Raw genomic sequence first — 227445 nt, 5'->3', positions numbered from 1 at the left:
CGCCGATCGATCCGATCCGCGAAGCGATCGTGATGTCGCTGAACACCTGCTTCGGCCCCGAGCGCAACCTGTTCGATGAGAGCGAGTTCAATGCCCGCCGCCTGGAAGTGCGCTCGCCGATACTGTCCAGCGACAAGTTCGACGCACTGACCAGCATCGACGACCCGGATTACAAGGCCGCGCGCTTCGACATCAGCTACGACCCGGCGTGCTCCAGCCTGAAGGTCGCCATCCTGGCGCTCCAGGCAGATGTGCTGCGTAGTGTGCGCGAGGACAAGACCGTCATCATCGTGCTGTCCGACAAGCACATCGCCCGCGACCGCCTGCCGATTCCGGCGCTGTTTGCCGTCGGCGCGGTGAATCACGCGCTGGTCGATAGCGGCTTGCGCTGCAAGACCAACATCATCATCGAGACCGGCACGGCGCGCGATCCGCACCACTTCGCCTGCCTGATCGGCTATGGTGCCACCGCAGTGTTCCCGTATCTGGCCTACCAGACCATCATGGAACTGCTCGAGCTGGGCCAGTTGGAACTGCCGCTGGAAAAGGCCGCCAACAATTTCCGCAAGGGCATCAACAAGGGCTTGCTGAAGATCCTGTCCAAGATGGGCATCTCCACCATCGCTTCGTATCGTGGCTCGCAATTGTTCGAAGGCGTGGGCATCGGCGAGGAAGTGGTCGAGTTGTGCCTGAACGGCACCGTGTCGCGCATCGGCGGCGCGGGCTTCGGCGACTTCGAGGAAGACCAGAAAAAGCTGACCCGCCTGGCCTTCAACACCATGCGTCCGCTGCAACAGGGTGGCCTGCTCAAGTACGTGTTCGGCGAGGAGTACCACGCCTACAACCCGGACGTGGTGATGCAGTTGCAAAAGGCGGTGCAGGGCGGCGATTACAAGGAATACCTGAAGTACGCCGACTTGGTGAACAACCGCCCGGTGGCGATGCTGCGCGACCTGATGTCGCTCAAGCTCGACCCGGCGCGCGCCGTGCCGCTGGACGAGGTGGAGTCGGTCGAATCCATCCTCAAGCGCTTCGACTCCGCCGGTATGTCGCTGGGCGCGCTCAGCCCCGAGGCGCACGAAGCGCTGGCCGAAGGCATGAACCGCCTGGGCGGCCGTTCCAACTCGGGTGAGGGCGGCGAGGATGCCGCGCGCTACGGCACCGCCAGGATGTCCAAGATCAAGCAGGTGGCGTCCGGCCGTTTCGGCGTCACCCCGCATTACCTGGTCAATGCCGAGGTGTTGCAGATCAAGGTGGCCCAGGGCGCCAAGCCGGGCGAAGGCGGCCAATTGCCGGGTGACAAGGTCAGCCCGCTGATTGCGCGTCTGCGCTGCTCCAAGCCAGGCATCAGCCTGATCTCGCCGCCGCCGCACCACGACATCTACTCGATCGAGGATCTGGCCCAACTGATCTTCGACCTGAAGCAGGTCAACCCCGATGCGCTGGTGTCGGTGAAGCTGGTGGCCGAGCCGGGCGTGGGCACCATTGCCGCCGGCGTGGCCAAGGCCTACGCCGACCTGATCACCATTTCCGGCTACGACGGTGGCACCGGCGCCAGCCCGTTGACCAGCGTGAAATACGCCGGCACGCCGTTCGAGCTGGGCCTGACCGAAGCACAGCAGGTGCTGCGCGCCAACGGCCTGCGCGGCCGGGTGCGGGTGCAGACCGACGGCGGCCTCAAGACCGGCCTGGATGTGGTCAAGGCCGCTGCGATGGGCGCCGAGAGCTTTGGCTTCGGCACCGGCCCGATGGTGGCGCTGGGCTGCAAATACCTGCGGATCTGTCACCTGAACAACTGCGCCACTGGCGTGGCCACGCAGGAAATCAAGCTGCGTTCCAAGTACTTCACCGGCCTGCCGGACATGGTCGTCAACTACTTCACCTTCATCGCCGAGGAAACGCGCGAATGGATGGCGAAGCTGGGCGTGCGCACCATGGAAGAGCTGATCGGCCGCACCGATGTGCTGGGCCTGGCCGAAGGCGCCACCGCGCGCCAGCAGAAGCTGCGCCTGGACGTGTTGCTCAGCCAGGGCGACATCCCCGAGAGCGAGCCGCGCTTCTGCGTCGAGGATTCCAACCCCTCGTTCGACAAGGGCGAACTGGCCGAACAGATGGTCAAGGACGCCATCGCCGGCATCCGCAGCAAGACGCCGCAGCGGCTGAGCTACAAGGTGCGCAACATCAACCGCTCGATCGGTGCGCGCCTGTCCGGCGAGATCGCCAAGGCGCACGGCGCCGACGGCCTGCCGGACGACTGCCTGCACCTCAAGCTGGAAGGCTCGGCCGGTCAGTCGTTCGGGGTGTGGAACGCCCGTGGCCTGACGCTGGAGCTGGCTGGCGACGCCAACGACTACGTGGGCAAGGGCATGGCCGGTGGCCGCGTGGTGATCTACCCGCCCAAGGACAGCCCGTTCAAGTCGGATGACGGCGTGATCGTCGGCAACACCTGCCTTTACGGCGCCACCGGCGGCGAGCTGTACGCCGCGGGCCGTGGCGGCGAACGCTTCGCAGTGCGCAACTCCGGCGCCACCGCCGTGGTGGAAGGCATCGGCGACCACGGTTGCGAATACATGACCGGCGGCGTGGTGATCGTGCTGGGCGAAACCGGCTACAACTTCGGCGCCGGCATGACCGGTGGCTTTGCCCTGGTGCATGACGCCAAGGAGAAGTTCGCCTATCGCATCAACAACGAGCTGATCGACATCAACACCATCAACGGCGAGAGCTACGGCGCGGTACGGGCCTTCCTGCGCGAAAAGCTCAGCCAGCACGTGGCGTTGACCGGGTCGTCCAAGGCTGCCGAGTTGCTGCGCGACTTCGACGAGGCCGTGGACTACTTCTGGCTGGTCAAGCCCAAGGCGGCCAAGCTGGACGATCTGCTGAAAGATTAAGGCGGTGAGGTGTGAGGTGTGAGAGGAGTGAGGCGTGTGCCTTGCCCCCTCGCCCCTCACGCCTTACTCCTCATAGGGGTTTAATTCCAATGTCCGACGTATTCCAGTTTATGAACGTGGCGCGCAACCCCGGCGAGAAGGTGCCGGTGGAGCAGCGCAAGTTCGTGTTCCGCGAAATCTACCAGCCGCTGGCCCGCGCCGAGGCGGGCGAGCAATCCAGCCGTTGCCTGTCCTGCGGCAATCCCTACTGCGAATGGGAATGCCCGGTGCACAACTACATTCCCAACTGGTTGCAGTTGGTGAAGGAAGGCAAGCTGTTCGAGGCGGCCGAACTGTCGCACAAGACCAACTCGCTACCCGAGATCTGCGGCCGCGTCTGTCCGCAGGATCGCCTGTGCGAAGGCGCCTGCACCTTGAACCAGGGCGGCTTCGGCGCGGTGTCGATCGGCTCGGTGGAAAAGTACATCACCGACGAAGCCTTCAAGCAGGGCTGGCGTCCCGACATGAGCCAGGTGGTGTGGACCGACAAGAAGGTCGCCATCATCGGTGCCGGCCCCGCGGGCCTGGGCTGTGCCGACATTCTGGTGCGCAATGGCGTGAAGCCGGTGGTGTTCGACCGCTATGAGGAAATCGGTGGCCTGCTCACCTTCGGCATTCCCGAGTTCAAGCTGGAAAAGGAAGTGATCGCCACCCGCCGCCAGATCATGGAAGGGATGGGCGTCGAGTTCCGCCTGAACACCGAGATCGGCCGCGATCTGAGCATCGACGACCTGCTGCGCGACTACGACGCCGTGTTCATGGGCATGGGCGCCTACAAGTACATGAAGGGCGGCTTCGCCGGCGAGGAACTGCCCGGCGTGCTGGAAGCGCTGCCCTTCCTGATCAACAACGTGCGCAACAACATGGGCACGCTGCCCGAGGGCGAAGCCTTCGTCAGCATGGCCGGCAAGCGCGTGGTGGTGCTGGGCGGCGGTGACACCGCCATGGACTGCAACCGCACCAGCATCCGCCAGGGAGCCGCCAGCGTGATCTGCGCCTACCGCCGCGATGAAGCCAACATGCCCGGTTCCAAACGCGAAGTGGCCAATGCCAAGGAAGAAGGTGTGCAGTTCCAGTGGAACAGCCAGCCGGTTGGCATCGAAGCCAACCCGGACGGCACGCTGGCACTGAAGCTGGTGACCACCGAACTGGGCGCCCCCGACGAAAAGGGCCGCCGTCGCCCCGAAGTGGTCGCCGGTTCCGAGCGCACCCTGCAATGCGACCATGTGATCGTCGCCTTCGGCTTCCAGGCCGAACGCCAGTCCTGGTTCGATGGTGCCAACATTGCCACCGACGACTGGAGCCGCACCGTGGCGCCGTTCAAGCAACAGTTCAAGCACCAGACCAGCAATCCCAAGGTTTTTGCCGGCGGTGACCAGGTACGCGGCGCGGATCTGGTGGTGCGCGCGGTGTACGAAGGCCGGCAGGCCGCAGAAGGCATTCTGGAGTACCTGCAGGTCTGGTAAGCCGTTTCAGCCTGCTGCATCAAACAAAACAGCCCCCTGAATGCTCAGGGGGCTGTTTTGTTTGGATCGGGATGAAGTTTCTTCCCCCGCTTGCATCCCCCATAATCCCGCTTTCCCCGGAGTCCCCCCATGCCCCAGATTGCCACCGATATCGACCTTAGCCCGCTCAACACCCTGGGGCTGGCGGCGCGCGCGGCGCATCTGGCCGTGGTGCGGGCGGGGGAAGAGATCGCGGCGCTGGCGGCCGATGCGGCACTGGCGCGCATGCCGTGGCAGGTGCTGGGCGGTGGCAGCAACCTGGTACTGCCGGAGGTGGTGCCCGGCCTGACGTTGAAGGTGGAGATTGCCGGTCGCCGAGTGGTGGGCGAGGACGAACACGCGGTTTACGTCGCAGCGGGCGGCGGCGAGCCCTGGCACGATTTCGTGCAATGGACGCTGGCACACGGCTGGGGTGGGCTGGAAAACCTGTCGCTGATTCCGGGCACGGTCGGCGCGGCGCCGATCCAGAACATCGGCGCGTACGGTGTCGAAGTGAAGGACGTGCTACACGAATTGACCGCCTACCAACTGGCCGACGGCGAGCACCGCGTTTTCGGCAATGCCGAATGCGCATTCGCCTACCGCGACAGCGTGTTCAAACACGACGAAGCAGGGCGTTGGCTGATCGGCGAAGTGGTGTTCCGTTTGCCGCATACGCCGCTGTTACGCACCGGTTATGGCGAGATCGAAGCTGAGCTGACCCATGCCGGCTTGCCGCGCACGCCGCAAGGCGTATCCCAGGCGGTGATCAATGTGCGGCGCCGCAAGCTGCCCGACCCGGCCGTGATCGGTAACGCCGGCAGCTTCTTCAAGAACCCCATCGTGCCAGCCGCGACGCGCGACGCGCTGCTGATCGAATACCCCGCGCTGGTGTCGTACGCCATGCCCAACGGCGATTACAAGCTGGCGGCCGGCTGGCTGATCGAACAGGCCGGCTGGAAAGGGCGGGCGCTCGGCCCGGTTGGCATGTACGAGCGCCAGGCGCTGGTGCTGGTCAACCATGGTGGCGCGGCGCGCGCGGACGTGGCGGCGCTGACCGATGCCGTGCGTGCCGATGTGCTGGCACGCTTCGATGTGGCGATCGAGCCGGAACCGGTGTGGTGGTAGCGCCCTGCCGGCGAGCGGGTACTCCCCCCAGAGTGCGTTCGCATGCAGGCTGAGCGGCGCTAGAGGCTCTTGGAGCGCGGCCGTGTCTCCGGCTGCCTGGGCTGATCCTGCATCCCTGTCTTGACGATGTGAATGTCGGTGTCGCCGTGCTGCTGCGCGTGCGAGGTGACGGCATGCTGGTAGGCCGGCGCATGGATGCCCTGGATCGCGTGTACGTCCCCGCGCGGTGTCTGGTATCGCGGCACCATGGTGTTGGTGCTGTGCACGAATTCCACCGGCGGCAGCGTGGTTCCGCCGCGCACGCTGAGGTCGCGTTGTACCTGGCCGACGGTGGAGCGGTGCTGTTCCGGCACGACCAGTCGGTCGATCTGGCCGGGCTGCATGCCGGGGCGGGTCATTTCATGTGCTCGCGGTACGGTGGACCCCGTGCTGGAGGTGCCGATCGCCATGAAGGAGTTGTGCATGCGCCGGCTGGCGTCGTCGGGGTTGCTCAGGCGTTGTGGCTGATAGGAAAGCACCGATCGGGTCAGGCTTTCGCGGATGCTCTCCGGTGCTTGCGACAACTGGTTGCGTGTGTGGGCGTCGAGGTCGTTGAGAGTCGGCGCCTGGAAGCCCAGTGGCTGATCCCGTTCCAGCACCACGCTCAGCGCACCGTGATAGGGATTGGTCAGCGCTTGCCGTGAGATCGCTGCCTGGCCATTGTCCAGGTGGCCTGGCATACGCGTCACGTCGATGGTGTTGGCGTTGCGTTGGCGGCCGTCGTTCGACGGATTGAAGCTGATGCCCCGGTCCCGCATCTCGTTCTGTGACAACAGCCCGTGCGTCGCCACGCTGCGGAACGTGTGGTAGAAGCCCGCGTTGTCATTGAGGCTGGGCATCGAGTTGGCGCGTTGCAGGCGCCGTGGCGGCCCATCCTGCTGAAGCGCCTGCGGTGGTTGCAATCGTGGGCGCACCCGGCGCATTTCCTCGTTGGGCTGCATCTGCGCCGCCATACTGGACGGCAGCGGGATGAACGGCCCGCCCTCGGGCGCGTAATGGCCGGTATTGGATTTGTCGAACCCGTTCGGGCGCTTGGGCGGGTCGCCACCCGCGCCCGCCAGCGAAGCGCTGTTCATGGGCGACAGGGTGAATGCCGAATCCGCGTTGCGCTTGAGCGACGGCATCGGCGACAGCGTATCGGCCCCCTGCGCGCGGAAGGCGATCGAATTGCGGTGATGGCTGACGCTGTCCGGGTTTCCCGCCGCGCTGGCCTTGCCGGTCACGAAGGCGCCGCCACCTTTCGATGCGCGCAGGCTGCTCTGCCAATCCATTTCATGCCCCAGTCATATCAGCGAGACTTCTGTATAGCAGCCGTCTCGCCGGCCGAAGGCATTTCAGCTTCCCTTCGCTTCCAGCGCCGCCAGCAATTTGCCGTGCAAGCCACCAAAACCGCCGTTGCTCATCACCAGCACCTGATCGCCGGGCTGCGCCGCGGCGACGATGGCATCGGTCAGCGCATCCAGATCGTCGAAGCTGGTGGCTTTGTCACCCAGGGGGGCCAGTGCCTCGGTCGGGTTCCAGCCCAGGTTGGCGCCGTAGCAGAACACCCGATCGGCATCGGTCAGCGAACCGGGCAGCGCAGCCTTCATCGTGCCGAGCTTCATGGTGTTGGAGCGCGGTTCCAGCACGGCCAGGATGCGCGCGGTACCTACTTTGCGGCGCAGGCCGGCCACGGTGGTGGCGATGGCGGTGGGGTGGTGGGCGAAGTCGTCGTAAACGGTGATGCCGTGCACGATGCCCCGTATTTCCATGCGGCGCTTCACGTTCTGGAATTCGCCCAGCGCAGCGATGGCTACCTCGGGCGTGACGCCCACGTGGCGGGCGGCGGCGATGGCGGCCAGGGCGTTCAATGCGTTGTGTTCGCCCAGCAGGCTCCACACCACGCGCCCTTGCGGCACGCCCTGGAACCAGACGTCGAAACCGTCGGCGTGGGTTTCGCCCAGTGTCCAGCCATCCTCGATGCCGAAACGCTCCACCGGGGTCCAGCACCCGCGCTGGAGCACGCGCTCCAGGCTGGCTTCGCGGCCATTTGCCACGATACGGCCGTTGCCAGGCACGGTGCGGATCAGGTGGTGGAACTGGGTTTCGATGGCGGCCAGATCGGCGAAGATGTCGGCGTGGTCGAATTCCAGGTTGTTGAGGATGGCGGTGCGTGGACGGTAGTGGACGAATTTGCTGCGTTTGTCGAAAAACGCGGTGTCATATTCGTCGGCCTCGATGACGAAAAACGGCGAGACGCTTGCCGCATCCTGGCGCGGTGTGCCGGGCAGCCGGGCGCTGATGCCGAAATTCTCCGGTACGCCACCCACCAGGAACCCCGGCGCCAGGCCGGCGTATTCCAGAATCCATGCCAGCATCGAAGTGGTAGTGGTCTTGCCGTGGGTGCCGGCAATGGCCAGTACCCATTTATCCGCCAGCAGGTGGTCGCGCAGCCATTCGGGGCCGGAGGTATACGGCAGGCTGCGATCGAGAATGGCTTCCATCAAGGCGTTGCCACGCGTGACCACGTTGCCCACCACGTACAGATCGATGCCGGGCTGGAGCTGGTCCGGGCTCCAGCCTTCGATCAGGTCGATGTCCAGCGCGCGCAACTGGTCTGACATCGGCGGATACACGTTGGCATCGCAGCCGGTGACAGTGTGGCCGGCCGCGCGGGCGAGCGCCGCGATGCCGCCCATGAAGGTGCCGCAGATGCCCAGGATATGGATGTGCATGGGTACGAATTTTCTTTGCTAGGAGAATGGTTTACGTGGGTAAATGGCGTGGCGCGGCGGCCTGGGTTTGCGTAGAATCGGCCGGCCCTGCCCGCTGTTCACCAACGACTAAAAAATACTCATGACGTCTAATCCGCCACCAGTCAATCCGGTGGAAATCGCCCGAATTGCCCTCAAGCGTCTTGCGGAGCGCGGCTTGCCGCCCACGCCGGAAAACTACTCGCAATTCTACAACGCGATTGTCACGATCAAGTCACCCGGCACCAAGACCAGCGACGAACTCCAGCATGCCTGGCAGGTGCTGTGCAAGCTGGACGACGTCCTGGCCGAGGCACGCGACACCACGGCGCAGTTGCTCGAATCGCTGTCGGAAAGCGGCGAAAGCATGGCGGCCAGCCTGGGGCAGTTGCATCACGCGCGGCGAGAGAACCCGGCACTGCTCGACGAGCAGGCGCACGGCACCGTGACGGCGCTGCTGGAAGACATCATCAGCTCCACTTCGCACCTGCATGCATCGGTGTCCTCATCGCATGACGATATCGTGTCGATCCGCGAATCGGTGCGCCATATCGAGGAAGACCTGGCGTTCAACCGCAAGATGCTGGAACAGGACCCGCTCACCGGCACGCTGAACCGGCAGGGGCTGGATCACCTGCTGGCGCTCGAGGTCAAGCGCGCCCAGCGTGGCGGCGGCAAGTTCTCGGTGGTGTTGTTCGACCTGGACGACTTCAAGCAGATCAACGACCGCTTTGGTCACCTGGTCGGCGACCAGGTGCTGGTGCACATCGCCAACCTGGCGCGCGCCGTGTTGCGCGAGACCGATTTCCTGGTGCGCTATGGTGGCGAGGAATTTTTGCTGCTGTTGCCCGAAACCGATCTCCACGGCGCCAGCTATGTGGCCGACCGGCTACGCTTGGTTGCCTCCAAGACGCCGTTCATGCACCACAATCGCCGCGTGGAAATCAGCTTCTCCAGTGGCATTGCCGAATTGCACGACGACGAGAACGGCCGTGCGCTGGTGCTGCGTGCCGACGAGGCGCTGTACCGCGCCAAGCACACTGGCCGTGGCCGGGTGGAGATCGCGGAATGACGGGCTGGTGCCTCCGGTGAGACAGGGGCGTTCGCGCCCCTTTTTCATGCACGGCGGTTTTTTTGTCGGTGATATCCCCAGCAGGGCTATGCCGCCTATTTATGGTGTACTGGCGCGCACGAAGAAATCCCGGGCGACGATCGATCATTGCCGGCCGGATGTAGCCCATTGCCGGGGGCCGTTCGACCTCGCCGTGTCCCCGTCGCCTTCATCAGGGAGACCACCATGCTCACCAGACTGAGTTTCAAACAACAACTATTGATCCTGCTGGCGGTGCCGCTGCTCGGCACGCTGGCGGTTGGCGGGCTGGCTTACCTGGGGATGGCGCGGCTGCATGGCACGGTGGAATCCAGCTATCACAACGGCGCGCGTCCGATGCGGGCGATGGCGGAGGTACTGTCGCGCATCCCGCGCATGCGCGTCGGCATCGATCTGATGTTCCTGCGCGATCTGGGCATGGGTGGCGCCAAGGAAACCGCCACCCGCATCCGTGAAACGCGCGAGGAGGACATCCCCGCCATGCAGCAGGCGTTGCAGGCTGCGGTGGAGGCGCAGGTCAACCCGTCGATCCGCGATGAGGTCACCGCGCTGCAACGGCAGTTCGCGCAATTGGAACAACAGGCGCTGGCGCCCATGCTGCAAGCGCTGGAACAAGGTGATGTCGAGGCGGCACGTCGCATCTACGACCAGCACTACGCCGATCTGTATACCGCGCAGCGTCTGAGCGCCAACTCGGTGATGGAGCATCTGGTGGACGAGGCTGGCCGCAACAAGGAGGCCGCCGATGCCGAGTTCGGCGACACCACGGTCAGGATGCTGACCGCCAGCGCGGTCGCGTTGCTGGTCGGCCTGACGCTCGGTGTCGTCATCCTGCGCTACCTCACCCAGCGCGTGAATGCACTGCAAAGCCAGATCGAGCAGGCGTCGGAGCATCTTGCATTGCGCGACCGCAGCACCATCGGTGGCAGCGACGAGCTGGCGCGTATCGCGCAGGCGTACAACCAGTTCATTGCCAAGCTGGACGAAGCGGTGGGCAAGGCCCAGCGCTTTGCCGATTCGGTGCGTGGCACCGCAGGCAGTGTGGCGGAACATGCCGGGGATGTCACCGATGCGTCGCAGCGGCAGACCGACGCGGCCCAGGCTACCGCCGCGGCGGTGGAGCAGGTGGCGGTGAGCGTGCGCCATGTGGCCGACAACACCGAAATGGCGGCCCAGCTCGCCGACCTCGTGCAGACGCGCTCGCGCGAAGGCATGCAGTTGCTGGAGCAGACGCGCGGCAATATCGGCCAGGTCGGCGACACGCTGGAAGACGCAGCGCGCCTGACGTTGCAACTGGCCGACCGCTCGCAAAGCATCGGTGGCATCGTCAATTCGATTCGCGACATCGCGGACCAGACCAATCTGCTGGCGCTGAACGCCGCCATCGAGGCGGCACGCGCCGGCGAGCTGGGGCGTGGCTTTGCGGTCGTTGCCGACGAAGTGCGCAAGCTGGCCGAGCGCACGACGACGGCCACAGGCGAGGTCAGCCAGATGCTGCAAGGCATCCATGGTGAGATCGAATCCGTGGCGACGGCGATGCGCGGCAGCGTCGAACGGATGCAGGGCGGGCGGCAACTGGTGGAGCAGGCCGCTTCCGCCATGACCGAGATCAGCCACGAGGCCGAGCACTCCGCCGAAAACGTGCGGGCCATTGTCGATTCGTCGCGCGAACAAGGGCAGGCGGCCGAGTCGATCGCGGTCAGCGTGCAACAGATCGTCACCATGGCCGATGCCAACTTCCAGTCGATCAAGGCCGCACAGCAGGGCACTGACGAACTGAATCGGTTGGCCGCCGGCCTGGCGCAGGAGATGGCGCGCTTCAAGACCACCGCACACTGAGGATAGGGCATGCAAGCTTGGTCCTCGCGGCGGTGAAGGCGGGACAGCTTTATCCCGCCTTGTGCTGATGGATGCTCCTGGTTTTACAGTAGATTCCGCGCCCCGTTCACCAGCACCAGCCCGGCGAAGTAAAGGTAAAGCAGGGCCGAGATCGCGTGGCACGCCTGGATGAAGCGTCGCCCCAGCAGCTTGCCGCCATGGCTGGCGGCGGCGACGATGAAGACGGTCCAGGCCAGCCCGCCGCTGAAAAATCCGGCGAGAAAGCGCGCTGCCGACGGCAGCGTGCCATCGGTGGCCTGGGCGATCAGGCTGCCACCGACGGCGGCGAACCACAGGATGGCCGATGGCGACGCCAGCGCGAGGGCCAGCCCGCGCCCGAACAGGTGATGGTTGCCGGGCAGGGGCGGGTGATCCACCTCACCACGGTGTGCGTCGCGCCAGGCTTCGCGCGCCATCTTCAGCGCCAGCCAGAGCAGGATGCCGCCACCGCCAAGCCAGGTCGCCCATTGCACTGCCTCGAACCGCAACAGCACGCTCATGCCGACCAGCGAGAGGATGGCGTAGGCCAGATCGCCGAAGCACGAGCCCAGGCCCATCCAGAGCGCCGGTCGCGCGCCGTATTTCAGGCTGACGTCGATCAGGGCAACGTTGACGATGCCCAGGTCCAGGCAGAGCGAGAGTGACAGCAGAAAGCCGGTGAGGAAAACGTCCATCCCGCGATGCTAGGGCGTGTCGTCACCTGTGTCACGACAGCGTTCGGCACAGTTCGGGATGCCGCGCCAGGAGCTGGACGCGCGGCGGTATGAATACCGCAAGCGGCCGGTGACACCGCGCGGCGCCCGAAATGCGCCGAACCCGGCGGGCTGGGCCGAAAAAACACCCTCCACTGCGTTGCGCTCCTTGCCAATAACCGGTTATTGGCGGCGTCGCGCGCCTGATGGCGGGTGCTTTTTCGGCCCAGCGCTGCCGCGATACAGGTGACGACACGCCCTAGAGGCTGGCGCCCGACGCCACGATGCGGGATAGCCCCAGCGTGACAAGCCCTTCCGGGGGCGATCAGCTCCGCCAGAACGTGGGCGTGAACAGCACCAGCACCGAGATCACCTCCAGCCGGCCCAGCAGCATGGCGAAGGAGCAGATCCATACCTGCGCCTGCGTCAGCACGCCATAGTTGGACGCCGGCCCCACCATGCCCAGGCCAGGGCCGGCGTTGTTCAGGCAGGCTACGACGGCGGTCAGGCTGGAGAGGAAATCCAGGTCGGTGAGCAGCAGCGCGAAGGTCAGCCCGACCATGCTCATGAAGTACAGGAAAATGAAGCCCAGCACCGCGAACACCACCTGGCCCGACAGTGAGTTGCCGTTCACCCGCAACGGCCGCACCGCGGCCGGATGCAGCAGCGTGACAAACTGGCGGCCGGCTTCGCGCACCAGCACGATGGTGCGGATCATCTTGATACCGCCGCCGGCCGATCCGGCGCAGGCGGTGATGCCGGAAAGGAACAGCATCCACAGCGGCGCGACGATGGGCCACTGTGCGAAATCGGTACTGGCATAACCGCTGCCGGTGGCGACCGAGGCGACGTTGAACGTCACGTGCCGTAGCGCGGTGGCGTAGTCGGCATAGGTGCCGCGCCAGTACAGCACGCCGGCCAGGATCACGATGCTGCCGAGTATCACCGCGATCATTGCCTTGAACTCGGAATCCCGCCAGTACACCCGGATATCGCGTCGCGCCAGCGCCAGAAAGTGCGTGGCGAAGTTGGTGGCGGACAGCACGGTGAACAGCACCAGGATGGCTTCGATGGCCAGCGAATCGAATTGGCCGACATTGGCGTCGTAGGTGGAAAAACCGCCCAGCGATACCGCCGAGAAGGCATGGCATATCGCATCCAGCCAGCTCAGTTCGCCCGCCAGCCGCAACAGCAGGGCGCAAGCCACTGTCAACCCGGCATAGATCAGCCACAGGTTGCGCGCGGTTTCGCGAATGCGCGGCGTGAGCTTGGCATCCTTGATCGGTCCCGGCGTTTCCGCCTTGAACAACTGCATGCCACCCACGCCCAGCATCGGCAGGATGGCCACGGCCAGCACCAGAATCCCCATGCCACCCAGCCAGTTGAGCAGATGACGCCAGACATTGATCGAAGCCGGCAGGTGCTCCAGCCCGGTGAGCGCGGTGGCGCCCGTGGTGGTCAGCGCGGACATCGCCTCGAAATAGGCGTAGCTGAACTTCAGCGTCGGGTCGTACAGCAACAGCGGCACGGTGGCGGCGGCAGGCAGCATCGTCCACAGCCCCACCACCAGGATGAAACCGTCGCGGGTCTTCAACTCGCGCTGGTAGCGCAGCGTGGCCGCCACGATCAACAGGCTGAGCAGTAATAGCCCGCCCAACGATTCGACAAAGGGGATCAGCCCCGCATCATCGCCCCACCACGCCACCGCGATGGGGAAGAGCATGGTCAGCGAGAAGATGGCCGCGATGCGGGCCAGCAAGTTCACCGCCGGCAGCAGCCGCTGATGTAGCGGATAGCTGTTGGTCTGGGGCAGGGCAAAGGCGGGAGCGTTGCTCATGTTGGAGCGGACCGGGTGAAGGTTGAAAGTGCGCGGGAGGAAGACGCCAACCCCAGCAGGCGATGATCATGCCGGCCAGGGGCAGGTACACGTCGGCGACCTGCTATCCGCCTGCGACTTGCCACCGACGTGCACACGCACGCGCGAGCACAGCGAGGCCCCCTCGCGGCGGCGAGGGCGGGGGGAGTGGGGGTGGAACAGCGGAGGGCCGTGACCGGCGCGCCATTACTGGGGAGCACCCGGCTTGGCCGGGGGCCTGCGATGGATTCGTTCGCCACTTCTGATCGCAGATTCTGCATAGGCGCTCCTGAGGCGAGGGCGGGGGGAGTATGGGTGGAGCAGCGGAGGGCCGATACACGCGCCCCACCGCCGAGACGCCTCCGGCTTTGCCGGGGGCCTGTCATTGCTCTGCAAATTACCTCAGGCGCACGCAAGAACAAGCGAGCGCAGCGAGGCTCCCTCGCGGCGGCGAGGGCGAGGGCGAGGGCGAGGGGAGTAGGGGTGGAGCAGGGGAGCGCCAATACACGCGTCCCACCGCCGAGACGCGCCCGGCTTCGCCGGGGGCTTGTCATTGCTCTGCAAACTACCTCAGGCGCACGCAAGAACAAGCGAGCGCAGCGAGGCTCCCTCGCGGCGGCGAGGGCGGGGGGAGTCGGGGTGAAGCAGGGGAGCGCCGATGCACGTGCCCCACTGCCGAGACGCGCCCGGCTTCGCCGGGGGCTTGTCATTGCTCTGCAAACCACTTCAGAAACCATCCCCATCCGGCGCTCAAAAGAAACCCAGCTTCACCGCAAACAACTGCTCCACCTCGCGAATGCGCCGCTTGTTGTCGCAGAACACGATCACGTGGTCCTCGGATTCGATCACCGTTTCGCCGTGCAGCACCACCAGTTGTTCGCCGCGCACCACGGCGGCGAAGTAGATGCCCTCGGGCAGGCGCAGTTCTTCCACCCGGCGCCCTACCACGCGCGAGGTGTTGCGATTGCCGTGCGCGACGATTTCCAGCGCTTCGGCGCTGCCACGGCGCAGGCTGTGCGCGGCGACGATATCGCCCTGGCGCACGAAGGCCAGCAGCGAGCCGATGGTGGCCTGCGCCGGCGATAGTGCCACGTCGATGCGGCTGCCCTGCAACAGCCCGACGTAGCGACTGCGGTTGATGATGGCGATCACCTTGCGCGTGCCCATCTGCTTGGCCAGCAGGCCGGACATGATGTTGTCCTCGTCGTCGCTGGTCAGTGCGAGGAACAGGTCGGTACGCTCGGCCTGTTCGTTGTCGAGCAGCGTTTCGTCGGTGGCGTCGCCGTTGAGCACCAGCGCCTTGGGCAGTTGCTCGGACAGCCAGACCGCGCGTTCGCGGTTGGTTTCGATCAGTTTCACCTGATAGTCGCCGCATAGCGCGCTTGCCAGGCGGAAGCCGACGTTACCGCCGCCGGCGATGGTGATACGCCGCGCGCGGCGGTCCTCGCCATGGAAGGCGCGGATCACCGCGCGGATGTTTTTGGTGGCTGCCAGCACGAACACTTCGTCCCCCACTTCGCTGAGGGTGTTGCCGTCGGGCCGGATATGACGGTTGCGGCGATAGATGCCCACCACGCGGCGATCGACGTTGGGCAGCAGCGTATCCAGCGTGGATAGCGGCTTGCCGGCCATGCGCGCGTCCGCCTCCACCCGCACCACCACCATCTGCGCCAGCCCGCCACCGAAATCCAGTACCTGCAACGCTTCGGGCGTTTCGACCAGGCGGTAGAGATAATCGGTAACGATCTGCGCCGGCGTGATGATGTGGTCGATGGCGAAGCCGTTTTCGCCGAACAGGCTGTCCTGCGCCAGCAGATCCTGGTTGCGGATGCGCGCCAGCCGCGTGGGGACGTTGAACAGTTGCTGCGCGACCTTGCTGGCGACCAGATTCAACTCATCGCTGGGCGTCACCGCCAGCAGCAGGTCGGCATCGCGGGCGCCCGCCGCTTCCAGCACGCTGGGGCTGGCGGGGTGGCCGACGACGGTGCGCAGGTCCAGCCGATCCTGGAGCGGCTTGAGCGCGGCGGCGTTACTGTCCACCAGGGTGACGCTGTAGCGCTCGTGAACCAGTTGTTCGGCGACCGAGCTGCCTACGCGTCCGGCGCCGAGGATCAGGATATTGGCCATGGAATCCCGCTGTGTCGCGCGGCGATCGGGCGAACGATGGCCGCATCAATGCATATAAGGAAAAAGAGGGAAGGACGCCAAGCAAAAGCAACTGCCTTTACCTTTTGTCCTTCCCTCTCAGGGCGTGTCGCCCCATGTTTCACGAACTGCACTGCCGCGAAACATGTGACGACACGCTCTAATCTGTGGCTGCCGCCAGCTCAGTCCTCGGGCGGGCGGTTTTTCTTGGGCATGCTGATGCCCAGTTGTTTCAGTTTGCGATAAAGATGGGTTCGTTCCAGCCCGATACGTTCGGCCACCCGGCTCATGTTGCCGCCGGACAGCTCGATCTGGCGTTCCAGATAGTATTTTTCGAACTGGTCGCGCGCTTCGCGCAGCGGCAGATCCATGTCCACGGCGGTTGGCGCGGTGATTTCCGGCATCGGCGGCGCGGCGGGAATGGTGCCGGTGGGCGAGAACTGCGACAGGATGCGCGATACCGGCGCCAGGTCGATCTCGCCTTCGCGGCAGGTGAGCGCCAGGCTCTTCACCACGTTGGCCAGTTCGTCCAGGTTGCCCGGCCAGTCCTGGCGGGCCAGCAGTTGCAATGCCTGGGCGCTGAAGCGACGCGGTTCCAGCCGGTTGGTGGCGACGACTTCGGCCAGCAGCGCTTCGGCGATACGCGGGATGTCCTCGCGGTGTTCGGCCAGCGCCGGGATCGGCACGATCAACTGCGACAGCGCCTTGAGCAGTTCGGGATCGACGCAGGAGGCCAGCGCGTCCAGCGGACGGCTGGATGCCGAGACGATGCGGACCTTGTTCTTTTCCAGCTTGGCCAGCGCGCTTTTCAGCCCGGCCTGCGCGCGACGGTCCAGGTAGGCCAGGTCGCGCAGGAACAGCGTGCCGCCCGCCGCCTTGTTTGCCAGCTCCTGCGGGGCGATGGCGAAGTCTTCGTTCGACAGCGGCGCGACGAACGGGCGCTCCGGCAGGTTGAGGTAGCGTGCGCACAGTTCGAACCCGACACCGGGCGCGCCGACCAGCAGGATGGGCGCGCCTTGCGCGGCGGCGGCGCTGTCGAGCGCGGCTGCCAGATCCTTGATCGCTTCCGCTTCGCCCAGCCGTGCCAGCGTCGGTGCGTGCTGTTGCCGTTGATCGCTCACCGGCTGTGCCAGCGCGCGCTTGACGGCGCTGAGCAGCTTTTGCAGGCCGATGGGTTTTTCGAGGAAATCGAGCGCGCCGATGCGCGTGGCTTCCACCGCTGTGTCGATGGTGGCGTGGCCCGACATCATCACCACCGGCATCGTGAGCTGGCCGTTGCGGGCCCACTCCTTCAGCAGGGTGACGCCGTCGGTATCGGGCATCCAGATATCCAGCAAGACGAGCCTGGGCTGCGCCTGGTTGCGCAACTGTCTCGCCTTCTCGGCGTTTTCGGCGACCGCGACGCTGTAGCCCTCATCCTGAAGGATCTCGGACAACAACTCGCGTATGCCGATTTCATCATCGACGACCAGAATATCCTGACTAAGCAAACTTCATCCCTCCATGAGCGGTAGCTCAATTCTTACGTAGGCGCCGCCTTCTTCGCGGTTACCGGCAATGATCCGGCCCCGGTGCTCTTCGATGATCTTTCTCACAATGGCCAACCCCAAGCCCGTCCCCCGTTGCTTGGTCGTCACATAGGGCTCGAACACCCGTGCCAGGATTTCCGCCTGGAAACCGCAGCCATTGTCTTCCACCGTAAGGCGCGCCAATTTATCGATCTTTTCGGTCCGCACGCAAATCCGTGGAGGTTCATCCCGCGTTTCACAGCCCTGAAACGCATCCTGCGCATTCTGCAACAGGTTGTGGATCACCTGACGTAAATGGGTCGCATCGCCTTCGACGGTCAGTGGCGCATGCACCATGTCGATGCGCGAAACGGGCGCCGCCTCATACAGTACCAGTACGTCGGCCAGCAGTTGTTGCAAGTCCAGGGGTTTTTTCTTGCCGGTGGGCTTGCGCGCGTAATCGCGGAACGCATCGACCATCGTTTTGAGCGCCTGCACCTGCTTGACGATGTTTTGCGTATTGCGTGACAGCAGCTCCGCGCTGGGCGTATCCAGCTTGTCGGCCAGCTTCAGTTCCAGACGCTCCGCCGAGAGCTGGATCGGGGTGAGCGGGTTCTTGATTTCGTGCGCCAACCGCCGCGCCACTTCGCCCCAGGCCGCGTCACGCTGGGCGGAGATCAGTTCGGTGATGTCGTCGAACACCACCAGGAAACCCTGGCGCGCCTCGATGTCGTCCACCCATAGCCGCGTGCCGCGGATGTTGAGCACGCGGGTTTCGGCAACTTCGGCCTGGCTTTGCCAGTGTTCCTCGTCGGACAGGAAGCCTTCGACGATACGGGTACAGAAGCCGGTCAGTGCAGGATAGCGCTGCGGCCAGTCGGCCAGCGGGGTGTCGCGCAGCGCGGTAGGGTCGATGCCCAGGATGCGTAGCGCGCTCTGGTTGGTGGAGGCCAGCCGCCAGCCTTCGTCGAACGACACCACGCCAGCGGAGAGCGAGCCCAGGATCGCCTGGAGATACGCGTTGGCGGCTGCCTGTTCGCTCTGGTGCTGTTCCAGCGAGGTGCGTGCCTCGGACAACTGCCGCGTCATGCGGTTGAAGGAATGGGTGAGGATACCCAGCTCGTCGCGGCTGATCACTGGCTGCTGGTGCGAGAAATCGCCCGAGGCCACCGCGCGCGTCGCGCGGGCCAGCACCGACAGCGGTGCCGCCAGCCGGTCCGACAGATAGATCGCCAGCGCCAGCGCGCCCAGCAACGCCATCAGCAGCGCCAGTGTCAGCGTCAGGCTGTAGACCAGCTTCAGGCCGGAGCGCGCTTCGGATAGCTGTTTGTATTCGCTGCGTACCTGTTCCACCAGCTCGGCGTCGGCGGCCAGTTGCTCCGGCACCGGCTGCATCAACTGCAACAGCCGCGTGCGCATGCCGAAGCGGGCGCCGGGCATCGGCACCACTGCGCGCATCATCAGGTCGGTGCCCGACTTCGCCTCCAGCTTGCGCACCGGCTCCTTGAGCGCCTGGCGCAGGATCGTGCGATCGGGCAGGTCGGGAAACAGGCCGGCGTTCTCGTTGCCGATGTGGGCGATGGTGTTGCCGGTCTCGTCGAAGATGGAAATTTCCTGCACGCCCAGTTGCTCGCGCATCCGGGTGAGCCGGCTGAGCAGGGTGCTGCCGCTGTCGTCGTGGACGTCCAGCGCCACGATGCGCGCCTTGCGCGACAGGTCGCCCAGTTGGTAGTCGATGGCGTTGTGGCCCAGGTTGAGGCCACGGTCCAGCGCGTTGTCCACGCGCACGTCGAACCAGTTCTCGATCGAGCGATTGAGGAACTGCACCGACAGCGTATACACCAGCGTGCCGGGCAGCACCGCCACCAGGGCGAACATCAGTACCATGCGCAGTGTCAGGCGAGAGCCGAATACCTTGGCCCGTACCTTGCGGATCAGGTCCCACAGCCTGGCGCCGACCAGCACCAGCAGGCCGGCCAGCAGCAGGCCGTTCAGGATCAGCAGCTCGTTGTAGTACTCGGCAAAGGCGGAGGTCTTGCCGGCGGCGGTTGCCAGCAGGAACAGCAGGATGGTGCCCAGCGAGCCGAGGATGAGCAGTGCGCGTCTCACGGCGCATCCTCCGGTTGCGGGATGCTGCGCTTCAGGTCGACCCAGCCGGATGCCAGTTCCCAGTCATCCTTGCCCATGGCGGACAGTTGCAGGGGCTTGGGCAGTTGCGACACATCGAGCAGCAGGCGCACGCGGCCGGCCAGCGGTTCCTTGTCGCGCGCCAGATCGGTGTCTTTCAGCACTTCCCAGTTGCGTACCACGCCCAGTGCGGTCAGGGCCTCGTTCAGCGAGGAAAAGCTGCGATAGAAATTGCCCAGGTGCAGGCGGTATTGCCGCGACAGGTTGTGATAGGACAGGCGGTAGTTCAGCTTGGCGGTAGGGTCGAAGCCACTGGAAAGATTGCTCCACCAGGCATAGAGGCGGGGGCGCGTCAGCTGGAATTCGTAGCTGAACGGCAGGCTGAAGCCGTTGGCGAGCGCATCTTCCAGCCCCTGCTTGAGCGTGACGTCGAAGCGGGCCGCCAGTTCGACATGGTCACCGGCGTAATCGAAGGTGGCGTCGCGCGCGCGGATGCCGGGTTCCTGGGGCCAGGCCGGCAGGCAGAGCAGGCAGCCGAGGAGCAGGGCCGCCAGTTGCAGGTGGAGGCGCACCAGATGCGGAAGCGGCAGGCCGGCCTGCCGCCGCAGGGCGCGCAGGCCCGCAGCGATCAGGGCCATGAGCCCGCCGTGTTCGGCATGGGGCGCATGACGATCAGGCTGCGGCTTTCCGGAATAGTGCGTAGAAGAAACCATCGTGCTCGGGCGTGGGCAATAGCTGGCCGTTTTCCGGCAGGGCGGGCCCGAGGGGCAGAGGCTGCGCGTCCGCATGCCGGTGGGAGAACGCCGTGGCCTGCTGCGCGTTCTCCGCCGGAAATATCGAGCACGTAGCATAGAGGAGTTTGCCCCCAGGCGCCACGAGCGGCCATAGCGCGTCGAGCATCGCGGCCTGTTGCGCGGCGAAGCCGGCGAAATCGTCGGGGCGGCGCAGCCATTTGATGTCGGGATGGCGCCGCGCCACGCCAGTGGCCGAACACGGCACGTCCGCCAGGACGCGATCGAACGGTTTGCCATCCCACCATTGTTCCGGCTGGGCGGCGTCGCCCGGCAGCAGCGTGGCGCCGAGGCCCAGCCGTTGCAGGTTGTCCGCTACCCGGCGCAGGCGTGCGGCATCGGCATCGACGGCGGTGAGATCGAGTTTTGCCAGCTCCAGCAAATGTCCGGTCTTGCCGCCGGGGGCGGCGCAGGCGTCGAGCACGCGCAGACCATCGGCCACATCGAGCAGCCGCGCGGCGTGCTGGGCGCCCCAGTCCTGGACCGAGACATCGCCATCGAAGAAGCCCGGCAGACGATCGACCCCCACCGGATGCCCGACGCGGATGGCGGTGTCGTCCAGCGCGCGGGCTTCGATGCCTTCCTGTGCCAGTCGGGCCAGATAGGTCGGCACGTCGCCGCGGTGGCGATTCACGCGCAGCGTCAGCGGTGGGTGCAGATTAGCGTTGGCGAGGACGGTTTCCCACTGGTCGGGGTAGGCTTCGCGCATCGCGGCGATCCACCAGTCGGGGTGCGACCAGCGCCCGCGCGGGGTGTCGCGCGCACTGGTCAGCAGCGCTTCGCGCTGACGCAGGAAGTTGCGCAGGATGGCGTTCACCAGCCCCTTGCCCTGACCGCGGCCCAGGTGGGTGGACACCTTCACCGCGTGATCGACCACGCCATAGGGCGCGGCGCGGGTGAAGTGCAACTGGTATAGCGACACCAGCAACAGCGCGCGCAGGGCCTCTTCGTGCAATGGCTTGTGCAGCAACTGCTTGAGCACGCCTTCGAGCAACCCCAGGTGGCGCAGCGAGCCGTAGCTCAAATCCTGGATCGCGCCGCGTTGCTGAGGGCGAAGTTCCGGTTCCGCCTGCCAGATCCTGGCGAGCGCGTCGGTCAGCGTATGGCCGGCGAAGACATCGGCCAGTGCCTGGCTGGCGAGTTTCTGGGTAGCGAACATGAGACCCTGGAGAATGGGAGTAAGGGGGCGGTTATTCGCCGAGCCGGTCGCCGACGGCGACATGGGCGCCGGCGAAGAAAGCCGTGGCATCCATGCGCCGCGCGCCGGCCCGTTGCAGTTCGGTGATGTTCAGCGCGCCGGTGCCGCAGGCGACGACCAGCCCGTCACGCGATGCCGCGAGCACTTCGCCCGGCGTGCCATTGCCGGTGACCGGTTCGGCGCGCCAGAGCTTGAGCGTGTCGCCGCCGAGCGTGGTCTGGGCGGAAGGAAACGGGTTGAAAGCGCGGATCTTGCGATCCAGCGCCTGTGCGCTGTCCCGCCAGTCGATCCAGGCTTCTTCCTTTTTCAGCTTTTCGGCGTAGGTCACGCCTGCGTCGGGCTGTCGGGTGCGGCCGGCCTGGAGCGCCGGCAGGTGTTCCAGCGCCGACACGATGGCCTGGGCGCCTTGCACCGCGAGCTTGTCGTGCAAGGTGAGCGCGCTGTCGTCGATGTCGATCGGCGTGACGTGGATCGACAACATGTCGCCGGTGTCCAGGCCGGCATCCATCTGCATGATGGTGATGCCGGTTTCGGCATCCCCCGCCAGGATGGCGCGCTGGATCGGCGCCGCCCCGCGCCAGCGGGGCAGCAGCGACGCGTGGATGTTCAGGCAGCCCAGCCTCGGCAGGTCGAGTACCGCCTGCGGCAGGATCAGGCCGTAGGCCGCGACCACCATCAAGTCGGCGTTCACGGCGGCGACTGGCGCCTGTTGCTCTGGCGTGCGCAGCTTTTCCGGCTGATAGACCGGCAGCCCCTGCTGTTCGGCCAGCACCTTCACCGGCGATGGCGTCAGTTTCATGCCACGCCCGGCCGGGCGATCGGGCTGGGTCAGTACCAGGGCGATTTCGTGTCCGGCCCGGATCAATGCGGCCAGCGCGCTGGCGGCGAAATCGGGCGTGCCTGCGAAGATCAGTTTCATGGCGGGAGCTTGGAGAGAGGTAGATAGGAGAACGGCCGGCAAGCAGGCCGGCCGCGATCGCCGCTTCCTGGCGACGCCTGGCTGCTACATGGTCTTTTTCTGGTTTTTCTTCAGCTTCTGCACAATACGGTTGAGCTTCAGCCGGGACAGCCTTTCGACGAAGACCTTGCCGTCCAGGTGATCGATCTCATGCTGGATGCAGATGGCCAGCAAGTCACCCGTCGCGATCTCGAACGGCTTGCCGTGGCGGTCGAGCGCACGCACCTTGATGTGATCGGCGCGTTCCACTTCCTCGTAGATGCCGGGTACCGACAGGCAGCCTTCTTCGTAGGTGGTCTGGCCTTCCTGCTCGATGATTTCCGGGTTGATCAGTACCAGCAACTGGTCACGTGTCTCGGAAATGTCGATCACGATCAGGCGTTCGTGCACGTTGACCTGGGTGGCGGCCAGCCCGATGCCTGGTGCTTCGTACATCGTCTCGGCCATGTCGTCGATCAGCTTTTGCAAGGCGTCATCGAAACGCGTGACCGGCTTGGCGACGATATGCAGGCGTTCGTCGGGATATTGGAGGATATTGAGTAAGGCCATGTTAGGTTGCGGCGAAAAAAGAATATATGCAGAATCAGTAAGCGGTATTCAGGGATACCGCAGCGGCTCGCAGCGAAGCAGGATCGCGCCTTTCAGCTTATGATTCCAGCTTTCGAGCCCCGCCCACCGGCCGAGCCGGCAACAATAATCATGAGCGTCGCCATGCGAAAAAAGATTATATCCCTTCTTTTGTTGATCAGCGGCAGCATCGGTTCCGTCTACGCCGACACTTTGGCGCTACAGGACAACGCCCCCGATCGCTACGTGGTGGTGAAGGGAGACACGTTGTGGGACATCTCCGGCAAGTTCCTGAAGAAGCCCTGGCGCTGGCCTGAAATCTGGGCGCTCAACAAACAGGAAATCAAGAATCCGCACTGGATCTATCCCGGCGACGTGATCGTCCTGGATCGTTCCGGCGCCGAGCCACGCCTGCGCCTGTTGCGCGACAGCAAGAACGCCGGGCGTACCAGCGGCGTGGTCAAGCTCGGGCCGCGTGTCCGTCTCGAGGAACTGGTCGGCGATGCCGCGCCCAGCATCCCGTTCAATGCGATCAAGCCGTTCCTCAATCGCCCGCTGGTGGTGGACGAGGGTGGCCTGCTCAACGCGCCGCGCATTGCCGCTGGCCCGGATGACCGCGTGTACTACAGCGCTGGCGACCGGGTGTACGCGGTGGGCCTGTCCGGCGAAGTGGCCAGTACCTGGCATGTGTTCCGCCCGGGGCGCCCGCTGATGGACCCGGACGATCCCGAAGGCAAGCGTGTGCTGGGCACCGAGGTGGATTACCTCGGCGATGCCGTGCTCGACGTGCCGGGCGATGTGGCCACACTGCGCATCGTCGCCAACCGCGAGGAGGTCGCCGTTGGTAGCCGTCTGATCCGTGCCGAGGAACTGCCGTTCATGAACTTCGCGCCCCACGCGCCGCAACAGGCGGTGCAGGGGCGTGTGGCCGCATCCTACGGCGGTGTGGCCGAGGCCGGTCCGTACACCACCATCGTGATGAACCGTGGCTCCAACGACGGCCTCGATATCGGCAGCGTGCTGGAAGCCTACAAGAAGCCGCGCCTGATCAAGAAGGAAAGCAAGGACGAGCCGGATCGCTTCACGCCGCCAGAAAAGAGCGGCAACGTCTTCGTCTATCGCGTGTTCCCGACGGTGTCGTATGGTCTGGTGCTCAACGCCACCATGCCGATCAATATCGGCGATGAGGTGAAATCGCCCGAATGACCGTGGCCGAGGTAAGCGCCTGGCTGCGTTTCACGCTGGTTCCAGGCGTTGGCCCCCGTCGACAGTTGGCCTTGCTGCGCGGCTTCGGTACCCCCGAAGCCGCGCTGTTTGCTTCCAGGGCGCAGCTCACATCCATTCTTCCGCCCGAACTGATCGACCTGTGGCTCGCCGCGCGCGACGGTGCATACGACGAGGCGGTGAACGATCACCTCGCCTGGCTGGAACAGCCCGGTAACCGCCTGCTGACCCTGGCCGACGACTGGTATCCACGCCCCTGGCTGGATCTGCCGGATGCCGCGCCGGTGCTTTTCCTGAAAGGTCGCCCGGAGTTGCTGGCATCCGAAGCGCTCGGCGTGGTGGGCAGCCGGAATGCCACCCCGCAGGGGATCAGCAACGCCGAGGCGTTCTCGCAGGCGATGAGCGCGGCCGGGCTGTGCATCGTCAGCGGCCTGGCTTCGGGTATCGATGCCGCCGCGCATCGCGGTGGGCTGGCGGGGCCGGGCGCGACCATCGCGGTTGTGGGCACCGGCCTGGATCGGGTGTATCCGGCCAGCAACCGGGAACTGGCGCACCGTGTCGCGCAGGAAGGATTGATCGTGTCCGAGTTCGTGTTGGGCACGATGCCGCGTGCCGAGCATTTTCCTCGCCGCAACCGGCTGATCGCGGCGCTGGCGCGCGGCACGCTGGTGGTCGAGGCGGCACTGGGCAGCGGCTCGCTCATCACCGCGCGGCAGGCTGCGGAGCTGGGACGGGAAGTCTTCGCCATCCCGGGGTCGATCCATTCGCCGGTGGCGCGTGGCTGCCACCGTCTGATCAAGGATGGCGCCAAGCTGGTGGAATCCGCCGACGACATCCTGGGCGAGCTGGGCTGGGGGGGCCGTACGCCCGCGCTACCCGGAATGGGTAAAAGTGCCAGACCACGCTGGGACGCCGAGGAGCAGGCTGTGCTCGATGCCGCTGGCTTCGATCCGGTGAATTTCGACACCCTGTTGCAACGATGCAACTTGACTGCCGACCGGCTCTGCGCAATTCTGCTGGGTTTGGAATTGAACGGGGCTGTTTCGGCCCTGCCCGGCGGTCGCTACCAGCGGCTTCAGGGCGCTGGATCATCCGGCTGACGGGCGGCGTGCGTATCCCGGCCTGTGTGGCGGATATCCGCGTCGTATATGGACGGATGCCGACCATCCCACGGGATGGTCTTTGTTTTGGCAGGAACTGGCGTAAAGCACATGCTGGATGTATTGGCCTATTTGTTTCAGGTGTTCTACCACGCGGACGGCATGCCGGACGTGCCCAAGCTCGCCAGCGAACTGGCGGACGCCGGTTTCGAGGATGACGAGATCGGCGAGGCGCTGGCGTGGCTGGACGACCTGGGCAAGGTGGATCTGGAGCCATACGCGGCGCTGGCCGGCCGTCACCTGCCCCGGCAGCTTCATCCGGACGAGGAATCACTGCTCAGCGCCGATGCGCTGCGTTACTGGCATGGTCTGAACCACGCCGACGCGCTGGATGCCGCCGAGCGCGAGATGGTGCTGGACCGGGTGCGCGAAGCCGCGCCGGTCGGCACCGGGCTGGAACGGCTGAAGCGGCTGGTGCTGCTCGCCATCTGGCACAAACGGCACGATCATGCCGCGCTATTGATCGAAGACATCCTGTTCGGCCGGGAAAACGCCACCCTGCATTGAACTCTGGCGTGAACCGGAGCGGCTCTTGCCTTGTCCACGTTCCGCCACTAATTAATAAAGCGCCGACTTCCACGCGCCAACTTTCCGAAGCTGAGCCCATGCCCGCCAACCTGCTGATCGTCGAATCGCCGTCCAAGGCCAAAACGCTGCAAAAATATCTGGGGAAGGATTTCCAGATCCTCGCCTCCTATGGTCACGTCCGCGGCCTGGTGCGCAAGGACGGCTCGGTCGATACCGAACACGATTTCAAGATGAAGTACCAGGTCATCGACAAGAACAAGAAACACGTCGATGCCATCTGCGCCGCCGTCAAGGATGCACAGAACGTCTATCTGGCAACTGACCCGGACCGCGAAGGCGAGGCGATTTCCTGGCACATCATGGAGATCCTCAAGGGCAAGAAGCTGATCCAGCCGGAAAAGACCTTCAAGCGCGTGGTCTTCCACGAAATCACCGAATCGGCGGTGAAGAACGCCGTGGCCAATCCGCGCGACATCGACGGCAACCTGGTCGATGCGCAGCAGGCGCGCAGCGCGCTCGATTACCTGGTGGGCTTCAATCTGTCGCCGCTGCTGTGGCGCAAGGTGCGTTCCGGCTTGTCGGCCGGCCGGGTGCAAAGCCCCGCGCTGCGCCTGATCTGCGAGCGCGAACTGGAAATCCGTGCCTTCACCAGCCAGGAATACTGGTCCATCCACCTGGACAGCCACAAAGGGCGCACCAAGTTCGGCGCGCGCCTGAACGAGTGGCAGGGCAAGAAGCTCGACCAGTTCGACGTGCCCGACGAAGCCACCCAGGCCGGGATCGTCACCGCGCTGGCTGGCAAGGACGCCCGTGTCGCCAAGGTCGAGAAGAAAAAGAAATCGCGCAGTCCGGCCGCGCCGTTCACCACCTCGACCATGCTGCAGGAAGCCGTGCGCAAGCTCGGCATGACCACCGACCGCACCACGCGCATCGCGCAGCAGCTTTACGAAGGGATCGACATTGGCCAGGGTACGGTCGGTCTGATCACCTATATGCGTACCGACTCGGTGGCGCTGGCCAACGAAGCCGTTGGCGAAATCCGCGAGTACATCGAAACCAATTTCGACAAGAATTACCTGCCCGGCGCGCCGGTGGTCTACAAGAACAAGGCCAAGAACGCGCAGGAGGCGCACGAGGCGATCCGCCCCACCGCGATCTCGCGCACGCCGGAATCGCTGAAGGGCTTCCTCAGCCCTGAGCAGTTCAAGCTGTACCAGATGATCTGGAAGCGCACGCTGGCCTGCCAGATGGCGCCTGCCAAGTTCGATACCGTGGGCATCGATATCCAGGTGGGCGACGAGGCCGTGTTCCGGGCCTCTGGCCAGACGCTGGTGTTCCCCGGTTTCATCGCGGTCTACCAGGAAGACGAGGACGACGTCGAGGACGAAGACGAAGCGCGCCTGCCGATCCTGGAGGAGGGCGAAACGCTGCCGGTGGACAAGATCTTCGGCGAGCAGCATTTCACGCAGCCGCCGCCGCGTTATTCCGAAGCGTCCATCGTCAAGGCGCTGGAAGAGTTCGGCATCGGCCGGCCGTCCACCTACCCGTCGATCATCCGCACGCTGAAGGATCGCGAATACGTCGATGTGGACAAAAAGCGCCTGATTCCCACCGATACCGGCGAAGTGGTCAACAAGTTCCTCACCGAGCACTTCACCCAGTACGTGGATTACCACTTCACCGCGAAGATGGAAGATCAGCTCGATGAGATCTCCAACGGCAGCCAGGATTGGGTGCCGGTGCTGGAGGAGTTCTGGAAGCGCTTCTCGCAGCAGGTGGAGGAAAAGCAGAGCCTCAGTCGCAAGGAAGTGACGCAGGAAGAGCTGGAGGAGGATTGCCCCAAGTGCGGCAAGAAACTGGCGATCCGGCTGGGCAAGCGCGGTCGCTTCATCGGCTGCACCGGCTATCCGGAATGCGACTACACCCGCAACATGGGTGAGGATGCCGAAACCGCGCCGACCGAGCCGGAGGTGGTCGAGGGCCGTACCTGTCCGGAATGCGGCTCCGCGCTGCATATCAAGACCGGTCGCTACGGCAAGTTCATCGGTTGTTCGGCCTACCCGAAGTGCAAGCACATCGAGCCGCTGGAAGCGCCGCGCGATACCGGCGTGGAATGCCCGCAATGCCACAAGGGCACGCTGAAGGAGAAGAAGAGCCGCTACGGCAAGCTGTTCTATTCGTGCAGCACCTATCCCAAGTGCAACTACGCCACCTGGGACCCGCCCATCGCCGAAGCCTGCCCCAAGTGCCAGTGGCCGGTGCTGACCATCAAGACCACCAAGCGTCGTGGCGTGGAAAAGAAGTGCCCGCAGAAGGAATGCGGCTGGTCCGAGGTGATCGAGCCGCCGGCACCCAAGGAGTGATCGACGACGGCGGGGTGAATCCCGCCGTGTGTCGGGTGCCAAAGTCGGCGTGCCACCACTGGCGCGCCCTACCGGTGGATTGCACGCCGTGCTGACCCGTCAAGGGTTGACCCGCCTCAAGGTCGCCCGCAAACTTACAAGCCCTCGATAGGCCAAGACGCCAACGAGGGCTTCGTATTTTGAGCCGCGGAGCAGGCACGCCCCATCAGGTGTGGCGCGGTTCGCAGCGCCGGTCCGATCGACCGGCCCAAGGGGATGAGAAGAATGGCCAAGCCCGAGTGGATGGTGACCGACGACGAGCGCTTTGTCGCTCAACGTGAGCTGGGGCTTTATCACGCCTATTTCGATGCCTTCGACCGGGTGGTGGCGCGGCTGTTGGTCGGCGACGGCTCATCCAGCCTGGGCGATGCGATGGTGGCGCTGTCCGACGTCACGCGCGCCAGCGTGGTCAGCCTGTATCTCGACACGCCCGGTAGCAGCAGTTCCCGCATGGTCGCCGCCTGGCGCGATCCGCACACCCGCCTGGCGGCGGTAACGCCGGAACCGCTCAAGCTGCTGGACTACAGCAGCTATCCGTTGCTGGCGGATACGCTGGCCGTGGGCATGGTGCTCAATAAATCCCTGCTGGAGCTGCCGCTGGCCGAGCAGATGCTGCTGGCCCAGATCGGCGCGCGGCGCATTCTCTGTATTCCCTTGCTCAATCGCGGCGAGCTGTTCGGCTTCCTGTGCTTCCTGGACGACGACGAACGCCGCGAACGCAGCCAGACCGAACTCAAACTGCTGGCCATGCTGGGCAACCACGTGGCACAGGCCCTGACGCGGCTCCAGATGGAGGAAGCGATGCTGGCCAACCAGCAACGCCTGCGCGCACTGGTTGGCGCCACCGAGGACATGGTGTTCGAAGTCACGCCGTCGGGCGCCATCGGCCAGGTCTGGTCCGGACACCCGGCATTGCCCGCCGCCGAAACGCTCACCGGACGCCAGCTGGCGTCCGTATTCCCACCCGAGATGGCGCAGCAGATCGCGCGCGGCGTGCCGGAGGCGCTGGCTGCGGGGCGTAGCATCTCGCTGCAATGCGTCTTGCCGCAGGCGGGGGTGTGGCTGCATGCGCGGTTGCAGCCGGTGACCGTGGGCGAGCCTCGCGTGGTGGTGCTGGTGCACGATGTGACCGAGCTGGCCCGCGACGCAGCACGCAAGAAAACCATGCTCGATACGCTCAATCTGCTGGAAGAAGCGATCATCGACATGGACCCCGCCGGCGAGTTGCTCGAAACGACGCCAGCCTGGGCCAAGCTGCGTGGCATCGATCCGCGCAACCTCGGCGTCGATCTGGGCAAGGCGCTGTTCACCTGGATCCACCCGGAGGACCTGCCGACCACCAGCGCCGCCTTTACGCGCCTGCTCAATTCGTCGGAGCCCACCAGCCAGCGCTTCCGGCTGATGCAGGAATCCAGCGATTTCCTGTGGGTGGAGGCGCGGCTGATCGCGCAGCGTGGCCCGGATGGTGCCTGTCATGGCGTGCGCGGCGTGCTGCGCGACGTGACCGTGGCGCACCTCAACGAACAGCACATCACCCAGCTTGCCCACTACGACACGCTGACCAAGCTGCCCAACCGGCTGCTGCTGGACCAGGCGCTGGCGCACGCGGTGGACCGTGCGCGGCGCGACAACACCAAGGTGGCGCTGGGCTTCATCGATCTGGATCACTTCAAGCAGATCAACGATGCGTTCGGCCACAAGATGGGCGACGAGCTGCTGGTCAATCTGTCGACCCGCCTGAAGGGCGTGCTGCGCGACAACGACCTGCTGGCGCGCTGGGGCGGCGACGAATTCGTCGTGGTGCTGCCCGACCTGACCGATATCGCCCGCCTGCCGGAAATCGCCGATCGCCTGCGCCAGGCCGCGCGCCAGGGCGTGGTGCTCGACGGTATGGAGGCCAAGCCGACCATCAGCGTGGGCTTTGCCATCTATCCGGACAACGCGGAATCGGGCGAGGAACTGCTGACCGCCGCCGACCACACGATGTACCACGCGAAGAACGCCGGACGGAACAATGTCTGTTTCTACAGCGACATCCTGCACCTGAAGGCGCTGGGGCGCGAACACGTGGCGATCCAGGCGCGCCTGTCGGACGCGATCCGCCTGGGCGGGCTCCAGGTGTTCTACCAGCCCATCGTGCAGTCCAAGGGTGGCGAGGTATTCGCCATCGAGGCGCTGGCGCGCTGGCAGGACGACAAGAGTGGCTGGATCAGCCCCGAGCTGTTCATTCCGATGGCCGAGAAGGTGGGCCTGATCCAGGAACTGTCCGACGTCGTCACTCACCAGGCCTTCTGTAAATTGCGCGAATGGCGCGATGCCGGGCTACACCAGAAGCTGATGCTCAACATCTCGCGCAGCCAGTTGTTTGCGCCGCGCTTTGTCTCCAACCTGGTGGAGCGCCTCAACGAGTTCCGCCTGCGTCCTTCGGACGTGATCCTGGAAATCACCGAGTCGGTGGCGCTTACCGACTACTCGCGGCAGCTCAAGCACCTGAAGCTGCTGGGCGCGGCGGGCTTCCAACTGGCCATTGACGACTTCGGCACCGGTTATTCCTCGCTGTCGCAATTGCACGAAATGCCGGCGCAGTTGCTGAAAGTGGATGTCTCGTTCACCCAGCGGCTGCATACCGAGGAAGGCCGTCGCATCATGCAGGCCATCGTCCAGCTCGGCAACGGCCTGGATCTCCAGATCGTGGTCGAAGGGGTGGAGAACCTGGAAACCGCGCGCTTCCTGCAAGGGCTGGGCGTGCATTATCTCCAGGGTTTCCATTTCAGCGAGCCGGTACCGTCCGGTGTGGCCGAGCTGTGGATGCGGCTGGGGCTGTCGGGCAAGATCTGACGGTTCGTCGCTGCGGCTAGCCGGCCGCGACAACCGGCCGCAAGCGATGCGTCGCTTCGGCCAGCAGCAGGCCCGGCGCCCGCCCATCCGTGGGGAAGGCGCTGGTGCCCACCTCCACGTTCAGGGCCAGATGTCGTTCCGGCATCACCAGCACCTGCCCCAGTGCAATGCGCAACGTTTCGTCCAGGCGTATCGCATCGAGCTGCGACGACACATGCAAAGCCAGGCTTTCTGCATCCCAGCGCGCCACGATATCGCCTTCGCGTAGCACGGAAGCAAGGCGGTTGAAGGCCGCCGCCCATAATGCGCGCTCCGCCCCCAGCCCGGCCATGCGTGCCTGTCCGGCGGCATCGGGAATCCGTACCAGCGCTACGGTGAAGGCGTGGGTTGCGGTCGGTGCCGTAATGGCGCGATGCAGGCGATGGTAAAGCAATGCGCGCGTGGGCAGGCCCGTTTCCGGATCGTATTCCGCCTGGGGACGGAGTTCGCCGGCTTCCTCGCGGATGCGCCGCAATGCGGTCCGGCGCTTGCTGAGCTGGAGGATGGTCCAGGCTGCGCCGGCCAGCGCGATGGCGGCGAGGAGCGTCAGGGGAAGAAGAAAATCCTGCATGGGGTGCCTTGCTATGAGCCGATTTCTTCTTAGCGGTCGAGGTGTATGGCAGGCAAGTTTTCCGGTGCTGGAATGCAAAGAGGCGCCGGGTGGCGCCTCTTTGCCTGCGGTCCGGCTGCTCAGTGCGACAGGATTTTCGAGAGGAAGGCCTGGGCACGCTCGCTGCGCGGGCTGCCGAAGAACTCGTCTTTCGCCGCGTCCTCGACGATGGCCCCCCGGTCCATGAAGATCACGCGATTGGCCACCTTGCGCGCGAAGCCCATCTCGTGGGTGACCACCATCATCGTCATGCCTTCGCGTGCCAGCTCGACCATCACATCCAGCACCTCGTTGATCATTTCCGGGTCGAGCGCGCTGGTCGGCTCGTCGAACAGCATGGCGATCGGGTCCATCGCCAGCGCGCGGGCGATGGCCACGCGCTGCTGCTGGCCACCGGAAAGCTGGCCGGGAAACTTGGCGGCGTGGGCGGACAGCCCCACACGGTCGAGCAGCGCCAGCCCCTTGGTGCGTGCTTCGTCTTCCTTGCGGCCGAGTACCTTGCGCTGTGCCAGGGTGAGGTTATCGGTGATCGACAGATGCGGGAACAGCTCGAAATGCTGGAACACCATGCCGACGCGGCTGCGCAGCTTGGGTAGGTCGGTCTTGGGTGCCCCCACCGACGTGCCATTGACGACGATGGTACCGGCCTGGAACGGCTCCAGCCCGTTCACGCACTTGATCAGCGTACTTTTGCCCGAGCCGGACGGGCCGCAGACGACGACCACCTCGCCTTTCTGCACCTCGGTGCTGCAATCGCTGAGCACCTGGAAGTCGCCGTACCACTTGCTGACGTTCTGGATTGAAATCATACGGTCAACCTCTTTTGCAGGCGCTTCACCAGGGTGGAGGCGCCGAAACTGATCACGAAATAAACGAGCCCGGCAAACAGCAGGAAGGTATGGAGTTCGCCGGTGATGTCGCCCTGCGAGCGCGCCACGTTCAGGAAGTCCATCATCCCGACCGCGTAGACCAGCGACGTATCCTGGAACAGGATGATCGACTGTTGCAACAGCAGCGGCGTCATCTTGCGAAAGGCCAGCGGCAGTACCACCAGCCGCATCGCCTGCGGATACGTCATGCCCAGCGCGTAGGCGGCGTTGACCTGGCCCTTGCTGATCGACTGGATGCCGGCACGCACGATCTCGCAGAAGTACGCTGCCTCGAACATCATGAAGGCGATCAGGCACGAGGTGAATGCGCCGATGGGCTGGTTGGTTCCGGTGACCCAGCCCACCATGAACGGCACGATGAAGTAGAACCACGTGATGACCAGCAGCAGCGGGATCGAGCGGAAGTAATTGACGTAAAAGCCCGCCAGCCAGGACAGCACCCGGATGCTGGATAGCCGGGCCAGGGCCAGTGCGGTGCCGATGATCACACCGCCGATCACGGCCAGCACGGTCAGTTCGAGGGTGAGCAGCAGGCCGTTGCCGAGCGAAGGAAAGGCCTGGATAACCTGAGTGAAATCCATGTCACTTGCCTCCCAGCGCGATCAGGCCCGGTACGCGGACACGTTTTTCCACGGTGCGCATGACCAGCATCAGGCCCATGTTGAGCACGAAGTAGATCACCGTCGCCAGGGTGAAGGCCTCGAACAGGTTGGCGGTGAACTCCGCGGTCTGCTTGGTCTGCGCCAACAGCTCCATCAGCCCGATCAGCGACGCGACCGATGAATTCTTGAAGACGTTGAGGAACTCGCTGGTGAGCGGCGGGATGATGATGCGGAACGCCTGCGGCAGCAGCACCTTGCGATAGACTTGCGGCAGCCGCAGCCCCAGTGCGTAGGCTGCCATCGACTGGCCGCGCGGCAGCGCCTGGATGCCGGTACGCACCTGCTCGCAAACGCGCGCGGCGGTGAACAGCCCCAGGCAGACGGTGACGCTGATGAACGCGCTGGTGGCCGGGTGCAGGTCCTGCTTGAACCACAGTTCGATCTTTTCCGGCAGCCAGTCGGGAACGATGAAGTACCAGATGAACAATTGCACCAGCAACGGCACATTGCGGAACAGTTCGACATAGACGGTGGCGGCGCGGGCCGCGAAGCGGCCGGGCAGCGTGCGCATCACGCCGAGCACGGTGCCCAGCAGGAGCGCGATCACCCAGGCGGACAGCGACAGGGCGATGGTCCAGCCCAGGCCGGCGATGAACCAGTCCAGGTAGATTTCGCTGCCGATGCCGGTGGACTTGAAGAAAACACTCCAGTCCCAGTTGTAATTCATGCTTTTCCTCCTCGATGTCGCAGGCCGTCGCGTTTCAAACGCGTTCGAGCGGCATGGATACAAAAATCGGCGCATACGCGATGGGTACCGCGAGTATGCGCCGATCCGTGCCGCTGCCCGTCAGCATGGCGCCGAAGGTGCGCCAGGTACGGCTGGATGCCGATGGTGGCCCGGCCGCGCTCCGCATGGTGGGCGGCGTGCGGTCGGGCGGGAAGGGCGTTACATCTGCTCGGCAGACTTGTCGGTCGGGTTGGCCAGCAGTTCTTTCAGCTCTTCGCTCATGGGGAAGTTCAGATTCAGCCCCTTGGGCGGAACCGGGCTCTGGAACCAGCGCTTGTAGATGGTGGCCATCTCCGGCGACTTGAAGGTGGCCTTCAGCGCATCGTCCACCACCTTTTTGAACTGCGGGTCGTCCTTGCGCAGGCTGCAACCGTAGATTTCGTACGATTGCGGCTTGCCGACGATCACCCAGTCGTTGGGGTTCTTGGCCTTGGCCATTTCGCCGGCCAGCAGCGCGTCGTCCATCATGAATGCCACGGCGCGGCCCGATTCCAGCATCAGGAACGATTCGCCGTGATCCTTGGCGCTGATGATGTTCATGTCCAGCTTCTTCTCGGCGTTCATCGCCTTGATCAGCCGTTCCGAGGTGGTGCCGGCGGTGGTGACGACGTTCTTGCCGGACAGATCGGCGAAATCCTTCACGCCGGAGGTCTTTTTGGTCAGCAGGCGGGTGCCGATCTCGAAGATACCGACCGAGAATGACACCTGCTTCTGGCGTTCCAGATTGTTGGTGGTGGAGCCGCATTCGAAATCGACCGTGCCGTTCTGTACCAGTGGAATGCGGGTTTGCGAGGTCACCAGGTTATAGCGGACCTGAAGATTGGGCATCTTCAGTTCTTTCTTTACATTGGCGACGATCTTGTCGGCCAGATCCATCGAGTAGCCGATGGGTTTCTGGTTGTTCAGATAGGAAAACGGAATCGACGAATCGCGGTGGCCGATGACGATCACGCCGTTGTCCTTGATCTTCTTCAGCGTGCCGGAAAGTTCTTCGGCCTGGGCGCCGATGGCGATCAGGGCTGTGGCGGCAATGCTGAGGCGCAACATTTTCTTCATCTCACACTCCAGTGGGTGGGAACAGCGTGAACGCTAGTATAGGCAGGTCGATTCCCTGCTGCTCTCAGTGATATCCCTAGCGCTGGGGAAGCGCCATTCGCATCGAGATGTTGCCAAAATGCGGCAAATTCCGTGAAATTCTTGGAATCAGCCGTGCATCGGGGCCAGCACCTGACGCAGGAACTGGCGCGAGCGCTCGTGCTGGGGGCGGGTGAAAAACCATTCCGGCTGGGTGTCTTCCAGGATTTCGCCGTGATCGAGGAAGATCACGCGATCCGCCACTTCGCGGGCAAAGCCCATTTCGTGGGTGACGACCATCATGGTCATGCCGGATTTGGCCAGGTCCTGCATGACCTGCAACACCTCGCCGATCATTTCCGGGTCGAGCGCGCTGGTGGGCTCGTCGAACAGCATCACCTTGGGCTGCATCGCCAGCCCGCGCGCGATGGCCACGCGCTGTTGCTGGCCACCGGACAGATTGGCCGGATAGGCATCGCGCTTGTGCGCCAGTCCCACGCGGTTGAGCAGTTCCAGCGCGCGTTCGCGCGCCACGGCGGGGGCGAGTTTCTTGACCTTGATCGGCGCGAGGGTGATGTTGTCCAGCACTGACAGGTGCGGATAGAGATTGAAGTGCTGGAAGACGAAGCCGACTTCCTCGCGGATACGGTTGATGTTGGTCCGCGGATTGTTCACCTGCACCTCGTCCACCCAGATCTCGCCGCGTTCCACCGGTTCGAGCTGGTTGATGGTGCGGATCAGGGTGGATTTGCCCGAGCCGGAGGGGCCACAGACCACCACCACCTCGCCGACGTTCACCTTGAGGTTGATGTTCTTGAGCACGTGGTGCTCGCGGTCGTACCACTTATCGACATTGCTGAAGCGGATCATGGGATTGTCTCGCCTTGGATTGCCAGCAGTGTGTGTGGGCGCTGGCACGTGCGCAAGACGGGAAATCCCTGAATCGCGCGCCATGGGCGCGCGCGGCTAGCGGCGGGAGGGAACCGTGTCCAGCGCGTTGGCGAGTGCGACGAACTGGCCGACTTCCAGGTTTTCCGGGCGCAGGCCGGGATTGATTCCCAGGGTGGCGAACAAGGTGTCGTCCACAATGCCCTTCAGGTTGTTGCGCAGGGTCTTGCGACGCTGGGCGAAGGCCGCGACGACCAGATCTTCCAGCCGCCCCAGATCGTTTACCAGATAGCGTGGCTCCGGCCACGGCAGCAGCCGTACCACGGCGGAGTCCACCTTGGGTGGCGGGTAGAACGCGCCAGGAGGCACATCCAGCACCCGTTCCATATAGAAACGCAGTTGCAGCATCACCGACAGCCGCCCGTAGTCGGTTGTCGAAGGCTCGGCGACCATGCGATCGACCACTTCCTTTTGCAGCATGAAGTGCATGTCGGCGATGCGCGGCGCAAAGCTGGCGAGATGGAACAGCAGTGGCGTCGAGATGTTGTACGGCAGATTACCGACCAGCCGCAGCTTGCCGCCAGGCGCGATCTCGTCGGCCAGTTGGCCGAAGTCGAACTTCATCGCATCGACGTTGTGGATCACCAGTTCCTCGGCGCTGTAACGCTGAGTCAGATGGGCGACGATGTCGCGGTCGATTTCCACTGCGTGCAGGCGTCCGGCACGGGTGATCAGGGGGCCGGTCAGTGCCGCCAGCCCAGGGCCGATCTCGACCAGCGCATCGCCTGGATGCGGATCGACGGCATTGACGATATCGGCGATGACGCCCTGGTCTTGCAGGAAGTTCTGGCCGAAGCGCTTGCGGGGAATATGTGCCATGGAATTTAGCGGGATTGACGGTCGGCGCCAGCGGTGGCCAGTTCCCGGGCCAGTGCCAGCGCGGCTTGCAGGCTGCCTGGATCGGCCTTGCCCGTGCCGGCGAGGTCCAGCGCGGTGCCATGGTCCACCGAAGTGCGGATCAGTGGCAGGCCCAGCGTGACATTGATACCGTGGCCGAAGCTGGCGAACTTCAGGACCGGCAGGCCCTGGTCGTGATACATCGCCAGCACGGCATCGCCTTGTTCCAGTTGCTTGCGGTTGAACAGCGTATCGGCGGGTAGCGGGCCGATCAGCGTCATGCCTTCGGCGCGTAGCGCGGCCAGCGTTGGTTCGATGACGTCGATTTCCTCGCGACCCAGATGGCCGCCTTCGCCGGCATGGGGATTCAACCCGGCAACCAGGATGCGCGGTGCGGTCAGCCCGAACTTGGTTTTCAGATCGGCATGCAGGATGTGCAGCGTGCGGCTGAGCGTCTCGGGTGTGATGGCATCCGGCACTTCCGCCAATGGTAGATGCGTGGTCGCCAGCGCTACGCGCATTCCGCCACCGGTCAGCATCATCACCACCTGTTCGGTGCCGGTACGTACCGCTAGGTACTCGGTGTGGCCGAAAAAGAAACCCTCGGCTACGCCGGCATCATTGATCACGCCCTTGTGGATGGGAGCGGTGACGATGGCGCCGAAGGTGCCATCCAGGCAGCCGTCGATGGCAGTGTCCAGCAGCTTCAGTACATATGCGGCGTTTGCCGGATTCAGTTGGCCGGGCTGTGACGGAACGGCCAGTGGGCAATGCAGGATGGCGACGTCGTCGTCACGCGCCGGATCGAAGTCCGGCCACGCGGCAGTGACCCCGACCGCCTGCGCGCGCTGGGTCAGCAGATCGCGGTCACCCAGCAAGACCAGCCGCGCCTCGTGATTGCCGGCCGCCAGGGCGGCCGCAATCTCCGGGCCGATGCCGGCGGGTTCGCCGGTGGTGAGCGCGAGGGCTGGGCGCATCAATCGTCGTTCAGGCGGATGTTCACGTAGGCGCGGTCGCGCGCCTGGCGCAGCCAGTCGTCGAAGGCTTCGTCGGACTTGCGTTGCTTGAGCGCCATCCGCACGCGGAAGCGCTCGCGTTCTTCCGTGACGTCCTGTTGGCGGCGCTCCAGCACCTGGATCAGGTGGACACCGAACGGCGAGCGCACCACGGCGCTGACTTCGCCCGGCTTGAGCGCATTCATCGCCTGTTCGAATTCGGGCACGGTTTCACCAGGGTTGACCCAGCCCAGGTCGCCGCCGTTGGCGGCGCTGCCGTCCTCGGAGAAGCCGCGCGCCACCTCGGCGAACGATGCGCCGGCCACGATGCGGTCACGCAACTGTTGCAGCTTCTGGTGGGCATCGCTTTCCGAAACCAGCTCGCTGGTCTTGATCAGGATATGGCGGGCGTGGGTCTGCTGGACCACCTCGCGGTGGTTGGCCTCGCGTTTTTCATCCAGCCTGAACATGTGGAAACCGATCGGGCTGCGGATGATCTCGGTGACCTGCCCGACCTGCATCTTGTCCAGCAGTTGCAGCATTGCGGGCGGCAGGCTGCCCGACTGGCGCCAGCCCAGCGAACCACCGCTGATGGCCTCCTTGCCGTCGGAATAGCTGGCGGCAACGGCGGAGAATGCCTTGCCGTCAGCCAGTTCCTGCCGGGCGGCCACGATGCGCGCCCGCCGGGCCTGGATCTGGTCGGCGGAGGCGTTTTCGGGGATCGACACCATGATCTGCGACAACTGGAATTCCTGCTCTGCCTTGCCGGCATTCAGCTTGAGGTAGTCGTCCACCTCGTTTTCGGAGACGAACACCTTGTTGTCGATCTCGCGCTCGCGCAGCCGGGCGATGGTGATTTCGTTACGGATATCCTCGCGGAACGCCTTCCAGCTCATGCCGCTGGCTTCCAGCTTGCCGCGGAACTCGGCCATCGACAGCTTGTTCTGCTCCGCGATGCGCGAAATGGCGCGTTCCAGCTGTGCATCGTCCACGCGGATGCCGATCTGGTTGGCGTACTGGATCTGGATCTGGTCCAGGACCATGCGTTCGAGCACCTGTTGCCGCAGTACGTCATCGGGTGGCAACTGCACGCTCTTGCCTTGCAGGTTCTTCTTGACCGAGGCGATCCGGGCGTCGAGTTCGCCCTCGGTGATCGCGCCGCGATTGACCACCGCGACGACACGATCGACGGTGGTCACCTGGGCCGGTGCGGCCAGGGCGGTCAGGCACAGGGCCAGGGCGGGTAGAACGGATTGGAGCAGCTTCATGGCTTTACTTGATCGAGGTTGGTGCAACGACATCGGTATAACCGGGAATGGACTGGCGCAGCGTGGCAACGGGATTGCTCCCCAGGCCGACCAGTCCGCCAAGTTCGAGCATGGCGAAATAGGTGACAGTGTATTTGTCTTCGTCTTCGGCCGTATCGCTGTCGTCGTTGACGTAGCGCTGGGCCACCAGCCGCAGCGCCCAGCAACCGGCATTGTACTCAAGCCCCGCCAGGGCCTCCAACGAGCTATGGTCTTTCAGCGAGTAGTTATAGCGGGCTACGCCATACCAGTTGCGCGTGATGGGCCATTGGCCGCTAATATCGATCTGCTCGATGATCGGGCTGACATTGCGGTTCATCACGTAGCGCAGATTGAGCGCGCGGCCCTCGCCGGGCGCCCAGCCAAGCCCGGCGTCGGCCCGGGCGGTGGCGCCTTCATTGACGTTGTATTGCAATGAATAGTTCGCGATGAACTGCCGCCATAACCGGCCGCCGAACGAGATCAGCAGGTCCGACTCCTGCACATCGGCGGGCTTTTCATAGGCATCCAGCGTCACCCGCTGGTCCTGGAAATAGAAACGCTGGCCGATGGTGGCGTTGAACCGTTCCTCGCCACTATCCCCTTCGAAGAAACGGGTGGTCAGCGCCAAGGTGATCTGGTTGGCATCGTTGATCCGGTCATTGCCGGAATAACGGTTTTCCGAAAAAATCTGCGCCAGCGAAAAATCGGTCAGCGCCGAATCGAAATTCGGCAGGTTGGACTGGTCTTTGTACGGGATGTACACGTAGTAGGCGCGGGGTTCCAGCGTTTGTGTGTAATCCCAGCCCTTGAAGGTGTCGTCGCGTTCGAAGATCAGGCCGGAATCGAGGCTGAAAGTGGGCAGGACGCGGCTGATGTTATCGCCTTCGATGTTGCCGTTGTCGTTCAGCATGTAGTAGCTGGCGTGCACGCCGACCTTGGGCTTGATGAAGGCATACGACGTCTGCAACAACGGATAGGTGATGGTGGGATTGACCCACATCCGCTGGCCGTCGATCTTGGTCGGGTGGCTGAAATCGGTGTATTCGCCGGTCAGGCTGATCTGTGCGCCTTTGATCCAGTGAGGCGAACTCGAATAGTAAAGCTGCGGCAGCCGCGCATAGGGAATATCGACCGGGTCGGATTCGCTTTGCAGTGTCTGGAAGCGTTGCCAGCGTGCCAGCCCGCTCCAGCCGTCGCCGGCGTAATTGAACGCCAGCTCGCGCGGCAGGTTGGTTTGCGAAGCCACCGCCACCTGATCGCCGAAATCGTTGAAGTAATCGTCGTCCGATACTTTTTCCACCTGCGCCGACATCGACAGTCGCGGCGTGATCTGTTGCCGATGCAGGAAGGAAATGCTGTAGCGATCCTCTTCTTCCTTGTGATCGCTGATTCGCTCGGCACGGATCTGGCCGTTATAGGACGGTTGCAGGTAGCGGAACTCCGCTCCCAGCATGGTGCCGCGATCGGTCAGGTAACGCGGATAGAAGGTGGCGTCGTAATTGGGCGCGATGTTCCAGTAGAACGGGGTCTGGATGTCGATGCCGTTACGGTTGTCGAAGGCGATCGACGGGGCCAGGAAGCCGGTCTGCCGGTTGCCCGACAGCGGAAAATTCAGCCAGGGCGAGTACAGGATCGGCACGCCGTAAAACTGGATCCAGCCGTTGTAGGCCATGCCGACGTTGTTGGCGTAGTCGAGCGACAGCGTGCTGGCGCGCAGGTACCAGTCATCCCGGTCGGCCGGGCAGGTGGTGAAGCGGGCGCTGCGCATCTTGTAGCGATCGGGGCCGTCGAACAGCAGCTTCACCGCGTCGGCGCGCGCCACGCCTTGCGCCACGTGATAGTCCGGGTTGTCCAGCGTGCCGCGGCGCGGCCCGAGGTAGTAGTCGAGATTGTTGCCGGTGAGGACGTCGCCGTCGCGCGTCATGCGCACCGCGTCGCCGGCCTTCAGGTGATCGGTTGCCGAATCGTACTGCGCCCATTCGGAGCGCACTTCGGTCGTATCGCGCTGAATGATCACGTTGCCGTGCGCTTCCGCCTCGGTGCGGGAGCGGGCGATGGCCTCGTCGGCTTCGATCTGGATCGCGGGCTCGGGCACTTCCTCCGCCGCGATCGCGTGAACGGCCAGAAGGGCGAGCGTAAGGGCTGAAAGTCGGAGCGGCGGGAAGGCGAACATAGGCCGGGCAACTGATAGAATTCGCGGATTCTACCCCAATGTCCCTGGCGCCATGCAGCAAACCAATGTGAATGACTCCCCGAACGCCGATGCGCGCCGACAGACCTTGCGCCATTGGCTGGCCACGGTGACCGACACCCAGCCATTGTCGCTGGAGGCGGGCGGCTCGGATGCCAGCGTCAGGCACTACTGGCGTGCCCGGTTGCCCGACCGCAGCGTGTTGGTCATGGATGCCGACCCGGCGCAGTTCGACGTTGCCCCTTTCCTGGCGCGGCAGGCCGAATTGGTGGCCGCTGGCATCCGCGTGCCGGCGGTGCTGGCGCAGGATGCGGCGCAGGGTTTCGTGCTGCTGGAAGATCTCGGCACCCAGGAATTGACGCCGCTACTGGATGGCCCCGCTGTCGCACGTGACTGGTACCTGAAGGCCATCGACCTGCTGGTGCGGATGCAGGCGGGCCTTGCCAGCGCACATCTGCCCGTGTTCGACGCCGGGTTCCAGCGTCGCGAAATGGAAATCTGCCGCGAGTGGTATGTCGGCGTGCACCTCGGGTGCCAGCTCGACGAGCGCCAGCTCGCGGTATGGGAGCGTTCGCTTGCCCTGATCGTGGCACGCAACACCGCGCAACCCATGCTGTTCATGCATCGCGACTACCACTCGCGCAATCTGATGGTGGTGGGCAACGAGCTGGCGGTGCTGGATTTCCAGGATGCCGTGCATGGCCCTGTCGCCTACGACCTGATGTCGCTGCTGCGCGATGCCTACATCGACTGGAGCGAGGATTTCGTGCTCGATCTCGCCATCCGTTACTGGGAGCGTGCTCGCGCCGAGGGTGTGCCGGTCCACGCCGACTTCGGCGATTTCTACGCCGCCTTCGAGTGGCAGGGTTTGCAGCGTCACCTGAAAGTGCTGGGCCTGTTTGCGCGGCTGAAGCATCGCGACGGCAAGGATCGCTATCTCGCCGATATCCCGCGCGTGTTCGGCTACGTCAGGGCGGTCTGTCGCCGCTACAGTGAACTGACGCCGCTCGGCCGCCTGTTGCTCGACCTGCACGGCGAACGCGAGACGGTGGGCTACACCTTTTAGTCGCGCGAGCAACGCCATGTGACGGAAGACCGTCGCCCCCATCCCTTGAGCACACGCCCCAATGAAAGCAATGATCCTTGCCGCCGGCCGCGGCGAACGCATGCGCCCGCTGACCGATACCTGCCCCAAGCCGCTGCTGGAAGTGGCGGGCATACCGTTGATCGGCTGGCACCTGAGACGGCTGGCTGCGGCGGGGATCACCAATGTGGTCATCAACCATGCCTGGCTCGGTCACCTGATCGAAGCGCGGCTGGGCGATGGTGGCGATTACGGGGTATCGATCCGTTATTCGCCGGAACGCCGGGCGCTGGAATCGGCGGGGGGCATCGCGCATGCGCTGCCGTTGCTCGGCGGGCAGCCCTTTGCCGTGATCAACGGCGACATTTTTACCGACTACGATTTCAACAGGCTTGCCGGTCTTGCCGCCCGGCTGGGTGAGATGCCTGCCGGTGCCACGGCCCATCTGGTGCTGGTACCCAAGGCGGGTTATCCGACAGGGCGCGATCTGACGCTGGACGCGGATGGCCGGGCCAGGCCCTGCGAGGACGGTGATGCGCCGCTGACGTTTTCGGGCATCGCGCTCTACCGGCCGGAATTCTTCGCCGATGTTGCACCCGCTGCACCCAAGCCCTTGCTGCCGTGCTTCCTGGATGCGATGGCGCGCGGACAGGTCAGCGCGGAGCGCTTCGACGGGTGCTGGCTGGATGTAGGAACCGTGGAACGGCTGGATGAAGCTAATCGGCGAGTGGTCGAAGTGCCATCAAATATGCCGGATTTGTAACTTGCTGGCATGTTGCAGTGCGGCGTAATCTGGCTTGAACGCCTTTCAGGAGCTGAACCATGACGTTGTCGCAATCCAGCTTTCTCTCTGAGCAACAAGCTCGGTACAACAAGATGCAGCATGCGTTGCGGCAGGCCTTCGACCCGTTCGGCCTGATGCAGACCGGGTTCGACGCACAACGTGCGTGGCTGTCCCATCCCGACCAACTCGCCGCCACGCTCGGTGACTGGACCAACGATTACATCCGCTGGTGCAACGCGGCGGCGGGCCGTGCGCTGGGGTTGCCCGAAAACGATCCCTTCGTGCCAAACCCCGAAGATACGCGTTTCGCCGATGCCATCTGGAACGATTCGCCGTACTGGGACATGGTCAAGGAGTGGTACCTGTTCAACACCCGCTGGTTGCAGGATGCGCTCTACGCCACGCCGGAACTGGACGAGCATGACCGTTCGCGCGCCGCATTCTGGTTGCGGCAGTACCTGAACGCGGTCGCCCCCACCAATTTTTTCTTCCTCAACCCGGTGGCCATGGTCAAGGCGCTGGCCACGCGCGGCGAAAGCGTGTTCGAAGGGTTCATCAATTACTCGCGCGACGTGGCCCGCGGCGACATCGCCATGACCGACATGTCCGCCTTCAAGGTGGGCGAGAATCTGGGAACCACGCCCGGCGCGGTGGTCTATCGTGGCAAATTGCTCGAGGTGATCCATTACGAGGCCACCACGCCGAACGTGCACAAGGTGCCCATCGTCATCGTGTCGCCGTGGATCAACAAGTTCTATGTGCTCGACCTGGATGCCAAGAAGAGCATGATCAAGTTCCTGGTCGACCAGGGCTTCTCGGTCTTCATCACCAGCTGGAAGAACCCGGACGGTGATTCGCGCGACGTCGCATTCGACGATTACCTGACCGATGGCGTGGCGCGCATTGTCGAAGTGGCGCGCGAAATCTCTGGCAGCGAACAGGTCAACCTCGTCGGCTATTGCATCGGCGGCACGCTGGTGGCCACCTACCTGGCGTGGCTGGCCAAGCGTGAAGAAGAGCAGAAGCTCGTCGCCAGCGCCACGCTGCTGACCTCGCTCACCGATTTCTCCTGGCCGGGCGACATCGAAGTCTTCCTGGATGAAGAGGGCCTGGCGTTCGTCGAGAACACCATGAAGCGCAAGGGCTACCTGGACGGCAAGGAAATGGCGGCCAGCTTCCGCATGCTGCGCGCCAACAGCCTGGTGTGGAACTACTGGGTGGGCAACTACCTGATGGGCGAAACGCCGATGCCGTTCGACGTGCTTTACTGGAACATGGACACCACGCGCATGCCGGAGCGCATGCACTGCTACTACCTGCGCGAGTTCTACTTCAACAACCGGCTGACCCAGCCCGACGCGCTGACCATTGCCGGCCAGCCGATCGACCTGGGGCGCATCGGTTCGCCGCTGTTCATGGTGAGCACCGAGGAAGACCACATCGCGCCGTGGAAACAGACCTGGAAGCTGACCGAACGGGTGAGCGCGCCGGTGAGGTTCACGCTGTCCACCTCCGGCCACATCCTCGGTATCGTCAACCCGCCGCGCCCCGACTCCAAGCGGAGCTACTGGCAGGGCGACGTGCCGCAAGGCACGGTGGACGAAGCATGGAAGAGCGCCCAGACCAAGCAACCCGGCTCCTGGTGGCCGAGCTGGGTGGAATGGCTGCGTCCGCGTTCGGGCGACCAGGTGAAGCCCAGAACGGCCAGCCGCAAGTACCCGGTCATCGACGCCGCCCCGGGCCTCTACGTGCGCGAATCCTGAGCGCGATCCGCATCGCCGACCGCCCCACCCCTGTTTTCGGGTGGGGTTTTTCATGGGTGCGGCGCGGGATCAGCCGCGCCGTGTCAGATGCGGTAGCCGTGCTTCCAGCAGTGCCGTTACCTGTTGCAGGCAGTGCTGCGGCGTCAGGCGATCGGTGTCGAGCATGAGGTCGGGCTGGCGTGGCGCTTCGTAGGGCGCATCGATACCGGTCAGCCCTGGCAGCGCCCCAGCCCGCGCCCGCGCGTACAGCCCTTTCGGGTCTCGGGCCTCGCAGGCTGCCAGTGGCGCCGCACACCAGATTTCCAGGAACGGTGCGCCGACCCGCTCCCGCAACATGGCGCGTTGCCGTGCCAACGGCGCGATCAGCGCCAGCAGCACCAACAGCCCGCCTTCTGCCATCAGCCGCGCCACTTCACCGGCGCGGCGTACGTTTTCACTACGATCCGCCTCGGAAAATCCCAGGTCGGCGCACAGACCGCGCCGCAGGACATCACCATCCAGGATCGCCGCCGCGTGCCCCTGCGCGGTGAGCTGCGCGTGCAGTTGTTGCGACAGCGTCGATTTGCCGGCACCCGGCAGGCCGGTGAACAGCAGTACCGCGCCATTCCCGGGATACGCTGATAACGAAATGGAATTGGGTAGGATCATCGTGGACGTCTAGAATTCGGCGTCATCATTTTAACGCCATCGACGCCGATGTCTTCGCCACTGCCACGCCATGCCCGCCTGCCACTGCGTTTCGATGCCGCCGAACTGGCGATCTGGCTGGATCGCATGCCCGATGCGGCCTGGAGCCGCCACTTCAATACCGAGCACTACGAAGGTGAGTGGCGGGGCATCGCGCTGATCGCGCCAGCCGGAGCGCTGACTCCGCTGGCCCCGCCGGAGCGATGCCAGTCGGTAATCGCTACCGAATGGCTGCAACGGTTCCCCGCATGGCAAACGGTACTGGACCGCATCAAGGCGCCCATCCGTAGCGCGCGGTTACTGTCACTGGCGGCGGGCGCGCGCATCCGCGAGCATCGCGACCCGGACCTGGGTGCGCCCGATGGTGACGTGCGCCTACATATTCCGCTGCGCACCCATCCGCAGGTGGAATTCGTGCTGGATGGCGAGGCGGTGCCGATGGTGGCGGGTGAATGCTGGATGCTGGATCTGTCGCGCCCGCACCGGGTGGACAACGACAGCGCGCTCGAGCGCGTGCACCTGGTCATCGACGTGGCCCGTTGCGACTGGCTGTCCACCGCCATCGCGGCCGGCCTGGGCGATACGCCGCCATCCCGCCCGGCGCGGGGCGCGCGCGAGTTCGCCCGACTGCGCGCGCATATCCATGCCGACCCCACGCTGATCGCGCAACTGGCCCGGCTGGAATCCGCCGCCGAGTTCACCGATACGCTGCTGCAACTGGCGGGGGAGATCGGCCTGAAGCTGGGGGCGGACGATGTCCGGAACGCGATGCGGCAGGGCCGGCGCGCCTGGAGCGAACAATGGATGGCGTGATGGATTATCGTGACTGGCTGCCGATCCGCGCGTGGGGCGCGGAGGGGGGCTGGTCGATCGACTGGGCCTGGTTCGGCGCGGCACCGCTGACGGAGCCTTTTTTCCAGGACAGCATCGAAGCGGCGTTGCGGCGCCCGTTCAACCAGGCGCTGCGCCGACAGACCGCCATGGCCGAGTTGTCGCGCTGGCGCGAGGCCAGCCCGGGCGTGCCGTTGCAGGCGCTGGTCTATCATGCGTCGCGCTGTGGTTCCACGCTGATCACCCGGATGCTGTGCGCGCTCGACAGCCATGCGGTCTACGCTGAACCGCCACCGCTGGATGCGGTGCTGCGCGCACCCTGGCGCGATGCCACCGCCGAAGCGCATCAAGGCGCCTGGCTGCGCGACCTGGTATCGGCGCTGGGCCAGCGGCGGCAGGGCGCCGAGCAGTGTGTCGTGATCAAGCTGGACGCCTGGAACATCTTCGAGGCTGACCGGATGCGCGCTGCGTTCCCCGATGTGCCGGGCATTTACCTGTATCGCCATCCGCTGGAAATCGCCGTCTCGCACCTGCGCCAGCCGGGGCGGCATATGGTGCCGGGCCTGATCGGCGCATCGCCGCTGGCGTTCGCGCCGGACGAGGCGGCCGCGATGCCTCGGGTGCAGTTCATCGCCAGGACGCTGGGACGGCTGCTCGCGGCCGGGCTGGCGCAATGCGAGGCGCGCCACCTGCTACCGGTGAATTATCTCGAACTGCCGCACGCGGTCTGCGGCCGGCTGGGCGACCTGCTGGGCGTGCCACCCGCATGCAATGAAGCGGTGCTGGCGCAAGCCGCACATCACGCCAAGCAGCCGCAAGCCACTTTTGCGGAGGATGGCGCCAGCAAACGTGCCGAGGCGCCGGCTGCATTGATCGAAGCCATCGAGCAATGGGCAATGCCGTCCTATCGCGCGCTGGAGGCATTGCGATCGGGTTCGGCGTGACGGCCATGAAAAAGGCGCCCCGCAGGGCGCCTGTTTCGTCGGCAGCGTGGGTTACTCCACGTCGTCCATCACCGCCGTGGTGTACACATCCTGTACGTCATCCAGCGATTCCAGCGCGTCCAGCAGGCGCTGCATCTTGGCAGCGTCGTCGCCGGCCAGCTCGGTCTCGGCCTGGGGCTTCATCGTGACTTCGCCCATCTCCGCCTTGAAGCCGGCAGCTTCCAGCGCTTCGCGGATGGTGACGAACTCGTACGGCGGGGTGATGACTTCGATCGAGCCGTCGTCGTTGGTGATCACGTCCTCGGCGCCGCCTTCCAGGGCGGCTTCCATCAGCGCGTCCTCATTGGTGCCGGGTGCGAACACCAGGTAACCGCAATGCTTGAACTGGAAGCTCACGCAGCCGTCGGTGCCCATGTTGCCGCCATACTTGGAGAACGCATGGCGTACGTCGGCCACGGTGCGGGTCTTGTTGTCGGTCAGGCAATCGACCATCACCGCCGCGCCACCGATGCCGTAGCCCTCATAGCGGGTTTCGACGTAGTCCACGCCTTCCAGATTGCCGGTGCCCCGGTCGACGGCGCGGCTGATGTTGTCTTTCGGCATGTTGGCCGCCAGGGCCTTGTCCACCGCCAGCCGCAGGCGCGGATTCATGTTGAGATCGCCACCGCCCATCTTGGCGGCCACGGTGATTTCCTTGATCAACCGCGTGAAGACTTGCCCGCGCTTGGCGTCCTGACGCCCCTTGCGGTGTTGAATATTCGCCCATTTGCTATGGCCGGCCATGATGCGATTTCCTGCGTGGGTAGGTTGAAATGACGCCGGATTTTAGCACGGCGCGGCCGGACACCATCGCTGTCGGCGTTGTGCTGGCGCAAGGCCGGGCGTGACGACTACAGCCAATGTCCCAGCCGTCCCAGCGCATGGGCCAGCAGCGTGGCCACGGCGACCAGCAGCGCCGTGCCCCGGCTGGCTTTCGCCGCCAGCAGCACGCCGTAGGCCACGGCCGCACCCAGCCCCCAGGGCGTGGGCAGGGCGCCGATCAGCCAGGCGGGGGGCAGCGTGGCGGCCAGCCAGTGCAGGCAGGTCAGCCAGCGGCGGGTGGCGGGTGGCGGGGGCGACGGGGCCAGCGTGGGCAGGACAGCCAGCAGGGCCGGTAGCGTGGCATCGGGGGCGGCGCGCAGTTGTACCACCAGCCGTTGCGCGGCCAGCGGGGCCTGTCCGGCGCCGATCAGCATCCCTGCCAGGCCCAGCGCAGCCTCCGGGCCGGGCAGTTCTTCCTCGCCATCGCCGTCGTCGTCGGCGGTGTGTGTGGACGCCTGCGCGCCGGGTTGTCGCCAGGCTTGCCAGAGCGTCCCCAGCAGCACGACCAGCCAGGCACTCATGGCCTGGATGGCGGGCAGGCGTTCGAACCCGGCCAACAGCGCGGGCAGGCACAGCACGCAGAGCAGGCCGTCCTGGCGCGCATGGCGCAGGCGCGCGCGTAGCGATCCGGCCAGCCGTGCATACAGCGTCAGGCCGGGCAGCTCGGCGCGGCGCAGCCAGCGCCAGGCCAGCCAGGGGCCGCCCAGTGCGAGCAGCCGGCCGATGCGGCGGGTGCGCGGGGTTTCGCCGGTGGCGGTGCCGGCCGCGAGTTCCAGCCAGAGCCATTGCCGTGGCGTTCCCGCATCCAGATCGGACAGCCGCCGCAACAGCGCGGCGCGCTCGCCGTCATCGAACGGGCGGGGCTGGAATGGGGAGGGGGGGCGGATCGGCATGGCGGCATTTTAGGGCTGTTGCTGATCCGTGAGCGATGTCGGTAGCGTGTTCTGCCGCATCGGCTTGTTGCCGAGGGAAGTGGGCGCTTTTTTTTTTCGTGGGCGATGTCAGGTTTTGCCCGGGTGGTGCGTCTTAACAAGAACGATTCTTGTTTTCTCATCTGGAGCCTGTTTCATGCGCCGTACCGCAACCCTGCATCGACTGACCCCGCTAGCCCTGGCCCTGGGCCTGTTGCTCGCATCGCCCATCGGGAGTGCGGCGGATGCCGGCGCCCCGGTGGAAATCAACATCGCCGCCCAGCCATTGGGACAGGCGCTGAACGAACTGGCACGGCAGGCCAGGCTGCAACTGATCGTCGCGCCCGAACTGGTGGCGGGCAAGACCGCGCCGGCGGTGCAGGGCAAGTTGTCGGCGGACGAGGCACTCAAGCGTCTGCTGGCCGGTAGCGGCCTGGAGGCGAGCAACGATCAGGGCACGGTGGTGGTGCGGACGGCGGTGGCGCCGCGCGAGGCGACGCTGCCGGTGGTGACGGTGAGCGCCAGCGCGCTGGAGGATGCCCAGGGGCCGGTGTATGGCTACGTCGCCAAGCGCAGCCGCACCGGCAGCAAGACCGATACCCCGCTGCTGGAAATCCCGCAGTCGGTCACCGTGATCACCAAGGAGCAATTGCAGGATCAGGCGATCCAGGGCGTGGATCAGGCATTGCGCTACAGCTCCGGCGTGATGGGGGGCGCCTACGGCCCGGATGCGCGTAGCGACTGGCTGCTGGTGCGCGGCTTCACGCCCGCCATCTTCATGGACGGCCTGGGCATGCCCAGCGGTACCTGGACCGGCGCTTCGCGCGTCGAACCCTATGGGCTGGAGCGGGTGGAAGTGCTGAAGGGGCCGTCGTCGGTGCTGTACGGCCAGTTGCCGCCGGGCGGCATGGTCAACCTGGTGAGCAAGCGGCCCACCGAAGACCCGTTGCACGAGATCGGCCTGGAGCTGGGCAATTTCGACCACAAGCAGGCGACGCTCGATTTGAGCGGGCCGCTCAATGAGGACCGCACCTGGTTCTACCGCCTGACGGCGCTGGCGCGCGACAGCGAGACCAATGTCGATTACAGCGACGACAAGCGCTATTTCATCGCTCCCGCGCTGACCTGGAAGCCGGATGAGCGCACCTCGCTGACGTTGCTGGCCCGCTACCAGAAGGCGGATACCGGCAACGCTGGCGGCTTCCTGCCCGCGCAGGGCACCGTGTTGCCCAATCCCAACGGCACCATTTCGCCGTCGCTCAATACCGGCGAGCCCGATTTCGACAAATACGAAAAGGAAATGACGTCGGTGGGCTACGAGTTCGCCCACGTGTTCGACGAAACCTGGACCGTGCGGCAGAACCTGCGCTACGCCGAAACCAAGGTGATCCACGACGTGGTCGGCAGCCTGGGGCTGCAACCCGACCTGCGCACGCTCAACCGCTACACTTACACCCCGCACGACAAGTCGAAGATCTTCGCCGTGGACAATCAGGCCGAAGCGCGTTTCGCCACCGGCGCGGTGGCGCATACGCTGCTGCTGGGCCTGGATTACCGCACCACTGACGACGATTATTCCTCCGGCTTTGGCACCGCGCCGACGCTGGATGTGTTCAACCCGGTCTACGGTGCGCCGATCACCATGCCTGCCGACAGCTATCACATCGTCCAGCAGCAGCGTCAGACCGGGCTGTATCTTCAGGACCAACTGAAGTACGCGAACTGGGTGCTGACACTGAGCGGGCGCCAGGACTGGGTGAGCACCGATGCCGACAACAAGATCGCCGGCACCTCCACCACGCAGCATGACAATGCATTTTCCAGCCGTGTCGGCCTGAACTACCTGTTCGATTCGGGTGTAGCGCCTTATGTCGCCTATTCGCGCTCGTTCCAGCCCACGCTGGAGCGCGCGTTCGACGGCGCGGCGTTCAAGCCCACCACCGGCGAGCAGGTGGAGGCCGGCGTGAAGTACCAGCCGACCGGCACCAACCACATGATCACGCTCGCGGGTTATCGCACGGTGCAGAGCAACGCGCTGACCGTCGACCCGGATCACCTGTTCAACTCGGTGCAACAGGGCGAGACGCAGGTACGCGGGGTCGAGTTCGAGAGCAAGTTCAACTTCGGCAACGGCTTCAATGTCATGGCGTCGTACACCTTCAGCGACAGCGAAGTGACCAAGAGCAACGACCCGGCCACCCTGGGCAAGCAGGTTGCCCTGCTGCCGCGCCATCAGGGCTCCCTCTGGGCCGACTACACCTTGTCCGGTACGCTGGCCGGCCTGGGCTTCGGCGGCGGCGTGCGCTACGTCGGTTCGTCGTACGGCGACGCGGCCAACGAATGGAAGTCGGACGCCTACACGCTGCTGGATCTGGTGGCGCATTACGACGTGCGCGACTGGCGTTTCCAGCTCAACGTGAACAACGTGACCGACAAGGAATACGTCTCTGCGTGCAATAGCATCAACTGGTGCTACTACGGCTATCCGCGCACCACGACGCTGTCGGCGCGGTATCGCTGGTAGTGCCTGGGGGGACGCAATCCTGGCTGGTGTGCTGATCGATGTATGCCCCCGGCGAAGCCGGGGGCGCTGTATCGATGGCTGCCGGCAGAGGCCCATCCTGATCGATTCCACTTTCCCCGCCCTCGCACACACCTTTATGTGCTTGGGCATCGCGAAGTGTGCTGCCGTGATACGGGCACCCGGCCAAGCCGGGCGCTCGCCAAGGCGGCATGCAAGGAATGGGGCTTCCTGGTCGATTCCACTCCCCCCGCCCTCGCACACACCTTTATGTACTTGGGCATCGCGAAGTGTGCTGCCGTGATACGGGCCCCCGGCCAAGCCGGGCGCTCGCCATGGTGGCATGCAAGGAACGGTGCTTCCTGGTCGATTCCACTCCCCCCGCCCTCGCCGCCGCGAGGGAGCCTCGCTGCGCTCGCGGGTGGCTTGATCGGCGGCGGGGTGGGGCATGGTGGCAGGTGGAATTTTCCGGGAGATGGCGGTTCAGGTCGATTCTCCTGTCGCTGCCATGGCAAAACCATTGCGCTTTGCATATCCCTCTCATCCCTCGCTTTGCGAGGGCGTTTCCATTTTCAGGGCTGGCCTGAATGAAATCTGATCGTTCCTCGTCGCAAGCCGTTGGCGGCGCGGCCTACAAGCGCTGGTACTGGCTCCACAAGTGGTCCAGCCTGGCCTGTACGTTGTTCCTGTTCGTGCTGTGCCTGACCGGTTTGCCGCTGGTTTTCCATCACGAGATCGACCACGCGCTCGGCAATGGGATCGAGGCGCCGGCGATGGCGGCGGGGACACCCCATGCGCCACTCGACCGCGTGGCGGCGGCGGCGCTGGCGCAGCGGCCGGGCGAGGCGATCCAGTACATGATCTGGGAGGCCGACGAACCCGATCTGGTGCAGGTGGTGATCGGCCAGCGTGCCGATACGCCACCGGACGATACGCAGACCGTGGTGCTCGACGCGCGGACCGCACAGGTGCTGGGCGCGCCCAATTTCAACGAGACGCTCATCTTTTTCCTGCTCAAGCTGCATACCGATCTGTTCCTCGGGCTGCCAGGCAAGCTGTTCCTGGGGTTCATGGGGCTGCTGTTCGTCGTCGCCGTGGTATCGGGCATTGCCGTGTATGGGCCGCTGATGCGCAAGCTGGATTTCGGCACGGTGCGCCGGCACAAGGCGCGGCGAATCAAGTGGCTGGACCTGCACAACCTGCTGGGTATCGCCACCATGGCGTGGGTGCTGGTGGTCGGCGGTACTGGCGTGATTGCCTCATTGGCCGACCTGGCATTGCAGGCTTGGCGTTACGACCAGCTCGCCGCGATGATTGCGCCCTACGCGGGCAAGCCGTTGCCGAAAAACCCGGCGTCGCTGGATCGTTCGATGGCCAGCGCGGTCGCGGCCGCCGACGGTATGGTGCCGTCGTTCATCGCCTTCCCCGGTACCCGCTTTTCCAGCCCGCATCATTACGCGGTGTTCATGCGCGGCGAGGCGCCGCTGACGCGGCATCTGCTCAAGCCGATGCTGGTCGATGCCGAAACCGCAGGCCTGACCGATCGCCGTGAGCTGCCGTGGTACATGACGGCATTGCTGGTGTCCAAGCCGTTGCATTTCGGCGACTACGGCGGCATGCCGCTGAAGATCATCTGGGGCCTGCTCGACCTGATCACGCTGGTGGTACTCGGCAGTGGCCTGTACCTGTGGTGGGTGAGGCATCGCGCCGCGCGCCCGGCCACGGCAGCCCGCAATGTGGCGGTGGAGGTGGCGCCATGAGCACCTTGTCCACCGTGCGGCGTGTCTGGGGCATGCCTTTGGCGCTGTCCGGCGCCACGTTGTTCGGCTTGCTCGCCTGTCTGCTGGCCACCGGTATCTGGCACGTGCTGGGCTGGCTGGCGCTGGCATGGCCGCTGTGGACCGTTGCCCGCCATTCATTTCGGCGATAAGCGCGCGGCGGGGCTTGCGCAGGCCGCCGCAAATGCGTAGAATGCCTTTTCTCCAGTTTGCGATTTTGATTAAAAATCAAAGACTTAGGAGTTGCAATGCAGGTTTTGGCATTGCATGCAGCAATGCACCGCGCACCCGTAGCTCAGTTGGATAGAGTATCTGGCTACGAACCAGAGGGTCGGGCGTTCGAATCGCTCCGGGTGCGCCACTTTTTCGTCACGTTGTCAGCAGCACCGACAGCGCGCCTCGTCCCCATCGTCTAGAGGCCTAGGACACCACCCTTTCACGGTGACTACCGGGGTTCGAATCCCCGTGGGGACGCCAGTTAAAAAACGGCCCAGCAGTAATGCTGGGCCGTTTTTCATTTGTGGCCGAAATGGAAGGCCAACCCCAGATCCTGAAACACGGAGAGCAAAGAGAACACGGAGTCACACAGAGAAAGCAAGGCCCGGGCAGGTCCCGTTCTGTGTGTTGGTATCTTTCTCCGGGTTTTCTCTGCGTTCTCTGTGATCCAAGGTTTGGGATTCTCGGTTGCCTGTTTTTTAGTGCCCCCCGCAACCAGTCCCCGTCGTCGCATGCAGTGGGATCGTCGGGGTGTCCTGTTCCTGCCAGCGGTAAGCGGTGCTGGCCGTGGTGCCGCAGGCGCAGCAGCTTTTGCCGCAATCGCCGCCGCCGATTTCGGTGACCTTTCCCTTGCGTATCCAGTGGGCGATCACGCCGCGCACCATTTCGGGGTCACTGTCGAAGCGGGCGGCCAGGTCGGCCAGGCTGGCCTGGCCGCGCTCGCGCAGGTATTGCCGGATATCGCTCGGGGTCATGCCGCTTCTCCCAGCTGGATGCCCGCCAGCATGGCCAGGCGCAGTCGCCGGCCGCGTCGATACATGGCGCCCAGCGCCAGCACCGCGCACAGGGCGATGGCGATGATCCAGGTCAGCGAGCTGGCCGGATGCGCGGACAATGTCGCCACCTGATAGAACAGCACCGCCACGCCGTAGCCGAAGCCGCTGGTCCAGGCCGCCATGAACATCGCCCAGCGCAGGCCGGCTTCGCGATGCACCGCGCCCAGCACCGCCACGCACGGGAAATACAGCAGGATCAGCAGCATGTAGGCGAAGGCGGCGGCCGGGGTGCCGAAGAGGTGCGCCATCGCACCGAAGGTTTCGACCGAGACTTCCTGCTCCGAGGCGGCGGCGGTGGCGTCGCCGGTTTCGCCCAGCTTGATGCCGAGCGGGTCCGTCAGCTTGTCCGCCACACTGGCCAGGTTATCCGGGATGGTCATCACTGCATCCTTCAGACCGGCCACCAGATCGAACGGCACTTCGGGCTCCGCGGCGGTGTCTGCGGCGGCGGCGTCCAGTTGGTCGTAAAGCGAGTTGAGCGTGCCGACCACGGCCTCCTTGGCCAGCACGCCGGTGAAGATGCCGACGGCGGCGGGCCAGTTTTCCTCGGTCACACCCATCGGCGAGAACGCCGGGGCAATGGTCTTGCCGATGTGCGACAGCACCGAATCCTGCGTGTCCTCGTGGCCGAAGCTGCCGTCCATGCCGGTGGCGTTCAGCACGTTCAGCACCAGCACCATCGGCACGATGATGCGCCCAGCCTTGAAGATGAAGCTGCGCAGGCGGCTCCAGGCGTGGATCAGCACGCCCTTGAAGGCGGGCAGGTGGTAGCTGGGCAACTCCATGATGAAGGGGGTGTTCTCGCCCGGCAGCAACGTGCGCTTGAGCGCCAGCCCGGTAAGCACGGCGGCGGCGATGCCGATCAGGTAGAGCAGGAATACGATGTTCTGACCGCCGGTGGGGAAGAACGCCACGGCGAACAGCGCGTACACCGGCAATCGCGCACCGCACGACATGAATGGCGTCATCGCCATGGTCATCAGGCGGTCGCGCTCGTTTTCCAGCGTGCGGGTCGCCATCACCGCCGGCACGTTGCAGCCGAAGCCGACGATCAGCGGCACGAACGACTTGCCCGGCAGCCCGATGGCGCGCATGAAGCGATCCATCACGAAGGCGGCACGTGCCATGTAGCCGGAATCTTCCAGGATGGACAGGAAGATGAACAGGCAACCGATCACCGGGATGAAGGTAGCCACGGTCTGGGTACCGCCACCGATGCCTTGCGCCAGCAGCACGATCAGCCATTGCGGCGTGCCGATCGCCCCCAGCGCGTGGCCCAGGCCATCGACCAGCACGGTGCCGACGGCCACGTCGAAGAAGTCGATGAAGGCGCCGCCGATGTTGATGGTGAACATGAACATCAGATACATCATTACCAGGAACAGCGGAATACCGAGCACGCGGTTCAGCACCACCTGATCGATGCGGTCGGACAGCGTGCGCGACAACTGGCTGGAGCGCCGTACGGCGGCTTTGCCGATCCGGTCGATGAAGGCATAGCGCGCGTCGGCGGTGACGATGTCCAGCTCGTCGCCCAGGTCGGTTTCCACCTGCTCGCGCAGCGTGGTGGCCTGTTGCGCCAGCGTGGGGCCGATCGCTTTGCAGGCCATGGCATCGCCTTCCAGCGCCTTCAGCGCCAGCCAGCGGGCGTCGGCGTTGCCTTCGGGGGCCGCTGCTTCGCGCAGGCGATCGACGGCGACGGTCAGCGCGTCCGGATAAGTGGGGCGTGCGGCGGAAGGCACGATCTCGCCGGCCTTGGCCAGCACATCCTTGAAGGCGCCGATGCCCTTGTTGCGCGCGGCCACCATCGGGATCACCGGGCAGCCGGTTTCGCGGGCCAGCGCATCCAGGTCGATGACGATGCCCTTGTCGTCGGCCATGTCGGTCATGTTCAGCGCGATCAGCACCGGGACGTCCATTTCCAGCAACTGGGTGGTCAGGTACAGATTGCGTTCCAGATTGGCGGCATCGACGATGTTGACGATCACGTCGGCTTCGCGCGACAGCACGTAATCGCGGGATATCGCTTCGTCCAGCGAGCTGTCGTCGCCCAGGCTGTCCAGCGTGTAGATGCCCGGCAGGTCGATCACTTCGATCTCGCGGCCGGCATGGCGCAACTGGCCGGACTTGCGCTCCACCGTCACGCCGGGCCAGTTGCCCACCCGTTGGCGGGCGCCGGTCAGTGCGTTGAATACCGTGGTCTTGCCACAGTTCGGGTTGCCCAGCAGGGCGACCACCAGCGTCTGGTTTTTCATGCCATGGCCTCGTCCAGATCGATGTTCAGTGCGGCGGCTTCGGCGCGGCGCAGGCTCAGTGCGAAGCCGCGCACGCTGATTTCCACCGGATCGCCCAACGGTGCCAGGCGGGTCACGGTGAACGGCGTGCCAGGTGTCAGGCCCATGGCGAGCAGGCGCTGGCGATAGGCCCGGCCACCAGGGGCAAACCCTTGCACGCGGCCGCGCTGGCCAACCTTCATCTGATCGAGGTTCATGATTGCTCCGGGGAATTGGAAAGGGGTTCGGACGTCACCAGCACCTGTTGCGCCAGGCCACGGCCCAGCGCCAGCCGGCTGTTGCCCACGGCGACCACCAGGTTGCCGCCCTGACGTTGCGTCAGGCGCACTTCACAACCGGGAAACAGGCCCATGCCAGCCAGTCGCTCGCAGGCATTGCCGCTGGCGGTCAGCCGCACCACGCGCAACGGGACATCGAGCGCGGCCAGGGGCAGGGGAAAGTGGAGCGGATCGGCGGCCATGGGGAGGTTCCGTGGCGAGTGAGGTCAGTAATGACCATGATTCTCATTGCCGCAGGCTGTGGGGGACTTGATATGAGTCAAGGCCGGCCGTGCATCGACTACCGTTTGCCATTGTCATTTGTGGCGCCGCCCGACGGCGGGGCTGCCGTCGCGGCCGATGCCGGGATGGCGCGCGTGGATGGCCCTGCTGATGCGCTCGGGATGGTGGGTAAGGCCGACGCGCTTCCCACCCGGTGGCTTCCCACAGGGTGGGTTGAGGCAATCCCTTGCGTGGACAACGGGTTCAAGCTCCCGTGCGGCTGCTACCGCGTACTATCAACCGCACTGGCATCACCTCGTCGGCTCCTGTGCCATCGGGATGCAGCAAGCGGCGGATGCCGGCCTGGCCCAGCCCCGGTTTGTCCACCGCCACGCTGCTCAGGCCGGGATTGGCCTGCGCCGCGGCGGCGATGTTGTCGAAGCCGACGATGGCCAGTTGTTCCGGCACGCGCACGCCCAGCTCCGCACAGGTGCGCAGCGCCGCCAGCGCGGCCGCGTCGTTGAAGGCGAACACCGCATCGGGCGGATGGGGCAGGGCCAGCAACGCGCGCAGCGCGGCCGCCGCATCCTGTTCCAGCGCCTCGCCGTCGGCGACCAGCACTTCCAGTTGCGGGTCCGCCAGGATGCCGGCGTCGTACAGCGCCTGCCGATAGCCCAGCGCCCGCTGGCGCACGCTGTAATGCGCGGGCGAGCCGGAGAGATAGGCGATGTTGCGCCGCCTCTGTTCCAGCAGATGGCGCGTCGCCAGATAGCCGCCCTGGCGGTGGTCGGGATTCACGCTTGGCAGGCCATCGGCCCACATGTCGATCAGTGCCAGCGGCAGGCCGGTGCCGCGCAACAGGTGCAGCAGTTCCGGCTCGAAAAAGCCGGCGCACAGCAGCGCGTCGGGTGCATGCAGTTCCACCTGCTCCAGCACTGGGTCGGTCGGGCCGAGCGAGAGAAAGCTCAGCGCCATGCCGGCGTCGCGGCATGCTTCCTCGGCGCCGTGCAGTACCTCCGAATAGAACAGGTTGGCCGACAGCGGGCTGTGTTGCCGGTGCAGCAGGAACAGCACGCGCCGCAACGGCTTGCGCCGCAGCCGCCCGATGTCGTAACTCAGTTGCGCGGCGACGGCGCAGACATGGGCACGCGTGGTCTCGGTCAGGCCCGGTTGGCCCTTGAGTGCCCGCGATACGGTGCCGACCGAGACGCCCGCTGCATGGGCGATGTCGCGCACGGTGGCCGCCATCTCAATACCTGCCTTTCAGCAGATGAGGGCGTTGCCCCGCCAGCGTGACGATCAGTTCGCCGAACAGGGTGTTGGCCCAGGCGAACCAGGCGCGGGTGTAGTGCGCGGGGTCGTGCACATCGAACGATTCGTGCATCAAGCCAGTGCCGGCGTCGCTCGCGCGCAGCATGCGCAGGCAGTCGGCGATCTCGGCGTCGTCATCGCTGGTCAGCGCGCGCATGACGATGCCCATCGGCCACACCATCGGCGCCAGCGTATGTGGGCTGCCGACGCCGGCCAGCCCGAGCGCGGCATCGCTGAAATACCACGGGTTATCGTGCGACAGCGCCAGCGCGCGCGTGGCGCGGTAGACCGGATCGTCCGCCGTCACGTAACCCAGGTAGGGCAGCGACAGCAGGCTGGGCACGTTGCCGTCATCCATGAACAGCGCGTTACCGAAGCCGTCCACCTCGAAGGCGAACACCTCGCCGTGCACCGGATGGTGCACGATGGCATGACGGCGGATCGCCTCATCCACCTCGTCGGCCAGCGCGCGGCATTCGGCGGCGAAGGACGGATCGCGATACAGCGCATCCACCAGCTCGGCCAGTTGCCGCAGCGCGACCACGGCAAAGCAGTTGGACGGCACCAGGAATGGCAGCACGCAGGCGTCGTCGGACGGCCGGAACATCGATGCGATCAGCCCGACCGGGCGTGCGGGGTTGCCCCAGCCGTCGCACGGCAGCGTATCCGATTGCCATGCGGTCAGGCGGCGAAAGCGGTATGGGCCGCGATCCCGCTTGCGCTGCTGCGCGCGCAGCGTGTCCAGCACCGCGCGCATCGCCGCCAGCCAGTCTGCATCGAATGGCGCGGCGTCCCCGCTGGCGTGCCAGTAACCATGCGCCAGACGGATTGCGTAGCAGGGTGAATCCAGCTCCCACTTGCGCTCATGCAGTTCGGGGCGCATCTCGGTCTGGTCGCTGGCCCATTCGCTGTCGCCGGGGCCGTCGTTGAAAGCGTTGGCATACGGATCGAGCAGCAGGCAGCGCGCGTGGCGCCGTACCAGCCCGGCCACCATGTGGCGCAGCGCATCGTCCTCGCGCAGCAGCGGCAGGTAGGGCCACACCTGCGCCGCGCTGTCGCGCAACCACAGCGCGTGGATATCGCCGGTGATGACAAAGGTGTCGGGCTGACCACTGCCATCGTCGGGTGTATGCCGGACCGTGGTGTCCAGCGTGTTGGGATAGCACTGCGTGAACATGCGGCGCAGCGCCTCGTCGTCGATCAACGCGGCCACTTGCGCCAGCCGGGCTTCGACCGCCGCGCTGCGAAAACGCGGTGTTTCGGGGCGATGCGGCGCGTTCATGACAGGCAGGCCACGGGTTGGTCGCGCAAGCTGGCCAGCACTGCGCCCTGGGCGTCCGTGGCGAACAGCAGCGCTCGCCCGGCGGGCAGTTCGAAGCAATAGCCCTGTCGCGCATCGTGTACCGAGAGCGTTTCGTTCAGCGCGGATTCGTTTACCGCGATCCACAGCGCACCCTGGGCATAAGGCAGTTTTTCCAGGTAGATGCCGTGGGGAATGCCGCCATCACACCGCAACGGCGCGGTCACATCGGCTTGCGCCAGCGCGTGGCGGTACAGCGCGGCCAGCGTGTCCTCGCTGTCGGACAGCTCCAGCGGCAGTGGGCACCACAGCAATGTACCCGCCCCGCAGGGCTGCGCGTGGACCTGCGCCAGCGCCGCGCCGTCCAGCCGTCCCTTGAGCACACGGGCGATCTTTTCGCCGCCGAACGCGGCGCGATGGCGCTGGCCGTCGATGTCGCAGGCTTCCTCGCGCATCACGTTGGCGACGTCCACGCCGTTGCTGTCGAACAGCGAATCGGCCGGGTTCCAGTATTCGTCCAGTGACGCGGGCCCGGTCAGCAGCACCTTCACCGGCTGGATCGACAGCAACTGGCGCAGTTGCTGCCGCGCCTGGTTGGACAGTGCCTGCGGGCTGGGTACCAGGACCAGCGACGCGGGGTCGTCGTACAGTGCATCGAGGTGATATTCGCTCACGGCGCGTAGCGGCACGCCCAGTTGGTAGTGCAGCACGCGGACCAGCCGCTGCGTGGCTTCCTGCGCGCTGCGGCGATTGCCATAATCGTTGGCGTATGGGTGGACCACGGCCACCTGCGGTAGGCTGCGCTCGCGCATCAATGGCGCCACCTTGGCGAAGAACGCGCCGAAATCGCCGCTTACCGCTGTCTCGGGCTTGCGCGAGCCGTCGGCGCGGACCGCGCCGATGTGCGACTCGTTGATGTTGTCCATGTGGTAGTTGATGTTCCAGATCCACTGCACCGCGCCCGCGCCGCCGCCGGCGAAGGCATAGGCGTACTTGCGCTCCAGCAGCGCGGCCAGTTCCGCCTCGCCGCGCTTGCTGCGGCCGTTCGGATTCTCGACATGCATGATCCCGGTTTCCTGGATCAGCAGCGGCTTGCATGGCGTCTTGTTGAACAGCGTGTCCCACGCCAGTGCGTCGTTCAGCCACCAGCTATGCACGGTGGTGTAGTCCACCACACGGTCGTAGAAGAATGGTGCCGGGCGTTGCTGGCCCAGCGCTTCATCCTGGCCCACGGTGACGAGCGCATCGCCGGTGAGGGCGCGGATATGTTCGGTCAGGTCGGCGGCCCATTCGTTGTGCATGGCCTGGGTGAACAGCGTGTAGTCCAGCCAGATGCCGTGCTGGCGCGGCGCGATCTCGGTGGGGTTGAAGCCGATGTCCTCGGGTTGCGGCGGCAGCAGCGCGTCCCACGACGGCAATTGCGTCGGCGAGACATCCCAGCGGTTGCGCCACACGGCGAGCTCCGGCTCCCGGGTTTGCAGCCAGTGGCGGAACGCGGCCACTTCGTATGGGTCGCGTAGCGTGCGCGGTCCCAGGAAGATGCGCGCCGGGTCGAACAGCGACGGTTCGTTGATCAGGTCCCAGTGCACGCAGGTGCTGTGCGCGTGGCGTGCCACCACCGCGCCGATGAAGCGCTTCTGTGCGGCGCGGGCGCGCGGGTCCAGGTAGGGGTTGGCGCCTTCCCAGGCTTCGGGCGTGAAGGCGAAGAAGTTGAAGCAGGTTTCCAGGCCGTAGCGCGCGGCGGTGAGGATGAAGGCGTCGATGGCGCGCAACACCGCCTCGTTGGCATGGCCATCGACGAACATGGCGTGGCGCCAGCCGCTCCAGATGCCGGTGCGCACGTAGTTGATGCCCAGCGCGGCGAAGTCGCGCAGGTCGTCGTCCCACGCCGCCACGTTGGGCAGTTGCAGGAACTTGCGGTGTACGTCGCTGGCCATGTAGGTCATGCCGACGATGGGCAGCGGTTCGCCATCGCGCTCGAAATAATCGCGGCCGGCTTTCAGCCGGCTGCCGCGCGTGAGCAAGGTGTCGTCCCAGCCCCAGAAGCCCTGGCGCAACTGGCGGGTTTCGCCATCGTCGGCGCGCAGCGTGGCTGTGATGGCATAGGGGCCGGCGACCACGGCGAACGGCAGCGTCAGCCGTTGGGAAACCGGGCCGTGCGCGGGACGCAGCGTCAGCGCGGTGGCGAAGCAGCGCGCGCCGTTCGGGCCGGCGATGGTCAGTTCCACGCGCCATTCGCGGCTGGCGGCCGGCGAAAGGGCTTCGAGTTGTAGTGTCAGCGTCGGTACCTCGCCCGGCAGATAGCAGGCGAAATCGGGCTTGAGCCAGCATTCGGTGGCACCGTGCGCGGCGAATGACGCCCAGTCCAGCAGGGTGCGGGCGCCGCCATTGCCCCAGAACGCCGGGGTCGGATCGACGTTGACGAATAACCAGCGCCCGCCGGCACCGACACCACGATGGCGTTCGATCAGCACCACCGGCGCGGCAATGGGCGCGTCGGCGGCATTGCGGGCCAGCAGCAACGGGTAGATGTGCGCATCCATAGGGCCGGCCGAGCCGGAGTCGGCTGGCTGGTCCTTGTGCTTGGTCGGCATCAGCACGAAACCGTCGGTGGCCGCACCCGGTTCGAACAGCGTTTCGGCGCCGGCCAGTAGCGAGAACTCCTCGCCGACGGTCAGCCGCACCGCGTTTCCGGCATCGACCGCGAGCATCTCGTGGATGTCCAGGTCGCGGAACAGCGCGGCCTGCGGTGCCATGGTCGTGCCATCGTGGATCGGCTGCGACAGGGGCTGCCGGCCCAGCGACACCAGGCCGCCGCCCCGTTGCAGGAAGGCCAGCAGCGCCGGGTGGGCGGCCAGCGGGAAATAGCGGCCGTGGGCATGCAGCACCGCATCGCCCGCGCCCAGTGTGGCGAGCTGTTCGGCCAGTTGGGCGGCATCCGCCGTGACAGCGTGGCGGCGCCAGTGGGCCAAGGCGTCGGCATCGGGGGCGGTGCCGTCGAAGGGCAGTTGCGGATCGTGAAAGACGAGCACGGTCATGATGGGGTTCCTGCGTCGATGCGTTTCGCCCCGTCGGCGCCGGGCCGGCGGGGCGAGGGGGTTACTTCTTGCCGAGGCGTTCGTTCCAGTACGCCACCGCGCCGTCCAGCGCCTGCTTCACCGGCTTGCGTCCGGTGACGGCTTCTTCCAGCGCCTGCGCCAGCCGCTGGATCATCGCCGCCTCATCGGGCAGACCGGTCTGCACCAGCGTGCGCGCGGTCGCGCCCGAATTGGCGGCGGTGGCCCGGCCCTTGGCCGCCGGATCGCCCGAGGCCGCGCCTGCCTGGAAGTATGGATCGGCCAGCGCACCGCGTGAGGACGCCAGCGTGGTTTCCGTGGCGCGCGAGAACGCCAGCTGCGCCGCGTCGCTGGTGAGGAAGCGACCCAGTGCCACTGCCGCGTCCACATCGCGGTAGCCTTTGGGAACCGACCACATGAACAGGTTCCCCGGGGGCACGCCCGCCGCGCCCACCGGGTGCGGCGCCACGGCGGTCCGCGCATAGATGGCGGGCGAGTCGGTCTTGATGCGCATCAGCGCCGATGGCGCGGTATTCAGCATTGCCACCTTGCCGGCGCCGTACTGGGCGATCAGCGCTTCGAAATCGATGCTGAACACATCGCGCGGGATCGAGCCATCCTGGTAGGCGCGGGCATATTGCTCCAGCAGCCTGACGTGTGCCGGGCTGTTGAACACGGCGCGGCCATCCTTCACCAGCGGCAGGCCTTCCAGCAGGAACACCTGGGTGATGCCTTCCTCGTTCAGCTTGGGAATGAAGCCGGTGACGCCGGTGCGCTGTTTGATCTGGCGGGCGGCGGCGAAGGTTTCGGCGGTGGTCCTGGGCGGCATCTTGACACCGGCCTTGTCGAACAAGGCCCGGTTGTAGGCCAGCACCGCCACCTGGTTGTACCAGGGCAGGCCGTAGAGCTTGCCGCCGTAGCTCACATCGGCCAGCGCACCTTGGGTGTACACCTGTTTGAAGCCGGCCATTCCGGCATCCAGCGGTTGCAGCAGGCCTTGCTGTGCCATCGACGCCATCCATGGCACCGTCAGGTTGACGAGACCGGGTGGCTTGCCGCCTGCCACGGCGGCGATCACGCGCGCCTGATAGCTGTCCCAGGGTACGTCCACCCACACTGCCTTGACGTCGCTTTGCGAGGCGTTGAACTGCGCGGTGAGCGATTTCATCACCCCGTCGAACTTGGGCGACAGGCTGTTGGACCAGTACTCGACGGTGGTCTGTGCCTGGGCGGCGCCAGCGAAGGCCAGAACGAGCATGCCGAGGAGAATGCGCGGTTTCATGGGGGGCTCCCGAGGGGCGATAGCCGAAGGGCTATTCAATGGGCACACCGTAGAATCGTCATCCTGTTTAGTAAATCAAGGGAAATCCCCGATCGATCGCGTGCATGGCCGTACCCCGCTGGCTGCCTGATCCCCCGTCGGGTATCCACCAGCGATTGCGCAAGCGAAGAAAAAAAGCTGGTTGGCAACGACCGTTGTCATCACTAAACAAAATCGGTTCGAGCCACCGGTTCGCGGTGGAGATCCCGGTGGCACGTGTCCAGGCAGATAGCTGCAAGGCGTTCGCCGCGCTAAAGCAGGCCCTTGGTACAATCGCGGAATGTTCTCATTTGCCCTCGATACCCCTCCCGATCTGCCGGCCCTGGCCGCCTGCCATCCCGATTTGTTTCCCGCGTTGTACCAATCTTCGGGCGATAGCGGCTGGGACCTGTTGTTCGCGTTGCCGCAGGCGCGCCTGGATTACGCCGCAGCGGGGCAGCGCGCCTTTCTTGGCGATCTGGCGGGACTGCCGTTGGGCGGGACGCCGGCCGGGCCGCTGCCGTTCTACGGCGGCTGGGTGATCTATGCCGGCTACGAGTTGCTGGAGGCGTTCGAGCCCACGGTCGATGCGCGTCCCGAGGACGATTTCCCCCGTGCCGCGCTGGTGTACTGCCCGGCGGCGGTGCTGCTCGATCGTGCCACGGGGCAGGCGTGGCTGACGGCGGAAACCGTCGATCACCTGGAGGCGCTGCGCCAGCATCTGGTCGAGAGACCGGCCTGGACCGCCGCGCCGCTGACAGTGGCGCAGGTCGCGGAGGACGATCCCCAAGCATTCCTGGACGGCGTGGCCGCGTGCAAGCGTTACATCGTCGAGGGCGACGTATTCCAGGTAAACCTGTCGCGCGGCTGGGAGGTGATACTGGGCGAGGGCGATGCGCACGATCTGTACGCGCGGTTGCGGGCGGCCAACCCCGCGCCGTTTTCCGGGCTGTTCGACCTGGGTGGGGGGCGTCACGTGGTCAGCTCCTCGCCGGAGCGGCTGGTCAGCGTGCGCGGCAGCCTGGTGCAGACCCGGCCCATCGCCGGTACCCATCCGCGCGGCGCCACTCCCGAGGAAGACGATGCGCTGAAGGCGCGGCTGCTCGGGACGGTGAAGGAACGCGCCGAGCACATCATGCTGGTGGACCTGGAACGCAACGATCTGGGGCGGATCGCAGTGCCCGGCACGGTCCAGGTCAATGAATTGATGGCCGTGGCGAGTTACGCTTATGTCCATCACATCGAATCCAATGTGCGCGCCAGGTTGCGTGCGGGCCTCACGCCGCGCGATCTGCTTCGCGCGCTGTTTCCGGGCGGCACGATCACCGGCTGCCCCAAGGTACGCTGCATGCAAATCATCCGTGAGCTGGAAGACCGCCCGCGCCATGCCTACACCGGTGCGCTCGGTTACGTCGGCCATGACGGCCAGGCCGATTTCAACATCCTGATCCGCAGTTTCGTCATGCAGGGCAGGCAACTGGCGTTTCGCGCCGGCGCCGGCATCGTCGCCGACTCCGATCCCGTGCGCGAGCTGGCCGAGACCCGGCACAAGGCACGCGGCCTGCTGCGCGCGCTGGGAGTGGAAGCATGAGACTGGTCAATGGGGTTCCCGCCGATTCCATCACGCTGCTCGACCGGGGCTACCAGTTCGGCGATGGCGTGTTCTGCACGCTGCGTTGCGAGAGTGGTGGCCTGCGTTTCTGGTCGCGCCAGTATGCCCGGCTGGTGCACGATTGCACCGCGCTCGGCATCGCCGCGCCGGACGAAGCCACGCTGCTGGCCGACATCGCCACGCTGGAGCCCAATGATGCGGTGATCAAGATCATCGTCACACGCGGCGATTCCGAGCGTGGCTATGCCGCGCCGGAACATTGCGCGCCCAACCGCATGGTGCAGGCAGCGCCGCTACCGCAACGCCCACCCATGGATGGCGTGCGCGTGCGCTGGTGCGAAACGCGCGCGAGCTGGCAGCCGCGTCTGGCGGGCATCAAGCATCTGAACCGGCTGGAAAACGTGCTGGCGCGCGCCGAATGGCACGATCCGGCCATCTTCGAAGGCCTGCTGCTCGATCGCGACGGCCACGTGGTGGAGGGTGTGATGAGCAATCTGCTGGCGCTGTCGGGCCGCGTGCTGTTCACGCCGCGCCTGGATAGCGGCGGCGTGGCCGGCGTGATGCGCGAAGTGATGATGGAGGCCGCGCCGCAGATGGGCATGGCCGTGCGCGAGACGCTGCTGACGCCGGCCGCGCTGATGGCAGCGGATCGGCTGTGGCTATGCAACAGCGTGATCGGGCTGGTGCCGGTGCGCGAGCTGGCCGGACAGCATTGGGGCGCGCACGCGCTGGATATCGGCGTGGCCGCCAAGCTGGCTCAATTGGAAAAGGACGAAACGACGTGGTTGTAAAATTCCGTGCCCTGCTGATTCTGGCGCTGGCCGCCTCGACAGCGCTGGCCGCTGCTCCCACGCCAGCCCCTTATCGGGCCGATCCGGACAAGCTGTTGCGGCTGGAGCGGGAGCGCTGCGAAAAGCTGGTGCGTGAGCGCCAGTTGATCAAGACCCGGCTCACGCGCGAAACCTATCGCTACAACATCGAGAAGCTGAATGCCAGGCTGACCGAGGTGAACGCCGAGTACGACCGCTACGGCCGCTGCGCCCAGGTGATGCCGACCCCCACGCCCACGCCGTTGCCCACGCCGACCCCCACACCAAAACCGCGCGCCAAACGTTGACGGCGCCCGGCCCCGCGATGGGGTGGGCGCCGTCGCCGTGGTCGCGGAACCCGGTCAGTGCATCGTCGGGCCCGCGCCGGGCAGGGTGGTGTGCGGCGAGTGGCCATTGACGGCGTTGCCGTTCACGCCGGCCTCGGTGTGGGTCGGATGATGACCATGCGCCGCGCCGTTCAGCCCTGCGCCGTTGATACCCGCGCCGTTGGCGCCGGGATGTGACACGGGCTGCGTTTCCAGCCGTTCCAGCACCGAGAAGCGCGAGATGGCGGTGTAGCCGCCGTGCTCCAGCGCCGGGTCCAGCCGGATGCGATAGCTCTTGCCTTGCGCGGCGAGGTGGAACTCGCGATGTGCGGCAAAGAACGTGTGCGGCAGCATCAGGAAGCGATCGCTGGCGTTGGTACCCGCATCTGCGGCATACAGGCCGTGGAAGGCGCGCCCGCCCTGGAGCTGGCTGAGTTCCACCACCACCGGGTTGGCGGACAATCGTTCGATGCCCACGTGCACATGGCCGTTACGGTGCTTGGTGATGCGCCGGATGATGCCGACGGTGAAGGATCGGCCCTCGGTCTGGCCCAGCCCCACGACCTCGCCCACCAGCAGCTTGTCGTCGCCCTTGCCGCTGTAGTTCATGCCGTAGCCACCGCTGCTTTCGTTTTCCAGCACCCAGTGTTCGGCATCGATCAGGCGATGCCCGCCGCCGTTCTGGCCGCGCAGGAAGCGGATCACGTCGTCCAGCCCGCGCACCACCTGCACCCGTTTGCGGATGTCCTGGCGTTCGAAGCGACGCACCGGCGGCGGAATATCGCGCGACCACAGGTTCAGCAGCTTGTGCATCAGCTCCAGGTGGACCGGGTCGGCGGATTCCATCGGCAGCCCATGCGCCTCGGGCTTGGCGCCGCGGTCCAGTTGGTCGTGCACGTCACGGGCGTGCTGCACAAGCGCTTCGGTGAACCAGTAGCGCCAGTTGTCGCCCACCATGTCGCGGCGGAGCCGCTTGGGTGGGGTGGAGCCGGCGATGTTCACCGCGAACAACTGGCGGTTGGGGCGGATCTGAAGCTCCAGTTCAATGCGGCCGCTCCAGCGGCGCAACCAGTGCCAGACCAGTTCGATCTGCGACGGTTGCAGCTTTTCCGGATTGGACAGCGCCAGCATCAGCGGTTGCAGGTACTCGCGGCGCGCGTCGGTCAGCTCCGCTTCGGGGTAGGGCTGCACCGGCGTGGTGGTGACCTTGAGGTGTTCCGCATAGTGGTAGACGCGGTTCAGGTTGCGCCAGACACGGCCGTCGATCTCCATGTAGCGCAGGTAGCCCCATTTCACTTCCTGGTTGTAGTGCAGCAGCGAGCGCACCAGGAACAGGTGCAGTTGCTGTTCCAAGTGGCGCGTGCCGGCCTGCAGTGCCTGCTTGATGCACAGCCGGTAGGCTTCGGCCATCTGGTGCCAGTAGGCCAGGATGGATGGCAGCACCTGGTGTGGCGCGGCGTGATCGTCGATCAGGCTGCCCGAATACACCTCGATCAGGTGATCCTGAAGGCTGCGTGCTTTTTCATCCAGGTAGGGCACGGTGCGCATCCGCTCTTTCAGGCTGATGCGAGCGTTGCCGTTCAGTTGCCGCAACGCCTTCACGATCTCGATATGCGCTTGCAGGATGTCGCTCTCGGGCAACTCCTGCATGAACATGGTGGCGGATTTGTAGTCGTGGACGCCTTGCTGTTGTTCCCGACTGAACAATGCGCCGATCAGTCCTTTGAAATCGAACATGGCAGGGGTACCTCCCGTGTCAGCTAATTCTTGTCATATTTCTTCAGGTTATGTCAGTGGCACGCTACGTGCAACTGCCACGGAACGAACGGCCTAGCCGCTCGCAGGCGGCTTCCAGCCGCTGGACGGATTGGGTATATGCAAGCCGTACGAATGCTGGGTTTCCGCCGAAATCGGAGCCGGGTGTAATGGCCACTCCTTCGGTATGGAGCAGGCGCTGTGCGAAGGCCTCAGCGTTGTCAGTAAACCGTGAAAAATCTACCCAAAGGTAAAACGCACCTTGGGGTATGCAAGGCACTGTCAGCCCCATGTCGGAAATCAGCCGGTAAAGGTGGCGCCTTCGGTTATCAAGTTCCAACCTGCGGTTGTCTAGTAAAGCCAGCGTCTTGTCTGAAAACGCTGCCAAGGCCGCGTGCTGGGCGATGGTGGGTGGTGCGAGAAACAGGTTCTGCGCCAGTTTTTCCAGATCGGGTACCGCCCATTCCGGCGCGATCAGCCAGCCGAGGCGCCAGCCCGTCATCTGGAAGAACTTGGAGAAGCTATTGACGACGAAGGCGTCGTCCACCACCGACAGCGCGGTTTCATGGGGGCGGTCGTAGACCAGTCCCTGGTAGATTTCGTCGACGATCAGCGCCATGCCGCGTTCGCGGCATGCTTGCGCTAGCGCGGCGATTTCGGCGGGTTCCAGCACCGTGCCGGTTGGGTTGGCGGGGCTGGCGACCAGCGCCGCGACACTGCGCGCGCAGGCATGTTGCGCCACATGTCCGGCATTGAGCTGGAAACGGGTGTCGGCGCCAACCGGAATCGTGACCGGCCGCCCTTCGAACAGGCTGATCAGGTGGCGATTGCAGGGATAGCCGGGGTCGGCCAGCAGCACTTCGTCGTCGCGCCCCACCAGCAGCGCCAGGATCAACTGCAACGCTCCCGATGCGCCGGGGGTGACGATGATGCGGCGCGGATCGATCTGCACGCCGAAACGCTCTTCATGGAAGCGTGCGATGGCGTCGCGCAGCGCGGGTAGGCCGGTGGCGGGGGTGTAGAAGGTATGCCCGGCGGTCATGGCCTCGATCCCGGCCTGGACGATGGTCGGCGGCGTGGGGAAATCGGGTTCGCCGACCTCCAGATGGATCACGTCGCGCCCTTGGGCTTCCAGGGTTTTGGCGGCTTCGAGGATACGCATCACCTGGAACGGCTCGATCTGCGCCAGTCGTGAGGCGGCACGGGGCTTGGAAAGCATGGCTGTGGCTCGCTGTGATAAAGTGCGGGGTTTTCGGAATCGCTTCAATGCCTTGCCGTGGATGCCGCGTGCCAGGGCACGCAATGCGCTCCGCGGGGTACCCCACTTCAATAAGAAGTTCCGCTTTTGGCCTTGCCGTGTATATCAGGAAAGTCCGATTCCCTTGCATAGCCCCCCAAGAGAAGTGGTGGATGGCATGGGAATGGCAGGGCCGGTGACCAGGGCGGCTGGACGATTTTATTACCAATGGCCAGTGCGGCCGTTGGGGCAAGGACGAGACTACCCATGATCAGTACTTCCAATATCACGATGCAGTTCGGCGCCAAGCCGCTGTTCGAAAAAGTCAGCGTCAAGTTCGGCGATGGCAACCGCTACGGTTTGATCGGCGCCAACGGCTGCGGCAAATCCACGTTCATGAAGATACTGGGTGGCGACCTGGAGCCGAGCGCGGGCAACGTCAGCCTGGAGCCGGGCGTGCGCCTGGGCAAGCTGAAGCAGGATCAGTTCGCGTATGAAGATCAGCGCGTGATCGACGTGGTGCTGCAAGGCCACACCGAATTGTGGGACGCCATCCACGAGCGCGACGCGATCTACGCCAACCCCGACGCGACCGAGGACGACTACATGCACGCCGCCGAGCTGGAAGGCAAGGTGGCGGAATACGACGGCTACACCGCCGAGGCGCGTGCCGGTGCATTGCTGCTGGGCGCCGGGATTCCGATCGAGCTGCATACCGGCCCGATGTCGGAAGTGGCGCCGGGCTGGAAGCTGCGGGTGCTGCTGGCGCAGGCGCTGTTCAGCGATCCGGACGTGCTGCTGCTGGACGAACCGACCAACAACCTGGACATCAACACCATCCGCTGGCTGGAGGACACGCTGAACACGCGCGAATCCACCATGTTGATCATTTCCCACGATCGCCACTTCCTGAACCAGGTGTGTACCCACATCGCCGACGTCGATTACGGTGAGATCCGCATCTACCCGGGCAACTACGACGATTACATGCTGGCATCGACCCAGGCACGACAGCGCCTGCTGGCCGACAACAGCAAGGCCAAGGAAAAGGTCGCCGAACTGCAGGCGTTCGCCTCGCGCTTCGCCGCCAACAAATCCAAGAGCCGACAGGCCACCAGCCGCCTGAAGCTGGCCGACAAGATCAAGGAAAACATGGTGGAGGTGAAGCCCTCCAGCCGGCAGAACCCCTATATCCGCTTCGATCTGGATGGCAAGCAGAAGCTGCACCGCCAGGCATTCGAGCTGAGCAATCTCTCCAAATCGTTCGACAAGCCGCTGATCCAGAGTCTGGATCTGATCCTGGAAGCCGGGCAGAAGCTGGCGGTCATCGGCGGCAACGGCGTTGGTAAATCCACGCTGATGAAGCTGCTGGTCGGCGTGCTCAAGCCGGACGCTGGCATCGTGAAGTGGGCGGAAAAGGCCGAGATCGGCTATTTCGCCCAGGACCACGAGGAAGACTTCGCCGAGGACATGTTGCTGACCGACTGGCTCAAGCAATGGGGCCAGCCAGGCGATGACGACCAGGTGATCCGTGGCGTGCTCGGCAAGCTGCTGTTCAGCGGCGATGACGCCAAGAAGTCGGTCAAGGTGCTGTCGGGCGGCGAGAAGGGCCGGATGCTGTACGGCAAGCTGATCCTGCAACGCAGCAACGTGCTGGTGATGGACGAGCCGACCAATCACATGGACATGGAATCGATCGAATCGCTGAACATGGCGCTGGAGCTGTATGCCGGCACGCTGATCTTCGTTTCGCACGACCGCCAGTTCGTGTCCTCGCTGGCTACGCAGGTGCTGGAACTGAACGGTGACGGTACCTATAACCACTTCCTCGGCGGCTATGAGGACTACCTGGAAAGCCGTGGGGTGGCGTAACGGCGAAGGGTCGTTGCTGTCGTCGATTGCCCGGTAACAAAACCCGGCCGCGCCGGGCGCTTCGCTTCGGCGAGCTTCAGACGGCAGCCTTGAAGGACAGAGAAGGCGAAGAAGGCGGCTCCGGTCGCCTTCTTTCATTGGGGCGTGACCAGCGCTGAACTCCAGTAGCGCGGCACCCGCTGGCGCCAGCCGTGTGCCAGCACGGTTTCTGCGAAATCGAACACCAGTGCCCCATCGGCATCGGTTCGCAGGGCCTGTGCGCCGTGCGCCGCGTAGCGGTCGACCACGATGCGGTTGGGATGGCGAAAACGGTTGAGATAGCCTGCCGAATACGCAACCCATTCCGGCGCGGTGGCGGCGACGAAGGTGCCTCCCGACGAAGAACGGCTGCCATGGTGGGGGGCGACCACCACCGTGGCGGGGGCGAGCGCCGTGTCGCGCAGCGCGGCCTCCTGATGCCGGCCGATGTCGCCGGGCAGCAGCAGGCTGGTCTGGCCGTTGGCGACGCGAAGCACGCAACTGGCGCCATTGTCATCCCGTGCCGAGTGGCCGGCGGGCGGCCAGACGACTTCGAAGTGCACGGCATCCCATTGCCAGCGTTGCCCGGCGATGCAGGGCGCATAAGGCACGGATGCGGCGCGGGCCGGATGCGTCGGTGGTAGGCTGCCCGACCAGCGCTCCACGGGCAGACCGTCGAGGATGGCCTGCACGCCACCGGCGTGGTCGTTGTCGTCGTGCGACACCAGTAGCGTATCCAGCCGGCGCACATTCAGCGCGCGCAGGCTGGGCAGGATGGCGCGTTCGGCCATGCCTTCCGTGGCGGTGTCATACAGCAGGGCGTGGTGGCGTGTCTGAACCAGCACCGACAACCCTTGGCCCACGTCGAGCACGGTGGCGCGGAAATGGCCGGGCGGCAGTGGCTCTGGCCGGATCAGGAACAGCGGCAACAGGAACAGTGGCGCCAGCCAGCGGCCGGGTACGCCGGTCGGCAGCAGCGCCAGCAGCACGCCGATCGCGGCTGGTGCCAGCATCCAGGCCGGTGGCGTCGGCAGGTTCCAGGTGGCGTAGGGCAGGGCGGCCAGCCAGCCGAGCAGCCAGTCGGTCCCGGCGAACACGCGTTCTGCCAGCCATAGCAACAGGCCGCTGGGGTCGAGCAGGCCGAGCAGCGTCAGCGGCGTTACCACCAGGCTGACCAGGGGGATCGCCACCGCGTTGGCCAGCGGCGATGCCAGCGGAACCTGCTGGAACCAGAGCACGAGCAGCGGAAATGTGGCCAGCGTTGCTGCCCATTGTGTTCCTGCCCAGGCTCGCGCCCAGTGCGGCCGGCCATCGCGGTTGCCGGCCAGCCACAACAGCGCGCCGACGGTGAGGAACGACAGCCAGAAGCCCGGCGCCAGCACGGCGAACGGATCGAACAGCACCACTGCAGCCAGGGCGGTGATCCAGACCGCGCTCGTGGCCATGGGGGCGGCTCGCCACAGGCAGATGCCGCCCACCAGCAACATCAGCAGGGTGCGGCGCGTCGGAACCCCGAACCCCGCCAGCAGGCTGTAGCACAATGCGGTGAACAGGCCCGCGGCGAGCCGGGCGCGCGGCGTGGCCCAGCGCGACGCCAGCCAGGGCACGCGCCGCCAGAGCGCGCCGACGGCACCGCCGACCAGCGTCGCCAGCAAGGTGACATGCAGGCCGGAGATGCTGACCAGATGCGTGATGCCGGTGCGGGCAAAGCGCTGCCACAAATCGGGAGTGATGGCCGATTGCTCGCCCACCGCCAGCGCCACGATCACGCCGGCATGGGGGGCGTCGCCCAGCGTGTGGCGGATACGCTCGCCCAGTTGTGCGCGAATGCGGTCGATGCCCGCGCGCCAGGCGTGGCCGGGCAGGCGCTCGCCGTGTCGCACGGTGGCTGTGGCGCCGAGGTTGTTTTGCAGCATCCAGCGTTCCAGATCGTGGCCACCGGGGTTGACGACGCCGTGCGGGCGCTTGGGCCTGAGCGTCAGTCGCCAGCGCTCGCCCACGCCCAGCGGTGGCGGCTCGCCATACCAACTGACCTGGACGCGACTCGGCAGGCCGCTACCGGAATCGGGCCGAAAGCCGAAGCGCATGCCATGGCGTGTGGCGTGGGGCAGGGTGTCGATATGGCCATTGGCGACCACGGTCCGGCCTTCCGTCGCGACGGACAGCCGATCGGCCAGGCGCACCTGCGCATGCCAACCCGCCCAGACCATTCCGATGAGCAGCGCGGCCAGCGCCAGGCACGGCAGGCGCAGTCGCGGTGCGCGCCAGGCCATGCCAGCGGCGAGCGCCGCTGCCAACAGCAGCGGAAGCAGCGGGGGTAACGTCGCCTGCTGTTGCAACAGGCACACGCCGGCGACGAAGGCACCCAGGGTCAGTAGATAGCGGCCCAGTCCGTTCACGCCGCAACTCGCATGGCACGGCGTGAGCCGGTACACTGCCCGGCATGAAATCTCTCGACGCCGATCTCATCATCGTTGGTGGCGGGCTGGTCGGCGCGGCGCTGGCCGCGGCGTTGGCCAATACGCCGCTGTCGGTGCTGCTGCTGGAAGGCCGGCCGCCCGCTCTCGATTTTCCCGCCGATACCTGGGATGCGCGCATCTATGCCATCAGCCGCGCCAGCCGGCGTCTGCTGACCGATATCGGCGCCTGGGGGCGCCTGGATCCGGCCCGTTTGCAGCCGGTGGCCGAGATGCGCATCTTCGGCGACGACGGGCGCGCCCAACTGGGCTTCGCCGCGCCCGAAGCCGGTGTCGACGAACTGGCGGTGATCCTGGAGAACCGCGCGCTGCAACGCGCATTGTGGCTGACGGTGAATGAAGCGCCCAATGTCCGCGTGCTGTGCCCGGCCCAGCCGGCGGCACTTCAAATTGATGCCGATGCGGCACACCTGACGCTGGCCGATGGCGCTACGTTGAGTGCACGGCTGGTGGTCGGCGCCGACGGCGCCCATTCCTGGGTGCGCGGGCAGCGTGGCATCCAGGTGGCAAAGCGGCCCTACGGGCAATCGGGCGTGGTGGCCAATTTCGAATGCGAAAAGCCGCATCGCGGCGTGGCGCACCAATGGTTTTTCGAGGATGGCGTACTGGCCTGGCTGCCCTTGGCTGGCCAGCGCATGTCGATGGTGTGGTCCTGCGGCGATGCGCTGCGCGACGAGTTGCTGGCGCTGGATGCCGTTGCGCTGGCGGAACGGGTGGCGGTGGCCGGCGGTCGGCGGCTGGGGTACTTGCATCAGATCGGCAAGACCGCGGCCTTTCCTTTGCAGTTGAATCACGTCGCTCACTTGGTCGAAGCACGGCTGGCACTGGTGGGCGACGCCGCGCATACGGTACATCCGCTGGCCGGACAGGGCGTGAACCTGGGTTTCGGTGACGTGGCTGAACTTGCGCGGATATTGATTGCCGAATCGCCGCAGCGCTGCGGCGATTATCTGGTATTGCGCCGCTACGAACGGGCGCGCCGCGAGCCGGTGTACCTGATGCAGACCGTCTGCGACGGATTGCAGAAACTGTTCAACAACCCCAACCCGTTGCTCAAGGCCGCGCGCAATCTCGGCCTTGGGTTGACCGACCGGCAGTCCTGGCTCAAGCACCGGTTGGTTCGCCACGCGATGGATGCCTGACCCCGTTAGAGGAATAACAAGATGCATGCTCCCGCTCGTTTCATCCGTACCGTGATCGCCACCGGCATGATCGCGCTGACCGCATGTTCGGCATCTGCCGACACGGCCAAGGAACCCAAGGAAGCCACGGCGCTGCGCGCCAAGCTGCAAAAGTCGCTGGATGGTCGCAGTGTCGTCAGCATCGGCGCCACGCCGATCAAGGGGCTGTACGAAGTGGTACTGGAAGGCCGCCAGATCGTCTACACCGATGCCAAGGGCGACTACATCCTGGTCGGCGATCTGGTGGACGTGGCCCGCAAGAGCAGCCTGACGCAGGATCGCATCGCCGAGCTGGCGGTCACCGATTTCTCCAAGCTGCCGCTGGACAAGGCGATCAAGGAAGTGCGCGGCGACGGCAGCCGCAAGCTGGCGGTATTCTCCGATCCGGATTGTCCGTTCTGCAAGCGGCTGGAGAAAGACAGCCTGAACGGTGTGGACAACGTGACGATCTATACCTTCCTGTTCCCGCTGTCGATCCACCCGGACGCGGATCGCAAGTCCAAGCTGATCTGGTGCGCGAAAGATCGTACCGCCGCCTGGCAAACCTGGGTGCACGACGAGAAGTTGCCCGAGGACAGCAATGCCGATTGCGCCAACCCGATCAACGACAATCTGGCGCTGGGCGAAAAACTGGGCATCAGCGGCACGCCAGCGCTGATCTTCGGCAATGGGCGCATCGTGTCCGGCGCGATTCCCAAGGAACAACTGGAAGCCATGCTGGCCACGCCGGCGAAGAAATAAGCGGTAAACGGCCGGGGCACCTTGTCCAAGAGGTGCCCCGGCCGCTGTGGTAACCGGAAAAAACGCGGCCGAGGCCGCGTTTTTCATTTCTTGCGCGCCACCACGCGTTGGTAGACACCACCGAAGAAGGTGCGCTTCTCCCAGGTGTAGTCATCGGCATTCGTGGCGTACTCCTGGATCTCGTGCTGCCACAGTGCGTAGGCGAACGGCTCCAAGAGTGCGTTCACGCCGCGCAGCAACCAGCCGATCGGCTGCCAGGGCCGGGGACGGTGGTAATCGACGAATACCGCTTCGCCGCCTTCGGCCAGCGACGCCAGCATGCGATCGACCACCTCGCGCTTCTTGTCCTCGGGGATTTCATGCAGCAGGAAGAAGCTGCATGCCATGTCGTATTTGCCCTGGCCTCCGAAGCTACCGGCGTCGGCACGGAACACGCGGGCCCAGGGCATGCGACCCAGCTTGAGCAGGCCACGCTCCACCTGGATCGGCGTGATGTCCGAGAGGTGGAACGATCCATGCGGCCCCACGGCGCGCGCCGCGCGCGTGACCAGGTCGCCGTAGACGTGCGCCACCTGCCATACGCGGGAGCCAGGGCGGATGCGCTCCAGGTAGCTGCGCATCAGCCGCTGATCCTGGAGGAACAACAACGTGCGAACCACGATGTTGCGATCAAGCAGCCGGGCGCGCCGCGGGTTCACATAGCACCAGTCGTAAACATCGACCAGGTAGTTCGGTACGCCGTCGTAATAGGCTTGGACAGGGCGTTGCAATTGCTCGGGCGGGATTCGGCGCATGGCTGCCTCGGGGGACTGGATGAAATTGAGTTCCAATCTACGGGTTTGACGATGTTGGCATCTTGTCTTGGCCCAAAGTTGGTTTTGTGTAGTCTTCCGCTGAAAACTACCGCTTATCGCATGAAAACTCCGTTTTGACCATGCCTACGGCATAGTGGTGCGCGACCGGTTTTGCCAGAAAAAAAGCCGGTCACGGCACGGAAAAACAATGGCGAGAATGCTTGTATATCCATAAAATTCAATGGATTTGCTGCTGCGCCGCAACAAATCACCGCGCCGAAAAAAGCATGGGAAGTTCCACTGGAGGAGTTCGGCATGGAAGAAATGAAGGCTGCCTGGAGCAAGGCGCTGTGGATCGGTATGGCCGCCGCTTGCGTAGCGTCGATGTGCACATTACTGATTTATGGGGTTTCACCACTGGATTGAGGAGCACGAAATACCCTGGTGCCAAAATTACCGGCTCGCTTGCAACTTGCGCAGTGGCCCCCAATGTGCAGTGCAAACCCGGGTTGATCGTGCACCCCATGGGTAATCGCGATTGACCCGGTCTGCCATACCGATCGGGAGCCACCATGCCGCATTTGTTCGAGCCACTGACCCTGCGTGGGTTGACCTTGTCCAACCGCATCGCCGTATCGCCCATGTGCGAGTACTCGGCGGAGGACGGTTACGCCAATGACTGGCACTTGGTGCACCTGGGTAGTCGCGCTGTCGGCGGCGCCGGGCTGGTGCTGTTCGAAGCCACCGCCGTATCCCCGGAAGGCCGCATCAGCCCGCAGGATCTGGGATTGTGGCGCGACGAGCAGATCGAACCGCTGGCCCGTATCGTGCGTTTCATCGATGGGCAGGGCAGTGTGGCCGGTATCCAGTTGGCGCACGCCGGCCGCAAGGCCAGCACCTATGCGCCGGGGGCCGGTGAGGGCGCGGTACCGGCGACAGAAGGTGGCTGGACGGTGGTCGCGCCATCCGCCTTGCCGTTCTCGCCGAGTTATCCCGCGCCGCAGGCGCTGGATAATGCAGGTATCGCGGCTGTCGTTGAGGATTTCGCCGCGGCGGCACGCCGTGCTCTGGCGGCAGGTTTCCGCGTGGTGGAAGTGCATGCCGCGCACGGCTATCTGCTGCACCAGTTTCTCTCCCCGCTGAGCAACCAGCGTACCGACGAATACGGCGGCAGCTTCGAGAACCGCACCCGGCTGGTGCGCGAAGTGGTGGCGTCCGTGCGAGAGGTCTGGCCCGATCACCTGCCATTGTTTGTCCGGCTGTCCGCCACCGATTGGGTCGAGGGCGGCTGGACCCCGCAGGACACGGTGAAACTGTCGCTCACCCTCAAGGCGTTGGGTGCGGACCTGATCGATGTGTCCAGTGGTGGTACTGCGGCCAACGCACAGATTCCGGTCGGACCGGGCTACCAGACCCCGTTTGCCACGCGCGTACGCCACGAAGCCGACGTCGCCGTGGGGGCCGTGGGCCTGATCACCGCGCCGGCGCAGGCCGACCATATCGTCCGCACCGGCCAGGCGGATCTGGTGCTGCTGGCGCGGGAGCTGCTGCGCGACCCTTACTGGCCGTTGCACGCGGCCGAAGCGCTGCGGCAGGACGCCTCCTGGCCCAAGCAGTATCTGCGGGCGGCGCCGCGCGGCAGCAAGGGACGCTGAATCCCGCAGCCGGCAACCTTGGCCGGGCTGCTCACCAGGGGAGCGGCGCGCCGTCGTAATCGAAAAATCCGCCGCTGTCGGCTGGCATGACGCGTTCCAGTACCGCCCGCATGCCGCGCACCGATTCGTGTGGTGTCAGCGGCGCGCTGGCGCCACCCATATCGGTTTGCACCCAGCCGGGGTGCAGCACGACGCAGGTATGCCGTCCGCGCAGGTCGAGCGCAAGGCTGCGGTTGGCCGCATTCAGCGCTGCTTTCGATGAGCGATAGAGGTAGGCGCCACCGCTGGTGTTCTGCTCGATGCTGCCCATCTTACTGCTGATCGAGGCGATGACCGCACCCGTGGCCAGTCGTGGCAGCAATGCCTGCACCAGCATGGCTGGCGCGATGGTATTGACTGCCAGCACGCGTAACCATTCCTCCGCGTCCAGCTTTCCCAGCTCCTGTGCATCGCCACCGTAGCGGCCTGCGTTGTTCAGCAGCAGGTCGATGCGCTCGTCCGCCAGGCGGTCACCCAGCGTGGCCACGGCATGCCAGTCGGTGACGTCCAGCGAGAGCAGGCGCAACGATGGCGGGGGCGCCGCTGTCAATGCATCGGCATGCTGGCGCGCAATGGCGATCACCCGCCAGCCCGCTGCCAGGTATTGCTGGACGAACTCCAGCCCGAGGCCCCGGTTGGCGCCTGTGAGTAAAAGGGTTTTCTGCATGAGAACGGTTGCTAATATGTGACGGACATGGCGTTCAGCATAGACGTCCGCCGCGCCGATTTTTGCCTGTATTCGGTATCGCGCATCCGTAGCCATCCGCAGCCGAGCTGCCTTTTCCTATCGAGGAGTTTCCATGCCTGATCAGCCCACATCCTTTCTGCACGAACGCCGTGGCTTCCTGGCCGCCGCTCTGGCCACGGGTTTTGCCCTGGCGGTACGGCCAGTGGCCGCATCGACCATCGTGACCGATAGCGACGGCCTGGAGGTCGGCCCGGCATTCATCGAACGTGGCGATGTGGAGTTGCCGGCGTATGTTGCGCGCCCCGCCAATGCCAGCGGGCCGCTGCCCACGGTGATCGTGGTGCAGGAGATCTTTGGCGTGCATGAACACATCCAGGACCTGTGCCGCCGTCTGGCGAAGGCGGGTTACCTGGCCATCGCGCCCGATCTGTATTTCCGTCAGGGCGACCCGCGTAAATACACGGATATCGAGACATTGCAGCGCGAAGTGGTGACCAAGGTGCCCGATGCGCAGGTGATGGGGGATCTGGATGGTATGGTGGCGTGGGCGGCCGCCCATGGCGGCGATCCGGCGCGTGTGGCGCTGACCGGCTTCTGCTGGGGCGGGCGCATTGCCTGGCTGTATGCGGCGCATAACCCGGCGCTGAAGGCGATCGTGGCGTGGTACGGCCGGGTGGAGGGCAAGGCCAGCGACAATACGCCGTTGCAGCCGATCGATGTCGCGGCACAACTGAAGGTACCGGTGCTCGGACTATACGGTGGCAAGGATCAGGGTATTCCGCTCGATGGCGTGGAGCGGATGCGGGTGGCAATCAAGCGTTCGGCACGGCCTTCGCGTATCGTCGTCTATGAAGATGCCGGGCACGGCTTCAACGCGGACTACCGACCCAGTTATCACCGCGCCGCCGCGCAGGATGGCTGGTTGGAAATGACGCAGTGGTTCAAGCGCCACGGCGTGTAGTTCGCAAAGCAAAAAAAGCCGGCGCAAGCCGGCTTTTTCCAAGGATGCTTCGCCATCAGGGCGAGACGGCCTTCAGCCCGACCACCCCGACCACGATCAGCCCCAGAAATGCCACGCGGGCGGCGCCGAGCGGATCGCCAAACCAGATGATGCCGCCGACGGTCACGCCCACGGCGCCCAGCCCGGTCCAGATGGCGTAGGCGGTGCCGGCGGGAATGCCGCGCATCGCGAACGACAGCAGCGCCATATTGACGAACGACAGCGCCACCGAACCGGCGATGACCCAGGGGCTGGGGTGGGTCTGCACGTATTTGAGCGACAAGGCCCAGATGATCTCGGTGAACACCGCGAGGCCAAGGACCAGCCAATAGTTGAACATTGCATTGCTCCTGTTCGGGCTCGGACAGGACGGGGGCGCCGGAAACCCGAAAGAGGCGCCATCCCGTTTGATGATCAGCCCGCCGCCAGGGCCTTGAGCGCGTCGCCGGTGACGCGGCAGATGCGCCAGTCCGGCATGACATCGGCGCCCAGCCCCCGGTAGAAGCCGATGGCGTTTTCGTTCCAGTCCAGCACCGCCCACTCGAAGCGACCGCAACCGCGTTCCTCCGCCAGCCGCGCCAGATGGCGGATCAAGGCGCCGCCATAGCCCTTGCCACGCCCGGCGGGGCGGACGTACAGGTCTTCCAGGTACAGCCCACGTCGGCCGACGAAGGTGGAGTAGTTATGCAGGAACAGCGCGAACGCGATGGGGGCGCCATCCTCGACGCCGACCACGCATTCCGCCGCTGGGTGGGCGCCGAACAGCGTGTCGTGCAACATCGCCTCGGTGTTTTCCAGCAGATGCGTCAGGCGCTCGAATTCCGCCAGTTCGCGGATCATCGCCAGGATGGCGGGCACGTCGGCCGGCACGGCGGGGCGGATCAGGAAGGACATCCGTTCACTCCAATGAAAACGGGCGGCCAGGCCGCCCGTTGATCTGCTGCAAGCCGCTTACTTGGCGGCGTTGATCATGTACAGCGCAGCAGCCTTGAACTCATCGTCCGAGCCTTGATAGCCACCCTTGGGCGGCATGGCGTTCAGGCCCTTGATACCAATGGCGACGGCGGCATCCACGCCATCCTTCAGGCGCGGCGCCCAGGCGGCCTTGTCGCCGAACTTGGGCGCATTGGAAATGCCGGTGGCGTGGCAGGCCATGCAGACCGAATCGTAGATTTCCTTGCCCTTGGTGGCCGGATCGACCGCACCACCCGCTGCCGCGCCCACAACCTTCGGCTCTTCGAACTTGGCGCCGCCCGCGTTGCCCATGTAGGCCACCGCGCGCTTCACTTCATCGTCGGTCAGATCGGATGCGCCACCGCGCGCGGGCATTGCATTGAAGCCCTCGATGGCGTGCTTGGACAGGGTTTCGAAGCCCTTGGCGATCCGGGCCGCCCAGGCGCCCGCGTCGCCGAACTTCGGGGAACCGGCCATGCCGGTGGCGTGACAGGACATACAGACCGCTTCATAGACGGCCTTGCCGCTACGCGATCCCGGTGGGCCGCCTTCGACCACCTTGACCGCCCCGATCGGTTGCAACCGCGCGGAAATCGCTTCGCCCGTCATGGTGGACAGGCCCAGGTCCACGCCGGAACCGGATGTAAACAACTTGGCCACCAGAAAGATCAGCAGCGGGAAACCGATTACCGCTGCCAAAATCATGCCGACTACCTTTTGTGCGCCGCCGGCGACATTGGAACCGCTCATGCTGCCATCCCTTGTCATTGAGTTGATTCGTTTTAGGCCGGACTGGGGTCCGGTGATAACCGCGCGGATTATACCGGCAAACACTGGCCCCACAAAGCCGCGCATGGACGCCCCTGGAGAAACGCGATATGATCCGCTTCCTCTCTCCGCACCCGTAGCTCAGTTGGATAGAGTGTCAGTTTCCGAAGCTGAAGGTCACAGGTTCGATCCCTGTCGGGTGCGCCAATCAAATCAAGGCCTTGCGCCAATCCAACTCTTCCCTCTGCTTATCCCGGCCCCACCAGCATGGTGTTCGTCTGGAGCGAGCGGGACGAGTTTTCTCTTGGCTACTCCATCCAGAGCCGTTTAAAAAGCGGTGATAAGCGGTGATAGTCAGACATTCAATTTCAGACAGTCTCGCATTGCCTGGCGCGTGAGCGGCAACGGCAAGGTGCAAAAACACCCGGACGGCGGGCCGTTCCTGTAAGTCACGTCTACCTGCTAAAAATCCTGGCGAATGGCCTACCGCTTCGCCGGAAAGATGCAACGTCTTGAATAAGAACCTTTTTCGTGCATTTTAAGACACCCGACCCTCCTGGGCGGCATCACCGCCAGAGAACTTTTGGGTGCGCTGCGCCGCGCCGCGCCGAGGACGGGACGCTTTTTTTGTTGTCCCTCTGGCCTTGCGGAATGCGGGTGGATATTCCGCTACGCCATCGTCACTGGCAGATCCGGGCGGGATGTTGCCGCTAACTTGCGCGGCGCCTTTGCCCCGGATCTCAGGGGCCACCGAGCGGCCATCACCAATTCCGCCGCATAGATGCGTATGAGTTTTTTGTCTCCCGCGCCTTTGGTTTTTGCCCGGGTTGGGGAACCGGCCAAGGCCGAGTCGATTTCAAGGCCACTGAATTGCACATGCCGGCCTTAAAGATGAAAATAAAGCAGATGCACATCGTCCCGCTTTCCCGTCAAGCTCTGGTGATTCTGAATGAATTGCAGGCGATATCCGAAAGTAAGCAGTGCGTCTTACCCACAGCAAGGAATGGCGAGGGCGCGTCTCATCTGCAAACCACAACATTTATCCGGGCTTTGCGGCAGATCGGCTATGCCAGAGGGGAGCTTACCTTCCACGGCTCCGGTCAATGGCTTTGACGCGGCTCAACGAGCTTGGCTATAACCTTCAAAATCTTATAAAGAGGCAGAGATGAGAAGGTGCGCGCAACCGCCCGGCTTTGGGATTGCCTGATGGATTGGTTTTTGCTATTTCCTCGGCGCGCTCCTTGCATGGATACCTATAACAATTTTGCCTGTCGCAGGGAGTGCGTACTCTGCGATAGGTTATATATCTTAGAGTGGTGTATGACAGTCTTATATCTTGGCCCGAAATGTGTGTCGATTGAAAATTATTTAATGAATATCGGATATTCTGTTGTGCGGACAGAAAAAAAATTTGATATTGAATTTTTGGAAAAAATAATATAAAATTTGGTGTCAGCTATAGGTATAGACACATTATTAAGAAAAAAGAAATAGACTGGTTTTGTGGTAAATTAATTAATTTGCATATAGCCGTCCTTCCTTTTGGGAGAGGGGCGGATCCAAATATATGGAGTTATTTGGAAAATACACCAAAAGGGGTAACTATTCATATCATAGATGATGGTATCGACACTGGACCGATACTGATGCAAAGGCATGTTGATATAGATGTTTGGCATGATACATTAAGCTCGTCGTATGATAAATTATCACGAGTGATGGAGTTTTTATTTATTAATAATTGCAAGAATATTTTGAATGGAAAAATAGAGGCGGAACCGCAAAATAATAAAGAAGGCTCTTTCCATTATTCAATGGAAAAAGAAGCGTATTCTCATCTATGGGCAGAAAAAGGTTGGGAAACCCCAGTTTCTGATTTAATTGGGAAGGCAATACAGCCGGGTAGCTAGAGGCGCTTACGCTGGTGCAATCCTGGGGGGCGGGCCATTGATCAATGCAGAGTGCGCCCCTGCCGACGCAATCGATGGGCTGTGCGCGCCCCCCGTCGCCGGCTTTGGCATGACTGCTGTCTGAATGATCCCGCGATGATTCTGCCTTCATCCGCCAAGCGATGGCGCATGCAAACGGGCTCCACGCCCCCTTGGCCTGATGCCTCCATTGGTGGGCATCATTTCCACCGCGCCGGCAGACTCGGCAGGCCCGCAAAGTTATTGAAAGCTACGTAGCGAAGCTGTCACAGAAGCGGTTCGCGGAGCAGAACAACTGGCTCGAGAAGGTTGCGATCACGTTCGAGCCGCTTCGCGCCATCAATGGCCGCAGCGAGCGATCGCGAATCCTGATCATCGCTACAGTGAGACGCCAAGCCGCCCCCGGGCGGCTTTTTTACGTCCGTAGGCATATACACGAAAGCACGATGCTGACCATTAAATTCTATTAATTTTACAAATATTTGTATTTTTGTGTAATTTAGAAGAAATTATTGAGGTGGCAGCTTCAGTAATTGCTTTGCCCTGCTAAACCACACCACTTACTCCTGGAGAGAGCATGTCCTTGTTAGTTCGATTCGCCCACAACGCTGCAGCGGTGATCGCTTTGATCGCAGCGTCATCGGCCATGGCTGCGAACTGCCCACTTATCTCGGGCACATTCACAACGACCATGGGCACCAATCTCTATACACCGTCCCCACAACAAACCTTCCAGGCCGATGGCAACGGCACTGCCCTGGTTCGGATCAGTGGGGCCGGCACCTTCAACAGCGGCATCATTGGTTATCCGGCGGACTGCGTGAGGCTCTATTTCTCGCCGTCCTATACCGTTTACATCGACGGTAGCCCCTCGATCGTTTCAGGCGCGGATATCAATTGGCAGTTCGACAATACCTTCCGCCTGGCACCTGGCACTCACCAGATCTTCCTGGAAGGCAAATACGTCGTACCGGCAAGCAACTCGCCGCAGTATCGCCGCTCCTCGGTGGTCAGCATCACCGTTACTGCCCCGCAACAGCCGCAGCCTCAGCCGCCGGGTGAAATCACGGGCTGGATCGATGGTGTATACAAGGATGCTTCGGGTATCCCCACCGTCTATGGATGGGCATGCCAGCAGCGCGTTGCCCGGTCCATCGACGTGCATGTCTACCTGGGCGGCGCATGGCCTACCGGTACCATCGTCACGGGCGGCCCTGCATCGGTTCCGGCCGAATCCGCGGTGAGCGCAGCATGCGGTACGTCAAACGTCCCTCATCGCTTTTCCTTCCCGATCTACAACTGGCGCTCCTACCCTGGCATGGGCATTTACGTTCATGGTATCTCTACCACTGGCGGTAACAACTCTCTGCTTGGCCACTCTGGTACATACACCATTCCGGCCAACTGATTCCCGGTGCTGATTGTTGACGGAAATGGCCCCGCAAAAGACTGGCTACTCAAGAGGTGGGCAGTCGGAAGCTAAAGCCTGAAAACCTGCGCCCGGCGTTGAACCGGGCGCAGGTTTTCGGCTTGCGCTTGATAGATGATAGATGATGGATGTAGGGGGGCGATGTATTGCCAAATACTTTATATCCGGCTCATCGATTCAATGCTTCAACGGGAAATACCAAGTAGCCCGAAATGGCGACGGAATGGCCGCTCGGCCCTCGCTTGGCCGCTTTGCTCCGCAGATGGCCCAGGACAAATCCAGAGTGCTTTGGAAAGCTGGCCAAGCCGCTGCACTGAGTACATTTTGCGGAACGAACCACCACACTGCCGGCAACAAAAACGCGGCTCTAAGCCGCGTTTTTGTTGCTGGTGCCCGGGTCGAACTCGAAAATGACCCTGCAAACCGCATTAATATTAGGTTCAGCACTCAAAAACCCAGTTTCGTATACCTACCTGTATACCTAAGAATGTCTGTGCCAACGCGATTCGAGAACAGGGGAAGTACTGCCGCTACTACCGCATCACCGCTGCGGCCGTGCCCTTGCGACCACCAAGCCGGCGACTAACGCACTTGGCCACACGGAGCGCCTCCCGGTATTGGCTGCCAGCTCTTGAACCAATCATCAGCCTCTTTCTCCCAAGGCCACACTCCAGATGTATTCGGGTACACGATTTGATACGCGCGAAAGTTGGAGCCTTTGTACAGCCACAAAGCCCAGCCTAAGTAGTCCCTATACGAGTCTTTAGGGAACTCTACAACCTTGCAATCGAAACCTTCCAGCAAACCACCAACCGAATCACCTGGCTCGATTGACTCACCAGCCTGGAGCTTGGCATAACATTCATTCACCACAAACTGAGCCAATTCCTGCTTGAGCCCAATCACAATAAATTCAGCATGCCCTATTGTTTTCTCGACCCCAATCGTGTAGGTGAATGGGGGTAGGTCTTCCTCCTCCAATACATGCAGGACATGCAGCCCGTATTGTTCTATGTCCGACAGTGCCTTTTCTTCAGCAGCATCCATTACGACTCCGAGTAGGGCTAAGCTAAAACGATCACTGCTGAAATACCTGCCAACAACAGGGAGCCCGATCCACCCAAAAAGAAGTTGCTGGCGTACTTCGTTTTCCGATAGTTAAGCAGACACACAAGCGGAACAAGTATGGGGAAGAGGATGCATACCAAGCCCAGCTTTTCGTTAATTGTTGGCACAGCCATCAGGCCAAATATCAAGCCGACGACGCTTAGCATCAACGCTATCAGGCCAAAAACCAATGGAATCCAAATCATTTGTATGCCTGAGTAAAAAATTATTGAACAACTGCTGAGAGTCTATCGTTTGCGGTGGACCACGTCTTACAGACGAATAAGCATGAAGAATCCGGGTGTCGAGGTCAAAACTTGCGGACTTATGCGGGTGTAGACGCGCAAATTATGCCGGGCCGGCATGGGCGCATTTGAAGGCTTGGCCCCGTCTATTCCAACTGACCGGCGGATCGAGAAGGCCGGCGTGCCGCTCAAGTGGTATCACCGTCTGTGGCGACCGGCTGCATTGCCGATCCGTCGAGTATTTGCAATTTGGAAGTACTCGAGCTTTGCACAAGGGCGCCAGAAAGCAAAAAACGCGGCTGGAAGCCGCGTTTTTCTTGATGGTGCCCGGGGTCGGACTCGAACCGACACGCCTTGCGGCGGGGGATTTTGAATCCCCTGCGTCTACCGATTTCGCCACCCGGGCAGGGAAGGGCGCAATTATGGCCGAAGCGCGCGGCGGCTGGCAAGCGGAGGTTATTCGTCGTCGGCGCCCTGCTTGAGTGCCAGCGCCCTTGCGTACAGTACGTTGCGCGGCGCGCCGGTGATGGTCTGGGCAAGGGCGACGGCCTGCTTGACCGGCAGCTCGGCAACCAGTGGGGCCAGGATGGCGTCGTGTTCGCCTGCTTCCTGGGCCGGGCTGTCGGTGGGGGCTGCGTCGATCAGCAGGACGAACTCGCCACGCTGCTGGTTGGCGTCGGTTTCGGCGAAGGCGGCCAGTTCGGCCAGCGGTGCGCGGCGGATCGTTTCGAAGGTCTTGGTCAGTTCACGCGCCATGACGGCGATGCGCGCTCCGCCGAAGGCCGTTGCCAGGTCGGCGAGCGTGTCGAGGATGCGGTGAGGCGCTTCGTAGAACACGGTGACGTAGGGCAGGGCAACCAGTGGCGCCAGGGCGTCCTGGCGTTGTTTGCGCTTCGGTGGCAGAAAGCCGTAGAACAAGGTATGCGGGCAAGTGAAGCCGGCGGCGGAGAGCGCGGTAGTCAGCGCGCTGGCGCCGGGAATGGGCACCACGGGGTAGCCAGCGGCGTGCACCGCCGCGACCAGTTGGGCGCCGGGGTCGGAAATCGCGGGGGTGCCGGCATCGGACACCTGCGCTACGGCTTCGCCGGCGGCCAGGCGTGCGATCAGTTTTTCGGCCATGGCGCGTTCGTTGTGCTCGCGCAGACTGACCATGGGCGTGCCGATGCCGAAGTGCTTGAGCAGTTGCCCGGTGACGCGGGTATCCTCGGCGGCGATCACGTCCACCTGCGCCAGCACCTCGCGCGCGCGGGCGGAGAAATCCCGCAGGTTCCCGATGGGTGTGGCCACCACATATAATGCAGGCCTTGTGATTTGGAAGGGCTCGTTATGCACGCTCTCGGTCTCCTCGCGCGGCGCTGTAGGCGCCTGATCGCGTTCGCACTATACGGCGCGGTCCTGGTGGCGGCCAGCGGTTGTGCCTCGTCGCCCAAGCCACAGACGGATACGCCATTGGTGTTGCAGCCACTGCCTACGCCAATGCCGACGCCGGTGGTGGAACTGCGACCATTGCAGGATGAGGCGCCGCCTCAATCCACACCGCTCCCCGAAGCGGGCGCTGCCCCCACGCCGGCGCCGCAGCGCGGTCCGGCGTTCGTCGCGCTGTTACTGCCCACCCAGTCCAAATCGTGGCGTACCGCCGCTGAGACGATCCGCGCTGGCGTGCTGTCGGCCGAGCGCACGCTCAGTGCCAGTGGCATGCCGCAGGTACGCACAGTGGATACCTCGGACAACGAGCAGGACATCCTGGCGGCGTTCCAGCGGGCGCAGGCCGAGGGGGCCGTGGCGGTGATCGGGCCGCTGACCAAAACGGCGGTGAGCTATATCGCCGACAACGCGCAGTTCGACTTTCCAGTCATCGCGCTGAACAGCTTTTCGGAAGAAACGCTACGTCGTCCCCACCTGTACAGCTTCAGCCTGTCGGTGGAGACCGAGGCTCAGCAGGCCGCACGTTTCGTTGCCGAGCAGGGCGTGAACCGGCCGGTGGTGGTGCTGGCCGACGGCGTGCTCGCCAAGCGCATGGCACAAGGGTTCAGCGAGGGCTGGCGGCTCGACCGTAATACGCTGCCGGCGACGCTGGTGGTGCAGGGCACCGATTACACCGGCCTGCGCGCGCAACTGGACAGCAGCGGCGCAGACGCGATCTTCCTCGCCGCCGATACGCGCAATGCACGGCGGATCCGGCCGTTCCTCGGCAATATGCTGCCGGTGTTCGCCACCAGCCAGATCGATCCGGGCGGCCTGGGCGCGACGGCGCTGGTCGATCTGGCCGGTATCCGCTTCCTGGACATCCCCTGGCTGGCCGATCCGGACAACCCCACTTACGACTTCTACAAACGCACGCGCGGTAAATCCAACGATCTGGAGCGCCTGTTCGCGCTGGGCGTGGATGCGTGGCGGCTGGCGATGGCGCTACGCGATACGCCGCCCGGCAATGTGCGCATCGACGATGGCCTGACCGGGCGCTTGTCGATCGGGCCGGATGGCGTGGTACAGCGGACGCTGGTGCCGCGTACCTTGTCGGCCGGGCGTGCCGATCTGCCGCCCGAGGCCCCGCTGGTGGAGCCGTTACCGCAGTGATCGTACGCGGTGCGGCGGCGGAAACGCAGGCCGCCGATTATCTGACGCGTCACGGTCTAAAGATCGTGGCGCGCAACTGGCGCTGCCGCCAGGGCGAGATCGATCTGATCGCGCGCGACGGCGATACGCTGGTGTTCGTCGAGGTGCGCGCCCGCGCGGATGCGCGTTTCGGCGGCGCTGCCGCCAGCATCACTGCCGCCAAGCAGGCCAGGGTGGTCATGGCTGCGCGGCACTATCTGCAAACCATTTCTCCGTTGCCGCCTTGCCGTTTCGACGCCGTGTGCGTGGATGGCGGGCGGCTGCAATGGCTCAAGGGCTGCTTCGACGCGGGTTGATCGCGTTGCCTTGGGTAGCGACACCATAAAGGAATCGTTTCAATGGAATTGACCGAACGGGTGCGCCAGCACTTTTTCGACAGCATTGCCGCCAAAGAGGCGGCAATGGATCTGCTGTCGCCTGCCATCGCGGCGGCGGCGGAAAAAATGATGCAGTCGCTGATCATGGACGGCAAATTGATGGCTTGCGGCAATGGCGGCTCGGCCGCCGATTCGCAGCATTTTGCGTCCGAGATGGTCGGGCGCTTCGAGCGCGAGCGGCCTGGCCTCGCGGCGCTGGCACTTTCCACCGATTGTTCGTCGCTCACCGCCATCGGCAACGATTATGACTTCGACCTGGTGTTCTCCAAGCAGGTGCATGCGCTGGGCCGTGCCGGGGATGTGCTGCTGGCGATCTCGCCGTCGGGCAACGCGGCCAATGTGATCGCCGCCATCCACGCCGCACATGACCGCCAGATGGGCGTGATCGCGCTGACCGGGCGCGATGGGGGTCAGATCGGGGAACTGCTCGCGGGCGACGATATCCACTTGTGTGTGCCGTCCAACCGGACGGCGCGGATTCAGGAAGTCCACATCACCATCATCCACGCCTTGTGCGATGCCGTGGATTACCTGTTGCTGGGAGGCGAATAAATGAAGAGAAAACTGGTCGCCATCGCCCTGGCGGGCGTGGTCGGATTGTCGGCCTGCGTGCCGGTGGTGTTCGTGGCGGGCGCGGCCGTGGGCGCGCTGGTCGGGTCCGACCCGCGCAATGCGCAGACGATGAAGGGCGACGTGGACATCGGCGCCAATATCTCGGCGCGCGTGATCGACACCTATAAGGAACGGGCACACGTCAACGTCAACGTATTCAATGCGCACGTACTGCTTACCGGCGAGTTACCGGACGATGCCGCGCGCCAGAACGTGGCGCAGGTCGCCGCCACCTGGCCGGGCGTGCGCGCGGTGTATAACGAGACAGTGGTGGCGCCACCGTCGTCCAATACCGATCGCCTGAACGACACTCAACTGACCGCGCGCGCCAAGACCGCGATTCTGTCGGAGGCAGGTGACGTCACCTCCGTGCACTTTCTGGTCACGACCGAGCGCAAGGTGGTCTACCTGATGGGGCTGGCCAGTGCCAGCCTCACCGAGCGTGCGGCCCGCGCTGTCAGCTTTGTCGGTGGCGTGGAACGGGTGGTGAAATATGTGGAAGTGCTGCCCGACGCGAAGAACAAATAGGCAGGGCCACGGCCATGGCAAAACACGGAGCGTTGCTCCGTGTTTTTGTTTGGTGATCCACAGTGTCTGGCTTACTGTTTGGCCAGCAATGGCTTGAGGTCCGCCGCAATCATTTTCGCCAGCAAGGGTTGCGCCTCGGCGGTGGGGTGTAACTGATCGTTCTGGAATAACGTGGGTCGCGCGATCACCGGCGCTAGCAGGAAGGGCGTCAGACCGGTGCGGTATTGCTTCGCCAGCGCGGGGAACACCTCGGCGAAGCTGGCGGTGTAGTCGGGGCCGTAGTTGGGCGGCATCTGCATGCCGACCAGATGTACCTTGGCGCCGGATCGCTGCGCCGCCACGATCATTGCCGCCAGGTTGTCGCGCGCCGCGTTCACGGGTAGCCCGCGCAGACCATCGTTGGCGCCCAGCTCGATGATGACGATACTGGGACTATGCTGTTTCAATGCGTTGGGGAACCGGGTGCGGCCTCCGGCGGTCGTTTCGCCGGAGACGCTGGCGTTCACCACGCGATAACGCTGACCCTGGCGCGCCAGCTCCCCGGCCAGCAGGTTGGGCCATGCCGCCTTGGCCTCGATGCCGTAACCGGCGGAGAGGCTGTCGCCGAATACCAGCAGCACCGGGTCCGCCGCGCGCGCGCCCGTTGCCGTCACCAGAACAAGCAGAGCCAGCAGGCTCATCCAAAACCGCCACACCCCGCGAAGGCTATCCATCGTGAATTCCGTTGCTGATCGTTCATCCTTCATGCTTCAAGCCCAGGACCTGGGCAAGCACGTCGTCGCTGCCGCAGAAGAACTCGACATCCTCGCCGACGTTTCGTTCAGCCTGCCCGCAGGGGCCAGTCTGGCCATCGTCGGCGCCAGCGGCTCCGGTAAGTCTACCTTGTTGTCGCTGCTGGCCGGGCTGGATGCGCCCACGCGCGGCACGGTACGGCTGGCGGGCGAGGAGCTGGGCTCGCTGGATGAAGATGGCCGCGCGCTGCTGCGGGGCCGGGTATCCGGCTTTGTGTTCCAGTCGTTCCAGTTGTTGCCGGAACTCACCGCCTTGGAGAACGTGATGTTGCCGCTGGAGCTGGCCGGCCGACGCGATGCGGCGCAGGTGGCAGGCCAATGGCTGGATCGGGTGGGGCTGGCGTCGCGGCGCGACCACACGCCGCGCACGCTGTCAGGCGGCGAACAACAGCGCGTGGCCTTGGCGCGCGCCTTTGCCCCCGGGCCGCAGGTGTTATTCGCCGACGAGCCCACCGGCAGCCTGGATACGCATACCGGCGAGCGCGTCGCCGACCTGCTGTTCGAACTGAACACATCCACCGGCGCCACGCTGGTGCTGGTTACGCACGACGAGCGGCTGGCGGCGCGTTGCGGCGCGCGTCTGCGGCTGGCGGCGGGGCGGGTGGTCGAGCAGGTGAACGTATGAACGCCGCATCGATGGCGCTGGCGTGGCGCCAGTTCCTGCGCGGCCTGCGCGCGGGCGAGCACCGTACGCTGATTGCCGCGCTGACGGTGACCATCGCCGCGCTCACCGCCGTGGGGTTGTTCGCCGGGCGTGTGAGCGGGCTGCTCAATTCCGAAGCCAACAACCTGCTGGCCGCCGATGCGGTGCTTTCCGCCGACCAGCCGTTGCCGCCCGCCTTGCTGCAGGCCGCACGGCAGAGGGGGCTGACGGCTGCCCAGACGCAGACTTTTCCTTCCATGGTGTCCGCCAACGGCGACGCCGCGCTGTCCACGCTCAAGGCCATCGACGGGCCATATCCGTTGCGTGGCACGTTGACGCTCAACGCCGGGCGTGACGACTACACCGTCGAGGCGGGGCCCGCGCCGGGCGTGGTCTGGGTGGACGACCGGCTGGCCAACCGCCTGCGACTCAAGGTGGGCGACGCGGTGCGCGTCGGCAGGCTCGAAATGAAGGTGGGTGCGCTGATCGTGCGCGAGCCGGATATCGCCATCGACTTCGCCGGCCTGCAACCGCGCCTGATCATGAACGCCGCCGAGCTGCCGCAATCGGGGCTGATCGGCTTCGGTAGCCGCATCCGCTATCGCCTGCTGGTGGCCGGTGAGCCGCAGGCGGTGGCGCAATGGCGTGCGCAGGTGGACCGGCAACTGGCGCGCGGCCAGCGGCTGGAGGACGTGCGCGAATCGCAACCGCAGGTGCGGCGCGCGCTGGAACGCGCGGAAACCTTTTTGCGGCTGGTCACATTGCTGGCCGCCACGCTGGCCGGTACGGCAGTGCTGCTGGCGGCACGCCGCTATAGCGCCAAACAGGCCGACGCGGTGGCGCTGTTCGTCACGCTGGGCGCCACCCGGGCGCATATCCGTGGCCTGCTGCTGGCTGAGCTGGCGCTGATCTTCGGTCTGGCTGCCCTGTTAGGCGGAGTGATTGGCTGGGCGACGCAGGAGGTGCTGGCGCTGCTGATCCGCGACAGCCTGCCCGACGCGCTGCCATTGCCCACGGCATGGCCCTGGCTGGCCGCATGCGCGCTGGGGCTGGTGCTGCTGGCCGGCGTGGCCGGGCCGACGCTGATGCAACTGGCGCGCACGCCCCCCGCGCGGGTGCTGCGGCGCGAACTGACGGCACCGGCGCGGTTGTGGCTCAGCCTGCTGGTCACGTTGGGCGCGGCGGCCGCCGTGTTCTTCTGGGTGGCCGGTAGCGCCAGGCTGGCGCTGTACGTCGCGGGCGGCATCGTCGGCGCGGTGGCCGTGTCCGGCCTCGTGGGCTGGCTGCTGCTGTGGCTGGTGGCGCGCTTCGCCAAGGGGTTCGCCGCGCGCATCGCCTTGCGGCAACTGGCACGGCGCATCTGGCTGTCGGCGGCACAACTGGGTGCACTGGCGGTCGGGCTGCTGGGGCTGTGGCTGCTGACCGCGGTCGAGCGCGATCTGTTGTCCGCCTGGGAGCGCCGCCTGCCGGTCGACGCGCCCAATGTGTTCGCCTTCAACATCCAGCCCGACCAGGCTAGCAACTTCAAGGCCGCGCTGGTGGCGGGGCAGGTGAACGGCGCGGTGCTGCAACCGATGATCCGGGGACGCTGGGCCGAGCTGAACGGCAAGCCGGTGGCGCCGGAGCGCTACGATGACGACCGTGCACGCCGGCTGGCTGAGCGCGAGTTCAACCTGTCGTGGGGCGAGATGCTGCGCGAGGACAACCGACTGACCGCGGGCCGGCCGTTGACCGACGATGGCTGGTCGGTAGAGGCTGGGCTGGCGGAAACGCTGGGCATCCGGCTGGGCGATACGCTGACCTTCGATGTGGCCGGCACGCGCGTGAGCGGCAAGGTGGTCAACCTGCGCACGGTCGAGTGGGATTCCTTCCGCGTGAACTTCTTCGTCGTCGGCTCGCCGGCCATGTTCGCGGATGCGCCGACCAGCCTGATCACCAGCTTCCACCTCCCGCCGGAGCGCCGCGCCGACGTGGCACAGTGGTCACGCACCTTCCCCAACGTGACCTTCATCGACGTCGGCGAGGTGCTGGGCGAGGTGCGGCGCGTGCTGGGCCTGTCGGCCAGCGTGCTGCGGCTGGTATTCGTGTTCTGCCTGGCGGCCGGCGTGGTGGTGTTGCTGGCCGCGCTGGAAACGTCGGCGCCGGAGCGACGGCGCGAGGCCGCGGTGCTGCGCGCGCTGGGCGCACACAGTCGCCAGATCGCCGCCATCCAGTGGTGGGAAGGCGCGTTGATTGGGGCCACTGCAGGGCTGGTCGCCGGCCTGGCAGCCAGCATCACCGGCTGGGCGGTGGGGCGGCAGGTGCTGGAATTGCCGGTGGGTTTCAACGCCTGGCTGCCACTGGCCAGCTTGGTGGCCGGCCTGGTACTCGCCGGCGGTGTGACGCTGTGGGAGCGGCGTCGGCTATCGCGTGAATCGGCACTGGGATTGTTGCGTGATCCTTCTTAGTTGAGGGGGGCACCCCCCTCATGCCTCCCAAGCATATCGGCCATGCACAATCGCGGAACAATGGGATGGGCCAGTTTGATTTATGCTGTTGTCACGGAGCGACGGAGAACGACGATGCCCAACTGGTACGTGGATAACGTAGTGCCGCTGCTGATAGCGGCGGCGATAGTCTGTTTGGTGTGTTACACGCTGGTGGCGCGTGTGCTGTTCGATTACATCTCGCGCAATTACGGCGATCTGCTGCCCAAGCGCGAGAGCTGGGTGCATGGCGACGACATCGCCATGGGCTTTGTCACCACGCTGGGCGATATCAGCCGCAGCGGCACCTGGCGCCGGATCGAGAGTTCATTCTGGCGCCGCCTGTTCGTCGCCAACAAGGTGATCGGCTGGGTGGGCGTGCTGTCGCTGACGGTGTTCCTGGGGGGATTCTTTATCTAGGGTTTGTCATCCAATGTTTCGCGACAGCGCTGGGCCGAAAAAGCACCAGGCACCAGGCGCGCGACGCAGGCAATAACCGGTTATTGCCAAGGAGTGCAACGCAGTGGATGGTGTTTTTTCGGCCCAGCCCTGCGGGTTCGGGGCATTTGGGGCGCGGCGCGGCATCGCCGGCCGCTTGCGGTATCCATACCGCCGCGCGTCCAGCTCTTGGCACGGCATCCCGAACGGCACCGAACGCTGTCGTGAAACATTGGATGACACGCCCTAGGGGCGTGACGTGCACGCAGTAAACCCCACATCTTGAACCCCAGAGGACACAGCGAGCACAGCGTTTCGCTGAGGAAAAATATATAGCGAGAGTGCGCTATCGCGTGTATCCCGACGGATTTCTCAGTGATCCCTCAGTATTCTCTGTGGTTCAAGATTCAGGGTTTCAATCCCGTTCCCCACCCACTACAGATGCTGCGAGATCACCGCCAGGAAGTCGTCGCCATATTTTTCCAGCTTGCGGTCGCCCACGCCTGAGATGCGTGATAGTTCGTAATGGTCGCCCGGGCGCTGGCGCACCATTTCCTTGAGCGTGGCGTCGCCGAAAATCACGTAGGCCGGGACGTTCTGGTCGTCGGCCAGTTCCTTGCGGCGCTTGCGCAACGCCTGCCACAAGGCGGTGTCGGCGGGGTTGTCGAAGCCGCTGTCGCGCTCGCCCCGGTAATGGAATTTCTCGGTGCGCGCACGCAGGTAGAGCGGTTCGTCGCCGCGCAGGAAGACGCGGGCGCTGTCGGTCATTTCCAGCCCGCCGTGGCCTTCCGGATTGAGCCGTAGCGCGCCGCGCGCCAGCAGTTGCCGGTATACCGCTCGCCAGGTCGGCTCGTCGATGTCCTTGCCGATGCCAAAGGTGGAAACGCGGTCGTGGCAGAATTCCTTCACCTTAGGTGAGAGCTTGCCCTGCAACACATCCACCAGGTGGCCGACGCCGAAACGGTTACCGGTGCGGAACACGCAGGACAATGCCTTTTGCGCGGCCTCGCTGCGGTCGATCAGCTTGGGTGGGTTCAGGCAGTTGTCGCAGTTGCCGCAGGCGTGGGTTTCTTCACCGAAATAGCCCAGGATCGCCACACGGCGACAGCCGGTGGCTTCGCACAGGCCCAGCATCGCGGACAGTTTGTTGCGCTCCACGCGCTTCTGTTCTTCGCCACTGGCGCCGCCCTCGATCATCTCGGTCAGCAGCATCACGTCGTTCAGGCCATACGCCATCCAGGCGTCGGCCGGCAGGCCGTCGCGCCCGCCGCGCCCGGTTTCCTGGTAGTAGTTTTCGATGCTTTTGGGCAGGTCCAGGTGGGCGACGAAGCGCACGTCGGGTTTGTCGATGCCCATGCCGAAGGCGATGGTTGCCACCATTACCACGCCTTCGTCGCGGATGAAGGTTTGCTGGTTGCGGGCGCGGGTCTGCGCATCCATGCCCGCATGGTAGGGTAGTGCCTTGATTTCCTTGTCGCGCAGCCACGCGGCGGTGTCTTCCACCTTCTTGCGCGACAGGCAGTAGACGATGCCCGAGTCGCCTTCGTGCTCGCGGCGGATAAACGTGAGCAACTGCTCGCGCGCACTCTTTTTCTCGACAATGGTGTAGCGCAGGTTGGGGCGGTCGAAGCTGGAGACGAATTGCCGCGCCTGTTCCAGCCGCAGCCGGGTGATCATTTCCTGGCGGGTGGCGTGGTCGGCCGTGGCGGTGAGCGCGATGCGCGGCACGCCGGGGAATTCGTCGGCCAGCACCGACAGCGCCAGGTATTCCGGGCGGAAGTCGTGGCCCCAGGCCGAGACGCAATGCGCCTCGTCGATGGCGAACAGCCCGACATGCGCGCGTTGCAGCAGATTCTGGAAACGCGGCGTCACCAGCCGTTCCGGCGCCACGTACAGCAGCTTGAGTTCGCCCGCGACAAAGGCACGCTCCACTTCACGTGCTTCGTCGGCGTCCAGCGTGGAGTTGAGGAAGGCGGCGGCGACGCCCAGTTCCTTGAGCGCATCCACCTGGTCCTGCATCAGCGCGATCAGCGGCGATACCACCACGCCACAGCCCTCGCGCAGCAAAGCCGGCACCTGATAACACAGCGACTTGCCGCCGCCGGTGGGCATCAGCACCAGCGCATCGCCGCCCGCCGCGACATGGTCGACGATGGCGGCCTGCTCACCGCGAAAGGCGCGATAGCCGAAGACGTGTTCGAGAAGATGCAGGGCGGGGGATGGAGCGGACATGCGGCCAGAAAGGGCTGAGGCGGGAACCAAAGCCGGGATTGTACTCTTGCGGACGGTTGGGGGCTTGCTGGGGTAGGACAACAAATTCCAAATCTTGAAACACCGGGAACACCGAGAGCACAGAGGATCACGGAGAAAGGCAAGGCGCGAGGGGGCACCGCGGGTCGTGCCGAGAAGTCGATTTCGGTTTTCTCGGTGCCTCTCTGTGTTCTTCGTATTCTCTGTGTTTCAAGATTTGGGGGTCAGCCGTATGACTACCCTCGTGGCCTCCCAGCTCGATCCGGTAGAATGGCGCTCTTTCCCAGCAAGCCCGAGATTCACCGATGACTGTCCACGAACTCCTTTCCGCGCGCGTTGCCGAGGCGCTGGCCGCCGCAGGCGCCCCTGATGCGCCGCCTGTGGTGCAACCTTCGTCCAAGCCGGAGTTCGGCGACTACCAGGCCAACGGCGTGATGGGCGCGGCCAAGGCGCTCAAGACCAATCCGCGCGAGCTGGCGGCCAAGGTGGTGGCGGCGCTGCAACTGGACCGCATCGCGGACAAGGTGGAGATCGCCGGGCCGGGCTTCATCAATATCACGCTGGCCGACAGCTTCCTGGCCGATACCGTGGCGCGGCAGCAGGCCGACGTGCGCCTGGGCTGTGGCGCGCGGCAGTCGGCCAAGGTGGTCATCGATTACTCCTCGCCCAATCTCGCCAAGGAAATGCACGTGGGGCACTTGCGTTCCACCATCATTGGCGATGCGCTGGCGCGCGTGCTTACCTTCCGTGGCGATCACGTGATCCGGCAGAACCACGTTGGCGACTGGGGCACGCAGTTCGGCATGCTGACTGCCTTCCTGGTCGAGACCGAGCAGGCCGGCCGCGACGAACTGGCGCTGGACGACCTGGAAGGCTTCTACCGCGCCGCCAAGCAGCGCTTCGACGAGGATGCCGGCTTTGCCGATCGGGCGCGCGACTACGTGGTCAAGCTGCAAGGCGGAGACGTGCGCGTTCGCGCCCTGTGGCAGCGCTTCCTGGATGTATCGCTGGCGCATTGCGAGGCGGTGTATACCCGGCTGAACGTGCAACTGACGCGCGACGACGTGATGGGCGAATCGGCTTACAACGACGATCTGGCGCAGGTGGTGGCCGATCTGAAGGCGCTGGGGTTGGTGACCGAGGATCAGGGCGCGCAGGTGGTCTACCTGGACGAATTCAGGAACAAGGAAGGCGAGGCGCAGGCCTATATCGTGCAGAAGCAGGATGGCGGCTACCTGTATTCGACATCCGACCTTGCCGCGTTGCGCTACCGCTTTGGCAAGCTGCACGCCAACCGGTTGCTCTACGTGGTCGATGCGCGCCAGGGCTTGCACTTCCAGCAGGTGTTCGTGCTGGGTCGCAAGGCTGGCTTCATCGACGGCAGCATCGCCACCGAGCACGTGGCGTTCGGCACCATGATGGGCGAGGACGGCAAGCCGTTCAAAACCCGCGCCGGCGGTACCATCAAGCTGGTGGAACTGCTGGACGAAGCCGAGCGCCGCGCATTCGAGCTGGTCAGCGAAAAGAACGGCGACCTGCCCGAGGCCAAGCGCCGGGCCATCGCGCACGTGGTGGGCATCGGCGCGGTGAAGTACGCCGATCTGTCCAAGCACCGTACCAGCGATTACATCTTCGACTGGAACACCATGCTCTCCTTCGAGGGCAATACCGCGCCGTACCTGCAATACGCCTACACGCGGATGGCCAGCATCTTCCGCGCCGCCGGCGAGTTCGATCGTCATGCGCGGCTGTTGCCGGCCGAGCCGGCGGAGCATGCGCTGGCGCTGCAACTGGCGCAGTTCCCCGATCTGCTGGCCCAGGTGTCTGCCGAAACCTGCCCGCATTTCCTCTGCGCCTACCTGTACCAACTAGCCACCCGCTTCAGCCGTTTCTACGAAGCCTGCCCGGTGCTGAAGGCAGAGGGCGAGGTGCGCGCCAGTCGACTGGCGTTGTGCGCCGCAGCCGCCAATACGCTCAAGACCGGCCTGGGCTTGCTGGGCATCGAAGTGCTCGACGAGATGTGAGCCGGCATAGGCCTCCCCGAAAGCCCGCCGCGTCGCGGGCTTTTTCTTGGCCAAAAAAAAGTGGCCCCAAGCGGGGCCACAACCACGATACCTTGCGTCGAACCAAGGTCGAGGGGGATGAAGGAGTGTCGGCACTGCAAGGCGGGCACGTACCGCCGACCGGATACGCGCCCGGATGAAACGGTCAACCCAGATCGAGCGGAATGAAGATCTGCGCATCGCCGCGCTGCACCAGCAGCGCCACGTGGTCGCCGGCCTTTTCCACCAGTTGCTTCAACTGCGACATGTCCTTGATGGCGGCGCCATTCACTGCCAGCAGCACGTCGCCGGGTTCGATGCCGGCCTTGGCTGCCGGACCGGTGACGTCCTGGACCACCAGGCCGCTGGCGATGCCACTGCGGTCGCGCTCCTGGGGTGACAAGGGCCGTAACGCCAGGCCCAGCTTGCCGCGTGGCGTGGGTTCGGCGGTCGCCACCTGGGTGTCCTGCATTTCGCCGACACGCACTTTCAGTTCCTGCTCCTTGCCGTTGCGCCAGATGCGCAGCGTGGCGCCGCTGCCAGGGGCGGTGTTGGCCACCATCGGCGGCAGATCGGCCGAGCCGGCGACCTCGCGGTCGTTGTATTTCAGGATGATGTCGCCGGGCTTGAGACCTGCCTTGGCCCCAGCCCCTTTTTCATCAACGCCCGAGACCAGCGCGCCGTGCGGCGAGGACAGGCCGAACGATTGCGCCAGCGACTGGTTCACATCCTGGATCGCCACGCCCAACTGGCCGCGGGTGACCTTGCCCTTGCTGACGATCTGCGTCTGTACGTTGCGTGCCACATCGATGGGAATGGCGAACGACAGGCCCTGGAAGCCGCCGCTGCGCGAGTAGATCTGCGAGTTGATGCCGATGACTTCGCCATCCATGTTGAACAGCGGGCCGCCGGAGTTGCCGGGGTTCACCGCAGCGTCGGTCTGGATGAAGGGTACGTAGCCGTCATCCGGCAGCGAGCGCGACTTGGCGGAGACGATGCCGGCGGTCACCGAGTTTTCGAAGCCGAAGGGCGAACCAATGGCCAGCACCCAGTCGCCGACGCGGGTGGTGTCGGGGTTGCCGATCTTCACCGTGGGCAGGTTGGTGGCCTGGATGCGCAACACGGCAATGTCGCTCACCTTGTCCAGGCCCAGCACCTTGGCTTTGAATTCGCGCTTGTCGGTCAGCTTGACCGTCACTTCGTCGGCATCGGCGACCACATGAGCATTGGTCAGGATCACGCCGTCGGCACTGACGATGAAGCCGGAACCCAGGCCGCGCACCGGCATCGGGCGTTGCAGGCGTGGGCCGCCGAAGCGGCGGAAGAACTGCGACAACGGATCGTCGTCGTCCAGGCCGGGTACGCCGCTGTTGTTGGCGGTGGTCTTGGTCATGCCGGTGACGCTGATGTTGACCACGGCGGGGCCATAACGCGTCACGATGTCGCCGAATTGCGGCAGGCCGGCGCGGCCCGTCGGCAACGGTGCAACATTGGCAGGCGCGGGGGCGGTGGCCACCGGGGCAGGCGCTGGTTCGACCGAGGCATCGGCACGTGGCAGGAAGCGATCTCCCATCACCGCCACGGCACCGCCTAGTGTGGCAGCCAGAGTCAGGGCCAGCAGTTTGCGGGTGAAGGCTTGGCCGGAACGGATCGTCGATTGGACCATGTTGACCTCCATGGGGATTGGATGGAGGCCAGCTTAACGAGGCAAGGCTTAAGGGCGACTTAAGAACTTTCCGTGGCGACGATGCAACGGAAAACGGCTGCCGAAGCAGCCGTTTTCATGTGCGCGTGGCACGCGGGACGATCGGTGGACCCGGCTCGCGAGCCGCCGGCCGGGCACCGGCGCCAATCAGGCCAGGATGGCCTTGATGTCGTCCTGTTCGGCAATGGTGTACTTGCTGCCGTTTTCGACCAGCGCGCGGCCGTCGAACGCCGTCACCTTGTAGATGGTGCCGAAGCTGAACTCGGGTGCGGCGACGCCCTGGCCGCCACAGACTTCGGCACCCCGGCGTACGTTATCGGCCATCCAGCCGGTCAGGCGCAGGTGGTACGGATTGCGCTCCACTTCGCCCACGTGGCAGGCCAGCGCGGCGATCAGGTCGGCGGTGTCGGTGACGCTGGTTGCGATCAACGCATTGGGCGCATCCATCTGGCGCCAGAACTCGCTCAGGCCCACCACGCAGCGGTGGCCGACCTGCTTGAGCGCATCGATCACCAGGAAGTGGGTGCCGATGTGCGCGGAATGGTAGTCGTTGTCGTGCGGGAACACGCAGACGGCGGGTTTGTATTCTTCGATCAACCTGGCCACCGCGTTCACCTTTTCGGCCCAGGCGGTCGGATCGTCGTTGCGGGTCTTCACGCCGACGCCCATCAGGCCGCCGGGGATGGTTTCGCGCAGATCCCAGCCCAGGTAGTCGCAGGCATTCTTCAGTTCCACCCAGCGTTCCGGTTGGCGCTTCAGGTTGGAGCCCTGGGTGACCGCCACGTTGACCACGCGGTAACCCGCTTCGCGCGCCAGGCGCAGCGGTAGCGCGCCGATGATGCATTCGTCGTCCGGGTGGGGCGCGAAGATCATGACCACGGGCGCATCGGCGGCCAGCGTGGCGCGGGCCGGCAGGCCGAGGCCGTCCAGGGTGGAGAACAGCGGCGCATCCTTGCTTTGCAGGATCTTGTCGTGGTCGGCGACGATATCGAGGTACGGGTTGCTCATGGAAACTCCGGGTGAAAGTGGGCGGATTTCGCCCGTCGGAAACACGGGGAGTATAGGCGCTTTGCCGGATGCGCCCAAGCCAGGCTGGCCGTGCCGGTTGATCTTCGGCAAGCGTGGCGACGCCGTTGTCATGGCCACCGCGAAATCGGCCGCGAGCTGGTGCCGGCAGGTGACACGGGAATATGAAAGCCGGTGCGGACGCGATTTTCGTCTTATCCTGCCGGAGGGCTTTTCCGGTAAGGCGGAGGGTGCCGCAAGGCGCCGATCCGGTCAGGGGCAGGGCATGATGGCGTGGTGCTTCGCGGCGTGCGCAGGAGGGTTGCGATGATGTGGCGTTACTTCCGGGCGTCGGCGCTGGTCGCCGTGGTGGGGCTGGCCGTGGCCTGGCTGATCGGGGGCTGGGCGGGCTTGCTGGTGGCATTCAACCTGGCGCTGCTGGAAACCAGCCTCTCGTTCGACAACGCCGTGGTCAATGCATCGATCCTCAAGGATTGGGACGAGCGCTGGCGGCGACGTTTTCTGCTGTGGGGCATGCTGGTGGCGGTGTTCGGCATGCGGATGCTGTTCCCACTGTTGATCGTGGGCACCATCGCCGGCATGGCGCCGCTACCGGGGCCGGTGGCGCTGTACGACTGGCTGACCCAGCAGGCCTGGCCGGCGCGCGATGTGCTGTCGATGGCGATCTTGCAGCCGGAGCACTACGCGCAGTTGCTGCAATCGGCGCATATCGAGGTGATGGCTTTCGGCGGTGCATTCCTGCTGATGGTGTTCCTCGATTTTTTCATCGACCACGAAAAGCACACGCATTGGTTCAAGCCGGTGGAGCGGCTGCTGGCGCGGCTGGGTCGGCTGCAAATGGCGGGTATCCTGCTGTCGATCCTGGCGCTGCTGGCGATGGCGCATACGCTGCCGGAATCCGAAGGCTATCGTTTCCTGATCGCCGGGCTGTGGGGCGTGATGGTGCACGTGGTGGTGTCCAGCCTGGGCAGCCTGATGGGCGACGACAGTGCGGCCGCTCGCACCGGCTGGAGCGGCTTCATCTATCTGGAAATCCTCGATGCGTCGTTTTCGTTCGACGGCGTGCTGGGGGCCTTCGCGCTGACGCGCAATATCTTCCTGATTGCCATTGGTCTTGGCATTGGCGCGATGTTCGTGCGTTCGTTCACGTTGCTGCTGGTCTATCGCGGCACGCTGGCCACGTTCAAGTACCTGGAGCACGGCGCGTTCTGGGCTATCGGCGCGCTGGCATTGGTGATGCTGGCGGCGGCGCGCTGGCACGTGCACGAAGCGCTGGTAGGCAGCGTGGCGGCGATCCTGATCCTGAGCGCGGGCGTTCATTCCTGGTGGATCAAGCGCCGCCAGCCGCTGACGGATGCGGTACCCGAAAAAAACGCCCCGTGAGGGGCGTTTTTCCGAGGCATCGCCGGCTGGTCAGTCCGGCAGCGGTTCGTTGCGCGTCTTGTGCAGTGAGTACAGCACGCCCGCCAACAGCAGACCGAAGGTGACGGCCAGCGAGAGTGGCGACGGGATCTTGATCCCCAGGTAGACCAGGCCGATCTTTACCCCGATGAACACCAGTACGATGGCCAGTGCGTACTTCAGGTAGTGGAAGCGATGCACCATCGCTGCCAGCGCAAAGTACAGCGCGCGCAGGCCGAGAATGGCGAAGATGTTCGAGGTGTAGACGATGAACGGATCCTGCGTGATCGCAAAGATCGCCGGGATGCTGTCCACCGCGAAGATCAGGTCGGCGACCTCCACCATCAGCAGCGCCAGGAACAGCGGGGTGGCGTAGCGGCCGGCGGCCTTGCCCACCCGGCTGCCCTCGACGAAGAAATCGTGTCCATGCAGTTGCGGCACCATTTTCAGGTGGCTTTTCAGATAGCGGAATACGCGGTTCTTCTCGACATCGGGGTCTTCGTCCTTGGCAACCAGCATCTTCACACCGGTGAAGATCAGGAAGGCACCGAAAATCAGCAGGATCCAGGCGAATTCGTGGATCAGCGCCGCACCCAGGCCGATCATCACCGCGCGCATCACGATGGCGCCCAGGATGCCCCAGAACAGCACGCGGTGCTGGTACTGGCGCGGAATTGCCAGGCTGGTGAAGATCAGCGAGATGATGAACACGTTGTCCATCGACAGCGATTTTTCCACCAGGAAGCCGGTGTAGTAATCCATCCCCGCCGCGGCGCCCTTGTGCCACCAGACGAAACCGCCGAAGGCGAGGCCGGCGGTGATGTAGAAGGCGGAGAGTTTCAGGCTCTCCTTGACGCCGATTTCATGGTCGTTCTTGTTGAGAACGCCGAGGTCGAAGACCAACAGGGCAATCACCACTGCGGCGAATAGACCCCATACCCATAGTTCCGTCATGCTTTATCCCGTTTATGTGAGGCCGCCGAAAACCGGCGACTCATATTTGTATAGCCGCGTCGATGCACGGCATACCACTGAGAGCAGTCAGAGAAAAGAGTTCCCAAAATGCTGATCGATAGCCATTGTCATCTCGATGCCGGCGAATTCGACGCCGATCGCGACCAAGTGTTGCAGCGTGCACGACAGGTGGGCGTTGTGCAACAGGTCGTACCCGCGATTACCGTCGCCAGCTTCGACAAGACACTGGCAATGCGCGAACGCTACGGCTGCGCGGTGGCGCTGGGATTGCATCCGATCTACATCGACGCGCATCGCGACGAGCACCTGACGCAGCTGGATGCCGCGCTCACGCAACATCGGCCTCTGGCGGTGGGCGAGATCGGGCTGGATTTCTTTGTGCCCGGGCTGGATGCGGCGCGCCAGATGGCGCTATTCGAAGGCCAGTTGAAACTGGCGCGCGATCACGATCTGCCGGTGATCGTGCATATCCGCCGTAGTCAGGATCAGGTGCTGAAGTACCTGCGCAAATGGCGCGTGCGCGGTGGCATTGCCCATGCGTTCAATGGCAGCCGCCAGCAGGCGGACGAGTTTCTCAAGCTGGGATTCAAGCTGGGTTTCGGTGGCGCCATGACCTACAGCGGCTCGCAGCGCATCCGCAAGCTGGCGGCGGAGCTGCCGCTGGAGGCCATCGTGCTGGAAACCGATTCGCCCGATATCGCGCCGGCCTGGCTGGTCGGGCCACCGCCCGGACGCAACGAGCCGGCCGAATTACCCCGTATTGCCGGCGTATTGGCGGAGTTGCGCGGCATGACACTGGCGCAGGTGGCGGCGGCGACAGTGGCCAATACCCATGCCGCCTTGCCGGGCCTGGCGGCCGATACCGCCTGACCTCAGGCGGCCAGTACCTCGTTGACCTGTTGCAGCGCGCGCCGGGCGGCATCGCGGGCACGGGCAGTGCCTTCGTCCAGCACCCGATCCAGCAGCGCGCGGTCGGCGGCCAATGTGGCACGACGTTCGCGTACCGGCGCGAGGAAGCGCTCGGCGCAGTCGATCAGGTGGGCCTTGACCACGCGCTCGGACAGGCCACCACGGCGGAACTTGGCCTTGAGGTCATCCTGGAACGGCAGATCGGGTTCGAAGACATCCAGTAGCTGGAACAGGGGATGGCCTTCGGTTTCGCGCGCCGGCAGGCCCAGCGTCGTGCCGGCGGGCAAGGCATCGATGGCGGCGGCCAGCGTTTCGGCGTCGGCGCAGAACGGGACATCCAGCGGCACGTTGGGTGCGGCGAATGGGCTGTGGCGCGACAACATCGGTTGTGCCTCGCGCAGCACCTCGCCACCGGCCCGTACATTGATCTGCCGGACGACGGCATTGGCGGCGGCAACCTGTCCGGCGCGTGCGGCGTGCGGCGAAACCAGCGTCGGGCTGAGTGCGGCCAGCACGGCGGCGGTACCGAGTGCGGGGGCGTCGTCGGTACGCGGCAGGCGGGACAGTGCGCTGCGCAGTTGTGCCAGCTCCGGCACGCGGGTCGGCACGATCAAGGCAACGCGGGTGGGGTCGATGCCGGCGGCAAGGTGATCGGCCGCTGCGGCGAGCGAACTGGCTTCATTGGCGCTGTCGAGCAGCAGGAACTGGTTGTGGCGCGGCTGGAAGTACAGACGCTGGCGCAGGCTGCCGACGAGGTGGCCCAGCGATAGCGGGCCAGAGACGCGCTCGGCGCAAAGAATGGTGGCGGCGGATGCTTGCATGATCGGTGTCCTTTTTTCTTTGACCACCGATCCGGGGAGACAAGGGCTGTACGCCCAAAATGACAGTGCCGCCTGGATCGGCGGCACGGGTTGAGTCTAACGTTCCTGGGCCGCCTCCTAGAAATAGGAGCGGTACCAAAACGCCTGGTGGCGAACGAGGGAGGAACGGTTAGCAGAGTTCATGGGGCGACTTTGCACGCTGTACCGGCCTGCGGCCTATTAGGGATTACCCTAGGGCGAATCGACATTCAAACATGGGTGCGAAGGAGGAAGGCCGGATGCAGGGCAAGGCGTGCCGAGCGAAGTGGGGTGATCCCCACGAGCGAGGCACAACGCAGCCATGCGCCCGGCCTTCTCCCTTCCCTTCGGGTTGGTCCGTGGGTCGGTGTCTGCTTTGTCGCACGGCTTGCAGAGAGGAGGGCTCTCTGCGGCGCCGCGCTTCGCGCAGCCACCCGGCCCACGGACCAACGCATCCCATGTTTAAATGTCGATTCGCCCTAGGTTTGCCCGATGCGCCGCGCCGCAAACCGGGCAGGATGGGTCTTTGCGGTAGCGCATTTCCCGCCAGCGCATGGTGCGCGCGTCCAGCAATTGCAGGCGTCCGGCCAGCGTATCGCCCAGGCCGATGATCAGCTTGAGCGCTTCCGCCGCCTGTGCCGTGCCGATCATCCCGGTCAGTGGTGCGAACACCCCGAAAGTGGCGCAAGGGCCATCGGTGGCGTCGCCTTCCTCGCCGAACAGGCAGTGATAGCAGGGCTGGCTGGTATCGCGCAGATCGAAGGTGGTGAGCTGGCCATCGAAGCGCACCGCCGCGCCGGAAACCAGCGGTCTGGCGGCGGCCACGCAGGCGCGATTGATGGCGTGACGGGTGGCGAAGTTGTCCGAGCAGTCGAGTACCACGTCGGCGGCGGCAACCAGCGTCTGTAACCGTTCGCCTTCGATACGCTCGGCGATCTGCACTATCTCGACTTCCGGGTTGAGCGTTGCCAGCGTGCGCGCCGCGGACGCCACCTTGTAGTCGCCGACGGCGGCGGTGGCGTGGGCGATCTGGCGTTGCAGGTTGGTGAGGTCCACACGGTCGTCGTCCACCAGCGTCAGCGTACCGACCCCGGCCGCGGCCAGATAGAGCGCGGCGGGGCAGCCCAGCCCGCCGGCACCGATCATCAGCACGCGTGCGGCGGCGATGCGCGCCTGACCTTCGACGCCGATTTCGTCGAGCAGGATATGGCGGCTGTAGCGCAGTAGTTGCGCGTCGTCGAGATCGGGCACTGCGTGGGGGTTGGTGCAGGTGGTCATGGCGAGACGGGAAGCGGACGGTAGCGCGGATTATAGCTGGCGGGAGAAACACGCCACTTGCGCCAGCGCATTCGCCGCTGGCTACAGGTAGCGCCGCAGTTCCTCGGGGGTTTCGTCATGGTCGCCATGCGGGTGGTGCTCCCATACCCGGGCATAGACATCCCGCGCCTTGAGCTGGTGCTCAGGGATGACGCAGTTGTCGCGCGCCACCTGCTCGGCGTAGCGGCGGATCGCGCGGGCGAGCCGCGCCAACGGCCCATTGGCCAGGGCATAGCCGCTTTCGATCAGCAGGAACTCGAGCTGGGTATGGGAGTGGAGCGCCAGCGGGTAGCGCACGATCAGGCCATGGCGATCACGCCGGACATGGACGACCACTTCGGGCAGTGCGCCGAGCAACTGCGCGGCGGCGGTTGCGTCCACGCCGTGGTCGAGGCGGATGCGGGTTTCGTGGATGCGAAGTGTCACGGTGGGCATGGCGGACCTCCTGCCTCCAGCTTAGACCGATTCGCCCTGGCGCTGGGCGATGGGCTTGCTTCGACCGTCGCCACCAAAGAAAAACCCCGCATCGCTGCGGGGTTTTTTCTTACTTGGCCTTGGCCGGCGCCTTGGGCACCGGGGTGGGCTTGGGATCCTTCTGCTGCATCAACAACTGCTGCACCTTCAGCACCGACAGTGCCTGCTGCAACTGGTAGTCGTTTTTGGATGCCAGTTCGCGCGGGTTGTACTCCGCGTTGTCGGCGCCGGACGCGGTGACCGCGGGCGGCTCAGCGCGGACCACCGGCTTGGGCGTCGGCGTGGGCTTGGCGTCCTTGTCGTTACCGTTGGGGTTGTCGAGATGATGTTGCAGATCCGCCTCGCGCAGCAGGAAGGCGCTGTTGCTTTCCTTGCCGTTGACGGTGGCTTCTTCCACGACGATATCCGGCGTGATGCCCTTGGCCTGGATCGAGCGGCCGTTCGGCGTGTAGTAACGCGCCGTGGTCAGCTTGAGCGCGGATTTGGCATCGATCGGCAGAATGGTCTGCACCGAGCCCTTGCCGAAAGTCTGCGTTCCGACGATCAACGCGCGCTTGTGGTCCTGCAAGGCGCCGGCGACGATTTCCGAGGCCGATGCCGAGCCGCTGTTGACCAGCACCACCAGCGGTACGGTCTTCACTTCGGCCGGCACGTTCTTGAAGAAGTCGTCGCGGCTGTTGCGCTGGTAGTTGTCGCGCGTGGCAGTGAGGCGGATCTTGGCGTCCGAGGTGCGGCCGTCCGTGTAGACCACCAGCGCATCCTTCGGCAGGAAGGCGGCGGAGACGCCCACGGCACCATTGAGCAGGCCGCCCGGATCGTTACGCAGATCGAGCACCAGGCCCTTGAGCGGCGTCTTGTTTTCCTTGTAGAGCGCTTGCAGCGCGCTGGCGAGGTTCTCGGTGGTGCGTTCCTGGAACTGGGTGACGCGGATGTAGCCGTAGCCGGGCTCGGCCAACTTCGACTTCACGCTCTGCACCTTGATGATGGCGCGCTTGAGCGTCAGCACGATGGGCTTGCCCTCGCCCTTGCGCAGCAGCGTGAGGCGCACCGGCGAGCCGGGCTTGCCGCGCATCTTGTTCACGGCTTCGGAGAGCGAAAGCCCCTGCACCTGGGTTTCGTCGATCTTGACGATGTAGTCGCCCGCCTTCACGCCGGCGCGGAACGCGGGCGTGTCCTCGATCGGGGATACCACGCGCACCAGGCCGTCTTCCATGTTCACTTCCAGGCCCAGGCCACCGAACTCGCCCTGGGTGTTTTCCTGGAGATCCTTGAAGGCGTCCTCGTCCAGATAGGACGAGTGCGGGTCCAGCCCGGAGACCATGCCCTTGATGGCTTCGGAGATCAGCTTCTTGTCGTCCACAGGTTCGACGTAGTTCTGCTTGATCAGGCCGAAGACGGCGGAAAAGGCGCGCAGTTCCTCGATGGGGAGCGGCGTGCCCGGTGAATCCTTGTCTGCCAGAACGTTGAACGACAGGCTGATCGCAACGCCCAGGCCGGCACCGGCGGCGAGCAAGGCGATCTTCTGGAATTTCCCTTGTTTCTTGTGGGAATAAGCGGGGGACTGGCTGCTCATTGGAAGTTGAAGCTCCGTGTTCTGTCTCATCAGCCGGTCCAACCCAATGGGTCAAGGGGCTGGCCGTTTTTTCTGATTTCGAAGTATACGCCCGATTCCGCCATGCCACCGCTGTTGCCGCTGGTGGCGATGGCGTCGCCCGTACGCACCGAATCGCCCACCTGCTTCAGCAGGCTTTCGTTCGCGGCATACAGGCTGAGGTAGCCCCCGCCGTGATCGATGATGATGAGGTTGCCAAAGCCACGCAGCCAGTCGGCAAAGACCACTTCGCCGGTTGCGACCGCTTTCACCGGCTGGCCCGAAGCGGCGCGGATGAACACGCCTTTCCAGAGCGTGCCTTCGGCGCGCGGGCTGCCGAAGCGGCCGATCACCTCGCCGCGCAGCGGCAGATGCAGGCGGCCTTTCAGGGCCGAGAATTGTTGTCCGGATTGGCTGCTGTCGGGCTCGTCGCGGTTGACCTGGCGCACCGGCTCGGTGGCCGACCTGGTTTCGCCGGCGGAGCCATCGCGCCGGGTGGCCGGTGCCTGAGCGGTGCGGGCTGCCTTGTCGCGCCGGGCCGCTTCGGCGCGGCGGCGGGCGGCTTCCTTGGCGCGGCGCGCCTCCTGTTGCTTGATGATGGCGTCGAGTCGGGCAACCAGCGTGCTCAGGCGCTTCTCGTCGGCGGCCAGCTTTTGCAACTGGGTGCGTTGCTCGGTGATCTCGCGTGTGAGCTTGTTCACAAGCGCCTGTTTTTCGGCCTGCTCGCTTTCCAGCGCGGCCTTCTGGCGCGCCTTGGCCTGGGCGATCTGTTTGAGCTGGTCGTTACGAACCCGGATTTCCTCGGCCAGCCGGTTGAGTTCGGCGAGCTGCTTTTCCAGCGAGGCGGCCAGTTGCTGTTGTGCCGCGCTGAGGTAACGGTAATAGGTGAGGTCGCGGCTGGCGGTGGTGGGGTCCTGGGCATCCAGGATGAGACGCCATGCTTCCAGCTCGCGGGTCTTGTAGCGCAGGCGCAGCAATTCGCCCAGACGATTCTGGCTGGCCGAGATATTGGCGCGGGCGGCGGAGATGTCCGCCTTCAGGCGTTCCAGTTCGGATTCGGTGAGCTGACGCTCGCTGGCCAGCGAGGCCAGCACGCGGTTGGCATCCGAGATGGCGACTTCGGATTCCTTCAGCGCGTCGGCGGCTTCACGCCGATCCGATTCGCTGGCGGCGATTTCCTTCTTCAGCTCGCCCAATTTACCGCGCAGATCGCGCAACTCGTTCTGCTTGGCCTTGTTGTCGGCACGCGAAACATCCGGGGCGGCCAGGGCCGCCCCGGATATCCACATCAGGCAGAGGACGAGCGCGGTGCGCAAATGTCAGCCAAAAGTGACGAGCGAATGGCCGGACATTTCCTCCGGCTGGGGCAGGCCCATCATCGCCAGCATCGTCGGTGCGATGTCCTTCAGCGAGCCTTCGCCGCGCGGGGTGAGGGTCGCGGGCCGGCCGACATAGATAAAAGGCACCACGTCGGTGGTGTGCTGCGTGTGCGGCTGGCTCACGCCGTGGTCGTACATCAGCTCGGCATTGCCGTGGTCAGCGGTGATCAATACCTCACCGCCAGCCTTGGTCATGGCCGCCACGCAGCGGGCGACGCATTCGTCCAGCGCCTCGATAGCCTTGACCGCGGCATCGAAGACGCCGGTGTGGCCGACCATATCGCCGTTGGCGTAGTTGCAGATGATGGCGCCGTACTGGCCGGATTCGATGGCGGCCACGATCTTGTCGGTGACTTCGCGTGCGCTCATTTCCGGCTGAAGGTCGTAGGTGGCCACCTTGGGCGACGGCACCAGGATGCGATCCTCGCCGGGGAATTCCTTCTCTTCGCCGCCGGAGAAGAAATAGGTCACGTGCGGGTACTTTTCGGTTTCGGCGATGCGCAGTTGCTTGATGCCCAGGTTGGCGATGTATTCGCCGAAGCTGTTGCTGACCTTGGCCTTGTCGTAGGCGACGGGGTAGGGATAGTCGGCGGCGTAGCGGGTGGCCGTGACGAAGCGCGCCAGCTTGACCACGCGTTGGCGAGCGAAGCCATCGAAGGCCGGGTCGTTCAGCGCGGTGGCAATCTGGCGGGCGCGGTCGGCGCGGAAGTTCATGAACACTGCGACATCGCCGTCTTCCATACGGGCGGGGGCGCCAATGCTGGTGGCGCCGACGAACTCGTCGTTCTCGTCGCGGGCATAGGCGGCTTCAAGGCCGGCTACCACATTGTCGGCGTGATGCAGGCCCTGGCCGTCGACAACCAGGTGGTAGGCAGGCTCCACCCGTTCCCAGCGCTTGTCGCGATCCATCGCCCAGTAACGGCCGACAATGCCGACGATGCGCGCGGTGCCCGCGGCCTTACAGACTGCATCCAGTTTTTCCAGGTATTGCTTGGCGCTGCGCGGCGGGGTGTCGCGGCCGTCGAGGAAGGCATGGACATGGATGTGTTGCACGCCGGCGCGTGCGGCATCCTTCACCAGTGCCGCGATATGGGAATCGTGGCTGTGCACGCCGCCATCCGAGATCAGGCCCAGGACATGCAATGTCTTGCCGCTGGACCTGGCCAGTTCGATACTGGCCTTCAGCTCCGGGTTCTCGCCGATCCGGCCTTCGGCCACGTCGACATCGATGCGGCTGATATCCTGTAGCAGTACGCGGCCGGCGCCGATGTTCAGGTGCCCGACTTCCGAGTTGCCGAACTGACCATCCGGCAGGCCGACAAAATGCTCGCTGGCGTTGATCGTGGTCCACGGGTTCTCGGCCAGGATGCGATCGATATTGGGCTTCCGGGCCGCGGCGATGGCGTTGTCCTGGGTTTCTTCACGATAGCCGAAGCCATCGAGAATCAGCAGCAATACGGGTTTGATCTGGGAGGGGGTCGCAGCTTGGGTCATGGGGTGGGGATGCCTTCGTGGAAACCGCTGGAATGCTTGTGAAGCGCACCGTTGCGGTGGGGTTCCAAAGATGGGTAGTATTCTACCGCAAGGACCAAGGGTTGCCTTGTCCCAATTCAAAGAACGGCGCCTTGCGCAAGACAAGGTGAATAAAAGTGCAGAGGATGATGCTTCCCCCCGACGAACTGATGAGCGATGAGCACATCCAGCAGGCGTCCCGCGCCATGAAAGCGATGTCTCATCCGCTGCGATTGAAGATCCTATGCGTATTGGGGGAACACGAGGTCAGCGTTCAGGACATCGTGGAACAGGTCGGCACCACCCAATCCAACATTTCACAGCACCTGGCACTGATGCGCGAGAAGGGCGTGCTGCGCACCCGCAAGGATGCCAACCGCGTCTATTACCGCGTGGGCGATACCCGCACCCTCGAGGTGATCGCCATGCTGCGCGATGTGTTCTGCGCGTTCTCCAAATAGGCAATCGCGTTTCAATCCCATTCTAAGTGGCTGTTTTTACGGCGACAATGCGTTTGTCGTCGTTTGACGTTGCGTGTGGCCCGGTGCTAGATTGGCTGGGCCGCCGTGGCAATCCGGTCTCGGCGGACGTTCGGTTGTGTTAACAGGCCGGTGTTCCCAAGGACCACCGCGCGGCTGGAGACGACACTCCGGCAACGAGTCGCCCGGCTTTGCGCCACGAAAAGCGGTCGACACCTGTCAGCAAAATCTGCGACGTAGTTAGTGAAACCTTGTAGGAGATCGCAATGCGATTCGACTTCCTGGAAGGCTTAGCGAGTACGGTCAACGATGCGTTGATGAACTTGTTTCGGGCCTTCAAAACCCCTGCCAGACTGGACCACGACGATTCGAGGAATCTCGCCCTCGAAGTAGCGGAACCCTTTCGGTAGCGTTGATCGCCTGAAGATCGATTCCTGAAACGGCAAAAGGCGCGTGCAAACGCGCCTTTTGCCGTTTTCGCGTGATGGCTTTATCGCGTGGCGGGGGCCAGTGGCAGATAGATATCCGTCAGCAACTGGTTTTGCTGGGTTGAGCAGGGGTCGTTCAGGTAATACTCGAACGGGCTGTAGCCGCCCGGTTGCTCGCCGCTTTGCGGCAGCCATTGCTCGAATAGCCAGCGGTAGGCATCGCACAGGGTGGAGTAGGGCCCGGCATGGCGCAACACCGCGCAACGCAATGGCGGCAGGGCCAGCGCCTCGAATGGCGATGCCGGGGTAATGGCCGAGGCAACGCTGATCGCGGCGTGCGAGCGCAGCTCCTTTTCCGGCGTGGTCGATGGATCGTCGTAATAGAACCCGAGCCAGCGGGTTGCTTCATCGAGCCAGCCTTCGCTCTGGCTTTTGAGCATCAGCTTGTCGAAGGCTTCGCCGATTTCCAGGTAGCTGCCCTGGTGGGCGAGGGCGACGAGATGGAAGGCGGGACATTCGCGGATGGTAATGGGATACATGCTTGGCTCCTGAAGGTTGGGGGCGAGGAGACGGTTGCTGCGAAACCGGCCGGGTGATGTACCGAAGCGTTGCTGGAATGCGCGACTGAATGCCGCCAGCGACCCGTAGCCGGCGCGTTGTGCCACTTCTGGCAGCGGCGCGCTGCCGCGTACCAGTTCGCCCGAGGCCATGTGCAGCCGCGTGCGCCGTATCGTCTGCGTGACCGGCTCGCCCATCAACGTGCGATAGATGCGATGGAAATGGTACGGCGACAGGCAGGCGATATCGGCGAGCCGATACAGATCGGGTTCTTCGTCCAGGTGCTCGTACAGATAGTCGAGTACCCGGCTGATCCGGGCGGCATAGCGAATACGGGTAGCGGGCTTCATTCGTTCTCCTCGGCGCCACTGTAGCCGCGGGGTGTTGATCCGTTTTGCGCTTTTGGGCGCGCCCCCGCGCTGCCCACCTGTTTCCCGCCACGCAAAGGATGCGTGTGGATGTGATTGGCCAAGGGCGTGGGCAGCATGTGTGGTTCAGGGGTGCTGCAGTGGGCTGGATGCCTGGTGTACGGTTTCTTCACGGAGAGGAATGTAGACCTTGATGCGCAGATCGTCGGGAAAGCATGAAGAGCAGACGTCGTTGATTTCGAAATCAGGGCCGTCGGTGCGTTCATAACGGCTATTGGGCAGCCAGGTGCCGTAGATGTAGTCCCGTATCCGAGGCACCGTATCGATCGGGCCGGACGCATCGAATTCCGCATACCAGCCTGCTGGCAGGTGGATCGCGGCAAAGCCTTCGGGCAAGGCGGCGGCTGGCTGGATCACTTTTTCGCCGATCACGAAATCGAACTGGCCATCGTCCTGAAAATGGCAGGAAATGCCGTGGCACCAGCCCGGTTTCGCCCGCTCGGGAATGTGCAGATAGCCACTGCTTTCGCCGAAGTCCTGATAGAAACCGCCGATATCGGCATAGAAATTGCTGTTTGCCAGGGAGGTACGATAGACCTTGCCGACGACGCTGTGGATTTCCAGAAAACGGATGTTTGGTGTCTTGCCGCCTACGCCATCCCGAAAGGGCGCGCCCGCGCACAGGTCCAGTCGTCGTTGCCCACCGGGTTTGTCGCGCTGTTTGCGATATTCGGAGGGAGTCATTGCAAAGCAGGTTTCGAATGCGCGGGTAAAGGCTTCATGCGAGCCATAACCATAGGCTACGGCTGCGTCCAGGACGGTGACCTGCGGGTTTGTCAGCATTTGCGCCGCTTCGGTGAGCCGACGCTGTCGAATGTAGGCTTGAACCGAAAATCCGGAGATGGCGCGAAACACGCGTTGGAAATGGAAAGCCGAGTAATTCGTCGGCGCCGCGATGGCGCCGATGCTCATCGGTTCCTGTAAATGCGTTTCGATGAAATCGATGGCGCGCTGGATACGTTCGAAGGCGGTCATGAGTGGCCAGGTGGTGAAAGTGGAGTGCCTTCACTCTGCCCGCGTCTTTGGCCCCACGCTTGATCACTCGTGCTGAGGCAGGTTGAATGCGTTCGTGCCTGCCGGATACGGTGCTCAGCCGCGCGGCGCGAACATGATGATCGCCATCCCGGCCAGCGCCACGCTACCGCCGACCAGATCCCAGCCACTGGGACGGATGCCGTCCACCAGCCATAGCCAGACCAGTGCCACGCAGATATAGACGCCGCCATAGGCGGCATAGACCCGGCCGGCGGCGGTGGGGTGCAGCGTCAGCAGCCAGGCGAACGCTGCCAGCGAGACCGCGGCTGGCAGCAGCAGCCATGGCGTGGCGCCGCGCTTGAGCACCATCCAGGGCAGGTAGCAGCCCAGGATCTCGGCCAGCGCGGTGATGGCGAACAGTGCGGTGACGCGCAGCGTTTCGCTCATCAGTGTGGTACCGAACGCGAGAACAGGTTCATCACCAGCACGCCGGCGACGATCAGGCCCATGCCCGCCAGTGCGGCGGCATCCAGCGCCTGCCGGTACAGCACCCAGCCCACGAGGGCGACCAGTACCACGCCGACACCCGACCACACCGCGTAGGCGATGCCCACCGGAATGGTCCGCAGCGTGAGCGACAGGAAATAGAACGCCACCGAGTAACCGGCGACCACCAGCAGCGATGGCCCCGGCCGGGTAAAGCCCACCGACGCCTTGAGCGCCGAGGTGGCGATCACCTCGGCCACAATGGCGATGAACAGGTACACCCAGCTCATTGGCGCTCAGCTACGGTAGTCGGCGTTGATCTTCACGTAGTCGTAGCTGAAATCGCAGGTCCAGACCGTTGCGGCTTCGCTGCCACGGTTGAGCTTCACCGTGACGGTGATCTCGGCCTGCTGCATCACGCGCTGACCCTGTTCCTCGGTGTAGCTGGCAGCGCGGCCGCCTTTCTCTGCGACCAGCACGTCGCCCAGCCACACTTCCAGGGTTTCCACATCCAGATCGTCCACCGCCGAATAACCGATGGCGCACAGGATGCGGCCGAGGTTGGGATCGCTGGCGAAGAACGCGGTCTTGATCAGCGGGCTCCTGGCGATGGCGTAGCCCACCGCCTTGCATTCGTCCCAGCTCTTGCCGCCTTCCACATTCACGGTCATGAACTTGGTCGCGCCTTCGCCATCGCGGATGATGGCCTGCGCCAGCGTCTGCGCCACTGCCAGCAAGGCATCGCGGAATGCAACGAAATCGGCGCTGGTTTCGTCGGCGATCTCGGCGTTACCGGCCGCACCGGTGGCGATCAGGATGTAGCTGTCGTTGGTGCTGGTGTCGCCGTCGACGGTGATCGAGTTGAACGAGCGGTCGGCGGTCCACTTTGCCAGCTTCTGCAACACCGCCTGCGACACCGTCGCGTCGGTGGCCACGTAACCCAGCATGGTCGCCATGTTGGGGTGGATCATCCCGGCGCCCTTGCTGATACCGGTGATGGTCACGGTCTTGCCGCCGATCTGCACCTGCCGGCTGGCTGCCTTGGGCGCCACGTCCGTGGTCATGATGGCGCGCGCGGCCTCGGCCCAGTGGGTGGGGGCCAGATCGGCGATGGCGTCCGGCAGCGCGTCGACGATCTTGTCGGCCGGCAATGGCTCCAGGATCACGCCGGTGGAGAACGGCAGCACCTGCTGCGGCTGTACCGCCAGATGGCCGGCCAGTGCGTCGCAGATGCGCTGTGCGCGCGCCAGTCCGTCCAGGCCGGTGCCGGCGTTGGCGTTGCCGGTATTGACCACCAGCGCCCGGATGTCGCCCCGCACGCCCAGGTGCTCGCGGCACAGCCGTACCGGCGCGGCGCAGAACTTGTTCAGCGTGAACACGCCGGCCACGCGGCTACCCTCGGCCAGACGCATCACCAGCACATCGCGGCGGCCGGGCGTCTTCACACCGGCGGAGGCGATGCCGAGTTCCACGCCGGCGACCGGATGGAGTTGGCTGGGATCGAGTTCTGGCAGGTTCACGGGCATGACGACGGTCCTTGGAACAGGGGGAAGGGAAAGCTGAATTCTACCTGTCGCCCGGCATGGATGGCAGCATGCGTTTCGTCGGATTCGGTGACGTTTCGTCCGCTTCCGTTGCGCTTTGTCGCAATCCCCGGTGGGCCATGGGAGCGCGTCATAGATTGGCGAGGTATTCCCACTGAGAGAGACCGCCATGCAAGCAGTTGTCCTGAGCGGCGTCGGCAAGCACTACCGGCTGGGGCAGGTGGATGTGCCCGCCCTGACCGATATCGGCTTCGAAATCCGCGCCCAACGCTTCACCGTGCTGTCCGGCCCCTCCGGCAGCGGCAAGACCACCCTGCTCAACCTGATCGGCGGCATCGACCGGCCCGACAGCGGCAAGGTGCTGATCGACGGCCAGGACCTGGGCGAACTGGACGACGACGCACTGTCGGACTTCCGCGCCCGACGCATTGGTTTCATCTTCCAGAACTTCAACCTGCTGCCTGTGTTGACCGCCTACGAGAACGTCGAATACCCCTTGCTGCTGGCGCGTACGCCGGCCGCCGCGCGACAGGAGCGGGTACGCGAGCTACTGGAGGCGGTGGGCCTGGCCGACAAGGCGCGCAACCGGCCCAACCAGTTGTCCGGCGGGCAGCGGCAGCGGGTGGCGGTTGCCCGTGCACTGGCCACACGGCCGACGCTGGTGCTGGCCGACGAGCCGACCGCCAACCTCGACAGCCATACCGGTGCCGGCATCATCGCGCTGATGCGGCGCATCCAGCGTGAACAGCACGCCACCTTCGTGTTCTCATCGCACGACCCGGCCGTGCTGGCCGAGGCCGATGACGCAGTGCATATCCGCGATGGCGCGATCACCGCCATCGAACGACGCGACGAGGTGACGGCATGAACCTGCTTCCGCTCGCCGCGCGCAACCTGCTGCGCAATCGCCGCCGCTCCGCCACCACGCTGTTCGCCATGATCGTGGGCGCCATGGCGATCCTGTTGTTCGGTGGCTACGCCCGCAATATCAACCTCGGCTTGCAGACCGATTTCGTCCGGCATGCCGGGCACTTGCAGATTCAGCATCGCGACTACTTCCTGTTCGGTAACGGCAACCCGGCCGCCTACGGCCTGGCCGACTACCGTCGCATCATCGACGTGGTGCGCGCCGACCCGGTGCTGCGCCCGATGCTCAAGGTGGCCACGCCCACGCTCAGCCTGGGCGGCATCGCCGGCAACTACGCGGCTGGCGTGTCGCGCACCGTGATCGGCGGTGGCGTCGTCGTGGCCGAACAGAACCGCATGCGGCAATGGAACGACTACAACTTCCCCATCACGACCAAGCCATTGCACCTGAGCGGCACCACGCCCGATGCCGTGGTGATCGGCACCGGCGTGGCGCGGGTGTTGCAGCTTTGCGCGCCACTGGCGATCCGTAACTGCCCGACGCCGCATGTGGAGCCAGCGACCGGCGACTCGGTACCCGACGATATCGCGGCGCTGGCGGGCGAGGCCCGCGCGCAACGCGCGGCCAGCGATGGCACCACCATCGAGTTATTGGCGGCCAATGCGCATGGCGCGCCCAATGTCGCGCGGCTGAAAGTGGTGGCCGCTGTACCGCAGGGCGTCAAGGAACTGGACGACATGATCGTGCAGATGCATTTCGCCGCGGCGCAGAAGCTGGTCTATGGGGGCGACACGCCCAAGGCGACGGCCATCGTGCTGCAACTGGCGCATACCGACCAGATTCCGGCGGCGCGCGTCCGGCTGGAGCAATTGCTGGCGCAGCATTTTCCTGGCCAGCCGCTGACGGTGCTGGACTTCGCCACGCTCAACTCGTCGTACGGACAGATCGTGGGCATGTTCGGCGCCATCTTCGGCTTCATCGCCCTGCTGATTGGCGTGATCGTCCTGTTCACGGTGAGCAATACCATGAGCATGGCCGTGGTGGAGCGCACGGTGGAAATCGGCACGTTGCGCGCCATCGGTTTGCGCCGGGCCGGCATTCGCCGCCTGTTCGTGATCGAGGGCGCGTTGCTGGGACTGGCCGGCAGCGTGGCCGGCGTGGTGGTCGCGCTCGGGGCCGCCTGGCTGATCAACCATGGCGGCCTGAGCTGGACGCCGCCGGGCAATGTCGAGCCGGTACCGCTCACGATACGGGTGTGGGGCGAATACACGATGCTGCTGGGTACACTGCTGGGCCTGACGCTGGTGGCGGGGATTTCCGCCTGGTGGCCGGCCCGCCGCGCGGCGCGGCTGGAGATCGTCGATGCCTTGCGGCATGTGTGAGGCGGGGGCCTCAGGGAAGGAGAAGAGGGAAGGGGGAAGGACAACAGCACACGACCTGACCCCAAATCTTGAAACACGGAGAACACCGAGAACACGGCGTTTCACAGAGAAAACCATGTGCAAATCCGTGTGCTGCCATTTCGATGAGGTCTGAGCCAATGCAACAACATACGCGTAGTGGTCTTCAGGGTTGGTTTTTACCCTTCCCCTTTCTCTCTTCCCTCTTCCCGGCGCACAGCGCGCGCACGCCGCTGCTGGCTGGTCTGCTGTTGTGCGCCGCCGCCAGTGCCTTCGCCGCGCCGGACGCGCAGACCATCCTGGCCGCCAGTGACGCGGTACGTAATCCCGACAAGCCGTTCGGCCTGACCACCACGTTGCTGGAGTACCGCAACGGCAAGCAGACCGACAGCACCACACTGGCGATCTACTCGCGTGCCGAGGCCGGCTCGGGGCAGTTTCGCAGCCTGCTGCGCTTTGTCGCGCCAGCACGCGACGCCGACAAGCTGATGCTCAAGAATGGCAACGACCTGTGGTTCTACGACCCTGCCAGCAAGGGCACGGTGCGCATTTCGCCGCAGCAGCGCCTGCTGGGGCAGGCCGCCAACGGCGATGTGGTGACGGTGAACCTGGCGGGGGACTACCGCGCCACGCTGGCGGGCGAGGAGGATGTGGGCGACGGTGACCGCCAGCAGCGCCACACCTGGAAGCTCGACCTCAAGGCACGTGCGCTGGATGTCACCTACCACCGCATCGAGATGTGGATCGACACCAGCAACAACCGCCCGGTGAAGGCGCAGTTCTATGCCGAGAGCGGCAGCTTGCTCAAGACCGCCTATTTCCGCCGCTACCAGCAGCAACTGGGCGTGCAGCGGCCGACCGAGACGGTGATCATCGACGGGCTGGACCCGAACTGGGTCACGGTGATGCGCTTTACCGACTATGCCTGGCGCGAGGTGCCGGAAACCTGGTTGCAACGTGACTATCTGCCGAGGTTCCGCCCGCAATGAAATCGCCGTGGCTCACGCTTGCCCTGCTTGCGCCGCTGTCCGCCGCTGTGGCGCAGGACGACGCCGCCGCGCTGCAACTGGCCGACGATGCGCCCAATATCGTTGCCACGCCGCGCGACTGGGCCGCCTTCGTCGAACTGGCGCTGGCCGACACCCAGGCGCGCAGTGGTGACGACCCGCCTGGCGACGCGCGGCTGTCGCTGGATGCCCGGCTCGACCGGGCGCTGGCGCCGGGCTGGCGGCTGGTGCTGGCCGATCGCTTCGATGCGCGCTGGATCGGCGACATTGATGCGCAGCGCAGCGTCAACACGCTGAAGGAAGCCTATCTCGGCTGGCAACCGGGGCCGGACTGGGCGCTCGACCTGGGCCGTATCAACACCCGCTACGGCGCTGGCACCGGCTTCAACCCCACCGATTTCTTCAAGGTGGGCGCGCTGCGCTCGGTCAGTTCGGTCGACCCGGGCAGCCTGCGCGAAAATCGCCTGGGCGTGGTGATGACGCGCGGGCAATGGCTATGGCAGGGGGGCTCGCTCACCGCCATGTATGCACCCAAGCTGGACAACGCGCCCAGCGACGATCCGTTCAGCCTGGACCTGGGCGCCAGCAACCCGCGCGACCGCTGGCTGCTGGTGGCCGGTCACGCATTCACCGAGGTCTTCAACCCGCAATGGCTGCTCTATCACGAGGCTGGCCAGTCGCCGCAACTCGGGCTGAACTGGAGTGTGCTGCTGGGTGATGCCACCGTCGCCTACGTGGAATGGGCGGGCGGGCGCACACCGTCGCTGGCCGGCCGCGCCGCCGGCGTGGACGACACCGCGTTCCGCGCTGCGCTGGCCACCGGCGTGACCTGGACCGCTCCCAATAAACTGTCGCTGACGCTGGAGTACCAGCGCGACAATGCCGCCGCCGATGCGGCGCAATGGAAAGCACTGCAAAATGGCCCGCTCGACGATTACTGGCGCTATCGTGCGCTGGCCGGCGGCCGGCAGGCGCTGACCACCCGCGAGTCGGCCATGGTCTACGCGCGCTGGCCGGATGCCTTCGTTCAGCGGCTCGACCTGTCCGGCTTCGTGCGGCACGACCTGATCGACCAGAGCAACGCCGCCTGGCTGGAAACCCGCTGGCGCGGAGATGCCACCGATCTTGCGCTGCAATGGCAGTACAGCGAGGGCGATGCACTGAGCAACCATGGCGGCCTGCCACTACGGCAACGCTGGCAGGTGCTGGTGGCACACTACTTCTGAAGGGGATGCAGGTGAGCGGCGAACGGGCAGGACCACAGCGGGAAGCAACGGTATCCACGGCGGGCGGCATCCGCGGGTTTTTCGCGCGCAGTTGCCGCCGCCCGTCCGAACCGCGGACTTACAGCCTGTGGCTGCTGCTGGCGGTCAACCAGGCCATCGCCCTGTTGTTGATGGCCAGCGGCATCTCGCCCAACCCGCGCGAAGCCTTTGTCATCGCCAATGCGGTTGGCCTGGTGATCTACACCCTCTACACCATCGGGCATCGGTTGATTCCCTGGCACTGGCTGGTCCATGTACTGGCGCTGCCCACCGGCTTGTGGCTGGGACTGAAGCTGGCGGCGCTGGCCGGCGTTTACGATGTGACGCAATCCCTGCTCGATCCGGTGGCGCACTGGCGCGTCGTCCTGAGCTGCATTCTGATCTCGGTGGCCGCCACTGTCTTGATCTCGCAGCACTTCCACAACCTGGAATACCGTGCCCAGCTCGCCGCCGAGCAGCGCCGCGCTGCCGAGGCCCGGCAGGCCGAAACCGCCGCGCAGCTCGCGCTGTTGCAAGCGCAGATCGAGCCGCACTTCCTGTTCAACACGCTGGCAACGGTACACGGCCTGATCGAACGCGATCCGCCCCTGGCGCGCACCATGCTCGACCACCTGAACGGCTACCTGCGTGCCAGCCTGGGCCGCACCCGCCGGGCGAGCACCACGTTGGGCGACGAACTCGAACTGATCGGCGAGTTGCTGGCCATCGCCGCGATCCGACTCCAGGCGCGGCTGAGCTATCGCATCGACGTGCCGGACGCATTGCGCCGCGCCGTGCTACCGCCGCTGCTGTTGCAGCCGCTGGTCGAGAACGCGCTGGAGCACGGAATCGAGCCCGCGGTGCACGGCGGAGAGATCGTGGTCGAAGGGCGGCTGGACGCCGATGGTCTGCTCTACCTCGACGTGCGCGACACCGGCCCCGGCCTGCGCGACGGCCAGTCCGCGCCGTTCGGCGAGGCCGGCGCCAGCGGCGGCGTCGGGCTGTCCAATGTGCGCCAGCGTCTTGCCACGCTCTACGGCGACGCCGGCCGCCTCGCGCTGTACCCCAACGCCCCGCGCGGCGTGCATGCCGAACTGCGCTTGCCCTATCGAGAAGCCTGATCCCGGAGACACCATGCCGACTGCCCTGATTGCCGACGACGAACCGTTGCTGGCCGAACACCTGGTTTCGCGCCTGGCCGAGTTGTGGCCGGCGCTGGAGATCGTTGCCGTCGCCGCCAACGGCCTGGAAGCGATTGCCGCGCTGGGCGCCCGCGCCATCGATTTCGCCTTCCTCGACATCCGCATGCCGGGCCTGACCGGCTTGCAGGTTGCCGAGGTGGCCGGCGATACGCGGGTGATCTTCATCACCGCGTTCGACGAATACGCGCTGGCCGCCTTCGACAGCGCGGCCATCGATTACCTGCTCAAGCCGGTGAGCGACGCGCGCCTGGCGCAATGCGTGGCGCGACTGCAACGCGAGGCCATGCCGGCGGTGGACCTGAACGCCGTGCTGGCGCAACTGGCCGGCCGTGCTGCTCCCGCATTGTCGTGGCTGACCGTCGGCATCGGCGACACCACGCGGCTGGTGCATGTCGATGAAGTGATCTACTTCGAGGCCAACCAGAAATACACCGACGTCGTCACCGCCAGCGAACGCCACCTGATCCGCACCCCGCTCAAGGACCTGCTGACGCAACTGGACGCCAATCGTTTTGCGCAGATCCATCGCGGCCTGATCGTCAGCCTGCCGGCAGTGGCCCGCATCCAGCGCGACCTGCTGGGGCGTTATCAGGTGCACCTGCACCAGCGAACTGAAATCCTGCCGTTATCGCGTAGTTTTGCTGGGCGGTTTCGGCAAATGTGATGGCTGCTGGGGTTCCATTCATCCCCGCAAACCGTAGTTTTCCACATTGCACTGCACCATTCCGCTGCCAGACTAGGGACGAACCCATAACCAGGAGTTATGTCCATGGCATCGTCTTCCAACCCCTTTCTCGCGTTCTGGACCAATCAGCTCACGTTGTGGGAAATCTGGTGGGCCACGCCCCAGGTGATGACGCATCGGCTGACCCGCATGGCGCGGGCGGGGCATACGCCCAGCGTGCGTGACCAGCGCGAGTTCAGCCGCATGGGTACCGAAAAAGTGGATGCCTTCAGCCGGGCCGGCTGGGCGATGGGGCTGGAGCTATGGCGCGCGCAGCAGCAATGGTGGCTGGCCTGGCTGCGCGCCTGGCCGCTGCCCGGCGGTACGCTCACGTTGCCGCGCTTTCAGCCGGTGAATTACCACCGCGTGATGGCGCGCGGCATGGCGCCGGTACATCGGCGGGTGACGGCAAATGCCAAGCGGTTGGGGCGACTGAAGTTGTAGTCGTCGTCAGGCATCGGGCGCGAATGTGGCGCCTTGTTCCGCCAGCAGTTCCCGCAGCACGCTGCGATGGCAGTGAGCTTCGTCTTCGCAGTAGCAGCCGACCGCGAAGTGGGTGTGGTGCGACAGCGCGGCCAGCAGGGCGATGGCGTGCGCGTGTTCCGGCTCGGCCATCTCGGCGCGGTATTTGCGGGTGAATGCCGTCCATTCCGCCGGTGTGCTGGCGTGCTGTGCGAGCTTGACCGTTTCCGCGCTGGGTGCGAGGTTGGGAAACCATACGTCATACCAGTCGCCGGACACGAATTCGCTTTTGGGCACGCCACGCGGCGGGCGGCGGACCGTGCCGATGCGCAGCCCTTCATCCGCTGTTCTCGGGCTGCCTAGCCGGACGATGCGTACCGCCATGTTCAGTCTCCTTGTACCAGGGCCGGCGTGGGGTATGGCGGAAAGCGCACGCGTACCGACAGGCCGCCCAGATCCGCTTGCCCCAGGTCGATCACTGCACCGTGGCGCGTGGCGACGGCCTGGACGATGGCCAGCCCCAGGCCGCTACCGCCTTCGCCGGCATCGGCTGCGCGATAGAAACGATCGAACACACGCTCGCGTTCCGCTTCGGCGATGCCAGGGCCGGTGTCGGCGACTTCCAGCGTCACTTGCCCGCCGTTTTCGGCAAGGCGCACATCCACCTGCCCGCCGTCGGGCGCGTGACGCAACGCGTTGGCGACCAGGTTGCCCACCAGCGAACGCAGCGCGGCCGGGTCGCCGACGACGGTGGTCATGCTCGCTGGGGCGTCCAGCCCCAGGTCGATCCCACGTGATTCGGCCAGCGGGGCATGCGTTGCCAGCACGTCGCCGGCCAGCCGGACCAGGTCCACCGGATGGTGGGCAATGGGCGCGCCTTCGCTGCGCGCCAGTGTCAGCAGTTGCTCCAGCACATGCATCACCCGCGCGTGGCCGGCGGCCAGTTCCGCCAGGGCGGCGCGGCGCTCGGCATCGCTGTCGGCGCGTTCCAGCCATTGCAGTTGCAGCTTGAGCGCGGTCAGCGGCGTGCGCAGTTCGTGTGCGGCGTCGGCGGTGAAGGCGCGTTGCCGGTCCAGCGCGGTGGCCAGCCGGTCGAGCAGGCTATTGAGCGCGCCGACCAGCGGGCGCGCTTCTTCCGGCGTATGCGACAGGGGGATCGGGGTCAGTGCTTCCGGGTTGCGTTCGCCCACTTCGGTGGCGAGGCGTGCCAGCGGCTTCAGGCCACGCCCGATCACCCACCACGATGCCAGCAACAGCAATGGCAGCACCCACAGCAACGGTGCGACGGTGCGCAGGGCGGCGGCCAGTGCCAGCCGTTGCCGCACGCGCACCGGCTGCGCCACCTGGATCACCTGATCGGGCCGCGCCAGCGAGAACACGCGCCAGTTGCCTTCGCTGGTCGGTACGGTGGCGAAGCCCAGTTGTGCGCGATCCGGCAACACGCGGTGTGGGTGTGAGTAATAGCGACGGATGCCGAAGCGGTCCCATACCTGGATCACGAAGTCGAAGCCGGCGACGCCTCCCAGGCGCGGCAGGTTGCCGCCCAGCGGCCGGTCGCTCAGCGCCAGCGCCAGTTGCTGCAACTGGTAATCGAACAATGCGTTGGCTTCGTCGCGCGCGCGGATGAAGGCCAGTGTGCCGGACAGGGTGGTGGCGATGGCGCTGACCGCGATGACGGTCACCAGCAGTTGGCGGCGCAATGAGATCATGGCGACTCCGGCGGCTCCTGCGGTACGAAATAGCCCACGCCGCGCAGGTTGCGGATCCAGGCCGCGCCCAGCTTGCGGCGCAGGCCGTGGATATGGACTTCGACCGCGTTGCTTTCCACTTCCTCGCCCCAGCCGTACAGGCGTTCTTCCAGTTGCGCGCGCGACTGCGGCTGGCCCGGTTGCGATAGCAATGCGAACAGCAGATCGTATTCGCGCGCGGACAGGTTGACCGGGTGCCCGGCCAGCCGTACCTCACGTGTGGCGGGGTTGAGCGTCAGCGCGCCGTGGCTGAGCGTGGGGTCGGCGCGCCCGCTCCGCCGCCGCGCCACGGCACGGATGCGCGCTGCGAGTTCGTCCAGGTCGAAGGGTTTGACCAGGTAGTCGTCGGCTCCGGCGTCCAGCCCCGATACCCGGTCGGCGACGGTGTCGCGCGCGGTCAGCACCAGTACCGGCAGGTCCGAGCCGCTGGCGCGCAGTTTTTGCAGCACCGCCAGCCCATCCTTGCGCGGCAGGCCCAGGTCCAGCAGCAGGGCATCGTGTTGCTGCTGCGCCAATGCCAGTTCGGCGGCCACGCCGTCGGCCACGCGATCGACCGTGAAGCCCAGCGGTCGCAGGCCGTGCTGCACGCCACGCGCGATCATGTCGTCGTCTTCGACCAGCAGGATGCGCACGGTTTTTGGCTTCCTCTCAGACCTGCCCGCTCAACCAGGCCAGCCCGGCGACGTTGAGCAGTGCGCTGGCGACGAAGACGGCGCGGAACGATGCCTTGCGGCTCTTGTGGCGCAGCAGGTGCTGCGCGATCCATGCGCCGGGCCAGCCGCCCAGCAGCGCGACGATTTGCAGCGTGGATTCCGGCACGCGTCTTCCACCATTCACCGCGCGGTGTTTGTCGTGCCAGTAGAGCACCACCGCGATGGCGCTGAACAGGGCGTAGGCGATGGCGAACAGTGGCTGACCGGTGCGCAGCGCAACGATGGCGGCCACGGGCAGCAGGATCAGCATCAGCAGGTCGAAGAAGTCGAAGCGGCTGCCGTTGGAAGCGCCACGTGCGATGCGTCGCGGGCTGGCTTTGGCGGGGCCGCGGTCGATGGTCGCGGCGAGCGCCCGTGGGCGTCCCTGCGCATCGGTGCCCGGCTGGAAGACGATCCGGTCGCCTTGTCGCGGTCGGCCGGCGCCCAGGCGTTTGACGGCGGAGATATGCAGAAAATACCGTTTGCCACTGACTTCGACGAAGCCGAATCCTTGTTCGTCACGCCATTCGGCGAGGATGCCTTCTTCAACCATGGTGTGTCCGTGGTGTTGCGGGAAAGGGGGTCATGGCGTCGGCCACAGCGGTGGCTCGTCCATGGCTGCCACCTGTTCGCGCAGCGCGAGGATGTGTTCCTGCCAGTAGCGCTGGCTGTTGAACCACGGGAAGGCGTGCGGAAAGGCGGGGTCGTCCCAGCGTTGCGCCAGCCAGCCGGCGTAGTGGATCAGCCGCAACGTGCGCAGTGCTTCCACCAGGTGCAGTTCGCGAGCGTCGAATTCGTGGAAGTCCTCATAGCCGGCCAGCACGTCGGCCAGTTGCACCACGCGTTCTTCGCGTTCGCCGGACAGCAGCATCCATAGGTCCTGGATCGCCGGGCCGGTACGCGCGTCGTCCAGATCGACGAAATGCGGGCCGTCGGGTGTCCACAGCACATTGCCTGGATGCACGTCGCCATGCAGCCGCAGCGTGGCGACGTTGCCGGCGCGGGCATAGCAGTGCGCCACGCCTTCGAGCGCCTGCGCCGAGACGCTTTCGTAGGCGGGCAGCAGATCGGCCGGGATGAAGCCGTGTTCCAGCAGATAGGCGCGTGGCGCGTGGCCGAAGGTTTCGGGGGTCAGCGCGGGGCGATGGGCAAAAGGGGAGATGGCGCCGACGGCGTGGATGCGGCCGATGAAGCGACCCAGCCATTCCAGCGTATCGCGATTATCCAGTTCGGGTGCCCGGCCGCCGCGCCGTGGAAACAGCGCAAAGCGGAATCCGGCGTGCCCGAACAGCGTGACGCCATCGATGGCCAGTGGCGCGACCATGGGGATTTCGCGCTCCGCCAGTTCGTTGGCAAAGGTGTGTTCCTCCAGTATCTGCGCATCGCTCCAGCGCCCGGGGCGATAGAACTTGGCGATCAGCGGCTGGGCGTCTTCGATGCCCACCTGGTACACGCGGTTTTCGTAGCTGTTGAGCGGAAACTGGCTGCCATTGACGGCGATGCCCACGCTTTCCACCGCATCAAGCACGCAATCGGGGGTGAGTGCGGCGTAGGCGTGGGGCGTGTCGGCGGAAACGATGTCGGTCATTGCAGGCCGAGTTCCGTGTATACCCGGCTCAGGGCTGCGCGCAGTTCGGCCACTTCGCCTTCCAGTCGCGCCACATCCTGACGCAGGACGGCGAGTTCGTCGGGGTCCACCCGCGCGGGCGCGGCGCTGGGGGCTGGGATGTCGGGCTCACCGCAGAGCAGGTGCGCCCAGCGGCTTTCGCGGCTGCCCGGCGCGCGGGGCAACAGCACGACGAAGGGGTCGTCAGGGCGTGACGCCAGTTCGTCGAGAAAGCCTTCGACGGCGGAGCTGTCGAGAAAGCGGTGCAGGCGTTCGCTGTTGGCGCGCAGTTCGGCAACGGTCTGCGGCCCGCGCAGCATCAGCGTGGTCAGCAGTGCGACGGACTGGCCCGGCAGTTGCAGGCCCTTTTCCATGTTATGGCTGTAGCGGCTGACGCGCCCGCCCGACGATTCGACGATCAGCGTGCGCGCGCGCAATGCTTCCAGCGCGGCGAGGACTTCGGCGTCGGACACGTTCATCACCGGGTCGCGGCTGGTCTTCTGGTTGCAGCCGGCGGTGAGCGCGTTGAGCGTCAGCGGATAGGTATCGGGAACGGTGAGCTTCTTTTCGACCAGCACGCCGAGGATGCGTGCTTCAAGCAGGGAGAGCGGTGCGGTCTGGGGCATGGTTACCGGTTGGGCTGCGAACCGCCGCCAGGCGGCGGCGGTTCTGGGACAAGGTGGCCTTCAACAGGCGCTAAGCCGGCAAGACTACCTTGGCGCCGCCGAAGCATCCACTTTTCGCCAGCCCAGGCTGGGATCGAAGCGTGTGATCTTGCGCACGGCGCTGTTGGTTTGCGGGCCGAGATCGCGCTGGTAGACCACGCCCTCCTGGTTGACCATGAAGCTGGTCACGCCCGACGCGCCATAACTGGCGGGCCAGGCGATCAGGCCGAAGCCGCCGGTCATACCGTCCGCTGTGACGTAATTGCGCTCTCCACCCGGTGCGGCCGGCCCCTGGGCGGTCAGGATACGGTAGTAGTAGCCATGATAGGGGGCGCCGGGCTTGCGGCTGTAGCCTTCGTCGGCCGCTTCGGCTGCCAGGATGCCCAGCGGGCTGGGGCCGCCTTCGTTCTTGCCCTGCCAGTAGTCGTCGTCCTCGGGCCAGTACAGGCCGTTGCGCTTGCCCTGGCTGCTGACGACACGGCTGGCGTAGGGCGCCACCCTGGCATGCTGCGGGTTGCGCTCGCGGTATTCCTGCTGGGCGTCCACGTAGGCCAGCGCCACCTGGATGGCGGAGAGTTCGTTGCCGCCAATGCGTCGATCCAGCAGCTCTTCACGGCCGGCCGCGGTATCGAAGTGCCACTGACCCAGGCTGTTCTTCAGCGGGATGGGAAACGGCCAGTTGTCCTGGCCGATTTCCAGCACGCGGGTGCCGGGGTTCTCCACGCGCAGCACGTGCCCGGCGTCGTAGGCGGTCAGGAAGCGGGTGCGCGCTTCGTTGTCCGCCACCGCGTCGCCGGAGTCGAACAGGGCTTCGGCGTCGTCGCCAAAGATCGCCAGCAGTTGCGGGGTGCGTTGCTGTCGCGCGGCATCGACCAGCGCGGCGACGGCGGCTTCGGGCGTGGCGAAATGCCTGGGGCCCGCCGCGTGGGCGGCCGGCGCCAGCAGCAGCCAGAGGCCGGCGATCAACAAGGGCGCGATCCAGAGCAGGAAGCGCTGACGGGTGCGGAGATCGTGTCGGGCGGAAGTGTGCATGATGGGCTCCGTTAGCGTCGATGGAAACCGCCGCCGCCGGCGGGGCGCTGGATGTTGCCACGGCTGGCCGCGCCGCGCGAAGCGGCCGCGCGGCTGGCGCTGCCGCCGCGATCGACCCCCTGGAAGGCGTTGTCGCGGGGGGCGGCCGAGCGTTGTGGCGTTGCGGTGCGGTTCAGGTTTTGCCGATCCGCATTACCGGCGCGTTCCGGCGCGGCGCGGTTGGTGTTGTTGGCGCGTTGCGGTTGATGATCCCGATTGATCTGGCCACGGTCGACATTGCCCGCATGGTCGCGCGTCTGGTTGAGGTTGCCGCCGCGCTGTTGCAGCGTGGAGCGATCGACATTGCCCAGGTTCTGGCGCTCGGCATCGGCGCGGCCACGGAAGTTGTCACGGGCCTGGGCGGTATTGGCACGGCCCTGCGTGCCCCGGCTGAAGCGCTGTTGCGTGGCGTTGTCGCGATACTGCACGCCACCCCGGTGGCCCGGATCGTGCTGCCAGTTGTTGCGTACGTTGTTGACATTGTTGCGGTTGATGTTGGTGCGATTGAAGTTGTTGTAGTTGTTGACGTTGATGTTGATGTCGTCGTGGTGCCAGTCGAAACCGCCCCACAGCGCGGCACCGACGGCCACGCCCGCAGTGAACGAGAAGAAGCTGGCGGCGGCGGTGTAGCCCGGTGGATACCAGTAGAACGGCTGGTAGGCGGGATAGGGCCACGCGCCGTAGACAACGGTCGGGTTGTACGTCGGCACATAGACCACTTCCGGCTGGGCCGGCACGATGGTGATGATCTGCTGCGGCTGCTGCTGCGTGGGCTGCACCACGGTGACGGTCTGTTCCTTGGACGACTTCAGGTTGCCCTCGGCCTGGGCCTTGGCGCGCAGGCGTTGCACGGCATCCATTGCGTCCGCCTGCTGCGCCAGCACGGCGTCGCCCAGGCGCTGGGTCCAGTCCAGCTTGTCGTTCATCATCTGCAATACCTGCGGGAAGGCGGTCAGCGATTTCACGCTGGCATCCCAGCTTTGTTTCTGGAGCGCGTCTTCCAGCGCTTTGTCCTTGAGGTTGGGATTGCTCTTCACCCAGCGCTCGGCCTCGACGATTTCCAGCGGGTAGGTGGAGGCCATCATGACCTGGGCCAGCAACGAATCGGGATAAAGCGCGATGGGGGCGACGAGCTGTTCCAGCTCGTCGGGCTTGAATGGCTTGGCGTCGTCCGCCCAGGCCGTATGGGCCAGCGCGAACAGGGCCAGCAGACAAACCAGGATACGGCGTAGCGCATTCATGGGCAGCCTCGCGGAAAAGTCCGTTGAATCGTTCAACGACTATAGCCGGCGGATATCGTTCTCGCCGTGCCGAGCCCTGTGACATTCGCACGGTGTACCACGAGGTCGTGGTGGTGTCGCGCCGAAACGAAAAACGCCCCACCAGGCGGTGGGGCGTAGGGATAACAGTGGTGGGGCGTTCAGCGAGGCAGCGGCGAGATCGCCGAGACGCCCGCGCTGTGCAGGCCGCACTCCTTCAGGTCGGGGTTTTCCCACCACCAGCGTCCGGCGCGCACGTCCTCGCCCATGGCGACGGAGCGGGTACAGGGCGCGCAGCCGATGGAGGGGTAGAACTGGTCATGCAGCGCGTTGTAGGGAACGCCATTCGCCTTGATGTAGGCCCAGACTTCCTTTTCGATCCATTCCAGCAGCGGGTTGAATTTTTCCAGGCCATTGCTGGCGTCCCATTCCTGGACGGTCATGTCGGAGCGGGTGGGCGATTGCTCGCGGCGCAGCCCCGTCACCCACGCCTTCTTGCCGGCCAGTGCGCGCGAGAGTGGCTCCAGCTTGCGGATGCGGCAGCATTCCTTGCGCAGATCCACCGATTCGTAAAAGGCATTGATGCCCTTGTCGTTCACATAGCGCTCGACGCTGGCGGCGCTGGGGAAGAACGTCACCACCTGGGCTTGCGGATAGCTGGTGCGCACCTTGGCCATCAGGTCATAGGTTTCGGCCGGCAGGCGGCCGGTATCCAGGCTGAACAGCGCGATACCGATGCCGTGCCGGGCGATCAGGTCGGTGAGGACCATGTCCTCGGCGCCGTACGAGTTGGCGAACACCGCCGGGCTGTGCTCAGCGGCGATGCGTTGCAGGATCGCCAGCGTATCGGCGAGCTTGTGTTCGAAATCCATGGTCTGCTCCAGAACGACGGGGTGGGCCTGCTGCGAAGGCGAATTCTACTGTCCTAGGGCGCGTCGTCACATGTATCGCGGCAGCGCTGCGGGTTCGGCGCTTTTCGGGCGCCGCGCGATGTCGCTGGCCGCTTGCGGTGTCCATACCGCCGCGCGTCCAACTCCTTGCGCTGCATCCCGAACTGCACCGAACGCTGTCGTGATACACATGACGACGCGCCCTAGAACACCAGTTTGCCGCCAACCACCACCAGCATGCCGGCCAGCACGGGTCGCAGTATATGGTCCGGCATGCGTCCCGTCAGTTGGCTGCCCAGGTAGATGCCGGGCAGCGAGCCGACCAGCAGGTTGGCCAGCAGACCCCAGTCCATGTTGCCGAGGCCGGCATGGCCAAGGCCGGCGACCAGGGTGAGCGGTACGGCATGCGCGATCTCGGTGCCGACCAGCCGCGCGGTGGGCAGCAGCGGAAACAGCAGGAACAGCGCGATGGTGCCGATGGCCCCGGCGCCGATCGACGACAATGTGACGATCACGCCGAGTATCGCGCCAGTGGCGATGGTGCTCCAGCGTCGCTGCAAACCGCCGTGCAGATCGCTGGAGACACCGACATGGCGCTGGGCAAAGCGCAGCAGGTGCTGCTTGAAGACGATGGCTACCGCGGTCAGCATCAGGGCGATGCCGAGCGAGTGCTTGATGACGAGGTTGATTGTCTCGGTTTCGGCGCGCATCTGGTGCAGCGCGGCCACGGTGACCAGCGCGGCCGGTACGCTGCCGATGGCCAGCCAGCCAGTGATTTTCCAGTCGATGTTGCGGTGCTTGTGATGCACCAGCACGCCACCGGCCTTGGTGATGGATGCGTAGAGCAGATCGGTGCCGACTGCCGTGGCGGGGTGGATACCGAAGAACAGCAGGATCGGCGTCATCAGCGAGCCGCCGCCCACGCCGGTCATGCCCACGATGAAACCCACTGCCAAGCCGGCGATGATGAAACCGAATTCCATTTTCGTTCCTATGTTCGAGCGCCGATCATAGCAACGCGATTTATAAGCCCATATACTGTTGTGTTAGGATTTTAGAAGAGTCGGTTATACCAACGGACGGCATCCATGAAACTGCAACAGTTGCGCTATCTGGTCGAAGTGGCCAAACAGGGGCTCAACGTTTCCGAGGCGGCGGAAAAGCTGCATACCTCCCAGCCGGGCATTTCCAAGCAGATTCGTTTGCTGGAAGACGAACTGGGCGTGCAGATCTTCATTCGCAATGGCAAGCGCGTGGTGGACGTGACCGCGCCGGGGCGCGAGATCCTGCGGATTTCCGAACGCATGCTGATGCAGGCGCGCAATCTGAAGCGCATTGGCGAGGAGTTCGTCAACGTGGAGGGCGGCAGCCTGACCATCGCCACCACGCACACTCAGGCGCGCTACGCATTGCCGGCAACGGTGAAGGCGTTCCTGGAGCGCTATCCCAAGGTGCGGCTGTCGATCAAGCAGGGCAGCCCCACCCAGATCAGCGAGATGGTGGTGGAAGGCGAGGCGGACCTGGCGGTTGCCACCGAGGGGATCGACCATTACCCCGAACTGGCGATGCTGGATTGCTACGACTGGAACCGCGATCTGGTCGTGCCCGGTGGGCATCCACTGTCGGCGCTGGAGCGGCCGCTCACGCTGGAAGACATCTGCGCCTACCCGCTGATCACCTATGACTTCGCTTTCACCGGCCGTAGCAGGATCAACCGTGCCTTCGAGGATGCCGGCCTTGTGCCCAACGTGGTGCTGACCGCCATCGATACTGACGTCATCAAGACTTATGTGCGGCTGGGGCTGGGCGTGGGGCTGATCGCCAGCATGGCGTTCGAGCCGGAACACGATATCGGGCTTACCGCGGTCGGCGCCGGACATCTGTTCGAGAAATCGACCACTCACATCGGTATCCGCAAGGATGCTTACCTGCGGGGCTATGCGTTCGATTTCATCCAGTTGTTCGCGCCGCACCTGACGCGCGACGTGGTGCGGGAAAACCTGCTGTGCGAGCCGGGCGACGCCGACGACGAATGATCGCCGCCTCGGAATGAAAAAGCCGCTGGACCACAGCGGCTTTTTCATTGCCTGCGTTTCCGCGTTCACTGTCGGACCTGGCGTGCCGCCAGCCAGTGACTCAGTTCCTCCAGCGGCATCGGCCTGGCATAGAAAAAGCCCTGCGCTTCGCCGCAGCCCAGCGCCCGCAGGAAGCCGGCCTGCTCTGGCGTTTCCACGCCTTCGGCGATCAGCCGCAGGCCCAGCTTCTTGCCCAGCGTGACGATGGTTTCGGCGAACAGGCCGCCGCGCCCGTCGCGGATTTCATCAACAAAGGCGCGGTCGATCTTCAGCCGGTCGATGGGTAGGGCGCGCAGTTGCGCCAGCGACGAATAGCCGGTGCCGAAGTCGTCGATGGCCACGCTGATGCCCAGCGCGCGCAGCCCTTCCAGCGCGGCGATCACGGTCTTGGGTTCATCCATGGCGATGCTTTCGGTGATTTCCAGCTCCAGCGCCGATGGCGGTACGCGGCTGCTGCCCAGCAACATGGCGACGCGCTCGGTGAGGTTGCCGGTACGGAACTGCGGCATGCTGACGTTCACCGCGATGCGCAGCGAGCTTTCCTGCAACGACGACAGGGTGTGATACGCCGTACACGCCTCGCGCAGCACCCACTCGCCGATCTCGACGATCAGCCCGGAGTATTCGGCCAGCGGCACGAACACCGACGGCGGCTGGACGAAGCCGGAGTCGCTGCTCGGCCAGCGCAGCAGTGCTTCGACGCCCACCACTTCGCCGGTGTGGATCGCCACCTGCGGCTGATACCAGACCGCCAATTTCTCTGCGTGGAAGTCGTGCTTGAGCTGGCGGATCAGGTCCAGCCGCCAGCGCGTGTGTTCTTCCATGTCACAACTGAAGTAATCGAAATCGGCGGACAGGTGTTTCTTCGCGCCATTGAGCGCGATGTTGGCGCGCTTGAGCAGGTTGAAGCCGGAGCCACCGCCATCCTCTAGCCGGCAATAGCCCAGCTTCACATTCACCGGCAGCAGGTGTTCGCCCACTTCGAACGGGGTCGAGAACAGGCGGGTCAGCGTATCGGGGCCCAGCAGCGATTCCTTGCCCAGCACGCCGAACACGTCGGCGCCGATGCGCGCCAGCCGACAGTCGCCGTAGAGTGCCTCCTCCAGCCGCGTGGCCACGGCCACCAGTAGTTCATTGCCGATATCGTGCCCCAGCCCGTCGTTGATGTCGGCGAAGTGGTCGATGTCGATCAGCACTGCCACCTGGCCCGGTGTCGGGTCGCGAAGTGCGTGTTCCAGTTGCACGATGAAGTTGCTGCGGTTGGACAGATGGGTAAGCGAATCGTGATACGCGGCAAAGTTCAGCTTCTCCATGAAATTGAGATTGCTGAAACACGCCGAGATATTGGCCGTGAACACTTCCACCAACTGGCGGTCGGCTTCGGACAGCGGGCAGCCGGTATCGAGGTAGACGGCGCCTTCCTGCTCGGCGCCGCGCAGATAGAGGGTGGTATGGTCCAGTCCGAACTGGTGCTGGCCGCTCTCGATGGTCTGTTCGATCGACTGGCGCACCCTGTAGTCGTCCAGCTCGTCGAGCGGCGCGGCGATCAGCGGCGCCAATTTGCCGGCGGCGCCGACGATATACAGCCGATCACGGTCTTCGTCGAACGGCGAGCCGCGCTGGGCGCAGACGATGCCATCCAGCGGCAGCTTGAGCAGTGCGGTCATCTGCGTAAGCACACCCTCGGCGAACTGGGTCAGCGCATGCTGTTCCATCAGGTCGGCAACGGCCTTGACGATCAGCTCCAGGCCGCGCCGGTTTTCGGCAATGGTGCGGATCTGGTCGAACGAGCGCAGTGCGGCGGTGATGGCGGTGATCAGCCGGGTGCGTGTCAGTTCGGCCTTGGTGCGGTAGTCGTTGATGTCGTAGTTGTTGAAGACTGTCAGTTCCGGTGCATAGCCCGGCTGGCCGGTGCGCAGGATGATGCGGCATTCCCACATGCCCAGCGTTTCGCGGATATGGCCGACCAGCGCCAGGCCGGCGTCGTCGGTTTCCATCACCACATCGAGCAGGATGACCGCGAAATCGCGACGCGTGGCCAGTATGGCGCGGGCCTCGGCGGCGGAGTGGGCGTGTACCAGCTCCAGGTTGCGGCCCAGGATGGGTTGATCGGCGAGGGCGAAGCGGGTGGCGGCATGGACTTCGTCATCGTCGTCGATCACCAGGACCGGCCAGTGGTTCAGTGCGCGGCGGGGGCTGGTGGCTTCGTCTTCGAACAGGATCAATTCGTCGTTGTTCGGGTCAGTCATGCGTCGGATTTTCCTGCGGCAAGGGCGCGATGCGAGGCAAGGTCAGTATGAAGCGTACTCCGGCGCCTTCGCCGGGTGAAAGTTCCAGACGGCCGCCCAGCACGCTGTGTACCAGGTTGTAGACGATGTACAGGCCCAGGCCGCTGCCACCCAGGCCCAGGCGGGTGGTGAAGAAGGGATCGAATACCCGCCGTTTGAGCGCATCGGGGATGCCGATGCCGTCATCTTCGTAGACCAACTGCACCTGGTTGTCGTTCACGTCGGCCATGCTGATGCGGATGGTGCCGGCACGGCCGTCCGGAAAGGCATGGGTGAGCGAGTTGGTCACCAGGTTGGTGATGATCTGCTCCAGCGGGCCGGGATAGCTTTGCAGATGCACATTGGCGGGCAGATCGGTCATCACCTGGTGCGGCGAATGCTTGAACTGCGGGCGCAGGGTGGAGAGCACTTCTTCCACCGTCTGTTTCAGGTCGAAATCGCGGCGGCGGGTGCTGGCGGTATCCACGGCCACCTGCTTGAAGTTGCTGATCAGCTCGCTGGCGCGCTGCGCGCTTTTTTCGATCAGCATCGCCGCTTCGGTGCAGGTGGCGACGAAGCTGCCCAGTTCGGAACGCTTCAGCCGGTTTTCATTAAGCAGCGTCTCGAATTCGGCCACTTTCTGCCGCAGCGTGGACGAGACGGTGACGGTATTGCCCAGCGGCGTATTGAGTTCGTGGGCGATCCCCGCCACCAGATTGCCCAGGCTGGCGAGCTTTTCCGATTGCACCAGTTGGTGCATTGCGTGCTTCAGTTCGTCGTTGGCTTCGCTCAGTTCGCGCGTGCGCTCGACCACCGATTCCTCCAGCCGGTCGCGGGTGCGTCGCAGTTCATCCTCGTACTGCTTGCGGACGGTGATATCCACATCCATGCAGACGAAGCCGGTCTTGTCGTCTTCCAGCCCGATGGCGAACTGGGTGGAAAGTGTCCAGGCCTGGGTGCCGTCGCGGCGTTGTACCGGCCATTCGGTCGGTTCGGTGGCTTCGCCGGTGGCGGCGATGTGATGGAGGACGCCGACGAAGTTGTGGTGATCCACCTCGGTGAACATGAAATCGCTGGCCAGTTGCCCGATGGCTTCTTCCTCGCTCCAGCCGAACAGCTTTTCGCTGGCATGGTTCCAGAACAACACGCGCCCGTCCGGATCGTAGCCCTGGATGGCGACGTTGGGCGTGTTGTTGATGATGGCGCGCAGTGTGCGGATCGCATTCTCGCGCTGGGTTTCGGCCTCCTTGCGCTCGCTGATATCCAGCAGCACGCCGTCCACATAGCGTTCCATGCCGATATGCGTGGCGCGCCCCCGCTCATAGACCCAGCGAGTGCGGCCATCCGGCGACTGGATGCGGTACTCGACTTCGTAGGGGGTTTCGTCCAGCAAGGCATACTGCACCTTGTGCCGTACGGGGCCTTGGTCGTCGGGATGGATCAGCGAGTTAAAACTGCGGGACCGGTTATGGACGAGGTCCTCGGGTTGCAGGCCGGTCAGCGTCACGATGCCGGGGCTGAGGTAGAGCATGGTCCAGTCCGGGTCGATGCGGCAGCGGAACACGGTGCCCGGCATCTGATCGACCAGCGTGCGGTAATGGTGCTCGCTTTCCTCCAGCTTGGCGTGCGCCTGCGCCAGCTCCGCCTCCCGGCGCTGGCTGCGCGCATACAGTTCCAGCAGGATCAGCGCGGCCATGCACAGGCTCAGCAGCGCGACCAGCCCGCCATAGCGGATCAGGTTGGCCAGCGAGTGGACATACCACTGGTCGCCCACGTAGCCGGGCAGGACATCCCAGTACCAGTACCAGGTGGCGCCGACGCGGGATTGCCGGACCGGAATCGTGAACAGGCTGCCCGGGGCCCGCCGGTCGTCGCCGAAGACGAAGCGTGGCGGTTCCCCATCCACCGAGATCGCCAGCCGCAACAACATGCCGTTGCTGGGCAGGGTATCGACCATGCTGACGAAGTCGATGGGGGTGAGTACCAGGCTGTGACGGTCGTGATGGACCATCGGGTAGACGTGATAGGCGCGCCAGTCGCCCAGCACGGTGGTGAACAAGGGGCCGAGCCGGGTGCTGCGGTTTTCCTCGGTGGCGTATTGCAGCGTCTGCGTCAGTGCTGGCTTGTCGCTGACATCCAGTCCGGGAGGCAGTTGCTCCAGGCCGGCGCTGTAGACGATACGCAACTTCCGCTGTTGGTCCACCTCGGCGTAGGCCAGCGGCAGGCGGTTGCCATCGTCCGCGCTGTTTTGCAGCGCGTCGGCCGCCTTGGCGAACTCGTGGGCGTCCACGTCGTCGGAGCCGATGAACAGTGCCGCCATGCCGCGCAGCGCCTGGCGTCGGGTGTCGATCCAGCCGTTCAGCAGGCTGGTGGTGCGTTGCGCATCCTGTTGCGCGCGGGCGTACTGAGCCTGGTTGGCGCTGCGTTCCAGCCATGCGGCGCAGACGAAGCAGGCGACGCAGAGCGCCAGCGTCAGGAGGAGGATGGCCAGGCGCAGCAGCGGATAAAGTCGGGAACGGAACGACATGGGCGGGCAGCCTGGGGCATGGACCCTTTCATTGATACCTTGTGTACCGACAGGCGGCAAGCTCGCGGGCGCTTTCTCCGCGCTTTCCGCTCGCCGGGTAACGCAGGATCAGTCCCGTGATGCGGCGGTCAGCGCTTGCAGCCGTTGTTGCACCAGCAGCAGGTCGCGCCAGGCGCGCGCCTTGTCCGGCAGGTTGCGCAGCAGATAGGCCGGGTGATAACCCACGACCACGGGGATATCGTTCACCTGATGCAGCTTGCCGCGTAACGCGCCCACCGGGGCGTCGGTCTGCAACAGTGTCTGGATCGCGAAGCGGCCGATGGCGAAGATCAGCCGGGGACGAATCAGTTCGATCTGCCGCGCCAGCAGCGGCGCGCACTGCAACACTTCTTCCGGCTGCGGGTTGCGGTTGCCGGGCGGGCGGCATTTGAGGACATTGGCGATGAACACGCGCTCGCCACGCTTTTCGCCGATGGCGGCCAGCATGTTGTCCAGCAGTTTGCCGGCGGCGCCGACGAAGGGCTCGCCCTGGCGATCCTCTTCCGCGCCCGGCGCTTCGCCGACCACCAGTAGCTCGGCCTGCGGGTTGCCCACGCCGAACACGGCATGGGTGCGGGTCTTGCACAGCCCGCAGGCGGTACAGCCGGTGACGGCCTGTTGCAAGGTGGCCCAATCCATCGCGGCGATATCGCGCGCGCGGCTCGAATCGGCCTCGGCCAGTGGTGCGATGGTGGCGTGGACGCTCGGTCCGCCATTGCCGCGTGGCGGTGGTGCGGCAGGCCGGACAGGCGCCGCCGTGGGGGCCGGCGCGCTGGGAGCGCGCTCCGGCTGGGTATGCGGGACGACGATCACGGGTGCTTCGCGGCGGACCGGTGGCGGGGGGGCATCATCCGCCACGGGGGCGATGCGAGCGGCGATTTCCGGCTCCGCGACCGCTTCCGGCTCGGCGAGCAGTTCGGGACGTACCCACAGCGGGGTCAGCCCCAGCTCGCTCAGGATCAGGTCGCGCCGACTCATTGCGGCGCCATCAGTGTGAATGCATAGAGTCGCGCATCCTCGCGCCCGCCGCCGGGCAGGGGGTAGTAGCGCGCGCGGATGCCGGTTTCCATGCCGCCCAGCGCGTCGTACAGCGCCTGCGCCGGACGGTTGCCGGCACGCACTTCCAGAAACAGCGTGGTGGCGCCGGCGTCGATCAGCCGTTGTTGCAGTGCTTGCAGCAATTGGCGGCCCCGCCCCTGGCGCTGGCATGCCGGGTCGATGGCGATGGCGAGCAGTTCGGCTTCGTCCAGCACCCGGCTGGCGACGGCGAAGCCCCGCAGCGTGTCGTCTTCCCAGAGGCCCAGGCAGAGATGGCTGGTCAGCGAGTCACGCCAGTTGTCCGGGTGCCACGGGTGGGAATTGGTCGCCGTGTCCAGCGCCAGCAGGGCGGGCAGGTCGGCGGTGGTGAGCGGGCGTAGCGTCATGGCTTGAGGCGTTCGCTCGTCTTGAGCGCCACTTTGTCGCGCAGATAGACCAGCGGCGCATCCTCGGGCGCCAGCGCGTCGCCGCGCTCGAACACCGGCAACGCCAGCCGCAGCAGGTCGCGCGCTTGAGGAAAGTGATCCGGCAGCATGGTGCCAAGCTGTGCGCCCAGGCGCTGAGCCAGCGCGTCGCCATGCGCGGCGAAACCGCTGCCGACGCCGATCCAGCCTTCGCCTTCGGGTAATGGCACGGCCTGCGGATCGCTGACCACGGCGGCGGTGACTTCACGCCAGTCGCCATTCACCTGCTCGAACGCGGCGGCGTAGACCTGGTTCATCCGTGCATCCAGGCAGGCATAGACGCGCGGTGCATCGCAGCCGGCCGCCAGTGCGGCCAGCGTCGAGATGCCCACCAGCTTCACGCCCAGGCCGAACGCCAGCCCCTGGGCGATGCCGCAGCCGATGCGCAGGCCGGTGAACGAGCCAGGGCCCATGCCGTAGGCGATGCCTTCCAGCTCGCCGCGTGCGATACCGGTCTCGGCAAGCAGGGTTTCCAGCTCTGGCAGTGTGCGTTCCGCGTGACGCTGGCCGACGTGCCACTGTCGCGCGACGATGCCGCCGGGCGTGGTCAGGGCCAGGGACAGATATTCGGTGGAAGTATCGAGCGCGAGGTAGGGCATCGGGGGATCGTGGAAAAAACTGTCGCCGATTCTACCACGCAGGGTCCGACAGCCATGCCGCCGTCGGCTGCGTCCATTATGATCGGGAGCATGCCGCGCCTGATCCTCTTCCTGCTGTCCAGCCTGTTGCTGCCCGCCGCCCTGGCCGGGCATGCCATTGCGCTGGGCTATACGCCCAAATACCCGGCGGGCTTCGCCCATTTCGATTACGTGAATCCCGACGCCCCCCGCGGCGGCAGCCTGCAATTGCCCAACCCGGACCGGCGTACCAGCTTCGACAGTTTCAACCCGTTCATCATCAAGGGCACATCGGCCGCCGGGCTGACTGCGCTGATGTTCGAGAGCCTGATGACCAGCAGCGACGATGAGCCGGCGTCGAGCTACGGCCTGCTGGCGGACGATGTATCGGTGGCGGCCGATGAACTGTCGGTGACGTTTCGGGTGAATCGGGCGGCGCGCTTCTCCAATGGCGATCCGGTCCTGGCCGCCGATGTGAAGTTCAGCTTCGATACGCTGGTGAGCACCAAGGCGTCGCCGCAGTTTCGCGCCATGCTGGTCGACGTGAAGCGGGTGCGATTGCTGGATATGCATCGCCTGCGCTTCGAGTTTGGCCGCAGGAACCCGGAGCTACCGCTGATCATCGGCAGCCTGCCGGTGTTTTCGCGCAAGTGGGGCGGCGGCAAGCCGATCGACCGGATCGCGTGGGACAAGCCCATTGCCAGTGGCCCCTATCTGATCGAGTCGTACCAGAATGGCCGGCAGCTCACCTATCGCCGCAATCCCGCCTACTGGGGCACGGCCTTGCCGACCCGGCGTGGCATGTTCAATTTCGAACGCATCACCTATCGCTATTACAAGGACGAGGTGGCGCGGCTGGAGGCCTTCAAGGCCGGCGAATTCGATTTCATCGTCGAGAATAGTGCCAAGAACTGGGTGCGCCAGTACCTCGGCCCCAAGTTCCGTTCCGGCGAGCTGATCAAATCCAGCTTCCGCCATTACAACACAGCCGGCATGCAGGGCTTCATCCTCAACACGCGGCGTCCGCAGTTTGCTGATCCGCGTGTGCGGCGCGCGTTGGGGCTGGCGCTGGATTTCGAATGGATGAACCGGCAGTTCTTCTATGGGCAATACACCCGGTTGAACAGCTACTGGGCCAATAGCGAGCTGACCGCCAGTGGCCTGCCCGGACCGGATGAGCTGAAGTTGCTGGAACCATTGCGCGGCAAGCTGTCGCCCGAAGTATTCGGCCCGGCGCGCGAGCCGTCGGACACCACGCCGCCGCATTCGCTGCGGGCCAACCTGCTCGAAGCCCGCGAACTGCTGCGGCAGGCTGGCTGGACCTATCGCGATGGCGCGTTGCGCAATGCCGCCGGCAAGCCATTCGAGTTCGAGTTCATGGACGACAGCGGCCCGATGCTGCGGGTATTCCTGGCCTTGGCGCGTAACCTGGAAAAGCTGGGCATCCGCGGCACGCCGCGCACGGTCGATTACGCGCTGTACCAGCGGCGGATGGATGACTTCGACTTCGACATGACCACGCTGCGTTTTCCCGACAGCCAGAGTCCGGGCAACGAACTGTACGACTATTTTTCCAGCAAGGCGGCCGGTACCAAAGGCACCGGCAACTTCATGGGCGTGCGCGATCCGGCGGTGGACCGTCTGATCGATGCCGTGGTGGCCAGCGAGGACCGCGCGCAGCGCGTCACCGCCGTGCGCGCGCTGGACCGCGTGCTGCGCCAGGGCGATTACGTGATTCCCCATTGGTACAGCGCGGAGCATCGCGTGGCCTATACCAGACGGATGGACCATCCGCAGAACCTGCCCCGCTACTATTCGGCCGAGCCGTGGATGGTGGCGACGTGGTGGATCAAGCCTTGACGCCTCACGGCTGACCCAGGAATCCCGATGCTGCACTATCTGCTCAAGCGCCTGTTGCTGATGATCCCCACGCTGTTCGGCGTGATGCTGATGGCTTTCGTCGTGGTGCAGTTCGTTCCCGGCGGGCCGGTGGAACAACTGGTGTTCGAGATGAAGGGGCGCGGTGCCGGTGCCGAGGCGGCCGGTGGCGGCGGCGGAGGCGGGCTGTACCAGGGCCAGAAGGGTCTGGATGCCGAGCAACTGGCGCAGATCAAGGCGCAATTCGGCTTCGACAAGCCGGCGCTGGCGCGCTTCTGGGACATGCTCAAGCAGTACGCCACCTTCGACCTGGGCGAGAGCTATTACCACCATCAGAGCGTGTGGTCGCTGATGGTGGAGAAGCTGCCGGTATCGATCTCGCTGGGGATGTGGACCTTTCTGCTGACCTATCTGGTGTCCATTCCGCTGGGCGTGGCCAAGGCGATGCGGCATGGCAGCCGCTTCGATTTCGCAACCACCTTCGTGTTGCTGGTGGCCTATGCGATCCCCGGCTTCGTCCTCGGCGTGCTGTTGCTGGTGTTGTTTGGCGGCGGCAGCTTCTGGCAGTTGTTCCCGCTGCGCGGGCTGACCTCGGACGACTGGGCGTCGCTGAGCCTGATGGGCAAGGTCACCGACTACCTGTGGCACATGGCGCTGCCGGTGTTGTCGATGGTGCTGGGCGGGTTTGCCACGGTGACGCTGCTGACCAAGAACAGCCTGCTCGAAGAGATACGCAAGCAGTATGTGCTGACGGCACGCGCCAAGGGGCTGACCGAGCGGCAGATCCTGTACCGCCACGTGTTCCGCAACGCGATGATTCCCATCGTCACCGGCTTTCCGGCTGCCTTCGTTGGCGCTTTTTTCACCGGCAGCTTGTTGATCGAAACGCTGTTCTCGCTCGATGGCCTGGGTCTGTTGTCGTTCGAATCGGTGGTGCGGCGCGATTATCCGGTGGTGCTGGGGTCGCTGTACCTGTTCTCGCTGATCGGCCTGCTGACCAAGCTGACGTCCGATCTGTGCTACGTGCTGGTCGACCCGCGCCTGCGGTTCGAAGGGAGCAGCCGATGAGCCCGGTGCGCGTCGGTCCGTGGCGCCGCGCCTGGCGGCGTTTCAAGGCCAATCGCCTGGGCTACTGGAGCCTGCTGGTGTTTGGCGCGATGTTCGTCGTCAGCCTGTTTGCCGAGGTGGTTTCCAACGATCGCCCGCTGCTGGTGCACTACGACGGACAGTTCTATTTCCCCATTGTCCGCGATTACCCCGAGACTGCCTTCGGTGGCGATTTCAATACGCCGACCGATTACCTCGATCCGTTCGTGCGGCAGCGCCTGAGCCACGGCGGCAACTGGGCGCTGTTCACGCTGAACCATTACGCCCCGAACACGCTGAACTATTTTTCCGGCCTGCCCAACCCAGCGCCGCCGTCGGCGGAAAACTGGCTGGGCACCGATGAAAAAGGTCGCGATGTGCTGGCACGGTTGATCTATGGCTTTCGGGTCTCGGTGCTGTTCGGGCTGGCGCTGACTTTTGTCGGCACCCTACTGGGCATTGCCTTTGGCGCGATCCAGGGCTATTTCGCTGGCAAGGTGGATTTGTTCATGCAGCGGGTGATCGAGGTCTGGGGGGCGATGCCCGAGCTGTACCTGCTACTGATCGTGGTATCGATGTTCGAGCCGAGCATCTGGATCCTGTTCGTCGTGCTGTCGGTGTTCGGCTGGATCGGTCTATCCGACTATGTGCGCGCGGAGTTCCTGCGCAACCGCAATCTGGAGTATGTGACCGCGGCACGTGCGATGGGGCTGACCGACTGGCAGATCATCCGCCGCCATCTACTGCCGAATTCGATGACGGCGGTGATCGCATTCCTGCCGTTCCGCAAGACGGCGGCCATCCTGGCGCTGACCGCGTTCGATTTCCTGGGGCTGGGCGTGCCCCCTTCCACGCCGTCGCTTGGCGAGTTGCTGGCGCAGGGCAAGGCCAATCTCGACGCGTGGTGGATTTCGCTGTTCACCTTTTTCACGCTGGTTGCGCTGCTGATGCTGCTGGTGTTCATCGGCGAAGCATTGCGCAATGCACTCGATCCGCGCGCGCAGTAGCGACTGAGTGCCCTGGCCGTCTCATGGTGGCGAGGGGGTTCGGTGCTTCCGGCGCGGGCGAAAATAGCCGGCATCGGCGTAGAACGCGTCATCCTGCGTTGGCCACCAGCCGGGGATACCCAGGTAGGGCAGTGGCGGTAGCTGGCGTGGCGATTGCAGCATGTCGGCGTCGATGGCCGCGGCCAGGCAGGCATCCAGCCAGGCCATCCGTTGTGGCAGCGGCCAGTCGAAATATGCGGGCGCAACGGCGATCGGCCAGCATTTGCCGGTCAGGCCCACGAACGGCGCCAGCAGGTTTTCGAATGTGGCGTGGCCGAATACCTGGGCTTCGATCTGTGTGCCCCACGCCGCGCGGCGCGTGACAAACAGCGTGCGCCAGTCGTGATCGCGCAGCGCCCCGGCCAGCGCCTCGTCGCAATAGGGCAGGATCAACCCGCATTCATCGAACAGCGTGGCGGCGTCGCGCACGGGGCCGCGCTGCCCGTTGCCGGTCATGGGCAGCAGGCGATGGTGCAATACGTTGAGGGCGGCCTTGGTGCGGGGATAGGCATGCCAGACCAGGGCATTGAAGCAGTCGTGCCAATTGAGTGGTCGGGTGGCGATCCGGCCCAGCTCATGGATTTCCGCTTCGTAATAACGGGTGAGGCTGGCTGGATCGACGCAGGTGAGCGCGTGGCCGGATCGGGTAAAGACCGGTGCCAGCCGCTGCCAGTCCGTCAGATCGGGAAAGCCGCCGAGCCGGTCGAGCCAGGGGCCGAGCGCGGCGAAGGCGGGGTGCCCGGAAAACAAAACCGCCGGCCAGGCCGGCGGTTGCCAGGGGTGATCCACGGGTGGATCAGAGCTTGCCGAGTTCCAGCCGGCCTTCGCCCAGCACCGCGGCGCCGGCATTGGCGGCATCAAGTGCCTTGATCACCAGGAAATAGGCCTTGCCCTGGGTGCAGGGAGGCAGGTAGTTGCCGCTGCCGCCCTCGGGGCCGGCGACCAGCGCGAAGCCGGCGGGCAGCTTGCCCTGTGCCTGGACGCTGGGCACCTGTGCGCTGGCCACGCCCTTGTTCACCGTGTAGAGCAGACGGCCCATACTGCCGCCGCCGCGTTCGGTGAACTCGATCAGCAGGCCGCCCGTGCCTTGCGGCAGGTCGAATACATTCAGGGCGGGCGTGGACCCCTGGCCGCCCAGTTGAGCACATTGCTGGCCCGGCGGTACGGCGACGCCGTTCCAGGCGGGGTTGGCGAAACGCACGGTCAGGCGCGGGCCGGCAAACGCCGGCAGGGAGACCAGTGCGACCAGGGCAATCAGCAGGCTACGTTTCATGGCAGTGTTCTGAGTTGATCGGGGCGAATCGTGAAGCATTGTAGCGGATTCGTGCACGCTAAAACGGTCAGGGCGCTCACATGGTTGACGGCGCGCAGGTGGAGAGGACGGCCGGGCGCGGCCATCCTCCGCCCAGGCTTAGCCCAATGCCTTCAGTGCGGCATCGTAATCCGGCTCTTCCTTGATCTCGGAAACCAGCTCGGCGTGCACGACGCGGTCGGAGGCATCCAGTACCACGACGGCGCGCGCGGCCACGCCGGCCAGCGGACCATCGGCGATCGCGACGCCGTAGGCTTCCAGGAACTCGCGGCCGCGCATGGTGGACAGCATCACCACGTTGTCCAGACCTTCGGCGCCGCAGAAGCGGCTCTGGGCGAACGGCAGGTCGGCCGAGATGCACAGCACCGCGGTGTTATCCAGCTTGTTGGCGGCTTCGTTGAAGCGGCGTACCGAGGCGGCGCACACGGCGGTGTCCACGCTCGGGAAGATATTCAGCACCTTGCGCTTGCCCGCGAACTGGGCGAGCGAAACATCGGCCAGATCCTTGCCGACCAGCGAAAACGGCTTGGCCTGGGCGCCGGCGGCGGGGAACTGGCCGTTCACGGCAATGGGGTTGCCGCCGAGAGTGACTTGAGACATCGGTATGCTCCTGTTGTGGTGGTTGTGTGCTGTCTGAAAGTGGGGGAAAGACGAGCGATTGCAAGGTGCCCGGCAAAACAAAAGCCCCGCCGGGGCGGGGCTTGACGCATCAGGCGACCGGCGTGATGCCCGGTTCCAGCAATTGCTCGGGGGGAGGGGGAATGAGTGCCTGGCTCATTGCCTCGTAATTCGGTTCGGCGTTGATGTCCTGGACCAGTTCGGCGTAGCGCACGGTGTCGTCCACATCCAGTGCGATCAGCGCGGTGGCCATCAGGCCCGACAGCGGGATGTCGGTGATCATCACGCCGTAATCCTTGTGGAAATCGCGCCCCCGCAGCGTGGACAGCAACTGGAAGTTGCGGAAGTCCTCCTGATGCAGCAGGCGTTGCATGGCATATGGTGTATCGACGGAGACCAGCAGCGTCACGGTGTTGTCCCAACTGGGTGCCAGGGCTTCCAGGCTGCGAGCGATGGTGAGCCCGATGGCGGCATCGACGCTCGGCACCACCGCGATCACCTTGCGCCGACCCCAGAACTTGGACAACGGAACGTCCTGAAGCTGGGTATCGACCAACATGAAGCTGGATGCCGTATCGCCCGGGCGCGGAAAGCGTCCGCCGACACTGACAGGGGTGCTGTTGAGCATGACGGTTGCCATGAGGTTCTCCTCCTGATTCGGAATTGTTCAGTATCGTTATCCCCCCAAACGATTACAAGCAGCGTTGAATCGGTCAGTGGAGGGCAGTCTGAACGGGAGAGAACGGCTGGTTGGCAGTGCAGCCTGCGCGGTGCCGTGGCGGAAGCCCGGCCGGATCGGATCAGGGATAGAACCAGTACAGCGAGTACCCGGTGGACGACAGCTCGCCGACATCCAGTTGCAGGAAGGCGCGCAACTCATCGTTGGGGGCCAGATCGGTACGCTTCTTGTCATCGGCCGCCAGGTATTGCGCCGGTGTGAAGCGCTTCTTGGCGACGACGTGCTCGGCATCGTCGGTCAGTGTGAGTTCCAGCACCGGCAGCGCCTGGGCATAAGGCGCCAGGTTGCGTACGGAGGCGGCAAGCTGGATCAGGTTGCCGTGATCCGGGACATAGGTCAGCTCCGAGTAGTCGGAGCGCAGCAACTCTGCGTTGCGGGGCAGCGGCATTTCGCAACCGGCATACAGGCAGGCGTGCACCAGGGGTTCGCGCAGCCATGGGAAGTCGGTGGCCAGCGTGCTGCGGTAGCGCAGGCCGACCTGCCCCACCAGCCCCAGCAGCAGCAACAGGGTCAACGGCAGCAGCAACCAGCGCCAGCGGGATGGCGGGGGAGGGGGCGCCAGCAGCGCTTCGTCTTCGGCGGTGCGGATCGGGCGATAGACCGAGTTGAGCGTCAGGGGTGTTTCCTTCAACGCTGCTCGCAGGGCTTCCTGGTCGCGTTTGTCCGCCTGCTTCTGGGCGACGGACTTCGGCCGTACCTCGCGGGTTTCCTCGATGGGTTCCGGCTCGGCCTCGGGTTCCGGCGTGACGACGGCTTCCGGCTCGGGCATGGGCTCGGGCGCGGGTTGCGCGGCGTTCGCCGATGCGCTTTGTGCCACGGCCCGGGCGGCCTGCCGCGCCTTGCGGGCGGCGATGACGAGATCCGCCACGCTGGTTTCGGCGGGGGCCGCTACCGGCGTGTCATTGGGCGCCTCGACGGGGGGCGGTGGCGGTTCCGGTGGGGCTGCCGGCGCGGGAGCGACCGCGGGTGCGAGCGGCTTCGGCACCCGGTGGGCGGTGGCCGGCGGCACGATCTCCATCTTGGGCGGAGAGACCGGCGCCGGTGGCGGCGTTTCTTCAAGAACCGGCGTTTCGATGCAGGCGCGGGCGTTGAACACGAACGCACACTTGCCGCAACGCACCTTGCCGCCATGGGCGGCAAGCTGGTCCTCGCTGACCTTGAAGGCGGTGCGGCAGTTGGGGCAGCGCGTGACGTGGTTCATGGGGGTCGATTGTAGCGGTCCACGCGGGAAGCGCAATGCACTCGCGCGCAAAGCGGCACCGGCGCCACGCGGGGCAGGCCATGCCGCCGCAGGGGCCCGATGCGCGGTGGATCAGCCGTGCTTGCGGCCGGACAGGCACACCCAGCCGTCTTCGGCCGCTGCGGGCGCGAAGTCGAACCAGGCACCGTAGATCTCGCGGATTTCCTCTGCCTGTTCAGCCAGGATGCCCGACAACGCGATCCGTCCACCCGTGCGCACCCGCGATGCCAGCATCGGCGCCAGCGCCTTGAGCGGGTTGGTCAGGATGTTCGCGACCACCACGTCGTACTCGCCTTCGGGGGCATCGTCGGGCAGGAAGAAGGCGATCTCCACCGCGTTCTGCTCGGCATTCTGCCGGCTGGCAACCATGGCCTGCGGGTCGATGTCGACCCCGTGGGTGATGCCGGCGCCGACCTTGCGCGCCGCGATCGCCAGGATGCCGGAACCGCAGCCGTAGTCGAGCACGGTTTCGCCGGGCTGGATATTGCGATCCAGCCATTGCAGGCACAGCCGCGTGGTCGGATGGCTGCCGGTGCCGAAAGCCAGACCCGGATCGAGCGCGATATTGATCGCCTCCGGGTCCGGTGCCTCGTGCCAGGTCGGCGTGATCCACAGCCGCTCGGAAATGGGGATCGGCTCGAATTGCGCCTGTGTCAGCCGCACCCAGTCCTGTTCCTCGACGGTCACCGTCTCGAAGGCCGGTGCGGCGATACCGGCTGCATTGGCCGCTGCCGTCACGGTCAGCGCGGCATCCATGTCGTCGGCCAGGTGCACGACCACGATGCTACGATCCCACATCTGGTCCACCGGCTCGCCCGGCTCGCCGAAGATGGGCTTTTCCTCGGCGGTACCGGCCGCCGCGTCCTCGATGGACACCGACAGCGCGCCCAGGTCGAACAGCGCATCCGACAGGGCCTCCGCGTGTTTGGAATCAGTGGTGATGCGTAGTTCGGTCCAGGGCATGGCAATCTCGGTCAGGCAGGTGGGACATCATGAAAAAACGGGGCTTTCACCCCGTTTTTTCCGGCATTCATCCGTTTTAGTGCGAGCTTTCCAACGCCACACGAATATCCGGCATCTTGTGTTCCAGATAGTGGATGCTGGTGCCGCCCTTGAGGAACTCGGCGTCGAGCAACAACTGCTGGTGCAGCGGGATATTGGTGTGGATGCCCTGCACCACCATTTCCGACAGCGCGATGCGCATGCGGGCGATGGCCTGTTCGCGGGTGAAGCCGTAGGTAATGATCTTGCCGATCATGCTGTCGTAGTTGGGCGGGACGAAATAGCCCTGGTAGACATGCGAATCGACGCGAACGCCGGGGCCGCCCGGGGTGTGGTAGGTGGTGATGCGGCCGGGGCTCGGTACGAACTTGAGCGGGTCCTCGGCGTTGATCCGGCATTCGATGGCATGGCCGCGCAGCTTGATGTCCTTTTGTGCATACGCGAGCGGCAGGCCGGCGGCAACGCGGATCTGCTCCTGCACGATGTCCACGCCGGTGATCAGTTCGGTGACCGGATGCTCCACCTGCACGCGGGTGTTCATCTCGATGAAGTAGAACTCGCCGTTCTCGTACAGGAACTCGAACGTGCCGGCGCCGCGATAGCCGATCTGGCGGCAGGCCTTGGCGCAGGCTTCGCCCACTTTCTTGCGCTGGGCCTCGGTGATGCCGGGAGCCGGTGCTTCTTCGATCACTTTCTGATGGCGGCGTTGCATCGAGCAATCACGCTCGCCCAGGGAGATGGCGTTGCCGTGGGTGTCGGCGAGCACCTGGATTTCCACGTGGCGCGGGGTCTGGAGGAATTTCTCCATGTAGACCACCGGGTTGCCAAATGCCGATTGCGCCTCGGCCTTGGTCATTTCCACCGAGCGCAGCAGTTCTTCTTCGTTGTGCACCACGCGCATGCCGCGTCCGCCGCCACCGCCCGCCGCCTTGATGATCACGGGATAGCCGACGCGCTTGCCGATGGCGAGGATTTCCTTGGGGTCGTCCGGCAGGGCGCCATCGGAGCCGGGCACGCACGGTACGCCAGCTTTTTTCATCGCATCCTTGGCGCTGACCTTGTCGCCCATCAGGCGGATCGATTCAGGCGTGGGGCCGATGAAGGCGAAGCCGGATTCCTCGACGCGTTGCGCGAAGTCGGCGTTTTCGGAGAGAAAGCCATAGCCGGGATGGATGGCATTGGCGTTGGTGACTTCTGCGGCGGAGATCAGCGCCGCCATGTTCAGGTAGCTTTGCGGAGAGGGGTTCGGGCCGATGCAGACCGATTCGTCCGCCAGCTTGACGTACTTGGCTTCGCGATCGATCTCGGAATGGACGACCACGGTCTTGATGCCCATTTCCCGGCAGGCGCGCAGAACCCGCAAGGCGATCTCGCCACGATTGGCGATCAGGATCTTCTCAAACATGTCTTTAACTCCGTGGGGAGTGAAGGTTGCGGAAGAGCGGGCGAGGCCACGCTCGTTCCTCACACCTCACAGATCCTTACCCGATCACGAACAGCGGTTCGCCATATTCCACGGGCTGGCCGTTCTCGACCAGGATTGCCTTGATCGTCCCCGACTGCTCGGCTTCGATTTCGTTCAGCAGCTTCATGGCTTCGATGATGCACAGCGTTTCGCCGACATTCACCGACTGGCCCACTTCGATGAAGTTCTTGGCGCCGGGGCTGGCGGCGCGATAGAAGGTGCCGACCATCGGCGATTTGACGACGAAACCTTCGGGCAGGCCATTGCCGGCCGGCGCGGCGTCGGCCACCGGGGCCACCGGTGCGGCGGCGTTGGGCACGGCGACCTGCATCGGTGCTTGGGCGTAGATCGGCTGGGCGTGCTGGGTGACGCGGGTGATCCGAACCTTTTCCTCGCCCTCGGTCACTTCGAGTTCGGCAATGCCGGATTCCTCTACCAGGTCGATCAGTTTCTTCAGTTTGCGCAAATCCATGCGGCAACCCTTCCTTGATACGTTGTGCGGTTACGCCTGTTGCGGCGCTTCTGGAACGGAGTAGTCGAGAGCGTGGGCAAGTGCGTATTCATACCCCTTGGCACCCAGCCCGCAGATGACTCCCACGGCAAGATCGGAGAAAAACGAATGATGACGGAACGCTTCACGCGCATGCACGTTGGAGAGATGCACTTCCACGAACGGCTTCTTCACCCCCGAGATCGCATCGCGCAGGGCAACGCTGGTGTGGGTGAAGGCGGCTGGATTGATCACGATGAAGTCGGTACCGTCCGCGACCGTCGCATGGATGCGCTCGATCAGCTCGTATTCACGGTTGGACTGGAAGACTTCGACCGTTGCACCGCGTTGCTGGCCGATGTCGACCAGTCGGGCGTTGATCGTGGAGAGTGTCTCGGCTCCATAGTGCTGCGGTTCGCGCACGCCGAGCAGGTTGAGATTCGGGCCGTGCAGCACGAGTACCTTGCGGACCTTTGGCATCTGCAACCCCGTTCGTTTCTTACTCCTGAGATGGGGCGGAGTTTGCCGAGCCGAAAAACGCTTGTCCAGCAAATTCGACGAAATTCACGGCATTTTTACGCCAAAACGCTCGTTTGAAATTGTTGCCGCTCCAATACGCGCGCGGGCTCGGAACGCACGACGCAGGTATACTCTTGTAGTTTTCCTACGGGGCTTTGCTCCCCTACGCCTACGGATTTCGATGCAAATCAGCGATTTTGACTACTTTCTGCCCGAGCACCTGATCGCGCAGTTCCCGCCAGCCGAGCGCGGCGCCAGCCGATTGATGCATGTGGCCGCCACGGGCGCTGCCCATGGCTGGTTCCGGGAGTTGCCCGGTCTGCTGCGCGCGGGCGATGTCCTGGTCTTCAACGACACCAAGGTGATCAAGGCGCGGTTGTTCGGTCACAAGGCCAGCGGCGGTGCCATCGAGGTACTGGTCGAGCGGGTGCTCGATACCCGGAATGCCCTGGCGCACGTGCGTGCCTCCAAGGCGCCCAAGCCGGGCACGCGGCTGGTGTTCGACGGTTTCGAGGCCGAAATGGTGGAGCGGCAGGGCGATCTGTTCCTGCTGCGTTTCCTGGGCGAGCGCTCCGTGCTGGAGCGCCTGGAGGAGGCGGGCCGGCTGCCATTGCCGCCCTATATCACCCACACCCCCGACGACGAGGACGCCAGGCGCTACCAGACTGTCTATGCACGTGATCCGGGCGCGGTGGCCGCGCCCACTGCCGGCTTGCACTTTACCGAGGCCTTGCTGGACGAAATCCGTGCGCTGGGCGTGCAGACGCATTTCCTCACCCTGCACGTCGGTGCCGGCACGTTCCAGCCGGTGCGGGTGGACGATATCGCCCAACACGTGATGCACCATGAGCGCTATAGCATCCCGGCTGCCACCATTGAGGCGATCCGCGCGGCCAAGGCCAGCGGCGGGCGGGTGATCGCGGTGGGCACCACCAGCCTGCGAGCGCTGGAGGCAGCGTCGCAGGAGGTGCTGCTGGGGCAGCCGGAAGGCGATACCGATATCTTCATCACGCCGGGCTATCGCTTTCGCGTGGTCGATCGGCTGATTACCAATTTTCATCTGCCCAAGTCGACGCTGCTGATGCTGGTATCGGCCTTCATCGGGCTGGATGCGATGCGCGCAGCCTACGCGGAAGCGGTGGCGCGCGAGTACCGCTTCTTCAGCTACGGCGACGCCATGTTGCTGGAACGCGCCGGGTAATCAGATAACTATCGGTTTGCACTGGATCAAACCGGTGCCGGATTCTTCCGTGCGCCGCGCCTGGGCGATACACAATCCCGTGTATTCCCGCCCCGGTTGCCCGTCATGCGCGCGCGTTGGCTCATGTTCTGCCTGTTGTGGTTCGCCGCCACGCCCTTGCTGGCAGGCATGAGTACGCGCGCGCCGGAGCCGTGCCACCCAGCGCAGATTTCCCGGCAAGCCCCGGCGCACCACGCGCCCGCCAAGTCGGCGCCTTGCCCGGTGGCGCTTGCCTGCTGCATCGCGGCCGGTCATGCCGTCGCGATCTTCCTTGCGCCGCCTCGACTGGAAGGTCTGCCGGTGCGCCATCCCCACGCGCCGTCCTTGTGTTCCGGCGTGCCACAGGCACCCCCGACCCCGCCACCCCGAACCCTCGCCTGATCGTCGTGCTTTGCCCCGACGGTGCCCCTGGCACCGCATCCTGCGTGCGCGTCGCGCGCGCTATCGATCATTGCGAGAGGTTGCTTCGATGTACATGACCCATTACATGGCGCTGCTGGCCGATAACCAGCCGTGGAATCTGATCCTGTTCATGGCCGTGCCGGTGATCCTGGCCGAAACCGTGGCCATCACCGAACTGTTCATCCTGCTCGGCCGGGCTTACGACGGCGCGCTGCGCCGGATCAACCGGGCCGCCAGCATTGCCGCCGGCATCTATTTCACTGGCGTCTTTATCTATCTGATGCTCAATGCAGTGGTGCCGCTGACGCAGCAGGGATTGTGGCGCGGCCCGGCGGACTGGATCGCGGTCGGCTTCTATCTCAGTGGCGTGATCCCGCTGGGCGGGCTGGCATTGCTGGACCTGAACTGGATCTGCCGGCGCGCGGATGTCCAGCGGCGGATGGCGATCCATGCGTCGCTGGTGGCGTTGTTCCTGGTGGTGGCGCACGTGGCGATGGTGTTCGGTATGCTCGATCCGAGCGTGCTGGGCGCGATGCCAATGGCGGCCGCCCACGCCGGGCATTGAGATGGCGTCGGCCGGTCGCGCGTGGTGCGCGGCCGGCGCGTCGGCCGGGTCAATACGGATTCTGACCGACGTAATTGCCGGCCGGCAGATAGTTGCAGACCCACACTTCGCCCTGGGCGCATCGGCTGCGGCCGCAGCCGACCTGGGTGGTGGTCTTCCAGACGATTTGCGTGTAGTGTCCGCACGCCTTTCCGGCGGCGCAGCTCTTGGTCGAGAAGTCGTAGTCCGGTTTTTCGCCCGCCCATGAGCCCACCACGTCGGCGGCGTTCCAGCGATACCCGTCATACGCGACGGAGACCCAGCCGGCGAACAGGTTTTCGCCGGTGGTGGTGCCGTCGAGCTGCCGCTCCGCGCCGCTGCGGTGCGTGAGGTTGCAGCTATTGGTGCTGGCAAGATGGTCGGCCCAGGTCTGGGCGAATGTGGCCAGCCGCTCGGACCAGCTCAGGGCTGGCAGGCCAGCCTGCTCGTTACTGCGCACGCTGTTGTGCTGCGCCAGCAAGGCAACCGCCACTGCATCCGGCACATTGGTCGGTACGCTGGTCGGCGTGGGAGTTGGTGTGGGAACCGGCGTCGTACCGGGTGCGGTCGGCGTTGGGGTCGGTTCGGACGAATCGTCGCCCCCACCCCCGCCGCAGGCGCTGAGCAGGATGCAGGCGAGCAGGCAGCACAGGGAAAGGGCACGCATCACGGGTCTCGGTTTTGAAAGGGCTTTCCAATGTAAAGTCCAGATGAATTGGGGCAAGTGCCAGGCGCGCCAGCGGCGGTCTGGCAGGTTTGAATGGCGCCGGAATGTCTATCCGGTAGCGACATGGAGTACTGAAATGATCGAAAACGGTTTGCAGTTCATGCTGCGCAAGACTTCGGGTGGCGCACGGCGCGGCACCCTGCAACTGAACCATGGCGTGGTGGAAACCCCCGTGTTCATGCCGGTCGGCACCTATGGCACGGTCAAGGCGATGACGCCACGCGACCTGGGCGATATCGGCGCGCAGATCGTGCTGGGCAATACCTTTCATTTATGGCTGCGGCCCGGGCTGGATGTGATCGGCGAATTCGGCGGGCTGCATCGCTTCATGGGTTGGGATAAGCCCATCCTCACCGATTCGGGGGGGTTCCAGGTATTCAGCCTGGGCGACCTGCGCAAGATTTCGGAAGAGGGCGTCAAGTTCCAGAGCCCGGTCAATGGCGACAAGCTGTTCCTCACGCCCGAGGAATCGATGCGTATCCAGACCGTGCTCAATTCCGACATCGTGATGATCTTCGACGAATGCACGCCGTATCCGGCCGACCTGCGGCAGGCCGCCGATTCGATGCGCATGAGCCTGCGCTGGGCGCGTCGTTCCAAGGACGAGTTCACCGCGCGACAGAATCCGAATGCGCTGTTCGGCATTGTCCAGGGGGGCATGCACGAAACGCTGCGCGACGAATCGCTGGCGGGGCTGGACGATATCGGTTTCCACGGCATGGCCATCGGTGGCTTGTCGGTGGGCGAACCCAAGGAGGATTTCGCCCGCATCCTGGCGCATACCGCGCCGCGCCTGCCGGTGAACAAACCGCGTTACCTGATGGGCGTCGGTACGCCCGAGGACCTGGTGTTCGGCGTTTCGCAGGGGATCGACATGTTCGATTGCGTGATGCCCACCCGTAATGCGCGCAACGGCATGCTGTTCACGCGCTACGGCGACGTTCGCATCAAGAACGCGCGCTACCGCGCCGATACGCGCCCGCTGGACGAGTCGTGCGATTGCTATACCTGCCGTCATTTCAGCCGTGCTTACCTGCACCACCTGTTCCGCAGCGGTGAGATTCTCAGTTCGCAGCTCAACACCATCCATAACCTCCACTACTACCAGGTGGTGATGCGCGAAATGCGCGCCGCCATCGACGCCGACGACTTCGCCGGACACGTGGCGCGCTTCCATGCCGACCGCGCGCGCGGGGTGGATTGACGATGGACAGCCGCTTTCGGGATACGGACGGTTTTCATGCCGCTGTCCTGAGTCGGCAGGAACCTTCTGCGGGCTCGACGGTCGCTGCTTGCGGGTTGGATTTCGCTCAGTGTGCGGGCTAGAATGTCCCGCTTTGTTTCGACAGATGTCTAATTAAAGGTACTCCTAATGTTCATCGCCCCCGCCTACGCCGCTCCGGCCGCCGCGCCCTCCGCCCTGGAAAGCCTGACGTCTTTCCTGCCGATGATCGTGATCTTCGTGCTGTTCTGGTTCCTGTTGATCCGTCCGCAGCAAAAGCGCGCCAAGGAACAGGCCGCGATGCTGAAGGCATTGCAGAAGGGCGACGAAGTGATCACCAGCGGCGGCCTGCTCGGCAAGATCGCCAAGGCCGGCGATCTGTACCTGACGCTGGAAGTGGCCGAGGGCATGGAAATCGTCGTGCAGCGCTCCGCTGTCGCCCAACGCCTGGAAAAAGGCACCATCAAGAACAACAAGTAAAGAAATGAAGGCGGCTTTGCCGCCTTTGTTTCGTGGACCGCCGCCATGAACCGCTATTCGTTGTGGAAATACCTGCTGATCGCCGCCTCGCTGATCGCAGCCCTGCTCTACGCCCTGCCCAATCTGTATGGCGAAAGCCCCGCAGTCCAGATTTCCGGCGCGCACTCCACCGCCAAGGTGGATGCCAATGCCCGCAAGCTGGCACTCGATACCCTGAACGCCGCCGGCATCCAGCCCGACGGTGTGTTCCCCGAAGCCAACACCCTCAAGGTGCGCTTCAAGGATGCCGAATCCCAGCTCAAGGCCAAGGATCTGATCCAGAGTGCGCTGGGTGAGGATTACATCGTCGCGCTGAACCTGCTGCCGCAGACCCCGGGGTGGCTGGCCGCCATCGGCGGCAAGCCGATGTTCCTCGGCCTGGACCTGCGCGGTGGCGTGCACTTCCTGCTGGAAGTGGACATGAAGGCCGCCGTCGACAAGCAGTTGGAAAAGGTGGCGGGCGATATCCGCCGCGAGTTGAAGGAACGCAAGGTCCGCTATGGCCGCGTGTCGCGCGATCGCGACAGCGTCACCGTGCAGTTGCGCGACGAGGCAACGCTGACCGCCGCCGCCGGCGCGATCCAGCGCATCCTGCCCGACCTGAGCATCCAGCAGTTCAACAAGGAAGGCGATTACCGCGTGGTGGTGAGCTTCACCCCCGCCGCGCAGACCAAGCTGAAGAACGACGCTGTCGCACAGAACATCACTACGTTGCACAACCGGGTGAACGAACTGGGCGTGGCCGAGCCGATCATCCAGCAGCAGGGCGAAGGCCGCATCGTGGTGCAGTTGCCGGGCGTGCAGGATACCGCCAAGGCCAAGGATATCCTGGGCCGCACCGCCACGCTGGAAGTACGCATGGCCGACGACGACCAGGCGCGCATCCAGGCCGCGCTGTCGGGCGATGTGCCGGCGGGTTACGAACTGGTGCCGATGGCGGGCGTGCGCGCCGGCATGACCCAGTCCGTCCTGCTGAAGAAGGAAGTGGAACTTACCGGTGACAACATCACCAAGGCCGAGCCGTCCTACGACCAGAACAACAACCCGGTGATCAGCATGGGGCTGGATTCCACCGGAGCCGCGATCTTCCGCACGCTCACTGCCGAGAACATCGGCAAGAGCATGGCGATCGTGCTGGTGGAGAAGGGCAAGGGTCAGGTCATCACCGCGCCGCGCATCAACGCGCAACTGGGTGGCAGCTTCGTCATCGAAGGCGGTGGCATGACGGTGCAGGAAGCCAACGACATCTCGCTGCTGGTGCGCGCCGGTTCGCTGGCCGCGCCGATGAATATCGTCGAGGAACGTACCATCGGCCCGTCGCTGGGCAAGGAAAACATCGAGAAGGGCTTCCACTCCACGCTCTACGGCTTTATCGCGATCTCGATCTTCATGATGCTGTACTACCGCCTGTTCGGTGTGGTGTCCACGCTGGCGCTGGGCGCCAACCTGTTGTTCCTGGTGGCGCTGTTGTCGGCGATCGGCATTACGCTGACGCTGCCGGGTATCGCGGCCATTGCGCTGGCGCTGGGCATGGCCATCGACTCGAACGTGCTGGTGAACGAGCGGATACGCGAGGAGCTGCGCTACGGCATGTCGCCGCAGGCGGCGATCCAGAACGGCTACGGGCACGCCTGGGCCACCATCCTGGATTCGAATATCACCACCCTGATCGCCGGTATCGCGTTGTTCATCTTCGGTTCGGGCGCGGTGCGCGGTTTTGCCGTGGTGCACTGCCTGGGGATTCTCACGTCGATGTACAGCGCGGTGTTCGTCTCGCGCGGCATCGTCAACCTGATCTACGGTTACCGCCGTCGCCTGAGTCGCCTGTCGATCGGCCAGGTGTGGGTGCCGCAGCAAGAAAAGCAAGCTTAAGGGGCGCCTGAAGATGGAATTCTTCCGCATCAAGCACGACATCCCGTTCATGAGCTATGGCAAGCTCACCACGGCGATTTCGTTGATCACGTTCATCATTGCCGTGTTCTTCCTGGCCTACAAAGGCTTGAACTTCGGCGTCGAGTTCACCGGTGGCACGGTTATCGAGCTGCGTTACCAGCAGCCGGCCGATCTCAACCAGGTTCGTTCGGCGGTCGATCAACTGAAGTACGGCGAATCGCAGATCCAGGCGCTGGGCACCACCCGCGACGTGATGGTTCGCCTGCCTAACATCAAGGCCAAGACCAGCGCGCAGTTGTCCAACGAAGTGATGACGGTGGTGAAGCAGCAGCGCCCGGATGTGGAGCTGCGCAAGGTGGAGTTCATCGGCCCGTCGGTGGGCGAGGAACTGGTCACCCATGGCCTGACCGCGCTGTTCCTGGTCTGCCTGGGCATCATCGCCTATCTGGCGATCCGCTTTGAATGGCGCTTCGCCGTATCGGCCGTGATCGCCAACATGCACGACGTGGTGATCATCCTGGGCTGCTTTGCGTTCTTCCAGTGGGAGTTCACCCTGACCGTGCTGGCCGGTGTGCTGGCGGTGCTGGGCTATTCGGTGAACGAATCGGTCGTGGTGTTCGACCGGATTCGCGAAAACTTCCGCAAGCCCAACATGCGCGGCAAGACGGTGCCGTCGATCATCGACAACGCCATCACCGCCACCATGAGCCGGACCATCATCACCCACGGCTCCACCGAAGCGATGGTGCTGTCAATGCTGCTGCTGGGTGGCCCCGCGTTGCATGGCTTCGCCATGGCGCTGACCATCGGCATCGTGTTCGGCATCTATTCGTCGGTGCTGGTGGCGTCGCCGCTGCTGCTGATGTTCGGCGTGACGCGCGAGAACATGATCAAGCCGGTGACGGTGAAGGAAGAAGCGGTCGTCTGAACTGCTACGGCGTTCGATGGTCCACAGGGCGAATCGCCCCAGAGAACCGGCGGCATCGTCCGCCGGTCTTTGTTTGTCACGAGGCGTCACGCAGCCGCGTTACGCTACATTCTTTCGATCCTGAACTTCGGCCCGGTACATCATGGAATTCAACCTCATCGATCTGTTCCTGCACCTCGATACCTATTTGCGCGCGTTCGTCGAGCAATATGGTTCCCTGACCTACGCGGTGCTGTTCCTCGTCATCTTTTGTGAAACCGGGTTGGTGGTGACGCCGGTGCTGCCGGGCGATTCGCTGTTGTTCGTGGCCGGCATGCTGGCGGGTGGCGGCCTGCTGAACGTGCATCTGCTGGCGCTGCTGCTGTTCGTGGCGGCGGTGGCGGGCGACGCGCTCAACTACACCATCGGGCGCTATTTCGGACACAAGCTGTTTGCCAATCCCGATTCCAAGATCTTCCGCCGCGATTACCTGGACAAGACCCACGCCTTTTACGAAAGGCATGGCGGCAAGACCATTGTCCTGGCGCGCTTCGTGCCCATCGTGCGCACCTTTGCGCCGTTCGTGGCCGGCATGGCGGAAATGAGCTATCGCAGCTTTCTTTCCTACAACGTGATCGGCGCCGCTGTCTGGGTCGGTTCGCTGACCTACGCCGGTTACTTCCTGGGCGGTGTCACCTTCATCCAGAAGAACCTGACCGCCATCATTCTGGCCATCGTGTTCCTGTCGATCCTGCCCGCCATCGTTGAATTCGCGCGTCACAAGTTTCGTGGCGTCGCAGCCTGAGTAACCGCTCCAGCCTCATGTCCGAATCGTTCTATACCGACAAGCGCGCCGTGAAGCGCGCGTTCGAGCGCGCCGCCTCGTCCTATGACGCGGCGGCCGTGCTGCAACGCGAAGTGGCCGACCGCATGGCGGAGCGCCTCGACTACATCAAGCTGGTGCCGGCGCGTATCCTCGATGCCGGCAGCGGCACCGGCTACGCCAGCCCCATGCTGCGGGCACGCTATCCCGAAGCCCAGCTGATCGAGCTGGACCTCGCGCCCGCGATGCTGGCGCTGTCGCGCGACAAGGGAACCGGGCGCGGCGTACGCAAGTGGCTGAACCTGTTTGAGCGGCATCGTGCGGTGCATGTCTGTGGCGATATCGAGCATCTGCCGCTGGCAAGCGAATCGGTCGATCTGGTGTGGTCCAACCTGGCGCTGCAATGGTGCAACACACCGGACGCTGCGCTGGCCGAGTGCCAGCGTGTGTTGCGCCCGGGTGGCTTGATGATGTTCTCCACGCTGGGCCCGGACACGCTGAAGGAGTTGCGCGCGGCATTCGAAGGCGTGGATGGCCATAGCCATGTCAACCGCTTCATCGATATGCACGATATCGGCGATGCGCTGGTGCATTCCGGGTTCTCCACGCCGGTGATGGACATGGAGCTGATCACCATGACCTATCCCGACGCGCGCAGTGTGATGCGCGACCTGAAGGCCATCGGTGCGCACAATGTCACTGAAGGCCGCCCGGCCGGGATGATGGGCAAGTCGGCATGGCGCAAGGTCGTGGCGCAGTACGAGCGCTTCCGCCATGCGGGAGAACTGCCCTGTACCTATGAAGTGGTCTATGGCCATGCCTGGAAGCCGGATTCGCGCCCTGGGGCGCGCCTGCCGGATGGCAGCCAGGTGATCGAGTTCCGCCGCCGGCCCGGCGCATGAGCCGCGTCTACTTCGTCACCGGTACCGATACCGATGTCGGCAAGACGGTGGCCACCTGCCAGTTGCTGCGTGCCTTTGCCGATCAGGGCCTGCGCGCGGCGGCGATGAAGCCCGTGGCATCCGGCTGCGTATTACGAGACGGCGCGTTGTGGCATGGTGATGTCGCGGCGCACGCGCAGGCCGCCAACGTGGCCGCCCCGTCGGCGCTGACCAATCCCTACCGTTTTCTGCCTGCGATCTCCCCGCATCTGGCTGCGCGTGAAGCCGGCGTCGGGATCGACCTGGATCACCTGGTCGCCTGCGCACGACAGTTGGGCGAGATGAGCGATGTCCTGCTGGTGGAAGGAGCGGGCGGCTGGTATGCCCCGCTCGGCGAGGACAGTGCCATGGCCGACTTGGCCATGGCACTCGGTGCGCCGGTGCTCCTGGTGGTCGGCATGCGGCTGGGGTGCCTGAACCATGCCCGCCTGAGCGCGGAAGCAATTGCCCGCTCCGGCCTGCCGCTGGCTGGTTGGCTGGCCAATCGCATCGACCCGGCCATGGCGTCCTATGCCGATAATCTGGCCACGCTCGAATGCGTGCTGGGCACGCCGCCGCTGGCGGAAATCGCCCATTCATCGGCGGCGGAAAGGGGCAGTCTGCCTGCATCGGCCGTGATAACCTTGCGCCCCTGAGGCCGCTGGCGACCTGTCTGTTCAGTGCAATATCGTTGGCGGGATTCTCGCGCCATCGGCCGGCAATGTACTGCATGGCGGCATCGAATGGCGGCCATGCTTGCAGCCCGATGGCGGGAACGTCACACTGCCAGACAACTTTTTTCGATTACCCAGGTTTTCACATGATCCGTCGCTTGCTTTGCCTGGTGGCGCTGTTGCTGCTGAGCGCGTGTTCCCGCCCGGTTTTCCAGGGCAGCGATCTGACCGGCGCCTCATTCGGTGGCGATTTTCAGCTGGTGGATCATACCGGCAAGGCCAGGCTACTCTCCGACTACAAGGGTAAGGTGGTGGCGCTGTTCTTCGGGTACACCCATTGCCCCGACGTTTGTCCCACCACCATGGCTGAATTGTCCGCAGCAATGAAGCAATTGGGTAATAAAGCGGGAGAGGTGCAGGTTCTGTTCGTCTCGGTCGACCCGGAACGCGATACGCCGCAATTGCTGGGGCAGTATGTGCCGGCTTTCGACAAGCGCTTCGTTGGCCTGACAGGAACGGTGGACCAAGTCAGCGCCGTGGCGCAGCAATATAAGGTGATTTACCAACGTCAGAATGTGGCTGACGGCTACACGGTGGATCATACTGCCGGCACCTATCTGATCGATCGGAAAGGCCGCTTGCGCGTCCTGGAAAACTACGGCGCCGGCCCCGATGCGTTTGCCCACGACCTGGCGTTGTTGATCGAGGAATGATTGCGCTGCCCGCTGCCATGACCGAACCCGAACTCTCCGCACTGCACCAGATTTCCGACAACGAGGAAGTTGGCCGCTACCGCCTTGCCAACCCGCTGGAGGTGGGCGCGGTGCTGCGGCAATTGCACAACCGTGCCGACTTCATGACGGTGCATTTCGCCCACGGCAAGCAATTGCTGTTGACGCGCATTCTGATGGTGGATGTCCCGTCGCGGATGTTCTGCTTCGACTGGGGCGGCCAGGATGCGTTGAACCGCGCCCTGCTGGCGTCGGACCGCAATATCTGCGTCGCGGCTCCAGACGGTGTGAAGGTGCAATTCGTGATCGGGCGTCCGCGCGAAGCGCGCATCGATGGCCAGCCCGCGTTCATTTCCTCGTTCCCTGAAGACCTGATCAAATTGCAGCGGCGCGAGTATTTCCGCATCGAGACGCCGCTGGCCAATCCATTCCTCTGCCGGATGACGGCGCCCAACGGCCGCGCGCTGAGCCTGCAATTGCATGATCTGTCGCTGGGCGGCATCGGGTTGTGGGCCTCGCCCGCCGAGGCGCGTCAACTGGAGCGTGGCACGCGGCTGGAGGATACGGTGATCGAACTGGGGGCGGCCGGAACTGTCCAGGTGGATCTGGAAATCTGCTCGCATCGCCCTATGTTGTCGCGCAGCGGTGAAGAGCGCTTCCATCTCGGTTGCCGCTTCCTCAATCTGACCCGTTCCGCCGAAGCTGGCGTACAGCGTCTGATGGCGCAACTGGAACGCGAGCGCAAGGCGCTGACGGGTTGAGCGGCGGCTGCCCTCGCAAAAAAAGGCCGCCTTCGGGGCGGCCTTTTCGTTGGGGAGCGATGGGTCAGAATTCCAGCACCACGCGGCCCAGCAGTTCGCCTTTTTCCATGCGCGCGAACACATCGTTGACGTCGGCGAGCCTGGCCCGGGTGTAATGCGCCTTCACCTTGCCGGCGGCGGCGAACTCCAGGGCCTCCTGCAAGTCCTGGCGGGTACCGACGATGGAGCCGCGGATCGTCTTGCGGCTGAGCACCACATCGAAGATGGGCGTCTTGAAATCACCGGGCGGCAGGCCGACCAGCGCCATCGTGCCGCCACGACGCAGCAGTGCGATCCCCTGGTCGAAGGCGGCGGGCGAGACGGCAGTGACCAGGACGCCATGGACACCACCGATATCGCGCTGGACTTCGGCGGCGACATCGCCCTTGGTGTAGTCATAGGCCCGGTCTGCGCCCAACTCCCTGGCCAGTGCCAGCTTGTCGTCCCCGCGATCCACCGCCACCACGTTGAAGCCCATTGCCTTGGCGTACTGCACTGCGACGTGTCCGAGGCCGCCCACGCCCGAGATTGCTACCCATTGGCCAGGACGTGCGTCGGTTTCCTTCAAGCCCTTATAGGTAGTGACACCCGCGCACAGGATCGGCGCGGCGTCGAACGGGTCGAGCCCTGGTGGGATGATGCCGACATAGTCGGCGGCTGCCAGGCTGTATTGCGAAAAGCCGCCATTTACCGAGTAGCCGGTGTTGTTCTGCTGGGTGCAGAGCGTTTCCCAGCCGGTGATGCAGTAGGTGCAATGACCGCAGGCGTCGTGCAGCCAGGGAACGCCCACCCGGTCGCCGACCTTGATGCGGGTGACGCCGGGGCCGACCTTGACGACTTCGCCCACGGCCTCATGGCCGGGAATGAATGGTGGAGAGGGCTTGACCGGCCAGTCGCCATGCGCGGCATGCAGGTCGGTATGGCAGACGCCGCAGGCGATGTTCTTGATCAGGATCTGGCCGGGGCCGGGATCGGGAATTTCGACCTGGGAGATGTCGAGCGGTTTGGTGAATTCGCGAACGACCGCTGCTTGGGAAAGCGTGGACATTGAGGAACCTCCTGGTGGGATCAGGGCCGCGGCCGTGCGATACGGCGGGGCGACCCAAACAAGACGCGCCCTGATCCTTGTGGGGCCAGAACGCGGTTCCCTACAGTCTAGAAGGTAACCGACGTTTTACCCGTTTGACATCGCGTGCTGGGCAAACAGTGTCAAGACGGACGGATAGGCCAGCCGCAGGCCCAGCTCGTGTTTGAGGCGGCTGTTGTCCAGGCGCCGCGATTCATCCAGGTACGACAACATGGCCGGGGTCAGCCGGGCACGTGCTTCGGCGCGGGTGACGCGCGGCGGATGCGGCAGGGCGTGGTGGTCGGCAACCAGGTCGAACCAGTCGCCCATCTTCAGCGGCAGGTCGTCGTTGACGTGATAGCAGCGTAGCGGGGCGCCACGAAACAACGCGGCGCAGACGGCGCGCGCCAGATCGTCGGCATGGATGTGGTTGCTGTAGCTGTCGTCGCCGGATTCGACGCAGACATCGCCGCGCGCGACGCGCGCCAGCGGCAGGCGATCCGCCGCATAGATGCCCGGCACGCGCAGCAATGCCAGTCGTACGTGTTGCCGGCGGGCCCAGGCGCGCAGGGTGCGCTCCGCATCGGCGCGACGGCGCGCGCGGTCGCTGCCGGGCCGGAGCGGACGGGTTTCCGTCACCCGATCCCCACCGCAATCGCCATAGACCCCGCTGGTCCCGATATAGACGGCCCGCCTGGGGCGCTGTGCTAAACTCGGCCGCTCCGTACGACGCGCCAGGGCTGTCACCAGGTTCCTGCTGCGCGGGTCGCGCGCCCCCGACGCAGGTGGCGGCGCGCCGTGGACGATCAGGTCGGCCAGCCCGGCCAATCGTCGCAGCGTCGGTGGATGATCGAGGTCGGCACAGACCGGCACGACACCCATGGCCCGCAACCGCGCCGCAGCTTCCGGTGAACGCGCGGTGGCCAATACACGAAAACGTCGCAGCAGCCAGGGCAGGGCGCGCGTCAATACATCGCCACAGCCGACGATCAACAGGCGCTGCGGTCGTTTGAACCCGGATACTTTCTGCATCGAATCAGTCTTGCGCGAATGACCAAGCAACTTACCATCCAGCCTTCGGGCCAGCAAATCACCGTCGAAGACGACGAAACCCTTCTCGCCGCCGCGTTGCGTGCCGGTTTCAACATGCCGTATGGCTGCAAGAACGGCGCTTGCGGTGCCTGCAAGGGCCAGGTGTTGTCCGGCGAGGTGGTGCACGCGGACCATGCCGAGTCGGCCTTGTCGCATACCGAGATGGAGCGGGGCGTCGCCTTGTTCTGTTGCGCGCGGCCGGTGGGCGACGTGACCATCGAATGCAAGGAAATCTCGGCGACCAAGGATATCCGCATCAAGACGCTGCCCTGTCGCGTCGAGGCGATCGACAAGGTGTCGCACGACGTGGCAGTGCTGAAGCTGAAGCTGCCGACCACCGAGCGTTTGCAGTTCCTGGCTGGCCAGTACGTGGACATTCATACCAAGGGCGGCAAGAAGCGCAGCTTCTCCATCGCCAACGCGCCCTACGAGGACGACCATATCCAGTTGCACATCCGCCACGTGCCCAATGGCGAGTTTTCCGACTATGTGTGGAACGAGATGAAGGAGAAGGAAATTTTCCGCTTCACTGGTCCACTGGGGTCGTTCTTCCTGCGCGAAGACAGCGACAAGCCGATCCTGTTCATCGCCACCGGCACCGGCTTCGCGCCGATCAAGGGCATGTTGCAGGCGGCGTTCCAGAAAGGAATCCAGCGCGAGATGGTGCTCTATTGGGGCGCACGCACGCTGGCCGATCTGTACATGCCGGAGCTGCCCAGCCAGTGGCAACAGGAGCATCCCAACTTCACCTTCATCCCGGTGCTGTCGGAACCGCGCCCCGAGGACCGGTGGCAAGGCCGGACCGGCTTTGTGCATGAGGTCGTGCTGGAGGACTTCGGCAGCCTGTCCGGCTTCCAGGTCTATGCCTGCGGTGCACCGGTCATGGTGGAAGCCGCTTACAAGCACTTCGTCGCACGCAAGCTGCCACAGGACGAGTTCTTCTCGGACGCTTTCTTCACTACCAAGGACCTGGTGACGAAAGTCTGAGCGCGCTGCATCATTGCCTGTCGCGCGGCCGCTTGTGTTCGCACCGGCCCTGACGATTCGACGCGCTTTCCGGCCCGGATGGTCGATCCGGGCGGCGATGCTGCGCGAGCCCGATTCATCCACCGATCACCGACCCGCCCGGGACAGGCACAGCATGCGCATCCTGATCGTTGAAGACGACGCGGAAATCGCGGGCAATCTCTACGACTATCTGGTCGCGCGGGGCCATCAGGTCGATGCCGCGCCGAACGGGCTGGTTGGCCTGCATCTGGCGAGCAGCCATCCGTTCGATGCGATGGTGCTGGACCTGGGGCTGCCCGGCATGGACGGTTTGTCGCTGGCCCAGCGGCTGCGCCGCGATGCGCATTCGCCGCTGCCGATCCTGATGCTGACCGCCCGCGATACGCTGGACGACAAGGTGGCGGGGTTCGATGCCGGGGCCGACGATTACCTCGTCAAGCCGTTTGCACTCAGGGAAGTGGAAATGCGGCTGCGGGCGCTGGTGAAACGCGCCCAGGGACGCGTGGTCGACCAGACCCTGCAGGTCGGCGCGCTGGAATACGACGCGCTGAGCGGCGAGGTGCGCTGGCAGGGGCGCGAGCTGGCATTGCCCCCCAAGAGCCTGCGCCTGCTGGCCATCCTGATGGCGCAACCGGGACGCCTGTTGTCGCGTGCCGAGCTTGAGGCCGCCGTGTGGGGCGAGGAGCAGGAGCGTAGCGACGCCTTGCGCACACAGATCGCCCAGTTGCGGCGGGCCCTGACGCTGCCGGATGGCCGCTGTCCATTGCTGACGATCCACGGGCGCGGTTACAAGTTGGTCGCGCTGGACGATCCGGCTTCCATCATGGGGGCGCCATGACGGCTTTGCCCACGTCCCCCGCCCGGCGTCGCAGCCTGCGCTGGCGGTTGGCCTGGACCTTCACGCTGCTGACCATTCTGGTGGTCATGGCTCAGGCGTTGGCATTGTTCCTCAGCAGTGAGGAGCAGGAAGAGGAACTGATCGACGAGGTGGTCAATACCGCGCTCGATGGCGTGATCGGGCCGCATGCCCGCGACGTGCCGCTGCCGTCGCACCTGTCGCTGTACCACGCGCCGCTCGGAACGTTGCCACGGGGGTTGCCCGCCGGCATGGAGACGCTGGCCCTGGGCAACCACGAATGGTTCATCGGCGGCGTCGAGTATCACGTCGGGGTGCGTGACGGCTCGGGTGAACGCTATTACCTGCTGTACGACACCCGCGAACATGAAGAGCGTCTGGAGCGCCTGCTGACAGCGCTGGTCGTTGGGGTGGCGGTGCTTTCGGCCATGGCGTTATGGCTGGGACAATGGCTGGCCGACACGCAATTGCGGCAGTTGAAGGGGCTCGCGGCACGTGTCGCCCGGGACGATGCCGCACCATTCACCGAGCCGGAGCAGGACGAGGAAGTTGCATCGCTGGCGCTGGCGCTCGATGACTATCGCGCGCGGAACGCGGCGTTGATCGCGCGCGAACGCGAATTCACCGCTAATGTCAGCCACGAACTGCGTACCCCGCTGACCCGCATCCGTACCAGCGCCGAACTCCTGGCGGAAACCACCCCGGATCGGGAACGGGCGCAGCGCATCGTGCTGGCGGTGGACGAACTGGAGCGCCGCTTGCGCGGTCTGCTGTTCCTGGCGCGCGGCAATACGCCGCTGCGCCTGGAGACTGTCGCCTTGTATCCGCTGGTGGAATCGTTGGCGGAGCAGTATCGCGATGCCTGCACCCGCCAGGGGCTGAGCCTGCTCAATCTGGTTCACCCCGAGGCCTCGGTCGAGGCGGATCCGGCGGTCCTGTCGCTGATCCTGGATAACCTGCTGAGCAACGCGGTGCGCTATGCCGGGGCGGGGCAGATCAGCATCCATACCGGCGCTGGCTGGGTGGCGGTGCGCGACACCGGCGTCGGCATTCCCGCGGACCAACTCGCACAGGTGTTCGAGCGTCACTACCGGATCAGCGATCTGCCCGACGGCTCGGGGTTGGGCCTGTCCATCGTTCGCCAGTTGGCCGAGCGTTGCGGCTGGCGCTGCGAGCTGAGCAGCGAGCCTGGGACGGGGACGGAAAGCCGTTTGGTATTTGCTGGCTGAGTGGCAAGCCGCCCCCAGGCGGGCGCACTCACAAAATGCTCACAATCACGCGCGTTTTTCCTCACGGCGCGGTCGGTAGGGTGGCAGGCGTGTACTTACCAGGCCGCCCCGCCCATGTTGTCGTTACGCGCCCATCTGCCTCGTCTGCCTGCCCTTCGCCCCGAATGGGTCACACTGGCCGTCATCGGATTTCTGCTGCTGTTCTGCAATGTGCCGTTCTGGACACGGGTGCTGACGGTACAGCCGTTCACCGCGTCGACCTGGCTGAGTTTCATCGCCGCCTTCGCCCTGCTGCTGGCGCTGTTGAACCTGGTGCTGACATTGCTGGCCTGGCCATACGTGCTGCGCCCCTTTCTGACCTTCCTGTTGCTGAGCACGGCACTCATTGCGTATTTCATGAACCAGTACGGGGTGATGATCGATGCGGGAATGGTGCGCAATGCGGTGGAAACCGATCCCGCCGAGGTGCGCGATCTCGTTACCATGAAGATGGTGTTCTACGTACTCGGGCTGGGGGTGATTCCCAGTTGGGTGCTCTGGCGGCTGCCGATCCGATGGCGCTCTCCGGGGCGCGAGTTGCTGGCCAAGCTGGTGGTGGTGGTGGTCTCGGCCGGCGTGATCCTGAGCCTGGCATTCAGCTACTACCAGACCTTTGCTTCCGTAGCGCGCAATCATCGCGACCTGCGCTTTCTGCTGACGCCCACCAACTACATCCAGGCTACTTCCAGCTATCTGAAGCGGCGTGCCAAGGCCAACCAGACCTTCACGCCCATTGGCACCGACGCTCGGCTGGGGTCGGCCTGGGCCGGCCGCCCCCGCAAATCGCTGACGGTGATCGTGGTCGGTGAAACCGCGCGCGCCGATCATTTTTCGCTCAACGGCTACACGCGCGATACCAATCCGTTGCTGGCCAGGCAGCAGGGCCTGATCAATCTGGACAATATGTGGTCATGCGGGACGGAAACGGCAGTATCGCTGCCCTGCATGTTTTCCAATCTGGGACGCGATGGTTTCGACGGGGAAAAAGCGGAAGCTCGCGGCAATCTGCTGGATGTGTTGCAGCGCGCCGGCCTGGCGGTGCAATGGCGTGATAACCAGTCGGGTTGCAAGGGCGTCTGCGCCAGGGTGCCGACAGAGGACGTGCGCGATAGCGGGATACCGACCGCATGCCCCAAGCCGGGCGAATGCCTGGATGAAGTCCTGCTGTCGGGCTTGCCGGAACGGCTGGATAAGCTGGATCGGGATACCGTGCTGGTTCTGCACATGATGGGTAGCCACGGCCCGGCCTATTACAGCCGCTCTCCCGCACGGTTCAAGACATTTCAGCCGGAGTGCACCACCAGCCAGCTCGATCAGTGTACGCAGCAGCAGATCGTCAATGGCTTCGACAACTCGCTGCGCTATACCGACTACGTGCTATCCAGCCTGATCGACCTGCTGCGCAGCAAGGCGGACCGGGTGGATGGCGCCATGATCTATCTCTCCGATCACGGTGAGTCGCTCGGAGAAAAGAATCTCTATCTGCACGGTACGCCCTACCTGTTCGCGCCCGACGCGCAGAAGCACGTGCCCGCGCTGATGTGGTTTTCCGATGGCTATCAACGCGATTTCGGCGTGAACCGGTCGTGTCTGCTGGGCCGGCGCCAGTTGCCCTATTCGCAGGACAACCTGTTCCATTCGGTGCTGGGGTTGCTGGATGTGCGGACCGAGGTTTACAACCGGCAACTGGATCTGTTCGCACCGTGCCGCGCATGATCGCCCCCATCACCGCCTGGGCGGGCGAGCGCTGGCGCGTTGGCTGCGGCTGGCCACTGCGATTCTGGATGGTGCATCTGGGCCTGCCGTTGCTGCTGGGGTTGTGGCTGTGGCTGGGCTACCCCGCCACCGGGCTGGACGACCTGATTGTCGGGGCGTATTTCGACCCGGTGGCGCGCAACTTTCCCTTGCAGAACCAGGCGCTGCTGGCCACCGGCTTACACAGCGGCACCAGGCTGGTGATGATCCTGATCGGCGTGGCGATGCTCGGTATCTGGCTTGCTTCCTTCATCGACCTGCGTTGGCGCGGGCAGCGCCGACGCGCTGGCTGGATCTTCCTGGCGATGCTGGTTTCCACCAGCGTGGTCAGCCTGCTGAAGTCACACAGCATCCACCATTGTCCCTGGGATATCGTCGACTACGGCGGGTATGCCCCCAGGTTGAGCTTGTTCGATGCGCTGCCTTCCGGCATTGCGCCCGGCCGGTGCTTCCCCGCGGGGCATGCCTCCGGTGGCTTCGCCCTGATGGCCTTCTATTTCGGCTGGCGGGATCGCTGGCCGCGCCGCGCGCGACTGGCCTTGTGGCTGGGGCTGGCCGCAGGCTGGGCGATGGGCTGGACCCAGACGATGCGCGGCGCGCATTTCCCCTCGCACACGCTTTGGGCGGCGTGGGTGGTTTGGCTGACATTGCTCGCTCTGTATTGCATCTTTCCGCCCACGGTCGGAAAGGCTTGAAAGGCAGAATATTATTAATTAATAATGATTGTGTGTGGCGTATGCTGCACTCCTTTCGATTGGGCCCCGTTATCCATACGGGGCTTTTTTTGTTGAGCTATCGCATTGACATGGGTATGCACTGCTCACTAGATTGGCATCTTGGTCAAATCCGGCAACGGATTCGATACTGAGGAACGCTGCGGCATGCAAGGAAATTGCTACATCCGCCGCCGGCAAGTGGTATGAATATCCAATTCGAGTGGTCTCATTGCGATGAGCAGCCACCCAGCAAGAAGAGGAAGTCAGGCATGAGCACAATCCAATATCTGATCGGCGTGGACGGTGGTGGTACCGGTACACGCATTTGCATCGCCGGGCTGGACGGCAAGGAACTGGTGCGGGCCGAAGGCGGCGCCTCGGCGCTGGGGCAGGGCGTCGACAAGGCCTGGACCAACATCACCTTGACCATTCGCGCCGGCTTTCAGAAATTGGGGATCGACAAACCCGATTTCGGCACCTGCATTGCCGGGTTTGGTCTTTCCGGCGTGACGGTCAAGGCCTGGGCCCAGGAGTTCGAGAACAAGAACCCGGGGTTCGCCAGCATCGTGGTGGAAACCGATGGTTTTTCCACCTTGCTCGGGGCGCACGACGGCGCCCATGGCGGCATCATCGCCATCGGCACGGGTTCCATCGGCGAGGCCTGGCTGGCTGACGGGCAACGCCTGGAAGTTGGCGGCTGGGGGTTTCCGACGTCGGACGAAGGCTCTGGTGCCTATCTCGGTCTGAAGGCGATCAACCTGGTGCAACGGGTGGTGGATGGACGCTCGCCTGAAACCGATTTCACACGTAAGCTGACCAGCGTGACCGGCAACAGCCGCGAAACGGTGTTCGAGTGGATGGCCACCATGCGGCAGGGCGAATGCGCGTCGCTGTCGCCCATCGTGGTGGAGTTCGGCGAATCCGACCCGCTGGCACGCCAGTTCCTGCTTGAAGCGGGCCGCGAAGTGGAAGTTATCGGTCAGGCCCTGCGCCGTACCGAACCCTCGTTGCCGATCGCCATCTGCGGTGGCGGGCTGTCGCAAGCGCTGCGCCCGTATATTCCGGCCGCTTTCCTGGAAAGCACCAGGCTGCCGCAGAAGGATTCGTGCGCCGGTGCGCTGATTCTGGCGTATCGCGCCCTCGCTACCTGACCCTTACCTCGCTCGGAGTGTAGCCATGCTGGCCCAGCAGAAATTGCTCGTGCTGAAACCCGATCCGGACAGTGCCACGCCGCTTTACCTGCAACTGGGCCACAAGCTGGCTGCCGCCATCAATGCCGGCTTCTGGAAGGCCGACGAGCCGCTGCCTTCCGAGCGTACCTTCTGCGATCTGCTGGGGGTATCGCGCGTGACGGCGCGCAAGGCGCTGGACTTGCTGTTCGAGCAGGGAATGATCCTGCGGCGGCAGGGGTCCGGCACCTATATCACGCCCAAGCTGGAGCAGCCGCTGGAACGGCTGACCAACCTTTCCGAAATGCTGAAGATGCGCGGCTTCACCCCGGGCTCGCGCTGGTTGAAGCGGGAAGTGGCGACGGCTTCCGGCGAAGAGTTGCTCAAGCTCAACCTTGCCCCGAACAGCCGTGTCACCCGGTTGCAGCGCGTACGCATGGCCAACGAGACAGTGATGGCGATCGAAGAGACCGCGCTGCCTTATCACCTGGTTCCCGATCCGGCCGCCATTGGCGATTCGTTGTACGACTACATGCGCAATGCAAAGCTCACTGTTGTACGCGCGATACAAAATATCGGTGCGGTAAACGCGACGCCTGAACTCGCTGCCTTGGCGGATATCCCTGCCGGGGAGGCAATGCTGCATCTGGTGCGGGTCGGATTTCTGGAAAATGGGCTTGCAGTGGAGTTGACCCATTCATGGTTTCGTAGCGATTACTACGACTTCGTTGTCGAGCTTCATAAATAACTGCTTGTTAAAGCGCTATTTTTATCGAAACAAATGCTTGAGATTTTGTAGTCGGCACAAGAAAGAAAATGGGAGTCGCTACAACTCTTTGTCATGCCTCGTAACAGGGAGATTCGAGGCGGGCAATGCCCTATCCCGGGGCGCTCCCCGGGCCATGGCAAGTGGTGTTCACCCCTACAGGCGAATTGTTGTAACCTGCGTCAGCGTCGGATTTCCCCGGACAACCGGTGGAACCTTAAGCTCGCCGGGGCAGGGGTCGGATGGTCAGAGCGGGTGTCGAGCCGGCTTTGATCGGGGGTGCGGAAGTGCTTTCGCGCCTGTGTTCAAGGGCCGATGACCGCAGAAATTCTTGGGTGTCTCGTGCGGGCTTGACATGACTTCGTCCAATTTGACATGGCATTCAGCGAATGATTAAGGTTAGTTCGCGTTTTTTACCGCCAGTGGGTTGCCTTCGGAACAGCGAAGCCAGGCCCCATACAAATAACGAAGATTCGGAGTCGAAAATGAGATTGAAGCCTACCCTCGCCGTGGCCGCCGCCGTATTCGCGATGTCTGCCGCCAACGTCCTGGCCGCAGACCCGGTCAAGGTCGAGTACTGGTCCAACAGCCTGTCGCCCAAGTTCGACAGCACCATGAAAGACATTACCGCCAAGTTCAACAAGTCCCAGACCGGCATCGAAGCGGTATGGGTCGATGTACCCTGGGACGCCTTCCAGGCCAAGGTCGTCGCAGCAGTGGCCAGCGGCTCCGTGCCGGGCCTGGTGAACCTGCCCAAGCCCTGGATGGACCAGTTTGCCCAGCAAAAGATGCTGGTGCCGATCACCAAGCAGGTTGCCGGCTTCAAGAACGTCTACACCAGCGGCGCCCTCCAGGACGTGACCTACAACGGCGAGGTCTATGGCCTGCCCTGGTACCAGGTAACCGCCGTCCTGTTCTACAACAAGAGTCTGCTGGCGAAGGCCGGTGTGAAAGAGGCGCCCAAGTCCTTTGCCGACCTGCTGAAAGCCGCCCGCCTGATCAAGGAAAAGACCGGCGTTGCGGGCTTCTCTCCCAAGCTGAACGACGGTTTCGCCGGCTGGTTCCTGTATGAAGGCCTGCCGGTGGTGCAGAACGGCAAGGCTGTATTCAACAGCCCGGCTCACGTGAAGATGGTCGAGGACTTCAAGAAGGCATACGCCGACGGCGTGTTCCCGAAGGATGCCTTCAAGATGCAGTTCGAAGATCAGATCGCCGCTTTCGGTAGCCAGAAGATCGCCATGTTCGGCGAAGGTGCCCACGCACTGAAGCGCACCCAGACCGACTCCCCCAAGGTATATGCCCAGACCGGCGTGGCCGGCTTCCCCGAAGCCAAGGGCAAGACACCGTTTGGCGGTTTCCTGTTCCTGTGGTCCGTGCCCAAGGGTTACAAAAACGTTGATGCTGCGGTCAAGCTGGGTCAGTACCTGACCAACGATGAGAACCAGCTGGCCTTTGCCAAGGCTTCGGCTACGTTCCCGTCGACGAACAAGGCACTGGATGACGCCTACTTCAAGGCCGGCGCCAACTCGAAGGACCCGATCGAACAGGCTACCGGTGTGGCCGCTGCCGCGATCAAGACGTCGCGTACGCTGACTATCTCCGGCCTGCCCGATGAGGCCGCCATGAACAAGAAAATGAACGACGAACTGGAGGCCGCGATCACTGGCCAGAAGCCGGTCAAAAAGGCGCTGGATGAGGCTGTAGCCTTCTGGAATTCCAAGTTCTCGGGCAAGTAAAAAACCTTATTGACTCTCTGCGCAGAGTCAAACTTCGCGGCGGGGGTTTTCTGGTAGACTCCCGCTGCAAAATAAGAAATCCGCATGATTTGGTAAGTTGGTAACCGAGTCAGATGTGGTGTATCGCGAGGAAGCGATTCCGAGCGTTTTTGTCGATAACTCCAAGAGGAAGACAAGATGAAGCTTAAGAAGATGTTGACCGTTGGCGCGGCAGTGTTCGGTTTTGCTGCTATGCATGCTCACGCCGATACCGAGCTCGAGTTCTGGACGATGAACCTGGCTCCGAAGTTCAACGGCTACTTCGAAAACGCTGTTTCCAAGTTCAACGCTGCCAACCCCGGCCTGAAGGCCAAGTGGGTTGACATGAACTGGGATCAGATCCAGCCGAAGCTGATTGCCTCCATCGCTGCCGGCAGCCCGCCCGCTCTGGTGAACTTCAACGTGCCCTGGGTTCACGAATTTGCCGCTCAAGGCAACATCGTCGCCCTGGACGAGTACGTTGGCGCCGCCAAGAACGTGTACTCCGTCGGTGCCCTGAAGGACGTGACCGTTAACGGCAAGATGTACGCTTTCCCGTGGTACAACTCCGTTTCGATCATTGCCTACAACAAGGACATCTTCAACAAGGCTGGCGTGAAGGCCGCTCCGAAGAACTTCGACGAGCTGGTTTCCATTGCCAAGCAAGTGAAGGCCAAGGCTGGCGTCGCTGCATTCGCACCGAAGCTGGACAACTTCGAAGGCTGGTTCTACTACGCCGGTCTGCCGATGGTGCAAAACGGCAAGGCAGTGTTCAACTCGCCGAAGCACGTTGCCTTCGTGCAGAAGTTTGCTGACCTGTACAAGGCTGGCGTGTTCCCGAAGGACGTCTTCAAGATGGCCTTTGAACAAGAAATCGCCGCGTACAACTCCGGCCGCATCGCCATGATGACGACCGCTCCGCAAGCGCTGAAGCGTACCGAAACCGACGCCAAGGCCATCTACGACAAGACCGAAGTTGCTGCGTTCCCGACCGATGCCGGTCAACGTGCATTCGGCGCTTGGCTGATGGACTTCGTTGTTCCGAAGGGCACCAAGAGCCCGGCCGATGCTGCCAAGCTGGGCCTGTTCCTGACCTCGGACGAACAGCAAGTCGCGTTCTCGAAGGCTACCGAAAGCACCTTCCCGTCGACCAAGAAGGCTAACCTCGACCCGTACTTCCAAGCCGGTGCCAAGAGCGCCGACGTGGTTGAGCGCGCTCGTGCCGTTGCCGCCAAGTCCATGGACAACGCCCGTACCCTGACGATCCCGCCGGGCGTGCTGCCGGATGGCGCTTCCATGAACAAGAAGCTGCAAGACGAAATCCAGAACGCCATCGAAGGCCGCAAGCCTGTCAAGGCTGCTCTGGACGAAGCCGCTGCTGCTTGGAACGAGAAGCTGGCGAAGTAATTACCCGGTTTGATTTGGGTAATGTAGTAAAGATGAACGGAACCGTCGGTGACGGCGGTTCCGTTTGTTCTCTAAGCAAAAGAATAAAATTCAGTCGAGTTGCGCCGTGAAAAACTCCAGCAGTTACACCGCAATAGCCTATTTGTTCCTGGCGCCAGCCTTGATTCTGATGGGTCTATTTACTTTCTGGCCAGTTGGGTATAACGCCTATCTGGCATTCAACGATTACAGCATTGCAGATGCAACCGCTACGTGGAATAACTTTGCCCACTTCAAGTATTTGTACGAAGAGGACCTGTTCCATAGCGCGTTGAAGAACTCCCTGCTCTTCCTGCTGGTCGTTCCCGTCATTCAGGTTTCCGCGCTGCTGGTGGCCAAGCTTGTCAACAACAAGCTTCCGGCAATGACCTTTTTCCGCGCAGCCTATTACATTCCCGTCATTACCGCGATTTCCATCGCCGGTGTGGTGTGGCTCAACGTTTACAAGTACGACGGTATCCTGACGTGGTTCCTGCAGTCGCTTGGTCTGATCGATGAACAGGTCAACTGGCTGGGCGAACCGAAGATCGCCATCTACATGGTCATGATCTTCACGTTCTGGAAGGGTATCGGCTACTACATGGTGCTGTATCTTGCCGGCCTGCAATCGATTCCCACCGAGGTGGAAGAGGCCGCGATTCTGGATGGCGCCAATGCCTGGCAGCGTTTCTGGAAAATCACCGTGCCGATGGTCAAGCCCACCATCCTGCTGTGCACGCTGCTTTCCACGATTGCCGCCTTGAAGTCCTTCCAGGAGGTTGTGGTGCTCACGCGTGGCCAGGCCGATACCTACACGGCTCTGTATTACGTGTATGCCCAGGCGTTCACCAACTTCAACTTCGGTCGTGCCGCGGCCGCAGGTCTGGTGGTCACCTTCTTCTGCGTGCTGCTTGCTGTACTGCAGTTCCGCTTCTTCGGTGAAAAGAAATAATTCGCTTCGGGTAACGCAGCCATGAGTAAAAAGCTAACTAAAGTGGTGGAGCTGACCGGTCAATATGCCGGCCTGATCGCCTTCGCCATCTTCACGACTTTCCCTTTCCTGTGGGCATTGTCCGTCGCCCTCTCCGAGGATCCTTCCAACATCTGGTTGTTCCCGCGCTCCTTCCTGCCGACGGATCCGGGCTGGGCCTGGTTCGTCCGGGTATTCAACGAAATCCAGTTCATGACTTACCTGAAGAACTCGGCCTGGATCTCGTTGTGTACCATCGTCGGCACGGTTTTGGTGTCGGTGCTGGCGGGATATCCCCTGGCACGACTGCGCTTCCCCGGCCGTGGCCTGATCTTTATCGCCATCATCGGTACGATGATGCTGCCGTCTGAAGTTGCCATCATCCCGAACTTCGTGACGCTGAAGCATCTGGGCGATTGGTCCACCGCGCTGCTGGGGTTCAAGCTGACCGGCCTGAACACCTATTCCGGTGTCTTCCTGCCGACCGTTGCCGGCGCATTCGGCATCTTCCTGATGAAGCAGGCCTTTGAGCAGATTCCGCAGGATCTGATCGATGCGGCGCGTGTCGATGGCGCCAAGGAACTGCAGATCCTGTGGCGTGTGATGGTGCCGGTATCGGCTCCGTCCATTGCCGCCCTGGCGATCTTTACGCTGGTGAATGCGTGGAACGAGTTTATCTGGACCGGTATCGTGATCCAGGACAAGGCCATGCTTCCGCTGTCGGTCGGTATGTTCAATGACTTGACGGGCCCCTTCGCTGTGTCGACCAGCATGGTCATGGCCGGCATCGTGCTCTCGGTTGTTCCCGTGCTGATCTTCTTCGCCCTCACCCAACGCTACTTCATCAGTGGCCTCGACGGTGCCGTGAAGTAATCCGGCTCGCGTAGACACCAGAATTCATATCAAGGAAATCGATCAATGGCTTCGGTTAAGCTCAAGAACATCAAGAAGAACTACACCAAGGACGTTACCGTCATCAAGGGCGTCAGCCTGGACATCCAGGACGGTGAGTTCGTCGTATTCGTCGGCCCGTCGGGCTGCGGCAAATCCACCATGCTGCGCATGATCGCCGGCCTGGAAGACATCACCGAAGGCGAACTGCTGATTGGCGATACGATCGCCAACGACATCCACGCGTCCAAGCGCGGTATCGCCATGGTTTTCCAGAGCTATGCGCTCTACCCGCACATGACGGTTGCGGAAAACATGGGCTTCGCGCTCAAGCTGGCCGGCATTCCCAAGGCGGAAGTCGAACAGCGCGTCAAGCATGCTGGCGAAATCCTGCAAATCACCCACTTGCTGGACCGCAAGCCGAAGGCGCTGTCCGGCGGTCAACGCCAGCGTGTCGCGATCGGTCGCGCCATCGTTCGTGAACCCAAGGTCTTCCTGTTCGACGAACCGCTGTCCAACCTGGATGCGGCGCTGCGTCTGCAGATGCGTGTCGAGCTGTCCAAGCTGCACCAGGAACTGAAGACCACCATGATCTACGTGACGCACGATCAGGTGGAAGCCATGACCCTGGCCGACCGTATCGTCGTGTTCAACGCCGGTGTGATCCAGCAACTGGGCAGCCCGCTGGAACTGTACGAAAACCCCTCGAACCTGTTCGTGGCCGGTTTCCTCGGTTCGCCCAAGATGAACCTGCTGGATGCTTCGGTCGTCAGTGGCGACGCGAAGGGTGCCACCGTGCGCCTGCCCAAGGGCATTGCAGTCAAGGCCGCGGTGGATGCGGGCCGTGCCAAGGCCAATGATCGCGTGACGCTGGGTATCCGCCCGGAGCACATCCAGTTGGCCAGCGAAGCTGATCAGAATGCCATCCCCGCACGTGTCGACCTGATCGAACACCTGGGTGACCATGTGCTTGCTTATATCGAGATCCCGGGCGTGAACGAGATCATGAGCATGAAGTTGCCGGGCCACTCCACCGATCTGAAGTACGGTGATGCGATTCGCGTGGTATTCCCGGAAGCCGAATGCATGCTGTTCGATGCCGAAGGCCTTGCCTTCAAGCGCCTGCGCTAAGTTGCGCCAGGTCGAAAAGAGCCCACCGCATGGTGGGCTTTTTTTTATTCCCATGACGCTTGGGCGATATGAGCGGAGAGGGTGGGAAAACCACAACATCCGCATAAAGGTTTCTGGCCTGGCTGGATAGAATGGGAAAGGAATTTCCCAAGGAGAGACAACCAATGAAAAGCGCACTGATTCGCCGATTGGGGTGTATCGGCCTGATTGCATTCGCGTCGCTGGCTTATGCCAAAGAGCCCAAGATCCGTACGCCGTTCCTGGAAGGCTGGGAACAGGTGCCCCTGGAGCAGATGGAACGCCAGGCCAAAACCTATCCGGATGTGTACTGGATCGAAGGTCCGGGGGAGAGCAAGGTCGTTGCGTTCACGTTCGACGATGGCCCCAACCCGCTCAACACGCCCCCCTTGCTGAAAGTACTGAAGAAGCATGGGGTGCATGCCACCTTCTTCCAGCTCGGCATGTGGGTGGAGAAATACCCGGACCTGGCGCGCAAGGTGTTGGCGGATGGGCATGTATTGGGTAACCACTCCTATAGCCATCCCTACGCCAGCAAGCTGACCAATACCGCTTTCTGGGAAAACGAGGTCGCGAAGACCCAGGCGATTTTCCAGCGTGAGCTGGGGTTCATGCCGACGCTCTATCGCCCGCCTTATGGCGAGATCACGGATAGCCAGGTCGAACTGCTGCGGGACAAGGGCATCAAGGTGATTTCCTGGTCGGTCGACACGCGCGACTGGTTGTCAGCGCGCGCCATGAATGGCGATGCGCAGATCGAAGGTGTAGTGACGAACTATGTGCACCCGGAAGCCATCGTGCTGATGCATGATGGCGGCGGCCCGCGCGATCGCACGGTCGAAGCCGTGGATCGCTTGATCGGTAAGCTGAAAGAGCAGGGCTATACGTTCGTCACCATCGACAAACTGATCGGTGTGGCACCCAAGCTTGCACCCCCTGCCGAGAAGCCGGTGGCCGAAGCTGCGTCGGCGGTTGCCGTGGAGTAGTTGCCACGCGTGGCTTGCTGTGCTCGAAGTAAAAAAGCCGGCAATTGCCGGCTTTTTTATCCTGCCTGCTCATCAAACCGGTACGCGTTCCGCCACATAGCGCTTCAATGCCTCTGCATCGGCTTCCAGCACGTCGAAACGCTGAGGCTGGGCTTCCAGGTCCTGAAGATCCACAGGGCGCTGCGGGGCCTGGTCCAGGGCTTCACGCATCGTTTCCTCGAACTTGGCTGGCAGAGCGGTTTCCAGGATCACCATCGGCACGGCAGTGTCGCGATGTGCCTTGGCTGCCTTGTAGCCATCCGCCGTATGCGGGTCGATTTGCAGGCCGTAGCGTTGGAACACCTCACGGATATTGGCAACACGGTCGGCGTGCGAGCTCTTTTCCGAGCGGAAGCCGAACTCGTCGTGCATCCGTGCAAACACCTCGGGTGCCAGATCGAAGCCCTGATTCTTGTCCACGCCGCACCATAGTTCGGCCAGCTTGGTGGCATCGCGATCCAGCAGATCAAAAACGAAGCGCTCCAGGTTGGATGCCTTGGTGATATCCATCGAGGGGCTGGATGTCTCGTAGGTGCGGTCCAGGCCGCGCGGATGGTAGCCGCCGGTCTTGAAGAACTCGTCGAGTACGTCATTTTCGTTGGTGGCGACGATCAGGCGGCGGATCGGCAGGCCCATCTGTCGCGCGATATGTCCGGCGCAGACGTTACCGAAATTGCCGGAAGGCACGCAGAAATCCACCGGCTCGCCCACTTTCTGGGCGACGGCAAAGTAGCCCTTGAAGTAATACACGGCCTGGGCCACCACGCGGCCCCAGTTGATCGAGTTGACCGCGCCCACCTTGTAGCGTGCCTTGAAGGCGGCGTCGTTGTTCACGGCCTTGACCATGTCCTGGCAGGCATCGAACATCGATTTCACCGAGATGTTGTAGATGTTCTCATCCTGCAAACTGAACATCTGCGCCCGCTGGAACGGGCTCATCTTGCCGAATGGCGACAGCATGAACACGCGCACGCCATGCTTGCCGCGCATGGCGTACTCGGCGGCGGAGCCGGTATCGCCCGACGTGGCGCCGACAATGTTGATTTCCTGGCCGCGCTGGGTGAGTACATGCTCGAACAGATTGCCCAGCAACTGCATCGCCATGTCCTTGAACGCCAGCGTTGGGCCGTTGGACAACTCCTGGATGAACAGCGTGTCGTCCAGCCTGACCACGGGGGTGATCTGATTGGCTTGCGCTGGATCGCGCCCGTGGCAGTACACCTTGGCGGTATAGGTCCGATCGATCAGCGCCTTCAGTTGGTCAGCCGGAATATCGTCGACGAAGCGGCTGATGACCTGGAACGCCAGCTCCGGGTAGCTTAGCGACGCCAGCGATTGCAGTTCGTCCAGCGAAAAGCGCGGATAGCGTTCGGCGATGGCCAGGCCGCCGTCGGGGGCCAGCCCGCCCAGCAGGATGTCGGAGAAACGTTGCGGGGCCATGCCACCGCGGGTCGAAATGTAGTTCATGGGCGGTTTGCCATCATTGAATACGCCGCACACAGAGGGTGCGGCGATGGAAAGGAACCTGGGAGGAGCAGGGGGCCGGCGCATGGCCAGCCACCGATCCGTCAGCCGTTCAGATGCTCGAGCCGCAGCTTCACCACGCGGCCATTGATGCTGCCGAGGGCCTCGATCTTCGCCAGCGCGGCATTGACATGCTTTTCCACTGCCAGATGCGTCAGCACGATGATATCCGCGCGATCGGCGGCACCCTCTGCTTCGGAAACCGGCCGTTGCAGCATCGCGTCCACCGAGATGTCTGCGTCGGCCAGGATGCGTGTCACGTCCGCCAGCACGCCGGGCTGGTCCTCGGCATTCAGGCGCAGGTAATAGCAGGTCTCCACCTCATCGATCGGCAGGATCGGCAGGTCGGCCATCGCGGTGGGCTGGAATGCCAGATGCGGCACCCGGTTTTCCGGGTCGGCGGTGGCCAGCCGGGTCACGTCCACCAGATCGGCGATCACGGAGGAGGCGGTCGGTTCGGCGCCAGCGCCAGCGCCGTAATACAGCGTGGCGCCCACGGCGTCGCCCTTCACCAGGATCGCGTTCATCACGCCATCCACATTGGCGATCAGCCTGCGGGCCGGGATCAACGTCGGCGCGACGCGCAACTCGATGCCATTGGGCCTGCGGCGGGTCACACCCAGCAGCTTGATGCGATAGCCCAGCTCCTGCGCATATTTGATATCGACGGCTTGCAGCGTACTGATGCCTTCCAGGTAGGCCTTGTCGAACTGCACCGGAATGCCGAAGGCGATGGCGCTCATGATGGTGAGCTTGTGCGCAGCGTCGTGGCCTTCGATGTCGAAGGTGGGATCGGCCTCGGCGTAGCCCAGGCGTTGCGCTTCCTTCAGTACGTCGGCAAACGCCGCGCCCTTGTCGCGCATCTCGGTCAGGATGAAGTTGCTGGTGCCGTTGATGATGCCGGCCACCCACTCGATCTTGTTGGCGGTCAGGCCTTCGCGCAGCGCCTTGATGATGGGAATGCCACCAGCGACAGCGGCCTCGAAGGCTACCATCACGCCCTTTTCCTGGGCGCGGGCGAAGATTTCATTGCCGTATTCCGCGATCAGCTTCTTGTTCGCGGTGACCACGTGTTTGCCCTGCTCGATCGCGGTCAGGACCACTTCCTTGGCGATGGTGGTGCCACCAATCAACTCCACCACGATGTCGACATCGGGATGGCGGACGACTTGCAAGGCATCGTCGAACAGTTCAACGCCTTCGCCTACCAGTTCGCGGGCGCGATCCAGCTCGCGGTTGGCGGCGGCGCGAATCACGATGGGCCGACCGGCGCGCCGTGCGATTTCCTCGCAATTGCGTTTCAGAACGGTTGCCGTGCCGCCACCGACGGTGCCGACACCGCACAGACCCACGTGAATCGGTTTCATTGAAAGTCCTTTCAAGAGCAGGACAAGGCCGCATTGCGTGCCTTATCGGAATGGAATCGATGGTTTACCGCAAGGCATCGCCGCGCGCGTTCGGCAAGAGGGCGGAACGCGACGGCGTGCAATACGGGACAACGCGCATTATGCGGTACCGTGGCGTTTTCGGTAACCGGCCAGGAAACGGTCCAGGCGGCTGATTGCCTCGTTCAGATCGTCCAGGTGTGGCAGGAACACCACGCGGAAGTGATCCGGTGCAATCCAGTTGAAGCCGGTGCCTTGTACCAGCAGCACTTTTTCCTCCTGGAGCAGTTCCAGCATCAACTGTTGGTCGTCTTCCAGCGGATAGAGCTTGGGGTCGAGCCGGGGGAACATATACAGCGCAGCCTTGGGCTTGACGCATGTGACGCCCGGAATCGCGGTCAGGCGCTCCCACGCCAGATCACGCTGCTTGGTCAGCCGGCCGTTCGGCGCCACCAGATCGTTGATGCTCTGGTAACCGCCCAGTGCGGTCTGGATTGCGTACTGGCCCGGGACGTTGGCGCACAGCCGCATGGTGGACAGGATGTTCAGCCCGTCGATGTAATCGCCAGCCACCTTCTTGTTACCGGATACCACCATCCAGCCGGCCCGATAGCCGCAGGCACGATAGTTCTTGGACAGCCCGTTGAAGGTCACGAACAGCACATCGTCGGCCAGTGAGGCCAGCGAGGTATGCGTAGCGCCGTCGTACAGCACCTTGTCGTAGATTTCGTCGGCATAGATGATCAGGTTGTGCAGCCGCGCCAGCTCGACAGTCTCCTTGAGCAGATCGTCCGGGTACAGTGCCCCCGTCGGGTTGTTGGGGTTGATCACCACGATGGCCTTGGTGCGCGGGGTGATCTTGGCACGCATGTCATCGATCGCCGGCAACCAGCCATTGGCTTCGTCGCACAGATAGTGACGCGGCGTGCCGCCCGCCAGGCTCACCGCCGCCGTCCACAGCGGATAATCCGGGGCCGGTACCAGGACCTCGTCGCCATTGTTCAGCAGGCCCTGCATCGACATCACGATCAGCTCGGAGGCGCCATTGCCGATATAGATGTCGTCCACCGTCACATCAGCGATGTTCTTCTCCTGCGTGTAATGCATGATCGCCTTGCGCGCAGGAAACAGCCCCTTGGAATCCACATAGCCGGCCGCGTTGGGCAGGTTGCGGATCACATCCTGTACCACCTCGTCCGGCGCATCGAAACCGAAATTGGCCAGGTTGCCGATGTTCAGCTTGATGATGCGCTGACCATCCTCCTCCATCTGCCGCGCTCGCTCCGGCACCGGTCCGCGAATTTCATAACAGACGTTCAGGAGTTTGTTCGACTTATGGATCTGGTGGGTCATGGCAGGCCACGCGGGCGAAGGAGGAAACCTCACATTCTAACGAAAGCGGGCGGGTCGGGTGGATACAGCGCAAGGGAAGGTGCGGCAAAACAGTTGGGTTAGAATTGCGGCTTGCCATCAAGGGTTTAAGCATGAAGCTGCATCGCACCACCACTACCCACCTCAACCAGTTCACCGGCTATGGCGAAGGCTATGTCATGGTGAACGAGGAACGCTTCGAAGGTAGCCTGATCGTCACGCCCAATGAAGTGCGCGAATGGCGGCCCGACGGCTTCGCCAGCCTGGAAGAGAACGACTTCACCGCACTGCTGGCGCTGGCTCCCGAACTGGTGTTGCTCGGCACGGGCAGCCGCATCCGCTTTCCACATCCCCGATTATCGCGTGGCTTGGCGGCGGCGCATGTCGGGCTGGATACGATGGATACCGGCGCGTTATGCCGTACCTTCAACATCCTTACCGCCGAGGAACGCAAGGTGGTGGCGTTGGTGCTGACGGCCTGAGGGAAGGGCTTTGCAGAATAGACCGGACATTGCGGAACAAAGTGATGAAAACGAAAAAAGCGGCTTCTGGTCTGGAAGCCGCTTCTTTATTACTGGTGCCCCGAGCCGGGGTCGAACCGGCACACCTTGCGGCGAGGGATTTTAAGTCCCTTGTGTCTACCAATTTCACCATCGGGGCAGGGTCGGGGATTCTACCCGGATTTTCCGGCGTGGGGCACTTGTCCGCCTCAGCCTGGGCATGCCCCGTCTGTGATCACTGGAGTGATCCGGCATTGCTCGCGGCCCAGCCATGCTCGCTGGCTGCTACGCTGCCGAATACCCGGCAACCGCTATCCAGCAATACCCTGGGAGCGCTGACCGACGCTGGCTGATGCCACAACCCGATCACCGACCTGGGCGACAAGACCACCTGTCGATGTGAAAGCACTGGCCCGCTGATGCGCACGCCAGGGCCGATGACCAGGATGCCGCGCGCGATGATGCCGCCGTTGATGTGTGTGCCGGCGCTTACCATGATGTTGCCGTCCACCGTGAGACCACCATTGATGCGCGCGTGATGACCGATGTACAGATTGCCATGTACGAACAGGTCGCCCTGGGTATGGCTGCCGTCATCGAGCGTTACATCCCCGGTTTTTACCGACTGCGTCCCCGGATGGCGGGGCCAGGCCGGTGCGGGCTGGAACGGCGCGCAGTTGCCGAAACACAGCTCGTCGGCGGCCAGTCGCTTGAAGCGCAATGGTAGTTTCACGTCGAGCCGGCCGCAGGTATGGATCGAGACCGGGTCATGATCCGCGCTCTGGGGGGCGGACAAGGTGCTATGCGTATCGAATGGCACGGCTGGGCCATGCGGTACGCCCAACGTATTGTGGAAACGGCGTAGCTGCGCTTGCGCGGCTGCGGGGAGTGGGAACATCAGAATCAGGCCGCTCACGGCTTTCAGCACGGGGGTCATGGCGAAATCCTTCGGCCAGTTCCTTGCCTGGCCACTGTGTATCCACGGATATGGGTAAGCGCCGCCATGATTGACGCTACGGGGGGCACATCCGCGTGGGACTGCTAGTAATAGGCTGCCGATGCCGAAGGAGGGTTGCGTTGGATCAAACCCGCCGGGTTGATGGCCGAGTTGATGGGGGTTTTCCGAGCTTTCTTAGCCGCTTCAACTACTGGAGCGGGAGTGCCGCTTGGATTTGAGACGGAGTGCTGCGCAGCTTGGGCAACGCAGGTGGGATGCCCGGTACGATGAATATCGACCAGCGAGCGAGGAGGACAGGCGAGCCTACTCGTCCGCCTGTCCCGAGTGAGGTGACCAAGCCTGAAGGCGGAGATCGGCCTTCAGGCTTGCTGTCTGGCACTCAGCCGACAATTTCCTCCGGCCAACTGGGCATGAAGCTGGCCAATTGCTCCCGATCCATCTGGGCGATCTGTGCTTCCAGCTCCAACCGGCGCTGGTAGATTGCCGCCCCGCGCTCGACGCAGGCGGTCCATAGTGTCTGCAGTTCGCCCAGCGTCATCGGGATCACCTCGCGTGCAGCGTCAACCCATACGCCACCGGGCACCATGCCGGCGAGCAGGGAATCGCGAATGTCCTGGAGCGCCTCGGGGGTGGTCAGCCAGCGCCTCCCCGCATGGTCGATGCCGGCGGCGCGCTCGGCAGTCTCCCACGCTGGCAATCTGGACAGTAATTCGAAACGTGCCGCGTTTATGTCCAGTTCAGGTTTGTCTGCCAAAAAAGGTTTGCCGTTTTCGTCTGCCGTGATGATACGACCATTGTATTGGCCATCCAGTAAAAATAAATATTCATCATCTGTTATGACGATGGCGTCATTCGGGATCTGCGTGTTGATGGAATGATTGTAAAAACAGTTCCTGGATTTTGAATAAAGAATTTGGTTCCCCTTTTAATTGCCAATGGCAATCCATCTCACACTAAAAGTGCCACTTGCGGCATTTGTGCTTGCTTGATATGAGAAGCCGCCGCTTGTCAAGTTGGTCAGGTTTATATCAATTCCAATGTTGGTCGCATATACGCCAAAACAAGAGTGGGATACGTGAAAACATTGGCTATTGAATGAAACCGGAAATGTAATCGAGCCGTTTGTTGTATTGTACGGAATGATTGCCACTCCACCCCATTGGATAATTAAACCGCTTGGCAATTTCTGATATCCATTGCTGGCCAGCAACGAGCCAAATGCCGCCGACGCGCCGAGTTGAACGCCGCCCCACGCATACCATGAGGTACCGCCAACGAAGGCGATGGTGATGGTATCGCCAGAACCCAGCAAAAACGATCGGGGAGTACCATTGCCGATTCCAAATAGGTTGTTTCCCGCTCCTGCTTGGACGGTGACAATGCCAACGCCAACATTATTGATTTGGTAGCTTGCTCCCGCCGCAACTGTTGTGCCTGGCGGCAGCGTTAGCGTAATTGTTCCTCCGGCGTTGATGATCCGACCAGCCAGCACTGCGGGCAGTGTTTGGCTGGTTGTTATGCCGACTTCGCCGGAAAAATTGCCCAGCGCCCGCTGTACAAAGGCACTTGTCGCGGCAACGGTCGAGTTGTCAAATTGAGCCAGAGTCGTGAATACGCCAGTACGGCGCAAGGCCTGTAACAACTGGGTGTTAAGCCCCTCCGTCGGAGTTAAGCCCGCCGCCTCAATAATGCCCAGCAGTTCATCGGTAACGGCGTTGGACCAAGAGGCAGTGTCGCGGCTCGGAAGTAGGCCGGTTTGGGGGTTGCCATCGGTGAATTTGCCATTGAGCAGATTTACGCTGTGTACTGAATGGGGATAGTCCATGGATTGCTCCCGTAAAATAGAAAAGCCCGCTTTGCGGGCTGGCTTGGACAATTGATATTTGGTGGTGGCTGCGAAATTGAGGGAGTTGGAGTTCGCAACGAAGCACTACCAGCTGGGGAAAAATTGCTCCAACTGTTCTCTTTCCATGGACTCGATTTCAGCCTCCATTTCCAGTCGGCGCTGATAAATGGTCGCGCCTCTGCTGACGCATGCAGCCCAAAGTGCTCGCAATGTGTCCAGCGTCATGGGGACTTTATGACGCTCCGCGTCAATCCAGACACCATCTGGGACCAAGCCAGCAAGCAGTGCATCGCGAATATCCTGCAACGCGGCTGAGGTGGTCAGCCATTGATGGCCTGCATGGTCGATGCCGGCTGCACGCTCGGCAGATTCCCAGGCGGGAAGCTGGGCCTGAGCAGCGGATCGCAGCGTTTCAAGCGAGGGCGGAGTCGAAGGATTTGCTTTGCTTAGCGCATCCGCTTCCGACAATGAAACAACATTTTCGGGGATGGCATGATCCTGTGAGCCGTCTGCCTCAAAGGCCAGAATCTCTCCCTCCGCACTCAGGAAATACTTCATTTCGGTGGTCATCAACGAGTCTCCAGCCAACCAATGATGTTGTAAGGGCCAGCGGGCAACCGATAGGTCGCGCCGGGAGGCACGATGAACTGCCCGGCAACCGAAAATCCCGAGCCGGGGAACGATGAGCCACCGAGATTGAATCCGTTGACAACCAGTACGCAGGATTGGTTGACGTTTGTGGTCTCCAAAGATAGGGAGACAACAATCGGTCGGCCGTACGTATTGGTGTAGGTGACGCCGCTTGTGCGGCTCCCCCTCATATCGAGGATTTGCGTACCCACCGCTGCCAAGCCACCTGCATTGGGATTGATCCCTGCCCAATCGCCGGCTTTGCGTCGGACGAAGAGGTAGATTGCACCTGCCGGTACTACACCACCGTGGCCGCCTATTGCTGTGCCTCCTGATGCTATGACTGTCAACGCATAGGCGCCAGAGTTCGATGAGTTGTAGAGGGTAATGCAACCCCCTTCCGGTACCGTGGCTGGATCGGGTAGCGTGACATTGATGTTTGTAGTCGGCGTGAATTGGATGAATGTGCCAACGTGCGCTCCTGTCAGGGTCTGTGCGGGCACGTAGCTGAATACATTGGCGTAGTTCCCCAGTGCTCGTTGCACAAAAGCAGTAGTTGCCGCCGCAGTCGAATTGTCGAATTGTGCTTGTGTGGCAAATACCCCAGTGCGCCTCAGCGCCTGCAAAAACTGATTGCTCAATCCTTCGGTCGGAGTCAACCCCGCCGCCTCGATCACATTCAACAACTCATCGGTCACCCCATTTGCCCAGGACGACGGATCCAGGCTCGGCAATAGCCCGGTCAGTGGATCGCCATCGGTGAATTTGCCGTCGAGCAACCCCACGTCGGGCACGGAATGCGGATAGTCCATCGCTTAGCTCCCATAAGAAAACAAAACCCACGTATGCGCGGGTTTGAGTTTGTTGATCATGCATTCCAGCTGGGTATCGCCCCAGGTCTGGAACGGTTCGCCGAACGGGTCGCCGCATTCGCGCGGAACGACCGGTATTACCGGCAGCCTCAACTGCCAGACGAATTGCCAGCGCCATCCCCCATACCGCTGCCCCAGGCGCGAGTGTCCATAACGTCGGGCGCGGTATTCGGTGATGGTGGCGTTGGGGTGTCCATAGCGCGCCGCCACGTTGATGAAATAGTTGCGCGATTGCCCACCAGTGGCGGCCAGCTTTGCGGCGACGGCGTTGCGGCGTTCCTGCACGGTCTGGCTGCCGAGCAACGAGCATTCGTCGGGCAGACCGGCAATGCGCTCCCAGTCAGCCAGCAGTTCATAACTGGTCGGCGGATAGGTTTCACGCAGCAGTTCGTTCGACCGGCTGTCGACACCGGCCAGGCCGGCGCCGAAAGCACCCAGTACGCGCTGCAAGGTGCTGTCCGGCTCGCGTGGCCAGGCCAGGCCCAGTGGCAGCAGCGCGGACAGTTGTTGGCGATAGTCTTCGGCGGTCATTGCCATGTCACGCCTCCGAATACCGTCATCTCCAGTTGCTCGGCCGTTACGTCGGCGGTGGGGCTGACCAGAGTGTGGTCGATTTCGCCGGAGGCCAGGCTGATGGCCTCGGTGATGTGGCTGCGCAGCAGGGTGGCGCCGGGCGCGGCTTCGCGGGTGTGCAGGTCCTTGAGCGAGGCGATCACCGCATCGCGCACCGCCGGGGTGCCAGGCACCAGCCGGATGGTGTAGGCCACCGGCTTGGGCGTCGGCGCCTGGGCAACGAATTCGGCGGTGACTGGGCGCAGGCTGTCGATGTGGGCCTGCACCGCAGCAACCTCGTTGGCATCCGGGATCGGGTCGGCGTCGCCGTCGCGCACGAACACCACGCCAATGCTGCCGAACCCGAACGGGCTGTCTAAGGTCCAGGCGCGGGTCACGCCCGGTACTTCCAGTGCCCAGGCCACATAATCGGATGCCGCGCCGCCCTGCGGCGGACGCTGGATGCGCGCGATCAGGCGTTGGCGCAGGGCGGAATCCGGCTCGACATCGCTGCCCTGGGTCAGGCCCGGTGCGAGTACCGTGGCGTTGCCATTCAGTCCGGCAATGGAGTTGGTCACCGTCAGCGTGGTGCCTGTGTCGGCATTCCCGCTAGCCCCCGCTTCGCGAGCAGTGACCGTGGCATCCACGGTGCCGCCGGTGCCCAGGGTGGTATCGGCCGTGGTCAGGTATTCGCGATTGTCGGCGCGTGCCAAGGGAGTGCCTTGCGGCACGATGGTGCCCGGTGCGCCGGTCAGGCGAATCGATCCCTGGGCCAGCGCGGCGGGCTTGCGACCTTCGGCTAGCCAGATCGAGGCCCAGCGATCGAGGAACTCCGTCTCGCAGGTGTCGGGAAACACTTGCAGCGATAGCCACGACAAATAGCCATACATCTGGTGCAGACCGCCGGCTTGCACGCGGCCGAGCACATTCAGGTTGGAGTGGCGCAGGCGGGTGTCGGCGCCGGGCAGGCGGGCTTCGAACTCGGTCAGTTGTGCTTCGACCAGTTCGGGCAGGGTAGGGCGGTTCAGGCTCATGGTGTCAGCTCAAATCGGAAGGGTTGGGAATCGATGGCGACGTCCAGACGCAACAGGCCGGTGCGCGGGGCGCTGGCTGCGATGTCCAGTGCCCGGGCGTGACCGTCGTCGATCAGCCATTGCAGCGCTTCGCGCCCGTAGGCTTCGGCGCGCCGCAAGGTAGAGGCGGTCTGCTTTTCGCGGGCCAGCAGCCACAGGCGCGAGCCCAGCGGCACCGCGCGTTCATCGCCTATCGGGATGGCATCGCCCCACCAGCCGCGTGGGTCGCCTTCCACGTCGTCGCCGGGTTCGGCGCGTCGATCGGTGAACAGGCTGAGCAGCACGGCGGTATCCAGTTCGTCGCCTTCGACCAGTCCAACCGCGGCCGGCTGCCAGTCGCAGCCGCGCTCGAAGCTGTAAAAGAACGTTTTCAGATCCATCACATCACCTGGGTGGGTTTACCAGTGGTACCGCCGCTGGCGTTGGTTTCGGGGTGGACGTGATCGGCGAATACCTGGCGCATTCCAGCTACGGTGCGGCTGTTGCCGCCGGCGTTGTCAGTGATGTCGCTGGCGGTCTTGAGCTGGCCGCTGGTGGTGACCAGCGGGGCGTTCAGCTTGACCAGGGGCGTGTTCAGTTCGACCAGCGCGCCGGCATTGACGCGTAGCGTCTGGGTGCTGATCTCGATCAGCCGACCGTTCTTCAGATGGATGCGATCACCTTCGTGGGTGTAGATGCAGACTTCACCCGGGGCGAGGCCGCTCGGGCGATGGCGTTCGTCGTCCACCGCGGTGGCGACCAGATGGTCGCGGCTGCCAGCCACAGCGACCAGGATCGCGGTGGCGCCGGGCAGCGGTACGCTGGTCAGGCCGTAGTTCTGCGCACGCTCCACGTCGTCGCGCGTCTCGTCGGCTAGCGCCGAAACCTGGAGCCGTTGCAGGCCGGTTGCGTCGTTCACCAGGTTGAGCACCGCGCGCGCCACCATCAGGCGCACGCGGCGGGCAAGTCGTTCGATCATCAGTTCTGTCCCCAGTCTTGGCTTTGCGTCGTGCCGTGGCCCACCGTCGAGGACGGCTTGGCCGGGGCGCCTTTGTTGCGTTTGCCACGTTTCAGCTGCGTGGTGGATTTGCCCTCCAGCCGATCGAAGGTGCGTGGATCGACCAGCGTCAGCGCGCAGCGCTCACCCCCCGCACCGAGCGTGTAGCTCACCGCCGAGATCAGCACGTCGCCGTCCGCGCGCAGCAGGCCGGATTTCAGGTTCACCCTCAGGTTGGGCTGCCACAGTGGCAGCCCATCGCCCTGGCGCCAGCCCACTACGTCCACCGTTGCCTGGTTGGCGCGGGCGGTGCGGATGGTCTTTTCCCAGTCGGCGCGTTGCTGCACCGTGGGGCCTTCGGCCTGATCCTCGGCCAGCACGATCAGCGGCCGGTGCCGCGTCACCACCTCATCGTGGCTGCTGCCTTGCTCGGCGTGGCGACCGCGGCTTTGTGCCTTGACGCGGTAGAAGCTGTAGCGCTGCGCCCAACTGAAGGTGGCTTCGCCGCTGAGCAGGTTGTCGCCTTCCACCAGCGCGGCCTGCGCCTGTTCGGTGCCCGGACGGGTGATGTACACGGCGCCGTCGCCACGCGTGGTCAGCAGTAGCATGCGCAGGCGCGCCATCCGTTCCAGGCAGTCGAAGACGGTTTCGCCTTCCTCGACGTTCCAGCTCTTGAACGGCTCGTCGGCCTGCTTTCGCACCGCCGGATCGACGACGACCTTGAGATCGAACGGACCGCATAGGTCGCGCGCAATCCGCGCCAAGCTGGTCTGCTTCCACTGGCCGGAACCGTGGCCGGCACTGCAATCCACCAGGTCGCCGGTGGCGTCGCGGCCACTGACACCCAGGCTGCGTGATTGCGCGTCGAAGCGCAGCGACACCTGATCGATGAAGCCCGTGACCACGGGCTGGTCGTCGATGGTCACCACGCAGGCTTCGCCAGGCTTGACCGGCCGGGCGGTGTCGTTATCCGGCCAGCGCTCGGTCAGTTGCAGGGTGAAGCTGCCGGCCAGTTGCTCCAGGCCGCGTTGCAGCGAAATCTCGGTCCAGCCGCCATAGATCCGACCGCCTACTTTGAGTTGGAGATTCGCCATATCAGGTCTTCAGCAGGTTGAGAGTCCGCCCATCCGGCACGAAGCCGGGATGACGGATATCGTTGCGCACCACCAGATCCAGTTCGGCATCGAGGTTGCCGTTCTGGCGCCAGGCCACCACCAGAGCCGGCTCGCACACGCCTTGCCAGATTTCGCGCAACTGCGCGGTGGCGGGCAGGCGTTGGGCGACGGCCCGGATGGTGGCGGCTTTGAGTGCCAGCAACGCCGGATAGGTGAGATCCGATGCCTGGTCGGCCAGGGTGTCGATGGCTTCGAACACAGTGTCGCGCATGGCGATCAGGTCGGCCGAGGCCAGTACCGGCGCCGTGGGCAATGCCATGGCTGCCTGTGTTACCGCGATGATGCGGGTGGCCTGGTCCAGCGCCAGCCGGTTGCGCAGGTTGGCGACGTTGACCGGCGTGCTCGGCAGCATCACGTGGCGGGCCGGCGACTCGAACAGCAGCGGCTTCACCGCATCCAGCGCCTGGGTACCGCCATTGGGGCGGCGGCCGGTGACGATGCTGTCGAAGTCCTGGCCGAAACGTTGCAGGCGAATGCTGATCCGCTGCAGCGATCCGACCAGCCGCTGATAGAGCGCGGCAGGCGTACCCAGCAGCTTTTCCAGCGAGTTAATCACTTGGTCGACTTGTTGCTCGATGCGCTCCAGCGCGCCCAACTGGCGCTCGATCCAGTCGAAGGTCTGCTGGGCCGCCACCAGTGCCTCCAGAAAGTCGCCCACGCCTGCTTCCAGTGCGGTGAGCAGGTCGCCTTTCAGCCGCTGCGCGCCGATCTTCCATTGCGCGGCGAAGTCCTGCCCGCACACGGTGATCAGCCGGTCACCGGCTTGGCGCAGCTGGGCTTCGGTGTCGATCTGGCTGTTCGGCAACTCGTTCTTGCCGGCTTCGGCAAACTCCAGGCTGAGCCGCGCCATGCCGCCCTGCTCGGTGGTTTCCTCCAGCGAGCAGCGCTGTGCGACCACCTGCTGGTGACCGCGCGACGGCAACACCAGCTCGCCCGGGCCCGGCTGCTCCAGCGCCGCCAGCAGGCGGTCGCGTGCTGCGCGGTAGTCGGGCCCAAGCACGAAGGCATCCAGGGTGAAGGTCCGCGCCTTTCGGCCCAGATCCTCGGCGTAGGGCAGGTCGCGCAGCGGGTATTCGGTCAACTGTACGCGCCGGCCGACCTCGCCACCGCTGCGGCTGATATGGAACGGCACGCCGCGGAACGAAGCCTTTTCCAGTTGGTCTCGCCAACTCATCAGAAACCTCCTTGGTGGTAGTTGCCGGTCTTGGCTGCGGTGGCTTGCAGCTTCACGCCGGCACCGGCCGGCTGGGTGACGCTGGTCTGACCGGTGAGGTAGGGGGGCATGGAGACCTTGACCTCGACGGTGCCGGAAACCTTTTGCGGACCGAGCGCGCCGGGAGACAGGGTGTTGGGCGATATATCCTGGCGGCGATTTGAAGGGACTAAAGGATAGGTTGCCGGGCTGTTTTCAAACCCCGGATTAATGAAGTATTGGTAATGCTGCGATTTATTTGGACCTGATGCATATGGCGGATCCAGCGGGCGATTGATATTGATCTTCTTGGGGTAGCCTTTCGCCTGGGTCACGGCGGGATAGTCGTAAATTCGGCTTTCTTGTTGCCCGTAATTTGAATAGTGGTGGTAAGGGTTTACCGATAAGCCCGGCTTGAGGCGGCGGCGATTGGCATATTGGTTTGCCTGAGCCGAAATAGGATAGTCGGAGGCTCGGTTTTCCTGCTGTCCATGATTCGGATAGTGGTAATATGGGCCCTCTGAGGGAGGCGCTTCTAGTTTGGGGCCATTTTCCACTGCTTGATTAAAGAGCCATTTTGCTTGGCGAAAAAGTCCCTTGGCCGGAAAAGCAATATCCGTCAATAGGGGGGCGAAATGAGCGGCAGTCAGGCCCAGCCCGACGATGGTGTCCACTGGCCCAAGCTCTTCTTCGGCCGGTGTGCCGTTCGGCCAGTTCACAACCACTACCGGAATGGCATCGCCGTGGTTGCCATCATCGAGGCCGGACAACGAGCCGTTTTGGTTCTCCCTCGGCTTGAGTAATCCCAATTGATCAAAACCGAATCGAAATGCGTCGGCGTTCGGCCCCGTATAGTCTTTAAGGAAATTTGCTGTTTTATGAAGGCCATTAACATAGCCCTGGGTGACCCCAGAGTTTTGCAGAGAAGCCTCGTTCTTGATTCGGAGGCTTTTCGCAACCCCGGCATCGGAGTTATCTGCAATGAGCTTCCGCTGGTGGATCAGGCCCTTTGAGCTGCTCGCTTCATTGTGGATTTTCTGATATTCAGTCTGATTGGCGACCAAAGCCTGCTGGAAGTCCCGTGCTTCCCGACTGCTGAACAATTGACCCAGCTTGGTGGCATCGCCACCGGTGACGGTGTCTGCCAGTTTGGCCATGTACAACAACGGGTCGCCGCTGGCGATTGCGTTCTTTTTCTCTTGTTCAAAATTACCGACGCCCAATTTCTGGAATTTATGAGCTATCCCTCCTGAGTTGAACTCATTCAGGAAGCCGTTCAGGTTGGCGTGTGCTTGCTCCGGATCGGCGTTATCTTTCGCGGCGATCTGCAGGGCGGCAGTAACTGAGGAAATTCCGGATGTGCCTCGCAGGCCAAGGGTTGAATTCTTTGCCGAGGTGATCAGGGACGGTATCTTTTGTAGTAGCTGATTGAAGTTTAAAGTGCCTGATCTTCCCGATGCGGCGATGATTTCAAAAAAATTGTCGGCGTCCTCGGACCTGACTCCAAAATCGAGATGTGCCCTGGTCACCGCTTTGCTCAGAGGAGCAAGATCATTATTGGTAGCTGTCGCGGCTCGACCGGCCGCCTCGGTCAGGCCCAGGGCAGCATCGGGTTTGACATTGCTTTCAACTGTGCTTTTGAAACCATTGAGCAGTTCTTCTTGATATTGGTTGGTGCGCTGGCTCATGCCGATAAGCTGGGCATTCCAACTTGCTACGGTGGACTCAAGTCCTTTTTTTTGAATTCCGGCCTGACCGGCAATGTAGCCGAGTTCATCCCGGGTGGCGGTATATCGGTGAGCCGCTTCGAGAGGCGCTTTCGCTACATTCTGGAGCCCTTTGATGGCTGATTCTGCGACGGCTTCGACAGCCTTTTCTCCAATGATCCCTAATATATATTGCATTGCCATATGGCTCTCCTACTGCCTTTGTGCTGAACGCCGTGACAAAGTCTTCGGCGCACCAGTGCACAGAGGCGTGGGGCCGAATTGCATTCCTTGCATGGTTCCTCCGCGACCTGCCGGTCGCGAAGGAACGCTCAATCAGACTCAGACACCGTGCCCTTCAGCCGCAGCACCTGGTGATGCCAGAAGCGAAACTCGCTCCAGCGCATCGCCCAGACCTCCGAGGGTGCGATGCCGCCGGCGACCACCAGGTCGCCGGCCATGTCCTGCCAGTTCAGCGGAACCAGAACAAAAAAGGGTTCACCGCCCGGACCACGGCCTCGGTGTCATCCGTGTTCAGCCGGTCGAGCACGCTGGACGGCAGGCCGGCGAGTTCCGCGGCCAGATCAAGCGAGCTGGCCAGCACGGCTTGCGGGTTGGCCAGCACGCGAAAATCGCCAGCGCACGGTTCGCGCAGGCGCAGTTCGGTGATGTCCTCCTCACCGAAGCGCAACGGTTTGCTCAAGGTGACGACGAGGGGAAACTGGATATCCTGGTTCATCGTTTAGGCCTTTTCGCAGTGAGTGCCGGCGAACTTCAGCGTGACTTCGCCTTCGCCGCCGGTGAACTCCGGCGGTTCGGTCAGGAAGGCGTTGCGCAGGGCGTAGGTGGCGCCGATGTCGGTCTGGAACACGAGGTTGGTGTCGACGATACGGCCGAATTCGACCAGATCGACATCGCGGCTCAGCACGATGGTGCATTCCACGGTCGGGGTCTTCACCTTTTCCGTGTAGCCGACGGTGCCGAGATCGGTCTCGACCGGGGTGCGTTCGACGCCGCCGACATTGAGCTTGGCGCCGGACTTGCTGCGCAGACGCGAGCCGTCGATGCTGATGAATACACGTCCTGCGAACTGGGTATTGCCTGCCATGGGGAATTCTCCGTTGCTTGAAAAAGGCGGCCCGCATCGAGGCGGGCCGGGTAGGGCATCAGCCCTGGTTGATGCGGATGGCTCGAACTGCCGCGATGCATCGCCCCGTGCCGAGGCATGTCGGGGCATTCAGTGCATGGCGGGTCAGAGCAGGTATTGCACCGCCGCGGCGAACACGCGGAACTGATTGACCACGTCCGGTGGGATCACTGCATTGACGCGGTTGGGGTCGCTGTTGCTGCGCACCACCAGCAAGTCTTCCTTGAACTGGTCGAAGTTCTCCACCAGGCCTGCTTCCTCCAGCTCGCGGAACAGCGACAGCAGTTCGGCGCGCAGGATCACCGGGGTGACGATGGCCTGGCCCGGCGCGTAGTTGCTACCATCGTTGGCCAGCTTGTGGCGCGGATAGCGCAGCGCGATGCGGGCGCGCACGGCGTAGCGGATGTAATCCACCGTCCACTTGGTTTCCAGGTCGAGCAGGCTGATGTCGGCCACGCCGAACGGGTTCTTCTGGTAGGTGGTGATCACGCGCTCGATCAGTGCCGCGCCATCGCTGCCGTAGATCACGGTGCTGATGCCGGAACGCAGCAGCAGATCGCGTTCGGTGCGGGTGAAGCGGCTCTTCAGTTGCGGCGCCAGCAGGCCCGGCACCGGCAGGGTCTGCAACGGACGCGCGGGGTCGATGGCGCCGTAGTATTCGCAGACGCCCGCCCACGATGCGGCGAACTCCCACGCCGGCGTCGGGGTGTCATGGATGCCCAGCACCGAAACATGCGCGCTATTGCGGCCGGCGCCGAAGGTGGTCAGCGAAGCGTGGGTGGCGACCATGCCGGCGAACACGTGGCCGGTGCGTTGCTGCATCGGGCCCCACTTGGCGTCGAGCATGGCTTCCAGCGCGGCCAGCGTGGCGGTATCGGTATATGGCGCGACGATGCTGTAGTACTGGTCGTCGCCGATGGCGGCAATCGCCGGGGCGATATCCGGGTTGCCGGTGCCACCCGACATGGCTGCGATGACGGCGGTAAGACCAACCGGCGTGGTGTCGTCGCTGTAGTAGTTCAGGCGCAGATCGATGCCGTTGCCGTTCAGGCCCTTGTGGCGGGCGGTGAGGGTGATCACGCCGGTGGTCGCGGCGGCTGTCACCGGCAAATCAACATTGGCGGCGACCGCAGCAACCACCTTGGTGGCGATTGTGGCGGCGGCGTCACCCTGGGCCACGCCGACCTGCACGCGCTGGCCAGCCACGTAGAGCGCGAGGATACCGCTGGCGGTGGCCGACCCGGTCAGGGTCAGCGTGCCACTGGCGGCGACGCCCGCTTCCAGATCGTCCACGGCGATGGCCCACATCGCGGTAGTACTGTTGGCGGCTTTGGCGGCGAGCACCATGCGATGCAGCATCGAGCCACGGCCAAAATAGCCGGCGGCCTGATCAGCGTTGCTGATCTGCGTCGGCACGTTCGCGACCACGGTGCCGCCGGCCAAGCGCTGGCCCAGCAGCAGCAGGCGGCGATCCTGTGTCGGCAGGCCGCGTACGGCCTTGGTATGGTCGATTTCGATATATTGGCCTGGGGTGCGGATATCGACGGGGATGGCGTTGAAACTGATGTTTTCCGGCATTTGCTTACTCCACTGAAAAAACTAAGCCCCGCGGGTGGCGGGGCGGGTTTTGGCATTGGTCTGCGGCTTGGTCGCGACGACGATCACGTCGCCGTCGGCGATGCGCCGGTGCCAATACGTGTCGAGATGGACGGCGAGTCCATCGGGCGGCAGCGTGCCGCTGCCGTCGGGCAGCAAGACGCTCAGCGTCGAGGCCCGAGGCTTGATGCGGGTTTTCATGGGGCGGGTCCTGGTGGGTGGTACTCGATTTGCGCGTCTGGAAGGCTGTCGGCGTAGTCGGCGACCAGCCATCGGATGTGTTCGGTGGCGCCGCTGAACGGCTGGGTGTCCAGATCGGCATGCAAGTGGGTGAAATCGCCGAATGCGGGTGTGGTATGCGGCTCGGTTACGTCCAGTTCGGCAAAGGGTTCTTCGTGCCAGGTGGCGCACAAATCCTGCGTGTAGACCAGGCGGGCGCCCTCGCTTGCCACCTGAAGCTGCGTTGCTCGCAACGGCGTCGCTAGCAGCCCGTTGAGCGTGGGGTGACGAACCAGCACACGTTCCACTTCATCCAGCAGTGCTTCGGCCTGATCCTCGGCACCGGTACCGTCTGCCACGACGATGGCCAGGGCAAACTGGCCGTCGTGCGTTGCGCTCGGGATGTCGCTGTTGGAATGCGTCATGCGGCTCGTCACCCGCACCCGTAGTGCGGGCAAGTCGGTATCGGCAATCGCCTGGCTACGGTTCCCCCAGACGCGCGGGCCTGCCGCAGTCTGGTCGCGCAGGCGTGCAACCAGCGCCTGCCGAATGGCCGTCAGCGTATGCATGGCGCGATCCTCGACCATTGCCAGGCCGCGATGCGGCCAGGTGCGAAGGCCCCCTCGACTGGATGCGGCACGAAGCCCGCCACGGAACGAGGGGGCGATGTATTGCGAGCAGGCATGTTGCCTCCTGAAAGACAAAGCCCCGCACAAGGCGGGGCCGGGTGGGATTTTTCGAAACGCGCGGCATGCAGCCTTGCTATTGGCGGTGAACAGATTGCACAATTCGAGGCCGAATTCCATTTATTGGATTCAATTAAAAAACAAAACCCCCGATCGATTGATCAGGGGTTTCGTGTGAGCACAACTTTGTTCACCGTAGCAGAATCTTATCAATCCACTGTCACAGGGGGCAGAAGGGGGATATCAGTACTGAATTCCATCATGGGAAGACACACTGCGTGATCCATATCGTTGCTCGAGCAATAATTTCTCCAATTCATGGTGGCTCCGGTCGAGATGGCGAAACGCCGTTTTTTCCGAGCAGCTCATCTGTTCCGCCCGCTGCCGGGTGGTGCCCCGCCCGAGATACCACACCTTGAACAACTGCCGGCTGGAAAGAGACAGCTTGCTGTGAATCAGCGCATCGAGGGTGCGGATTTCTTCATAATCGATTACCTGCTCACGCCCATCGCAGCCGCTGACGACGATAACCCCGTCGGCATCGCTGGGTGCATAGCTGCGACAATCGCCACCGCCGCTGCGCTCGCGATAGCTGAATTGCACATAGCCGCTGCCGCCATCTTCGCGAATCAAGGACCAGATTGCCCAGGCGCGCAATTTGCTGTCGATCGATTTAAGCATATTTCCCCCATTGGCCGAATGAATGGCGCGGCAGTCAATTAAGCTAAGCCGTGCCGTACCGCCAATTTTGAATGGGAAATGGAAATACCAAGGTGGTGCGGGAATTCAGTGGCGCTACAGGTCGAGTGCCCAAGGTGGAAGGGCAGCACCGATGGCACAAAAAGAGAAACAAATCGTTCCACGGGAGCGTGAACCACTGCTGGTTGACGCGTACGGTGAGGGGGCTTCGGTTCGCAGTTCATCCGGACCTGAAGCGTGGCGAGGGAGTAAGGGAGGAGGGCACGCAAAAGCAAAAAGCCCTGAAGGATCAGGGCTTTGCGTTTGGAGGCGGGGGTCGGAATCGAACCGGCATAGACGGATTTGCAATCCGCTGCATAACCATTTTGCTACCCCGCCGAAGCTGGAAAAAAGGGAAAGTGATTCACTTTCCCTTTTTTGGAATTGGAGCGGGAAACGAGGCTCGAACTCGCGACCTCAACCTTGGCAAGGTTGCGCTCTACCAACTGAGCTATTCCCGCGCTGTCATGTGCTGCAACAGAGAGGCGCATTATGGTGAGCCGCCCATCCCTTGTCAACACCCGAAGCAGAGGAAAATCGCGCTGGAGCGGCGTATGATGTTCGCCACTGGCGGGCGGTTGCGGGATTCGCAATCGGGAAATCCTGTCCGGACAAAGACTTAGTTGTCGTTACCGATCACGATCCCCGCGGGGTGAGCCCGTGGGCTTTGCATGGAGGAAATCCCATGTCTCGCGTTGTCACGCTTGCGCATTACTATACCCAGCCTGAAATCCAGCAAATGGCCGACAAAGTGGGCGATAGCCTGGAACTATCGCTGTTCGCCCGCGACGCCGAAGCGGACATCATCGTATTTGCCGGTGTCCGCTTCATGGCCGAAACCGCCAAGATACTCAATCCGAATGCCACGGTGGTGTTACCGGATCGCGGCTCGACCTGTTCATTGGTGACCCAGACCGATGTCGACGCGCTGCGGCGTTGGCGCGAGTCATACCCCGACCACGTGCACGTCAGCTACATCAATAGCTCAGCCGAGCACAAGGCGTTGTCCGACTGGATCGTCACCAGCCGCAACGTGGACGACATCATCGCCCAGCTCTATGCCGACGGTAAGCAGGTGATCTTCTCGCCCGACCGCAACATGGGCGCCTATCTGAACTTCCAGTACGGCTACGACATGCCGTTGTGGTCTGCCGTGTGCGAAGTGCACGATAAATTCAACCAGGCGGCACTGGACGAGGCATTTGCCGCCGTGCCGGGCGCACGTTACCTGATCGCCCACCCGGAAAGCCCGTTGCCGGTACTGCAATTGGCGGATTACGTGGGCTCGACCTCCGGCATGCTCAAGTGGGTCAGGGAGTTCGAGCGTGAACCTGATGCGGTGATCTTCGTCGCGACCGAGGATGGCATCCTCTACAACATGCGCCAGGCGCGGCCGGACCTGAACATCGAACAGGCGCCGATCTATGCTGGTTGCCAATGCAACCAGTGTCCGTACATGAAGATGAACACCATTGAGGCGGTGAAGCGCGCCCAGGCGGGGCAGGGCACGGTGATCGATTACCTGACTCCAGCGCAGATGGATGCCGCGCGTGCGCCGATTGAACGCATGCTCGAATTTTCCCAGCGCTACTACCAGTAGGTCGCCTCGGCAGGCGGGCCTAGCGTCCGCCACCGGGTCATCCAGGAGCAGGCTGTCACATGAAATACGACTATCTCGTATTCATCGGGCGCTTCCAGCCCGTGCACCTTGGGCACCTCAAAGTGATTGAGGAAGCATTGGCGCAGGCCGGACGGGTGATCGTGATCTGCGGTTCCGCCCGGCAGGCCGTCAGCCCGCGGAACCCGTTCACGCTGGCCGAGCGCGAGGCGATGCTGCGCGCGGCGCTGCCGACGGCTTGGCAGAATCGGGTATTCGTCGTCGGTTGTTCCGACCGCATGTACAACGATCAGCAATGGGTGACCGAGGTGCAGAACCTCGTCGACAAGGTGATCGCGGTGGATACCGCCAGCCTAGGGCATCGGGCAGCGGAGTTCCGCGTAGGCATTGTCGGATCGCCGCCGGGCAATGGCCGGGCGCGGGCCGGGCATTACCTCGATCTGTTCCCGCAGTGGCAGCGCGAACCGGTGGAGGAACTGAGCGCCATCGATGCGGGGCGTATCCGCGAAGCGCTGTTCAATGACGATGGCGCGCGTTTTGGCGCATGCCGTAACGATCTGCCAGCCGCTGTCTACGATTGGCTGCTACGCTTTCGCGAACGCGATGTCTATGCCCAGTTGGCGGCGGAGCAACGCTTCCTCCAGGCATTCCGCCAGTCCTGGGCCGGGGCACCTTACCCACCGACTTTCGTTACCGTGGATGCGGTGGTGATTCATTCCGGGCATATCCTGCTGGTGCGTCGCCGGGGCATGCCGGGCAAGGGGTTATGGGCATTGCCCGGCGGTTTCGTCAACCAGGACGAGCCGATCCGGGATGCCGTGATCCGCGAACTGAAGGAAGAAACACGCCTGAAAGTGCCATCGCCAGTGCTGGCCGGATCGATCCGCGCCAGCCGCGTGTTCGATCATCCGCAGCGCTCGCTGCGGGGCCGTACCATTACCCATGCATTCCTGATCGAACTGGCGCCGACCGGCGAAGGATTGCCCAAAGTGCGCGGCGGTGACGATGCGGATCGGGCGCAATGGGTGCCGTTGTTCGAATTCAATCGTATGGAAGCCAGCCTGTTCGAAGATCACTTCTATATCGTGAGCTGGTTCCTCGGCCAGATCTAGAATTGCGAAGAAAGCCCACGCGGCTGTTTGTGGGGGCTCCAGCCGCGCTTTTCCAGGCTGTGGCCTGAATTCTGTACGTCTGGCCACACCCGGTGCGGGATTTATCAGTTGCGCTCGATGCAAGGCGGTGCTGCTGCGTCTGCCAAAACGAAAACGGCCCCACAGGGCCGTTTCCTATTACGCAACCGCCAGCTTATTCGCCGCGTTGCTTGCGGCGACGCCAAGCCACGCCTGCGGCGCCCAGGCCGAACAGCGCCAGGGTGGCAGGTTCCGGCACCGGCGACACACTGTAATTAAGCGTGCCTTGCCACGGGGCGTAGTTGGTGAATGCCAGATAGAAGTCGAACAGACCGGGACCACCGTCATTATTGAAGGTGAAAGAACCGGCAAAGCTATTGTTGCCCACATTGCTGCTGGTCAATTGCTCGATGAACGGGCCGGGACCGGAGATCTTGCGCAGCACTGCTTGTAGCGAGGCGAGCGAAGCGCTGCCCGCGTTGGGGGTCAATTCGAAGCTGAATTCATACTGGCCGGGGGCGGACAGGCTGAATTGGTTGGCGCTGCTGCCGAGCAGCGTGGATGCCCAGGCGCCATTGCTCTGGATGTTGGCGCTGTGCTGGTACACGGCAGCATTGGCGGAGGCGGCACCCAGCAGGGCGGCGGCGGCGAGTGCAAGCGTCGTAGCCTTCATGCGTATCCTCGTTGTGATAATTAAAGGTGTGCACAGGGTACCGGCTTTTTGTTACCAATTCTTATAAATTTTGTCAGAAATATTATTAAATGCTGATGTATGGAAAATGGCAGGTGACAAGCAAGCTATTGAAAATTAATGATTTCAGGGTCCATTGCAGGAATTGCGGACGGGATTGTAGGAATTTTTCGATGAACGGCAGTAAGAAAAATGACGTAATCGTATGCCGACATCGTGAAATGGAAGGAAAGTTCCTACACAAAAGAGCCGTGAAAGGAAGCGGGTTTATGACTGGCCGGGGTGTTCGAGGGGCAGGGTAGGGGCGGCCGCTGCGGGAGGCGGTGTGTGGAGCTAACCATTTGCCTGGCTGACTGGCTGGTCGCATGACTGATACTTCCTGAGCGGCTTGCGGGGGAAGGCGATCCCTCAAGCTTGGGATAGCCTCGGCCTGTGGCGCCGACCCGGTGTGAAGGATTACGACAGCGCTAGCGAGTGCGGCTGCCGCCGCCCGGCCAGTGGGCGAACTTCCATTCCTGGTAGCTGGGCTTGTCGGCGAAAGACGCGTACTGGGCAGTGAAGCCCCATTGCTTCAACGGCTTCTCGGACGATTTGCTGAAGACACCCATGAAGCCGCCACCCGGCGCTCCGATGTAGGACCAGTCCTCGCCGGTGACCGGGTCCTTATACGGCTTGCGCAGAAAGCGCCGCGCGAAGGGCACGCGTGGGTCCTGGACCAGATCGTCCAGCGTTTTCGGGTACTGGCCGCCGCCCTGGCCGGCATCCTGCTCCGAATAGGCCTTGATAGCACGGCGGATTTCATCGCCGACCTGTAGCAACTGCTCTTCCTTGGCGCGCTGGATGCGCGTTTTCCAGACATCGCCCAGTTCGGCCAGATAGATACCCATCACCAGCACCATCATCAGCACCCAGGCATAAGCAAAGCCGCCTTGATTGCGTCGTTGGGGCGGTATGGCGAATCGAAAGGTGTCAGTACTCGGTAAAGGCTTTGCCATCGCTGCCCTTGCCTGGCGAACTGCTCTTCACGTCGTAGACACCGGTGCCACCTTCCGGGTTGATCACGGTCCAGCCATCGCGCTTGCCGCTGACCGGATCGACCGGCACTTCCCGCAGGTACTTGCGTTCGACCATCTCGTCCAGCGTGGCTGGGTAGCGGCCGGTGTCGGCGTAGAACTTATCGATGGAGTCGCGCATTGCCACCAGGTTATGCCGGAGCACGGTTTCCGCGGCCTTGTCGGTCTGCTGGAAATAACGGGGCACCACCAGCGTCAGCAGACTGGCCATGATGGCCAGTACCACCAGCAGTTCGATCAGGGTAAAGCCCCGGCGGGCAAAGTGTTTCATCGATTACCAATCCCGGTAAGGAACGCCATTCAGCCCGGTGCTGGTGGACAGCGTGTAGACATCGTAGACATCGCGCCCTTCGGCGGGCGAGTCGGGAGGGCTGGCGTAGCTGCGCAGGCCCCAGGTCTGCATGTTGTCCTTGCTCGGGCAATCGCAGAACGGGTCACGCGGCATCCGTCGCAGGAAGTAGATACTACGCCCGGTGGGGTCCTTCACATCCTTGACCCCATCGGTCAGCGCGGCCAGCGTGGGCGGATAGCCGGTTTCATCCAGCGATTTCTGGATGCGGCCTTCATCCGCCGCCTGCTTGTAGGCATCGATCGCACTACGGATTTGCCACAGCGCGCGGCGCAGATCGTCCTCGCGCGAGCGGGTGGCCGCCACCTGTGACAGCGGCAAGGCCACGGAGGCGAGCACTGCCAGGATGGTCAGCGTCACCATCAGTTCGATCAGCGTAAAGCCGCGCCAGCGTTTCATGACTGCGTCCTAGCGTCGTCCCATGCCCCCGCCGCGTACCACCGGTTGCGCGACGGGCTGATCCTGCGGCACTGGTTGCGGCACGGGCTGCGCCTGGGGCTGCGGAACAGGCGCAGGCGCCGGTTGCGGCATCGGTTGCGCGGCACCGCCGCCACCGCCGGTGACGTTGACGGTCGACGCATCACGCAGGCGTAGCGGATCGGTAGAGATCGAAGCCTCAGTGCCGCTTTCGAATTGCGTCACGTACTGGCTGGGCACTGGCAGGTTGCGCACGATGCGCGGCGTGATCATCAGGATGACCTCGGTTTTTTTGCGATCGTCGCTACGGCTGCCGAAGATGCGGTCCAGGATAGGCAGTTCGCCCAAGCCCGGCAGAGCGGCCTTGGTGATCTGATTGGAGCGCTGCAACAGCCCGGCCAGTACCTGGGTCTCACCATCACGCACTGACATATTGGTCTCGGCGCGACGCGTACCGATCTGGTAGGCAATACCGCCGCCAGCGGTCGGCACCTTTTCCACCAGGTTCGATACTTCCAGCGTCACCTTCACACCGATGTCGCCTTCGTTGGTGATGGCCGGCTCTACGTTCAGCGTCAAACCCACATCCTGGTAGTTCACCGTTTCCGAGGTAACGCCATTGGAGTTGGTGGTGGTGATCACCGGCAGGCGATCGCCGATCACGACCTTGGCCTTGTCGCGGTTTTTCACCCGGATCTTGGGGTTGGCCAGCAGCGTGGTGTCGCCACGGCGATGCAGGAAGGTGGCCGTGATTGCCGGGTTGCCCAGGTTGACCAGCACATTGCCGCGGTTGATGTTGGCCAGTTGCGACAGCGTCAGATCACCCGCCGTCTTGCCGTCCGGCGTGGTACTGAACTTGGCGGTAACCGAATCCGGGTAGCGAATGCCAAGGTCGAGCAGGTCGGAACCCGTGACTTCCAGCACTTCCACATCGAAGATCACTTCGGACTGCGGCAGATCCTGTGCCGAGATCAGTCGTTCCGCCACGGCAATCGCTTCGGGCGTGTCACGCATGATGATCATGTTCAGGCGTTCGTCGATGTAGACATCGCGGGTCTTCACCATCTGCTTGAGCATCGCCAGCACCTGCTTCGGGTCAGCGTTGTTCAGGTAGAAGGTACGCATCACCAGATCCTTGTAGTCGCGATCCTTATCGGGCCGCTTCGGGTAGATCATGATGGTATTGTCGTTGAGCACCTTCTTGTCGAGTTGATTGGTCGCCAGCAGCAGGTTGATCACATCCTCCACCGTGGTGTCACGGGCGAAGATCGTGGTGCGCAGGGTGGGCGGTACGTCGCGATCGAAGATGAAGTTCACCTTGCCGATGCGGGCGATGATGTCGAACACGCTCATCAGTGGCTGGTCGCGGAACTGGAGCGAGATCGGGCTCTTCAGCGCCTGGGCGAGTGCCGGCTTCAGGTTGGTTTCGCGGGCGCGGCGCGATTCGATGTCTTCCTTGATACGTTGTGCCTGCGTGTTGCGCGGATCATCGGCGAGGATCTGCTTGGCGACCTGGAGCGCCTCGTCGGGCCGCAGATCCTTGTTCTCCTTGGCGAAACGCAGCATGGAATCGCGTTTGACCGCGCCGTCGAGCTGGGCCAGCGCTTCCCGCGCACGATAGTTGTTCGGCTCCCACGACAGCATCTGCTGGTAACGCGCCACAGCACTGTTGTAGTCGCCGCGCTGCACGGCCAGCTCCGCTTCAGCCTGGAGCTGTTGCAGCAACTTCACCAGTTCACGCTCGTATGCGGCACGCAGCTTGGCGTCCTCGGGGTAGATGGCCAGTTGTTCCTTCAAATGGCTCAAGCCCTGCTGGGCATCGCCCTGCTGGATCAGATCCTGGCCTTGATGGCGGGCCTGGTCGGCGGCACAGCCGGCCAACAGCCCGGCGATGACGATGGGGATGATCAACGCGCGCTTCACGGCGTTCCTCCTACCGGCAGCGACTGCTGCTGGTTCAATGGCAGATAGGTAAAGAGAATGGCGTCGCGGGAGATGTCATCCACGCGATACACGCCAAGCAGGGTTTCGCCCTGCTGAATGCGGCCGAGCGAATCGCAACGCCGGCACAGCACGAATTGTTGACCACTGGCCTCGACCACAATCTGGTCGTTGCCGCGTTCATGCCAGGAGCCGATCACCGAGAACGGCAACGCGGGTGCCACTGGCACCGGGGTCGGTGTGGGCGGCCCCGGTGTGGGTGGGGGCGGTGGCGGGGGGGCCCAGCTCTGGGCTGGAAACAGATTGGCCGGGCCGGCCTGACTGGCGCTGGCAGCGGCCGGTTCACTGGCTGCGGACGCATTGGTTGCCGCTGGCCCGTTGGCGGGTGGGCGGGCGCCATGCCGGGGCGCAACCGCTTCCGGCGTCTGCTGCTGTTCCTGGTACCAGGTGTAACCGGCGATGCCCAACGCGATGGCGACGACGATCAGAACGGGGCGCGACACCATTACTGCACCTCCGTCAGGTAACTCAACTGCAACTGGATCGACAACAGTTCGTCGCCGACCTGCAATCGGGACAGCGACACCGCTTCAACGCGCACGCCCGGCAATTTTTCCAGATCATCGATGAAACCGCGCAGATCGGCGTAGCGGCCGTTCGCGGGGAACTGCACCCCGTATCGCACCAAGTGTCCTTCAGCTTCGCTGACTACCCGGTACTCGGATTGCAGTACGGACAGCCGATTCTTCCCGGCCAGTTGTGCCGATTGCCGCAAGAAAGCGGTAAAGCTGTCGGGCGGGTTGAGCGTTTCGTCCTCGACAGCGGAGGCGGAAACTGCGGCGGGCTGGCGCAGCGCGCGCAGGTTTTTGTCTAGCGTCTGTTCGCGGTCGACGAGGTCGCGCTCGAAGGGGATGACTTCCTGGCGGTAGATCAGCAGCGCGCCCAGCAGCAGCGCAACGCCCACCACGCCGAGCAGGCCGGCGTAACGCGACCACTGTCGCGCATGCCATTTCAGTTGGTTGGCGTTCACGGTTTGGCCTCCCGCCAGCGGACTTCGATCGCCGCCTGGACCGGACGATAGGGATCGGCCAACTTCACGCCCTGGCGGGCGAGGGTGACTTTTTCGATTGCCGGACGCGCTGACAACGCATCCACCAACGACAGAGTGGAGTCCAGCGTGCGGCCTTCCAGTTCCATCTTGATACTGCGGTCGGTCACACTGACATCGATACGGGTGTAGGCGACATCGGGGGTCCAGGTCTGCTCGAGGACCGACAGCGCCGGCAGCATGCGCGACTGCTGAGCGCGCAGGATGGCGGCGACCTTTTCATTGGCCGGTTCTTTTTTCTGTTCGGCCGCCTTGGCTTCCTCCAGCTTGCGCTTGCGTAGCGTGTACTGGTCTTCGCGAGTGGAAATTTCGTCGGCGCGCAGCTTGGCTGCGTCCTGTTCGGTCACCACCCAGAACATGGCGATCGCACCCAGCACGGTCAATGCCAGGCCCAGCCACGGCGTGCTGCGGGGCTTTTTCTGGAAGTCGAGCTGCAATGCCTTCATCGCCGGACCTCCCCTTGCTCCCAGTCGCTGCGATTGGCAAAGCGCGTGTGGATGCCGCCCAGCCATTGCACGTCGAAATCGGCCACTTCGCCGGAGAACATCCTCACTTCCGACGACGCGATATAAAGTTGTTCAGGCAGTTCCTGGCCGGCCAGCATCGCCGCATCGCGCACCAGCGCGGCCAGTGCGTAGGGTTCGGCTTCGTCACGCATCGGGTTGGGCAGGGTGACGACGCCACGCCATGCGCTTTCGCGCCGGAATGCGCAGGTGGCATGTTCGCCTTCCAGCAGCAGAAAGCCGAAGTCGCGCCCCTTCAACTTGGCGTGATGCCGGTTGATGGCGCTGGTCAACACCGGCATCAGTCCGGAAAGCCGCAGTTTCTGGGAGCGGGCCAGTTCGGCCAGCGTCTGGTAAAAGCCCTGGTCAACGGCGGCGGCCAGGCGCGGCTTGCCATACGAGGCGGGGGCGACGCTGATGCGCCAGCTTTCCGCCGAGGTGGCGAACTGGCGACCGAACACCAGCCCGGCGTAGTTGTTCCAGTCGCGGTCCTTGAGCAGCCCTTCCTGCCAAGGGACGACCGCGTAGCGGACCCACGCCCCCCCCAGGATCAGTTGCAGCGCATCCAGCTTCAGCGGACCGCGCGGGGCATCGGCCAGCAACTGTTGCAGGCGCATGACGGCGGTATCGGCATTGTTGTCGATGGCGCCGCGCTGGCGTTTGACGGCCGCGTTCCCCGGCCGTCCCTGACTGGCGAGCAGCACTTCATGCCGCGTGAGCCACGCGCTGTGCTCAATCCACAAAGGTGACACGGTTCACTTCCTGCAAGGTGGTTTCGCCTCGGGAGACGGCATTGAGCGCGACGCGACGCATGGAGATGAAGCCATGTCGCGCCGCAAGCTGCTTGATTTCCACCGCAGGCGCGCGGCCCGCGATAGCTTGTTTGAGTTCATCGTTCAGGCGCAACACCTCGGCAATGGCGCGGCGCCCCAGGAAACCGGTATCGCGGCAGGCCTGGCAGCCGCGCCCTTTGCGAAAGCGCCAGGTGGCGACCTGCTCACGCGTGACGCCCGACACCTTCAGCGTTTCGTCGTCGGGCAGATCATCGGTAATGCAATGTGGGCAGATCTTGCGGATCAGCCGCTGCGCCACCACCCCGATCAGCGCGTCCACGAAGCTGTTGGGTTCCACGCCCATATGCATGAAGCGGTCGAGCACCGAGAACACATTGTTGGCGTGCACCGAAGTCAGCACCAAGTGGCCGGTCAGCGCGGCCTGCACCGCAATATTGGCGGTTTCGCCGTCGCGGATTTCACCGACCAGAATCTTGTCCGGATCATGCCGCAGGATAGAGCGCAGACCGCGTGCAAAGGTGAGGCCTTTCTTGTCGTTGACCGGGATCTGCAACACGCCGCCCAACTGGTATTCCACCGGGTCCTCGATGGTGATGATCTTCTCTTCGCCGGTGTTGATCTCGGAAAGCGTGGCGTACAACGTGGTCGATTTGCCCGAGCCCGTGGGTCCGGTGACCAATAGCAGGCCATACGGTTCATGTGCCAGGTTGCGGATCGCCGCCATGGTGGTGTCGTCGTGACCAAGCACATCCAGGCGCAACTGCTTGAACGAATCGCCGCCGCCTTGCTTGTCCAGTACCCGCAGCACAGCATCCTCGCCCCAGATCGACGGCATGATCGAGACGCGGAAGTCGATGTCGCGCTGGTTCATCAGCACCTTGAAGCGACCGTCCTGCGGCACGCGATGTTCGGAAATGTCGAGTTCGGCCAGCACCTTGATCCGTGACAGCACCTGCTCGGCGGTTTCGACGCCATTGGCACCGCCGATATGCAGCAGCACGCCGTCGATGCGGTACTTGATCGCCAGCCCGCTGGCGGTGCTTTCCATATGGATGTCCGACGCCTTCGAGCGCAGCGCGTCGTACAGGGTGGAGTTCACCAGCTTGACGATGGGGTTGGAGTCCTGCGCGATGGTCGCCAGCGAAATCTCGGTAACGTGCTCGCCGCTTTCACCGCCACCTTCGCCCATGGCGATCTGGTCCATGGCGCGATGCGAGGTCTCGAAGCCTTCGAGGTAGGTACGGACATCGTCGAAGTGCGCGAACACCGAACGGAATGGATTGGTCAGGCGCTGCTGTACCCAGTTGCGGGTCACCGGATCGAACGGATCGGCCAGCACCAGCAGCAAGGTACCGTCGGTGTCCTCGACCACCAGGCATTGACGCGACACCGCGTCGCCATAGGAAACGAGATCGTAGCGCGGGAACAGCGCCGAGAGATCGTCCAGCGTCAGGGCAGGCATGCCGAGGAACTCGCCGACTTCGTCGCGATAGCCGGCGTCGTCCAGGCCAAGCGCCTGTTGCACCAGGAAGGGCATGCCGGCTTCGGCCGAGGTCTGGCGCAGGTGGTGGATCAGGTCCAGCGTCAATTCGCTCATGGCGCGATTCTCCGGCGATGCGTCGAGGCAGGGGCGGGGCGCGGCATCATTGCATGTTTCCGGCGAGTTCGAAGATGGGCATGTACAACAAGAACACGATGGTCCCGATCAGCACGCCGATGAACAGCATCAGAATGGGCTCGAACAGCTTGGTGAACATCTCGATCGCGCGTTCCAGTTCCTCATCGCAGAACTGTGCGGCGCGCTCGGTCATCGTCGCCAGCTCACCGCTCTGCTCGCCGACACGCAGCAGTCGTTCGGACACCGGCGTGGTCAGCCCGTACTTGGGCAGCGTGGCCGATACCGACTGACCCGACTTGATATCCACGATGGCGCGTGTCAGCGCCAGCCGCATCGATTGCGGCAGCAATTGCGCCGCCAGCTCCATGGCGCCGACCACGGACAGGCCACCGGCCAGCAGCAGGCCGACCGTACGATAAAAGCGGGTAAGCGCGAACAGCCGGCGATACTCCTCCAGCCGGGGTATGCGCCAGAACAGCTCCTGCAGCATGGTCTGCACGGTTTGCGTTCGCAGCAGGCCGATGATCGCGGCGATGGTGCCGATGATGCCGGCGAAGATCATCACACCATTGCTGTGCACCAGTTCGCCCCACCACAACATCACCTGGGCAGCGAAGGGCAGGGTCTTCATGCTGGCGTAGATCTGGCTGAACTTCGGAATCACATAGAACAGCAGGAACAGCATGATGCTGCCACCAATGGTGATGATGACCAGCGGGTAAACCAGCGCCGATACCACTTTCTTGCGCACCATGGCCAGGCGCGATTCGTAGTGGTGGTAGCGCTTGAGCGCGTCCGCAAGGTGGCCGGTCTTTTCGGCCGACCCCACGGTGGCGATGTATAGCGGCGGAAAATGCTCCGCCATGGTGGAGAGCACGCGCGACAACGGCAGCCCCTGGTACAGACCCTCGATCATCCGGGTCAGCACGACGCGACTGCCATCCTGCCCGCTTTTGTCGCGCAGGGTTTCCACCGCTTCCACCAGCGTCAGGCCGGCTTCGAGCAGCGCGATCAACTCCTGGGTGAACAGGGACAACGCGAAGTCGCTTTTCTTCAACGTGAAGCGACGTTCCGCGTGGATGGACACGGCTTGCAGGCCCTGGCTGCTGAGTCGCTCACGCAGATCCGCCTCATTGGCGGCATCCAGCTCGACTTCAGTCAGGCGCCCGGCCTGCAGCGCTTTGACCTTATAGCGCATGGGGTATCACCCGGTGGCGATGGGGTGATGGGGATCAGAACACGATGTCTGCGTCTTCGCCCGTGCCGCCTTGCTTGCCATCGGCACCATAGGTCAGCAGATCGAATTCGCGGCCGTTTTCACCCGGGCGGCGGTAGATGTAAGGGCGATCCCACGGATCATTGGGCAGTGCCTTCGCCAGATAGGGACCATTCCACTTGCTGGATTCGGCGGGCTTTTCGCTCAGCGCCTTCAGCCCCTGCTCGGTCGTGGGATAGCCACCGGTGTCCAGACGATACTGGTCCAGCGCGTCGCCGAGGGCCTTCATCTGGCTGGCGGCGGTCTTGGCGCGGGCTTCGCCGACGCGGCCGAACAGGCGCGGGCCAACATAGCCAGCCAGCATGGCGATGATCAGGATAACGACCAGCAGCTCAAGCAGCGTGAAGCCGCGAGCGAGTAAGCGTTGGTGTTTCATTTGTAATTATCTCTGGGTGCGATGTTGCGACGCCGTGACCAGTTACGTGCCACGGGCTTCCCTTCCTCCGGCCATCATCCTAATACGCGCGCCGAACAGGGATCAAGCATGCCGTATGCTGCAAACCTAATATTGTCGCGGCTTTGGCGGTGATGGCTAGGACAATGGAAAGCGATCGGCGATGTGCGATGAGGCTGTTGTAAGCCGGCATGGTTCAACCGTTGATATGACTTATGGATGTAAGCCGGCAGAGGGCTGCCCACGCCGGACGATCGGTGGCTGGCTGGCTGAGTCGGGTGCCGCCAATTACCAGGAAGGGGCACTGCATGATACGAGGCACGTGGCATCGCCATGCTTTGGCTGTTGTGACCGGGTAACGGTTTGATACGCCAAGCGTCTTGTCACAAGGTCTTGAAGGGCGACTGCGAACCGCGGTGTTCTGGTCGGAACGGAGTATGGCATTTGGCGCGGTGGGGGCCGGTAGCCGGGCCACGGATACCAAATGGCGGGTGCGGCTGGCGTCAGCAATGAAAAAGGGAGAGCAAAGGCTCTCCCTCTTCTTCAACCTGCCGGAGCCGTTAAGCCCCGATGAGCGGACGTGTCTGGATGGGGCTCAGGCGGCGAAACGCTGGGCCACGGCGTTCCAGTCCACCAGCTTCCAGAAACCGCCCAGGTAATTCGGACGGCTGTTGCGATAATCGATGTAGTAGGCGTGTTCCCATACGTCACAGGTCAGCAGCGCGGTATCCGCGGTGGTCAGCGGTGTCGCGGCATTGGACGTATTGACGATATCCACCGAACCGTCGGTTTTTTTCACCAGCCAGGTCCAGCCAGAGCCAAAATTACCGGCGGCGGAAGCATTGAAGGCCTCCTTGAACTTGTCGAAGTTGCCCCACTTGGCATTGATGGCCTCGGCCAGAGCGCCGCTCGGAGCGCGGTCTTCACCGGCGGAATTGGGAGCGAAGCCGTACCAGAAGAACGTGTGGTTCCAGATTTGCGCCGCGTTGTTGAAGATACCGCCGGCCGGTGCCTTCTTCACAATCTCTTCCAGCGCCAGGGCTTCGTACTCGGTGCCCTTGATCAGATTGTTCAGATTGGTGACATAGGTCTGGTGATGCTTGCCATAGTGAAACGAGAGCGTTTCAGCGGACATGTGCGGGGCCAGGGCATCCTGGGCGTAGGGCAGTTCGGGCAGTTTGTGTTCCATGTCGATCTCCGTGTTATGAACGCTGGTTGAATTCTGTTTCTGCAATTGATGTCGAGCAGGAGGACTGGGGGCGCAACCCCGGATTTTCAAGAGGCTGGCCTTGCGACTTCGGTGCATGCCTGGCCTGTGGTAGGCTTGCGGCCGACAGAATGAAGCCGGCCCTGCTGTCAGGAACATAAACAAGATGACCATTTTATCCCTGATCCTTGCTCTCGCGCTGGAGCAGTTGCGCCCCATCAGCAACCGCAATCCCGCTTACCTGGCCTTCATCCGCCTGGCCAACCGCCTCAAGCGCGCACTCAATGCCGGTGAATACCGCAACGGCGTGTATGGCTGGCTGGCGGCCATGGTGCCGTTGCTGGCGGTCGCGGTCGGCGTTTATTTCCTGCTGCGCTGGTTCACGCCGTTGCTGGGCTTTGCCTGGGCCGTACTGGTGCTGTACCTGACGATGGGTTTTCGCCAGTTCAGCCATGCGTTTTCCGGGATTTCCAAGGCGCTCCAGGCCGACGACCTGCCCACGGCGCAGCGGCTGCTGTCCGAATGGACCGGCCAGCATGCGTCCGAAATGACCGCCGACGAAGTCTCGCGCGTTGCGGTGGAGCAAGGCCTGATCGACTCGTATCGCTATGTGTTCGGCACCGTGTTCTGGTTCGTCGCGCTGGCCTGGTGTGCTGGGCCGGCCGGAGCGGTGCTCTATCGCGGGGCCAGCCTGCTCTCGCAGAAATGGGGTTCTTATGCCGATACCGACCCGTTCGGGCGCTGGGCGATGTCGGTGCAGGAATGGCTCGACTATGTACCGGTCAGGCTGACTGCGGCCAGCTTCGCCATCATGGGTGACTTCGAAGACGCCATATACTGCTGGCGCTCGCAGGCGCGAGCCTGGGGCAACTACGCGCACGGCATCCTGCTGGCCGCTGGCGCCGGGGCCATCGGCATTCGGCTGGGTGAGGCGCTGCATCAGGATCACACCGTGAAATTCCGTCCCGAGATCGGCATCGGTGATTATGTCAGCCCCGATTACCTGGCCAGCGCCGTGGGCCTGATCTGGCGCTCCGTATTGCTGTGGGTGGCGGTGATCCTGTTGTTCAGCATCACACGCTGGCTGGCTTGAAACCGGAGGTCCTATGACGACGATCCACATCGGTGACCGCGCATTGCGCGTCGCGAACATCTTCTGCGTGGCGCGCAATTACCTGGCTCATGCGGCCGAAATGGGCTCCAGCATCGGGCCGGAACCAGTGGTGTTTCTCAAGCCCACGTCCGCGTTATTGCAAGAGGGCGAAGCCATCCCCCTGCCCGGTTGGTCCAGCGATATTCATCACGAGGCCGAGTTGGTGGTGGCCATCGGCCGTAGCGGACGCAACGTCGATCGTTCGGCGGCGATCTCGTACGTGGCAGGTTACGCGCTGGGCCTGGATCTGACCGCGCGCGATGTCCAGGCGCAGGCCAAGAAGAACGGGCAGCCGTGGACCCTGGCCAAAGGCTATGCGGGCTCGGCCGCGCTCACCGGGTTTGTACCCGCCGCAGCGATCCCCTTTCCGGGCGAGGTGACCTACCGCCTGGAAATCGATGGTGAAACCCGGCAATACGCCGAGGCGCGGTTGATGGCCTTCGATGTCCCCGCGTTGATTGCCTGGATTTCCGAGCGTTTTGGCCTGACCGAAGGCGACCTGATCTTCACCGGCACACCCGAAGGCGTGGGGCCGATTCATCGTGGCGAAACGCTGCGGCTGGTACTGGGCGGGCTGATCGACCAGTCATTCGCCGTGGCCTGATGTCCACCCGTTTGGGCCTATGAAAAACGCCGGCATTCGCCGGCGTTTCGTTTTCAGGCCGCGGGCAGGCTCGCCAGCGCCCAGCGTGGCTTGGCGCCATAGCTGTAATCGTGCTGTGCATACTTCAGGCGCATCGCGCCAGCGTAGGCGATCATCGCTCCATTGTCGGTGCACAGTGCCAGTGGCGGATAGAACACCTGATAGCGGCGCTTTGCCGCCGCGTCGTCCAGGCCGGCGCGGAGCTGCTTGTTGGCGCCGACGCCGCCAGCGATCACCAGGCGTTGCATCCCCGTCTGCTTCAAGGCGGCCAAGCACTTCTTGGTCAGTACTTCGACGATGGCTTCCTGAAACGCCGCACAGATATCGGCGCGGGTCGCATCGTCCAGCGGGGACTGCTGCTGGACGAGGTTCAGTACCGCAGTCTTGAGGCCAGAAAAACTGAACTCCAGGTCGCCGGAGTGCAGCATCGGTCGCGGCAGCTTGAAGCGCTTGGGGTCGCCCTGTTCAGCCAGCTTCGATAGCGCGGGACCGCCCGGATAGCCCAGATCGAGCAATTTGGCAGACTTGTCGAACGCCTCACCGGCAGCATCATCCACGGTTTCGCCGAGCAACTCGTAGTCACCGATGCCGCGCACCGCCATCAACTGGGTATGGCCACCGGAAACCAGCAGTGCCACGAACGGAAATGCAGGACGTGGTTCGGCCAGCAGGGGCGAGAGCAGATGACCCTCCAGGTGGTGGACGCCGATCACAGGCTTTTGCAGCGCGAACCCGAGCGCATTGGCGACGGATGCGCCCACCAGTAGTGCCCCCGCGAGACCAGGGCCCTGGGTGTAGGCAATGGCATCGACGTCCGCCAGCGCCGTGCCGGCTTCCTCCAGGCAGGATTCGGTCAATGGCAGGACCCGGCGAATATGATCGCGCGAAGCCAGCTCCGGCACCACGCCGCCGTATTCGGTATGCATGGCGATCTGCGAATGCAGGCGGTGGGCCAGCAGGCCGCGTTCGCTGTGGTAGAGTGCGACGCCGGTTTCGTCGCACGACGATTCGATCCCGAGGACCAGCATGGCGCGCTTCCAATGATGCAAAAAAGCGACATGCTAACCCCTTCGCGCCGACTGGTCGATTTGCCCGGGCATGAACGGCTGCCGGCCATTTCTGGTGAGATGGCGACGGGATGACCTGCGCTTGTCGTCGTAAGTGCTTGCCGGCAAAGCGAAGGTTTTGACATCCCCTTCCAGTCCGGCGTACACTCCACGCCTTTCTCCAAGTGTCTAACCTTAGACTTAACAGGATTTCGCTCGATGCCTTCTGTACGCGTTAAAGAAAACGAGCCGTTTGAAGTAGCAATGCGCCGCTTCAAGCGCGCGGTGGAAAAGACGGGTCTGCTGACCGAACTGCGTTCGCGCGAGTTCTACGAAAAGCCCACCGCTGAGCGCAAGCGCAAGCTGGCTGCGGCCGTGAAGCGTCACTACAAGCGTCTGCGCAGCCAACAACTGCCGCCGAAGCTGTACTAAGACTCGCCAGTCGAGTCCGAGCAAAAGGCCGCCCCCGAGCGGCCTTTCGGTCTTTCTGCCATGCCGCTGCGCGGTGTTGCTTTTTCCGCCCTGTTGCCATCGCCCGTCGTAATTACGCCATCCTCGTGGCCTGGCGTGCTGCGGCCGGGGTGGATGAGTGGCTGTGCCATTGCCAGGCGGAACCACCTTCAGTTCCAAGGAGCATCGATGAGCCTCAAAGCCCGTATCCAGGAAGACATGAAAACCGCGATGAAAGCCCGCGAGGCCGATCGCCTGGGGGCGATTCGCCTGCTGATGGCCGCCATCAAGCAGCGTGAAGTGGATGAGCGCATCGAGCTGGACGATATCGCCATCGTCGCGGTGATCGAAAAGATGCTGAAGCAACGCAAGGACAGCATCGAACAATACGAGGCCGCACAGCGCCAGGATCTGGCCGACAAGGAAAAGGCCGAGGTCGTCGTGCTGACCGCCTACATGCCGCAACGGCTGTCCGAGGCGGAAATTGCCGTGGCCGTGACCGAAGCCATTGCTGCGCACGGCACGACGCCTGCTGCCATAGGCAAGATCATGGCCGACCTCAAGGCCAGGCTGTCCGGCCGTGCCGATATGGGCGAGGTAAACAAACTCGTCAAGGCACGGATGGCCTGATGCGGGTCAGGCTCGCCACGGCGGGCGATCTGCTGGCTGCGCTCGAACTTTTTGCCGCGCTCAACCCGGACGACCCGATACTCGACCCGGCCACGGCCGAAAGCACCTGGGCGCAGTTGCTGGCGCACCCGGGCGTCTCGGTGTGGCTGGCGGAAGTGGACGGCCAGACGGTGGCTACCTGCACACTGATCATCGTGCCTAACCTCACGCGCAATGCGCGCCCGTATGCGCTGATTGAAAACGTCGTCACCCTTGCACACCATCGCCGCCAGGGGCATGCCCGCGCCGTGCTCGAAGCCGCATTGTCGGCAGCCTGGGCTGCCAATTGCTACAAAGGGATGCTCTCCACCAGCGCGCGCGAGCCGGGCGTGCTGGATTTCTACCGGCGCTGCGGATTTCGCGACGGGATCAAAACCGGCTTCGTGGCAACAGCGCCCTGATCCGCCATGGCTCGTATTCCCGACTCCTTCATTCAGGATCTGCTCAATCGGGTCGACATCGTCGACGTGGTCGAGCGTTACCTGCCTCTGAAGAAAGCCGGCCAGAACTACGCCGCCTGTTGTCCGTTCCACAAGGAAAAATCGCCGTCGTTCACAGTCAGCCCGACCAAGCAGTTCTATCACTGCTTTGGCTGTGGCGCGCATGGCTCGGCCGTGGGCTTCGTCATGGAGTACGAAGGGCTGTCCTATCCCGAAGCCATCCGCAAGCTCGCGGAGTCGGTGGGATTGCAGGTGCCCGAAGAGGTTGGTGGCGCCCCGGAGGCGCCCCGTGCCGAGCCGGGCGTGTTCGATGCACTCAAGCTGGCGAGCGATTTCTATCGCCAGCAGCTCAAGACTGCGCCACAGGCCATTGCCTACCTCAAAGGACGCGGACTGGAAGGGCGCACAGCGGCCCGCTTCGGCCTCGGCTACGCGCCAGGGGGCGAAGACTGGCAGCCATTGAAGAAAGTGTTTCCCGATTACGACTGGAACAAGTTGCTGGCCGAAGCGGGCCTGGTGATCGACAAGGAAGATACCAAGCGCCGCTATGATCGCTTTCGCGATCGGGTGATGTTCCCCATCCTGAACCAGCGTGGATCGGTGATCGGTTTTGGTGGCCGCGTGATGGGGCAGGGCGAACCCAAGTACTTGAATTCCCCGGAAACGCCGGTATTTGAAAAGGGCCGGGAACTGTACGGCCTGACCCAGGCACGTGCCGCGATTCGCGACGTGGGCCGCGTGCTGGTGGTCGAAGGCTACATGGACGTGGTGATGCTGTCGCAGCACGGGATCGAATACGCCGTGGCGACGCTGGGCACCGCTTGTACGCCGGATCATCTGAGAAAACTGCTCAAACTGGCCGACGACGTGGTGTTCTGCTTCGACGGCGACAGGGCGGGGCGCAAGGCTGCATGGCGGGCGCTGGAAAACAGCCTGGACCTGCTCGCCGACGGCAAGAAGCTGACCTTCCTGTTTCTGCCGGAAGAGCACGATCCCGACTCGTACGTACAGGCGTTTGGCCGCGAGCGCTTCGAACAGTGCGTGCGCCAGGAGGCGACGCCGCTGGCGCAGTTCCTGCTGCGCGAGCTGTCCGGCCAGGTGGAGCTGGAAAGCGATGAAGGTCGGGCTCGGCTGGTACATCTGGCCAAGCCTCTGCTGGCGCGCGTCAAGGCTCCGGCCTATGCGGTGATGCTGAAAAAACGCCTCGCCGAACTGTGCCGCTTGGAATTGAGCGAACTGGAACCCATCTTGTCAGGACAAGACGGGCAAAGGTCAAATCGCGAGCGTCACGAGTCTTCCAGCAGAAATGATGGTTCGTACGGGCGTGACGAAGGCTGGCAGGGGAATCGCGAACGGAGCGGACGCAAGGGCGAATGGCGCGACGGCAAGTGGCGTGACCGCCCGCCGCAGCGACAAGCGCTGACACCGCCGAAGGTGCGGCAGGATCCCGTCGAACGGTTGACCCAACTGGTGCTGGCAGACCCCGAGCTGGCGCGCTCGGGCGAGCCAACCTGGACGAGCTGGCCGGCACAGGAGGCGACCCGATTGTTGCGGGCGGTGCTCGATGCGGCGCGCAATTACGGCCAGTTCGATAGTGGCATGCAACTGGTGGAACTGTGGCGGGGCGAAAGCGAGTTCGAGCGCCTGCTGCGCTTGTCGTCGCAGGCCACGCAGATTTTCGGACGAATGGAGGGCGACGAGCGTCGCATCGAGTTCGCCGAGACGCTGGCCGCCGTCGGGCAGGCGCTGGAACGACCGGCTACACTGGATCGCAAGGCAGAACTGGAGTATCGGGCGGTGAACGGAGGTCTCACCGAAACCGAAAAACGCGAGTACGAAAACCTGGTCCGCGAGGCGCAGCGGCAACGATTTCACCGGTGATCGGAATTTAATCGACCGCTCCGGGTCGTACCGATCTGATATAATCCTCGGTTTTTCCGAATCTTTCCGAGTCCCACGACACATGGCGGCAGATCACGAATTCGACAGAGAAGAGGCAGAACGCACCGACTTCAAGGAGCCGAAACGCGAGAACAGCGAAAAACTGGACGCGGATGCCCGCAAGGCCAAGTTCAAATCGCTGATCGTACTCGGCAAGGAGCGGGGCTACCTGACCTACGCAGAGATCAACGATCACCTTCCCGACGACATGCTCGATGCCGAGCAGATCGAGGGCGTGATCAGCATGATCTCGAACATGGGCATCCAGGTGTACGACGAAGCACCGGACGCCGAAGAACTGCTGATGTCCGACGCCACCCCGGCGGTCACCGACGATGATGCCGCGGAAGAAGCCGAGGCAGCCTTGTCCTCGGTCGACTCCGAGTTCGGCCGGACCACCGACCCGGTGCGCATGTACATGCGCGAGATGGGCACGGTGGAACTCCTCACCCGCGAAGGCGAAATCGAAATTGCCAAGCGGATCGAGGAAGGCCTCAAGCACATGATCCAGGCGATTTCCGCCTGCCCGACCACGATCGAGACCATTCTCGAACTGGTTGATCGCGGCCTGAACGACGAAATCCGCATCGATGACGTCATCGACGGCGTGATCGACCCGAATGCCGTCGAGGAAGTACCCGCCCCCACGGCGCCGGAAATGTCGGACGAGGACGATCTCGACGACGACGAAGAGGCCGAAGAGGAAGACAGCGAAGCCATCGCCAGCGCCAACCTCGAGTTGCTCAAGGGCCAGGTGCGCGAGCACTTCGACATCGTTCGTGCCCAGTTCGACCTGATGATGAAGGCACTGGCCAAGGAAGGTGCGCACGGCAAGAACTATGTCGCCGCCCAGCAGGTCATCGCCGAGCAGTTCCAGTTCATCCGCTTCTCTGCCCGCCAGGTCGAGGCGCTCTGTGATCAATTGCGCACGATGGTCGACGAGATCCGTGGCCACGAGCGCGAGATCATGGATCTGTGCCTGCAAAAGGTGCAGATGCCACGCGACCATTTCATCAAGACCTTCCCCGGCCGTGAAACCGACACCCACTGGGTGGTTGAAGAAATCGCCGGTGGTTACCGCTATTCCGGCGTACTCGAGCGTTATCAGCACGCCATCATGGAAAAGCAGGGCAAGCTGGCCGAGCTCCAGGATCGGGCACGCCTGCCGATTCGCGAGTTGAAGGAAATCAATCGCCAGATGAGCACCGGCGAGGCCAAGGCCCGCCGCGCCAAGCGCGAAATGATCGAAGCCAACCTGCGTCTGGTGATCTCGATCGCCAAGAAGTACACCAATCGTGGCCTGCAATTCCTCGACCTGATCCAGGAAGGCAACATCGGGCTGATGAAGGCCGTGGACAAGTTCGAATACCGCCGCGGTTACAAGTTCTCGACCTACGCCACCTGGTGGATCCGGCAGGCCATCACCCGTTCGATCGCCGACCAGGCGCGCACCATCCGCATTCCGGTGCACATGATCGAAACGATCAACAAGATGAACCGCATCCAGCGCCAGATCCTTCAGGAAACCGGCCTGGAGCCGACGCCCGAAGAACTGGCCGGCAAGATGGAAATGCCGGAGGAAAAGATCCGCAAGATCCTGAAGATCGCCAAGGAACCGATCTCGATGGAAACGCCGATCGGCGACGACGACGATTCCCATCTGGGCGACTTCATCGAGGACCAGAACAACATGGCCCCCTCGGATGCGGCGGTGTATGCCGGCCTGCGCGAAGCCACCAAGGAAATCCTCGACACGCTCACCCCGCGCGAGGCCAAGGTGCTGCGGATGCGTTTCGGTATCGACATGAACACCGATCACACGCTGGAAGAAGTCGGCAAGCAGTTCGATGTCACCCGCGAGCGGATCCGCCAGATCGAAGCCAAGGCGTTGCGCAAGCTGCGCCACCCCACGCGCTCCGAGCGGCTGAAGAGCTTCCTGGAAAGTGTGAGCAACGAACAGTAGGAGTGGCCCGTTTTTTTCGGGTCTTGGAGCCCCGGTTGGTCGCTAGGTAGACGAGTTGCTCATGTTCCTGCAACTAATTGGGGCTTTTAAAACTCTTGGGCCAAATGTCGCTTTCTTGAGGTGTCTAGAACCTGTAATATTAACCACTTCGGGCCTCTAGCTCATGCTTGGTTAGAGCAGCGGACTCATAAAGGTTGTGCCATACATTTGGAAACTGTGTATGGGATGGTGTCAAAGTCGGCGAAACCTAAGCGCAACCGCGTATGGCAACGCCGAGCCAAGCTTCAGCGCGAAAGTGCAGTTGAAGGTGTAGAGACTAGACGGCACCCACCTAAGGCGAAAGCTATGGTGAAGGCATAGTCCAGGGAGTAGCGAAAGCTACGCAAACCGGAATCCGTTGGTGCTGGGTTCGACTCCCAGGGGGCCCACCAAGAAAAAAAGCCAACCTCTTGCGAGGTTGGCTTTTTTGTTTCTTTTGAACCTTGGATCAACTTGATCCGCCCCGGAGAGCAAACTTTCTGCTTCCTGCTTGTTCGATTTGTTTATCATAGGGTTATTCAGCTAATTGCGCAGCCTCAACTCATCGTGGATTGGGTTCGACGCGTGTGCGAAGAAAATGGGAAGCTTTATTATCTCCGGCAGGGCCGGCGCAAGTATGAAAATCTGAGACAGGCTTCGATGGTTAAGACGGCTTTTTATTGCCTGATCGGCTTTTTTTGATAATGCAAAGAGTTTTCCTATTATTTCAATAGTTGCGATAAAGGGTGTTGGGGTTAATATGGAATTCTTCCCGGTTTTCTTGTCTGTTGTGTTTGTTGTACGCAATCAAGGACCTCAGTTGGAGAGCGTCCTTAAAAATGCATCTTCAAGAATATCGTCCTATGTGAGCGATTATGAGCTGATTATTGTTGATAACGCTTCTGGTGACGACAGTGTTGGAGTTCTGAAAGGCTTGACGTCTTCTGACGGCTTGCCCAACCTCCAGGTATACGCATTGACGAAAGAAGTGAGCAGTGACACCGCGGCGTGGGTGGGGCTTGAGAATGCGTTAGGTGATTTCATTGTAGTCATTGATCCTTTTGCTGATGATATTGAGTTTTTACCCCAAATGCTTGATAAAGCCGTTAGCGGTGCTGATGTTGTTTTTGCCAGTAACCAGCAGCAGCCACGTCAAAAGCGGGCTTACCGTATGGCGTATGGCGTTTTTAATTTTCTATACAAGAACTTTGGCGGGGTTCATCTGGCAAAAGAAGCGCCAAATTATCGAGTTCTCAGCAAACGAGTGATCAATTTCATACTTCAACACCCGCAGCCATCGATAACCTATCGACACTTGCCGGCAACGGGTGGTTTTGCTCGTGTAAATATGGAATATAGTGCCAAGCCTTATGCGGAAAATAATAAAAATCTGAGGGAAAGCATTGATCGGGGAATGCGCTTGCTTGTTTCAACTACTCAAGGGCCGATGCGGTTGGTTACAAGCTTGTCCTTGTTTGGTGCCGCAGCAAACCTGCTCTATTCAATTTACGTTGTTACGGTTGGCATATTCAAGTCGGATGTTGCTCCGGGATGGGTGAGCATGTCGCTGCAGCAGTCCGGTATGTTTTTTCTTATTTCGTTGGTGCTCCTGGTGCTGGGCGAATACATACTGCAAATGGCCAGCTTGACCAATGAGGGCCCTCTTTATCATGTGGGGCAGGAATTTACCAGTGCACGCATGACCCGAAAAGAAAAACTGAATATCGAAGTGGTCGGCTCACAGACAATGGAAAATTCAAACACGCCGGGCGGGGAAGGGCATGGCCGTGACTGATGATATTGTGGACGCGGTAATTATCGGTGGCGGTTTTTACGGTACGGCCATCGCTATCTATCTGGCAAAACAGCGTGGCTTGCGGCGGATCGTTTTGATTGAAAAAGAGCCTGAACTGCTGAAGCGCGCGTCATACAATAATCAGGCCCGGGTGCACAATGGCTATCACTACCCCCGGAGCTTCACGACAGCGTTCCGTAGCCGCGTCAACTTGCCCAAATTCGTGCGAGACTGGCCACAGGCCGTGAAGCGTGATTTCACCAAACTTTATGCTATTTCACGGCGTAACTCCAAAGTTACCGCCAAGCAGTTTGAACGGTTCTGCCATGAAATTGGAGCGGAAATCAAGCCAGCGGAAGCGAGCTTAAAGCGGCTATTTGAGCCTCGCCTTATCGAAGATGTGTTCCTCGTTGAAGAGTATGCATTTGATGCGACTCAACTTGCCAATTGGGCTGAAAGCGAGATGCGCGAGGCTGATATCAAAATACATTTTTCAGCTCGGGCAACCATGATTTCTCGTTCACCTCAAGGGCATCTGACGGTGGAGGTGCAGCGCGAAGCCAGTGATGTTGAGCTGTTTAATTGCCGCTATGTTTTCAATTGCACCTACAGTGGGCTTAATCAGTTTACGGGCGGGTTTCCTGGCACGAAAACGGGTCTCAAGCAAGAGGTTACTGAAATGGCGCTCATGCAGGCCCCTGACATCCTTAAGGATATCGGGATCACGGTCATGGACGGACCGTTTTTTTCCATGATGCCATTCCCTGCTAGAAACCTGCATACTCTTTCACACGTTCGCTATACTCCGCATTTCAATTGGGAGGATGTGCGAGGAGTTGATCCATACCAGAAGCTGGACGATTACGACCAGGCAACTCGAGTGGATCGCATGGTTCGAGACGTGGGGCGGTATCTTCCCGCACTCCGTTCCGCCAAATATGTTGACTCACTTTTCGAAGTGAAGACTGTATTGGTCAAGAATGAAGGGGATGATGGGCGCCCCATTCTTTTTGAAAAGCATGCTGAATTGCCTGGCTGTTTTTCCATTTTGGGCGGGAAGATCGACAATATTTACGATGTGCTGGAAAAGCTTGAGGCTGAAGAATTCAACAATTTGAAGGAGTCGTGAATGGAGAACGCCCTGATTGGTTTTTCAGGCTTCGTGGGGAGTACACTTCTGAAGCAGGCGCAATTTGGCGCACTTTACCGCTCCACCAACATTCAAGAAATTCAAAACAAGGAATTTGACCTCGTTGTATGTGCTGGAGCCCCTGCGCAAAAATGGATTGCAAATCGTGATCCTGAGGCGGATCGGGAAAAAATTGATGAATTGATCCGGCATCTTGGTACAGTAAAATGTAAAGCCTTTGTTTTAATCAGCACTGTCGATGTCTTTAAAGTTCCCATTGATGTAGACGAAACCACTGTGATCGATGAGAACGGCTTGCATCCCTATGGCTTGCATCGTCGAATTCTCGAAAAATTTGTTCAGGACCATTTTTCAGAGCATGTGAT

The 227445-nt window shown here is 63.6% G+C and carries 212 protein-coding genes, 7 tRNA genes and 1 pseudogene (2 of these 220 cut by a window edge); 93 read left to right on the top strand and 127 right to left on the bottom strand.

The features are described from left to right. From gltB to murB, 3 genes are all read left to right on the top strand, one after another. Positions 1 to 2891: the 3' portion of a glutamate synthase large subunit gene (gltB, locus tag FAZ21_RS01345; RefSeq protein ID WP_136771474.1), read on the top strand. 1558 nt of this gene lie to the left of the window's left edge; only the last 2891 of its 4449 coding nucleotides appear in the window; its start codon lies off the left edge, out of view; its stop codon occupies positions 2889 to 2891. An 89-nt stretch (positions 2892 to 2980) separates the two neighbouring features. Then, complete coding sequence (locus FAZ21_RS01340; RefSeq protein WP_136771473.1) at positions 2981 to 4396, top strand: glutamate synthase small subunit GltD family protein; 1416 nt, start codon at positions 2981 to 2983, stop codon at positions 4394 to 4396. 129 nt (positions 4397 to 4525) lie between these two features. Continuing rightward, the gene (gene murB / locus FAZ21_RS01335) at positions 4526 to 5542 is read left to right on the top strand and encodes a UDP-N-acetylmuramate dehydrogenase (RefSeq protein ID WP_136771472.1); all 1017 of its coding nucleotides are present in this window, start codon (positions 4526 to 4528) and stop codon (positions 5540 to 5542) included. Positions 5543 to 5601: 59 nt separating this feature from the next. On the opposite strand, the gene FAZ21_RS01330 is transcribed toward murB, so the two are convergent. Beyond that, positions 5602 to 6852 carry a hypothetical protein gene (locus FAZ21_RS01330; RefSeq protein ID WP_136771471.1) on the bottom strand — a complete coding sequence of 417 codons (1251 nt, stop codon included), beginning with the start codon at positions 6850 to 6852 and terminating at the stop codon, positions 5602 to 5604. 63 nt (positions 6853 to 6915) lie between these two features. Continuing rightward, on the bottom strand, positions 6916 to 8295 hold the full coding sequence (gene mpl / locus FAZ21_RS01325) for a UDP-N-acetylmuramate:L-alanyl-gamma-D-glutamyl-meso-diaminopimelate ligase (RefSeq protein WP_136771470.1): 1380 nt from the start codon (positions 8293 to 8295) through the stop codon (positions 6916 to 6918). Between the two features lie 189 nt (positions 8296 to 8484). On the opposite strand from mpl, the pseudogene FAZ21_RS21190 reads away from it, so the two are divergent. The 3 genes and pseudogenes from FAZ21_RS21190 to FAZ21_RS01315 all read left to right on the top strand — a co-directional run. Next, positions 8485 to 8676, top strand: a pseudogene (locus FAZ21_RS21190) (hypothetical protein); the annotation flags it as partial. A 4-nt stretch (positions 8677 to 8680) separates the two neighbouring features. Beyond that, positions 8681 to 9385: a GGDEF domain-containing protein gene (locus FAZ21_RS01320; protein WP_373279514.1), complete on the top strand. Its 705-nt coding sequence runs from the start codon at positions 8681 to 8683 to the stop codon at positions 9383 to 9385. A gap of 225 nt (positions 9386 to 9610) precedes the next feature. Beyond that, positions 9611 to 11263 carry a methyl-accepting chemotaxis protein gene (locus tag FAZ21_RS01315; protein WP_136771468.1) on the top strand — a complete coding sequence of 551 codons (1653 nt, stop codon included), beginning with the start codon at positions 9611 to 9613 and terminating at the stop codon, positions 11261 to 11263. 83 nt (positions 11264 to 11346) lie between these two features. Here FAZ21_RS01315 and FAZ21_RS01310 read toward each other — a convergent pair whose 3' ends face one another. The 9 genes from FAZ21_RS01310 to def all read right to left on the bottom strand — a co-directional run bounded on the left by FAZ21_RS01310 (position 11347) and on the right by def (position 23125). Then, positions 11347 to 11976: a LysE family translocator gene (locus tag FAZ21_RS01310; protein WP_136771467.1), complete on the bottom strand. Its 630-nt coding sequence runs from the start codon at positions 11974 to 11976 to the stop codon at positions 11347 to 11349. Between the two features lie 343 nt (positions 11977 to 12319). Then, positions 12320 to 13831: a TrkH family potassium uptake protein gene (locus FAZ21_RS01305; RefSeq protein WP_211243331.1), complete on the bottom strand. Its 1512-nt coding sequence runs from the start codon at positions 13829 to 13831 to the stop codon at positions 12320 to 12322. Between the two features lie 768 nt (positions 13832 to 14599). Next, on the bottom strand, positions 14600 to 15976 hold the full coding sequence (gene trkA / locus FAZ21_RS01300; RefSeq protein ID WP_136771466.1) for a Trk system potassium transporter TrkA: 1377 nt from the start codon (positions 15974 to 15976) through the stop codon (positions 14600 to 14602). 200 nt (positions 15977 to 16176) lie between these two features. Beyond that, positions 16177 to 17484 (bottom strand): sigma-54-dependent transcriptional regulator, encoded by a 1308-nt coding sequence (locus FAZ21_RS01295; RefSeq protein WP_136771465.1) that lies wholly within the window; start codon positions 17482 to 17484, stop codon positions 16177 to 16179. Between the two features lie 3 nt (positions 17485 to 17487). Further along, the gene (locus tag FAZ21_RS01290; RefSeq protein WP_136771464.1) at positions 17488 to 19611 is read right to left on the bottom strand and encodes a sensor histidine kinase; all 2124 of its coding nucleotides are present in this window, start codon (positions 19609 to 19611) and stop codon (positions 17488 to 17490) included. Then, positions 19608 to 20267 (bottom strand): DUF4390 domain-containing protein, encoded by a 660-nt coding sequence (locus tag FAZ21_RS01285; RefSeq protein WP_136771463.1) that lies wholly within the window; start codon positions 20265 to 20267, stop codon positions 19608 to 19610. The genes FAZ21_RS01290 and FAZ21_RS01285 overlap by 4 nt, the downstream gene beginning before the upstream one ends. A gap of 34 nt (positions 20268 to 20301) precedes the next feature. After that, positions 20302 to 21579, bottom strand: a complete 1278-nt coding sequence (rsmB, locus tag FAZ21_RS01280; protein ID WP_136771462.1) for a 16S rRNA (cytosine(967)-C(5))-methyltransferase RsmB — start codon at positions 21577 to 21579, stop codon at positions 20302 to 20304. A gap of 31 nt (positions 21580 to 21610) precedes the next feature. Next, positions 21611 to 22537, bottom strand: coding sequence for a methionyl-tRNA formyltransferase (gene fmt, locus FAZ21_RS01275; RefSeq protein ID WP_136771461.1), 927 nt, complete (start codon positions 22535 to 22537; stop codon positions 21611 to 21613). 84 nt (positions 22538 to 22621) lie between these two features. Further along, positions 22622 to 23125, bottom strand: a complete 504-nt coding sequence (gene def / locus FAZ21_RS01270) for a peptide deformylase (RefSeq protein WP_136771460.1) — start codon at positions 23123 to 23125, stop codon at positions 22622 to 22624. Between the two features lie 162 nt (positions 23126 to 23287). Between def and FAZ21_RS01265 the strand changes: the two genes are divergently transcribed. The 5 genes from FAZ21_RS01265 (at position 23288) to FAZ21_RS01245 (ending at position 31295) form a co-directional block, all read left to right on the top strand. Next, entirely contained in the window at positions 23288 to 24349 is a 1062-nt protein-coding gene (locus tag FAZ21_RS01265) for a LysM peptidoglycan-binding domain-containing protein (protein ID WP_136771459.1), read from the top strand. Next, positions 24346 to 25467 (top strand): DNA-processing protein DprA, encoded by a 1122-nt coding sequence (dprA, locus tag FAZ21_RS01260; RefSeq protein WP_136771458.1) that lies wholly within the window; start codon positions 24346 to 24348, stop codon positions 25465 to 25467. Before FAZ21_RS01265 ends, dprA begins: the two co-directional genes overlap by 4 nt. A gap of 111 nt (positions 25468 to 25578) precedes the next feature. Next, positions 25579 to 26034 (top strand): DUF494 family protein, encoded by a 456-nt coding sequence (locus tag FAZ21_RS01255; RefSeq protein ID WP_169307200.1) that lies wholly within the window; start codon positions 25579 to 25581, stop codon positions 26032 to 26034. Between the two features lie 98 nt (positions 26035 to 26132). Then, positions 26133 to 28418 (top strand): type I DNA topoisomerase, encoded by a 2286-nt coding sequence (topA, locus tag FAZ21_RS01250; RefSeq protein ID WP_136771456.1) that lies wholly within the window; start codon positions 26133 to 26135, stop codon positions 28416 to 28418. Positions 28419 to 28682: 264 nt separating this feature from the next. Then, the gene (locus FAZ21_RS01245) at positions 28683 to 31295 is read left to right on the top strand and encodes a bifunctional diguanylate cyclase/phosphodiesterase (RefSeq protein ID WP_169307199.1); all 2613 of its coding nucleotides are present in this window, start codon (positions 28683 to 28685) and stop codon (positions 31293 to 31295) included. 16 nt (positions 31296 to 31311) lie between these two features. Here the strand turns inward: FAZ21_RS01245 and FAZ21_RS01240 are convergent, their stop codons facing one another. The 10 genes from FAZ21_RS01240 to FAZ21_RS01195 form a co-directional block, all read right to left on the bottom strand. Continuing rightward, entirely contained in the window at positions 31312 to 31905 is a 594-nt protein-coding gene (locus tag FAZ21_RS01240; RefSeq protein WP_136771454.1) for a diguanylate cyclase domain-containing protein, read from the bottom strand. Between the two features lie 119 nt (positions 31906 to 32024). Beyond that, positions 32025 to 32753, bottom strand: coding sequence for an amino acid ABC transporter ATP-binding protein (locus FAZ21_RS01235; protein ID WP_136771453.1), 729 nt, complete (start codon positions 32751 to 32753; stop codon positions 32025 to 32027). Further along, on the bottom strand, positions 32750 to 33415 hold the full coding sequence (locus FAZ21_RS01230) for an amino acid ABC transporter permease (protein WP_136771452.1): 666 nt from the start codon (positions 33413 to 33415) through the stop codon (positions 32750 to 32752). The genes FAZ21_RS01235 and FAZ21_RS01230 overlap by 4 nt, the downstream gene beginning before the upstream one ends. Before the next feature lies 1 nt (position 33416). Further along, entirely contained in the window at positions 33417 to 34163 is a 747-nt protein-coding gene (locus FAZ21_RS01225; protein ID WP_136771451.1) for an amino acid ABC transporter permease, read from the bottom strand. Between the two features lie 219 nt (positions 34164 to 34382). Beyond that, positions 34383 to 35279 (bottom strand): glutamate/aspartate ABC transporter substrate-binding protein, encoded by an 897-nt coding sequence (locus tag FAZ21_RS01220; RefSeq protein WP_136771450.1) that lies wholly within the window; start codon positions 35277 to 35279, stop codon positions 34383 to 34385. Positions 35280 to 35426: 147 nt separating this feature from the next. Further along, positions 35427 to 36167 (bottom strand): amino acid ABC transporter ATP-binding protein, encoded by a 741-nt coding sequence (locus FAZ21_RS01215; RefSeq protein ID WP_136771449.1) that lies wholly within the window; start codon positions 36165 to 36167, stop codon positions 35427 to 35429. A 96-nt stretch (positions 36168 to 36263) separates the two neighbouring features. Next, positions 36264 to 37064 carry a 16S rRNA (adenine(1518)-N(6)/adenine(1519)-N(6))-dimethyltransferase RsmA gene (gene rsmA / locus FAZ21_RS01210; RefSeq protein ID WP_136771448.1) on the bottom strand — a complete coding sequence of 267 codons (801 nt, stop codon included), beginning with the start codon at positions 37062 to 37064 and terminating at the stop codon, positions 36264 to 36266. 5 nt (positions 37065 to 37069) lie between these two features. Further along, positions 37070 to 38059 (bottom strand): 4-hydroxythreonine-4-phosphate dehydrogenase PdxA, encoded by a 990-nt coding sequence (pdxA, locus tag FAZ21_RS01205; RefSeq protein WP_211243330.1) that lies wholly within the window; start codon positions 38057 to 38059, stop codon positions 37070 to 37072. Next, positions 38059 to 39345, bottom strand: coding sequence for a peptidylprolyl isomerase (locus FAZ21_RS01200; RefSeq protein ID WP_136771446.1), 1287 nt, complete (start codon positions 39343 to 39345; stop codon positions 38059 to 38061). Before FAZ21_RS01200 ends, pdxA begins: the two co-directional genes overlap by 1 nt. A gap of 4 nt (positions 39346 to 39349) precedes the next feature. Beyond that, on the bottom strand, positions 39350 to 41461 hold the full coding sequence (locus FAZ21_RS01195; protein WP_169307198.1) for an LPS-assembly protein LptD: 2112 nt from the start codon (positions 41459 to 41461) through the stop codon (positions 39350 to 39352). 145 nt (positions 41462 to 41606) lie between these two features. On the opposite strand from FAZ21_RS01195, the gene FAZ21_RS01190 reads away from it, so the two are divergent. The 3 genes from FAZ21_RS01190 (at position 41607) to FAZ21_RS01180 (ending at position 45188) form a co-directional block, all read left to right on the top strand. Then, positions 41607 to 42623, top strand: coding sequence for an aminoglycoside phosphotransferase family protein (locus FAZ21_RS01190; RefSeq protein ID WP_211243329.1), 1017 nt, complete (start codon positions 41607 to 41609; stop codon positions 42621 to 42623). Positions 42624 to 42684: 61 nt separating this feature from the next. Then, on the top strand, positions 42685 to 43404 hold the full coding sequence (murU, locus tag FAZ21_RS01185) for an N-acetylmuramate alpha-1-phosphate uridylyltransferase MurU (RefSeq protein WP_136771443.1): 720 nt from the start codon (positions 42685 to 42687) through the stop codon (positions 43402 to 43404). Positions 43405 to 43463: 59 nt separating this feature from the next. Next, positions 43464 to 45188 (top strand): PHA/PHB synthase family protein, encoded by a 1725-nt coding sequence (locus FAZ21_RS01180; RefSeq protein WP_136771442.1) that lies wholly within the window; start codon positions 43464 to 43466, stop codon positions 45186 to 45188. Between the two features lie 69 nt (positions 45189 to 45257). Here the strand turns inward: FAZ21_RS01180 and cysC are convergent, their stop codons facing one another. Then, complete coding sequence (gene cysC / locus FAZ21_RS01175) at positions 45258 to 45836, bottom strand: adenylyl-sulfate kinase (RefSeq protein ID WP_136771441.1); 579 nt, start codon at positions 45834 to 45836, stop codon at positions 45258 to 45260. A gap of 48 nt (positions 45837 to 45884) precedes the next feature. On the opposite strand from cysC, the gene FAZ21_RS01170 reads away from it, so the two are divergent. Further along, positions 45885 to 46688 carry an aspartyl/asparaginyl beta-hydroxylase domain-containing protein gene (locus tag FAZ21_RS01170; protein WP_136771440.1) on the top strand — a complete coding sequence of 268 codons (804 nt, stop codon included), beginning with the start codon at positions 45885 to 45887 and terminating at the stop codon, positions 46686 to 46688. Continuing rightward, entirely contained in the window at positions 46688 to 47650 is a 963-nt protein-coding gene (locus FAZ21_RS01165; protein WP_246038449.1) for a sulfotransferase family protein, read from the top strand. The genes FAZ21_RS01170 and FAZ21_RS01165 overlap by 1 nt, the downstream gene beginning before the upstream one ends. Before the next feature lie 51 nt (positions 47651 to 47701). On the opposite strand, the gene FAZ21_RS01160 is transcribed toward FAZ21_RS01165, so the two are convergent. Continuing rightward, positions 47702 to 48433, bottom strand: a complete 732-nt coding sequence (locus FAZ21_RS01160; RefSeq protein WP_136771438.1) for a YebC/PmpR family DNA-binding transcriptional regulator — start codon at positions 48431 to 48433, stop codon at positions 47702 to 47704. Between the two features lie 107 nt (positions 48434 to 48540). Further along, positions 48541 to 49404 (bottom strand): hypothetical protein, encoded by an 864-nt coding sequence (locus tag FAZ21_RS01155; protein WP_136771437.1) that lies wholly within the window; start codon positions 49402 to 49404, stop codon positions 48541 to 48543. 175 nt (positions 49405 to 49579) lie between these two features. On the opposite strand from FAZ21_RS01155, the gene FAZ21_RS01150 reads away from it, so the two are divergent. The 5 genes from FAZ21_RS01150 to FAZ21_RS01135 all read left to right on the top strand — a co-directional run bounded on the left by FAZ21_RS01150 (position 49580) and on the right by FAZ21_RS01135 (position 54198). Continuing rightward, positions 49580 to 51946, top strand: coding sequence for a TonB-dependent siderophore receptor (locus FAZ21_RS01150; RefSeq protein WP_136771436.1), 2367 nt, complete (start codon positions 49580 to 49582; stop codon positions 51944 to 51946). Positions 51947 to 52530: 584 nt separating this feature from the next. After that, on the top strand, positions 52531 to 53703 hold the full coding sequence (locus tag FAZ21_RS01145) for a PepSY-associated TM helix domain-containing protein (protein ID WP_136771435.1): 1173 nt from the start codon (positions 52531 to 52533) through the stop codon (positions 53701 to 53703). Continuing rightward, positions 53700 to 53873: a hypothetical protein gene (locus tag FAZ21_RS20120; protein WP_169307197.1), complete on the top strand. Its 174-nt coding sequence runs from the start codon at positions 53700 to 53702 to the stop codon at positions 53871 to 53873. Before FAZ21_RS01145 ends, FAZ21_RS20120 begins: the two co-directional genes overlap by 4 nt. A gap of 132 nt (positions 53874 to 54005) precedes the next feature. After that, a tRNA-Arg gene (locus FAZ21_RS01140) sits at positions 54006 to 54082 on the top strand. Between the two features lie 40 nt (positions 54083 to 54122). Next, positions 54123 to 54198, top strand: a tRNA-Glu gene (locus tag FAZ21_RS01135). Between the two features lie 218 nt (positions 54199 to 54416). Here the strand turns inward: FAZ21_RS01135 and FAZ21_RS01130 are convergent. The 8 genes from FAZ21_RS01130 to FAZ21_RS01095 all read right to left on the bottom strand — a co-directional run bounded on the left by FAZ21_RS01130 (position 54417) and on the right by FAZ21_RS01095 (position 64495). After that, complete coding sequence (locus tag FAZ21_RS01130; protein WP_136771434.1) at positions 54417 to 54692, bottom strand: FeoC-like transcriptional regulator; 276 nt, start codon at positions 54690 to 54692, stop codon at positions 54417 to 54419. Continuing rightward, a complete protein-coding gene (gene feoB / locus FAZ21_RS01125) occupies positions 54689 to 57028 on the bottom strand; it encodes a Fe(2+) transporter permease subunit FeoB (RefSeq protein ID WP_136771433.1) in 2340 nt (779 codons plus the stop codon). The genes FAZ21_RS01130 and feoB overlap by 4 nt, the downstream gene beginning before the upstream one ends. Further along, positions 57025 to 57264: a FeoA family protein gene (locus FAZ21_RS01120; protein ID WP_136771432.1), complete on the bottom strand. Its 240-nt coding sequence runs from the start codon at positions 57262 to 57264 to the stop codon at positions 57025 to 57027. The genes feoB and FAZ21_RS01120 overlap by 4 nt, the downstream gene beginning before the upstream one ends. Next, positions 57261 to 57527, bottom strand: coding sequence for a FeoA family protein (locus tag FAZ21_RS01115; protein ID WP_136771431.1), 267 nt, complete (start codon positions 57525 to 57527; stop codon positions 57261 to 57263). The genes FAZ21_RS01120 and FAZ21_RS01115 overlap by 4 nt, the downstream gene beginning before the upstream one ends. Before the next feature lie 283 nt (positions 57528 to 57810). Next, on the bottom strand, positions 57811 to 58794 hold the full coding sequence (locus FAZ21_RS01110; protein ID WP_136771430.1) for a LacI family DNA-binding transcriptional regulator: 984 nt from the start codon (positions 58792 to 58794) through the stop codon (positions 57811 to 57813). Between the two features lies 1 nt (position 58795). After that, a complete protein-coding gene (locus FAZ21_RS01105) occupies positions 58796 to 60139 on the bottom strand; it encodes a glycoside hydrolase family 125 protein (RefSeq protein WP_136771429.1) in 1344 nt (447 codons plus the stop codon). Next, positions 60136 to 63195 (bottom strand): glycoside hydrolase 5 family protein, encoded by a 3060-nt coding sequence (locus tag FAZ21_RS01100; protein WP_136771428.1) that lies wholly within the window; start codon positions 63193 to 63195, stop codon positions 60136 to 60138. Before FAZ21_RS01100 ends, FAZ21_RS01105 begins: the two co-directional genes overlap by 4 nt. A gap of 61 nt (positions 63196 to 63256) precedes the next feature. After that, entirely contained in the window at positions 63257 to 64495 is a 1239-nt protein-coding gene (locus FAZ21_RS01095) for an ABC transporter substrate-binding protein (RefSeq protein ID WP_136771427.1), read from the bottom strand. A gap of 319 nt (positions 64496 to 64814) precedes the next feature. On the opposite strand from FAZ21_RS01095, the gene FAZ21_RS01090 reads away from it, so the two are divergent. The 3 genes from FAZ21_RS01090 to FAZ21_RS01080 are packed head-to-tail and all read left to right on the top strand — an operon-like array spanning position 64815 to position 67242. Continuing rightward, on the top strand, positions 64815 to 66104 hold the full coding sequence (locus tag FAZ21_RS01090) for an aminodeoxychorismate synthase component I (protein WP_136771426.1): 1290 nt from the start codon (positions 64815 to 64817) through the stop codon (positions 66102 to 66104). Beyond that, on the top strand, positions 66101 to 66916 hold the full coding sequence (gene pabC / locus FAZ21_RS01085) for an aminodeoxychorismate lyase (protein WP_136771425.1): 816 nt from the start codon (positions 66101 to 66103) through the stop codon (positions 66914 to 66916). Before FAZ21_RS01090 ends, pabC begins: the two co-directional genes overlap by 4 nt. Next, positions 66907 to 67242, top strand: a complete 336-nt coding sequence (locus tag FAZ21_RS01080; RefSeq protein WP_136771424.1) for a hypothetical protein — start codon at positions 66907 to 66909, stop codon at positions 67240 to 67242. The genes pabC and FAZ21_RS01080 overlap by 10 nt, the downstream gene beginning before the upstream one ends. Before the next feature lie 54 nt (positions 67243 to 67296). On the opposite strand, the gene FAZ21_RS01075 is transcribed toward FAZ21_RS01080, so the two are convergent. Continuing rightward, positions 67297 to 68997: a cyclic-di-GMP receptor FimW-related protein gene (locus FAZ21_RS01075; protein ID WP_136771423.1), complete on the bottom strand. Its 1701-nt coding sequence runs from the start codon at positions 68995 to 68997 to the stop codon at positions 67297 to 67299. 64 nt (positions 68998 to 69061) lie between these two features. Further along, positions 69062 to 70234, bottom strand: a complete 1173-nt coding sequence (locus FAZ21_RS01070; RefSeq protein ID WP_136771422.1) for an aminotransferase class I/II-fold pyridoxal phosphate-dependent enzyme — start codon at positions 70232 to 70234, stop codon at positions 69062 to 69064. A gap of 285 nt (positions 70235 to 70519) precedes the next feature. On the opposite strand from FAZ21_RS01070, the gene FAZ21_RS01065 reads away from it, so the two are divergent. Beyond that, positions 70520 to 72124, top strand: coding sequence for an ABC-F family ATPase (locus FAZ21_RS01065; protein WP_136771421.1), 1605 nt, complete (start codon positions 70520 to 70522; stop codon positions 72122 to 72124). A gap of 134 nt (positions 72125 to 72258) precedes the next feature. Here the strand turns inward: FAZ21_RS01065 and FAZ21_RS01060 are convergent, their stop codons facing one another. After that, a complete protein-coding gene (locus tag FAZ21_RS01060) occupies positions 72259 to 74541 on the bottom strand; it encodes a DNA internalization-related competence protein ComEC/Rec2 (RefSeq protein ID WP_169307196.1) in 2283 nt (760 codons plus the stop codon). A 44-nt stretch (positions 74542 to 74585) separates the two neighbouring features. Between FAZ21_RS01060 and FAZ21_RS01055 the strand changes: the two genes are divergently transcribed. Both FAZ21_RS01055 and FAZ21_RS01050 read left to right on the top strand, forming a co-directional pair. Continuing rightward, on the top strand, positions 74586 to 75761 hold the full coding sequence (locus FAZ21_RS01055; RefSeq protein WP_136771419.1) for a UbiH/UbiF family hydroxylase: 1176 nt from the start codon (positions 74586 to 74588) through the stop codon (positions 75759 to 75761). 21 nt (positions 75762 to 75782) lie between these two features. After that, positions 75783 to 76541, top strand: a complete 759-nt coding sequence (locus tag FAZ21_RS01050; protein ID WP_136771418.1) for a DsbC family protein — start codon at positions 75783 to 75785, stop codon at positions 76539 to 76541. An 83-nt stretch (positions 76542 to 76624) separates the two neighbouring features. Here FAZ21_RS01050 and rquA read toward each other — a convergent pair whose 3' ends face one another. Further along, on the bottom strand, positions 76625 to 77335 hold the full coding sequence (rquA, locus tag FAZ21_RS01045) for a rhodoquinone biosynthesis methyltransferase RquA (RefSeq protein ID WP_136771417.1): 711 nt from the start codon (positions 77333 to 77335) through the stop codon (positions 76625 to 76627). Between the two features lie 171 nt (positions 77336 to 77506). Between rquA and FAZ21_RS01040 the strand changes: the two genes are divergently transcribed. Both FAZ21_RS01040 and FAZ21_RS01035 read left to right on the top strand, forming a co-directional pair. Continuing rightward, positions 77507 to 77761, top strand: a complete 255-nt coding sequence (locus FAZ21_RS01040; protein ID WP_136771416.1) for a hypothetical protein — start codon at positions 77507 to 77509, stop codon at positions 77759 to 77761. A gap of 146 nt (positions 77762 to 77907) precedes the next feature. After that, positions 77908 to 78990 carry an NADH:flavin oxidoreductase/NADH oxidase gene (locus FAZ21_RS01035; RefSeq protein WP_136771415.1) on the top strand — a complete coding sequence of 361 codons (1083 nt, stop codon included), beginning with the start codon at positions 77908 to 77910 and terminating at the stop codon, positions 78988 to 78990. Positions 78991 to 79021: 31 nt separating this feature from the next. On the opposite strand, the gene FAZ21_RS01030 is transcribed toward FAZ21_RS01035, so the two are convergent. Further along, positions 79022 to 79696 (bottom strand): SDR family oxidoreductase, encoded by a 675-nt coding sequence (locus FAZ21_RS01030; RefSeq protein WP_136771414.1) that lies wholly within the window; start codon positions 79694 to 79696, stop codon positions 79022 to 79024. A 133-nt stretch (positions 79697 to 79829) separates the two neighbouring features. On the opposite strand from FAZ21_RS01030, the gene FAZ21_RS01025 reads away from it, so the two are divergent. Next, positions 79830 to 80678: a dienelactone hydrolase family protein gene (locus FAZ21_RS01025; protein WP_136771413.1), complete on the top strand. Its 849-nt coding sequence runs from the start codon at positions 79830 to 79832 to the stop codon at positions 80676 to 80678. Between the two features lie 55 nt (positions 80679 to 80733). Here the strand turns inward: FAZ21_RS01025 and FAZ21_RS01020 are convergent, their stop codons facing one another. From FAZ21_RS01020 to FAZ21_RS21355, 3 genes are all read right to left on the bottom strand, one after another. Continuing rightward, positions 80734 to 81057 (bottom strand): DMT family transporter, encoded by a 324-nt coding sequence (locus tag FAZ21_RS01020; RefSeq protein ID WP_136771412.1) that lies wholly within the window; start codon positions 81055 to 81057, stop codon positions 80734 to 80736. Between the two features lie 74 nt (positions 81058 to 81131). Then, positions 81132 to 81611 (bottom strand): GNAT family N-acetyltransferase, encoded by a 480-nt coding sequence (locus tag FAZ21_RS01015; protein WP_136771411.1) that lies wholly within the window; start codon positions 81609 to 81611, stop codon positions 81132 to 81134. A 57-nt stretch (positions 81612 to 81668) separates the two neighbouring features. Beyond that, positions 81669 to 82421, bottom strand: a complete 753-nt coding sequence (locus FAZ21_RS21355) for a c-type cytochrome (protein WP_136771410.1) — start codon at positions 82419 to 82421, stop codon at positions 81669 to 81671. Between the two features lie 148 nt (positions 82422 to 82569). On the opposite strand from FAZ21_RS21355, the gene FAZ21_RS01005 reads away from it, so the two are divergent. From FAZ21_RS01005 to FAZ21_RS00990, 4 genes are all read left to right on the top strand, one after another. Next, positions 82570 to 82646 (top strand) — tRNA-Arg (locus tag FAZ21_RS01005). A gap of 684 nt (positions 82647 to 83330) precedes the next feature. Continuing rightward, a complete protein-coding gene (locus FAZ21_RS01000) occupies positions 83331 to 83552 on the top strand; it encodes a hypothetical protein (RefSeq protein WP_136771409.1) in 222 nt (73 codons plus the stop codon). Positions 83553 to 83860: 308 nt separating this feature from the next. Continuing rightward, entirely contained in the window at positions 83861 to 84349 is a 489-nt protein-coding gene (locus FAZ21_RS00995) for a formyltransferase family protein (RefSeq protein WP_136771408.1), read from the top strand. A 595-nt stretch (positions 84350 to 84944) separates the two neighbouring features. Next, complete coding sequence (locus tag FAZ21_RS00990; protein ID WP_136771407.1) at positions 84945 to 85775, top strand: hypothetical protein; 831 nt, start codon at positions 84945 to 84947, stop codon at positions 85773 to 85775. Positions 85776 to 86378: 603 nt separating this feature from the next. Here FAZ21_RS00990 and FAZ21_RS00985 read toward each other — a convergent pair. The 4 genes from FAZ21_RS00985 to rsmI all read right to left on the bottom strand — a co-directional run bounded on the left by FAZ21_RS00985 (position 86379) and on the right by rsmI (position 88438). Further along, positions 86379 to 86843 carry a DUF4262 domain-containing protein gene (locus tag FAZ21_RS00985; RefSeq protein ID WP_136771406.1) on the bottom strand — a complete coding sequence of 155 codons (465 nt, stop codon included), beginning with the start codon at positions 86841 to 86843 and terminating at the stop codon, positions 86379 to 86381. Between the two features lie 17 nt (positions 86844 to 86860). Further along, positions 86861 to 87109 (bottom strand): hypothetical protein, encoded by a 249-nt coding sequence (locus tag FAZ21_RS00980; RefSeq protein WP_136771405.1) that lies wholly within the window; start codon positions 87107 to 87109, stop codon positions 86861 to 86863. Between the two features lie 360 nt (positions 87110 to 87469). Continuing rightward, positions 87470 to 87554: transfer RNA gene (locus FAZ21_RS00975), tRNA-Leu, on the bottom strand. 50 nt (positions 87555 to 87604) lie between these two features. Next, positions 87605 to 88438: a 16S rRNA (cytidine(1402)-2'-O)-methyltransferase gene (rsmI, locus tag FAZ21_RS00970; RefSeq protein WP_136771404.1), complete on the bottom strand. Its 834-nt coding sequence runs from the start codon at positions 88436 to 88438 to the stop codon at positions 87605 to 87607. A 36-nt stretch (positions 88439 to 88474) separates the two neighbouring features. Here rsmI and FAZ21_RS00965 point away from each other — a divergent pair, with 36 nt between their 5' ends. The 4 genes from FAZ21_RS00965 to FAZ21_RS00950 are packed head-to-tail and all read left to right on the top strand — an operon-like array spanning position 88475 to position 91281. After that, positions 88475 to 89725 carry a penicillin-binding protein activator gene (locus tag FAZ21_RS00965; RefSeq protein WP_136771403.1) on the top strand — a complete coding sequence of 417 codons (1251 nt, stop codon included), beginning with the start codon at positions 88475 to 88477 and terminating at the stop codon, positions 89723 to 89725. Further along, the gene (locus tag FAZ21_RS00960; RefSeq protein ID WP_136771402.1) at positions 89722 to 90060 is read left to right on the top strand and encodes a YraN family protein; all 339 of its coding nucleotides are present in this window, start codon (positions 89722 to 89724) and stop codon (positions 90058 to 90060) included. Before FAZ21_RS00965 ends, FAZ21_RS00960 begins: the two co-directional genes overlap by 4 nt. A gap of 42 nt (positions 90061 to 90102) precedes the next feature. After that, entirely contained in the window at positions 90103 to 90693 is a 591-nt protein-coding gene (locus FAZ21_RS00955; protein ID WP_136771401.1) for a phosphoheptose isomerase, read from the top strand. Continuing rightward, positions 90694 to 91281 (top strand): BON domain-containing protein, encoded by a 588-nt coding sequence (locus FAZ21_RS00950; RefSeq protein ID WP_136771400.1) that lies wholly within the window; start codon positions 90694 to 90696, stop codon positions 91279 to 91281. It begins immediately after the preceding gene. Between the two features lie 71 nt (positions 91282 to 91352). On the opposite strand, the gene FAZ21_RS00945 is transcribed toward FAZ21_RS00950, so the two are convergent. After that, positions 91353 to 91961 (bottom strand): arylesterase, encoded by a 609-nt coding sequence (locus FAZ21_RS00945; RefSeq protein WP_136771399.1) that lies wholly within the window; start codon positions 91959 to 91961, stop codon positions 91353 to 91355. Positions 91962 to 92025: 64 nt separating this feature from the next. On the opposite strand from FAZ21_RS00945, the gene FAZ21_RS00940 reads away from it, so the two are divergent. The 3 genes from FAZ21_RS00940 to FAZ21_RS00930 all read left to right on the top strand — a co-directional run bounded on the left by FAZ21_RS00940 (position 92026) and on the right by FAZ21_RS00930 (position 95600). Further along, positions 92026 to 92697, top strand: coding sequence for an ABC transporter ATP-binding protein (locus FAZ21_RS00940; protein WP_136771398.1), 672 nt, complete (start codon positions 92026 to 92028; stop codon positions 92695 to 92697). Beyond that, entirely contained in the window at positions 92694 to 95162 is a 2469-nt protein-coding gene (locus tag FAZ21_RS00935) for an ABC transporter permease (protein ID WP_136771397.1), read from the top strand. Before FAZ21_RS00940 ends, FAZ21_RS00935 begins: the two co-directional genes overlap by 4 nt. A gap of 114 nt (positions 95163 to 95276) precedes the next feature. After that, positions 95277 to 95600, top strand: a complete 324-nt coding sequence (locus FAZ21_RS00930; protein WP_136771396.1) for a hypothetical protein — start codon at positions 95277 to 95279, stop codon at positions 95598 to 95600. Positions 95601 to 96053: 453 nt separating this feature from the next. On the opposite strand, the gene recQ is transcribed toward FAZ21_RS00930, so the two are convergent. Further along, entirely contained in the window at positions 96054 to 97850 is a 1797-nt protein-coding gene (gene recQ, locus FAZ21_RS00925; protein WP_136771395.1) for a DNA helicase RecQ, read from the bottom strand. A gap of 323 nt (positions 97851 to 98173) precedes the next feature. Between recQ and argS the strand changes: the two genes are divergently transcribed. Next, positions 98174 to 99892: an arginine--tRNA ligase gene (gene argS / locus FAZ21_RS00920; RefSeq protein WP_136771394.1), complete on the top strand. Its 1719-nt coding sequence runs from the start codon at positions 98174 to 98176 to the stop codon at positions 99890 to 99892. 184 nt (positions 99893 to 100076) lie between these two features. On the opposite strand, the gene FAZ21_RS00915 is transcribed toward argS, so the two are convergent. Then, positions 100077 to 101576, bottom strand: a complete 1500-nt coding sequence (locus FAZ21_RS00915) for a DegQ family serine endoprotease (RefSeq protein WP_136771393.1) — start codon at positions 101574 to 101576, stop codon at positions 100077 to 100079. A gap of 186 nt (positions 101577 to 101762) precedes the next feature. Beyond that, positions 101763 to 102623: a PIG-L deacetylase family protein gene (locus FAZ21_RS00910; RefSeq protein WP_169307194.1), complete on the bottom strand. Its 861-nt coding sequence runs from the start codon at positions 102621 to 102623 to the stop codon at positions 101763 to 101765. Between the two features lie 324 nt (positions 102624 to 102947). On the opposite strand from FAZ21_RS00910, the gene FAZ21_RS00905 reads away from it, so the two are divergent. After that, on the top strand, positions 102948 to 104024 hold the full coding sequence (locus FAZ21_RS00905) for a DUF475 domain-containing protein (protein WP_136771391.1): 1077 nt from the start codon (positions 102948 to 102950) through the stop codon (positions 104022 to 104024). Between the two features lie 30 nt (positions 104025 to 104054). Here the strand turns inward: FAZ21_RS00905 and FAZ21_RS00900 are convergent, their stop codons facing one another. Beyond that, positions 104055 to 104996, bottom strand: coding sequence for a TerC family protein (locus FAZ21_RS00900; RefSeq protein ID WP_136771390.1), 942 nt, complete (start codon positions 104994 to 104996; stop codon positions 104055 to 104057). A gap of 108 nt (positions 104997 to 105104) precedes the next feature. Between FAZ21_RS00900 and FAZ21_RS00895 the strand changes: the two genes are divergently transcribed. Beyond that, positions 105105 to 105887, top strand: a complete 783-nt coding sequence (locus FAZ21_RS00895) for a TatD family hydrolase (protein WP_136771389.1) — start codon at positions 105105 to 105107, stop codon at positions 105885 to 105887. 2 nt (positions 105888 to 105889) lie between these two features. Here FAZ21_RS00895 and FAZ21_RS00890 read toward each other — a convergent pair whose 3' ends face one another. The 6 genes from FAZ21_RS00890 to gpmI form a co-directional block, all read right to left on the bottom strand. Then, positions 105890 to 106747 carry a hypothetical protein gene (locus tag FAZ21_RS00890; protein ID WP_136771388.1) on the bottom strand — a complete coding sequence of 286 codons (858 nt, stop codon included), beginning with the start codon at positions 106745 to 106747 and terminating at the stop codon, positions 105890 to 105892. Between the two features lie 480 nt (positions 106748 to 107227). Next, positions 107228 to 108043 (bottom strand): HesA/MoeB/ThiF family protein, encoded by an 816-nt coding sequence (locus tag FAZ21_RS00885; RefSeq protein ID WP_136771387.1) that lies wholly within the window; start codon positions 108041 to 108043, stop codon positions 107228 to 107230. A gap of 81 nt (positions 108044 to 108124) precedes the next feature. Next, positions 108125 to 108517 (bottom strand): hypothetical protein, encoded by a 393-nt coding sequence (locus FAZ21_RS00880; protein WP_136771386.1) that lies wholly within the window; start codon positions 108515 to 108517, stop codon positions 108125 to 108127. A gap of 109 nt (positions 108518 to 108626) precedes the next feature. Next, complete coding sequence (locus tag FAZ21_RS00875; RefSeq protein ID WP_136771385.1) at positions 108627 to 110129, bottom strand: S41 family peptidase; 1503 nt, start codon at positions 110127 to 110129, stop codon at positions 108627 to 108629. Between the two features lie 29 nt (positions 110130 to 110158). After that, positions 110159 to 111463, bottom strand: coding sequence for a murein hydrolase activator EnvC family protein (locus tag FAZ21_RS00870; RefSeq protein WP_136771384.1), 1305 nt, complete (start codon positions 111461 to 111463; stop codon positions 110159 to 110161). A 3-nt stretch (positions 111464 to 111466) separates the two neighbouring features. Next, positions 111467 to 113020, bottom strand: coding sequence for a 2,3-bisphosphoglycerate-independent phosphoglycerate mutase (gpmI, locus tag FAZ21_RS00865; RefSeq protein WP_136771383.1), 1554 nt, complete (start codon positions 113018 to 113020; stop codon positions 111467 to 111469). Between the two features lie 164 nt (positions 113021 to 113184). Here gpmI and FAZ21_RS00860 point away from each other — a divergent pair, with 164 nt between their 5' ends. Then, complete coding sequence (locus tag FAZ21_RS00860; protein ID WP_085951143.1) at positions 113185 to 113499, top strand: ArsR/SmtB family transcription factor; 315 nt, start codon at positions 113185 to 113187, stop codon at positions 113497 to 113499. 508 nt (positions 113500 to 114007) lie between these two features. On the opposite strand, the gene FAZ21_RS00855 is transcribed toward FAZ21_RS00860, so the two are convergent. The 5 genes from FAZ21_RS00855 to argJ all read right to left on the bottom strand — a co-directional run bounded on the left by FAZ21_RS00855 (position 114008) and on the right by argJ (position 117918). Continuing rightward, a complete protein-coding gene (locus FAZ21_RS00855; protein ID WP_136771382.1) occupies positions 114008 to 114853 on the bottom strand; it encodes an AraC family transcriptional regulator in 846 nt (281 codons plus the stop codon). 144 nt (positions 114854 to 114997) lie between these two features. Beyond that, positions 114998 to 115906: an effector binding domain-containing protein gene (locus FAZ21_RS00850; protein ID WP_136771381.1), complete on the bottom strand. Its 909-nt coding sequence runs from the start codon at positions 115904 to 115906 to the stop codon at positions 114998 to 115000. A 114-nt stretch (positions 115907 to 116020) separates the two neighbouring features. Beyond that, positions 116021 to 116353, bottom strand: coding sequence for a YnfA family protein (locus FAZ21_RS00845; protein WP_136771380.1), 333 nt, complete (start codon positions 116351 to 116353; stop codon positions 116021 to 116023). After that, positions 116353 to 116682, bottom strand: coding sequence for a DMT family transporter (locus FAZ21_RS00840; RefSeq protein ID WP_136771379.1), 330 nt, complete (start codon positions 116680 to 116682; stop codon positions 116353 to 116355). The genes FAZ21_RS00845 and FAZ21_RS00840 overlap by 1 nt, the downstream gene beginning before the upstream one ends. A gap of 6 nt (positions 116683 to 116688) precedes the next feature. Beyond that, positions 116689 to 117918 carry a bifunctional glutamate N-acetyltransferase/amino-acid acetyltransferase ArgJ gene (argJ, locus tag FAZ21_RS00835; protein ID WP_136771378.1) on the bottom strand — a complete coding sequence of 410 codons (1230 nt, stop codon included), beginning with the start codon at positions 117916 to 117918 and terminating at the stop codon, positions 116689 to 116691. A gap of 187 nt (positions 117919 to 118105) precedes the next feature. Between argJ and FAZ21_RS00830 the strand changes: the two genes are divergently transcribed. From FAZ21_RS00830 to FAZ21_RS00800, 7 genes are all read left to right on the top strand, one after another. Continuing rightward, entirely contained in the window at positions 118106 to 118804 is a 699-nt protein-coding gene (locus tag FAZ21_RS00830; RefSeq protein ID WP_136771377.1) for an ABC transporter ATP-binding protein, read from the top strand. Then, positions 118801 to 120186: an ABC transporter permease gene (locus tag FAZ21_RS00825; RefSeq protein WP_136771376.1), complete on the top strand. Its 1386-nt coding sequence runs from the start codon at positions 118801 to 118803 to the stop codon at positions 120184 to 120186. The genes FAZ21_RS00830 and FAZ21_RS00825 overlap by 4 nt, the downstream gene beginning before the upstream one ends. A 158-nt stretch (positions 120187 to 120344) precedes the next feature. Further along, positions 120345 to 121193: an outer membrane lipoprotein-sorting protein gene (locus tag FAZ21_RS00820; RefSeq protein WP_246038448.1), complete on the top strand. Its 849-nt coding sequence runs from the start codon at positions 120345 to 120347 to the stop codon at positions 121191 to 121193. Continuing rightward, positions 121190 to 122437, top strand: coding sequence for a hypothetical protein (locus tag FAZ21_RS00815; RefSeq protein WP_136771375.1), 1248 nt, complete (start codon positions 121190 to 121192; stop codon positions 122435 to 122437). The genes FAZ21_RS00820 and FAZ21_RS00815 overlap by 4 nt, the downstream gene beginning before the upstream one ends. Before the next feature lie 11 nt (positions 122438 to 122448). After that, positions 122449 to 123576, top strand: a complete 1128-nt coding sequence (locus FAZ21_RS00810; protein WP_211243328.1) for a sensor histidine kinase — start codon at positions 122449 to 122451, stop codon at positions 123574 to 123576. A 13-nt stretch (positions 123577 to 123589) separates the two neighbouring features. Further along, positions 123590 to 124321, top strand: a complete 732-nt coding sequence (locus FAZ21_RS00805; RefSeq protein WP_136771374.1) for a LytR/AlgR family response regulator transcription factor — start codon at positions 123590 to 123592, stop codon at positions 124319 to 124321. A 105-nt stretch (positions 124322 to 124426) separates the two neighbouring features. Beyond that, complete coding sequence (locus FAZ21_RS00800; RefSeq protein WP_136771373.1) at positions 124427 to 124825, top strand: polyhydroxyalkanoate granule-associated phasin; 399 nt, start codon at positions 124427 to 124429, stop codon at positions 124823 to 124825. A 6-nt stretch (positions 124826 to 124831) separates the two neighbouring features. On the opposite strand, the gene FAZ21_RS00795 is transcribed toward FAZ21_RS00800, so the two are convergent. The 10 genes from FAZ21_RS00795 to FAZ21_RS00750 all read right to left on the bottom strand — a co-directional run bounded on the left by FAZ21_RS00795 (position 124832) and on the right by FAZ21_RS00750 (position 133757). Next, positions 124832 to 125227 carry a DUF488 domain-containing protein gene (locus FAZ21_RS00795; protein ID WP_136771372.1) on the bottom strand — a complete coding sequence of 132 codons (396 nt, stop codon included), beginning with the start codon at positions 125225 to 125227 and terminating at the stop codon, positions 124832 to 124834. A gap of 2 nt (positions 125228 to 125229) precedes the next feature. Further along, positions 125230 to 126552 carry an ATP-binding protein gene (locus FAZ21_RS00790; protein ID WP_136771371.1) on the bottom strand — a complete coding sequence of 441 codons (1323 nt, stop codon included), beginning with the start codon at positions 126550 to 126552 and terminating at the stop codon, positions 125230 to 125232. Continuing rightward, on the bottom strand, positions 126549 to 127223 hold the full coding sequence (locus FAZ21_RS00785; protein WP_136771370.1) for a response regulator: 675 nt from the start codon (positions 127221 to 127223) through the stop codon (positions 126549 to 126551). The genes FAZ21_RS00790 and FAZ21_RS00785 overlap by 4 nt, the downstream gene beginning before the upstream one ends. A 16-nt stretch (positions 127224 to 127239) precedes the next feature. After that, complete coding sequence (locus FAZ21_RS00780; protein ID WP_136771369.1) at positions 127240 to 127836, bottom strand: DUF1294 domain-containing protein; 597 nt, start codon at positions 127834 to 127836, stop codon at positions 127240 to 127242. A 30-nt stretch (positions 127837 to 127866) separates the two neighbouring features. Then, a complete protein-coding gene (locus FAZ21_RS00775; RefSeq protein WP_136771368.1) occupies positions 127867 to 128871 on the bottom strand; it encodes a serine/threonine protein kinase in 1005 nt (334 codons plus the stop codon). Next, on the bottom strand, positions 128868 to 129515 hold the full coding sequence (locus tag FAZ21_RS00770) for a YceH family protein (protein ID WP_136771367.1): 648 nt from the start codon (positions 129513 to 129515) through the stop codon (positions 128868 to 128870). Before FAZ21_RS00770 ends, FAZ21_RS00775 begins: the two co-directional genes overlap by 4 nt. Positions 129516 to 129599: 84 nt before the next feature. Beyond that, positions 129600 to 130586, bottom strand: coding sequence for a DUF2950 domain-containing protein (locus tag FAZ21_RS00765; protein ID WP_136771366.1), 987 nt, complete (start codon positions 130584 to 130586; stop codon positions 129600 to 129602). Between the two features lie 11 nt (positions 130587 to 130597). After that, entirely contained in the window at positions 130598 to 131866 is a 1269-nt protein-coding gene (locus tag FAZ21_RS00760) for a DUF3300 domain-containing protein (protein WP_136771365.1), read from the bottom strand. Between the two features lie 179 nt (positions 131867 to 132045). Continuing rightward, complete coding sequence (locus tag FAZ21_RS00755; protein WP_136771364.1) at positions 132046 to 132756, bottom strand: phosphoadenylyl-sulfate reductase; 711 nt, start codon at positions 132754 to 132756, stop codon at positions 132046 to 132048. Positions 132757 to 132977: 221 nt separating this feature from the next. Next, entirely contained in the window at positions 132978 to 133757 is a 780-nt protein-coding gene (locus FAZ21_RS00750; RefSeq protein WP_136771363.1) for a sulfite exporter TauE/SafE family protein, read from the bottom strand. A gap of 105 nt (positions 133758 to 133862) precedes the next feature. On the opposite strand from FAZ21_RS00750, the gene cysB reads away from it, so the two are divergent. Continuing rightward, positions 133863 to 134810, top strand: a complete 948-nt coding sequence (gene cysB, locus FAZ21_RS00745) for an HTH-type transcriptional regulator CysB (protein WP_136771362.1) — start codon at positions 133863 to 133865, stop codon at positions 134808 to 134810. Positions 134811 to 134875: 65 nt separating this feature from the next. On the opposite strand, the gene FAZ21_RS00740 is transcribed toward cysB, so the two are convergent. The 5 genes from FAZ21_RS00740 to tsaB all read right to left on the bottom strand — a co-directional run bounded on the left by FAZ21_RS00740 (position 134876) and on the right by tsaB (position 141783). Beyond that, complete coding sequence (locus FAZ21_RS00740; RefSeq protein WP_136771361.1) at positions 134876 to 137098, bottom strand: putative bifunctional diguanylate cyclase/phosphodiesterase; 2223 nt, start codon at positions 137096 to 137098, stop codon at positions 134876 to 134878. After that, positions 137091 to 139643 (bottom strand): PAS domain-containing sensor histidine kinase, encoded by a 2553-nt coding sequence (locus tag FAZ21_RS00735; RefSeq protein ID WP_136771360.1) that lies wholly within the window; start codon positions 139641 to 139643, stop codon positions 137091 to 137093. Before FAZ21_RS00735 ends, FAZ21_RS00740 begins: the two co-directional genes overlap by 8 nt. Before the next feature lie 108 nt (positions 139644 to 139751). After that, positions 139752 to 140660: a uracil-DNA glycosylase gene (locus FAZ21_RS20985; protein ID WP_136771359.1), complete on the bottom strand. Its 909-nt coding sequence runs from the start codon at positions 140658 to 140660 to the stop codon at positions 139752 to 139754. Continuing rightward, positions 140657 to 141106 (bottom strand): ribosomal protein S18-alanine N-acetyltransferase, encoded by a 450-nt coding sequence (gene rimI, locus FAZ21_RS00725; RefSeq protein ID WP_136771358.1) that lies wholly within the window; start codon positions 141104 to 141106, stop codon positions 140657 to 140659. The genes FAZ21_RS20985 and rimI overlap by 4 nt, the downstream gene beginning before the upstream one ends. After that, a complete protein-coding gene (gene tsaB / locus FAZ21_RS00720; RefSeq protein ID WP_136771357.1) occupies positions 141103 to 141783 on the bottom strand; it encodes a tRNA (adenosine(37)-N6)-threonylcarbamoyltransferase complex dimerization subunit type 1 TsaB in 681 nt (226 codons plus the stop codon). The genes rimI and tsaB overlap by 4 nt, the downstream gene beginning before the upstream one ends. A 90-nt stretch (positions 141784 to 141873) precedes the next feature. Between tsaB and FAZ21_RS00715 the strand changes: the two genes are divergently transcribed. Genes FAZ21_RS00715 through FAZ21_RS00705 form a run of 3 tightly spaced genes read left to right on the top strand, consistent with a single transcriptional unit; the run spans position 141874 to position 145772 of the window. Next, positions 141874 to 143661 carry an extracellular solute-binding protein gene (locus tag FAZ21_RS00715; protein ID WP_136771356.1) on the top strand — a complete coding sequence of 596 codons (1788 nt, stop codon included), beginning with the start codon at positions 141874 to 141876 and terminating at the stop codon, positions 143659 to 143661. Positions 143662 to 143688: 27 nt separating this feature from the next. Then, positions 143689 to 144747, top strand: coding sequence for a microcin C ABC transporter permease YejB (locus FAZ21_RS00710; RefSeq protein WP_136771355.1), 1059 nt, complete (start codon positions 143689 to 143691; stop codon positions 144745 to 144747). Continuing rightward, positions 144744 to 145772 (top strand): ABC transporter permease, encoded by a 1029-nt coding sequence (locus tag FAZ21_RS00705; RefSeq protein WP_136771354.1) that lies wholly within the window; start codon positions 144744 to 144746, stop codon positions 145770 to 145772. The genes FAZ21_RS00710 and FAZ21_RS00705 overlap by 4 nt, the downstream gene beginning before the upstream one ends. A 21-nt stretch (positions 145773 to 145793) precedes the next feature. Here the strand turns inward: FAZ21_RS00705 and FAZ21_RS00700 are convergent, their stop codons facing one another. From FAZ21_RS00700 to aroQ, 9 genes are all read right to left on the bottom strand, one after another. Next, complete coding sequence (locus FAZ21_RS00700) at positions 145794 to 146600, bottom strand: DUF3025 domain-containing protein (protein WP_169307193.1); 807 nt, start codon at positions 146598 to 146600, stop codon at positions 145794 to 145796. 7 nt (positions 146601 to 146607) lie between these two features. Then, positions 146608 to 147084 (bottom strand): hypothetical protein, encoded by a 477-nt coding sequence (locus FAZ21_RS00695; RefSeq protein WP_136771352.1) that lies wholly within the window; start codon positions 147082 to 147084, stop codon positions 146608 to 146610. 138 nt (positions 147085 to 147222) lie between these two features. Further along, the gene (tpx, locus tag FAZ21_RS00690) at positions 147223 to 147723 is read right to left on the bottom strand and encodes a thiol peroxidase (RefSeq protein WP_136771351.1); all 501 of its coding nucleotides are present in this window, start codon (positions 147721 to 147723) and stop codon (positions 147223 to 147225) included. Positions 147724 to 147832: 109 nt separating this feature from the next. Beyond that, complete coding sequence (tpx, locus tag FAZ21_RS00685) at positions 147833 to 148381, bottom strand: thiol peroxidase (RefSeq protein WP_136771350.1); 549 nt, start codon at positions 148379 to 148381, stop codon at positions 147833 to 147835. 160 nt (positions 148382 to 148541) lie between these two features. After that, positions 148542 to 149681, bottom strand: coding sequence for a DUF3426 domain-containing protein (locus tag FAZ21_RS00680; protein ID WP_136771715.1), 1140 nt, complete (start codon positions 149679 to 149681; stop codon positions 148542 to 148544). 111 nt (positions 149682 to 149792) lie between these two features. Next, positions 149793 to 150683: a 50S ribosomal protein L11 methyltransferase gene (gene prmA, locus FAZ21_RS00675; protein WP_136771349.1), complete on the bottom strand. Its 891-nt coding sequence runs from the start codon at positions 150681 to 150683 to the stop codon at positions 149793 to 149795. A 76-nt stretch (positions 150684 to 150759) separates the two neighbouring features. Then, complete coding sequence (gene accC / locus FAZ21_RS00670) at positions 150760 to 152127, bottom strand: acetyl-CoA carboxylase biotin carboxylase subunit (RefSeq protein ID WP_136771348.1); 1368 nt, start codon at positions 152125 to 152127, stop codon at positions 150760 to 150762. Positions 152128 to 152203: 76 nt separating this feature from the next. Further along, a complete protein-coding gene (accB, locus tag FAZ21_RS00665) occupies positions 152204 to 152659 on the bottom strand; it encodes an acetyl-CoA carboxylase biotin carboxyl carrier protein (protein WP_136771347.1) in 456 nt (151 codons plus the stop codon). A 30-nt stretch (positions 152660 to 152689) separates the two neighbouring features. Beyond that, positions 152690 to 153157: a type II 3-dehydroquinate dehydratase gene (gene aroQ, locus FAZ21_RS00660; protein WP_136771346.1), complete on the bottom strand. Its 468-nt coding sequence runs from the start codon at positions 153155 to 153157 to the stop codon at positions 152690 to 152692. Positions 153158 to 153377: 220 nt separating this feature from the next. Here aroQ and queA point away from each other — a divergent pair, with 220 nt between their 5' ends. Further along, entirely contained in the window at positions 153378 to 154397 is a 1020-nt protein-coding gene (queA, locus tag FAZ21_RS00655) for a tRNA preQ1(34) S-adenosylmethionine ribosyltransferase-isomerase QueA (protein WP_136771345.1), read from the top strand. Here queA and FAZ21_RS00650 read toward each other — a convergent pair whose 3' ends face one another. Next, positions 154398 to 154745, bottom strand: a complete 348-nt coding sequence (locus FAZ21_RS00650) for a hypothetical protein (protein WP_136771344.1) — start codon at positions 154743 to 154745, stop codon at positions 154398 to 154400. Positions 154746 to 154905: 160 nt separating this feature from the next. On the opposite strand from FAZ21_RS00650, the gene FAZ21_RS00645 reads away from it, so the two are divergent. Further along, a complete protein-coding gene (locus tag FAZ21_RS00645; RefSeq protein ID WP_136771343.1) occupies positions 154906 to 155403 on the top strand; it encodes a DUF6803 family protein in 498 nt (165 codons plus the stop codon). A 49-nt stretch (positions 155404 to 155452) separates the two neighbouring features. Here the strand turns inward: FAZ21_RS00645 and FAZ21_RS00640 are convergent, their stop codons facing one another. Continuing rightward, positions 155453 to 156088 carry a CAP domain-containing protein gene (locus FAZ21_RS00640; protein WP_136771342.1) on the bottom strand — a complete coding sequence of 212 codons (636 nt, stop codon included), beginning with the start codon at positions 156086 to 156088 and terminating at the stop codon, positions 155453 to 155455. Between the two features lie 136 nt (positions 156089 to 156224). Here FAZ21_RS00640 and tgt point away from each other — a divergent pair, with 136 nt between their 5' ends. From tgt to FAZ21_RS00595, 9 genes are all read left to right on the top strand, one after another. Then, positions 156225 to 157352: a tRNA guanosine(34) transglycosylase Tgt gene (gene tgt, locus FAZ21_RS00635; RefSeq protein WP_211243327.1), complete on the top strand. Its 1128-nt coding sequence runs from the start codon at positions 156225 to 156227 to the stop codon at positions 157350 to 157352. Between the two features lie 168 nt (positions 157353 to 157520). Further along, positions 157521 to 157850 (top strand): preprotein translocase subunit YajC, encoded by a 330-nt coding sequence (gene yajC / locus FAZ21_RS00630; RefSeq protein WP_136771341.1) that lies wholly within the window; start codon positions 157521 to 157523, stop codon positions 157848 to 157850. A 45-nt stretch (positions 157851 to 157895) separates the two neighbouring features. Continuing rightward, positions 157896 to 159761: a protein translocase subunit SecD gene (gene secD, locus FAZ21_RS00625; protein WP_136771340.1), complete on the top strand. Its 1866-nt coding sequence runs from the start codon at positions 157896 to 157898 to the stop codon at positions 159759 to 159761. Positions 159762 to 159774: 13 nt separating this feature from the next. Further along, the gene (gene secF / locus FAZ21_RS00620) at positions 159775 to 160710 is read left to right on the top strand and encodes a protein translocase subunit SecF (protein ID WP_136771339.1); all 936 of its coding nucleotides are present in this window, start codon (positions 159775 to 159777) and stop codon (positions 160708 to 160710) included. A gap of 142 nt (positions 160711 to 160852) precedes the next feature. Continuing rightward, positions 160853 to 161494, top strand: coding sequence for a DedA family protein (locus FAZ21_RS00615; protein ID WP_136771338.1), 642 nt, complete (start codon positions 160853 to 160855; stop codon positions 161492 to 161494). A gap of 17 nt (positions 161495 to 161511) precedes the next feature. Beyond that, positions 161512 to 162414 carry a malonyl-ACP O-methyltransferase BioC gene (gene bioC / locus FAZ21_RS00610; protein ID WP_136771337.1) on the top strand — a complete coding sequence of 301 codons (903 nt, stop codon included), beginning with the start codon at positions 161512 to 161514 and terminating at the stop codon, positions 162412 to 162414. Next, the gene (bioD, locus tag FAZ21_RS00605; protein ID WP_136771336.1) at positions 162411 to 163088 is read left to right on the top strand and encodes a dethiobiotin synthase; all 678 of its coding nucleotides are present in this window, start codon (positions 162411 to 162413) and stop codon (positions 163086 to 163088) included. Before bioC ends, bioD begins: the two co-directional genes overlap by 4 nt. A 164-nt stretch (positions 163089 to 163252) precedes the next feature. After that, positions 163253 to 163819: an SCO family protein gene (locus FAZ21_RS00600; RefSeq protein WP_136771335.1), complete on the top strand. Its 567-nt coding sequence runs from the start codon at positions 163253 to 163255 to the stop codon at positions 163817 to 163819. 17 nt (positions 163820 to 163836) lie between these two features. Continuing rightward, entirely contained in the window at positions 163837 to 164598 is a 762-nt protein-coding gene (locus FAZ21_RS00595; protein ID WP_169307192.1) for a flagellar brake protein, read from the top strand. Positions 164599 to 164662: 64 nt separating this feature from the next. On the opposite strand, the gene adhP is transcribed toward FAZ21_RS00595, so the two are convergent. Together adhP and FAZ21_RS00585 are read right to left on the bottom strand one after the other, a co-directional pair. Continuing rightward, positions 164663 to 165685 (bottom strand): alcohol dehydrogenase AdhP, encoded by a 1023-nt coding sequence (gene adhP, locus FAZ21_RS00590; protein WP_136771333.1) that lies wholly within the window; start codon positions 165683 to 165685, stop codon positions 164663 to 164665. Positions 165686 to 165811: 126 nt separating this feature from the next. After that, positions 165812 to 166735: an NAD-dependent epimerase/dehydratase family protein gene (locus tag FAZ21_RS00585; RefSeq protein ID WP_136771332.1), complete on the bottom strand. Its 924-nt coding sequence runs from the start codon at positions 166733 to 166735 to the stop codon at positions 165812 to 165814. 18 nt (positions 166736 to 166753) lie between these two features. On the opposite strand from FAZ21_RS00585, the gene FAZ21_RS00580 reads away from it, so the two are divergent. From FAZ21_RS00580 to FAZ21_RS00520, 13 genes are all read left to right on the top strand, one after another. Then, the gene (locus tag FAZ21_RS00580) at positions 166754 to 167782 is read left to right on the top strand and encodes a CDP-6-deoxy-delta-3,4-glucoseen reductase (protein WP_136771331.1); all 1029 of its coding nucleotides are present in this window, start codon (positions 166754 to 166756) and stop codon (positions 167780 to 167782) included. A gap of 154 nt (positions 167783 to 167936) precedes the next feature. After that, positions 167937 to 168641, top strand: a complete 705-nt coding sequence (locus tag FAZ21_RS00575) for a response regulator transcription factor (RefSeq protein ID WP_136771330.1) — start codon at positions 167937 to 167939, stop codon at positions 168639 to 168641. Next, a complete protein-coding gene (locus FAZ21_RS00570; RefSeq protein WP_136771329.1) occupies positions 168638 to 169888 on the top strand; it encodes a sensor histidine kinase in 1251 nt (416 codons plus the stop codon). The genes FAZ21_RS00575 and FAZ21_RS00570 overlap by 4 nt, the downstream gene beginning before the upstream one ends. 114 nt (positions 169889 to 170002) lie before the next feature. Then, entirely contained in the window at positions 170003 to 171643 is a 1641-nt protein-coding gene (locus FAZ21_RS00565; protein ID WP_136771328.1) for a phosphoethanolamine transferase, read from the top strand. Then, positions 171640 to 172377 (top strand): phosphatase PAP2 family protein, encoded by a 738-nt coding sequence (locus FAZ21_RS00560; RefSeq protein WP_136771327.1) that lies wholly within the window; start codon positions 171640 to 171642, stop codon positions 172375 to 172377. Before FAZ21_RS00565 ends, FAZ21_RS00560 begins: the two co-directional genes overlap by 4 nt. A gap of 290 nt (positions 172378 to 172667) precedes the next feature. Next, positions 172668 to 173549 carry a glucosamine kinase nucleotide-binding domain-containing protein gene (locus FAZ21_RS00555; protein WP_136771326.1) on the top strand — a complete coding sequence of 294 codons (882 nt, stop codon included), beginning with the start codon at positions 172668 to 172670 and terminating at the stop codon, positions 173547 to 173549. A gap of 25 nt (positions 173550 to 173574) precedes the next feature. Beyond that, entirely contained in the window at positions 173575 to 174315 is a 741-nt protein-coding gene (locus FAZ21_RS00550) for a GntR family transcriptional regulator (RefSeq protein WP_136771325.1), read from the top strand. A 503-nt stretch (positions 174316 to 174818) separates the two neighbouring features. Further along, positions 174819 to 176069: an ABC transporter substrate-binding protein gene (locus tag FAZ21_RS00545; RefSeq protein WP_246038447.1), complete on the top strand. Its 1251-nt coding sequence runs from the start codon at positions 174819 to 174821 to the stop codon at positions 176067 to 176069. A gap of 177 nt (positions 176070 to 176246) precedes the next feature. Next, on the top strand, positions 176247 to 177494 hold the full coding sequence (locus FAZ21_RS00540) for an ABC transporter substrate-binding protein (RefSeq protein WP_136771324.1): 1248 nt from the start codon (positions 176247 to 176249) through the stop codon (positions 177492 to 177494). 106 nt (positions 177495 to 177600) lie between these two features. Then, entirely contained in the window at positions 177601 to 178464 is an 864-nt protein-coding gene (locus FAZ21_RS00535) for a carbohydrate ABC transporter permease (RefSeq protein WP_169307191.1), read from the top strand. 21 nt (positions 178465 to 178485) lie between these two features. Further along, positions 178486 to 179355, top strand: a complete 870-nt coding sequence (locus tag FAZ21_RS00530; RefSeq protein ID WP_246038446.1) for a carbohydrate ABC transporter permease — start codon at positions 178486 to 178488, stop codon at positions 179353 to 179355. Positions 179356 to 179400: 45 nt separating this feature from the next. Next, a complete protein-coding gene (locus FAZ21_RS00525) occupies positions 179401 to 180504 on the top strand; it encodes an ABC transporter ATP-binding protein (protein ID WP_136771323.1) in 1104 nt (367 codons plus the stop codon). A 164-nt stretch (positions 180505 to 180668) separates the two neighbouring features. Further along, complete coding sequence (locus tag FAZ21_RS00520; protein ID WP_169307190.1) at positions 180669 to 181508, top strand: polysaccharide deacetylase family protein; 840 nt, start codon at positions 180669 to 180671, stop codon at positions 181506 to 181508. A 72-nt stretch (positions 181509 to 181580) separates the two neighbouring features. Here the strand turns inward: FAZ21_RS00520 and thrC are convergent, their stop codons facing one another. From thrC to FAZ21_RS00505, 3 genes are all read right to left on the bottom strand, one after another. Beyond that, on the bottom strand, positions 181581 to 183014 hold the full coding sequence (gene thrC / locus FAZ21_RS00515; RefSeq protein ID WP_136771321.1) for a threonine synthase: 1434 nt from the start codon (positions 183012 to 183014) through the stop codon (positions 181581 to 181583). A 101-nt stretch (positions 183015 to 183115) separates the two neighbouring features. Further along, positions 183116 to 184438 carry a homoserine dehydrogenase gene (locus FAZ21_RS00510; protein WP_136771320.1) on the bottom strand — a complete coding sequence of 441 codons (1323 nt, stop codon included), beginning with the start codon at positions 184436 to 184438 and terminating at the stop codon, positions 183116 to 183118. 138 nt (positions 184439 to 184576) lie between these two features. Beyond that, entirely contained in the window at positions 184577 to 185809 is a 1233-nt protein-coding gene (locus tag FAZ21_RS00505) for a pyridoxal phosphate-dependent aminotransferase (protein ID WP_136771319.1), read from the bottom strand. Positions 185810 to 185940: 131 nt separating this feature from the next. On the opposite strand from FAZ21_RS00505, the gene FAZ21_RS00500 reads away from it, so the two are divergent. Next, on the top strand, positions 185941 to 186309 hold the full coding sequence (locus FAZ21_RS00500) for an Mth938-like domain-containing protein (RefSeq protein WP_136771318.1): 369 nt from the start codon (positions 185941 to 185943) through the stop codon (positions 186307 to 186309). Between the two features lie 93 nt (positions 186310 to 186402). Here FAZ21_RS00500 and FAZ21_RS00495 read toward each other — a convergent pair. The 22 genes from FAZ21_RS00495 to FAZ21_RS00395 form a co-directional block, all read right to left on the bottom strand. After that, positions 186403 to 186487 (bottom strand) — tRNA-Leu (locus tag FAZ21_RS00495). 75 nt (positions 186488 to 186562) lie between these two features. Continuing rightward, entirely contained in the window at positions 186563 to 187264 is a 702-nt protein-coding gene (locus FAZ21_RS00490) for a bactofilin family protein (protein WP_136771317.1), read from the bottom strand. Between the two features lie 400 nt (positions 187265 to 187664). After that, a complete protein-coding gene (locus FAZ21_RS00485; protein WP_246038445.1) occupies positions 187665 to 188039 on the bottom strand; it encodes a DUF4376 domain-containing protein in 375 nt (124 codons plus the stop codon). Between the two features lie 171 nt (positions 188040 to 188210). Continuing rightward, positions 188211 to 189110: a gp53-like domain-containing protein gene (locus FAZ21_RS00480; protein WP_136771315.1), complete on the bottom strand. Its 900-nt coding sequence runs from the start codon at positions 189108 to 189110 to the stop codon at positions 188211 to 188213. Between the two features lie 105 nt (positions 189111 to 189215). After that, the gene (locus FAZ21_RS00475; RefSeq protein ID WP_246038444.1) at positions 189216 to 189701 is read right to left on the bottom strand and encodes a DUF4376 domain-containing protein; all 486 of its coding nucleotides are present in this window, start codon (positions 189699 to 189701) and stop codon (positions 189216 to 189218) included. Then, entirely contained in the window at positions 189701 to 190573 is an 873-nt protein-coding gene (locus tag FAZ21_RS00470; RefSeq protein WP_136771314.1) for a hypothetical protein, read from the bottom strand. The genes FAZ21_RS00475 and FAZ21_RS00470 overlap by 1 nt, the downstream gene beginning before the upstream one ends. 3 nt (positions 190574 to 190576) lie before the next feature. Next, a complete protein-coding gene (locus FAZ21_RS00465; protein ID WP_136771313.1) occupies positions 190577 to 191170 on the bottom strand; it encodes a YmfQ family protein in 594 nt (197 codons plus the stop codon). Beyond that, the gene (locus FAZ21_RS00460) at positions 191161 to 192219 is read right to left on the bottom strand and encodes a baseplate J/gp47 family protein (RefSeq protein WP_136771312.1); all 1059 of its coding nucleotides are present in this window, start codon (positions 192217 to 192219) and stop codon (positions 191161 to 191163) included. The genes FAZ21_RS00465 and FAZ21_RS00460 overlap by 10 nt, the downstream gene beginning before the upstream one ends. Beyond that, positions 192216 to 192638, bottom strand: a complete 423-nt coding sequence (locus FAZ21_RS00455) for a phage GP46 family protein (protein ID WP_136771311.1) — start codon at positions 192636 to 192638, stop codon at positions 192216 to 192218. Before FAZ21_RS00455 ends, FAZ21_RS00460 begins: the two co-directional genes overlap by 4 nt. Further along, positions 192638 to 193216, bottom strand: coding sequence for a phage baseplate assembly protein V (locus FAZ21_RS00450; protein WP_136771310.1), 579 nt, complete (start codon positions 193214 to 193216; stop codon positions 192638 to 192640). The genes FAZ21_RS00455 and FAZ21_RS00450 overlap by 1 nt, the downstream gene beginning before the upstream one ends. Further along, a complete protein-coding gene (locus FAZ21_RS00445) occupies positions 193216 to 194328 on the bottom strand; it encodes a phage baseplate assembly protein (RefSeq protein WP_136771309.1) in 1113 nt (370 codons plus the stop codon). The genes FAZ21_RS00450 and FAZ21_RS00445 overlap by 1 nt, the downstream gene beginning before the upstream one ends. A 1-nt stretch (position 194329) precedes the next feature. Next, positions 194330 to 195583 carry a DNA circularization protein gene (locus FAZ21_RS00440; protein ID WP_136771308.1) on the bottom strand — a complete coding sequence of 418 codons (1254 nt, stop codon included), beginning with the start codon at positions 195581 to 195583 and terminating at the stop codon, positions 194330 to 194332. Further along, on the bottom strand, positions 195583 to 197511 hold the full coding sequence (locus FAZ21_RS00435) for a phage tail tape measure protein (protein ID WP_136771307.1): 1929 nt from the start codon (positions 197509 to 197511) through the stop codon (positions 195583 to 195585). The genes FAZ21_RS00440 and FAZ21_RS00435 overlap by 1 nt, the downstream gene beginning before the upstream one ends. A 128-nt stretch (positions 197512 to 197639) precedes the next feature. Beyond that, positions 197640 to 197768, bottom strand: a complete 129-nt coding sequence (locus FAZ21_RS20980; protein ID WP_281279718.1) for a hypothetical protein — start codon at positions 197766 to 197768, stop codon at positions 197640 to 197642. Positions 197769 to 197779: 11 nt separating this feature from the next. Then, on the bottom strand, positions 197780 to 198046 hold the full coding sequence (locus FAZ21_RS00430; RefSeq protein ID WP_136771306.1) for a phage tail assembly protein: 267 nt from the start codon (positions 198044 to 198046) through the stop codon (positions 197780 to 197782). A 3-nt stretch (positions 198047 to 198049) separates the two neighbouring features. Next, positions 198050 to 198415 carry a phage tail tube protein gene (locus tag FAZ21_RS00425; RefSeq protein ID WP_169307189.1) on the bottom strand — a complete coding sequence of 122 codons (366 nt, stop codon included), beginning with the start codon at positions 198413 to 198415 and terminating at the stop codon, positions 198050 to 198052. Positions 198416 to 198559: 144 nt separating this feature from the next. Next, on the bottom strand, positions 198560 to 200032 hold the full coding sequence (locus FAZ21_RS00420) for a phage tail sheath C-terminal domain-containing protein (protein WP_136771304.1): 1473 nt from the start codon (positions 200030 to 200032) through the stop codon (positions 198560 to 198562). Positions 200033 to 200053: 21 nt separating this feature from the next. After that, positions 200054 to 200251: a DUF2635 domain-containing protein gene (locus FAZ21_RS00415; protein WP_169307188.1), complete on the bottom strand. Its 198-nt coding sequence runs from the start codon at positions 200249 to 200251 to the stop codon at positions 200054 to 200056. Next, positions 200248 to 200838 carry a hypothetical protein gene (locus tag FAZ21_RS00410; protein ID WP_136771302.1) on the bottom strand — a complete coding sequence of 197 codons (591 nt, stop codon included), beginning with the start codon at positions 200836 to 200838 and terminating at the stop codon, positions 200248 to 200250. Before FAZ21_RS00410 ends, FAZ21_RS00415 begins: the two co-directional genes overlap by 4 nt. A 360-nt stretch (positions 200839 to 201198) precedes the next feature. Continuing rightward, positions 201199 to 201636 (bottom strand): hypothetical protein, encoded by a 438-nt coding sequence (locus FAZ21_RS00405; protein WP_136771301.1) that lies wholly within the window; start codon positions 201634 to 201636, stop codon positions 201199 to 201201. Positions 201637 to 201958: 322 nt separating this feature from the next. After that, positions 201959 to 202032: transfer RNA gene (locus tag FAZ21_RS00400), tRNA-Cys, on the bottom strand. A gap of 46 nt (positions 202033 to 202078) precedes the next feature. Further along, positions 202079 to 202154: transfer RNA gene (locus FAZ21_RS00395), tRNA-Gly, on the bottom strand. A gap of 224 nt (positions 202155 to 202378) precedes the next feature. On the opposite strand from FAZ21_RS00395, the gene nadA reads away from it, so the two are divergent. Both nadA and FAZ21_RS00385 read left to right on the top strand, forming a co-directional pair. Then, positions 202379 to 203293 (top strand): quinolinate synthase NadA, encoded by a 915-nt coding sequence (gene nadA, locus FAZ21_RS00390; protein ID WP_136771300.1) that lies wholly within the window; start codon positions 202379 to 202381, stop codon positions 203291 to 203293. 59 nt (positions 203294 to 203352) lie between these two features. Then, a complete protein-coding gene (locus FAZ21_RS00385) occupies positions 203353 to 204423 on the top strand; it encodes a bifunctional nicotinamide-nucleotide adenylyltransferase/Nudix hydroxylase (RefSeq protein ID WP_136771299.1) in 1071 nt (356 codons plus the stop codon). A gap of 193 nt (positions 204424 to 204616) precedes the next feature. Here the strand turns inward: FAZ21_RS00385 and FAZ21_RS20495 are convergent, their stop codons facing one another. The 13 genes from FAZ21_RS20495 to FAZ21_RS00320 all read right to left on the bottom strand — a co-directional run bounded on the left by FAZ21_RS20495 (position 204617) and on the right by FAZ21_RS00320 (position 215794). Beyond that, complete coding sequence (locus FAZ21_RS20495) at positions 204617 to 205114, bottom strand: PEP-CTERM sorting domain-containing protein (protein WP_211243326.1); 498 nt, start codon at positions 205112 to 205114, stop codon at positions 204617 to 204619. A gap of 485 nt (positions 205115 to 205599) precedes the next feature. Next, positions 205600 to 206127: a type II secretion system protein gene (locus FAZ21_RS00375; protein ID WP_246038443.1), complete on the bottom strand. Its 528-nt coding sequence runs from the start codon at positions 206125 to 206127 to the stop codon at positions 205600 to 205602. Continuing rightward, on the bottom strand, positions 206102 to 206476 hold the full coding sequence (locus FAZ21_RS00370; RefSeq protein WP_136771298.1) for a type II secretion system protein: 375 nt from the start codon (positions 206474 to 206476) through the stop codon (positions 206102 to 206104). Before FAZ21_RS00370 ends, FAZ21_RS00375 begins: the two co-directional genes overlap by 26 nt. A 3-nt stretch (positions 206477 to 206479) precedes the next feature. Continuing rightward, positions 206480 to 206953, bottom strand: coding sequence for a type II secretion system protein (locus FAZ21_RS00365; protein WP_136771297.1), 474 nt, complete (start codon positions 206951 to 206953; stop codon positions 206480 to 206482). Between the two features lie 9 nt (positions 206954 to 206962). Then, positions 206963 to 208894: a secretin GspD/PilQ domain-containing protein gene (locus FAZ21_RS00360; RefSeq protein ID WP_136771296.1), complete on the bottom strand. Its 1932-nt coding sequence runs from the start codon at positions 208892 to 208894 to the stop codon at positions 206963 to 206965. Then, a complete protein-coding gene (locus tag FAZ21_RS00355) occupies positions 208891 to 209418 on the bottom strand; it encodes a hypothetical protein (protein ID WP_136771295.1) in 528 nt (175 codons plus the stop codon). The genes FAZ21_RS00360 and FAZ21_RS00355 overlap by 4 nt, the downstream gene beginning before the upstream one ends. Next, the gene (locus tag FAZ21_RS00350; RefSeq protein WP_136771294.1) at positions 209418 to 209942 is read right to left on the bottom strand and encodes a hypothetical protein; all 525 of its coding nucleotides are present in this window, start codon (positions 209940 to 209942) and stop codon (positions 209418 to 209420) included. The genes FAZ21_RS00355 and FAZ21_RS00350 overlap by 1 nt, the downstream gene beginning before the upstream one ends. Continuing rightward, a complete protein-coding gene (locus FAZ21_RS00345; RefSeq protein ID WP_136771293.1) occupies positions 209939 to 210466 on the bottom strand; it encodes a hypothetical protein in 528 nt (175 codons plus the stop codon). Before FAZ21_RS00345 ends, FAZ21_RS00350 begins: the two co-directional genes overlap by 4 nt. Beyond that, positions 210463 to 211275 carry a hypothetical protein gene (locus FAZ21_RS00340; protein WP_136771292.1) on the bottom strand — a complete coding sequence of 271 codons (813 nt, stop codon included), beginning with the start codon at positions 211273 to 211275 and terminating at the stop codon, positions 210463 to 210465. Before FAZ21_RS00340 ends, FAZ21_RS00345 begins: the two co-directional genes overlap by 4 nt. After that, entirely contained in the window at positions 211256 to 212914 is a 1659-nt protein-coding gene (locus FAZ21_RS00335; protein WP_136771291.1) for a GspE/PulE family protein, read from the bottom strand. The genes FAZ21_RS00340 and FAZ21_RS00335 overlap by 20 nt, the downstream gene beginning before the upstream one ends. Positions 212915 to 212960: 46 nt before the next feature. After that, complete coding sequence (locus FAZ21_RS00330; RefSeq protein ID WP_136771290.1) at positions 212961 to 214133, bottom strand: type II secretion system F family protein; 1173 nt, start codon at positions 214131 to 214133, stop codon at positions 212961 to 212963. Between the two features lie 34 nt (positions 214134 to 214167). Further along, positions 214168 to 214587 (bottom strand): type II secretion system major pseudopilin GspG, encoded by a 420-nt coding sequence (gene gspG, locus FAZ21_RS00325; RefSeq protein ID WP_136771289.1) that lies wholly within the window; start codon positions 214585 to 214587, stop codon positions 214168 to 214170. Between the two features lie 613 nt (positions 214588 to 215200). Beyond that, complete coding sequence (locus tag FAZ21_RS00320) at positions 215201 to 215794, bottom strand: superoxide dismutase (protein WP_136771288.1); 594 nt, start codon at positions 215792 to 215794, stop codon at positions 215201 to 215203. Between the two features lie 184 nt (positions 215795 to 215978). On the opposite strand from FAZ21_RS00320, the gene FAZ21_RS00315 reads away from it, so the two are divergent. Beyond that, positions 215979 to 216905, top strand: coding sequence for a CobD/CbiB family protein (locus FAZ21_RS00315; RefSeq protein WP_136771287.1), 927 nt, complete (start codon positions 215979 to 215981; stop codon positions 216903 to 216905). A gap of 13 nt (positions 216906 to 216918) precedes the next feature. Next, a complete protein-coding gene (locus tag FAZ21_RS00310) occupies positions 216919 to 217569 on the top strand; it encodes a fumarylacetoacetate hydrolase family protein (protein WP_136771286.1) in 651 nt (216 codons plus the stop codon). Between the two features lie 53 nt (positions 217570 to 217622). On the opposite strand, the gene tsaD is transcribed toward FAZ21_RS00310, so the two are convergent. Continuing rightward, a complete protein-coding gene (gene tsaD / locus FAZ21_RS00305) occupies positions 217623 to 218636 on the bottom strand; it encodes a tRNA (adenosine(37)-N6)-threonylcarbamoyltransferase complex transferase subunit TsaD (protein ID WP_136771285.1) in 1014 nt (337 codons plus the stop codon). 237 nt (positions 218637 to 218873) lie between these two features. Here tsaD and rpsU point away from each other — a divergent pair, with 237 nt between their 5' ends. From rpsU to FAZ21_RS00265, 8 genes are all read left to right on the top strand, one after another. After that, complete coding sequence (gene rpsU / locus FAZ21_RS00300; RefSeq protein ID WP_026262804.1) at positions 218874 to 219086, top strand: 30S ribosomal protein S21; 213 nt, start codon at positions 218874 to 218876, stop codon at positions 219084 to 219086. 207 nt (positions 219087 to 219293) lie between these two features. Next, positions 219294 to 219734, top strand: coding sequence for a GatB/YqeY domain-containing protein (locus tag FAZ21_RS00295; protein WP_136771284.1), 441 nt, complete (start codon positions 219294 to 219296; stop codon positions 219732 to 219734). Beyond that, a complete protein-coding gene (locus FAZ21_RS00290) occupies positions 219734 to 220174 on the top strand; it encodes a GNAT family N-acetyltransferase (RefSeq protein ID WP_136771283.1) in 441 nt (146 codons plus the stop codon). Before FAZ21_RS00295 ends, FAZ21_RS00290 begins: the two co-directional genes overlap by 1 nt. Before the next feature lie 6 nt (positions 220175 to 220180). Continuing rightward, complete coding sequence (dnaG, locus tag FAZ21_RS00285) at positions 220181 to 222094, top strand: DNA primase (protein ID WP_136771282.1); 1914 nt, start codon at positions 220181 to 220183, stop codon at positions 222092 to 222094. A gap of 82 nt (positions 222095 to 222176) precedes the next feature. Further along, positions 222177 to 224117: an RNA polymerase sigma factor RpoD gene (gene rpoD, locus FAZ21_RS00280; protein WP_136771281.1), complete on the top strand. Its 1941-nt coding sequence runs from the start codon at positions 222177 to 222179 to the stop codon at positions 224115 to 224117. Positions 224118 to 224895: 778 nt separating this feature from the next. Further along, complete coding sequence (locus tag FAZ21_RS00275; protein WP_136771280.1) at positions 224896 to 225930, top strand: glycosyltransferase; 1035 nt, start codon at positions 224896 to 224898, stop codon at positions 225928 to 225930. Further along, entirely contained in the window at positions 225917 to 227059 is a 1143-nt protein-coding gene (locus tag FAZ21_RS00270) for an FAD-dependent oxidoreductase (RefSeq protein ID WP_136771279.1), read from the top strand. The genes FAZ21_RS00275 and FAZ21_RS00270 overlap by 14 nt, the downstream gene beginning before the upstream one ends. Beyond that, positions 227060 to 227445 carry the beginning of an NAD-dependent epimerase/dehydratase family protein gene (locus tag FAZ21_RS00265; protein ID WP_136771278.1) on the top strand. 409 nt of this gene lie beyond the right edge of the window, so the window shows 386 of its 795 coding nt (coding positions 1–386); its start codon is at positions 227060 to 227062; its stop codon lies beyond the right edge, outside the window.

Origin of the sequence: Chitiniphilus eburneus (assembly GCF_005048205.1) — a bacterium.
GTDB classification, from domain to species: Bacteria; Pseudomonadota; Gammaproteobacteria; order Burkholderiales; family Chitinibacteraceae; genus Chitiniphilus; species Chitiniphilus eburneus.
This window is presented reverse-complemented; position numbering and strand designations above follow the sequence as displayed.

Bases quoted from the DNA above. Each gene is read 5' to 3' on its own strand.
- FAZ21_RS01130 (WP_136771434.1), bottom strand. From the start codon at position 54,692: ATGACCCCGAGCGATATCCGGCAATACCTGCGCGAGCGCGGCCAGGCC.
- FAZ21_RS00275 (WP_136771280.1), top strand. From the start codon at position 224,896: ATGGAATTCTTCCCGGTTTTCTTGTCTGTTGTGTTTGTTGTACGCAAT.
- prmA (WP_136771349.1), bottom strand. From the start codon at position 150,683: ATGCCCTGGACCGAACTACGCATCACCACTGATTCCAAACACGCGGAG.
- FAZ21_RS00560 (WP_136771327.1), top strand. From the start codon at position 171,640: ATGATCGCCCCCATCACCGCCTGGGCGGGCGAGCGCTGGCGCGTTGGC.
- FAZ21_RS00500 (WP_136771318.1), top strand. From the start codon at position 185,941: ATGAAGCTGCATCGCACCACCACTACCCACCTCAACCAGTTCACCGGC.
- FAZ21_RS00740 (WP_136771361.1), bottom strand. From the start codon at position 137,098: ATGACTGACCCGAACAACGACGAATTGATCCTGTTCGAAGACGAAGCC.
- FAZ21_RS01170 (WP_136771440.1), top strand. From the start codon at position 45,885: ATGTCTTCGCCACTGCCACGCCATGCCCGCCTGCCACTGCGTTTCGAT.
- rsmA (WP_136771448.1), bottom strand. From the start codon at position 37,064: ATGGCACATATTCCCCGCAAGCGCTTCGGCCAGAACTTCCTGCAAGAC.
- FAZ21_RS00545 (WP_246038447.1), top strand. From the start codon at position 174,819: ATGAGATTGAAGCCTACCCTCGCCGTGGCCGCCGCCGTATTCGCGATG.
- FAZ21_RS00460 (WP_136771312.1), bottom strand. From the start codon at position 192,219: ATGAGCCTGAACCGCCCTACCCTGCCCGAACTGGTCGAAGCACAACTG.
- FAZ21_RS00315 (WP_136771287.1), top strand. From the start codon at position 215,979: ATGACCATTTTATCCCTGATCCTTGCTCTCGCGCTGGAGCAGTTGCGC.
- FAZ21_RS00415 (WP_169307188.1), bottom strand. From the start codon at position 200,251: ATGAAAACCCGCATCAAGCCTCGGGCCTCGACGCTGAGCGTCTTGCTG.
- tpx (WP_136771351.1), bottom strand. From the start codon at position 147,723: ATGTCTCAAGTCACTCTCGGCGGCAACCCCATTGCCGTGAACGGCCAG.
- FAZ21_RS00775 (WP_136771368.1), bottom strand. From the start codon at position 128,871: ATGACCGACATCGTTTCCGCCGACACGCCCCACGCCTACGCCGCACTC.
- FAZ21_RS00480 (WP_136771315.1), bottom strand. From the start codon at position 189,110: ATGGACTATCCCCATTCAGTACACAGCGTAAATCTGCTCAATGGCAAA.
- FAZ21_RS01035 (WP_136771415.1), top strand. From the start codon at position 77,908: ATGCCGCATTTGTTCGAGCCACTGACCCTGCGTGGGTTGACCTTGTCC.
- aroQ (WP_136771346.1), bottom strand. From the start codon at position 153,157: ATGCCAAAGGTCCGCAAGGTACTCGTGCTGCACGGCCCGAATCTCAAC.
- FAZ21_RS00800 (WP_136771373.1), top strand. From the start codon at position 124,427: ATGGCATCGTCTTCCAACCCCTTTCTCGCGTTCTGGACCAATCAGCTC.
- mpl (WP_136771470.1), bottom strand. From the start codon at position 8,295: ATGCACATCCATATCCTGGGCATCTGCGGCACCTTCATGGGCGGCATC.
- FAZ21_RS00270 (WP_136771279.1), top strand. From the start codon at position 225,917: ATGGCCGTGACTGATGATATTGTGGACGCGGTAATTATCGGTGGCGGT.
- FAZ21_RS01340 (WP_136771473.1), top strand. From the start codon at position 2,981: ATGTCCGACGTATTCCAGTTTATGAACGTGGCGCGCAACCCCGGCGAG.
- FAZ21_RS01320 (WP_373279514.1), top strand. From the start codon at position 8,681: ATGGCGGCCAGCCTGGGGCAGTTGCATCACGCGCGGCGAGAGAACCCG.
- FAZ21_RS01110 (WP_136771430.1), bottom strand. From the start codon at position 58,794: ATGGCGGCCACCGTGCGCGACATCGCCCATGCAGCGGGCGTCTCGGTC.
- FAZ21_RS00965 (WP_136771403.1), top strand. From the start codon at position 88,475: ATGCACGCTCTCGGTCTCCTCGCGCGGCGCTGTAGGCGCCTGATCGCG.
- FAZ21_RS00750 (WP_136771363.1), bottom strand. From the start codon at position 133,757: ATGGAATTCGGTTTCATCATCGCCGGCTTGGCAGTGGGTTTCATCGTG.
- dnaG (WP_136771282.1), top strand. From the start codon at position 220,181: ATGGCTCGTATTCCCGACTCCTTCATTCAGGATCTGCTCAATCGGGTC.
- FAZ21_RS01230 (WP_136771452.1), bottom strand. From the start codon at position 33,415: ATGGATTTCACTCAGGTTATCCAGGCCTTTCCTTCGCTCGGCAACGGC.
- FAZ21_RS01150 (WP_136771436.1), top strand. From the start codon at position 49,580: ATGCGCCGTACCGCAACCCTGCATCGACTGACCCCGCTAGCCCTGGCC.
- secD (WP_136771340.1), top strand. From the start codon at position 157,896: ATGAACCGCTATTCGTTGTGGAAATACCTGCTGATCGCCGCCTCGCTG.
- FAZ21_RS00890 (WP_136771388.1), bottom strand. From the start codon at position 106,747: ATGCAAGCATCCGCCGCCACCATTCTTTGCGCCGAGCGCGTCTCTGGC.
- fmt (WP_136771461.1), bottom strand. From the start codon at position 22,537: ATGAAACTGATCTTCGCAGGCACGCCCGATTTCGCCGCCAGCGCGCTG.
- nadA (WP_136771300.1), top strand. From the start codon at position 202,379: ATGTCTCGCGTTGTCACGCTTGCGCATTACTATACCCAGCCTGAAATC.
- accB (WP_136771347.1), bottom strand. From the start codon at position 152,659: ATGGATTTGCGCAAACTGAAGAAACTGATCGACCTGGTAGAGGAATCC.
- FAZ21_RS00645 (WP_136771343.1), top strand. From the start codon at position 154,906: ATGTACATGACCCATTACATGGCGCTGCTGGCCGATAACCAGCCGTGG.
- FAZ21_RS01025 (WP_136771413.1), top strand. From the start codon at position 79,830: ATGCCTGATCAGCCCACATCCTTTCTGCACGAACGCCGTGGCTTCCTG.
- murB (WP_136771472.1), top strand. From the start codon at position 4,526: ATGCCCCAGATTGCCACCGATATCGACCTTAGCCCGCTCAACACCCTG.
- FAZ21_RS00470 (WP_136771314.1), bottom strand. From the start codon at position 190,573: ATGGACTATCCGCATTCCGTGCCCGACGTGGGGTTGCTCGACGGCAAA.
- tgt (WP_211243327.1), top strand. From the start codon at position 156,225: ATGATCGAAAACGGTTTGCAGTTCATGCTGCGCAAGACTTCGGGTGGC.
- feoB (WP_136771433.1), bottom strand. From the start codon at position 57,028: ATGAAAAACCAGACGCTGGTGGTCGCCCTGCTGGGCAACCCGAACTGT.
- FAZ21_RS01105 (WP_136771429.1), bottom strand. From the start codon at position 60,139: ATGAACGCGCCGCATCGCCCCGAAACACCGCGTTTTCGCAGCGCGGCG.
- FAZ21_RS01330 (WP_136771471.1), bottom strand. From the start codon at position 6,852: ATGGATTGGCAGAGCAGCCTGCGCGCATCGAAAGGTGGCGGCGCCTTC.
- FAZ21_RS01070 (WP_136771422.1), bottom strand. From the start codon at position 70,234: ATGCTTTCCAAGCCCCGTGCCGCCTCACGACTGGCGCAGATCGAGCCG.
- FAZ21_RS01305 (WP_211243331.1), bottom strand. From the start codon at position 13,831: ATGAGCAACGCTCCCGCCTTTGCCCTGCCCCAGACCAACAGCTATCCG.
- FAZ21_RS00900 (WP_136771390.1), bottom strand. From the start codon at position 104,996: ATGACGGAACTATGGGTATGGGGTCTATTCGCCGCAGTGGTGATTGCC.
- recQ (WP_136771395.1), bottom strand. From the start codon at position 97,850: ATGTCCGCTCCATCCCCCGCCCTGCATCTTCTCGAACACGTCTTCGGC.
- FAZ21_RS00525 (WP_136771323.1), top strand. From the start codon at position 179,401: ATGGCTTCGGTTAAGCTCAAGAACATCAAGAAGAACTACACCAAGGAC.
- FAZ21_RS01200 (WP_136771446.1), bottom strand. From the start codon at position 39,345: ATGAAGCTGCTCCAATCCGTTCTACCCGCCCTGGCCCTGTGCCTGACC.
- FAZ21_RS00490 (WP_136771317.1), bottom strand. From the start codon at position 187,264: ATGACCCCCGTGCTGAAAGCCGTGAGCGGCCTGATTCTGATGTTCCCA.
- murU (WP_136771443.1), top strand. From the start codon at position 42,685: ATGAAAGCAATGATCCTTGCCGCCGGCCGCGGCGAACGCATGCGCCCG.
- FAZ21_RS00575 (WP_136771330.1), top strand. From the start codon at position 167,937: ATGCGCATCCTGATCGTTGAAGACGACGCGGAAATCGCGGGCAATCTC.
- FAZ21_RS00795 (WP_136771372.1), bottom strand. From the start codon at position 125,227: ATGGCGGTACGCATCGTCCGGCTAGGCAGCCCGAGAACAGCGGATGAA.
- FAZ21_RS00595 (WP_169307192.1), top strand. From the start codon at position 163,837: ATGACCGAACCCGAACTCTCCGCACTGCACCAGATTTCCGACAACGAG.
- FAZ21_RS01310 (WP_136771467.1), bottom strand. From the start codon at position 11,976: ATGGACGTTTTCCTCACCGGCTTTCTGCTGTCACTCTCGCTCTGCCTG.
- FAZ21_RS00860 (WP_085951143.1), top strand. From the start codon at position 113,185: ATGATGCTTCCCCCCGACGAACTGATGAGCGATGAGCACATCCAGCAG.
- FAZ21_RS00425 (WP_169307189.1), bottom strand. From the start codon at position 198,415: ATGGCAGGCAATACCCAGTTCGCAGGACGTGTATTCATCAGCATCGAC.
- gspG (WP_136771289.1), bottom strand. From the start codon at position 214,587: ATGAAACACCAACGCTTACTCGCTCGCGGCTTCACGCTGCTTGAGCTG.
- FAZ21_RS20985 (WP_136771359.1), bottom strand. From the start codon at position 140,660: ATGAGTCGGCGCGACCTGATCCTGAGCGAGCTGGGGCTGACCCCGCTG.
- trkA (WP_136771466.1), bottom strand. From the start codon at position 15,976: ATGGCCAATATCCTGATCCTCGGCGCCGGACGCGTAGGCAGCTCGGTC.
- FAZ21_RS01265 (WP_136771459.1), top strand. From the start codon at position 23,288: ATGCGAAAAAAGATTATATCCCTTCTTTTGTTGATCAGCGGCAGCATC.
- topA (WP_136771456.1), top strand. From the start codon at position 26,133: ATGCCCGCCAACCTGCTGATCGTCGAATCGCCGTCCAAGGCCAAAACG.
- tpx (WP_136771350.1), bottom strand. From the start codon at position 148,381: ATGGCAACCGTCATGCTCAACAGCACCCCTGTCAGTGTCGGCGGACGC.
- FAZ21_RS01115 (WP_136771431.1), bottom strand. From the start codon at position 57,527: ATGGCCGCCGATCCGCTCCACTTTCCCCTGCCCCTGGCCGCGCTCGAT.
- FAZ21_RS00945 (WP_136771399.1), bottom strand. From the start codon at position 91,961: ATGAGCCTGCTGGCTCTGCTTGTTCTGGTGACGGCAACGGGCGCGCGC.
- FAZ21_RS00455 (WP_136771311.1), bottom strand. From the start codon at position 192,638: ATGGATCTGAAAACGTTCTTTTACAGCTTCGAGCGCGGCTGCGACTGG.
- FAZ21_RS21355 (WP_136771410.1), bottom strand. From the start codon at position 82,421: ATGAGCGGTTCCAATGTCGCCGGCGGCGCACAAAAGGTAGTCGGCATG.
- FAZ21_RS00365 (WP_136771297.1), bottom strand. From the start codon at position 206,953: ATGAAACGCTGGCGCGGCTTTACGCTGATCGAACTGATGGTGACGCTG.
- FAZ21_RS00680 (WP_136771715.1), bottom strand. From the start codon at position 149,681: ATGAACCACGTCACGCGCTGCCCCAACTGCCGCACCGCCTTCAAGGTC.
- bioC (WP_136771337.1), top strand. From the start codon at position 161,512: ATGTCCGAATCGTTCTATACCGACAAGCGCGCCGTGAAGCGCGCGTTC.
- argJ (WP_136771378.1), bottom strand. From the start codon at position 117,918: ATGCCCGTGAACCTGCCAGAACTCGATCCCAGCCAACTCCATCCGGTC.
- FAZ21_RS00530 (WP_246038446.1), top strand. From the start codon at position 178,486: ATGAGTAAAAAGCTAACTAAAGTGGTGGAGCTGACCGGTCAATATGCC.
- tsaB (WP_136771357.1), bottom strand. From the start codon at position 141,783: ATGCCCTACCTCGCGCTCGATACTTCCACCGAATATCTGTCCCTGGCC.
- FAZ21_RS00385 (WP_136771299.1), top strand. From the start codon at position 203,353: ATGAAATACGACTATCTCGTATTCATCGGGCGCTTCCAGCCCGTGCAC.
- FAZ21_RS00825 (WP_136771376.1), top strand. From the start codon at position 118,801: ATGAACCTGCTTCCGCTCGCCGCGCGCAACCTGCTGCGCAATCGCCGC.
- FAZ21_RS00845 (WP_136771380.1), bottom strand. From the start codon at position 116,353: ATGAGCGAAACGCTGCGCGTCACCGCACTGTTCGCCATCACCGCGCTG.
- FAZ21_RS01245 (WP_169307199.1), top strand. From the start codon at position 28,683: ATGGCCAAGCCCGAGTGGATGGTGACCGACGACGAGCGCTTTGTCGCT.
- FAZ21_RS00990 (WP_136771407.1), top strand. From the start codon at position 84,945: ATGTCCTTGTTAGTTCGATTCGCCCACAACGCTGCAGCGGTGATCGCT.
- FAZ21_RS01090 (WP_136771426.1), top strand. From the start codon at position 64,815: ATGTTCTCATTTGCCCTCGATACCCCTCCCGATCTGCCGGCCCTGGCC.
- FAZ21_RS00830 (WP_136771377.1), top strand. From the start codon at position 118,106: ATGCAAGCAGTTGTCCTGAGCGGCGTCGGCAAGCACTACCGGCTGGGG.
- FAZ21_RS00980 (WP_136771405.1), bottom strand. From the start codon at position 87,109: ATGATTTGGATTCCATTGGTTTTTGGCCTGATAGCGTTGATGCTAAGC.
- FAZ21_RS00290 (WP_136771283.1), top strand. From the start codon at position 219,734: ATGCGGGTCAGGCTCGCCACGGCGGGCGATCTGCTGGCTGCGCTCGAA.
- FAZ21_RS01050 (WP_136771418.1), top strand. From the start codon at position 75,783: ATGCATGCTCCCGCTCGTTTCATCCGTACCGTGATCGCCACCGGCATG.
- FAZ21_RS00880 (WP_136771386.1), bottom strand. From the start codon at position 108,517: ATGCCCACCGTGACACTTCGCATCCACGAAACCCGCATCCGCCTCGAC.
- FAZ21_RS00540 (WP_136771324.1), top strand. From the start codon at position 176,247: ATGAAGCTTAAGAAGATGTTGACCGTTGGCGCGGCAGTGTTCGGTTTT.
- pabC (WP_136771425.1), top strand. From the start codon at position 66,101: ATGAGACTGGTCAATGGGGTTCCCGCCGATTCCATCACGCTGCTCGAC.
- FAZ21_RS00710 (WP_136771355.1), top strand. From the start codon at position 143,689: ATGCTGCACTATCTGCTCAAGCGCCTGTTGCTGATGATCCCCACGCTG.
- FAZ21_RS00820 (WP_246038448.1), top strand. From the start codon at position 120,345: ATGCAACAACATACGCGTAGTGGTCTTCAGGGTTGGTTTTTACCCTTC.
- FAZ21_RS00420 (WP_136771304.1), bottom strand. From the start codon at position 200,032: ATGCCGGAAAACATCAGTTTCAACGCCATCCCCGTCGATATCCGCACC.
- FAZ21_RS00465 (WP_136771313.1), bottom strand. From the start codon at position 191,170: ATGGCAATGACCGCCGAAGACTATCGCCAACAACTGTCCGCGCTGCTG.
- FAZ21_RS20980 (WP_281279718.1), bottom strand. From the start codon at position 197,768: ATGGCCGGCGACCTGGTGGTCGCCGGCGGCATCGCACCCTCGGAGGTC.
- FAZ21_RS01220 (WP_136771450.1), bottom strand. From the start codon at position 35,279: ATGAAGAAAATGTTGCGCCTCAGCATTGCCGCCACAGCCCTGATCGCC.
- FAZ21_RS00840 (WP_136771379.1), bottom strand. From the start codon at position 116,682: ATGAGCTGGGTGTACCTGTTCATCGCCATTGTGGCCGAGGTGATCGCC.
- FAZ21_RS00510 (WP_136771320.1), bottom strand. From the start codon at position 184,438: ATGAAACCGATTCACGTGGGTCTGTGCGGTGTCGGCACCGTCGGTGGC.
- rsmB (WP_136771462.1), bottom strand. From the start codon at position 21,579: ATGTTCGCTACCCAGAAACTCGCCAGCCAGGCACTGGCCGATGTCTTC.
- FAZ21_RS00770 (WP_136771367.1), bottom strand. From the start codon at position 129,515: ATGCCCCAGACCGCACCGCTCTCCCTGCTTGAAGCACGCATCCTCGGC.
- FAZ21_RS01285 (WP_136771463.1), bottom strand. From the start codon at position 20,267: ATGGCCCTGATCGCTGCGGGCCTGCGCGCCCTGCGGCGGCAGGCCGGC.
- FAZ21_RS01235 (WP_136771453.1), bottom strand. From the start codon at position 32,753: ATGATTTCAATCCAGAACGTCAGCAAGTGGTACGGCGACTTCCAGGTG.
- FAZ21_RS01015 (WP_136771411.1), bottom strand. From the start codon at position 81,611: ATGTCCTTCCTGATCCGCCCCGCCGTGCCGGCCGACGTGCCCGCCATC.
- FAZ21_RS00780 (WP_136771369.1), bottom strand. From the start codon at position 127,836: ATGGTTGAAGAAGGCATCCTCGCCGAATGGCGTGACGAACAAGGATTC.
- FAZ21_RS00370 (WP_136771298.1), bottom strand. From the start codon at position 206,476: ATGAAACACTTTGCCCGCCGGGGCTTTACCCTGATCGAACTGCTGGTG.
- dprA (WP_136771458.1), top strand. From the start codon at position 24,346: ATGACCGTGGCCGAGGTAAGCGCCTGGCTGCGTTTCACGCTGGTTCCA.
- FAZ21_RS00435 (WP_136771307.1), bottom strand. From the start codon at position 197,511: ATGGCAATGCAATATATATTAGGGATCATTGGAGAAAAGGCTGTCGAA.
- rpoD (WP_136771281.1), top strand. From the start codon at position 222,177: ATGGCGGCAGATCACGAATTCGACAGAGAAGAGGCAGAACGCACCGAC.
- FAZ21_RS00405 (WP_136771301.1), bottom strand. From the start codon at position 201,636: ATGCTTAAATCGATCGACAGCAAATTGCGCGCCTGGGCAATCTGGTCC.
- FAZ21_RS00885 (WP_136771387.1), bottom strand. From the start codon at position 108,043: ATGACCACCTGCACCAACCCCCACGCAGTGCCCGATCTCGACGACGCG.
- thrC (WP_136771321.1), bottom strand. From the start codon at position 183,014: ATGAACTACATTTCGACCCGCGGTGGCATGGCCCCGCAACGTTTCTCC.
- FAZ21_RS00330 (WP_136771290.1), bottom strand. From the start codon at position 214,133: ATGCGCTATAAGGTCAAAGCGCTGCAGGCCGGGCGCCTGACTGAAGTC.
- FAZ21_RS00950 (WP_136771400.1), top strand. From the start codon at position 90,694: ATGAAGAGAAAACTGGTCGCCATCGCCCTGGCGGGCGTGGTCGGATTG.
- FAZ21_RS01065 (WP_136771421.1), top strand. From the start codon at position 70,520: ATGATCAGTACTTCCAATATCACGATGCAGTTCGGCGCCAAGCCGCTG.
- secF (WP_136771339.1), top strand. From the start codon at position 159,775: ATGGAATTCTTCCGCATCAAGCACGACATCCCGTTCATGAGCTATGGC.
- FAZ21_RS00475 (WP_246038444.1), bottom strand. From the start codon at position 189,701: ATGACCACCGAAATGAAGTATTTCCTGAGTGCGGAGGGAGAGATTCTG.
- FAZ21_RS01020 (WP_136771412.1), bottom strand. From the start codon at position 81,057: ATGTTCAACTATTGGCTGGTCCTTGGCCTCGCGGTGTTCACCGAGATC.
- FAZ21_RS00570 (WP_136771329.1), top strand. From the start codon at position 168,638: ATGACGGCTTTGCCCACGTCCCCCGCCCGGCGTCGCAGCCTGCGCTGG.
- tsaD (WP_136771285.1), bottom strand. From the start codon at position 218,636: ATGCTGGTCCTCGGGATCGAATCGTCGTGCGACGAAACCGGCGTCGCA.
- FAZ21_RS20495 (WP_211243326.1), bottom strand. From the start codon at position 205,114: ATGAAGGCTACGACGCTTGCACTCGCCGCCGCCGCCCTGCTGGGTGCC.
- FAZ21_RS00850 (WP_136771381.1), bottom strand. From the start codon at position 115,906: ATGACCGCCTTCGAACGTATCCAGCGCGCCATCGATTTCATCGAAACG.
- FAZ21_RS00450 (WP_136771310.1), bottom strand. From the start codon at position 193,216: ATGATCGAACGACTTGCCCGCCGCGTGCGCCTGATGGTGGCGCGCGCG.
- FAZ21_RS01315 (WP_136771468.1), top strand. From the start codon at position 9,611: ATGCTCACCAGACTGAGTTTCAAACAACAACTATTGATCCTGCTGGCG.
- FAZ21_RS00985 (WP_136771406.1), bottom strand. From the start codon at position 86,843: ATGGATGCTGCTGAAGAAAAGGCACTGTCGGACATAGAACAATACGGG.
- FAZ21_RS01000 (WP_136771409.1), top strand. From the start codon at position 83,331: ATGAAAATAAAGCAGATGCACATCGTCCCGCTTTCCCGTCAAGCTCTG.
- FAZ21_RS01255 (WP_169307200.1), top strand. From the start codon at position 25,579: ATGCTGGATGTATTGGCCTATTTGTTTCAGGTGTTCTACCACGCGGAC.
- FAZ21_RS20120 (WP_169307197.1), top strand. From the start codon at position 53,700: ATGAGCACCTTGTCCACCGTGCGGCGTGTCTGGGGCATGCCTTTGGCG.
- pdxA (WP_211243330.1), bottom strand. From the start codon at position 38,059: ATGCGCCCAGCCCTCGCGCTCACCACCGGCGAACCCGCCGGCATCGGC.
- FAZ21_RS00375 (WP_246038443.1), bottom strand. From the start codon at position 206,127: ATGGCAAAGCCTTTACCGAGTACTGACACCTTTCGATTCGCCATACCG.
- FAZ21_RS01180 (WP_136771442.1), top strand. From the start codon at position 43,464: ATGACGTTGTCGCAATCCAGCTTTCTCTCTGAGCAACAAGCTCGGTAC.
- FAZ21_RS00565 (WP_136771328.1), top strand. From the start codon at position 170,003: ATGTTGTCGTTACGCGCCCATCTGCCTCGTCTGCCTGCCCTTCGCCCC.
- FAZ21_RS00580 (WP_136771331.1), top strand. From the start codon at position 166,754: ATGACCAAGCAACTTACCATCCAGCCTTCGGGCCAGCAAATCACCGTC.
- rquA (WP_136771417.1), bottom strand. From the start codon at position 77,335: ATGCGCCGAATCCCGCCCGAGCAATTGCAACGCCCTGTCCAAGCCTAT.
- FAZ21_RS00440 (WP_136771308.1), bottom strand. From the start codon at position 195,583: ATGAGTTGGCGAGACCAACTGGAAAAGGCTTCGTTCCGCGGCGTGCCG.
- FAZ21_RS00355 (WP_136771295.1), bottom strand. From the start codon at position 209,418: ATGGTGTCGCGCCCCGTTCTGATCGTCGTCGCCATCGCGTTGGGCATC.
- accC (WP_136771348.1), bottom strand. From the start codon at position 152,127: ATGTTTGAGAAGATCCTGATCGCCAATCGTGGCGAGATCGCCTTGCGG.
- FAZ21_RS00650 (WP_136771344.1), bottom strand. From the start codon at position 154,745: ATGGCGCACCGGCAGACCTTCCAGTCGAGGCGGCGCAAGGAAGATCGC.
- FAZ21_RS00715 (WP_136771356.1), top strand. From the start codon at position 141,874: ATGCCGCGCCTGATCCTCTTCCTGCTGTCCAGCCTGTTGCTGCCCGCC.
- FAZ21_RS01100 (WP_136771428.1), bottom strand. From the start codon at position 63,195: ATGACCGTGCTCGTCTTTCACGATCCGCAACTGCCCTTCGACGGCACC.
- FAZ21_RS01160 (WP_136771438.1), bottom strand. From the start codon at position 48,433: ATGGCCGGCCATAGCAAATGGGCGAATATTCAACACCGCAAGGGGCGT.
- argS (WP_136771394.1), top strand. From the start codon at position 98,174: ATGACTGTCCACGAACTCCTTTCCGCGCGCGTTGCCGAGGCGCTGGCC.
- FAZ21_RS01120 (WP_136771432.1), bottom strand. From the start codon at position 57,264: ATGAACCTCGATCAGATGAAGGTTGGCCAGCGCGGCCGCGTGCAAGGG.
- FAZ21_RS00555 (WP_136771326.1), top strand. From the start codon at position 172,668: ATGAGCACAATCCAATATCTGATCGGCGTGGACGGTGGTGGTACCGGT.
- FAZ21_RS00410 (WP_136771302.1), bottom strand. From the start codon at position 200,838: ATGCATACGCTGACGGCCATTCGGCAGGCGCTGGTTGCACGCCTGCGC.
- FAZ21_RS00755 (WP_136771364.1), bottom strand. From the start codon at position 132,756: ATGGATTTCGAACACAAGCTCGCCGATACGCTGGCGATCCTGCAACGC.
- def (WP_136771460.1), bottom strand. From the start codon at position 23,125: ATGGCCTTACTCAATATCCTCCAATATCCCGACGAACGCCTGCATATC.
- FAZ21_RS00310 (WP_136771286.1), top strand. From the start codon at position 216,919: ATGACGACGATCCACATCGGTGACCGCGCATTGCGCGTCGCGAACATC.
- FAZ21_RS00905 (WP_136771391.1), top strand. From the start codon at position 102,948: ATGATGTGGCGTTACTTCCGGGCGTCGGCGCTGGTCGCCGTGGTGGGG.
- FAZ21_RS01145 (WP_136771435.1), top strand. From the start codon at position 52,531: ATGAAATCTGATCGTTCCTCGTCGCAAGCCGTTGGCGGCGCGGCCTAC.
- FAZ21_RS00895 (WP_136771389.1), top strand. From the start codon at position 105,105: ATGCTGATCGATAGCCATTGTCATCTCGATGCCGGCGAATTCGACGCC.
- cysC (WP_136771441.1), bottom strand. From the start codon at position 45,836: ATGATCCTACCCAATTCCATTTCGTTATCAGCGTATCCCGGGAATGGC.
- FAZ21_RS00445 (WP_136771309.1), bottom strand. From the start codon at position 194,328: ATGGCGAATCTCCAACTCAAAGTAGGCGGTCGGATCTATGGCGGCTGG.
- bioD (WP_136771336.1), top strand. From the start codon at position 162,411: ATGAGCCGCGTCTACTTCGTCACCGGTACCGATACCGATGTCGGCAAG.
- FAZ21_RS01055 (WP_136771419.1), top strand. From the start codon at position 74,586: ATGAAATCTCTCGACGCCGATCTCATCATCGTTGGTGGCGGGCTGGTC.
- FAZ21_RS01215 (WP_136771449.1), bottom strand. From the start codon at position 36,167: ATGATCCGCTTCAGCAATGTCGATAAGTGGTACGACCGCGAGCACCAC.
- FAZ21_RS01095 (WP_136771427.1), bottom strand. From the start codon at position 64,495: ATGAAACCGCGCATTCTCCTCGGCATGCTCGTTCTGGCCTTCGCTGGC.
- adhP (WP_136771333.1), bottom strand. From the start codon at position 165,685: ATGTCCACGCTTTCCCAAGCAGCGGTCGTTCGCGAATTCACCAAACCG.
- FAZ21_RS00940 (WP_136771398.1), top strand. From the start codon at position 92,026: ATGCTTCAAGCCCAGGACCTGGGCAAGCACGTCGTCGCTGCCGCAGAA.
- FAZ21_RS00875 (WP_136771385.1), bottom strand. From the start codon at position 110,129: ATGAGCAGCCAGTCCCCCGCTTATTCCCACAAGAAACAAGGGAAATTC.
- FAZ21_RS00585 (WP_136771332.1), bottom strand. From the start codon at position 166,735: ATGCAGAAAGTATCCGGGTTCAAACGACCGCAGCGCCTGTTGATCGTC.
- FAZ21_RS00430 (WP_136771306.1), bottom strand. From the start codon at position 198,046: ATGAACCAGGATATCCAGTTTCCCCTCGTCGTCACCTTGAGCAAACCG.
- FAZ21_RS00520 (WP_169307190.1), top strand. From the start codon at position 180,669: ATGAAAAGCGCACTGATTCGCCGATTGGGGTGTATCGGCCTGATTGCA.
- FAZ21_RS00640 (WP_136771342.1), bottom strand. From the start codon at position 156,088: ATGCGTGCCCTTTCCCTGTGCTGCCTGCTCGCCTGCATCCTGCTCAGC.
- FAZ21_RS00600 (WP_136771335.1), top strand. From the start codon at position 163,253: ATGATCCGTCGCTTGCTTTGCCTGGTGGCGCTGTTGCTGCTGAGCGCG.
- FAZ21_RS00705 (WP_136771354.1), top strand. From the start codon at position 144,744: ATGAGCCCGGTGCGCGTCGGTCCGTGGCGCCGCGCCTGGCGGCGTTTC.
- FAZ21_RS01240 (WP_136771454.1), bottom strand. From the start codon at position 31,905: ATGCAGGATTTTCTTCTTCCCCTGACGCTCCTCGCCGCCATCGCGCTG.
- FAZ21_RS00935 (WP_136771397.1), top strand. From the start codon at position 92,694: ATGAACGCCGCATCGATGGCGCTGGCGTGGCGCCAGTTCCTGCGCGGC.
- FAZ21_RS00760 (WP_136771365.1), bottom strand. From the start codon at position 131,866: ATGAATGCGCTACGCCGTATCCTGGTTTGTCTGCTGGCCCTGTTCGCG.
- FAZ21_RS00345 (WP_136771293.1), bottom strand. From the start codon at position 210,466: ATGAAGGCATTGCAGCTCGACTTCCAGAAAAAGCCCCGCAGCACGCCG.
- FAZ21_RS00765 (WP_136771366.1), bottom strand. From the start codon at position 130,586: ATGCACACTTCCGCCCGACACGATCTCCGCACCCGTCAGCGCTTCCTG.
- FAZ21_RS00855 (WP_136771382.1), bottom strand. From the start codon at position 114,853: ATGAAGCCCGCTACCCGTATTCGCTATGCCGCCCGGATCAGCCGGGTA.
- rpsU (WP_026262804.1), top strand. From the start codon at position 218,874: ATGCCTTCTGTACGCGTTAAAGAAAACGAGCCGTTTGAAGTAGCAATG.
- FAZ21_RS00805 (WP_136771374.1), top strand. From the start codon at position 123,590: ATGCCGACTGCCCTGATTGCCGACGACGAACCGTTGCTGGCCGAACAC.
- FAZ21_RS00695 (WP_136771352.1), bottom strand. From the start codon at position 147,084: ATGAAACGTAGCCTGCTGATTGCCCTGGTCGCACTGGTCTCCCTGCCG.
- FAZ21_RS01030 (WP_136771414.1), bottom strand. From the start codon at position 79,696: ATGCAGAAAACCCTTTTACTCACAGGCGCCAACCGGGGCCTCGGGCTG.
- FAZ21_RS00915 (WP_136771393.1), bottom strand. From the start codon at position 101,576: ATGGTCCAATCGACGATCCGTTCCGGCCAAGCCTTCACCCGCAAACTG.
- cysB (WP_136771362.1), top strand. From the start codon at position 133,863: ATGAAACTGCAACAGTTGCGCTATCTGGTCGAAGTGGCCAAACAGGGG.
- FAZ21_RS00550 (WP_136771325.1), top strand. From the start codon at position 173,575: ATGCTGGCCCAGCAGAAATTGCTCGTGCTGAAACCCGATCCGGACAGT.
- gpmI (WP_136771383.1), bottom strand. From the start codon at position 113,020: ATGACCCAAGCTGCGACCCCCTCCCAGATCAAACCCGTATTGCTGCTG.
- FAZ21_RS00615 (WP_136771338.1), top strand. From the start codon at position 160,853: ATGGAATTCAACCTCATCGATCTGTTCCTGCACCTCGATACCTATTTG.
- FAZ21_RS01155 (WP_136771437.1), bottom strand. From the start codon at position 49,404: ATGCCGATCCGCCCCCCCTCCCCATTCCAGCCCCGCCCGTTCGATGAC.
- yajC (WP_136771341.1), top strand. From the start codon at position 157,521: ATGTTCATCGCCCCCGCCTACGCCGCTCCGGCCGCCGCGCCCTCCGCC.
- FAZ21_RS00335 (WP_136771291.1), bottom strand. From the start codon at position 212,914: ATGAGCGAATTGACGCTGGACCTGATCCACCACCTGCGCCAGACCTCG.
- rimI (WP_136771358.1), bottom strand. From the start codon at position 141,106: ATGACGCTACGCCCGCTCACCACCGCCGACCTGCCCGCCCTGCTGGCG.
- FAZ21_RS00790 (WP_136771371.1), bottom strand. From the start codon at position 126,552: ATGATCTCATTGCGCCGCCAACTGCTGGTGACCGTCATCGCGGTCAGC.
- FAZ21_RS01225 (WP_136771451.1), bottom strand. From the start codon at position 34,163: ATGAATTACAACTGGGACTGGAGTGTTTTCTTCAAGTCCACCGGCATC.
- FAZ21_RS00955 (WP_136771401.1), top strand. From the start codon at position 90,103: ATGGAATTGACCGAACGGGTGCGCCAGCACTTTTTCGACAGCATTGCC.
- FAZ21_RS00930 (WP_136771396.1), top strand. From the start codon at position 95,277: ATGCCCAACTGGTACGTGGATAACGTAGTGCCGCTGCTGATAGCGGCG.
- FAZ21_RS00320 (WP_136771288.1), bottom strand. From the start codon at position 215,794: ATGGAACACAAACTGCCCGAACTGCCCTACGCCCAGGATGCCCTGGCC.
- FAZ21_RS01075 (WP_136771423.1), bottom strand. From the start codon at position 68,997: ATGTTCGATTTCAAAGGACTGATCGGCGCATTGTTCAGTCGGGAACAA.
- FAZ21_RS00295 (WP_136771284.1), top strand. From the start codon at position 219,294: ATGAGCCTCAAAGCCCGTATCCAGGAAGACATGAAAACCGCGATGAAA.
- FAZ21_RS01165 (WP_246038449.1), top strand. From the start codon at position 46,688: ATGGATTATCGTGACTGGCTGCCGATCCGCGCGTGGGGCGCGGAGGGG.
- queA (WP_136771345.1), top strand. From the start codon at position 153,378: ATGCAAATCAGCGATTTTGACTACTTTCTGCCCGAGCACCTGATCGCG.
- FAZ21_RS00735 (WP_136771360.1), bottom strand. From the start codon at position 139,643: ATGTCGTTCCGTTCCCGACTTTATCCGCTGCTGCGCCTGGCCATCCTC.
- FAZ21_RS00815 (WP_136771375.1), top strand. From the start codon at position 121,190: ATGAAATCGCCGTGGCTCACGCTTGCCCTGCTTGCGCCGCTGTCCGCC.
- FAZ21_RS00910 (WP_169307194.1), bottom strand. From the start codon at position 102,623: ATGAGCAACCCGTACCTCGATATCGTCGCCGACCACGACAAGATCCTG.
- FAZ21_RS00505 (WP_136771319.1), bottom strand. From the start codon at position 185,809: ATGACCCACCAGATCCATAAGTCGAACAAACTCCTGAACGTCTGTTAT.